The following is a 230,686-nucleotide window of genomic DNA, read 5'->3' as shown; positions in this document are numbered from 1 at the left end:
GCGGCGGCCGGCCTGGCACTGGACGCCTATGTCCACGCCCGGCTCGCCGGCCGCTACGACGGGGTCACGGCAACCATCAGCCAGGGTCTGCTCTTCCGTATCGAGGCCGCGCTGGCCGCGCTCGCCGCCGTGCTCGTGCTGGTCTGGCGCCGGCCGGCCGGCGACACCTTCGCCTGGCTCGTCGCGACCGGCGGACTCGCGCTGCTGCTCCTCTACACCTACGTGGACATCGGCGCGCCGGGACCGCTGCCTGACATGTACGAACCGGGCTGGAGCGCCGACAAGAAGCTGGCGGCCCTGGCCCAGGCCGTCGCCGTCCTGGCCACCGTCTTCCTGCTGCTCACCCGCCCCCGCGGCCTTGCCAGGCAGCGCAGATGACCGGCGGAACGCCGGGCGCCCGGGTCAGTGCTGCAGGGCGCTGCGCTGCTGCCACTGCGTCCAGCTCTCCTGCCAGACCTCCAGGCCGTTACCGACGTCGGTCTTGTTGGTGTTGCTGGTGCCCTTCACCTCGACGGTGGAGCCGATCGGCAGGAAGTCGTAGATCTTCTTGGCGTCCGAGGTGGTCATACCGAAGCAGCCGTGACTGTTGTTGACCGTGCCGATCGACTTGTTCCACGGGGCGGAGTGCAGGAAGGTCCCGGACGCGGTGAGGTGGGTGACCCACTTGGAGGGCAGCTTCCACTCGTCCCCGTGGCCGATGGTGGCGGAGTCCATCGTCTCGGCCGCGTTCTTGCTGCGTACGGTGTGCACACCGCCGCGGGTCGGGTCCTGCGGGGAGCCCGCGGAGCCGGTGATGGTGCCGACGCTCTTGCCGTTCTCGTACATGGTCAGCGTGTGCGAGGGCACATCGATGACGGCCTTGTGATCGGCGCCGATGCGGAAGCCGAAGTTGTAGTCACGGGCGAACCAGCCGCCGTCGTCACCGGAGTTGATCCCGGACAGTGCGCCCTTGACGGAGACCTTGGTGCCGGACGGCCAGTAGTCCTTGGGACGCCAGTCGATCCGGTCCTTGCCGGAGTAGTCCTTGACCCAGCCCCAGGCACCCTCGACCTTCGGCTGGGTGGTGACCTTCAGCGCCTTCTCGATCTCGGCGCGCCGGTCCTTCGCCACCGGGTGGTCGAAGAGGATCGATATCGGCATTCCGGTGCCCACGGTCTGCCCGCCGCCGGGGGTGTTGGTGAGCTTGTTGACCTTGCCGGCCTGCTCCGTGGTGAATTCCGAGGTGGCGGCGGATTCCTTGCCCTGCGCCGACTTCGTCCTCGTCCGCACGGTGTAGGTGGTCATCGGCTTGACCTTGCCGTCCGACTTCCATGACGTGCCATCACCGGCGATCTGCCCGGTGACCGTGCCGCCCTTGTCGTCCTTGACCTCGACCGAGACGAGCTTTCCGTCGTCGGCCCGCACGGATATCCCCGAGCCGAGCTTGACCGACTTGCTTCCGGCGGCCGGGGTGACGGTCACCTTCGCCGCAGGCTGGTCCGCCTTCGGCGCATCGGCACCCGGCCCGCACGCGGTCAACAGAGTCCCCGCCGCTATCAGGGCGGGTATCAACCGTACGGAGTGGCGGCGTGATCCGGCGTACACGGGGGTCCTTCCCAAGCAGAACAACTGACAGTGGCGGAGCGCGGCCCTGTACGGGGGTAACCGTCAGGGGCTGCCATGCCCCACCACACAGGCAGAGGGTCTGTGCGCTTCGGTGGTTGTCCGGTGCACCGGATCATTAGGACACAGTTCGATATCGGGCTCGCGGGCCTGCGGGAGAGCGGGGGAAGGGGGAAATCGGGAGAGCGGGGGAAGCGGCAGACCGGGAAGGCGGCCGGCGTCCTTCCGGCCGGCCGCCGCTTGGCGCCGTCCGCAAGCGGGGTGCCGCGCCGGTGCTTACGTTGGTGTGTGCATCCCGCGCGTGGCGTGCTTGGCGCGCATGCCGTGGACCGTGGTTTCCGGACGGATCGTTGGTACGCGGTCCCGTGACCGGCAGGAGAGAGCGTGAGCCAGATGCGAGGCCCCGCGCCGGCCGGTTCGCCGGGCCCGGTGCGCCGCCGCGGCGCACCGCCCGCGGTCCGGGCCTGGGCGGAGGCGCTCGGCACGGCCGTGGCGGGCGTCGTCACCATGATCGTGGTCGCCGCGCTCGGCCTGTGGGCGGCGGGCGCGGCGGACCTTCCCGGCGGGGCGTTCCCCTCCGTGGTCGCGGCCACGGTGCTGGTCGCGGCCGGCGGTTCGGTCGGTCTCTCCGGGGACGCCGGCGGCCTCGCGCAGGCCGATGCCGCCCTGGACGTCGTACCGCTGTCGGTCACGCTCGCCGGCGCGCTGGTGACCGCCGCCGTCTTCCTGCTGCCGCTGCGCCACCGAGCGGTGGCCGACACCGGGGAACTGCTCGCCCGGGTCGCCCGGACGGCGGTGTGCTGGCTGGTGCTTCTGCTGCTGCTCACGCTCGCCGCCCGGCACAGCTTCCGGATCACCGTGGGCAACGACCTGGCCGACCGGATCGGCGCCGAGCTGGGCGCCACTCCCACCGTCGGCTTCGGCGCCGATGTGCCCGCGACGCTCGGGGCCGGACTGCTGTGGATCCTGGCGGTGCTCGTGCTGACCTTCCTGGTCTCGCGCCGGGCCCCGCTCTCTCCCCGGCTGCTGCGCTTCCAGGACTCCGTACGGCCGCCCGCCTTCGCCATGCTGCTGACACTGCTCTGCTACGTCGTGATCGGGCTGGTCATCGGCATCGTCGAGCTCATCACCAAGGACCACCCGGCCGAGACCTTCGCCGCCATGTTCCTCGGCCTGCCGAACCTCGCCTGGATGGCGCTGGGCATCGGCACCGGCGGAGCCTGGGTGGGACATGTCGACAAGGCCATCGGACTGCCCCTGCCGCACGTCCTCGACCAGGTGCTCCGCGCCCACGGCAAGCGCACCCTCGACCTCGGCGCGCTGGCCGGGTACGACGGCCGGGCCTGGCTCCTGGTGGCAGTGGCGGCCGTGGTGCTGCTCCTTGCGGCCTTCACCGCCGCGGTCCGCTCCCCGGCCCGGCGGCCGGCCTGGCGGCACGCCGTCGAAATGGCCATGGCACTGGCGCTCACCCTCCTGGCCGTCGGCCTGCTCACCCGCATCTCCGCCCACTACGGGCTCTCCCTGATGGGCCTCGGTGACCTCGGCGGCGACCTGGGCGGCGAGGTCACCCTGGAGCCGCAACTCCGGCGGCTGGTGGGCGTCGGCCTCGCCTGGGGACTGGTCACCGGCTTCCTCGGTGCCTTGCCGGCGCGGCGCGTACGCCATCCGGGCGAGGTGGAGAAGCCGTAGCGGAAGGCGGCACCCCGGAAGGCGGCACCCGCCTCGGAAACCGACACCCCCGAAACCGACGCCCCGGAATCCGACGCCCCGGAAACCGGCACTCCGGAAACCGGCACTCCGGTGGGTCGCCTCCCACATCAGTCGAGGCACGCAAACCCCTCTCCCCAAAACGGGATTTCAGGCCACGATCCTGCTTTATCCGAGCGAATGCGACCGGCTACTCGCGAGAAACGGCGCAGGTCAACTAAGGTGAACGCTCCGATTAGTCCACTTGTAAATTCCATGGAAATGCCGGAATTTACTGCGCTGATCGAAGGAAGTCCTACCGAACCAGGACACACCGTGCAGTGCAGGGCTACGTGGTGTCGGCAACACCGCTCAACGTCGGCTTTGCAAGACCCAGCCGGCCCGTCCGTCCCCCGGAACGCGACGGCGCCGGTTCCTTCTTATTCACCTACCTCGCGAAGGCAAGGCAGAGATGGCACGAGTCTCCCGACAAAACCCCCAGCAGTTCTCCCGCCAGCAGGCCCACCCCGTCGACGAGGTACTTCCCGTCGCCAAGCTCACCCTCTACGGGTTTCAGCACGTCCTCGCTTTCTACGCGGGAGCGGTGATCGTCCCGATCATCCTCGGGAACGCCCTGGGCCTCTCCCATGAGGAGCTCGTCTATCTGATCAACGCGGACCTGCTGACCTGCGGTGTCGCCTCGATCATCCAGGCCCTCGGCATCTGGAAGATCGGCGCCAGGCTGCCGCTGGTCCAGGGCGTCACCTTCACCGCGGTCTCGCCGATGATCGCCATCGGGCTGGGTGCGGGCGGCGGGACCGCCGGGCTGCTCGTCGTCTACGGCGCGGTGATCACCGCGGGCATAGCGACCTTCCTGTTCGCGCCATTCTTCAGCAAGCTGGTGAAGTACTTCCCGCCGATAGTCATCGGCACCATCCTCACCATCATCGGCCTCACCCTCATCCCGCAGGGACTGCAGGACGCGGCCGGCGGTGCGCAGTTGATCGGTCACCCCGGATACGGCGATCCCAAGAACCTCGCCTATGCACTGGGCACCCTGCTCTTCGTCCTGCTCGTGGTCCGGCTCGGGAAGCCGTATCTGAGCAGCCTCGCCGTACTGCTCGGCCTGGTCGCCGGTACCGGGGTGGCCTGGCTCCTCGGCGATGCGGACTTCAGCGCGGTGGGCAGTGCCGACTGGTTCGGTGTCAGCACGCCCTTCCACTACGGCATGCCGAAGTTCGAGCTGTTCCCGATCATCGCCATGGTCGTGGTCATGCTGATCACCATGGTGGAGACCACCGGAGACGTCTACGCCATCGGGGAGATCACCCGTAAGAAGGTCGACAACGCCACCGTCGCCAACGCCCTGCGTGCCGACGGTGTCGCCACCGTTCTCGGCGGCGTGTTCAACTCCTTCCCCTACGTGGCGTTTGCCGAGAACATCGGCCTGGTGCGGATGTCGAAGGTCATGAGCCGGTTCGTGGTGGTCGCGGCCGGCGGTTTCATGATCATCCTGGGGCTGCTGCCGAAGGCGGGCAGCGTGGTGGCCGCGATTCCGCACCCCGTGCTCGGTGGCGCCGCGATCGCGATGTTCGGCATGGTCGCCGCGGTCGGCATCCAGATCCTGGGCAAGGTGGATCTGCGCGAGGAGCGCAACGCCCTGATCCTGGCGGTCAGCCTCGCCGCGGCGCTGCTGCCCAACGCCGTCGCGCCGTTCTTCGAGCGGATGCCGGAGGACGTCCGGGCCGTCCTCAACAGCGGTATCACGCTGGGCAGCCTGACCGCCGTCCTGCTGAACCTCTTCTTCAACGTCTTCACCCGCCGCAGCACGATGGAGATCGACTGGGACGAGATCGAGAACGACGAGCCGGAGGAGGCACACGGACCGCTGGGCGCGCACGAGCCGGTCGGTTCGCACGGGCCGGCGGCCCCGTTCCCCCCGCAGGGTCCTCACACCCCGCAGGGCCCGCACGCGCACCAGGGTCCGCACACCCCTCAGGGCCCGCCCACACAGCAGGGCCTCTACGACCCCCAGGGCCCGCACACCCCGCAGGGTCCCCACCCCCAGCAGGGCCCTCACACCCCGCAGGGCCCGCCCTGGGGTGCCCCCGGCAACTGACGTCAACGGCCGCGTCAACAGCCGTGCGACGGCCGCGGGCGGGGAGGAACGGCACCCCGGTTCCTCCCCGCCCGCTGGTGTCCGCTCCCTCGCCGCTCCTCGCCGCTCCCGTCAGTGGGTGGCCACGGAGTTGAACGGCGGCGCTTCGCCCGCCTCCCCGATCAGGTCCCAGAAGTGGTCGACCAGCCGGCGCAGATACGCCGAGCGCTCGGCCGCGACCTCCTTGAGCCGGGAGTCGTCGTTCCGCGCCACCACATGCCCCATATAGCGCTCGGAGAACTCCGCGAACTCCGCATGCATCGTGCGCAGGGCATCGCTCACCCGGGTCTTGTTCAGCGTGGTGATCTTCGCGATCGCCCCCACATGCCCCTTCCAGCGTCCGTCGATGGCCGACCGCAGATGCCCGGCCAGCTCGTCGTTGTGCCCCATCACCCCGATCAGCTTCCGCAGCGACAGCCCCAACGCCTCCACCAGCGCCTTGGTCTGCCGGTAGTCGCCGCTCCACTGCTGCGCCGACTCGGCCGCCCAGTACATGGCCGGATCCATCCCGATCAGCTGCGCCAGCCGCTCCACGCTCAACTGCCGGGCCATCCGGTGTTCGGCCAGGGTCCGGGGCTCGACGCCCATCAGCACGGTCGGCGGGCACCACAGGACATCGGCCAGGGCGAAGAGCTGTGCCTCGGAGGGCGCCTGGGTGCCGTACTCCCAGGCCTCGATCAGCTCGGGACGGACCGGGGCGCCGCACGCCGTCATGGCCTGGGCGACCTGAGCCGTACTCAGGCCCACCCGGGCCCGCGCGGATCTGGCCTCTGCGGGGGAAAAGGGAGTGCTGTACACCTACGGGACACCTCGCTGCACCCGGCGAACGGGGGGTGCTTGTGGGGAGAGGAGATGGAGGAACATCCAGGAGCGGGCAGATTAACAGATGGTCGATAGGTACGAATCTCCAGTTCCCCCTCGAAGCGAAGGCGGGTAAGGGCCGCGAGGATGGACGGGCAGGAGATGTGCACTATCTGTCCGATTTCGCGCATCAACCGTCTTACTGGGTATAGCTGATGCCTAGGTGCTTACTGGGCGGTAGCGGTTCTTGATGCCACACGGACGACGCGGCGTAATGAGAGCGTTACGTGGAAGAGGGTGTGGTGTCACAGTGAGCGTCAAGGCCGGCGATATCGGCCGCCTCCGCTTCACGAGGCCGGACCGCGAATGACTGTGATGCCTGCAGTGCCTGCAGTGCCTGTGATGCCTGAAGAGACTGTCACGTCTGAAGTGTCTGAGATCCCCCGAAGTACCTGAAACACCTGCAGCGCCTGAAACATCTAGACACCTAAACACCTGAAACGCCTGAAACGCCTGACATTCGGCCCTCCCCTCACAATCCGATCAGGATGGGACCCTTCATATGCGATCAGTGCTGGAACGCGCTTGTGCGTTCCGAGGCTTGGGGTCTGCCCCGGCAGTCGTGCGCCCGCGCGCCTTCGTCAGCTCCCGCACAGACAGGCCCGTGGAGTGGGCGCGGCAGTTTCGCATGTCATGTAAATGAGAATCACGCGGCCGACCGAAGATCCGGACCGCCCCAAGGCCTGCCCTCGGCCACCCCCTTCGCCGGAGATCAGCGCAGCGTGCGCCGGTCTCCGGCGAAGATCTTGTCGAGGTGGTAATCGAGCGTGCGGCGTACGTCCTCCAGCGTGCGGCGCCGGTGGAGCACGTCCTGGCCCAGCCCCACCGCACCGGACACCAGCAGATCCGCCTCGCGCCCCGGGTCGAGGCCGGCGGCCGTCCCCCCGTCGTGCTGCGCCGTGGCGATCAGCTCCGCCACCAGCCGCTCCAAGGGCTGGTCGGCGGGCAGAAAGACCTCGGCGAGCTCCGGGTCGGTCAGGCTGCGGGCGTAGTACGCGGCGAATACCCGCAGCGCGGTGGTGCGTTGGGCATCCACGGGCAGAAACTCGTCCAGCACCGCCCGCAGCAGGGCACGGGGATCGGTGGCGTCGAACCGGATGCGGGAGCGGGCGATGCGCTCGTTCTCCTCGTGCAGCAGATGCAGCGCGTCGACCAGCAGCCGGTGCTTGCTCGCGAAGTGGTACTGGACCGCGCGCAGCGACACCCCGGCCTCGGCCGCGACCTCCCGCAGGCTCGCCGCGTGCAGCCCCCGTTCGGCCGCGATCCGCCACAGCGCCTCGGCGATCTGCCGGCGTCGCCGCGAGGGGGCGCCGGGCGTCACGGTCCGTTCGGCCGCCGGGGCGGGCGGCTGCTTGCGCCGCCGGTACGCCTTCGCCTGGCAGCTCCGTGAGCAGTAGAGCGCCGGCCGGCCCCGTCCCGGAGCCGGGACAGCCGTGGAGCACATCCGGCACGCCCGCCCCCGGGCAGTCCTCATTTCGTCACGCTCATTTCTCATTCCAGAACCCTCAAATTGTGTGACGTAAATCGAATTCATCAGTAATCCAGCGGCAAATTTCCCTTTCTCAAATGATACGTTCGTAACGTTCCGAAGGGACGCAGAACGTTCTGGGCGAACGGTCTGAAAGAACTTTCCGAGGGGGCTTGGGGACCGATGAAGTACGACATCCTGCAGATCGTCGGCGCCGCCGTGATGATGGTCTTCACTCAGGGGGCGATCCGGCTGCTCGTCGACCACGACGACACCGGGTTCGTGGGCCTGCTGGGCGGCGGTTTCGCGCTCACGCTGGCCGTGCACGGGGTGCTGGTCGCCGTGGGCGTTCTGCTGACGGGCTGGTCCCACACCCGCGCGAAGGCGCTCGGTCGGCGGGGCTGACCCGTCCGGACTGAAGTGTCAACCATGGGTTGACAGGCTTTCGACTGTCAACCTAGGGTTGCCTCATGGTGGAACCGACTCAGATCAACCATTCCGTCCGCCTCGACGACCTCATCGAGGCGATCAAGAAGGTGCACGGCGACGCCCTCGAACAGCTTCAGAGCGCCGTCGTGGCCGCCGACCATCTCGGCGAAATCGCCGACCATCTCATCGGCCACTTCGTCGACCAGGCCCGCCGCTCCGGCGCCTCATGGACCGAGATCGGCAAGTCCATGGGCGTCACACGGCAGGCCGCCCAGAAGCGCTTCGTGACGAAGGACGAGCCGGCGTCCGACATGAGCCAGGACTTCGGCAGGTTCACCCCGCGGGCCAGGAGCGTCGTCGTCGCGTCCCAGACCAAGGCCCGCGAAGGGGGGTACTCGCAGATCGGCACGGGGCATCTCGTACTCGGTCTGCTCGACGTCCCGGAAGGGCTGGCCGCACGGGTGATCGTCGCCCAGGGCGTACAGCTGGAGACGGTCGGAGCGGCCGCGGCCGAGGCGCTGCCGGAGCCCTCCGGTGAGCCACTGCCCGCCCTCGTGCCCTTCGATGCCCACGCGAAGAAGGCGCTCGAACTCACCTTCCGCGAGGCGCTGCGACTGGGCCACAACTACGTCGGTACGGAGCACCTGTTGCTGGCGCTGCTGGAGGAGGAGAACGGCGAGGGCGCGCTCAGCGGGCTCGGCCTCGACAAGGCGACCACCGAGGAGCACGTGTCAGCCGCCCTGAGGGCGATCCGGGAGAAGCCGCAGGAGTAGTTGCCCGAGTAGCTACCGGAGCAGTTGCAGGAGTAGATCCAGGAGCAGATACACAGGAGAGCAGTGGTGCACGGGCCCCTCCCCCGGCTTCCCGGGAAGCCGGGGGAGGGGCCCGTGACGGGGAGGGCATCGTTCGCCCTGGCTTCAGCCGACGTGCACCCGCGGGCGCCGGGCCGGGTCGGGCTCGGTGCGGCGCAGGACCTCCCGGGTGACCGGGGCGACCTCGCCGTCGCCGAAGACCAGGAACCGCAGCAGATGGCTCAACGGATGACCCTCGGTCCAGTTGAAGTAGGCGTGCGGTACCTGGCCGGTGTGCTCGCGCAGGTGCATCAGCACGGCGGCGATGGTGTTCGCCACGCCGGCGCCCTCCACCCGCAGGATCTGCGCCCCGTACCGCTCCTCGCCCCGTACGCGCAGGTCCGTGGTGAAGTCCGAGGAGTCCCTGACGGTCACTTCCAGGAACAGCACCGGCCGTCCGTCCGGTATATGGGTCTCCTCGCGCTGGCTGTACTCCTTCTCCCGGTACTCCGCCGCGTCCCGCTCGTCGGGCTCGTTGGCGATGACCCGCAGCGGCCCGGCCGCCATCGCGGCGCCGATCAGCCGCTCGGCCGCCTCGTCGAAATCGACCTGCACGGCGCGCAGTTCGAAGGCCCGGTGAACCCGTGAGGCGAACGAGGTCAGCAGGATGCCCAGGATGAACAGCAGGGCGATCTTCAGGCCGTCCGGCCGCTCGATGACGTTGGTGACCAGGGTGTAGCCGAAGACGAGGGTGATGGCGCCGAAGCCGACGGTGGCCGCGCGCAGCCGCCGGTGGCGGGCGGCGACGGTGGAGGCGAAGGAAGCCGAGAGCATCAGCACCAGCACACCGGTCGCATACGCGCCGCTCTGCTCGTCGACGTCGGCGTTGAAGAAGAAGGTGATGCCGAAGGCGGTGGCCAGGAAGATCAGCACCAGCGGACGCACCGCACGGGCCCACTCCGGCGCCATGCCGTACCGGGGCAGATAGCGCGGTACGAGGTTGAGCAGCCCCGCCATCGCCGAGGCGCCGGCGAACCAGAGAATGGCGATGGTGGAGAGGTCGTAGACGGTGCCGAAGGCCTCGCCCAGGTACTGGTGCGCGAGGTAGGCCAGCGCACGCCCGTTGGCCGAACCGCCGGTCGCGAACTCCTTCTGCGGAATGAGCAGCGTGGTGGCCAGGCTCGACAGCAGCAGGAAACAGCTCATGACCAGGGCCGCCGTGGTCAGCAGCCGGCGGGTGCCCCGGACCCGGCCGGCCGGGTGCGCCGCGGTGTCGGTGGCGGCGCCCCGTACCTGCGGCATGACCGCCACGCCCGTCTCGAAGCCGGACATGCCCAGCGCCAGCTTGGGGAAGACCAGCAGCGCCACCCCGACGATCGCCACCGGCGAGGAGTGCTGGGCGGTCATCGCGTCCCACCAGTTGCCGACCACCACCGGGTGCGACACCACATGTCCGGCCGCGGTGGCCAGGACCACGATGTTCAGCGCCAGATAGGTCCCGACCAGGCCCACGGCGATGCCGATCGCCTCACGGAAGCCCTTGAGGAACACCGCGCCCAGGGCGGCCAGCAGCACCAGGGTGATCCACAGGTTCGCCCCGTGCAGCAGGGGAGGGGCGAAGGGGTTCTCCACGACATGCGCCGAGGCATCGGCGGCCGACAGCGTCATGGTGATGATGAAGTCCGTCGCGGCGAACCCCAGCAGCACCAGGACCAGCAGCTTCCCCGCCCACCACGGCAGCAGTCGCTCCAGCATGGCGATCGAACCCTCGCCGTTCGGGCTCTCCTTGGCGACCCTGCGGTACACGGGCAGCGCGCCGAGCAGGGTCAGCGCGATCAGTACGAGCGTGGCGAACGGCGAGAGCAGACCGGCCGCCAGCGCGGCGATGCCCGGCTGGTAGCCCAGCGTGGAGAAGTAGTCGACGCCCGTGAGGCACATGACGCGCCACCAGGTGTGGCCCTTGTGCTCGGCCGGCGGGGTGCCGTGCGGCCCGGGGTGGCGGGCGGCCTGGCTGCTGAGCCCGTCCAGGAGCCAGGCGCGCCACCGTCGGGAGGCGGGGGCGGGGGGCGTGGGATCCGCCTGGACAGTGGTCATGCGGGAAGGCCTGCCGATCCTCGGTCGTCGTTCGGGCAACGAGGAGCGAGTATGCATCACCACGTCAGCGGCGCCTCGTCCCACCCCGCGCCGGACGACACCGGCGGGGCGCCTCTGCCGTCAGGCGCGTGTTCACCCTGCCGTCAAGGTCGTGTCAGGAACCGCCCGCCGTCCGTACGCGGGGCGTTAAAGGACAGCGCGGCAGGGCTCCCGTACCTCCTCCCGTGCGCACTCTGGCGGCAAGGGGCCACCGCGGGTCCATGGATCGACCGGTCCGCCGCGGACCACAACAGGAGCGGACCACAGCAGGAGGTGTTCCCCGTGGCCACCCTTCACCGTCCGGCGACCGCCTACCGCCCGTACGTCCCTTACGCCCCCCACACCCCCCACACCCCCCACACCCCCCGCGCCCCGCGCCTGCCGCCGGTAACGCTGCCCCGTACCCGGCCGGCCCATCGGGCACCGCCCGGCCGCACCCTCGCCCGTGACCTCGCGCTGCCGCTCGGCGCCCTGGGAGCGGCGCTGCTGGTGACCGCCCTGATGCTGACCGGGGAGACCGCGCACGCCGCGGTCGCGCTCGCGGTCTTCGCCCTGCTGACGGTGGCCGGGTCCGCCTTCGCCCGGCCGGCCTTGGTGCCCGTCGTGGCCCTGGTGTCGTGGATGTTCTACGACGGCTTCGTGGTGAATCAGCGTTCCGACCTGGCCTTCCAGCCGCAGGACCGGACGGGTCTGCTGGTCCTCGTGCTCGCCGGTGTCATGGGCGCGGGCTGCGCCGCCGCCGTACGGGCCGTCCGGCGGCACTCGGCCGGCTGAGTGAGCCCTGCCGCTCACGGCCGGGTGACCGGGGCCTGCCCGCTCACCATCTGCTCGCTGAGGCCTGTCCGCTCACGACCCGCTGACCGGGGCCTGCCCGCTCACAGCCGGCACGCATCGGGCCCTCGTAACGCTCACCACCGACACCGGCCCCTCGCGGCACTCACCACCGACACCGGCCCCTCGCGGAACTCACCACCGGCAACGCCCCCGGTGGTGGCGCCGGCAGCACGCCGCGTGCCGGTGCCGGGCCGCCGCGGCCCGCCGCCGGCGGCCGGACGCGCCCAGGAACCCGAGCCCGATGCCCAGCATCCAGGTGTCCTTGGCCATCGGAATCCCGTCCTGGGTCGGCCGCAGACTTCCCTCCTGCCGCAACCCCGGGACGCGCAGATACAGACCGACCAGCCCACCGGAGAAACCGGTCAGCGCCAGTCCGGCCAGCCGGGTGGGTACGAACGGTGCCAGCAGCGCGCCACCGATCACGAGCTCCGACCATGACAGGAGCCGGGTGAACCGCTCGGCGGGAATCCTGTCCAGGAACGGGTACGCCACACAGGCCATGCCGTGCACGGCCTGTGCGGTGGCCTGGTCCGCCCGCAGCTTCGTCAGCCCGGAATTCAGGATGAACGCCCCGGTGGCCAGCCGGGGGGCCAGATCACGCGCTTCGGGCAGCTGCACCATGGGAGCCTCCAAGATCAGATCTTCGGCCCCTTCACCGAGCTTAGCCAGCGGGCAGGAGGGGTGCATCCGAGCTCTCCGACGTCACCGGGCAGGCGCGTCGTCCCACTGGTCGAGGATGTCGTCGGCCGACGGGCACGGCTTACGTTGACGCCCCGGTGCCGAGCTCAGGCCGGCTTGCGCCACACGGAGACGTGCTTCGCGGAGTCCTGGGTGAACGGCGTCCCGTCCCAGTCCGCGACGCGACGTTCCAGTTCGAGCCCGGCGATCCGCGCCATCAGGTCGAGCTCCGCCGGCCAGGCGTACCGGTGCCGGGAGCTTCCCCGGCGGTAGCGGCCGTCGCCGTCGCCGTCGCTTTCGCGGGTGAAGTGGTGCGAGACGAGAATCTGCTCGACCAGATCGAAGGTGTCGAAGCCGAGATGCCGCTCAGAGACGTCGAACGGCACCGCGACCTGGCCGGGCGGCAGGAACCTCAGCGGGGGCACGCCCAGCTCGATGACAAACCGGCCGCCGGGCTCCAGATGACGTGCGGCGTTGCGGAAGCACTGGACCTGCTCGTCCTGGGTGAGCAGGTTCGTGATGGTGTTGTAGACGAGATAGACCAGGGTGAACTCGCCGGGGACGGCGGTCGTGGCCATGTCCCCGATGGCTACCGGGAGCGTGTCCTCGTCGGACTTGCGCCGCAGGACCGCTGCCATGTGCTCGGACAATTCGATGCCCACTACCGGCACGCCGCGTTCCCGGAGCGGAACGCCCACTCGTCCGGTTCCGATGGCGAGCTCCAGCGCCCGGCCCTCTCCGGCCAGCTCGGCGAGGAAGGCGAGAGTCGGGCCGAGGACGGCGGCCGAGGACATCTCGGTCTCCTCGGCGTCGTAGCGGTCGGCGGTCGCACGGTTCCACAGCTCACTGCTCGTCACGGGCGGCCACTTTGCCGGATGCCGAGGGGCGCTGTCGACGCATTTGAGGACGGACCCCAGGGGGCTGCCGGCGCCGGGCGGCGGCAGCCCCTCCCCTCAGGTTTCAGCCCTCGCGGGGGTAGAAAGTGCCCACGGCGGAGCCGTCGGACGTGCAGTCCGTGTCGTGGTAGCGGTCGGCGAAGGTGCCGGTGAGGCCGGTGAACGCGTCGTACGCATGGTCCAGGGGCAGGTCTTTGCCCACCCTGAACCGCAGCTGCACGTGGACGGACTCGCGGGGCTTCAGCGTCTTCGGGCCGGGGACGGTGCCACGGGCGTTTCCATCGGCCTGGCGCAGCGTCTTCCAGGCGCGCTGCGAGGTGTCCCAGTACTGCAGATCGCCGTACGGGCTCAGGTCGCGCTCACCCTCGTTGTAGACATAACTGCCCAGCGCGGCGCTGAGGTCGAGCGACTTGAGCTCCTTTGCCGAGGTGTTGGTGAGCGTGGTGGTGTAGGTCGTCCACTGCGTGCCGAGAGTGATCGAATCGGGTACGCCGAACGAGCGGCCCACTAAGGCGTTGTTGTGGTACTGCCCGTTGCTGACGTCGGAGCACTTCGGGAGTTCCGCGGCAGGGGCCGCCTGGGAGGCGGGCGCGGCGGCCAGCGCCACGGGAAGCAGGGCGGCAGTCGCGGCCGAGACCGACAGGGCGCGGCGCAGTTTCGTGTTCATGATGATCTCTTTCCTGGTTCTTCGGACCCCTGGAGCCTTTGTTTCCGGTGTCTCTGAGTTCTCTGAGTTCTCTGGGTTCTCTGAGTGCACTGAGTTCTCTGGGGTCTCTGGGTTCTCAGGCCGTGGATCCTTGGGGTGTCAGGTTCTTGGAGGGATGGGAGGGGCTTACGCGGTGACGTCCGTGGCGCCCGGACCGGCCACGCCCTTCCGGCGCCGTACGCCGATGACCGCACCCGCGCCGACCACCATCGCGGCTCCGCCGGCGAGAGCGATCGCCGGAAGCGCGGACGAGGAGCCGGTCGCGGCGAGTTGGGAGCCGCCCTGCGGGCTGAGGCCACCGGTGGCATCGGAACCACCCGTACCGCCGGCGGACGCGGCGCTCTGGCCGGGCTCGGCCGTGCTACCCGGCTCACCCGGCTTGGCGGTCGGGGGCTGCGTCGGCTTCGTGCCCGCGCGGAGGATGGTGAAGTCGTACCAGGTTTCCTGGGCCGAACCACAGGAACCGTCGCGGTTGCGGTAGTCGCCGGCGGCGAGTGCGTACCCGGCGCCGGGCTTGGCGTCCTTGACCACGCGGGTGCGCAGTTGGAGCGTGACGGTGCTGCGCGGACCGACGGCAAAGAAGCCGAACAGGTCCTCGGGCTCCGCGTCGTGGAAGGTCTTCCACCGCCCCGTCTTGGCGTCGCGGTACTCGGTCTCCAGCTCCCAGTCCGGCCGGTCGACGTCCTCGGCGGAGGACACGCGCAGGAAGGGCTGGACCTCCTCCAGGGACTTGCCGGTGGTGTTGGTGAGCGTCATGGAGAAGGGGGTCCAGGCGCCGCCCGCGGTCAGCTGGCGCGGCAGCCCGTGGACGGCCGTGTGCAACTGGTCGGACTCGAACGCGCAGGGCTGGTCCGCACCATCGGAATCACCGGCGTCCTTGCCTCCGCCGGTGGCGTCACCCGCGCCGGTGGTCCTCTCAGTGGTCCCTTCGGCGGTCCCGGCGGCTTTCGGCGGCTTCCCCGGGCCGGGACGGGCGGCCCCGTCGCGGACCTGGGATGCCGCGCGGGCGGCGGCTTCGCCCGGGCGCCGCGGCTCGTCCGGATTACCCGTTCCGCCGCCGCTCTTCGCGGAACCCGCCGGCCGGTCCGCCGATGTCGCGGCACCGGGGGAGTCGGCAGAGGCGGGCGTGCGGGGGCCGGCCTCGGACACCGGCTCCGTTGCGAACGCGGCAGCAGGCGCGGCCAGTACGGCGGCAGGCGCTAACACGGCAGCCGCTGCGGCGGCTATCAGAGCTCTGCGAATCTTCATCCAGCAGACCTTTCGTATCCCAAGTGCCGCCTGGACGGCACAGGTTGACGTTCGTCATGTTCAGGCCGTGCATGACGCGTGGTGTGCGTGAGTGTGCGTGAATGTGCGTGCAAACGTGGGGACATGTGCACACCTGCGTGTCATGTAGGAGCACTCGCACGGCGAAAAGGTTCCACACCCAAGTCGCTGAAGTGACACATAAGGTGGGAGGTGTCCTGGAGTGTCCGCCAGGGGCCGTCAGTGTCCGCCAGGGTCCGCCAGGGTCCGCCAGGGTCCGTCAGGGTCCGTCAGGGTTCATCAGGTCCGTCTTCCAAGATCATCGAGGAGATATCGAGTGATGGGTCATGGCGGGGAGAGGCGCCGCCATGAACTCACCCTCCGTCGTACGGTCGTCGGACGTCCGCTGCCCGGTCGCCCCCCGGCGGTGTGTAAAGGTGTGACCCATGGGGACAACACCGGACGGGCGGCCGATGCCGCCCCTGCAGGCCGATGAACGTGCCACGCTGGAAGGGTGGTTGGACTTCCACCGCGCTACGCTCCCGCTGAAGTGCGAGGGGCTGGACGACCGCCAGATCCGCCTCGCCTCGGTGACTCCGTCGTCCATGACACTGCTGGGGCTGGTCCAGCACATGGCGGAGGTCGAACGCAACTGGTTCCAGCGGGTGCTCGCCGGCCAGGACGTGCCACCGGTCCACGGGGCGGGCAACGAAGACGGCTTCACGCCGGCCCCGGACCGCGGAATCGACGAGGCTCTGGCCCGCTGGCGCGAGGAAGTCGCACGGAGCCGCGAGCTGACCGCCGCCTCCTCGCTGGACGACACCGGCAGCCTCTCGGAACGGGAATCCGGTCTCGCCGGCGGCCAGGGCGTCTCGCTGCGCTGGATCCTGGTCCACATGATCGAGGAGTACGCCCGCCACAACGGCCATGCGGACCTGCTCAGGGAGAGCATCGACGGCGTCACGGGGGCCTGAGGGCCTGAGGGCCTGTGGGGCTGTGGGGCTGAGGCCCGGCGGGGGCCTCTTGTCTCAACGTCCCCATTGATCTGTCGGCGCTCCCGGAATGTGCCGCGCTGCACCCGGTAGCCCGTGCCGCGGTAAGGAAGCTGCCCCGCCGGCCAGGAATCCTGCCCGGCGGGGCTCACTTGTGGGCACCTGCCGGATCTTCGGAAACCGCCCCGCCGGGTCGTCGTCGTATCCCGGGTCCTCTCCGATCTGCTGAAACCTTTCTGCTGTCTTGTTGTCCAAGACGAACCACGGGTGCTTTTGCGCGGGAGATCTCGGCGGCTGCCGTACCTCTTTGGCGCCGGGTCCGGTAAGGCGCCTTTGTCGGCCACCGGGTTCCTGTTCTCCGGGTGGTGAGGTGCGGACCTTCATCTCCCGAGTCGGGCGGGCCCTCCGTGGAATTGCCGACTCCTCTTGATGTGTGCTGGATCGGCGGGCGGTCGTCGAAAACCCGAGTTTTCGCCAAGCCTTCGCGCCTCTGCCGTTTCGGGCAGCGATGTGTCCGAGGCGCCCGCGTGTGCGGCCTGACCTCTGCATCGTCGGTGGAGAAGGGGGCGGGGCAGGCGGGCCGCGGGGCCTCGTGCGCGGGTACGGGACGGGAATGAAGGGGGAGTGCGGGGGAAGCGCGGGCGATCTACCTGGCAGTTCGATGTCTACCTATCAGTACCGTCAACATGGCGCGATTACCTCCCCCCGGAGTGTCACTCTGCGACTATCAACGCCAGTGGAAATCAGGCCATCCGGAATTCCGTGGGGGGAGTGGCCATGGGGCTGCTCGGTGATGAGCTGGCGTTCGCGCGCGCTCTGACAGTCCAGGAAAACGAGAGCGTGATGGCCCTCGGAAATCGGAAGCATTTTGCGGCCGATGCTCATCTTCTGACCGAAGGCGACCGTTCAAGTCACGTAATGATCGTACTTGCGGGCTGGGTGACCGTTTCCGTGGTGACGGACCGCGGTGCCACCCGGTTGATACTCGGCCTGCGCGGGCCCGGCGAACTCCTCGGCGAGATGGCCGCGTTGGACAGCCACCCGCGCAGCGCCACCGTACGGGCCCTGGGACCGATAGAGGCCCAGGTCATATCCGGCGACGCGTTCCGTCGATTTCTCGCCCTGCACCCCCGTGTCAGCGGTTTGGTGATACGCCAGCTCACCTTCCGGCTCCGCAGTGCCGACCAGGAGCGGTCCGCACTCGCCTCGCTCACCGTGTTGCAGCGCTTGGCCGCCCGGCTCACCGAACTCTCACGGGCCGAACCTTCCGGCCCCTACGCGCCTTCCCTCTCGGGCTCTTCGCCCGCGGGCGCCGTCGTCCATCTGGCTCAGGACGAGCTCGCCGCCACCGTCGGAGCCACCCGCGAAGCGGTCGCCAAGGCCTTGCGGCTGCTGCGGAACCAGCAGGTCGTGCGGACGGGGAACCGGATGGTGGAGATTCTCGACCCCGCATTGCTCGCCCTCCTCGCGGGCGGCCATCAGGAGTGAAAGCCACGCCCGGCCGTGTGTAAACGGCTACAGACGGCCTTGGTCCCGGGCCCGAAGCTGAGGGGACAGCGAGCGACAGGACAGGGGGCACGGAGTGGACGACGACACGATGGATGTCGCCGAAGCGCGCTACGAGTTGGTGATCAGCGTCGACGCCCGGCGTTCCGGTGCGTACGACGACGTGGACAAGCCGCGGATGCGCGCCCGGATTTACCGGGTCCTGGAAGCGGCGTTCACCCATGCCAAGGTGGCGCGGGACGCCCTCCACATGGAGGACCGCGGCGACGGTGTGCTGCTGTCGGTGGCCGGCCGGATCGCCGTGACCCGGCTGCTCGGCCTGTGGACGGTCGAGGTGCACGAGAGCCTGCGGGACGAGAACCGCGCTCTGCGCGTGCCCCTGGGGCTTCGGGTGGGCATGCATGTCGGTCCGGTCCGGCACGACGGACGGGGCATCAGCGGGCGCGCGGTGGACCTCGCCTGCCGGCTGGCGGATTCTCCCGTCGCCAGGCAACTGCTGGACGCCGAACGAGCCGACCTCGTGCTGGTGGTCTCGGAGTCGCTGTACGAGGACGTGGTCAGCAGCGGGGGCAAGTTCATCGAGCCCGCGCGCTACTCCTCGGCCCGTCTGGAGCTCAAGGAGGGGGCGGTCACCGCCTGGTTCCATCTCCCGGGGCGGGCCGCTCCGGCGATACCGCTCGGTGATCCGCCGCCGGCCGGCACCCGGGCGCCCGGGAGGGGGGAGGCGGGGACCGGGGCCGCCGGCACGGACGTCCCTGAGGGCGGCGCGGACGACGGCGCGGACGACGGCGCGGACGATGACGACCGGACCGGTATCCCGGGTGCCCGCTACACCGTTCACGGCGACATGTCGCAGCACCGGGACAACGTGTACCAGCAGCCCGTGCACATCGGGCGGACCACCGGTGGCGCCGGGCCGCGGAAGGACTGAGTCACGTGGCCGAGGAACAACAGCACGCGGACGCATCCCCGGGGCCCGCACCCCGGAAGCCGGCCGGAGGTCCCGCTCCCGCGGCCGGCAACAACGCCAGGGCGGGGGACGGCGACGACCGGCCACGCGGGGAAGAGGGAGCGGCGGACGGCGGGGACCTCGCCGACGGCGAGGCGGCGGAGAAGGAGAAGGAACGGGAGAGCGCCGCAGGGCGGTTCAGGGAACACACCCGTGACCCGCTCGCCGAGGCGGAGGGCGAGGACGGCCCCACCGATCTCGCCGCCGCCTCGCGGGCCCGCCGCTCCACCCGGATGCTCTTCGACACCGGCCGGGACCTGAACAGCTTCGACCGTTCGTACATCCAGAGCGCCCATATCGGCGATATCCATCTGCGGATGGACGCCCGCCAGTCCAGCGCGGGGATGCGCAGCGGGCCGGTTCCCGATGAGGAGCTGCGCCGGCTCCGCCGGGTCCATGTGGAGCCGAAGGGGTACCTGCAGCTGCGCAACGCACTCCAGGCCCGTCGGCTGCTGGTGCTCGGTGCCGCGCCCGGTACCGGACGTACCAGCACCGCGCTCTCGCTCCTCGACGAGGTCACCCCTCGGGTGGGGAGCGACCAGGGCACGGAGACCGGGACGGGGTCCCGGGTGCGGCGGGTCGACCCGGACGTACGGGGGCTGGCCGGCTCGCTGGAGGAGCGGCATGGCACCGGGTACCTGCTGGAGCTCTCCCTCGCCGGTCCCGGTGCGCTGCCGCCGGACGAGATGGACCTGGACGGGCTGGCCGCCGCCCTGGACGAGCGCGCCTCGTTCGCGGTGATCGTCGTGACGGTCGGATCGGCGGCGAACCCGCTGCTGGCCGGGCGGTACGGGATGCGCTGCCCGCCCGTGCCCACGCGGGAACTGCTCACCACCCGGCTGCGGGAACGGCTGGAGGACCGCCTCGCCACGGCGCAGACCGGCACATCGGACGGCGGGCCCCAGGTGGCGGACCTGCTGAGCCGGGCGGAGGAGCTGGCGGGCGGGAAAGCGGTCAGGGACGCCGTCGGACTGAAGGAACTGCGGCCCGCCGAGGCCGAGTTGGTCGCGTCGCTGCTGGCCGGGCATCTGCTGGGTGACGTCTCGTACGAGGAACTGCTGTCCGGTTGCCGGAGCCTGGCTGCGGACCAGGCCCGGGAGTGGTTCGCCGGCGTGGACCGGGCCTTGGCCGCGCTCCCGTCCGCTACGGAGCCGAGCGCGGGGCGGCCGGGTACGGCGGCCCTCTTCCACCCGGTGGCGTTCCGCATCGCGCTCGCCGTACTGGGCGGGGCCTCGCGCAGCGTCGTGGCCACCGCCGCACATCTGCTGACCTGGGAACTGTCCGTACAGAGCGACCCGGACAACACACCCGCACGCCCGCTGTTCTGTGACGACCCGGACTCCGATCTGGCTCTCTCGCGTGCCGAACCCACCGACGGCACGGTCGAGGTGGCCGGCACCGAGGTGGGCGCCCAATTGCTCTGGTACCAGGGTTCCGCCCTGCCTGCCGCGGTGCTGACCGAGATCTGGGACCGCCACTTCCCCGCCAGGGCGCCGGTGGTCCGGTGGCTGCGGCTGCTGGCGGACGATCCCCGCCCCCAGGTGTGGATGCGCGCCGCGGTGGCCGCCGGGGAGCTGTGCGTACGGGACTTCGACCACGGTTACGCGGAGTTGATCCGGCCGCTCGCCGAGGCGTCCACGCCACGTCGGAGGATCTTTGCGGCCACCACGCTGGACCAGGCGGCCGGCCACGCCACGCACCGCAAGGCGGTGTGCAAGCTCGTCGACGACTGGAGCAGGTACGGGACGAAGCCGCTCCGTTGGACCGCGGCGATGGCGCTGGGCTACGGGAACGCCGCCGCCTCGATGGACGACACCCTGGACGCCCTGGCCCGGATCGGGGTACGCGACGACGGGGACCAGCTGGCGGCCGCCTCGTTCAACGTCGTACGGCTGCTGGCGCTCCCGGACGGTGCGCAGGTGCTGCGGCGGATGTCCGACTGGACCCACCACACCCGCGAGGCGTACCAGGACCTCGGTCTGGTGACCACCGTCCGGCTCGCGGTGACCCCTGTGGACGAGGTGCTGAACGACGAGCCGGGATCCCCGCTGGCGGACCGCGGGGACTGGCCGCTGCCGCTCGCCCTCGCCGCCACTCGTCCCGAACTCATCCGTCCCATGGCCGACTTGATGTGGACCGCGCTCAACACCCCGCGGTCGCAGGAGGTTGCGATGGACGCACTGGAGGGCTTGCTGCGATCCGCCGCGCGCAGGGGCGGAAGGCCGTGGACTCAGCCGGGCCTGGCGGCGCTGCTGCCCGCGCTGATGACGGAGGAGCACGACCGGCGGCGGCTGGACTGGCTGCTGCGCCGCATGATGAACGATCCGGAGAATCCGCTCCCCGACGCGCAGGCGCGCTCCTTGTGGTGGCTCGCCGTCCCGCCGCGGGACCGGACGGGTGAGGAGGAGAGGGATGGCTGAGCACGAGGGCTTGGCGCCGGACGGGGGCGCGGATCATGGCGCGGGGCCCGCGGGCCCGTTCCTGCGGGAGTACACGCCTGCGGGCCCGTTCCGGCAGACGAGTGCCCGGACGGCCTCGGTGCTGTTCTACCGGAACGGCGGCTACAGCGTGGCCACCGTCTCCGGTGTCCAGCACTACGACAAGCGGGCGCTGGCCCGGCCGCACACCATCTGCGAGATCGCGCTCGGCACCTTCGAGACGACGCTCCAGATGGAGCTGCCGGCCGCCGGCGGCACCACGTTCTTCAAGGCCGAGGTGGACATCCACTGGTCCGTGAACGATCCCCATCTGGTCGCGACCGAGGTCGTCACCGACGTCGCCAAACGGCTCACCGCCCCGACGCTGGAGCGGCTGCGCGAGGTCTCCTCGGAATTCCCGGTGGCCCAGGCCGAACAGGCCGACCGTGCCATCACCCGCAACTGTGCCAGCGGACGCTGGGACGACCTGGGTGCCGAACTCGGCCTGCGGGTGCGGCTGTACGTCCGTGTGCGGGTGGACGACCGGACCATCCACCACATGGACGGCATCCGGGACGCGCATGCCTCGGCCGAGTTGACCCGGGTACACCAGAACAAGTTCCGGGCGATGTTGCAGGGTGGCGAGCTGGACCAGCTCAGCTACATGCTGGCGGCCGAACCCGAGGCCGCCAAGGACTTCCTGGAGAAGATCCGCCAAGAGGGCAGGCAGGACGAGAAGGAACGCGTCGACCGGCTCTTCGCCATGGTCGACAGCGGTCAGATCCACTCCAGCGACGTGGAGTCGCAGGCGCTGGCGCTCCTCAACCGGGGCCGCCGGCACGTCCAGGGGCCTGTCGGCTCGCTGCCCGCCCACCGGGACACCCCGCAGTTGGAGGCGCCCGAGCCCTTCACTCCGGACTGGGTGGCGGACGAACCGGCCGCCCGGGCCGGGGGCCGGTCCCACCCGGGCAAGGACGAGGACGCCGAACCGGAGCCGCCCCGCCGCCGGAACCGCAGCCGGGACGACGGATGGTCCTGGGCGGAGGAGGACTGATGGCTGCCGACGGCGGCGCACACACCTCCCCCGACCCGGTCGTGCCGGTGCCGGACGGGGGTCTGCACGGGCACGACCGGACGGGGGAACGCCTCGCGGAACGACTGCTGATCACGGTCAGGGAGGACCTCGGCCGGGCCGATTCGAAGGCGGCTGTGCTGCTCTCCGGGGCGCTGGCACTGCCCGCGTTCCTGATCGGGCGGCACGGCACGCCGGACTGGCACGGGCCAGCGGACATCACGCTGGTCGTCGCGGGTCTGCTCTGGGCGGTCGCGGTGACCGCGTTGGTCCGGGTTCTCATGCCGCGTACCGGCACGATCCGCAGCCGGAGCGGGGTGACGTTCTTCGGCGACCTGCTGGCCCCCCACGACCTCGCGCGGCTGTCCGCCGAGCTCGCCGAGGCGGGGCGTGATCCGGCCGGGTGGCTGCTCGTCCAGGCCGTGGACGTCAGCTCGATCCTGTCCGCCAAATACCGGGCCATCCGCTGGGGAGTGGGCGCACTGGCCCCTTCGGCAGTACTGGCCCTGGCCTGGGGTCTGACCGCGCGCTGACCCGCGGCCGACCGCGCCGTCGACGGCGGCGCACCACTACGCACATGACGCAGAGACGAAATAAGGGGACGGCCGTGGGAGCAGTCAGGGGAGAACGGCAGAAAAGAAGGGGCTGGGTGCGCCGCCGTGCGGTCGTTGTGCTGGGCGGCGCCGCGGTGCTCATGTCCCTGCTGGCACCCGCCGGTCCCGATCCGGTGCCGGCGGCGGCGTCCAAGCCGGCTTTCGCTTCCGTCAACTACGCCGTCGCGGTGGACGAGTCCGCCAGCCTCGCGCCCGAGGACATGAAGGCGGAGAAGGCCGCCGCCGCCCGGATCGCGCTGGGCGATGTCTCCTCGTCCTCCCATGTCACGGTCTTCGGATTCGCCGCCGCGGAATCCGGTGACCAGCGCGCCGTGGACCCGGTGTGCCCGCGGACCACGCTGGACGCGGCCGGGCGTGAGTCGATCGGCGGATGCGTCGGCAAGCTGCGCAGCCGGAAGAAGAGCGAGGGCACCGGCACCGACTTCCCGAGTGCGATACGTCAGGGAGTGCACGAACTCAGCACCGGCACCGACCCGTCGGTGCCCAGGGTGCTGTTCCTCCTCACCGACGGGGAGATGGACGTCACCGGCAGCCCTCAGTACGGCGATGCCGCGCACCGCGAGGCCGAGGGCAGGCAGCAGCTGAACCGGGAACTCAAGAGCGCCGCCGCACAAGGGGTCCAGATCTGGCCGCTGGGCTTCGGGCCCGCTCCGGACAAGGCGCAGCTCGACCGGATGGCCGCGGGCGGATACCAGAAGGGCTGCGTCGAACTGCCCTCCGCCCGCCCGACGGCCGGCAAGGTCTCCGGGGCGAAGGACGTCGGCCCGATGCTGGAGAAGGTCTTCGCCGCCGCCCATTGCCTGCGCTACCAGCAGGGAACCAGCAAACGGCCCCCCGCCACCCTGGAGATCGGCATCTCGCCGCTGGCGACCGTGGGCAGCATCGTGGTCGACAAGAGCGACCCCGCGGTGACGGTCACCTACCTCGACCCCAGTGGCCACAAGGTCCCCACCTCGGGGACGTACCGGAAATCGCGCTTCGAGCTGGCGGGCGCCGGTGACACGGTCGAGGCGCTGAAGATCGTCGACCCGGTGCCCGGCGTCTGGAAGGTGAAGGCCGAAGCCCCCGAAGGACACCGCTCCCTTCCTGTCGGCGTCAGCGTGCTGTGGCAGGGCGAGCTGCGCGGCTCCCTCACCATGGACCCGCCCTCACCACAGGCCGGACAGCAGGCCACGGTGACCATGCGCCTGCAGACCCGCGAGGGCTACGAGATCAAGGACCCGCGTGACTACGCGGGGCTGCGGGTCCGCAGTGAGCTGACCGGGGACGGCTTCGCCCCGCAGACGCTGCGACTCGCCGACGACGGGAAGGGGCCCGACCCCAAGGGGAGCGATGGCTCCTTCACCGGTTCCGTGCAGATCCCGAAGAGCGCCGCCGGGGCACTGAAGGTGAGCGGCACGCTGACGGCCTCGGGGCTGAGCGCCGACACCCGCAGCGAGAGCGGCCAGATCGCGCCCGGGGCGCTGCCCGTCACCACGGCGCTCACCCTGCGCGCCGCGGACTCCGTCCACCCCGGCGGCGCGGTCACCGGGAACCTGGCCGTGCACAACACCAGCGGTACCCGGCACACCCTGCGGCTGTCCGTCGCCGACGTCCGACCCGGGCTGCTCTCGATCAGTCCGGCCGAGATCGAGGTGCAGCCCGGCGAGTCCGGGACCCGGAAGGTGACGGTCGAAGTAGCCCCCGAAGGCGTCTTCGGCGACCGCCTCGACGACGACGGTCTGCGGCTCGGCGGCACCGTCACGGCCGTCGACACCACGGACCACGACCGGACGCTGGTGCGGTCCCCGCTCTCCGTGCCGGTGACGCCGGAGCCCGGCATCTGGGAGAAGTACTGGTGGGCGTTCCTGTCCGCCGCCGCACTGGTCGCGCTGGCCGCCGTGGCGGCCCTCGCCTGGCTGCGGCAACGCCGCAGCCGCAGGGACCCGTTCGGCCTGGTGCTGCAACTGGTCTCCGAGGAGGGCGACATCGTCGCAGAACACCCGGCCGGACACGGGCACAAGCAGTGGTACGAATTCGCCGTCGTCGAGCCGCACCGCAGCCCGCGCATCGAACGGCGCAGCCACGGCCCCTACGCCGTCCAGCGCAGCCCCGAAGGCGGAGCGGTCCTGCGCAAGCGCGGCGGTGGGCGGACCCGGCTGCCTGCGCGGGGGCAGGTCCCGCTGACCGATGCGCTGAGCCTGTCCCTCGGTGAGGAGACCCGCAGCGCAAAGGTCCGGCGACCGCGGTCTGCCCGGCCACGGACCCCCACGGCCACCACCCCAGCGGCCACCGAGGGCGGGAGCGCGAGCACCTACGAGTCGTACCGGTGACGCGCGGAGCGGGCCGGTGCCTCACCGGCCCGCGGGCGCACACCGCGTCGCGGCCACCGTGCCGCGAGGAATCCACAGACGTATCGAGGACGAACCGGCCGCCGATACGGCCGCATGCGGGAGGGAACCCATGAAGATCTTCCAGCCGATGCTCTTCGTCGGCCTGGGCGGCACCGGTGGCCTGGTCGGTGCCGAACTGGAACGCAAGCTGCGCGCAGAGCTGTGCGGTCCGGACGGCGTCGCACTCAGCCACCTGAGCGGCCACGCCCCCTACCAGCTTCCCGACTGCCTGCAGTTCGTGTACGCGGACTACAGCGAGTCCGACCTGCAGCGTCTGCCCCAGTTCAATGTGGACCCGTCGCTGCGCGCCGCGTACGCCCGTACCTCCCGGGCCACCCACAACCTGCTGCCGAACTTCGACAGTTCACCGGAAGTGACCAAGATGCTCCGGGCGAGCCTGCGGGACGAGGTCTCCGGCTGGCTGCCGCCGCGCATCGACGAGCCGAAGGTCACCCCGCTCCACAACGGCGCGGGGCAACTGCCCACGGTCGGGCGCGCCGCCCTGTTCGCCACGCTCCGGCACAGCCTCGCGCCGGTTCTGGAACCCCTCCTCCAGGCGATCGACGCGATCGCCAAGTCGGCCGGGGAGCTGAGCGAGCTCGGTGGCGGCAAGGTCAACGGCTGCGATGTGTTCGTCGCCTTCTCGGTCGCGGGAGGCACCGGCGCCGGGATCTTCCTGGACTATCTGCACTTGATCAACCACGCCTTCCACCTGCGCCGCTTCGACGGGGTGAAGATCTACCCGCTGGTCGTGATGCCCTCCTCGTTCTCCTCCGCCGCCGGCGGCGGACGGGAGGCGGAGCTCAACTCGGCCCGTGCGCTGGTCGACCTGTTCCGGCTGGTGGACGGGCAGAACGCGCCGACGGAAGGGGCGGAGATCGGCGACCTGGACCATGACTCCGGTCTGGGTATCCGCTACCCGGGCACGACACCGATCCGGCTGCGGACCGGCATTCTGCCCACCGCATTCCTGTTCAGCCCGACCGCGGGTATCCGCCAGGACGACCTGCGCCGCTCCATCGTCTCCCTGGTGATGTCCCTGATCGGCACCGAGCTGGGCGACGGCCGCTCCCGGGGACGGACGACGGCGGCCGACGACGACTTCCAGACCTTCGCCGCGAGCTTCATCAACCGGGGGGTGCACCGCAGCGCCATGTCCCCGACCGGCATCGGCCGGCAGGGCGTGTCCACCAGCCTGGTGGCCTCCATGACCGCCCCGATGGACCAACTGGCCGACCTGGTGGCCGGCCGGCTGCTGCGGGAGGCCGTCACCGATCTGGTGGAGCGGCCGCGTACCGCGCTGCGGGAAACCGCGGTGCCGATGATCCGGCAGCTGTTCGCCGACTCCCATCTCGAAGAACTCTGGGAACGCCCGCAGTTGCCCGTACCGGAGCCCGACCCGCTGCCGCGCGGCAGCCGGGCCATCGAGCAGGCGCTCGGTGAACGCATCGCGGACATGCAGCGGCTGCTGTCCGACCTCCAGTCCCTCGCCGACCGGCAGACCGCCTCGATGGCCGACCGCTTCGCCCCGCGCCCCGCCATCGACAAGCTCCTGCAGACCGTGGACCCCTTCCTCGCCGAACGCGTCGTGCGGGGCGTTCCTGACAGCGATGAACCGATCGCCCGGGCCGGGTTCCTGGGCATGCTCAACAGCCGCTCCGTCGCCCCCCAGCGCCCGCCGGGGGTGACCGAGCAGCCGCCCAAGACCCCCCGGATCAAAGGCCGGATGGCCGGCATGTCACCGGCCCGCTGGGGCGACGACGACGTGCAGGCGGCCCTCCAGGAGCAGGACACCTGGTACCAGTGGCGCAGCCGGATCCTGTGGCACGAGGCATGGCGGGAGCAGCAGCAGCGCTGGCAGCCCCAGGCGGACGCGGCCGGAACCGACCTCGGGCGTCTGGTCAACGCCTTCCGCAAACACTCCGACCAGGAGCGCAAGGTATCCGCACAGAAGGGCCTTGAACTCTACGAGGACCGCACCGGGATCTCCTATCTGCTGCCACCGCAGCGCACCCTCAACCACTTCTACGAGGACCTGGTCACCCGGCTGATCCGCCGGGAGGGGCTGCGCGACCACGACGACGAGGCCACGCTCCTGCTCAAGATGATCGACGGGGACACCTGGCGCACGGTCCACTCGCTCAGCCGCCGCAGCCCCGACAGCGCGGTGGCGATGGTCAAGGCACAGCTGGAAGGCCGCATCACGCGACTGTTCGCCGAGGGCGGCGAACATCTGGAGGAGCGCCCGCTGCTGCCGTCCATGAGCACCCTGCTGGCCGCCGCCGCAGGCGACGCGGACGCCACCGACCACGTCAGCAAGGAAGCGCTCGACCTCTTCGGCCGCAAGCTGACCGGGCTGCTGCCGGTGGGCTTCACCCCGGAGGGCACCGGGCCGCTGCGGGTCCTGGTCACGCACCCGCGCGTGCAGGCCGTGGAGGAGGTGCAGGAGTACCTGGGCAAGGCCCTGCGGCTGCCCTCCGACGCCAAGAACTCCGTGGAGTACCGGGGAGTGGAGAGCGATTCGATCACCGTGGTCCTCTTCCGCAGCGAGATGAGCCTGACCCAGGTGCCCGAGGCCCGCAAGGTGCTGCGCCAGTGGGCCAGGGCGAAGGACTCCGAGCAGGCCCAGGACGTGCTGCGGTGGCGTCAGCGGCTCGGGTTCCGGGACAGCTGGATGGTCAGCAGCGAGGAGGACCGCCGCGCCATCCTGCACCGGCTCCTGTGCTGCATGTGGAACGGCCAGGTGGACGTGGTGGACGGCGACTCGGTGTCGCCGGACCGCGTGCGGCTGAGGCTGTTCCCCGAGACGGGCGACAACGTGCCCGGCGTCCGGCTGCGGCTCGGTGACTTCCCCGGTGGCGTGTCGAGCTGGGCGGAGCTGCTGCGCTCGTACGAACGCTGGACCGTCCTCGACGACGAACGGATCGTCGAGGACTACTGCCGCGAACTGATGGGGGCCCAGCCGCTGGGGCTGGGCAGGAGCGGCAGCGCACCGCATCCGCTCTTCGTCGAACTGGTCGAGAAGATCGCCCCGCGCCAGCTGGAACTGCTGGCGGACCGCCGGGAGCGCGGCGGCGAGCGGGTCGAGGGCTGGGTGCGGCCGCTGTGGGAGTTCTGGGCGGAGACGCTGCCGGCCGCTCTGGACACCGAGTTCGGGGACCAGCGTGCCGTCCAGCCGACCCTGCGCACGCTGCTGGAGCACGTGCGCGGCGGAACGCCGAAGCCGCGCGTCCGCAAGGAGCTTTCGGAACCCCGGCGTGCCGTGTCCGATGACGACGACTGGGGCACCGCACCGCGCGCCTCCGCCGACGCGTACCAGGACGGCCGCACCGCGGGTTCGCGGCGCGCGGCGGTGGACGACCATGACGGCGGGTACGGCGCCGAGCGGTACGGAGGCGACCGGCACGGCGACGAGCGGTACGACGCCGAGCGGTACGGAGGCGACCGGCACGGAGGCGACCGGCACGGCAACGGCCGCGGTGACGGTTTCGGCGAAGACGGCAGGCAGGCCCGGGGCGAGCGGTCCGGCACGGGCGGGAGGGGCGGCAGGGACGAGAGCAACGCCGCAGCCGGCTGGGGGGAACCGACGCCACCTGCCTCCGGCAGCTACGACCACGGAGACGGCGCGACGCACGACGACGGCACCCGGCGCTCCTTCGGTGACCGGGACCGGGGCCGGGACCGCGTCAACGGGCACTCCGGCAGCGCCGACCGGCCGTGGGCGCCCTGGGACGAACCCGGCGACTCCCGCCCGAACGGCGGCACCGACGACCGGGACACCGACGACCGGGGCAGCGCCGACCGCGGCAGTGACGACCGGAGCACCGACGACCGGAGCACCGACGACCGGAACAGTGACGACCGCGGCAGCGACCGCTCACGCCGCAACCCCTGGGACGGTGATGCGGAGTGATCACCCCCGAGGACACCGGTGCCGTCATCCACCTGGACCTGCGTACCGGGGCGGCGGACCTCGACACCGCCCCGGCCCTGCGGGCCACGGTCGCCCGGCAGTTGGGCCGGGCCGGGCTCCCGGAACCCGACCACCCGCTGTTCCTGGTGGTCGACACCCCGGCCGGACTCACCGACCACCAGCAGCAGTACGAACTGCTCACCGCCTACCGGGCCGTGGGCGAGGTCAGGATCCTGGTCCTTCTGGTGGGCAGTGCACCCGGTTCGTATGACGGTGAGGACGAAATCCTCCAGCCGGACCGCCGGCTGGTGCGGCCGGCGGTGCTGCGGGCTTCGGGCACCGCCCTGCTGTGGGCGGGCGATCTGCGCTCCGCCCGCACGGCGCTGGAACAGCCTGCGCCCGATGCTCCCGAGGCGCTGGCGGTCCTGGTGGACCTGCTGTCGGTACCGGACGTCTTCCTGAGGGTGCTCGACGACTTCGCATCGCTGCCCGACACCGTCGCCGCGCCCGGGGTGCGGCTGCTGGAGCAGGACCTGCCGCCGGAGGTGCGCGACCGGGCCTGGCGCGACGCGCTCGCCCGGTTCGCCGGCGAGGACACCGAACTCGCACCGGATCTGCCGGTGACCGCCTGGAGCGCAGCCGATCTGCCGGAGCCGCTGCGCGGGCTGGTGGCGGGCCGGATCGGCCGTGACCTGCGGCACCGCGAGGCGGGCGGAATGGCGGACGCCGCGTACCACGCATGCGCGACGGCCCTGGACGACGCCGAGGAGGCGCTGGCCGGGCTGCGTTCCGTCCCCGGACTGCTGAGGGCTGCCCGCAGGGAGGCGTTCGAGGCGGACCTCGACCAGGCGCGCCAGACACTCGGTGACTACCGGGACCTCGTCGGCACGGCTCTGCACAGCGGCGGCTCCGGCACGGTGCCGTCCGCCGCCGAATCGGCGGCGCGGCTCGCAGCCCTCGGCCTGCGGGTGCCCTCGGCCGAGGGTGTGGGCGAGCGGATCGGCGAGGGGCTGCGGGAGTTCGCCGGGAGGCTGTTGGGGCAGGGGCTCGCCCTGCGCGCGGTGGCCCAGCGCTTCACCGGACTGGCCGGCCGGGTGGAGCCGGTGCCGGGTTCGGCGCTGCTGCCGAAGCTCGCCGAGCACTCCGCCGAGGCGGTGGCCCGGCGGTCCGGGGCGGGGAGCGTCCCGGTGCCCGGGCCGGTGGCCGGGCCGTCGGCGGCGGCCGCGGCGGGGCTGCTCGGCGCGCTGTGGCAGGGGCCGTACGTGGCGCTGGCGATCGCTGTCCCGCTGGTGTTCCTCGGCCTCGCGGTGTTCGGCGCATCCCGGCTGCGGGGCACCGGGTACCCGAAACGCTGGGCCACGGGCCCCCGGGCCGCGGCGCTCGGCGGTGCCGTGGCCGGAGTGGCCGTGGCGTACGCGACCGAGCCTCCGCTCTGGCTGAGCGCCCCCGCTCTGGTGGTGGCTCTCGGCATCGCGGTGGAGACGGCGCGCCGGCTCTGGCGCGCGGCTGCCGACTGCTGGGCCACGGTCCACGGGACCACCGCGCTGCGCCAGGCCCTGGGCGGGCTCGACGCCCTGCTGGCCGAGGCGGTCCGTGAGCACTGGGCCGCAGACGAACGCCTGTACTGTGCCGACGCGGCCCGGTCCGTCGCCGGCATGCTGAGGGCGACGGCCGCCGCCGCGGACGCCGAGGCGGCGCCCGAGCCGGAGCGGTCCCCGGCCGCCGTCGCGTCCCACGCCACCGAGCCGCTGGACGCGGAGGACTGGCTGTCCAGCACCTCGGCCCTGGAGACGGACGCCTTCACCGCGTCCGGCGATGACGACAGCGACTGGGCGAGCGCGTACGCCTGGGAGGACGGGCCCGCCTGGGACGAGGCCTCCGCGGAGCGGAGTGCGGCGCGGCCCGCCGACCCGTGGGAGGACGGCACCGCCGGGGCTCCGCGCTGGCTGGACCGTGAGAGCGGCGAGGGCGGGCCGGAGCTGGTGGCCACGCTCGCCGGTGATCTGACGGACGCCGCCATGGTCGCGATGGCCCCCTACTGGGGGGCCGTCGAACGCGGCCAGGCCGGCGCCCTCGCCCTGCGGCGCACCGAGGACCGGGTCCGCGAGCTGCTGTCGACGGCCCGTCGGCACCTCCAGCGCAACGGGGTGTCGGCCCCGCCCCCGTTCGCCGCCGCACACCGGACCCGCGCCACCTCGGCGAACCTGCTGGGGACCGACCCGCAGCGGGTGGCCGAGCTGGTCGGCGCAGAGCCCGAACGGCAGGCCGTGGTGCAGCTGTCCTCGCCCGAACAGGGCGCGCTGCTCAGCCGCGACCCGGCGGCGGCGGTGTGGATCAGGTTCGCGCCGGAGGCCGTACGCAGCGAGGTCGAGAAGGCCTGGCGGACGAGCGGTGCGGCCTGGCCCCAGGGGACGCTGTGGACGTCGTCGGGACGGTACGCCGGCCTGATCCGGCTCACCCCGCTGCGGATGGGAGTGGTGGATACCGTCCGGCCCCGTGAGAGCCCCGCATCCGACCGCGCGAACGGGTACGAACGAAGGGACGGTGACCGCTGGTGACCAACAGCCCGCACTCCCACCTGGCAGAGCCGGACAGTTCGCAGCGGACCACACTTGCCTTCACCGCCCCCTCGGGGCGGCGCCGTATCGCCCCCGTCCGCTTCGGCCGCGAATCCCGCCGCGATCCGCTGCTGCCCCAGCGGATCCGCAACGGCCTGCTCGACGACGAGGGGCAGCAGTTCGTCCAGGTGCGCCTGACCGCCGCCGACGCGGCGAACCCGGCGGCTCGGGCGCTCCTGGACGCGGAGACGGGCACAGCCCTGCACCTGCACCGGGTGCTCGACGACACGGAGTACGCGACGCTCTTCCCGCGGATCGTCGGCTACGAACTGGACACCGCCGAGCCGTTCTTGCTCTACGCCGCACCACGCGGCACCGCCGCCGTGCGCACCCATGTGATGTCCGCGACCGATCAGCGGGTCCTCGCCCGCGACCTGATGCTGGGGCTGTGCCTGCTGGAGCGCCAGGGCCTGGTGTTACGTGGCATCTCGCCCGCCACCGTGCTCTGGGACGGCACCTCGCTCCAGCTCTGGGGGCTGGAAGGGGTGGCCCGCACCGGACGGCCGAGGACCCGGTGGGGCCGGGCGCCCTACTGCTCGCCCGAACAGCGCAGGGGCGAGGGCCTGGTCGACTCCCGGGACGCGGTGTGGAGCGTGGCCCAGGTGCTCTACCAGCTGGTGACCGGCCGGCCCGGCCCCACCGACCGGGCGCCCGCCGACCTCGGCGAGCACCGGGTGCTCGCGGAGACGCTGCGGGGCGCTTTCGCCCCGCTGGCAGCCGGCCGGCCGACGCCCGCCCGGCTGCTCGATCTCCTGGCCCCGGGGGCCGCCCGGCGCATCGCGCTCTCCGTGCCGGCCGACGAGACGCGCCCGCACCGGGAGGCGTTCGCGCAGGCGCTGCGTCTCAAGCGGCAGGCGCCCGCCGCCGCACCCCGCGACGGGGCCGGCGGGTCAGCCGGGAGAAGCAACGGTGAAGTGCTCTGCCCGTACTGCCTGGAGACCATCCAGCTCGACCTCACGTCGCTGTTCGTCACCGACAGCAAGATGCAGTACCAGGCCCTGGATCCCTCGGGCATCAGCAACCCCTTGCGGCGCCAGGACGTCATGCGCGGTGCCGTCCAGAAGTGCACGGCGGACCCGGACTTCCCCGAGCACTTCATCCCGGTGCCCTACCTCACCTACGGCCGCCCCCTGACCGTCGCGATGGTCGGCCAGTCCTCCACCGGCAAGAGCCACCTGCTGACCCAGATGATCGCGGAGATCACGGACGGCGGCCTGGAGCCGTTCGGCCTCAAGTGGCAGTCCGTCAACCCGGAGCAACACGCCCGGTTCGTACGGGAACGGGTGCAGCCGCTGCGCAACGGCAAGGTCCTCGACCACACCGGCGGCCTCGGCCTGGACGGCTTCGCCCGCTTCGTGGAATCCCTCCTGCTCACCGACGCGCGCGGGCAGGTACGTCCGGTCGCCTTCTTCGACCTCGGCGGCGAGGACCTGGTACGCACCGATGCTGCGCTGCGCTTCCTGCTGGGAGTCGACGCCATGGTCTTCGTCGTCGACCCGGCACTGGCTCTCCCGCTGCCGCATCTGGACCACGCCAGGGAACGCTGGGGTCTTGAGGTGAACCGGGACGGCGATCTCGCTTTCGGCACGGTCCTGGACCGACTGCCGAAGAACGGCCCGTATCTGGACGTGGCGGCCGCCATGGTGCTCGGCAAGGCCGACCTCCTGCGCTTCCAGCCACCTGTCGACCGCTGGCTGGGCGAGGCGCCGCCCACCTCGCTCGATCCCACCCTGATGCGCGAGGAAAGCCGGGACGTCTACGGGCTGCTGCGCCACCATGCCGGCCAGGCATGGCTGCGCCCGTTCGACACGATCCGCCGGTGCACCCTGCATGTCGCGTCGGCCACCGGCGGCCAGGAGGAACACGGCCGCTATCCGGCGGGAGCGGGGCCCCGGCGGGTGCTGGAGCCGCTGCTGTCCCTGCTGGCGATGCACGGTCTGATCGAAGTGACCGGCGGCGCCGAGGCGTTCGCCGTGGGGGCGGTTCCCGCGAGGGAAGCGGAACCGTCGTCGGAAGCCGGCAGAGCAGGGGGAGAGGAAGCGAAGTGAGCGACTTCCAGGAGCGGAGGCCACTGACCGGAACGGGCGGACCGGGCGGGCCGGGCGGTGGCGGAGCCGCGGGGCCGGTGCACCAGGTGATCTTCCGGTGGGACGGCAACCAGGGCCGCCAGGGCACCGGTATGAAGGCCGTCGCCCACTCCTGCTCCGCCGAGCGCGCCGAGGAACTGGGCAGAGAACTGGGACCGTTGCTGTGGGTGCCCGGTGCGGCGGCCCCGCGGCAGAGCGTCGTACGCACGCTGTCCCGCGACGGTGAGGTCATGCTCGTCCAGCGCCTGCCCACCACCGACCGTGGCGGACGGCCCAGCACGGTCAGCCATGTCCTGGTCGGCGACCCGCGGACGCTCAAGACCCGTCAGTGTCTCGGCCTCTCCCACGGCGGGTGGAGCAACCGGGAGTCCGCGGAGAGGGCTGCCGGGCGGCTGCGCGCAGTGGGGTGCGCGCAGCTCGACGAGCTGGCGCGCCGGCGACTGCCGGGAATGCAGGAGCTGTTGCCAACGGTCCAGCACGCGCTGATCCTGGTCACCGCGGAGTGGCTGCGCGATCCGGGCCAGCGGGTGTCGCTGCTCACGCCCGAGGAGAAGCTGCCCGGCTGGCCGGACCGGGACGCGGCGTCGCTGGTGTACCTGGGGCTGTTCATGCTGTTCGGTTCCTGGCTCGGCCAGGAGTGGACGTTCGCCACGTACGACACGGTCGATACCCATCAGCTGCGACTGATGTGCGTCCCGCGCTGGGAACCGGACGCGGGCGGGCCGGGACCGCTGGCCCGGATCACGGGGCATCCGCCGGCCGAGCCGCAGTTCGAGCACAGGGCGGCGGCCCGGCTCGTGGGCCACCTCCTGGCCCACCCCGCGGACGGCCCCGGAGTGCCGCAGCTGGTCGACTCGCTGAGGGACGGTGCGGCGCTGGGGTGGCCGCAGCGGCGCACCCTCCTGAAGGAGATCCTGGACGCCGGCCACCGGCCCGTCCCCCGCACCGCCGCGGCACCGCACCGCCTCCCGCCCCCGGACGACGCACCGGCCGGCGAACCGGACGACGCACCGGCCGGCGAACCGGCCCAGGCCCCGGTCGCCCGGCCCGCCGACCCGCAGCCGGAGCCCGCAGCCGTGCCTGCGCCATTTACGCCGACCCTCACCCCCGCCTCTCCTCCGCCGGCCCTCGCGCCCGAGCCCCCACCGGGGCCCGCCCCCACACCCGCCCCCACGCCCACACCCGTAACTCCGCTCCCCCTCCAGACGCCCGCCTCTCGGCCGGCGGCGCTCGGTGCCGGCCGGGCGGCAGCCCACGAAGTGCCCTCACTCCACGAGGACCTGCGTGCCCCTCAGCGCAGGAACGCCGTGCAGGGCGGTCTGCTGAGGGAGCGGCTGCGCACACAGCCCGACGGTCTGCTCCTGGACGAGCTGCGCTCCGCCGGGCTACCACCGGATTCCCTGGACCTGCTGCTGCACGAGCTGGGTGACGACCACCGCGTCCGGGTGCGGGAGACGGCGATGAGGCACGAACTGTGCGCCGAGGTGCTCCGCCACGGCCTGTACTTCGAGCCGAACGGGCAGGGCGCGGAGGCCATTTCGAGGACCGCCATGGCCAGGCGGGCGGCCGACCTCTTCACCTGGGTCGTCGCCCCCCTGGCCCGGGACGAACGCTATCGGCGTGACCTGCAGGAGCTCTTGCACCGTATGTGCCGGGACCGCCACCCCGCCGCGGGCAACTGGCTGTGGCAGAGCATCATCGCACCGGGGAACGGCCTGGCCCCTGACCTGCCTCCCGTCCTGTGGCAGCAGATCCTGCGCGATGTGATCGGCCAGAGCGCTGCTCCGCGTCCGGCTCCGCCCGCGTCCCACGCTGCTTCGCCCGCCACCCCGGTGTCCACCACGTCCCGCGAGCCCTCCGCCACCGTGCCGGAGCCACCCGCCTTCGGTGCCCGGCTCTCCGAGCTGGCGACCAACCCGGGCTGTGTGGTGGGAACCGGAGTCGGAGTGATCGCCGTCCTCCTCGCGATCCTGCTGATCTTTGCCTGATGAGCCGGCAGAAGACTTCGCCGAGGGGGATTTTCCGTATTCCCGGACGGGACCGTGCTGAAGAGCGCCGGCTAACGACCGTCCGCAGACGAGCAGACGGTCCGCAGGTGGTTGCGCACAGCGCGTTGATGGCCGGCTCGTCGGATACCGCAGAGACGTCGTTTCGATGAGTGCCGCGGGGAAAAGGGTTGGCGCAGCGTCCCCGCTGTCCCGTAGGTTCTGTGCCGCAAGCCGTTGAATGCGCGTGTGAAGCGCGTGCGCTTTCGCGAGAACAGGAGGTGAGGACCGTGATGACTGTCATTGCGCCGGGTGCTGCCCGGAACCGGAAGCTCATCCATCCCGCCCCTGTGGTCTCCGGCTGACTGACCTTTCCTTCTTCCCGCGCGTGGTGCGCGGAGCCGGGACCGCTCTTCCTGAAGGGTCATCCCGTTGTTCGACCTCGATTTTTCTGCTGCGCATCCGTTGACCGCCTATGGCTGGGACGACGGGTTCGCGGAGAGTTTCACCCCCTATGCCGGGCAGGGGTTCGTGCCCGGCCGTATCGTCCGCGTGGACCGCGGGCGGGTGGATGTCGTCGTGCCCGAGGCCCAGAGCGAGGCCGAGGGCGTCCGGACCGTGCTGGCGGATACCGCACTCGTGGCGACAAGTGATCCGATGCGGGTGCCGTGTACGGGTGACTGGGCCGTGATCGACCTGGAGAACGGGCTGACCGGTGACCACCTCGACGGTGTCGTCAGGGCGTTGCTGCCGCGGCGTACGGCGTTCTTGCGGTCTGCGTCGTCCAAGCGTTCCGAGGGACAGATCCTTGCCGCGAACGTCGATCATGCGGTGATCGCGGTGTCGCTCGCCGATGCGCTGGACCTCGGGCGTATCGAGCGGTTCGTCTCGCTGGCCTGGGAAGGCGGGGCGCAGCCACTGGTGGTGCTGACGAAGGCGGATCTGGCCGGAGGGCCGGACACGTCGGCGCATCTCGTCGCGGATGCGGAGTCCGCGGCTCCCGGGGTGCAGGTGCTGGCGGTCAGCTCGGCGACCGGTGAGGGGATCGATGTGCTCTCCGCCGTGCTCGCCGGGGACACGTCCGTACTGCTGGGGCAGTCCGGTGCGGGGAAGTCCACGCTGGCCAATGCCCTGCTCGGTGAGGAGGTGCAGCTGGTGCAGGCCATCCGCGACCGGGACGGCAAGGGGCGGCACACCACGACCACCCGGGATCTGCGGGTGCTGCCCAGCGGTGGCGTGCTGATCGATACGCCGGGGCTGCGCGGCGTCGGGATGTGGGATGCGGGGGCCGGGCTGGCCCGGACGTTCTCGGATGTCGAGTCGCTGGCCGAGGGATGCCGCTTCCACGACTGCGCGCATGAGGCGGAGCCCGGCTGCGCGGTGCAAGAGGCCGTCGAGAGCGGGGAGTTGCCCGTGCGGCGGCTGGAGAGCTACCGCAAGCTGCTGCGGGAGAACCAGCGCATCGTGGCGAAGACGGACGCCCGGCTGCGCGCCGAGATCCGCCGGGACTGGAAGCAGAAGCAGGCGCTGGGGCGGCACATGATGGAGCGGAAGCGGGGGCCGCAGAGGTGAGGCGACGTGCGGTGAGGTGAGGCGGGGGAGGCCTGGGGTCGGGGGCGGCCCGGGGCAGGGGGAGGGCATGGCGAGGGCGGGGTGGCGCCGGTCGTGGGCCGGCCCTCCCCCCCCCGTCAACGCCATGTCCGATTCCCGCCGGTCAGAGGGCCGGGCGCGGCACAGACTGAAGGGGTGAGGGACGACGAGGCGAGGTATGAAGCGGTGTCCAGCCGGGACGCGCGGTTCGACGGGGAATTCTTCTTCGCGGTGGCGACGACCGGTATCTACTGCCGGCCGAGCTGTCCCGCGGTCACTCCCAAGCGGGTGAATGTGCGGTTCTTCCCGTCGGCCGCCGCCGCGCAGGCGGCCGGGTTCCGGGCCTGCCGTCGGTGCCGGCCGGATGCCGTGCCGGGGTCGGCCGAGTGGAATGTGCGTGCCGATCTGGTGGGCCGGGCCATGCGGTTCATCGGGGACGGCGTGGTCGACCGCGAGGGCGTCGGTGGGCTGGCGCGGCGGCTGGGGTACAGCTCACGTCAGGTGCAGCGGCAGCTGACCGCGGAGCTCGGCGCGGGGCCGGTGGCGCTGGCGCGGGCCCGTCGCGCGCACACCGCCCGGGTCCTGTTGCAGAGCACGGAGCTGCCGGTCACCGAACTGGCGTTCGCGGCCGGGTTCGCCAGCATCCGGCAGTTCAACGACACCATGCGGGAGATCTATGCCGGCACGCCCAGCGAGCTGCGGGCGGCGGCCGGGCGTGGGGGCGCGGCCGGGCGCGGGAGCGGAACCGCACGTGGGGGCGGCGACAGCGTCGGTCGTGGGGGTGGCGTCGGCCGTGGCGGCAGCGTCGGTCGTGGGGGTGGCGCTCGCGGCTCCGTGCGAAGCGGGGGCGGAACCGGGCCGGGAGGAGCCGGCGGGCCGGAAGGAGCCGGCGTCCGGGGTGTTCCGGCGTCCGCCGGGCTTCCGCTGCGGCTGGCCTACCGGGGGCCGTATGCGGCGGCCGAGATCTTCGACTTTCTGCAGGTGCGGGCGGTGCCCGGCATCGAGGAGGTACGCGGGTCACGTGGCGGGCGTACCTACCGCCGTACGCTGCGCCTCACCCACGGCAGCGGGATCGCCGAGGTCGACGAGCCCATTGGGCCCGCCGGGCGGCGCCGGCCGCCGGCGGGCCTGGTGTGCCCGGCGGCGCGCGGGGCCGGCGGTGGCTGGCTTGAGTGCCGACTGCGGCTGGCCGATCTGCGCGATCTGCCGACGGCCGTGCAGCGGATCCGCCGGCTGTTCGACCTGGATGCCGATCCGTATGCGGTGGCCGAACGGCTCGGCACGGATCCGCTGCTCGGTCCGCTGGTGGCCGAGCGGCCCGGGCTGCGGTCACCGGGCGCGGCGGACGCCGCCGAACTCGCGGTACGGACCGTGCTCGGTGGCCCGCCGGAGCGGGCCGCCGCGCTGGTGCGGAGGTACGGCACCCCGCTGGATGCGGCGGACGGCGGGCTGACCCACCTCTTCCCCGAGCCCGGTGAGCTGACCGGCGGGGAGATCGCGGAGCCGGTCCGTACGCTGTGCACCGCACTCGCCGACGGCGCGGTGCTGCTGGACGTGGGCACGGACCGTGGCGCCGCCGAGCGAGCGCTCGCCACGCTGCCCGGGGTCGGCCCGCGGGCGGCCGCCTACATCAGGATGCGCGCGCTGGGCGACCCTGATGTGGGGGTGGCGTCGCAGGGGAGGGGCCAGGAGCAAAACGGGCACGGGCAGGGGCACGGTGATGGCGACGGGAACGGGGGTGGGGATGGGGATGGGGAAGGCGATGGTTACGGGACGGTGGACCCGGCCGCCGGGTGGCGGCCCTGGGGTGCGTACGCCCTGCACCATCTGTGGCACGCCGGACTGCTGCCGGCGGGGGAGATGCTGACGGCAGAGGCACCGGGAGCGGTGGCGGGAGCGGTGGCGGGAGCGGTGACGGGGCCCGGGCTGTCGGAGCCTTATCGAGCAGGGGAGGGGGCCAGGTCGGCGGCGCCTCATCCGGCGGCGGAGGTGCCGTCCCCGATGGCGGGCCTGCCTGCCTGCACCGTGGACGTCCGGACCGGATGAGACTGCGGCGCGCCGCACCTGCTGACGTCTCAGCCCGCCGCCACCGCGCCCGCCCAGGCGCCGACGACCAGCAGGCAGGCGAACAGCTCGATGAGCACGCTCAGGCCGATGGCGCGCATGGCCGTGCGGGTCGAGGCCCAGGCATCGCCATGGCTGCCGAGCCGGACCCGCTCCAGCAGGTAGAGGCCGCCGACGGCGCCCAGCGGGCCGCCGATGACCGGGATCACGAAGAACCCCACGATGCCGGCCACCCCGGCCAGGAACAGCGCCCGGTACGGCGCTCCCGCGGCCCGCAGATTCCGGACCGGGAGCAGCCACTTCAGCGTCTGGTTGAGGAGCAGCAGGGCGGTGGCGCCCATGAGCACCACCCAGGCGAGGGAAGACTTCTCGGACAGTGTCCACCACAGCACACCCGCCCAGACGATGAGCGGCCCGGGGATGCCGGGCACGAGCACCCCGAGCAGCCCCAGCAGCATCACCAGGCCGACCGCGACCAACTGCCACACACTCATGCGCCGGCCCCATATCGCCCGGCCGGCCCGCCTTGGCCGGGCAGGCCCCTTCTCCTGGCCCGCCGGCTGCTGTTCCCGGCCCGCCCGCTGCCCTCGCTCACGCGCCGGCCTCACTCCCGGCGGGCGCACGCCCCATGACGGCTCGTACGCTGCACACTCTCATGGGCCCAGCGTGCCGGACGCGACCCGGAAGCGCTTGCCGGCCGGCCGGACCGGGCGTACCCGGCGGGTGTTTCGCCGTCAGCCCCGCCCCTTCCGCGTCACCCGGCAAACAGACAACGCCGGAGGGCGAACCGGCCGACACCCATGGCCCTCCGGCCCGCCGGGCCTGAGTCCGCACCCGCCACCCGCGTCAGCCGCCGCATTCCGGCGGACCATCACCCGAAGGAGGCCGGCCGCCCGGTGGACGCTCTTTCGCGCCCTGGCTCGGTCGTGGCCGTCCGGGGACAATACGGCCCATGAATCAGCAGGGAGCCGCTCGGCGCCACGAGGACGACTGGTGGCGGCAGTTGTACGGCGACGGCGACGGCAGCGGTGGTGGCGACGGCGACGGCAGCGGTGGTGGCGGCGGTGACTGCGGCGCGGGCGGTGGCGCGGGCGCCTCGGGCCGCGGCGCGGTGTGCGATGCGGGCCCGTCCGATGCCGGCCTGTCCGGCGCCGGCCCGTCCGATGGAGGTCCGTCCGATGTGGGCCCGTCCGGAGCTCGGGACACCCTCGATGACCGGGTCGAGTCGGCGCTGCGGACACTGAGAGGGCCGGGGCGGGCTGATCCGGCACCGCAAGAGCCCCCGGATCGCGGTGCGGCCGACCCACCACCGTGGCGACCGCCGGGCCGGGCCGCCCCCTCCCCGCCCGAGCCGTGGCAACCGCCGGGCGGGCCCGCACCTTCCCCACCCGAGCCGTCGGCACCGATCCCGCCGCAGTCCACCGGGCCCGGGAGGCACGCGCCATCCGCCGATCGCCCGTCCCCCGGCCTCCCGCTCTCCGACCGCCCTCCTGTCGACGGCCCGCCCACCGACCGCGCGCCGACCGACCGCCCGCCGAACAACCGCCCGCCCACCGACGGGCGAGCCGCCCCATCACCCCGCACCCCGCGGGGCACCCCACCGCCCACCGACGGGCGAGCCGCCCCATCACCCCGCACCCCGCGGGGCACCCCACCGCCCACCGACGGGCGAGCCGCCCCACCGCCCCGCACACCCCGGGACACCGCCCCACCCCCCGCCACCGCCGGCCCCGCCGCTGACCGGCCGCCCTCGCCCGGGGCCGAACCGGGCGAACTGCCCGCCGCCGACCCGGCCACGCTCGACGACCTGGTGCCGGACACCACGCTGGACGGCGCCCGGTACGGCTCACTGACCCTGCGTGCCGCCTCACAGCGTGGTGACGCCGCCCGCCGCCGCGGCGACATACGCCGGGACGCGCTGCTCACCGCCCGCTTCGGAGCCGGCCGGCACGCCCTGATCCTGGTCGCCGTCGCCACGGGCCGGCTGTCCGCCGAGGGCGCCCACCGTGCCGCCCGGGACGCCTGTACCTGGATCGGCGGCGCGGTCGGCCGCAGTTACACCCGACTGGCGGAGGACATCAGGACGGACCGTCGCGGTGCCCTCAAATCCGGGCTGCAACGGCTCACCGACCGCAGCTACGGCAAACTCCGCGGCCGGACGGCGGAGCGGGGCGCCCCACCGGAGCGGCACCCGGCCGCGTTGCGCTGTCTGCTGCTGCCCGCCGACCCGGACTGCCGTACCCGGGTGTTCTTCGGTGTCGGCCCGGGCGGTCTCTTCCTGCTGCGCGACGGCGCCTGGCAGGACCTGGAGCCCGCCGGGACGGACCACCTCACGGGAAAGGCGGCGGGCACCGGCCAACTGCTCGGGCCCGCCCCGGCCCACGACCCGCACCCGAACGGCAGCCCGGCACGACCCGAGCCGTTCCTCTTCCGGACGGCCTTCGCCCGTCCGGGGGACACTCTCCTGCTGTGCACCGCGGGTCTCGCCGAACCGCTGCGGGAGGAGCCCGCCTTCGCCGCCCGGCTGGCCGACCGGTGGTCCGCCCACGGACCGCCGGGACTGGTGGACTTCCTCACCACCGCGCAACTGCCGGCCGAGGACCACCCGAAGGACCGTACGGCCGTGGGGGTGTGGGAGTCGTAGCGCGGTCGGCACAGGGATCCCGGCGCGGACCGGACGGCGAGGTGCGGCGGGGAGGCGAGCCGGGAGGTACAGCGGAGGCGCGCCGCTGCGCCCCATGGGTTCATGATGGAGCGGCACCCACCACGCCGGCGGGCAGCCGCCCACTCGTCGAAGGAGCGAGCACGACATGGCGAAGCAGACCGTGGCCGAGCAGTTCGTGGACATCCTCGTGCGAGCGGGCGTACAGCGGCTCTACGGTGTCGTCGGCGACAGCCTCAACCCGGTGGTGGACGCCATCCGGCGGAACTCCGCGATCGACTGGATCCAGGTCCGTCACGAAGAGGTCGCCGCCTTCGCCGCCGGGGCGGAAGCGCAGCTCACCGGCTCCCTCGCGGCCTGCGCCGGCTCCTGCGGCCCCGGCAACCTGCACCTGATCAACGGCCTGTACGACGCCCATCGCTCCATGGCCCCGGTCCTCGCGCTGGCCTCCCACATCCCCTCCAGCGAGATCGGTACCACCTACTTCCAGGAGACCCACCCCGACCGGCTGTTCGCCGAGTGCAGCCACTACAGCGAACTGATCTCCAGCACCCGGCAGATGCCGCGGGTGCTGCAGACCGCGATCCAGCACGCCATCGGGCGGAGCGGCGTCGCGGTCGTCTCCCTCCCCGGCGACATCGCCGCCGAGCAGGCCCCCGAGCGCACCATCGAACACGCCCTGGTCACCGCGCGCCCGTCGGTGCGCCCCGGGGACGCCGAGACCGACAAGCTGGCCCGGATGATCAACGAGGCCGGCAAGGTCACGCTGTTCTGCGGCAGCGGTACGGCGGGCGCGCACGCCGAGGTCATGGAATTCGCCGAGCGGGTGAAGGCCCCGGTGGGCCATGCGCTGCGCGGCAAGGAGTGGATCCAGTACGACAACCCCTTCGACGTCGGCATGAGCGGACTGCTCGGCTACGGCGCCGCCTACGAGGCCACCCACGAGTGCGACCTGCTGATCCTGCTCGGCACGGACTTCCCCTACGAGGCGTTCCTGCCCGATGACGTCACGATCGTGCAGGTCGATGTCCGCCCCGAACACCTGGGCCGCCGCTCCCCGCTCGACCTGGCCGTCTGGGGCGATGTGCGCGAGACGCTGCGCGGTGTGATGCCCAAGGTGCAGCCGAAGACGGACCGCCGGTTCCTGGACCGGATGCTCAAGAAACACGCCGAGGCTCTGGAGGGCGTGGTCAAGGCGTACACCCGCAAGGTCGAGAAGCACCTGCCGATCCACCCCGAGTACGTCGCCTCGGTCCTGGACGAAGAGGCCGCCGACGACGCGGTCTTCACCGTCGACACCGGTATGTGCAATGTCTGGGCGGCCCGTTACCTCACCCCCAACGGCCGCCGCCGGGTGATCGGTTCGTTCAGCCACGGCTCGATGGCCAATGCGCTGCCGCAGGCGATCGGCGCACAGTTCCTCGACCGCGGGCGCCAGGTCGTCTCGATGTCGGGCGACGGCGGGTTCTCCATGCTGATGGGCGACTTCCTCACCCTGGTCCAGTACGACCTGCCGGTGAAGGTGGTGCTGTTCAACAACTCCGCGCTGGGCATGGTGGAACTGGAGATGCTGGTCTCCGGGCTGCCGTCGTACGGCACGGGTTACCGCAACCCGGACTTCGCGGCCATCGCCCGAGCGGCGGGGGCCCACGGAATCCGGGTGGAGAAGCCCAAGCATCTGCGCAGCGCACTGCGCGAGGCCTTCAAGCACAAGGGACCGGCGCTGGTCGACATCGTCACGGACCCCAACGCCCTGTCCATCCCGCCGAAGATCAGCGCCGAGATGGTGTCCGGCTTCGCCCTGTCGGCCGGCAAGATGGTGCTGGACGGCGGCGTCGGCCGGATGCTGCAGATGGCCCGCTCCAACTTGCGGAACATTCCCAGGATTTAGCGCGGCGCGAGGGCACCTCAGCCGCCGGCGAGCCAGACCACCCCGGCGGTGAAGAGGGCGATCGCCACGGCAGGCGCCGCGTGGCGGAGGCGGCGGATGCCGTCGACACGGTGGAGTGCGAAGCCCACGACAACGGCGGTGAGAAGAACGGCGATGGTTCCGATCGTTCCCGGGAGGGCGCCATGGCTGTACCTGAAGTTGTCGGCGTGCCGTACCCATGCGAATAACCCGGAATACTTCATTCCCCGCCCCCTGGAGCCCTCACGAAAACGCACCGCTGACCGATCGACAATAGCGGCATCGCGACTGCGCCCGACTGCGCCCGACTGCGCCTGACTGCGCCCGGCTGCGCCCGCGGCCGGTTCAGGCACCGGGCGGGTGCTGCGGCCGGAGCCGGAGCGTCAGGATCTGGAACGGACGCAGCTCCACAGACACCTCCGAGGTCGGCCCTTGCTCCTCGTCGTGCACCGGCCGCTCCAACAGGTCGGTGACGGTGACCCGTTCGACGGGGAAGCCGGGGGAGAGGGTGCCGCCGGCGCGTCCGCCGCACGACTCGTACAGCCGCACCACCACATCGCCGCTGCGGTCCTCGGCGAGCTTGACCGACTCGACCGTGAGGGCCGGGTGGTCGACACGGATCAGCGGGGGGACGGGCGGCACGACGGCGGTCCGCAGCGGCAGGTTGAGCGCCAGCCCCTCGGCGACCGCGTCGCCGGTCCCGGCGCCCGGCAGCAACGCGTAGGTGAAGCGGTGGGTGCCCTGGTCGGTCCCGGGGTCGGGGCTGTGCGGCGCGCGCAGCAGGGTGAGCCGGACGGTCGTGCCCAGGCCCTCCGGGTGCGGGGTGCGGGTGACGTCGTGGCCGTACGTCGAGTCGTTGAGCAGTGCGATGCCGTAGCCCGGCTCGGCGACCCGCAGCCATCGGTGCGCACAGATCTCGAAGCGGGCCGCGTCCCAACTGGTGTTGGTGTGGGTGGGGCGGTGTACGTGACCGAACTGCACCTCGGAGGTGGACCGTTCGGCGTGCACATCCAGGGGGAAGGAGGCCTTGAGTACCTTCTCCGACTCGTGCCAGTCGATGTCGGTGCGGATGTCGAGGCGGCGTGAGCCCGCTCGCAGGGTCAGCTCCTGGGCGATCCGGGACGCGCCGAACGCCCTGGTCACCCGTACCGTCGCGGACAGCGGCCCGGCCGCGGTCAGCTCCACCGACTCGGCGTCGGTCAGATCGGTGTGCCGGTTGCGGTAGTGCCGGTCGAGGTCCCAGGCGTCGTACTTGTTGGGGTGGTCGGGGTGCAGTTGCAGCAGATTTCCGCGGGCGCCCGGCGCCAGCACCTCCCGCCCGGCGTGCAGATCCCGTACGGACGCCAGCAGACCGTCGGCGTCGATGACCACCCGCAGCAGCCCGTTGCCGAGTGTGACGGTGCCGCCGGCGTCGCCGTCCGCCTGTACGGGCGCGGGCGGCGGGGTGGCGGATGCCGGACCGGCCGGGCGGACGGCGGCCGAGCCGAGCGCGGGGACATGCACCGCAACCTCGGTGGTCCCGCCCGCCTCCGTGGCCGCCGGCAGCGCGACGACCTCGTCCCGGCCGTAGGGCGAGGCGTTGAACACCGTGGGCACCCCGGCCGCCGCCGTCTCCTCGCCCTCCAGCACCCCGGGTGCCCCGAGTGCCCCGAGCGCCCCGAGCGCCGTCTCGATGATTCCGGTCAGTTCGGCCGCCACCGCCGCATAGGTGTCACGGGCCTCGCGATGCACCCAGGCGATGGACGACCCCGGGAGGATGTCGTGGAACTGGTGCAGCAGCACGGTCTTCCAGAGGCGGTCGAGGGCGTCGTACGGATAGGCGTAGCCGCCGTCCCCCGCCCGCACCGCCGCCGTCGCCGCCCACAACTCCGCCTCGCGCAGGAGGTGTTCGCTGCGCCGGTTGCCCTGCTTGGTCTTCGCCTGCGAGGTGTAGGTGCCGCGGTGGAACTGGAGGTACAGCTCCCCCGACCAGACCGGTGCCGCCGGCCCGTACTCCGCGTGGGCGGACTCGAAGAACCGGGCCGGCGGCTCGATCCCGACACGCGGGGAGCCCTCCAGGGAGCGCAGCCTGCGGGCCCGCTCCAGCATCTCGCGGGTCGGTCCGCCACCGCCGTCACCCCAGCCGAAGGGCACCAGGGAGCGGGTGGCGCGGCCCTTGTCCGCGAAGTTGCGCTCCGCGTGGGCGAGTTCACCTGCCGCCAGCCGGGAATTGTAGGTGTCCACCGGCGGGAAGTGCGTGAAGACCCGGGTGCCGTCGATGCCCTCCCACCAGAAGGTGTGGTGCGGCATTTTGTCGCTCTGGTTCCACGACAGCTTCTGGGTCAGAAACCACTTCACCCCCGCCAGCCGCGCCAGCTGAGGGAACGCGGCGGTATAGCCGAAGGAGTCGGGCAGCCAGACCTCCTCGGTCTCCACCCCCAGCTCCTCCAGGAAGAAGCGCTTGCCGTGCACCAGCTGCCGGGCCAGCGCCTCACCGCCGGGCATATTGGCGTCGGACTCCACCCACATCGAGCCGACCGGCGCCCAATTCCCTCTGCCGACAGCCTCCTTGATGCGCGCCCAGATGTGCGGCTGGTGCTCCTTGACCCAGGCGTACTGCTGCGCCTGGGAGCAGGCGAACACCAACTCCGGGTACTCCTCGGCCAGCTGGGTGACATTGGCGAAGGTACGGGACGCCTTGCGGACCGTCTCGCGCAGCGGCCACAGCCAGGCGGAGTCGATATGCGCATGTCCGGCGGCCGAGACGCGATGGGCGCTCGCCGCGGCCGGGCGACCCAGGACGTCCGCCAGCGCGTCCCGCCCCGCGGCCGCGGTGGCACCGACGTCATGCAGGTCGAGGGCGTCGAGCATGTCCTCCAGCGCCCGCAGGATCTCGTGCCGGCGCGAACCGTCGGCGGGCAGCTCGTGCATCAGCTCCGACAGCACCTCGATATCCAGGATCAACTGCCAGACCGTCTCGTCGAGCACCGCGAGATCCGCCGCGGCGAAGCGGTACAGCGGACGCTCGGTCGCGGTGCGTACATCGCCGAGGCCGGTGGGGCGGAAATCCCGCAGCACCGCCGGATTCGCGGCCGCCTCCAGCAGCAGCCGCACCTCCTCCCCACCGCGGGCCGGCGCGGCGACGGGAACATGCCGGTTGCGCGGATGGATGCCCTTGATCGGCACGCCCTCGGCGTCGTGGACAAGACCCTCCGCCTGAAACCCGGGCCCGTCCCCGCTGAAGCCGGGGTCGATGACGGCCTCCACCCGTCGCCCGGCCCACTCCTGGGGCACCTCTCCCGCCAGCCGGAACCAGCTCGTGGACCACGGCGGCCCCCAGGGCTCGCCGACCGCGAAGGGTTCGTACGGGGCTTGCAGCGCGTCGCCCACCGGCACCGTTCCCCGAGCGCTCGCCGCCGCCGCCTCCTCCTCCGGGCCGTCGACGACGCTGCGCGGCACATGCCAGACGTCAAGCCGCAGTGGTACCCGCGCCGCGTACTGCGCGGGCCGGATGAACTGCCCCAGCGCCCTCTCCAGACGCCCCTCCACCAGCAGTCGGTCGTCGTGCACAGCGGCTCCTCACGCTCGTACTCCCCGACGCCGCCAGGGCGCGGGCGGGGGCCCGTCGGTTGCCGTTGCCGGGGGAGTGCTCCGGTCGTCCGGGTCCCGGCCGGGGTTCCACGGCAGGCACGAGTCAGGCATACCCACTGGGCGCCGCCCGGCCCACCCGGCGCGCGTGGCGCGCCCCGGCGGCCCGGCGGGCGGAAGCATGGCGGCAGATCCGATGGGCATGCTGACCGTGAGGCTGTTCGAGGCAGAGCGCCGAAGTTCGTTGGGGGCGGGGGAGAAAATGCGTCAGCCTGTGCGACGCGAAGAGCGGGACAGACAGCAGGAATCGGCTGAGGGGAGCCGGAACGGGGGAATCGCCGCACGAGCGCCGGGTGTACTGGAGCGGAAGGTGCGGCATGCGGATCTGAAGGCGGTCGGCGAGGTGCGCCGGGAGCTGCGCCAATTGCTCAGCCGCTGGTCGGCGCCGGGGGACGGCGAACTCACGGAGGTCGCGACACTGCTCACCAGTGAGCTGGTCACCAACGCCCTGGTACATGCGGAGGGCGGAGCCGTGGTCACGGCCAGGGTCAGCGACCGGCTGCGGGTGGAGGTGCGGGACTTTGTTCCCGGCCGTCCCGAGCCACGCGCCCCGACCACCGACGGCACCTCCGGGAGGGGCCTGATGCTGGTGCGCTCCTTAGCCGACGCCTGGGGAATACGTGCCGAAAGCCTCGGCAAGAGCGTGTGGTTCGAACTGCGCGGCGGACCGGCCTGACCCATGGGCGCGGGTGCCGATTGGCACGGTCCGCCGCCGGTCAGCCGAATTGCCGCTCGATCTCGGCCAACTTCTCCTCCAGGGAGTCCAGACGGGGAATGGTCTGGGTGTCGTCCTCGGCGGTGAGATCCACGGTCCGCCGGGGCCCGTCCGCGGTCGTGGCGCCCTCGGCCTCAGCGCCGGACACGGCCTTGAGGGCCGGACGGGCGTGCAGCGGCAGCTCCCCGGTGAGCGGCGGCTCGGCGTCGCCGGCTATGGCGGGGTCGGGGCCGGCCACCTCCGCGGAGGCCGTTGCCGCCTGCGTCACCGCCAGCTGCCGACCACCACCACGGCCCCAGCTGCGGTGCTGCCGGTTGATGGCCTTGATGCGCGCCCGGTCGAGCTTGCCCTGTTCGCGCCTGCGGAGACGGTGCTGCTCCTTCTCGCGCCGGTCCTCGCGGACCTCCTCGACCGCCTCGTCCAGCGTCCGTACGCCCTCCAACAGCATCAGCGACCAGGCCCCGAAGGTCTCACGGGGAGCGCGCAGCCAGCGGACGATCCGGATCTGCGGCAGCGGACGGGGCACCAGCCCCTGCTCGCGCAGCGCCGCCCGGCGGGTCTGCTTGAGCGCCCGGTCGAAGAGGACCGCCGCCGACAGCGACATCCCGGCGAAGAACTGCGGGGCGCCCGCGTGGTCCAGGCCGCGCGGCGCATGCACCCAGTTGAACCACGCCGCCGCGCCCGCGAACGTCCACACCAGCATGCGCGAACCGAGCGCCGCATCACCGTGACTGGCCTCCCGCACGGCGAGCACGGAACAGAACATCGCCGCGCCGTCGAGCCCGAACGGCACCAGGTACTCCCAGCCTCCGGAGAGGTTGAGGTTCTGCACGCCGAAGCCGACCAACCCATGGAAGGACAGTGCAGCCGCGACCGCCGCACAGCAGAACAGCAGCAGATAGGAGGCCGACGCGAAGACCGTCTCCTTGCGGCGCCGGCGCTCCTCGCTGCGTTCCCAGGAGTCCTCACCGACGGACCGGGCGGCCGCTCGCCTGCCCCGCACCACCAGCGCCGCGACCACCGGCACCCCGACGAGCAGCAAGACTCCGGGGACCAGCCAGTCCAGCGGTATGTCGGTCATTCTCATTCTGGGATCCCTTTGGCTCGAATACGCGATTTCCGCGACATCCTGGCGGAAACCACAGACGCAACCGAGCCATTCGGAACAAGAGGACGCCTAGGGGTATGAGGAAGCTATCCTGTTGTCGAACTGCCGTTCCTTGAAGGGTATTTGAGTTCGAGATGCCTCACCCCGGCGAGTGGTGGCGTCGGGGAATCAGGGAGTGACGCCGAGCGCGGATTCGCTTCTGCGTAATGCGCCATGCGCCGCGAGACAGCCGGGCCAGAACGGCCGTGCGTCCAGCGACTGGTCGTCTCCAGGCATCTCCGGAACCGATGCCACCGCACCCGCGCCCTCGCCCCCGGCTGATTTACGCACTCGGCCCCGTGGCTCACCCGCCCTTCATCAACCGCTCGCCTCAACGCATCACCCGGTCAAGAAACCTGGGACCGGGAAAGTCATCACCCTCAGGGGAGCGGGCGGGGCTCGTCAGTTCGATCGCGCCGGTGCATGCCACGCGGCCCGTCACCTTTGCGCACGCCACGGCCTGCCGCAGGTCCGAGGTGGCCAGCATGGGGCTGACGGCAAGGCCCTCACGGCCGTCGGTGTGGGAGGTGAGCCGTGCGTCACGGCCGACCCAGATCGACACCTTCTGCGCGCCGCCGGAGCGTGGCTGCACCTCCGACCAGACGGTTCCGCACGACGGGCTGAAGCGGAGGCGCACGGTGTACGTGGTGTCCACGATGGTGCTCTCCGCGCGTGCGTCGCGATTGCAGCCGGGCCGCCACGGATAGCGCCCCTGGCATCTGTGGCCGTGGCACGCGTGGGACGCGTGCCCGTCCGTCCGTGCGGCCCGTGCGGGAATCTCCACGATCGAGGCCGCCGCTCCCATGGTCGCGACCAGCGCCGTGAGCGCCACCAACGCCCCGGCGGTCCGCAGCACCCCGGCGCTGCGCAGGAACTTCCGGGCCCACCCGGTGGGTTCTGCCGTGAGACCGGTGCGTTCCGCCGGCGGGGGAGTCGTGGGCGCCACGGGCGGCGTGGCCACGGGTGCCGTCCGGGCCCGGTACGCGGCGTCGTACACGGCGAGCAGCTGTTCCTGATCCGCGCCCGCCACCTGGCCGATTGCCTCGACCGCACTGCGCGGCGGCAGCTTCTCGCCGTTGAGGTAGCGGTGCCAGGCGGACTTGCTGTACGGGGTTTTCCTGGCCAGCCCGTCCAGGCTCAGCCCGGTCCGTTCCTTGAGGGCGCGCAACTCTTTCGCCAAGCGTTGCGCGTCAGTATCGAGCGTGTCGGGCAGCGGCCGCCAGCGGGACACCTTGTGCGCCTCCCCTCACCACCTGCCTCCGGGCCGGGAGGGTCGCGTCAAGCGGTCCCGGCCGGGGATCCGGGGGTCTGTTTCCTCCCGGATGGCGGAATGTGTACCCACCCGTGGCGGCCGATGACACCCCGCGCGCACCGAACGGGATATGTCAGCTGAGCGCTTTGTCGTACAGACGGAAACCGCGGCCGCCCGCCGGGCCTTCGACGAACCCCAGGCACAGCCGCGGTGTGCCACCTTCCCGCAGCACGGCCAGGCCCTCCGGCTCGCGGGGCGACAGTCCCGGAGCCGTCCGCTCCCGCTGCTGCCACCTCACACGTCCGGACCGCAGGTCGATGCGGTACAGGCGGGTGTTGCCGCCGGCGGACGCCGGATTCCCCGTACCGTACGCACTGCCCAGGAGCTGGTAGGCGTAGTCGCCGTAGACGGCCATGCCCTGGAAGGGCAGTGCGAGGCCCGCGCCCGGCTGGGCGAAGTCGGCCAGCGGGAGGAACCAGCCGGCCCGGAACCGGTCCAGGTCGTACAGGGCGAACCTCGGTATGCCGTTCCTCTTGTACCGCAGCAGGAGTTGCCGGTGCGTCACATCGAGGGCGGGGGCATTGCTGGTGGAGCCGGTGACGGGGTGGTACGTGCCGAGGTCGCCGCTGTCCCGTTCCAGCACCCGCCCGTCCGTGAAACGGAAGCGGCACACCCCCCGCCCGTAGCCGGACGCCGGGTTGGCGTCCCACTCCGTCCACAGCGTGACGCCGTCCGCGGAGTCCTCCAGCCCCATCGAGCCTCCGTGCCCGAAGCCCTTCAGGTACATGTGTCCGGCCGCGGAGCCGTCAAGGGTGAGCCGGTTCAGGCACAGATCACCGTTCCTGACGCGTTCCGTGTGGGGAGGAGCCGTCTCCTCGCCCGCCAGCCGGACCCCGCCCGCCACCACCTGCAGGGCGTAGAGATGACCCTTCCGCTCGTCGACGGTGAAGGACTGCAGCACCGTGGCGTGTCGCAGCCGCCCGGCGAGGAACGGCCGGCCCGCCGCGGACAGGGCGGGCAGCTTCCGGCTCGGGGCCGACGCGGCCGGCGCCCACCGCGTCGGCGCCACGGCGGCGGCCGCCGCAGCCAGCCCGAGGCCGCACACGGCCCTGCGCCCCGGCCCCTGCATGTCTGTCTCTGTGACCATCACGCGCTCCAAGAACTCGGACCGGCTGCCCGCCCGCCCCCTCGAACGGGCGGGCAGCCGGCGATCATTGCGGTGCCACCGCGGACGGCGGCGTCAGCTGCTCAGTTGCCGAGCACGCGGCACCACGGGACGGTGCGGAAGGCGTGGACGTAATGGGCGGAGACAAAGCCCCGGTGGTGCGTCAGCCGGTACCAGCGGTGGTTGCCCTGCACCGAGCCGCCGTCGGTCTTGCACGCGAGGGCCCGCACCCGGCCGGCGCGTACGGTGCCGACCACGCGGTAGGCGGTGCCCGGACCCGAACGGACGTTCAGGCGGACGTCGTTCGGGGTCACCACGCGGCCGTACGTATGAGTGGTCCTCATCGTCGCCGTGTCCTGCTGCGCGGAGTGCCGGCCGGCGGCGGGGTGCGGACAGGAGTCGGCGAACGCGACCGCGGGGACCATGGCGAGGGCGGCAACCGCGGCGACCACACCGCTGCGCATCATGCGTCGAATCATCGGGTTCTCCTCGGGAGTTCCGCAGGTTCACCGGAGCGTGACCCTGCGTCGCTCAGCGTTTCCGACGAGCCGGCCGATGATGTGTCCCAGCCCGTCCCAGGGAGAAAGTGGAACGCGGCGGCCCGCCTCGCGCCCCTCGGAAGTGCGGCAGCGGTGGTGCTCCGGCCCGTCAGCCGGCCTCGGGAGGAGGCGGATGCTCCTCGCCGGCGGCGGCGTGAGCGCCGAGGCGGCGGGCCAGCGCCTGCACACGGGTGCGCAGTTCCGCGGGGTGTTCAATGACGAAAGGGCGGTCCAGAGCGGCCAGTACGGGGGGAATCCAGTCCAGTCGCTCGGCGCGGATCCGGACGCGGACCCACCCGGTGGGGCCGTCGGCCGGCGCCGGGTGGGCCGGACGTCCGGAGCGGGTCGTGACGGTGTCGACGGGTGCCGGGCCGGGGTCGTCGGCCACCGGGCCGGTGTCGACGGGTGCCGGGCCGGGGTCGTCGGCCACCGGGCCGGGGTCGTCGGCCACCGGGCCGGTGTCGTGGGGTGCCGCCGCCACCGGGATCGAGGACAGGGTGGCGATGTCGGCCGGGAGATGGCGGCGGAGGTGCTGGACGCTGTCGTGGACGCGCAGCGACACCTCGTGTCTCCAGGGGGTCCGCGCGAGGCTGTCCAGGACCGTGGTCACCGGGTCGAAGGCCGGGGGGATGACGAACGAGCCGGGCCGCACGGTGGCGCCGGTGATCCGGTCCAGCCGGAAGGTGCGCACCTCCCCCTCCCCGGCGGCCGGGTCCGCGCCGGTCAGGTACCAGCGTCCGGAATGCGCCACCAGGCCGTAGGGCAGGACGGTGCGGTCGCTGCCGCGGCCCTTCCGGTCGGTGTAGGTGATCGCCACCGGCCGCTGATGGAGTGCGGCCTCGGCAAGTCCCAGCAGCACGCCCGCTTCCGGTGCGGCGGCGGGGCGGGGCCGCGCGGTGAAATCGGCCGTCGCGGGCAGCGCCTCCAGGCGCCGCCCCAAGGCCTTGGGCAGTACGCGTCGCAGTTTGGCCGCGGCGCTCTCACTCGCCGCGGCGGACGTGGTGACCAGCCCGGCCCGCTGTGCGGCCAGGAGGCCGAGCAGCACGGCCAGGGCCTCGTCCTCGGTGAGCATCAGCGGGGGCATCCGGTAGCCCGGGGCGAGCCGGTAACCGCCGTAACGGCCACGCACCGAGTCGACGGGCACGCCGAGGTCCAGCAGGTGGCCGGCGTAGCGGCGGACGGTGCGTTCGTCGACGCCGAGGCAGGCGGCCAGGTCGGAAACGGTGCGGGTGCCGCCCCCTTGCAGGATCTCCAGCAGGGCGAGCACCCGAGTGGTCGATGTGGTCACTTCGGCAAGTCTGCTGTATATACCGGGCGGGTTCTGTCCGGTATGGGCCCTAGCGTTCGAGGCGTTCCTTCATCCCGCGTCACTTCTGACAGGAAGTCCCCTGATGAACTTGGTTTCGCTCCGTGTGATCACCCATGACGTCGCTCGCCTCGTCGCGTTCTACGAACAGGTCACCGGCGTTCCTGCGACATGGTCGACCCCCGAGTTCGCCGAACTCGTGACGGAGTCGGGCACGCTCGCGCTCGCAAGTGAGCGCACGGTGGCGCTGTTCGGCGCCGGCAGTGCCCGGCCGGCCGCCAACCGCACGGTGATCACCGAGTTCCGCGTCGCCGACGTGGACGCGGAGTACGAGCGTCTGACGTCCCTCTGCGACGAGTTCGTCCAGAAGCCGACGACGATGCCGTGGGGCAACCGCTCGCTCCTCTTCCGGGATCCCGACGGGAATCTGATCAATTTCTTCACGCCCGTCACCCCTGAGGCCGTGCAGCGGCAGGGGGGCTGAGACAAAGGCCGCCGAGGGGCGGCTCAGGGGAGTGATCGACCACGCGGCCGGGCGTGGATAGCGCGGCAAGGAGCGGGTACCGGGCAGATCGATGATGCCGGACAGGGCGAACCCTTGAGGAAGCGGAGGACTGGCGTGGCCGATGGCGTCGCCGAGCGGAAGGAGCCGGCCGGACACGGCCGCCTCTCCAGGATGGGGCAGTGGTGGCGACGGGCCCTGGGATCGGAGGGGTATGAGCGCCACACGGTGCTGCTCATCGGCAAGAGCACCTTGGCCGCCACCCTCGCCTGGGTCGTCTCCTTCTACCTCCTGAACGCACAGTCGCCGGCCTTCGCGCCGTTCTCGGCGGTGCTGATCATGCAGGTGACCGTTTACCAGTCGCTGCTGCAGTCCTCCCGCTATGTGGCTGCCGTGGCGGTGGGCGTCGCGGTGCAGGCGGCCCTGGGCTCTCTCGGCGGCCCCGAGCTGCTGACCTTTGCGCTGGTGGCGCTGGTGGCGCTCGCCATCGGCCGGTGGCCGGCGCTCGGTTCACAGGGCTCCCAGGTGGCCACCGCGGCGTTCTTCGCGTTCTCCACCTATATCTCCGCCACCTCGGACCTGGAGAAGGTCACCCAGCTCGGGCAGATCATCCTGCTGGTGCTCATCGGCTGCGGCATCGGCATCCTGGTCAACGTCGCCGTGGTGCCACCTCTGCGCTACCGCAGCGCCGAGCACGGTATCCACACCCTCGCCCATGCCCTGTGCGACCTGGTCGGCGATATGCACCCGGCGCTGCGCGCCCACGAGGTCGACAAGGAGCGCACCGGACAGTGGCGGGGCCGGGCCCAACGGACGGAAGGGCTGGTCACCCAGGCTAGGGCCGGCCTGCACACAGCGCAGGAGAGCCTGCACTACAACCCGCGCCGACTGCTTGGCCGCCACCGCAGGCACACCGGCTTCGAGGGCTACGACGCGGTTCTGGCGGCGTTGGAGCGCGTGCTGTACCAAATGGGCTCCCTGACACGGAGCCTGGACCAGTGGAGCGAGGACGAGAGCAGCCCTCGCTACCGGTCCTTCCTGGAGTACTACGCCGACTTCCTGGCGTCCGTGTCCGAGATCACCGAGGTCTTTTCCCGTCTCGACGAGGACAAGCTCAACGACCAGGCGCCGCAGCTGTGCCGGCTGGCGGACCGGGCCCAGCAATGCCGCCGCCGCGTGACCGAACAGGCCGAGCGCGACCGCCTGCCGCTTGCCGACCCGGCCCGCCCCTATGGCGTACTGGTCATCGAGGCCACCCGTCTCATGGAGGAGTTCCAGTACACCTGTGACGTGCTCCAGCACCACGTTGACCAGTGACGGCGGGGACACCGGGCTCCGGGGCTCCCATGATCTGACGAAGCCCGGTGGCGCCCCGTCTCCCCGTCTCCCGCCTCGCGTCTCCTGCCGTCCGCCGCGCGTCGCCTCGCGTCGCCCCGCCTCCCCTCGTCGTGTCTCCCGGCAGCGGAAGCCGGGGCGGCGTGAGGGCTACCCGGTTCTCCGGTCCGTTCGGGTGAGCGGAAGGCCCGCCAACGGGCAGCCGGGCGTTCTGAGGGGGAGTTTGGAGTCAGACAGCAACGAGCCGAAGCGGGCGGAGGTCGTATGAGTGTGCGCAGGCGGCTACGCGACTGGCCCGCGTACCGGCAGCTCACCGGTGGCGACCGGCTGGCCAGAGGCCATGCCGCGATGTCCGCGCCCACCGCGGAGCTGCGGCCGCGCACCGACACCGCGGACCGGGTGGTGCAGTCCGTCTGCCCCTACTGCGCCGTCGGCTGCGGCCAGCAGGTGTATGTCAAGGACGACCGGGTCGTGCAGATCGAGGGGGACCCGGATTCCCCCATCAGCCGGGGGCGGCTGTGCCCGAAAGGGTCCGCGACCCTGCAGCTGACCACCGGGACCGCCCGGCGCCACCAGGTGCTCCACCGGGCCCCGTATGCGACCGACTGGGAACCTCTCGACCTCGAGACGGCCATGGACATGATCGCGGACCGGGTCATCCAGGTCCGCCGGGACACCTGGCAGTGGGAACAGGACGGCCGACGGGTCGCCCGTACGCTCGGCATCGCCAGCCTCGGCGGTGCCACCCTCGACAACGAAGAGAATTACCTGATCAAGAAGCTGCTGACCGGTCTGGGCGTGGTCCAGATCGAAAATCAGGCGCGGGTCTGCCACAGCTCCACGGTTGCCGGTCTGGGCACCTCGTTCGGACGGGGCGGAGCCACCACGTTCATGCAGGATCTGCAGCACGCGGACTGCATCGTGATCGAGGGATCCAACTTCGCCGAGGCGCACCCCGTCGGCTTCCAGTGGGTCATGGAAGCCAAGGCCCGTGGTGCCCAGATCATCCACGTCGACCCCCGGTTCACCCGTACCAGCGCCCTGTGCGACCTGCATGTACCGATCCGGGCGGGCAGCGACATCGCCTTTCTCGGCGGGATCATCCATCACGTGCTCGCGGAGGAGAAGGATTTCCGGGAGTACGTGCTGGCCTACACGAACGCGGCCACCGTCGTCAGCGAGGACTTCCGCGACACCGAGGACCTCGACGGGCTCTTCTCCGGATTCGACGCGGAACAGCGGCGCTACGACCCGGAGAGCTGGCAGTACGAGGGGGCCGGTGTCCAGGCGCCGGCGGGCGATGTCGAGCAGGCGCACGAGCAGCGGCTGCGGGACGCCGAGGCCAAGCCCCACAAGGTCCCTGGCCATGCCGAGACACATGGATCAGGCGGTCCGCAGGCCGCGCCCCGGGCACCGCAGGACCCGACCCTGCGCCACCCCCGGTGCGTCTACCAGATCCTCAAGCGGCATTACGCCCGCTACACACCCGAGCTGGTCGAGAAGACCTGTGGCGTACCGCGCGAGACCTTCCTGCGGGTCTGCCGTGCGCTGACCGAGAACTCCGGTCGCGAGCGCACCAGCGCCTTCGTCTATGCGGTGGGATGGACCCAGCATTCGGTCGGCTCCCAGTACATCCGGGCGGCGAGCGTGCTGCAGCTGCTCCTGGGGAACATCGGCCGCCCGGGCGGTGGCATCCAGGCGCTGCGCGGGCACGCCTCCATCCAGGGCTCCAGCGACATCCCCACGCTCTTCAACCTCCTCCCCGGCTACCTGCCCATGCCCCATGCGCACACCCACGAGGACCTGGACACCTTTGTGGCCGCCAGCCGTACCGACAAGGGCTTCTGGGGCCATATGCGGGCGTACGTCGTCAGCCTGCTGAAGGCCTATTACGGTGATGCGGCCACCGCCGGCAACGACTTCTGCTTCGGTCATCTGCCGCGGCTCACCGGGTCCCACAGCACCTATGAGACGGTGCTCGCCCAGCTCGACGGCGTCTGCAAGGGCTATTTCCTGATGGGGGAGAACCCGGCCGTCGGCTCCGCCAATACCCGATTGCAACGGCTGGGCATGGCGCAGCTCGACTGGCTGGTGGTCCGCGACTTCTCCCTCATCGAGTCGGCGACCTGGTGGCAGGACGGGCCGGAGATCGAGACGGGCGAGCTGCGCACCGAGGACATCGGGACGGAGGTGTTCTTCCTGCCGGCGGCGGCCCACACGGAGAAGTCCGGCTCGTTCACGAACACCAACCGCTGGCTGCAGTGGCACCACGCCGCCGTGGAACCGCAGGGCGATGCCCGCAGCGATCTGTGGTTCATGTACCACCTGGGCCGGCGGATCAAGGAGAAGCTGGCGGCCTCCACCGATCCGATGGACGCGATGGTGCAGGACCTGACCTGGGACTACCCGGTGGACGGCCCGCTCCAGGAGCCGGTCGCCGCCGCGGTCCTGGCCGAGATCAACGGCCACGGCCCGGACGGCGCACCGCTCAGCGCGTACACCGAACTCCGGGACGACGGCTCCACCCGGTGCGGCTGCTGGATCTACTGCGGGGTGTATGCGGGAGGCGTCAACCAGGCTGCCCGCCGCACCCCGCACACCGCACAGGACTGGGTCGCGGCCGAATGGGCGTGGGCGTGGCCGGCGAACCGCCGGATTCTCTACAACCGTGCCGCGGCGGCGCCCGACGGATCCCCGTGGAGCGAGCGCAAGGCGTATGTGTGGTGGGACGGGAAGGCCGGACGGTGGACCGGCTACGACGTGCCGGACTTCGTTCCCGACCTGCCGCCGGACCATGTGCCGCCGCCCGGGGCGACGGGGCCGGAGGCGCTTCGCGGCGACGACCCGTTCATCATGCAGGCGGACGGCAAAGGCTGGCTCTATGCGCCCGCCGGACTGCTCGACGGACCGCTGCCCACCCACTACGAGCCCCAGGACTCCCCGTTCACCAACGCCCTCTACCCCGACTGGCCGCGCTCGCCCACCCGCCGGCTCTATCCGCGGGAGGGCAACCGTTATCACCCCAGCGGCGGCGAACCGGGCGCCGAGGTGTATCCGTACGTGCTGACCACGCACCGTCTCACCGAGCACTTCACCGCGGGCGGGATGAGCCGCTGGTCGCCCCACCTCGCCGAGCTGCAGCCCGAGCTGTTCTGTGAGGTGTCCCCGCAACTGGCCGCGGAGCGCGGGCTGGAGCACTCCGGATGGGCCACGATCATCACCGCCCGCAACGCCATCGAGGCGCGGGTGGCGGTCACCGACCGGATCAGGACACTGACCGTGCACGGCCGTACGGTGCATCAGATCGGGCTGCCGTTCCACTGGGGACCCAACGGAGTGGTCACCGGCGACGCGGCGAACGAGCTGGTGGCCATCGTCCTCGACCCGGACTCCCACATCCAGGAGGACAAGGCCCTCACCGCCGACATCCGCCCCGGCCGCCGGCCCCGCGGCCCGGACCTGCCCCGGCTGGTGGCCGAGTACCGGCAGCGCGCGGGCATCACCGAGCACACCGGAGAGGACCACCGGTCATGACGGACAGCCTGTTCAGCGGCCCGGAAGCCGACCCGGCGGGCGACGCCGGTCATGCCGACGCCCCGCCACGCGTGGGGTTCTTCACCGATACGTCCGTCTGTATCGGCTGCAAGGCGTGCGAGGTGGCGTGCAAGGAGTGGAATGCGCTCCCCGAGGACGGGCTGTCCCTCACCGGCATGTCGTACGACAACACCGGGGGACTGGGGGCCTCGACCTGGCGCCATGTGGCCTTCATCGAGCAGTCCGCACCTCCGTCCGAGTCCCTGGCCACGCCTCCGTCCGAGCCTTTGGCCACGCCCCCGGTGCCCGCCCCCGAGGGCCGTACGGAGCTCCCCCTCGCCACGGACTCCCCGCCGGCGGGCGGCGACTTCCGCTGGCTGATGTCCTCCGACGTCTGCAAGCACTGCACCCATGCCGCCTGCCTCGACGTCTGCCCGACGGGCTCGCTCTTCCGTACCGAGTTCGGGACCGTCGTGGTCCAGGAGGACATCTGCAACGGCTGCGGCTACTGCGTACCCGCTTGCCCCTACGGCGTCATCGAACAACGCCCGTCCGACGGCCGCGTCTTCAAATGCACCCTGTGCTACGACCGGCTGGGAGCGGGCCAGGAGCCTGCCTGCGCCAAGGCGTGTCCCACCGAATCCATCCAGTTCGGGCCCCTGGACGACCTGCGTGAGCGGGCGGCGCTGCGGGTGGACCAGCTGCACGCCGCGGGCGTGGACGGTGCGCGGCTCTACGGCCACGATCCCGAGGACGGAGTCGGCGGCGACGGCGCCTTCTTCCTGCTGCTGGACGACCCCGAGGTGTACGGGCTGCCGCCCGACCCCGTCGTCACCACCCGGGATCTGCCCGCGATGTGGAAGCACGCGGGTGCGGCGGCACTGACCTTGGCGGGCGGGTGGGTGCTGTCGTTCGTACTGCCCGCGATGGTGCGGAAGAGGAGACGGGCATGAGACGGCACGACACCGCAGCCGACGGGCCGGACGGCGGCCGCCCGGGGCGCGAGGCGACGCCCGCGGCGCTCCGGGGTGGCGGGGCCGGACGGCCGCGGCGCTCCGGGCGCTCACGCAAGGGCGAGGAACTGATGGTCCCGCAGGCCGAGTTCCGCTCCTACTACGGCCGTCCCATCATCAAGGCGCCGTCCTGGGCGGCGCGTGACATCGCCGGGTACCTCTTCCTCGGCGGCCTTGCGGGGGCCGGATCGGTCCTCGCGGCCGGCGCACACCTCACGGGCCGTCGGGCCACCGCCACCGCGATGAAGGTCTCGTCCCTGGCGGCGGTCTCCCTCTCCGCCGCGGCGCTGATCCATGACCTCGGCCGCCCCGGCCGGTTCGCCCACATGCTGCGGGTCATGAAGCCGACCTCGCCGATGAGCGTCGGTTCCTGGCTGCTCAGCGGCTACGGGCCGGCCGCCGGCGCGGCCGCGGTGTGCGCGGTCTCGGGGCGGCTGCCGCGGGCCGGCGCGGCCGCCACGGCTGCCGCCGCGGTGCTGGGCCCCGCCGTGGCCACATACACCGGTGTGCTCGCGGCGGACACCGCGGTGCCCGCCTGGCACGGCGCGTACCGCGAACTGCCCTACCTCTTCGCCGCCTCCGCGACGGCCGCGGCCTCCGGCATGGCACTGGTCCTCGCGCCGGCCCACGAGAACGCCCCCGCACGCTGCGCCGCCGCGCTGGCGGCCACCGCCGACACCGCGCTCACCAGGGCGGCCGAGCGGCGCCTTGGCATGGTCGCGGAGACCTACCGCACGGGACGGGCGGGGACGTTGCTGCGCTGCGCCGAAGCCCTCGTCACCGGCGGGGCGGCGGTGGCCGTGCTCGGCGGGCGGTTCCGCCCGGCGGCCGTGGCGGCCGGTGCCGCCTTGCTCGCCGGATCGGCCTGCACCCGCTTCGGCGTCTTCGCGGCGGGCATCGCCTCCGCCGAGGACCCCGCGTACACGGTCGTGCCACAACGGGCCGCGCTGCGCGGCCGAACCGAGCCGTAGGGCAGTAGAACCGAGCCGTAGGAGGGTCTTCCGTCTCCCCGTCTCCGGCCGCCGCGACCGGACACGGCGAGTCCGTTACCCGAAGGAGTCGGGGTCAGTTCAGCCCCTGGGTGTTCTGCCTGCCGGAACCGCCGTCCGGCCCCTCGTGACCGCCCCGTGCGGCCCGCTCTTCCAGAAAGCGTTCGCTCTCCCAGGTGAGGGCGTGTTCGATCTGGATGAAGTTCAGCCCCGTCACATCGGCGAGTTCTTCCTCGTCGAGGTCGGGCTGTGCGCGCAGAGCACGGTCGATCTTTCCCGCCCAGAGTTCTTCTTTGACGAACGGCCGCCGGCGGTAGCGCTGCCGGAGCTCGTCGAGGTGGCCGGGGCTGCAGGCTGCCAGGAGCCGTTCACCGTCCTGCTCCGAGTCGTAAGGGTGGATCCAGGAGGAGTCACGGACCCGGCCGGAGACCTGTGAGGCCCGGTGGATGGCCGTGCCGCACAGCTCGCACACCCTCGGATGCGGTGTGGCCGTCGCTTCGCCACTGTTGTCGTGCATTGCTGTCCCGGCCATTCTCTCTGTGAGGCTGTCAGGGCACTCGCTCACGGCGCCTCGGACGCCAGGCCCGGTCGGCCGGGCACCCTCTCCACTTCATGCCGAAACGGCCGCGCGCGCGACACGGGAGGGCCGACCAGGGCATGGTTGCCCGGTCGACGAAGATCGGAAATCGGTGGCGGGATTGGATGGGCTCCCCTCATTGGATAGGCTCCCCTCTCATGGCGATAGGTACCGAGCTGTGGTCCTTCACCCTCGTCGTGGGGCTGCTCACGCTCACCCCCGGCCTCGACACCGCGCTCATTCTCCGCACGGCAGGGCTCGGCCACCGGCGTCGCGCCTGGGGTGTGGTGCTGGGGATACAGACCGGGACCCTGCTCTGGGGAGCACTGACTTCCCTCGGCCTGACCGCACTGCTCACCGCTTCCCAGCTGGCGTACGAGACGCTGCGCTGGGCCGGCGCCGGCTATCTGTTGTGGCTGGGCGCGCGCATGGTGTGGAGCACGGTGCGCCGGACACGCGGTACGGCAGTGGAGGACGGTGTGTCCAGGGCAGCGACTGCCGACACCCTGGGCGGGGGATGGCGGCAGGGCGCCCTCACCAACCTGCTCAACCCGAAGATCGGTGTCTTCTACGTCGCCGTCCTTCCGCAGTTCATCCCGGCAGGGGCGCCGCACTTCACCACCGGCGTGCTGCTTGCCTGCGTCCACATCCTGTTGGGCGTCCTCTGGTCGACCGCTCTGATCTATTGTGCGCGGGCGCTGAGTGGGTGGCTCCGGCGGCCTGCCGCCCGACGCACTCTCGACCGCGTCACCGGCACGGTCATCGTGGGGTTCGGAATACGGCTGGCCGTGACCGACTAGGGAGTCGCTGCGTGGTCCAGGTGATCCACGTGGTGCGCGCGGTCACGGGACCGTCGGCGTTGTCGCGTGTGGTCGGCGCTGCCGAGCCGGATACCGCCCACGGTGAACGCGGTACGCGTGCGGACGGATAGCTGAGTGAAGAGAACACCCATGTCCTTCCCGAGCAGCGGATGGTCGTGGTCGTCAGCCCATCTCGAACCGGTCCGGGACGCTCCGCGACGGGGTGGTCATTGAGCGGTGAGGGCCGGTATCAGTCCCAGCCGACCAGGACCGTGCCCTTCGTCCGCCCAGGCCCCTCCCTGACACGCTCACGCTCCAGATGCTCTCCGGCTCTCTCAACAGGGCGTACAGCGGTCGGCCGCCGGGCCGCACCGGGCAGCAGCTGCAGGACGGCGGGGCCGAGGGATGCGCGGCCGGCGGCGCGGCAGGCCGCACTCGACGGTCAATGCCCACAGCAGCAGCAGCGCGGCGGCGATACCGAAGGGCGTCGTCGGCGCCGCCCCTGCCCAGGTGCCGGTGCTGCGCCGTACAACGGATCTGTCAGCCCTGGGCATTACCCGCAATACACCCGAACCAGGGTGAATGAAGCGGGCAGCATAAATCGGTTGGTTCACCGGGTGCACCTGGTCGACCGGGTTTGATGGTTACGACAACGATCCCTTAACGTCACCGGTTAGCCTCATTGATGAATCAGCTAAAGTCCTAATGCATGTTCGACCTGCAGAGACTTCGCGTATTGCGCGAACTGAAACATCGCGGCACACTCGCCGCTGTCGCCCGGGCCCTGTCGTACACGCCCTCGGCAATCTCGCAGCAACTCTCACTCCTGGAGGCAGAAGTGGGCGTGCCACTGCGGGAACAGGCGGGCCGGGGCGTACGGCTGACGGCGCAGGGCGAGATACTCGTCGCCCACACGGAGATCGTCCTGGAGCAGTTGGAGTGCGCCAAGGCCGAGCTGGCCGCTTCGATACAGGAGATCACCGGGACCGTGCGGCTGGCCTGCTTTCAGACCGCCGCGTTGGCAGTCGTTCCCGATGCCCTGGCACGGCTGCGGCGCAGCCATCCGCGACTGCGGGTGGAGACCGCCCAGATCGAGGCCGAGCATGCTCTTCCCCAGCTCATGTCCCACGACCTCGACCTCGTCATCGCAGAGGAGTACCCGCGGGGTAAGGGCGTCCGCCAGTCGGGACTGCAGAGCCGAGAGTTATGGGTCGACACCATGCGGCTGGCGCTGCCCCAGCCCTCCGGTGCGGTGAGTGACCGCGCCGCCATGAGGATGGCGGCCACCATGCCGTGGATCTTGGAGCCGGTGGGGACGGCGGCGCGAAAGTGGGCGATGGCGCTGTGCCGCGAAGCGGGATTCACACCCGATGTGCGTTTCGAGACCACTGACGTGACCGCCCATCTGCGTACTGTGCAGCAGGGGCACGCGGTGGCGCTGCTGCCGGATCTGCTGTGGCAGGGGAAGTCGCCGGCCATCAGTCTCTACGGGCTGCCTGCGGAGTGGGGGATCCGGCGCATCGTCACTGTCGTACGCAAGGGAGGCGATGGGCGGCCCGCGATCCAGCTCTGCCGCACGGCACTTGAGGCCGCTCTCCATCCGGCCCGGCGGCCCTGAACCCGGGCGCGAAGCGGCCGCAACCCGGACTGTTCCCCAGGGCCCCTGCCGGGTTCGGGGAAGCCGCGGATTCCGGTTGTGTGAGCCACGCATTCCCTGTCAGGTCCAGACCTTTTGTGGTTCCATCGCCGCGTTCCCTGCCGGCTGAACGACCTTGTTGCGGTAAGGAGAGCCCTGCTAGTTTCCCCTGCAGCGCCGCCCCGACATGTGAACTCGGAGAACGGTTGCCCCATTCCTGTTGGTTATTCAGCGGGATACGTCATACGGCGACATAGGTATTTCGGCTCTCCATCCTCAATTCTCCAAGGAGCGGACTCTTGCCCAAACCCGTCGTGGTGGTGAGCGATCAGCTCCTGGCGGAAACAACGTCCTGGCCACTTCTCCTTTAGGGGGCCGGACCGACAGCACTCAGTGGCGGGTGGGACTGGCCGCGGTGCGGAGCGTCCTCAAGATGCTGGAGCAGACCACTCCGCAGTCGCGAGGCTGACACCGTGACGTTGCCGGCCTGCAGGGCTCGCCGCATTCGTGCTGAATCGAATAAAAACAGGGGGAAAGAATGATAATCCAGCACGCCCATCAAGGTGTCACGGACGATGTATTCCTGAGACTCGACGGATTCCTGCCCGGCAGTGAAGTTTTCCTGAAACTCGAAGGGTTGAACCCGGCGGGCTCCATCAAGCTCAAGGCTGCGGTGGGCATGGTCGAGGACGCCGAGCGGGACGGCACGCTGGGCTCTACCCGCCGGCTCATCGAGTCCTCCTCGGGAAGCCTGGGGATCGCGCTGGCCATGGTCGCCGCGGGCAAGGGCTACTCCTTCACCTGCGTGACCGACCCGAATGTGTCCCCGCAGAGCCTCGCGACCATGAGGGCGCTGGGAGCCGAGGTCGTGCAGGTCGACGAACGGGACGCGAACGGCGGCTTTCTCGGTACCCGCATCGCGTACATCCACAAGCGCCTCGACGAGGACCCCGGGCTGGTCTGGCTGAACCAGTACGCGAACCCCGCGAATCCGGCTACCCACGCGCGGACAACGGCCGCCTCGATCCTGCGGAGCATCGGCCGCGTGGACCAGCTCTTCGTCGGCGCCGGCACCACAGGCACCCTCATGGGCTGTGTCAGCCACTTCCGTGCCCACTCGCCCCGGACCAAGATCGTCGCTGTGGATGCCGAGGGCTCCGTCACCTTCGGCGACCGGCCCCGGCCCCGGCACATCCCCGGGATCGGTACGAGCCGCCGGCCCGAGCTCTGCGTCCCCGAAGCGGTCGACGAGGTCATCCACGTCGCCGAGCCCGACGCGATCCGCATGTGCCGCAGGATCGCCAGGGAACGCGGGCTACTGACCGGTGGCTCGACCGGTTCGGTACTCGCCGCGCTGGATCGGGCCGGACCGTTCATACCGAGCGGATCGTGTGTCGTGGCGCTCTCGCCCGACATGGGAGAGCGCTACCTGCAGACCATCTACCACGACGAATGGGTCGACCGGACCTTCGGAGACCAGGTCCTGGAACGACGCGACGTCTCCTGTCTTCACTTATCCGTCTGAGCATTGGTGACCACAGTGTTTGACTTCCACGTAATCAGCGGCTCGACCGTTCGCTCGCTCCTGACGGAGTCCCGCCCGGAGATCGTCGAGACCGTCCGCGCCGCCTATCTCACCCACCACGACGGCGACTCCGTCAATCCCAACAGCTACTTCCTGCGGTTCCCCGAGAAGCCCGACTCCCGGATCATCGCCCTGCCCGCCTATCTGGGCGGCGAGTGCGGCACGGCCGGGATCAAGTGGATAGCCAGCTTCCCGGGCAACATCGAGCGCAATGTTCCGCGCGCATCGGCCGCACTGCTCCTCAACGACTACGCGACCGGTTACCCGTTCGCATGTCTGGAGGGCTCGCAGATCAGCGCGGCCCGTACCGCCGCCTCGGCCGTCGTGGGCGCCGAGCAACTCACGGGCGTTCGGTCCGCGCACCGCGTTGCGGTGATCGGCGCCGGCGTGATTGCCCGCAACATCGTCGAATTCTTCCACGCGCAAGAGTGGTCGGTGGACCAGTTCGTGGTCCACGACCGAAGCTCCGAGTATGCCGACCGGCTCGGTCAGCACATCGCCGGGCTGGGCTACCGCGCGGAACGCGAGGACTCGTTCGAACGGGCCGTCGACGGCGCGGATGTCATCGTCTTCGCCACCACCGCCGGGGAACCGTGGGTGACCGAGGCGGGAACCTTCACCGCCGAGCAGACGATCCTCAACATCTCGCTGCGTGACATCGGTCCGCGGATCATCGCCGAGGCCCAGAACATTCTCGACGACGTCGACCACTGCATGACGGCCAACACCTCTCCGCACCTGGCCGAGCAGGAGTTCGGGCACCGCGACTTCCTTCACGGCACGGTGGCCCAGGTGATGCGCGGCGAGGTCACAGTCGATCGCACCAAGCCCCGGATCTTTTCCCCCTTCGGGCTCGGAGTGCTCGATCTCGCCGTCGGACTGCAGGTCTACCGCACGGCCGTCGAACGCAACCTCGCCGTCAGCGTCCCGGGCTTCTTCGCCGAGACCGAGCGCTGGTCGTGAACCGAGACCTGCCGCGCTCGTCCCGACGCTTCCACTCCGTCCGCCACTTCCACCGTCCTGAGAGCACATCCTTTGCGTACTGAATCCACCGCCGCAGCCCCCATGCAGGGCAGCGCAGAGCCGTCCCGCATCGCCCGCCTGGCCGAGGAGCTCGCCCTCCGGTTCCCCTGGTACGGCGCACTCCTCGACGCCCGGGACCTCCGAGGCAGCGGCCGCCTGCACGACCTCCCCGTCATCGACCCGGACCTGCTGGCCCGGCACTACTACACCGCGGAGCACGGGGAACTCAGCGACGCCTCCGCCTATCTGACCTCCGGTACCAGCGGGGGGCTGCGCAAACGCATCCTCTACAGCCCGGCCGACGACGAGGCGTACGCCGCCCAGCGCAGGGCCCTCTTCGAGGAGTTCGCCAGTGAGCTGCCGGCGGGTTCGGTCGCCGTCGCGGACCTCGGAACCGGTCACGCCGCGGCCGCCGCCCGGCGCATCTTCAAGGACATGGGCTTCGTGGCTCACGACATCGAGTTCCAGCGGCCGCTGGCGGATCACGTGACGCTGCTCAACACCTGGCAGCCCGACATCCTCTTCACCATGCCGATGATCCTCGACCGGCTCATGCGGTCGCCGGACGAACTGCGCATCAGGCCCCGCAAGATCATGGTCGTCGGCGACCTCGCCCCGGCCAACTGGAGAAGGCTCGTAGCGGATCACTTCGGCATCGGGATCGCGGACGTACTCGACGTCTACGGCAGTATCGAGGTGGGCGCCATCGCGTATCTCTGCGCGGAAACCGGCCTCTACCACTTCCACGACCACATCCTGCCCGAGGTCGTGCCGCCTGACGAGTTGTACGCGGACGCCGGAAACGAGGAGATCCGGCGCGTGTCCTCGGCAGACTCGGGCAGCGGGGCGCTGCTGCTCACCTCCTTCACACGGTCCTACTTCCCGGTGCTGCGCTATGCGACGGGTGACCTGATCAGCGGCCTGCGCGTCATCGAGTACCGAGGCCGCCGCGTACACGCCTTCGAGCGCATCGAGGGGCGGCTGGGCGGTGACTTCAAGCACGGCGAGCGCATCAGCGCTCACGACATCTGCCAGGCCATGGCGGAGGTCTTCCCGGGCGCCGCCTTCGAGGCGGCCGACGACGACGGTTTGGTCATACGCGTCGCTGATGAGGTCGTGGAGGACCAGGAAGCCGCCGTACGCAAGCTGCTCATGGAGGCGGCACCGGACGTTGCCCAGATGATCTCCTCCGGCATGGTCGGCGAGATCGATGTGCGAGCCGTCGCCGCCGACGAGTTCACCTCCGGCCACGCCAAGCGCCGTTTCCACGCAAGGGCACGGTGAGCGGACGATGTGTGGCATCGCCGGTACGGCGACCTTCGGACTGACCCCGCCCCTGGAACGCTTTCCCGCTTCCGCCTGCGCCACCATGGCACACCGCGGCCCCGACGAGGCGGGCTTCCACCACGACGATCAGACGGCCCTGGGCATGTGCCGCCTGAGGGTGATCGGCCTCGACGACGGCTCCCAGCCGGTCTACACCGAGGACCGCGGTGTGGTCTGCGTGCTCAACGGTGAGATCTACAACCACCGGGAGCTGCGCAAGCTGCTCGCCGACCGTGGTAGGTACGTGCACGGCGGCAGCGACGCCCACGTACTCCCGCTGCTCTACGACGAGCTCGGCGAGGACTTCGTGAGCGAACTGCGCGGCATGTTCGCCATCGCTGTCTACGACACCCGCGCCCGCACGCTGCTGCTCGCCACCGACCGGGCCGGAAAGAAGCCCCTGTTCCACAGCCGCCTCCCGGACGGCACCGTGGTCTTCGCCTCCGAGCTGGCCGCCCTGATGCAGCATCCCGGCATTGCGCGAGACGTCGACCCGGAGGCGGTCGACCAGTACTTGAGCTACCGGGTCGTCCCCGCCCCGCACACCATCTACCAGCAGGTGCGCAGGGTCGAGCCGGGCACGGTGCTCACCTTCGGGGCCGGGCGACCGGAAAGGAGCCGGCGTTACTGGCAGTTCGACTTCGCCGCCGACCTGGTGGATGTCACCGGTGCCGAGGCCGTGGACCGCCTGGAGGAACTGCTCCAGGAGTCCGTGGCCGAGCGGTTGGAGTCCGAGGTCCCACTGGGCGCGATGCTCAGCGGAGGGCTCGATTCGAGTCTCGTTGTCGCCATGGCCTCGCGGCGGCTCGGCCGTCGTATGCACACCTTCTCGGTGGGCTTCGAGCACAGCGCTTTCGACGAGTCGGCGTACGCCCGCCAAGTCGCCGAATACTGTGGCACCGACCACCACACGTACCGCATCGGCGCAGGGGACGCCCGGCAGGCCGTCGACCTGATCCTGGCACACATGGGGGAGCCGTATGCCTTCCCCTCGGCCATCGCCGCCCACTGCATGTACCGCTTGGCGCGCGAACACGTCACCGTAGTACTGACCGGTGACGGCTCCGACGAGATCTTCTGCGGCTACAACCGCTACAAGGTCTTCCAGCAGCTGCCCGACATCGCCCCGGCGCACGCCGCAAGGGTGGACGCCGAGGCCCTCGCCGCGGGCGACGGCGGGATCGCCGACCGCTACCAGGCCGTGCTCGTGGACGGCGTACGAGGCGGTATCAAGGACCGTCTCTACAGCGGTGCCTTCACCGCCAAGCTCCCGCGGTATCCGTACAACCCGCTGCGCGACCGCTTCGCGCGCACCTGCGAGAGCACACCCGAGCTGAGCCGGGTCATGCAGGTGGACTGCGGATTCTGGCTCCCGGACGCCCAGTTGGTGAAGATCGACCGGATGGCGATGGCTCACTCCGTCGAGCCCCGCAGTCCGTTTCTCGATCACCGCGTCATCGAGTACGCGACTCGCCTTCCGGCTTCGGCGCACCTCGTCGACGGCAACGAGAAAGCCCTGCTCAAGCAGGTCGCCGCGCGCTGGCTGCCCCACTCGGTGCTCAACCGCCGCAAGCAGGAGCTGGCAGTCCCGCTGGAGGGCTGGCTCGGCAGGGAACTGCGAGAGACCATCCAGTCCGCGCTGTTGTCGGAGCCCTCTCTTGAACGGGGCTACTTCAGGCCCGACGCCCTGCGCGCCTTCGTCCGGGAATTCCGGCCGGAGCACAGCTACGCACTGTGGACGCTGTACATGCTGGAGCGCTGGCATCAGCTGTACACGGACGGCCGCAGTCCCGAAACGTCCTAGTCGAGGAACACGCACATGCTGAGGAAACCTCACGCTCCACTGCCGCCCGCGGTCATCGTCGTCACCGATCTCGTGGTGTTCTCCCGCCATCTCGACCTGATCGCGGAGATCGAGAACCGTGGTCTGCGTCCCCTGTTCGTCTTCGGGCCGGAGACCCCCGCCGATCGGCTCGCCCTGCACCGGGGCGACCCGCACCATCCCCTGTCGCGGGCATCAGAGGTGGTTCATGTCCCGGACTGCGAGCTGGACACCCTGCTCGCAGGCTTACGCACATACCTGATCGAGTATCAGATATGTGCGGTGCTCAACTGCGGCGAGGTCTTCGTCGAGCCCGCAGGCGCCCTGGCCGAGGCCCTCGGCCTGCCCGGTCCCGGCACGCACGCCGCGCGGGTGTGCCGCCACAAGGTGCTGCAGCGCCTGGCCGCCCCGGGCCTGGCGCCGCGCTGGACCATGCTGGGGCGGGCCGGGCAGGCGGCAGCCGTGGCGGCCTCGTGGCAGGAGTTCCCCGCGGTACTCAAGCCGGCCGGGCGGATGTCGAGTTCGGGAGTGCGCTCGGTGGACGACCCGGCCGAACTGCGCGACGAACTCGCCCACTATCCGCCGGACGAGATGCTGCTGTTGGAAGAGCGCGTCCACGGCCCGGAGTTCTCCGTGGAGACCCTGGTCCACGAAGGCGACATCCTCTGGTCGGGCGTCACGGGAAAGAACACCAACGAGAACGGCACCCGCTACTTCACGGAGACCGGTCACACCTCACCCGCGGCCGGCCTGACTCCCGCCGACGAAAGCCTCCTGCTGGAGGCGAACGCCGCGCTCCTGCAGGCCATTTCGTTCGGCACCGGCATCAGTCACGCGGAATTCCGGCTCGACGGCGGACGCGTGATCCTGATGGAGATCGCTGCCAGGCCGCCGGGCGACGCGATCACCAAACTGTGGCATCTGGCCACCGGGCAGCCCCTCGAACCTGCCCTCCTCGACCTGGCCCTCGGCCGGCGGACGTCCCTTCCCGCCCCACGGCGCCGGGCTCGTCAGGTCTACCTCGACCACCCCCGGGGAGTGCTGCGCGGCGTGGACTGCTGCGAGGGCGTACCGGTGTCATGGGTCACCACGGACGGCGCCTGGCCCCGCTTCGAGTCGGTGGCCGAGGACGACCCGGCATGCCTGTCGGCCGTGATCGTCACCCGCGAAATCGGGCAGGAACTCAACGAGTTGAGCGACTCGGGGGGACGGGCGGTCTCGGTCGTCGTCAACGGCCCCCTTGGTGAGGATCTGGATGCCGCCGCGCAGCGGCTCGTGAAGGCCGTACACATCCGTGCGGGCGACGGCGGAAGCGGCCCGAGAGCCACCGCCGACGACACGAGTGGTGCGTAGCCACCGATGCCTCGTGAATCCCCCCGCGGAGCGTCTTCCCGCTCGCGGCTGGGCCTGCCCGACCTCACCGGTACCGGCCGGTTCGTCGCGGCCAACGTCATCGACAGCCTGGCCGGCGGACTGGTCATCGGGTTCCTGGTCGTCTACTTCACCCGGACCACCTCGCTGTCGCTGGCGGAGGTGGGCGCCTGCCTCACGCTCGGGAACGCGCTCGCCCTGCCCGTGCCGGCCCTGGCCGGCCGGCTCCTGGACCGGATCGGTCCGCAGTCCGTGGTCGCCTCGGGCAACGTGGTGTCGGCGCTGGGTTTCGTGGGGCTGCTGTTCGCCCAGTCGGCCTGGCAGGTCGTCGCCACCCAGTTCCTGGTCCAGGTCGGTTCCTCGATGTACTGGACGTCGAGCAGCGCGCTGGTCGGCCTCGTCGCCCGAAGCGACGACCGCACACGTTGGTTCGGCTTCTTCCGTGCACTGCGCAACGTGGGGATCGGATTCGGCGGCGCCATCGCGTCCCTGGCCCTGGCGACGGCCAGTACGACGGGGCTGAGGACGATGGTGGCGGCCCAGGCGGCAAGCTATCTGGTGGCGGCATGGCTGCTGCTCGGCTGGCGTCCGGGCCGGACCGCGACCTGTGCGTACGACACGGAAGGCGCACCGGAGGATCTTCCGCCCCCACGCCGCGCCGACGCCCGGTACACGGCGGTTCTGCGCGACGGTGCCTACATGCGGCTGGTCGCCGCCAACCTTTCCTTCGTACTGGCCTCGATGGTCCTCAGCGTTCTCCTCGGCGTCTATGCCACAGAGGAACTGAAGGCGGGCGCATGGGCAGGCGGCGTTCTGATCACGCTCAACACCGCGCTGGTGGCGGCGGCACAGACCATCGCCACCCGCTGGATCGAGCGGCACCGGCCCACCCGGGTCATCGCCCTGGCGAGTCTCGTCAACGCGGCGGCATTCGGGGTGTTCGCCGTCCTGGGCCTGGTGCCCGGGTGGGCTGTCCCGGTCGGGCTGGTGGCCGCCGTCGTCGTGTACACCCTCGCAGAGGTGCTGGGCTCCCCGCCCATGGGAGAGCTCAGTGTGTACCTGGCCCCCGCCCACGTCCGCGGCCGCTACCTCGGCGTATACCAGCTCTCATGGTCGCTGGGTGCGACCGTCGCACCGGCCGTGCTGACCTCACTGCTGGCCCTGGGGCCGGCTGTGCCCTGGCTGTTCCTCGCCGCGTGCAGCCTGCTCGCCGTTCCCCTGGTCCTCGGCCTGGAGGGCCGGGGCAACACCGCCGAGCGCCCGGCGCGCCGGGGCGACCCCGTCACCACCTGAGCATCACCGAGGCGATCCCCCACTGGTCTCAGCGCCAGTGGCCTGTCCATCAACCGGCATGCGATGAACGAGGTTGACTGTGCAATTCGACGATTCCAGAGCCGTGTACTACCCGGTCTCCGACCTGCGGATAACCAGGGGAAGCGGCATCTATGTGACGGACTCCGACGGACGAGACTACATCGACTGCGCGTCGGCGACGTTCAACCTCAGCCTGGGATACGGGCACCCCGGGGTCCTCCGGGCCATCAGGGAGCAGTCCGAGAAGCTGATCCACGCGACGTCCAGCTTCCAGACGGATGTCATCAACAAGCTGTCCGCCCGTCTGGTCGAGCTCGCGCCGAAGCGGCTGACCAAGGCGCATTTAAAGGTCTCCGGCGGGTCCACCGCCAATGAAGGGGCCATCAAGATGGCCCAGCGGGCCACCGGCAACCGGGACGTCGTCACCCTCTTCCGCAGCCATGTGGGCCAGACCATGGCCATGGCCGGCCTGTCCGGGAACGCGTTCCGCAAGAAGTCCCTGCCCATCACGGCGGTTGGCGGGCTCCAGGTCCCGGACCCGTACTGCCTGCGGTGCTTCTACGGCCAGGAGCGCGACAGCTGCGGGCTGATGTGCGTGGACCGGATAGCCGACTTCCTCGAGTACGCGAGCAGCGGCAGCGTCGCCGCGGTGCTCGTCGAGCCGATCTCCGGGAACGGCGGGAACATCGTCCCGCCGGACGGGTACTTCACCAGGCTTCGTGAGCTGTGCGACACATACAACGTCAAACTCATCCTTGACGAGATCCAGACCGGGATCGGGCGGACCGGGCGGATGTTCGCGGCCGACCATTTCGGGGTGGAGCCGGACGCCATGACCGTCGGCAAGGGCCTTGGGGGCTCGGGTGCCCAGGTGGCCGCGATCCTGGCCAGCGACGAGCTGAGCGGTCTGCCGGCGAACGACCACTCGTTCACGTACGGCGCGAACCTGCTGTCCGCGGCCGCCGCGCTCGCCACTCTGGAGGTCATCGACGACCCCGCGTTCCTCGCCAACGTGCGGACGACGGGCGCGGTGATCATGGAACGGCTGTCGGGCATCCGGTCCTTGGTGCCCTGTGTGGCGGACGTGCGGGGAGTCGGGCTGATGATCGGCGTCGAGATCGTGAACAGTGAGGGCCGGCCCAGCGCCGAGCTCACCAACCACCTCGCCCAACGGGCGATGGATTTCGGCCTGGTACTCCGCACCTCCAGGTACGGGCACGGCAATGTGCTGAAGATCAGACCGCCGCTGATCCTCACGGTGGAAGAGGCCCATCTGATCTGCGACCGCTTCGAAGCGCTGCTGCGCGCCCACGGAGACTGAAAGGAACCCCTGATGCACAACCCTCTCGGATTTCGCGATTTCGGCGTCGACGTCCTCGTCAAGCTGGGCGGGAGCCTGCTGGCGGACTTCGACCGTGCCCGGCTGCTGGGCGAGACGCTGTCACGCGTGGCCCGCACCCAACGCGTGGTGGTCTTCCCCGGCGGTGGCCCCATCGACAACTACATCGAGGAGGTCGACCGCAAACTGAACTTCGCCCCGGACGTGCACCACCAGCTCTGTGCACGGGCCCAGGACCAGACCGGGCTCATGTTCTCGGCGCTGTGCCCGAACTCCCAGGTCTTCACACGACCGGTCGAACTGCCGCCGGTCCTGGCTGCGGGCCAGGTGGCCATCATGCTTCCCATGCACGAGATCATCGAACTGGACGTGTTCGAGAGATCCTGGGTCATTACGTCGGATTCGATGGCCGCGTGGTTCGCACGCTTCTTCGGTGCGCGCCGGTTCGCGATCCTTACCGACGTACCCGGCATCCGGCGCCCCGACGACCCCTCCGAGCGGTACCTGGAGCGGGTGTCCACGGCCGAAGCGGGGGCCATGGGACGCACGAGCATCGATGAGTGCCTTCCGCCCTTCCTGGAGGCCAATGCGATGTCGTGCACCGTACTGGACGGACGGGACCACCAGACCGTCGAGAAGTGGTTCGCCGGAGTGCCCGGAGAGCCCGGCCCGGGGACCACGGTGTACCCGGACCGCATGGGCGGACGAGGGGCACAGTGAACACAGCGGTGAACCCGGCAGCGAATACCGGCAATACAGGCAATACGGTCGGCCTCGCCACGGCCGGACCACAGGCCGCCGCCGGCCCTTTCGTCCCGCAGCAGAACGCCGGCTTCCTGCTGTTCTCTCCCGACGCGCTCTTCTCGGGCCGGTACGCGTACGCGCTGGACTATCTGGCCGGTCTCGGCATTCACGTCAAGGGCGTCTCGCGTCTGCACATGACGCCTGAACAAGTGGATGGCCTGTACGCCAAGAACCGCCGCGACCGATCGGACCGGCCCGAGGACCGTCTCGTGGACCGGCTCTTCGGCGCCGGACCGAGCCTTGCCTGCTGGCTGGTCTCCGGCAGTCTCCGGGGGCCCTCTCTGGTGGACACGCTGAGAGTGCTGAAGGGCCCCTCCGACCCGGCGGGCTGCCACCCGGGGCACCTCCGGCACGTCCTCGGTGCCGAGAACGGCCTCATGAACGGCGTCCACTCCAGCGACTCCCCGGAGGAGGCCGCTCAGGAGATCGGCACACTGGGAATCACGGAGTTCACGCAGCCCGAGCCCCGGCAGTTGCCACCGGAGCCAGGGGACTGTGCCAACGGGCAGAGTGCCGGGCGCCCGACCAGCGCCCTGGCGGTCGCCTGCCTGCTGCGCCGACGCGTCTTCGACGCAGCCCACCTGTCGGTGCCAAAGACGCGGGACATCCAGGCCGAGGCGGAAGCACTGGCCGGCCGGCACGTGAAGCCTTCGGGGGTTCTCGCCACGCTCGGTACGCTGTGGGACCGCCAGCACGGACTGATCAGGGCCGCAGCGCCGAAGGACGATGCGCTGATCGCCTGTCTGACCCGGGTGGCCGAGATCTGTTCGTCGTCCTTCGACGCGGACCGGCTCACCCGGGCAGTCGCTCCGTTCGGTGTGGTGCTGAGCGACTGGGAGGACCTGGTCCTGCGCTGTCAGGCGCACTTCGGGGCCCTGCCGGGCTGGCGGGACCTGGAGTAGGAGAGCGGGAGGACGGGCGGGCCCTTCTCAGAGCCCGAGTTGTTCCAGCAGAGCGCGACCGCCGTGATCGAGCTGGTAGAAGACCCGCCCGCCCACCCGCTGCTTCCACACGAGCCTGGTGTCCGCCAGCACGGCCAGATGCTGGGAGACGGTGCTCTTCGCCAGCCCCAGGGACTCGGCCACCGCGGTGGTCGTCTTCGGCAACTCCAGGGCGCGTACGATCTGCGCCCGCCCCTTGCCCAGCAGCAGCGCCAGCCGGTCCTCGGCCACCCGGTCACGCGCCCGTGCGGTCAGCACGTGGAAGTAACCGGTCGCCCGAGCCTGGTACGACATGGCCACCGTCCCCCGTTCCTCCAGGAACAGACGCAGACCGCCGGCGAACACCGTCGGCACGAGGAGCAGCTGCGACCGTGTGACGGTCACGCTCAGATCCCGGTGGTACGGCGCGGTCAGCCGGGGCCGCGACCACAGCACCCGGCCGCCCAGCTCACCCAGCATGGCCTCGGCCCCGTCGACCGCGAGGGTGCGGCCGCGGAAGAGGATCTCTTCCTCCAGCGAGGACCTGATCGAGGTCCAGTAGGGTTCGACGGCCCAAGTCCAGTACCGCTCCAGCAGCGTGACGAGACGGTCAGCCCGGGGGGTATCGGGGCTCATCCCGCGCAGCTGCCCCAGTTCCGCCGCGAACGCGTTCCGCGAGGGATCCGGGACCGGTACGAAGCCCGGGGGAAACACCGGCGGATCGGGCCGCCGCATCGCCTCCACGAGCTCCCGGTTGAGATCGTCGGGCATCCCGGCGCGCACCGCACGTGCCCAGCTCGTGTACGGAGAGGGCGCCTCACCCCGGTACCGGGCGAGGATGCCCAGGCTCCCGATCGTCTCCCACAGAGGACTGAACGTCAGGCGCACCGTGTTCAGGCTCTCGTCGTCGACCTGGAGCCGGATCACGAAGCCTGCACCGCATCACACGGATACCGAGGTCGCGCTACCACTCGATGATGCCCCTGTCCGTCAGGTCGTCGAGGAAGTCGCGTACATCGGCCAGCGCCTCCTGCTCGTCGATGCCGTACTCATCCGCTACCAGCCGCGCCACGTCGGCGACGCCGCGGCGGCCGTCGAGTGCGGCGTAGATGAGCCGGGCGGGGCCGGTGAGGTGCAGGGCCTCGTCCTCCACGCCGAGCATGAAGTCGCCCTTGACCAGACGGATGCGGATTCCGAGGGCTCGGCGGGGTACGTCCTCGGGGCTCCGCAGAGTGGTGTCGCTCATGAGGTCTCCACACGCATCGCGATGTCCTGGCAGATGGTGAGCACGTCCGTGATCCACGGCCGGGGGTCGGCCGGGTCGTAGCCGCGCATCGTTTCGAGTGCCCAGTAATCCTCGAACGACAGCGCCTCCGGGGCGGCTGCCTTGAACCGGTTGGGCCGCCACTTGGGCAGGTGACTGCCGAACTCGCCCGCGCCTTCGAGCAGGGCGTCGATCGCGTGCCCGAAAGCGATCCGGGCGGAGACGGTGGCGCTCTCCAGGTCACCGGACTCCAGCTGGCCCAAGGCGTCTTCGACGGCATCGTCCGCGTCTCCCAGGGAGCGGACGACCAGGAAGGAGCGGAATGCGGATGCCACCAGGCGCTTCCGGTTCCTGTCCACCCACTCCTCGCCGAACAGCGGCAGGCAGTTCCCCAGGCGGCCCAGCCAGAGCTCCTCACGGCGCGAGAGCACGTCCTCGGCGACGGTGCCTGCTTCGTACACCTCCCAGGAGACCTTGGCGAGCATCTGGTCGATCTGGCTGTCCAGCCAGTAGGTGACCTCCCACCGCTTGTCGTGTTCGTAGAAGGTCTCGCTCCGTACACGGGGCGGATCCAGCGGCACGGGCATGGAGTTACTCGTCTCCGAGTGCCGCTCCGCGGCGGTGACGACGTAGATGTCGAAGTCACTGCGCGCGTTGTGCCAGCCGCGGGCGGCGGAGCCGACGACGAACGCCGCCACGGCATCGTCAGGGACGAGGCCCCGCTCGCGGACCGGAGCCAGCCAGTCGGCCATGGCCATTTTCTGCATGTCGTGATCCATTCGTCAGAAGTTCCGCATAGTAGTGCGACGGTGCCGTCCATCCTCCTGGGGTCCGCTCAGGTCCCGGCGGCGGCCGACCGGACTCAGCAGCAGGATCAGCGGTGCGATGAGGGCGCCGGTGCACACGAGCCACAGGGCGGTGTGCAGGCCCACGAGCGAGGCGAGCAGACCGCTGAACGCGGCCCCCATGGGCAGCGCGCCCCACGAGACGAAGCGGACCGTTGCCATCACGCGCGACAGCAGTTTCGGAGGGGCCTCCGTTTGCCGGTGCGTCCGGGCCATGATGCTGCCGATCACCACGCCGAAGGCGAAGCCGACGTTGCCGAGCGCGTAGAAGTAGATGTTCCCGAGCTCGGTCGTCAGCGGGATCACCAGCGCAAGCAGTCCACCGGCGAGTCCTGCCACGATCATGGCGCGGGCCGTTCCGAACCGGGCCGCGAGCCGGGTAGCGGCGGCCGAGCCGATCAGCGCGCCGACCCCGTCCATGGCGATCACGATGCCGACCACGGTCGCCGATGCCCCGGCTTCCCGCACGAGGTACAGCGGGGTGAGCGCGACCAGCGCCGCGGACACGAAGTTCACCACGGTGGCCCACATCATGCAGGGCCGCATCACCGGATGCCGGATGACGAAGTTCCAGCCTTCCCGGATCAGTTGCCGGGCCTTGGTGTACGGCTGTGCCTCGGGACGGCGCTCGGGCAGCGTCCCCAAGGTCACGGCCGACACCAGGTAGCTGGCAGCGTCGATCGCCAGAACGCCGACGGGGCCCGTGAGGTGGACGAGCAGCCCGCTCACGGACGGGCCTCCGGTCTGGGTCACCGCCTCCGTGCCCGAGATCAGGCTGTTGCGGGTGCTCAGCTCCTGCTTGTCGACGACGGCCGGCAGGAAGGTCGAATTGCCGATGTCGAAGAGCACCGTCGCCGAGCCGGTGATCAGGGCCACCAGCAGCAGGTGCGGGTAGGTGAGCCGGTCCAGCCACCAGGCCACAGGTATGGAGGCCATGGCTGCCATCCGTACGAGGTCCAGCGTCACCTGCAGGGCGCGAAGCGGGTACTTCTGGACGACGACCCCGGCCGGCAGACCGAGGATCAGCCAGGCCACCTGGCCGGCCGCGGCGAGCAGAGTCACTTGAAGTGCCGTCGCGTCCAGCACGGTGAGGGCTACCAGAGGCAGCGCCACCGCGGTCATGGCCGAGCCGGCCTCGCTCACGGTCGTGGCCAGCCAGAACCGCCAGAACATGCTGGAGGCGGTGGTGTCCTTGGGGGCGACGGGTGCCTGTCCGGTCATGTCGCGAACTCCCTCGGTGGGGTGGGGACTTCGGTGAACCGGAGTGTCCCGGTGAGCATGCCTGCCTCTTCGAAGGACGCCCGGGTGCGGGCATCCTCGAGCGCGCCGGCCTCGGTGAAGTAACGCGTGAGCGGGGACGCCGCCCGGGCGATGGCGGACCGCATGGCACTCGGTGGCCATGACTCCGCGATGACCTGGTCGCTCTCGTCGGCCGTCAGGCCGACGCTCCTGAGGTGGCGAGCGGTCTGGAGGTAGTCCGGCTCCAGGAAGGCATGGATCGCAGCCGGAACGAGCGGCCCGGCTGCCCGTCGCTCGTACGGTGTCAGCGCCGGCCACAGGTGCCTGAGCACGGACCGGAAGTAGACGTGGTGACGCCCTTCGTCCTCGGCGTGGTCACGGACGACCGCGCGCACGGACCGGGGCAGTCTGCTGTCGCGTGGGATGTCCGCGAGGATGCCGGATATCAGGGTCTCGCTGACGATGGTGAAGAGAAGGGACTCCACACCTCTGACGTCGTGCGGGAGCTGCTCCCGCAGCGCGTCGAGCCGCGGCAGGAACGCCGGCGGCCCGGCCTCCTCGGGGCGCAGCCCCGGGCAGTTGGTCTCTGCCGCGATCTGGCGCGCGAAGTCGTGGGAGAGCTGGGCGTGCCACGCCTCATCGGTGACGATCTTGTAGGCGTCCGCCTTCATCCGCTCCGGCAGGATCAGCCCCGAGCGTCCACGGCTGATCTTCGTGGCGACAGGAATGACTGCCAGGCTCTCCAACTCGGTCGTGAAGTCCAGGTAGTCGTAGAGCCGCTGCAGGAGCAGACCCTTGACCACGGCCTCTCCCCTGGCAGCGACGATGGGGTGCAGCACCACGGGGTAGAGCTCGGGCGGAAAGTAGAGGTCCGGTCCGCCGGGCTCGAAGTCCCGCCGCGGGGTGCGGCGCACACTCGCGAGGTCGTCCCACCGTTCGAACCGGCTGCTGTACTCCACATCGTGGACTCTGGCCGCAGCGTCTCCTCGTATCAGCTGCTCCTGAAACGCCTGGAGGTACATGGCTGTCCCCGTCACCCGTCGAACGAGATCAGCTGCTGGGCACAGAGCGTGTCCAACTCGGCCCGGACGTCCTCCAGAGCGACGTCTGCCGCGCTCAGCACCGTTGCGAGATCGGACTCACCGTCCATGCGGCGCAGGACACGCAGGATGGGGGTGTCCTTTTCGAGCACGAACTCGATCTGCCCCTCGTGCGACAGGTACCCGTCGCCCTCGGCGTCCGTCAGAAGGAGTGCTCCCTTGGCCGGCACGGGAACGTGTCGGGCGTCGTAGCCGTGTGCCGGTGCGAAGAGGTTCTCGGTGTCTGCCACGGGGTGGCGTCCGGCCGCCAGGGCGGAGGGGACCGGACCCGCTGTCATCCCGTCGAGCCGCGGAGGTTGCGCCGCCATCTCGGCCAGCAGGCCCATGTTCACCACACGCATCAGGAGTTCCACCGAAGCGGAGTCCGTGTCACCGTCACCGAACCCGGCCAGCCGACGCCTGAGGGCGCTCGCGTCCAGATACGTGTCCGCTCCCGGGGCGGCGAGAGCGCGCTCGACCAGTTCCTGGTTGTTGCTCCGCATCAGCCGCACGAGCATCCGATAGGCGTGCCCGGTCCCGGAACCGTAGAAGAACGGAACCTTCGGCCGCTCGGCGATCCGACGGGGGAGCCGGGACGTCACCGCGTCGCGCAAGATCCGCTTGTCCCAGAGCAGCCGCGGACGCAGCCTGTCCGGAATGGTCGCGGTCAGTTCCACGAGCCGGTGGTCGAGGAACGGGACGCGCGCCTCGATGCCGCTGCCGGCCGCCGTGCGGTCCTCGTGCCACACGTTGTACTGCTGGACCTTCCGGTATTCGGACCGGACGTACGCACGGTAGACGTCCATGCCCTGACCGCCGCGCAGGGCATCCAGTGCGCGGTCGGAGAGGAAGGACTCCCCGCCGCCCCACCAGCGCCGGAGCCCGGGGTGCCCGTCCAGCAGCGTGGTGCGGTCCATCTCACCGAGCCCCGTGAGGAAGGACTCCCAGTCGTCGCCGAAGTCGTGTGAGTAACCGCCGTTGAACTCATCACTGGCGGCGCCGAGCAGCATGCCTCGCAGCTCCGGCCGCTCTTGGCGGGCGAACCGGTGGAGTTCGTGCTTGTAGTAGACCTCCGGGCCGGCCATGGGCGTCTCGGCCAGCCACAGGAGTCGTGCCCATTCCTCGGGCGTGGGTACGTTGTCGGGACCGAAGACGACCTGGTGGTTGTGGACGCCCAGGTCACGCGCGAGCCAGTCGGAGTGCTCGGCGTCGCCGTTGGCGCGCGTCCCTCCGCTGAGGGCGGTGAAGGTGTGGAGCTCGTCCACCCGGTCCCGCGCGAACGCGAGTACCGTCGCCGAGTCGATGCCGCCGGACAGGAAGAGGCCGAGCTCGGTGTCCGCGGTCGCGCACTCCCGGACGGACTCCTCCAGCAGGTCTCCGTAACGCTCGACGAAGGCTTCCGCGCCGGTCGACTCGTCCGCCTCAGAGGGCATTTCCCAGTAGCGGTGCCGGGTCGTGTGGCCGTCGCGCAGGTCCACGCGGAGGACGGTGGCCGCCGGGACGCTTTCCACGCCCTCGAACCATGTGCACATCTCCGGTGCGCCGAAGCGGGGCGCGGCCGCCAACGCGGGCACGGCGAGGGCCTGCTCCCAGGCGAACCGCCGGGGTGTCGCCGGGTCGGCGAAGAGGCCCTTGATCTCCGACGACAGGACGATGCGCTCGTGAGTGTGGTGGTAGTAGAGGGGCTTGATGCCGAAGCGGTCGCGGGCGAGGACCAGTTGGCCGCGAGCACGGTCCCAGAGAATGATCGCGAACATGCCGCGCACGTCGCGGAGGAAGTCCAGGCCGTGCTGACGGTAGAGATGGAGGAGTACCTCGCAGTCGGAACCCGTCCTGAGCCGCACGTCGGAGGGCAGGCCGGCAGCGAGTTCCTTGTGGTTGTACACCTCGCCGTTGGCGATCAGTACCAGATTGCCGTCGTCGCTGACGAGGGGCTGGCTTCCGTCCTCCGGATTCACCAGCGACAGTCTGGTGAAGGCCAGACCGACGGGTCCGTCACGGAGCAAGTCACGCTCGTCCGGCCCTCGGTGCTGCAGGATGTCGGCCAGTTCGTTGAGGAGGGCATCCGTCTCCGGACCGAGGTCTTGCCCGTCAAGTCGGGCGATGCCCGCGAGACCACACATGTGCATTCCTTCAGACGCGTGATGCCCGGCGTCTGAAGACCCCGGGCAGGACGTACGCACCCCCGTAAGGGGGCGCATACGTCCTGACGGAGATACACCTGAATCTGATCAGGCGTTGCTGCGCAGGACGGTGCCCTGCGAGACCGACTTGGTGGCCGGCGTCGTGTACTTACGCATATGAATCCCCTCCTTTTTGGTGAAGTACCGGTCTGCGAGGCCCTGTTCGGGGCCGTTGCGTTCCCGGCGAGAGGAGCAAAACACGGCCGTGAACGGCCTGCCCAGGCATTCGTTCCTGACCGAACACCTGCCGTTCGGCAAGGGCATCGAAGGGAGCCGCGGATCGCTATGTCGCCATGACGCCGCCCGACCCGGCAACTCGTCGTTCTCACCAGCTCCGCACGCCGGCCGCGCTCCCGCCTCGGTCACCTCCGGGCGCCTTCGGCGCGGCTCTACCATGGCGTGCGTGACAAGCGATCCGGACAGTGCGCAGCGACCATCGAGTGCGCGGGCGCACGGAGTGCAGTGGTGGGTGTCCGTCATTCGTCCCTTGCGGGGGGAGCTCCTGGATTTCTCCTCCCGTCCGCTGCCGACTCTCCACCGGGCGCGCAACCGGGTGCTCCGCCAGCTCCCGCTCGTCCTCGCGGGGCTGTTCACGCTCTATCTCGTCGTGCCGGGAGCGGACGTGGTCGCCGAGCGGCTGCAGATGTCCTGGCCCGTACCGGTGCTGCTCGCGTGTCTCCAGGCGGCGTCCGTGCCGCTGAGCCTGGCCCGGCCGGTGGCCGCCTGGTGGCTGTCGCTCGTGGCCATGGTGCCGTTTCCGCTGCTGCTGGTGGCGCTGGGTGTCCCGCCCGCCGGGGATACGCCCTGGCCGTGGACGGAGCCGGGGTTCCTGGCGCATCTGGTCGTGACGCTGGTCGTCGCCTGGCGGGTCAGTGCCCGGCTCTTCGTCACCCAGTGGCTGCTGACCCTGCTCGTCAGCGGCGTGCTCGCGGTGGTGCTGCGGCCTCAGGGAGCGGGGCAGGGGCTGTACGCGTTCGGGATTCTGTCCGGCGTCGGACTGCTGCTGCTGGCCGCCGTGCGCGGACGCAGGGAAGCACAACGGCAGCTGCGACGGCAGGAAAAGCTCACCGAGATCGAACGGTTCCGCCGGACGCTGCTGGAGGAACGGGCCCGCATCGCGCGGGAACTGCACGATGTCGTGGCGCACCACATGTCCGTCGTCGCCGTACAGGCGGAAGCCGCGCCGTATCTCGTCGCCGATCCTCCGGAGGCGATGCGCGAGAGCTTCGGCAGCATCCGGCACAATGCGCTGGCCGCCCTGACCGAACTCCGCCACATCCTGGGCATGATGCGGTCCGGCGACCCCGGTGCGCGCGGTGAGGACGGCAAATATGTGCCGCAGCCGACCCTGGACAATCTCGGTGAACTGGTCGGCAATGTCCGAGCGGCCGGACTGACCGTCGAGACGGACATAGCCGGCACCCCGCGGCCCCTGCCCCACCATGTCGAACTCTCGGCGTTCCGTATCACTCAGGAAGCGCTGAGCAATGTGCTGCGCCATGCCCCGGGCGCACAGGTCCGGGTCGAGCTGGCCTATGGGGAAGCCGAGCTCCGGGTGCAGGTGACCAACAGCCCGGTCACCGGCACCGCGCAGCGTCAGAGCGGCACCGGACACGGTGTTCTCGGTATGCGGGAGCGGGCCTCCATGCTCGGCGGCACCCTGCATGTGGGGCGTATGAGGGACGGATGGTTCGAGGTACGGGCCCTGCTGCCCACCGGCCGGAGTGAGGACTCATGACGATTCGCGTGCTGATCGCCGACGACCAGGCGATGATCCGGGGGAGCTTCGCGGTCCTGCTCAACGCGCAGCCTGACATCGAGGTCGTGGGGGAGGCGGACAACGGCGCGGAGGCCGTCCGTCAGGTGGCCGAACGCGCCCCGGACGTCGTGCTGATGGACATCCGGATGCCGGAGCTCGACGGCCTGGAAGCCACCCGCCGCATCACCGGGAGCGGCAGCCTCACCAAGATCCTCATGCTCACCACCTTCGATCTGGACGAGTATGTGTACGAGGCACTGCGCGCCGGGGCCAGCGGGTTCCTGCTCAAGGACTCCTCGGCCCACGAACTCGCCGCCGCCGTACGCACCATCGCCACCGGCGGCGCCCTGCTCGCCCCGACCGTCACCAAGCGCCTGATCGAGGAGTTCTCGAAGCGCGGCGCGCCCCGTGTGCCCCGCCGGGACCGGGTGGCGGATCTGACCGAGCGGGAGACAGAGGTGCTGTGCCTGATCGCCCAGGGACTGTCCAACGCCGAGCTCGCCGAGCAGCTGGTCATCGCCGAGCAGACCGTCAAGACCCATGTCGGACGCATCCTGGTCAAGCTGCAGCTGCGCGACCGTACGCAGGCGGCGGTATACGCGTACGAAGCGGGGCTGGTGGTCGCCGGGGAGTGACCGGCCCCGCCTCCGCGGCCCTGCGGCGCGACGCCTCCGGCGCCCCGCGAGGTCCCCGGGGGCGGTCGTCCGTCCCGTTCGCACCGCGCCGAGCGGGGCGATAACCCCGGGGTTCCGAAGCAATATCTCGCCAATAATGCGGCGTCCTAGCGTCGTTACCGGCCATTGCACAGATGCTGAAGAACGTCCGGCCGGACGTTCGCGATGGAAGGTAACGCGAGTGAAGGTTCGGCAGGACGGGCAGCACAGCCGGCCCGCACAGTGGCACACGACTGCCGACCCGGTGACGGACCGGGAATTCTGGCAGCGCGTGCTCGCCGAGGGCGGCTATACGCCCGTACCCCGGTGGTCCGGCGAGCACGCCGAACCGGGCGCCGTCGCCGAACACCGGACGGTCCTGCCGGCCGCGACGGCACGGGCGGTGCGCCGGCCGGCGGATGACCTCGCCACGGACCCCGGCACCGTGCTGCTGGCCGCCTGTGCACGGGTGCTGGCGGCACTGACCTCCGACTCCGCCGTCGTGGTCGGCTACCTGAGCGACGACGGCCCGGCGCCGCAGGCGCTGCCCTGCCCGGTAGCGGTGACCGACGGTCCCTGGCGGGCCCTGCTGCACACCGCCGCCCGCGCCGCCGCGGCGGTGACCGGCCGGCCGGCCGCGGCCCTTGCGGAACTGCGCGCCGAGACCGCCGGCCCCCAAGCCCTCTTCGACACGCTCGTGGTCGCGGGCCGGGCCCCGCGGGCGGACGACCTGGCTCCCGAGACCGTGCTCGCCGTGGGGCTGGACACCACCGGTCCGCAGCCGGAACTCGTCCTCGGCCACCGCCCCCGCGCGCTCGACGCCGACCAGGCCGGGCGGGTCTCCGGCTATCTGCTGGCCGCCCTGGACGCGCTGGCCTGCCGGCCCGAGGCCGACCACCACGATTGGAGCCCGGTCTCCGAGAAGGAGACCGCCCACCAGATCGACGGGCTGGCCGGCCCGCAGCGCGATCTGCCCGACCGCCGGGTCCACCAGCTCTTCGAGGAACAGGTCCGGCTGCGTCCGCAGGACATCGCCGCCGAGCAGGGCGAACGCTCCTGGACCTACCGCGAGCTCAACGCCCGCGCCAACCGCATCGCCCACGCCCTGCGTGCCCAGGGCCTGCGCGACGAGAACGCCGTCGCCGTGGTCAGCGAGCGCACCCTGGAATGGCTCGCGGCCGTGCTCGGCGTCCTGAAGGCGGGCGGTGTCTACCTCCCGGTGGAGCCGCACTTCCCCGCGGGCCGGATCGCCGGCATGCTCACGCGCAGCGAGTGCCGCCACGTACTGGCCGAGCGCGATGCCTGTGCCGGGCTGCCCGAGGCGTTGCGCGCCGCCCCCGGTGCCGTCGCCCACCACCTCGACGACGTGCTCGCCGCGGACCACCCCGACACCGACCCCCAGCTGCCCGTCGCCGCCTCGCAGGGCGCATACATCTACTTCACCTCCGGCTCCACCGGCAAGCCCAAGGGCGCCCTGTGCGAGCACGCCGGATTCCTCAACCACCTCCTCGCCAAGATCGAGGACTTCGGGGTCCGCGAGGGCGGGGTGGTGGCGCAGAGCGCTCCGCAGTGCTTCGACATCTCGCTGTGGCAGCTGGTCGCCGCCCTCGCCGTCGGCGGCCGCACCCGCATCATCGAGCAGGCCGCCGTCCTGGACGTGGCGCGCTTCGTCGAGACGCTGGAGCGCGCCCGCGTCGAGGTCGTCCAGGTCGTCCCCTCCTACCTGGAGGTGGTGCTGACCGAACTGGAGCGCCACCCCCGCGAACTGCCCCACCTGCGCTGTGTCTCGGCGACCGGCGAGGCCTTGAAGAAGGACCTGGTGGCACGCTGGTTCGCCGCCTTCCCCGACGTCGCGCTGGCCAACGCCTACGGCCTGACCGAGACCTCCGACGACACCAACCACGAAGTCATGCGCGGGGTGCCCGAGCAGGCGTCGGTGCCGCTGGGCCGTCCGATCGCCGGCGTGCGGATCTACGTCGTCGACGAACTGCTGCGTCCGGTGCCGCTCGGCTCGTCCGGCGAAATCGTCTTCTCCGGCGTCTGCGTGGGCCGCGGCTACGTCAACGACGAGGAGCGCACCCGCGCCGCGTTCGTCCCCGACCCGCACCACCCCGGCGCCCGGATGTACCGCTCCGGCGACTTCGGCCGCTGGCTGCCGGACGGACGGCTGGAGTTCCTGGGCCGCCGCGACGCCCAGGTGAAGATCAGCGGCTTCCGCATCGAGATCGGCGAGGTGGAGAACCAGCTGCTGCGGGTGTCCGGGGTGCGCGATTGCGCCGTCGTCATCACCGGCGAGGGCGAGCACAAGCAACTGGTGGCCTTCTACTCCGCCGCACAGGAGCTGCCTGCGCAGACCGTCGGCAAGGAGCTGGGCACCGCCCTGCCCGCGTACATGGTCCCCGGCCGTATCCACTACCTGCCCGCCCTGCCGCTCACCGCCAACGGCAAGATCGACCGCAAGGCACTGACCCGCACGGCGGACGAACTCGGGTCGGCCGAAGGGGAGTTCCAGCCACCCCGCACGGACCACGAGCGCAAGCTCGCCGCACTGTGGGCGGCCGCCCTCAAGCTCCCCGCCGGCGCCATCGGCCGGGACACCCACTTCTTCGAGGCCGGCGGCACATCGCTGGCCATGCTGCGCCTCGCGGTCGCCCTGGACCGCACGGTGACCCCCGCGGAGCTGATGAACCGGCCGGTGCTCGCCGACCTCGCGGCCCTGCTGGACGAGCGGGCCGCCGAGAACACCACCGTCGCCTGACGCCACCGGGCGCCCGCCCCTCCCGGTCCGGCCCCCGGCGGCCGGACCCTCCTCCTCCTGCGTACCGGCGGCCCGCCCCTGCCCGTACGCCGCCAGACCGCCCAGAAAGGCAACCCGATGACGGTCACGACCGACAGCACCACGACCGGCGCGGCACTTCCCGACGGCCGCGAGCCGACCCTCGACGCGGGGCGCACCCCCCTGCTGGAGGTCCCCGGCGCGGACTTCGAGACGCTGCCCGGCCAGGCGGTCAGGGAGCTGGTCGCCCGCCACGGTGCCCTGCTCGTGCGAGGCCTCGGCCTGAGCGCCCCCGCGGACCTGGCGCGGGCCGCGCGGTGGCTCGGTGCGACCCCGGTCGCCGAGCGCGAGGGCTTCACCAGCCGCACCGACCACGGCGACGGCGTCTACTCCGCCTCCCAGTGGCCGGCCGACGAACCGATGTGCATGCACCACGAGTTGAGCTACGCCGTCGAGGTGCCCTCCCTCGCCCTCTTCGGCTGCCTGACCGCGCCCGCCTCCGGCGGCGCCACCGCGGTCGCCGACGCCCGGACGCTGCTGCGCACCCTGCCCGCCGGCCTCGTCGAGCGCTTCGAACGCGAGGGCTGGCTGCTCGACCGCGACTACCGTGAGGTGGGCGTCAGCCGGCTCGAAGCCTTCGGCTCCGAGGACCGTGCAGAGGCGGCCGCGTACTGCGCCGGCCACGCCATCGAGCACGAGTGGCTGGCGGACGGCGCGCTGCGCACCCGCCAGCGGCGTGCCGCGGTGGTGGCCCACCCCGTCACCGGCGAGCGGCTGTGGTTCAACCAGATCGCCTTCCTCAACGAGCTGACCCTGGACCCGGCCGTCCGGGAGTACCTGACCTCCTTCTACGGTCCGGGCTCGCTGCCCTTCAACACCCGCTTCGGCAATGGCGACGCCATCACCGAGGACATCATCGAGACCATCAACGCCGCCTACACCGCGGCCACTTCGCGTGAACCCTGGCAGACCGGCGACCTTCTGGTCGTCGACAACCTTCGGATGGCGCACAGCCGCGAGGCGTACCAGGGCGACCGCGAGGTCGTGGCGCTCTTCGCCGACCCGGTGTGCCTCACCGGCCACGTACGCACCGACGTACCGGCCCGCCCCACGGCCGCCTGACCGTCCACCACACTTCTCCACGGAGCTCTTCATGTCCCAGCAACACCCGGCGCCCTCTTTCGCGGTGATCCCCGGAGCACAGGTCAGCCAGGTTCTCGACGGCCGCGGCCAGGAGGTGGTGGACCTGATCGAGGCCGCCTACCGCCTGCACGGTGAGGGCGACACCGTCAACCCGCCCTCGTACTTCCTGCGCTTCCCCGAGAAGCCCTCCTCGCGCATCATCGCGCTGCCTGCCTCCATCGGCGGTCAGGTCCGTACCGACGGACTGAAGTGGATCTCCAGCTTCCCGGAGAACGTGGCGGCCGGCATCCCCCGGGCCTCCGCCGTCCTCATCCTCAACGACCACGAGACCGGCTACCCGTTCGCCTGCCTGGAGAGCTCCATCATCAGCGCGGTGCGCACCGCTGCCTCCGCCGCGCTGGCCGCCGACCGGATCGCTGCCACCCGCACCCGCCCGGCCCGGATCGGCTTCTTCGGCGTCGGCCTCATCGCCCGCTTCATCCACCGCCTGCTGCACGACACCGGCTGGAGATTCGACGAGGTCGGCGTGCACGACCTGTCCGCCGAGCACGCGGCCGGTTTCACCGCGTACCTCGACCAGTCCGGCGAGACCGGCAGCATCACGGTCCACGACACCCCCGAGGACCTGATCCGCTCCTCGGACCTGGTCGTCTTCGCCACCATCGCCGGCACCCCGCACGTCACCGACCCGGGCCTGTTCGCCCACAACCCGCTGGTGCTGCACGTCTCGTTGCGTGACCTCGCGCCCGAGGTCGTGCTGACCGGCACCAACATCGTCGACGACGTCGAGCACTGCCTGAAGGCCAACACCTCCCTCCACCTGGCCGAACAGCAGCTGGGGCACCGCGACTTCGTCCACGGCACGCTCCACGACGTGCTGACCGGGAAGCTGAGCCCGGCCGCCGACCGCCCGGTGTTCTTCTCGCCCTTCGGTCTGGGCGTGCTCGATCTCGCACTCGGCAAGCACGTCTACGACGCCGTCCGCGCCCTGGGACAGCTGAACGTCGTCGACGACTTCTTCCATGAGATGCAGCGCTACGGCTGACGCAGTCCACCGCATCAACGCCCGGCCAGGCAGGGAGGTCTCGTGCCGATCATTTCGGCCCCCCACGAGTTCAACGAGGAAGACCTGTACGTCGACCTCGACGCGGTGCTCGGCATCCCGCTGCACCTGAAGTGCGAGGGGTTCAACTTCACCGGCTCCGTCAAGCAGAAGGCCGCCGTCGCCATGGTGGAGGCCGCGCAGGAGTCGGGAAAGCTCGCCCCCGGATCGATCCTGGTGGAGTCCTCCTCAGGGAATCTGGGCGTCGCCCTCAGCGTCATCGCGGCAAGCAAGGGCTACGGCTTCGTCTGCGTCACCGACGCGCGGTGCAACCTCGCCTCCAAGCGACTGATGGAGGCCCTTGGCGCCGTGGTGCACACCGTCACCGAACCGGCGCGCGAGGGCGGATTCCTGGCCGCGCGTATCGCACACGTCCAGGCACTGTGCGAGCAGGACGAGCGGTACGTCTGGCTCAACCAGTACACCAACCACGCCAACTGGCAGGCCCACCACCGCCACACCGCACCCGCCATCGCCCGCAGCCACCCCGGCCTCGACGTCCTGTTCGTCGGCGCGGGCACCACCGGAACGCTGATGGGCTGCGCCCGCTGGTTCAAGGAGCACCGCCCCGCCGTCCGCGTGGTGGCCGTGGACAGCGTCGGCTCGGTCACCTTCGGCCACCCGCCGGCCCCGCGCATGATCCCGGGCCTGGGCACCGGAGTGCGCCCGCCGCTGCTGGACGAGTCCTTCGTCGACGACGTGGTGATGGTGCCCGAACCCGACACCCTCCGCATGTGCCACCGGCTCGCCGCCCGCGGCTTCCTGCTCGGCGGCTCCACCGGAACGGTCGTCAGCGGCGCCGCCCGCTGGCTGGCCGAACACGCGGGCGGCAAGCGGCGCGAGGCCGTGGCGATCGCCCCCGACCTGGGGGAGCGCTACCTGGACACCGTCTACCTCACCAACTGGGTGCAGGGCGTCTACGGCCCCGGCGTGCTCGATGCCGGTGCCGGTGCCGGTGCCGACGTCGATACCGGTGCCGAAGCCGGTGCCGGAACCGGCCCCGCACCCCTCCCGTTGACCGCGCTGTCCTAGGGACTGCTTTCAGGCCCCGGCCGGCCGCCCGCCCCACGACAGCCAAGTACCACAAGAACCCGGAAAGAGGATCACGACAATGAGCACCAACCCGTTCGAGGACAACGACGCCCGCTACCTGGCCCTCATCAACGACGAGGGCCAGTACTCCCTGTGGCCCGTCTTCGCCGACGTGCCGGCCGGCTGGCGCCCCGCCCGTGAAGAGGGCAGCCGCGAGGAAATCCTCGCTTTCATCTCCGAGCAGTGGACCGACATGCGCCCGCTGAGCCTGGTCCGCGCCATGGAGAACGCCGGCTGACCGCGCGGCACCGCCGCCGGCTCGCGACGGCAGCCGTCAGGGCCCGTACACATACACGTTCCACCAGAAGGTGAAGCTCGATGACTGTGGTACTGGAGACCGGCGCTCAGGCGACGGTCGTGACGATAGTGGGCGATGACGCCACGCAGACCGATGTGGTCGCCCGACGGCTGCGCCGGGCCGCTGACGGCAAGGTCGACAGCCACGAGTGGGTCGCCGCCGCCCGCAGGGAGTGGAACGAGCTGCCCTCCGGGCTGCGCGCCCCACTGGGCGAGTTCCGCAGGGACTCCGGCCCCAGCGGTGTCCTGCTGGTCCGCGGCCTGCCCGTGGGCGGCGCGACGCTGCCCGCCACCCCGTCCGCCGCCCACTCGGTGCAGCAGGAGGCCAGCGTCTCCGCGGCGGTGCTGATGATGGTCGCCTGCGGCCTCGGCGACCCCGCCGCGTTCCGCCCGGAGAAGACCGGCGCGCTGGTCCAGGACGTGGTCCCGGTCCCCGGCAAGGAAGACTTCCAGGGCAACGCCGGCTCGGTCCTGCTGACCTTCCACACCGAGAACGCCTTCCACCCGCACCGGCCCGACTACGTCATGCTGCTGTGCCTGCGCGCCGACCACGAGAGGGTCGCCGGACTGCGCACCGCGGGCATCCGCGCGGCACTGCCGCTGCTGAGCGACCAGACCCAGGAGGTGCTGCGCAGCGCGGAGTTCCGTACCGCCCCGCCGCCGTCCTTCGGCGGTTCGGGCGGCGGGCCCACCGAGCCGCGGCCGGTCCTGAGCGGTGCGCCCGACGACCCCGACCTGTGCATCGACTTCGCCGCCACCGAGCCGCTCACCCCGCGCGCGGCTAATGCGATGGCCGAGCTCCAGGACGCGTTCGACCGGACCTCTCTGAGCACCGTGCTCGCCCCCGGCGACCTGGCGATCGTCGACAACCGCATCACCACACACGGCCGTTCGGCCTTCATCCCGCGCTACGACGGCAAGGACCGCTGGCTGCAGCGCACCTTCGTCCTCAACGACCTGCGCCGCTCCCGCGGCCTGCGGGTGCAGGACGGCTACGTCCTCGACTGAGCAGTCACCCGGCACCGCCCGCCGCCGCCTGCAGCGAGCGGCCGGGCGGCCGGCGCGAACCACTACGGAAAGAACCAGGACCTCATGACTCCTGCCATCCTGATCGAGGATCTGGCCAAGAGCTACGGCGGCAATCCGGTGGTCAGGGGGGTGAGCCTCGAGGTGCCCGCCGGCCACGTGCTCGGACTGCTCGGCCCCAACGGCGCGGGCAAGACCACCACGGTCAAAATGGTCTCCACCCTGATCAAGCCCGACAGCGGGCGGGCGCTGGTGTGCGGCTACGACGTGGTGCGCCAGGCCCGCGAGGTCCGCGCGCTGATCGGCCTCACCGGCCAGTACGCCTCGGTGGACGAGGACATCTCCGGCCGGGAGAACCTTTACGTCATCTCCCGGCTGTTCAACCTCCCCCGCCGCACCGCCAGGGCGCGGGCCGACGAGATGCTGGAGCGCTTCGGCCTCACCGAGGCCGGTGCGCGGCCGGTCGGCGGCTACTCCGGCGGAATGCGCCGCCGCCTCGACCTGGCCGCCAGCCTGGTGGGCGATCCCCGGGTGCTGTGCCTGGACGAGCCGACCACCGGACTCGACCCGCACAGCCGCAACGCCCTGTGGGCCGAGGTGCGCCGGCTGGCCGGCCAGGGCACCACCGTGCTGCTCACCACTCAGTACATGGAGGAGGCCGAAGCGCTGGCCGACTCGCTGGTCGTCATCGACCGTGGCCAGGTCATCGCCCGCGGCGGGACCGAGGAGCTGCGCTCGCGCCTGGGCGGCCAGGTGCTGTGCGTCCGGCCCGAACAGGTGAGGGACGCGGCCGCGCTGCGGCGGGCCCTGGAGATCCAGGGGTACCCCGCCGCCGCGCCCGACGAGGAGACCGGACAGATCCAGCTGCCCCTGTCCGGCGACGGTGCCCAGCTGAGTGAGGTCGTCCGGACGGTGGGGCAGACCGGCATCCCGCTCTCCGGGCTGACGGTGCACATGCCCAGCCTGGACGAGGTATTCCTGACGCTGACCGGGGCCGACCGGGCCCCGCAGGCGCAGGCCGGAGCACTGTCGGCGAGGAGCGCGGCATGAGTTCACCGACCATGGCGCCGGGCGCCGCGACACGGACCGCCCAGGGGCGGGGAGTGCGCCCCCTGGTGCGCCACTCGCTGGCGCTCAGCCGCCGCAATCTGCGCAAGGCGGTGGCCAGCCCGGGCCAGATCATCGACGCCACCCTGATGCCGGTGACGCTGTCGCTGGTCTTCATCTACGGCTTCGGCGGCGCGATCGCCGGGGACAGCGCGCAGTACCGGCAGTACCTGATGCCCGGCATCATGGCGCTGACCCTCACCACCACCTGCCGTACCTCGGGCATCGCCCTCAACATGGACTTCGCCAGCGGGGTGATGGACCGCTACCGCTCGATGCCGGTGGCCCGTTCGGCGGTGCTCATCGGCCGTATCCTCGCCGACGCGGTCCGCGTCCTGGCCGGTCTGCTGATGGTGCTGGCCTTCGGGTTCCTCATCGGCTTCCGCGTGCACACCTCCGTCGCCGCCACGGTCGCGGCGGTCGGCGTGCTGTTGCTGTACGGGGTCGCCCTGTGCCTGCTGCAGGCGTTCATCGGCCTGGCCGCACGGGGGATGGAGACCGTGCAGAGCGTGAGCACGCTGGCAATGGTGCCGCTGCAGTTCGGCAGCTCCATCTTCGTCGCCCCGGACACCATGCCGTCCTGGCTCCGGGTCTTCGTCGAGAACAACCCGATGACCATGGTCGTGGACGCCGCCCGCAATCTGATGGTCGGCGGCCCGGTCGCCCACTCGGCGCTGATGGCCGTGGCGTGGAGCGTCGGATTCATCGCGGTGTTCACACCGCTGTGCGTGGCGAAGTACCGTACGCGCGCCTGATAATGACGCTGCGACGCTGATGACCTCCTGGCAAGGGCCGGTGGGCGGGAGCCGGTATCCCTCCCGCCGGCCCTTGCCAGGTGCGGCTCAGACGGCCTGGACGCTGCGGATGTAGAAGAGCATGCCCCAGCTCTCGCTGGCCCGGTACGTCGCGCCCGGCTCGACCACGGCGTCCGCGTCGCCCCGGCAGTCGGTGCCGACGAAGACCTTGACCTTGCGGTCGGTCTTGTTGGTGACCAGGAGCCGGCCGTCGTTGTACCCGTTGGAGACGTTGTAGCACTTGCCGTTCTCGGGGTTGGAGACGTTGCGTTCGCCCTGGTACATGTGGACGTCTATGACGCCGGTCGCCGCCTGGGCGGGGCCGGCGCCGGCGAGCAAGGCGACCGCGGACAGGGCAGTGAGGACGGGAGCGCGGTAGGGGTTCTTGCGCATGCGGGTTTCCCTTCGGCTGATCGGTCTCGGCTGAGCGGTCTCGGCTGAGCGCTCGGGAATCCGAGCCGCTGGCCACCGTAGCCAGAGCCGTTATTCCCGCGTTATTTCGCGATTGCCGCCAAGTTGTCCGACTCTGAAGGCAGTTGGAGCGAGGGGAACCAGGGGGCGTCGTGGGCCGGGAGGCCCGTCCGGGGAAGAAGTCAGCCTGTAGGCGCGGTACCGGATCGCCGCCATCCGGACCACCCCTGGGCAGATCGGGGAACGTCAGCATCGAGGCAGGCACCGTACCTTCGGGTCCCTCGGCGCGCCTCCCCCGAAGTAGCCCATTCCGGCTCCCTCCTTCGGGGACTCCGAATTCCCCCGTAGCAGCGATGCGCAGGAGCTCCGTCGCCTGAGAACGTTCACAACAGAAAAGTGACCGATTCGGTGCCTGAAAGGCCATGATGAAAACGAGATCCGCATCGCACTCCGCATTTAGCACCTCCGTGACAACAAGGATCGGTGCGGCCGCATGGATTGTCGGTGTCGCGCAGTTCGTCGTCGTTCAGTTGGCCGTGGAGTCCGGCTGGCGCACTCCCTACAGCTGGGCGGCGAACAACATCAGCGATCTCGGCAATGTCAGCTGCCGGATTTGGGATGACTCCCGACCTCGGTATGTGTGCTCGCCACTGCACGACGCCATGAACGCCAGCTTCGCCGTCCACGGTGTGCTATTGCTCGCCGGCATGCTGCTGGCCGGAGCCTGCTGGGGTCGCGGTGGGATATCGGCAAGTTCCCGCATTCTGCTGGCCCTCGGTGCCGTGGGGTGGGTGCTGGTTGGCCTTGTTCCTGCAGACGTCGACGAGAATCTGCATGTGGTAGGCGGGCTCCTCGTCATGGCGCTGGGAAATCTCGGGCTCCTCCTCGCCGGATTTTCGTCCCGAGGTGCCCTCTTCGGCAGGCTGCGAAGCGTAACCCTCTCCATAGCTGTCGTCGCATTGCTCGCGGCATGGATGTTCTTCGGTCAGTACGACCCCGGAATCGGGCTGGGTGGCATGGAACGTTTCGCCGCCTGGGCGCTGGACGCGTGGAGCCTCGTCATGGCCCTCGCCATACTCCGTGCCCGCCGGCCGGACAATGCGGGCGAGGTGGCGAGTCTTCGAAACGATCACGCGCGGCGCGATGGATGACGACGTGTTGTTGGGGGCGTGCACCTAAGAGGCCATCTCGTGTGGCGGGGACAGTGGCTTGTCGGTCGTGGGGGGCATGGGGCAAGTTAGTGCCCGATGAGCTGTGGGGTTGCCGGCGGGGGCTTGGGAGGCCCTCTCTCACGTGGGAACCAAGGGGGCGGTTTACGGACTCTCACCCCTTGAGTCGCGCCTATGTTGGGAGACCGAGGAATGAGTCCACGTACGGGAAGCAGTCACTTACTGCGGCGCACGGTGGTTGCCGCGGTGGTGGCCGCGGGATGCGTGGTGGTATCGGCGTGCGGCACGGACGGCACACCGAACCCCGACGGCGCACGCGCATCAAGCCCGGCCGGAGAGCGCCCCACGGCCTTACCCGACTTCAGGAAGGCCTATGAGGCGGGGTACGCGGCCGGTGAAAAGCTCTATGACGCGGGCGGCAAAGGCGCCGCGGTGCGCGAGGTGGTGTGGGGCGGCTGTGCCCGTCGCGCCCTTGACGCGGGAGCCAAGGCAGACCAGGACCGCGGGGCCTGGGTGAAAGGCTGCCATGACGGGGTCGGCGACGCCCCGCGGCACCCCCCGCCCCACCCTCTGACCAAGCGGAAGTCGAACCCCCGGCTCCTCAGAGACTTCCGTGCGTGGGCACGGACCGAGGGTGGTACGGCGACCGCCCGTCATGCCGGCCGCGTCTTCACCGTCGAACTCACCGGCCAGGACTATGACGTGGAAGTGTCCACCGACTACAGCTCACCGGCCGAGGCCGAGGAGTTCGCCGCCGCCTTCGCACAGTGGTGGGACGCAGACGACGGGCCCGGGGTGGCCAGGAGCCTCGTCATTCTCGACGCCCGCGACCAGCGCATTGCCACCGGGCGGCTGTGAAGGCCAAGACCGGCAAACTACTGCCTCGGCCACATCCGATGTTCCCCAAGGATGGTCCCCGTCATACCTGAGAGCTACCCGTGCAGTGAGCTCTTGAGGGTGACGTGCGAGGAGGGCGCGAGAAATACCGTCTTTCCTGTCATTGAAGTGAGCAGGAAGGCGGGTCTCGTGCGAGCATCCGTGGTGCGCCGCGCGTTCGCGGTCTGCGTCGCCGCCGGTGCGATGGTCTTCTCCGTCGCCGCGGCCTCGGGTTCGGCGGCAGGCGTCATGCCCGCCCCACCGAGGCTGCCCGCCGTCCGGGCGGACACCCTGGCCGAGCGGTACGCGGCCAACCACGACTTCATCGAGCGGTCCGAGCGCGCCGCACGCAGGATGGGCGACACCTCCAGGGCGGGCCATCTGGCCGGACTCGCCGCGCACGGACGGACGTTCCTTTCCTTCGCCACCCGTGACGACGGCCTGGCCGTGGAGGTGCTGGGCGACCTGGCGCATGCCGACCGTGTGGTCGTGGTGGTGCCCGGTTCGGACACCACCATCGACACCTTCGACGAGCTGGGCACCCGCCAGGCCGCGTTGGCCGGCGGGGCCCGTGCGGTGCGGGCGGAGATGCGACGGCTCGCCCCGGACACCGATGTCGCGGTGGTGGCCTGGCTCGGCTACCACGCTCCGCGCACCCTCAGCCGGGACGTGGTCACCACCGCCCGCGCCCGGGCGGGCGGCAGGCAACTGCGCGCGTTCACAGCCGAGTTGAAGAGGATCAATCCGGCCGCGCCGGTCACCCTCATGTGCCACTCCTACGGCTCGGCGGTCTGCGGGAATGCCGTCGCGAGCCCGGCGAACGCGGCCGCCCCGATGGATAACCTCGCCGGGATCGCCGTCGTCGGCAGTCCCGGTATGGGCCTTCGGTCCGCCTCCGACCTCGCCGTGCGGGTGCCGGTGTGGGCGGGCCGGGGCGCGCACGACTGGATCGCCGGTGTGCCTCACACCAGCGTCAGCGTCCCCGGCGCGACCATCGGGTTCGGTACGGACCCGGTCAGCCGCACCTTCGGGGCCCGCGCATTCGACGCGGGCCGAGGCGGCCACAGCGACTACTTCAAGCCCGGCGGCCTCGCCGTGCGCAACCTCGCGATGATCGGCCTCGGCCGCGGTGCGGCGGTGTCCCGTGGCTGATCTTCAGACGCGCTCCGGAGTGAGGCCGGTCCGTCCGGTGCGGCCGGTCGCCGACACCAAGCCGGTCGCCGACGCCAAGCCAGTCGTCGCCCCCGCCTCCACCCCTACGGCCTCCACCCCTACGGCCTCCACCCCTACGACCCCCGCCCGTACGGCCCTCGACCGGCTGCACGCGGCGGTCCTGCGGATCGACGCGGCCACCCCGGACGGACGGGACCGGGCCCTCGACGTCCTGCGTGTCCTGGCCGTCACCGGTGTGGTGCTGGGGCACTGGCTGGTCAGCGCGGTGGTACTGCGCGCGGACGGCCATCTGCTGGGCGACAGCCCGCTGGCCCATGTGCCCGAACTGACCCCGCTGTCGTGGGTGCTCCAGCCGCTGGCGGTCTTCTTCCTCGTCGGCGGGCGGGTCGCGGCCCAGGGCTACGACTCCGCAAGGGCGCGCGGGGTCGGCTACGGTGCCTGGCTGCGGCAGCGGCTGCGCCGACTGGCCGGACCGGTGGGCGCCTTGCTGGGGATGTGGCTTCTGGTGCTGGCCGGCCTGGTCGGGGCCGATACCGCCCACGAGACGATCCACACGCTGCTCAACCTCGTGCTCTCCCCGCTGTGGTTCCTGCTGGTCTTCGCCCTGCTGACGGCCCTCACGCCGCTGGTGCGCCGGGCGGGCGTGATGGCGGCGGTCCTGGGGGGCGGCTATGTGGCGGCGACGGACGGCGCCCGAATGGTGTTCGGCGACGCCGGCTGGGTCGACGCGGCCCGCCAGGGCAACGTCCTCGCGGGCTGGTTGATCCCCTTCGCCCTGGGCGCGGCCTGGGCAGCGGGCGGGTTCGCCCGGCGACGGTACGCCGTCGTGCTGCTGGCCGCCGGCGCCGTGAGCACGGCAGGGCTGATCCTGTGGTGCGGCTACCCCGCGAGCATGGTCGGCGTGCCCGGCTCGCAGATCTCCAATCTCAACCCGGTCACCCTGGCCGCCGTCACCTTCGGTCTCGCCCAGTGCGGTGCCGCGATGCTGCTGTGCGGTCCGCTGCGGCGCCTGGTGGGCGGCCGGCCGCCGGCCGTGTCGTCACATGCTCTGTCAGGGAAGGAACTGAAGGCCCGGCCCGGGCAATTCGCCTGGGCAGGAGTGACCGTGATAAACCTTTCGGCGATCACGATCTTTCTCTGGCATCAGACGGCCATGCTCACGGTCACGGTGACCTCCCTCGGAACGGGGCGGCCGTTGTTCGGATTGCACACCAATCCCGATCACCCGCTGTGGGCGCTGGCCCGCATCGGCTGGGTACCGGTATTCGCGATCGTGCTCGTGGTGCTGTGCATCGCCTTCCGTGAGGCGGAGAACACGTCCCGGACCGGGCGCGGGCGTACCGCTCGCAAGCCGTCGGGCCGGCCCGTCTGAACGTCACGGAAGCGGCTGGAGCGGCCCTTCCGGTATTCCTTGGAGGAGCAATGGAAGCACTCTCTCTCGATTCGCTGCGCACTCTGTACACCAAGTACGAGGCCGACTTGAGGAAGGTCAAGGACGCCCAGCGCAGTCTCCTGAGGGAGCGCGGCAAGGCCATGAAGGCCCAGCTGGACGACGTGGAGGCGGAGATCACCTACATGCGGCTGCGGGAGCTGCGGCCCGCGAAGGTGGTGGAGATCGGCACCTTCTACGGCTGGTCCACCATCTGGCAGCTGAGCGCGCTGCGCGACAACGGCACCGGTCATCTGTACTCGTTCGACATCGTTGACCACGTGGTGCGCAACGTGCCGGGTGAGCTGACCGGCCAGTGGACCTTCACCAAGGGCGATGTCCGCGAGAACCTGGACAGCATTCCGCAGGATGTCGACTACCTCTTCATCGACGCCGACCACGGTGCGCGCTTTGCCCGTTGGTACATAGAGAACCTTTTCCCGGCCGTGCCCGGCGGCACGCCCACCAGCGTGCACGACGTGTACCACGGCCGTCGCCCCAAGCCCTTCAGCGAGGGCTCCGTCATCGTCAAGTGGCTGGCCGACAACAACGTGGAGTTCTTCACGCCGTCCCCGGCCAAGTCCCCGGCGGAGTACGCGGAGATAGCCGAGATCAAGAAGGGGCTCGGGCTGGACGAGCCGGTGCGCGACAGCCGCCACAACCCCATGATCTTCTTCGACCTGCCCAGCCTGTAACCCCCGGTCCACCTCCCTGCGGCGCCCATCCCCCGCGCCCCGCGCCGCCCGTGCGGCGCGGGGCGGGGCGCCGCGCTCTCATGAGGCGCAATGAGGGTTCACGCCACTACGGGCTCGCCGTGGGAGGAAGGTGTTAAGAAAGAGTCAACCTGCGGTCAGATCCAGCCAGATATGCCGCGCCACGCAACCATCCCATACCGCCGCACCCGGGCTGACCGGTGGCGATCCGCGCGGTGACGACCACTGCGTACCTAGCGGAATGCATGTTCCGTTTTGCCCGCCTAAAGGTGAGATCAGCGAAACATTTCAGCCAGTCCCGCGATCTTGGCGCAGATTCTGCTCTAGGGTGACTCGGTCGTACGTTCGGTGCGGCTGGAGGCATGGGGGTATGCCGTGGGGGAGCGGTCACACGCTGAGTGGGTTGCATTTACCTTGCTGGGGTCGCTGTCGGCGAGAGTCGGCGACGAGACCGTGGCCATCGGAGGGCCCCGGCAGCGGGTCATCGTTGCCGCACTGGCCCTGGCCTGGGGGCGAGTGGTCTCCGTCGACTCGCTGATCGACGCGGTCTGGGGCGATGAACCGCCGGCCTCGGCACGCACCCAAGTGGCCATCTGCGTGGGCGCCCTGCGCAAGGCTTTCAAGGCCGCCGGGCATCAGGACCCGGTGATCGTGACCGCCCACCCCGGATACCGGCTGAACACCGAGTGCAGCTCCCTCGACGTCCGCGAGTTCGAGAAGCTGGTGGCCGAAGGGGGTGACAGAGTCCGCAAAGGCTCCCTGGAGGACGCCAGCCGGCTCTACAAGCAGGCCCTGGATCTCTGGAGCGGCCGGCCGCTGATCGGTGTGGGCGGGCAGCTCGCCGAGGACGCGGAGACGCGCCTCGAGGCCAAGCGGCTGGCGGCGTACGAAGTGTGGACCGGCGTCGAACTCGAACTGGGCCGTCACCAAGAACTCATCCCGGTGCTGTCCGCCGTGGTGAACGACTATCCCCAGCACGAACAGTTCCGGCACAACCTGATGCTGGCCCAGTTCCGTTCCGGACGGCGGGTCGAGGCCGCCGAGGGCTTCCGCGCCTGGCGGAACGAACTCGTCGAGGAACTGGGCCTGGAGCCGAGCCTGTCGATCCAACAGCTGCACCACGCCATCCTCCGCGACGAGCCCGGACCGGACCGCCCCGAGGAGACCGAGCGCCCGGCGCCGGCACCGGCCGCCCGTGCCGTCCCTGCCGAACTCCCGCCTGACGTGCCCGCCTTCATCGGTCGGGAGGCGGAGCTGCGGCGGCTGGACGCCCTGCTGGCCGACGACGCCCTCGGGACGGTGCCGGCCACCTGCTTCGTCACCGGCATGGCCGGCGTCGGCAAGACCAGCCTCGTGGTGCACTGGGCGCACCGCGTCGCCGACCGCTTCCCCGACGGGCAGCTCCATGTGGACGTCTCCGAGCACGAGCGCGGGCAGGGCCCCGCCACGGCCCACGCCCTGCTCGGGCGCCTGCTGCGGGCCCTGGGCGTGCCCGGCGAGCAGATCCCCGAGGATCCCGGGGAGCGGATCTCGCTCCACCGCAGCATCCTCGCCGACCGCCGCGTCCTGGTGCTGCTGGACAACGTCCGCACCGTCGACCAGGTCCAGTCGCTGCTGCCCGGCAGCGGCCGCAGCTGTGTCGTGGTGACCAGCAGGGAGCAACAGGAGCACATGGCGGCGCTCCACGGCATGGTCCATATCGCCCTCGGCCTGATGCCCGCCAGGGAGGCGTCCGCACTGGTCCGCCGGATCGCGGGAGAGGGGCGCGGGGCCACCGACCTCGCGGCCGTGGACACCCTGTGCGCCCTGTGCGACGGACTGCCCCTGGCGCTGCGGATCGCCGCCACCCGGCTGGCGGCCAAGCCGCACTGGTCCGTCCGCCACCTGGTCGACCGCCTCGCCGAGGAGCCGCGGCGGCTGGACGAACTCTGCGCGGGCGGCCTGGAGATGTGCTCCGTCTTCGCCACCGCCTACCGTGCCCTGCCCGTGGACCTGGCCCGGATGTTCCGCAGGCTGTCCCTGCTGGATGTGCCGGACTTCGCCGCCTGGGTCGGCGGCGCCCTGCTCGACCTGCCCACCGCCGAGGCCGAGAAGCTCATCGAGCAGCTGGTCGATGTCAACCTGCTCACCGTCGTCGGTATCGACGAAGCCGGCGCCGTCCGCTACGGCTTCCACAGCCTGCTGAAGCTCTACGCGCGGGAGCGGGCGCGAGCGGAGGAGCCGGAGAGGGAGCGGCGGGCGGCCCGTGAGCGTGCCTGGCAGGGCTGGCTCACCCTCGCCGGCGAGGCGCACCGCCGGGAGTTCGGCGATGACTTCACCATGCTGCTCGGCACCACCCCGCGCCGCCCCCTCGAACCGGCCCTGGCCAGGGGGCTGCTGGAGTCCCCGCTCGCCTGGTTCGACGCCGAGCGGGCCTCGGTGGTCGCCGTGGTCCGGCAGCTCTCCCGGCTCGGCGTGGACGAACTCGCCTGGGAAATGGTGATGTCCACCGCGGCACTCTTCGAGGCCCGCAACGCCTGCGACGACTGGCGGGCGGTCACCGAGAGCGCGCTGGTGGCCGTGCGGCGGGCCGGGAACCGCCGCGGCGAGGCGGCCATGACCCTGGAGCTGGCCTCGGTGGAGATGCGCCGGCACCGCCATGACCGCGCCAAGGACCTGCTGCGGACCGCGTTCCGCCTCTTCACCGACCTTGGCGAGACCTATGGCCGGGCGCTGGCCCTGTGCGGGATGGCCGCCCTCGACCGGGTCGGGGACGAGCTGCTCCCCGCGGTGGGCCGCCCCGGGCACCCGCCTGCCGCGCTCGGCACGGGGGACGCACGCATGGCCGCCGGGCCCGGCGAGAATGCTTCCGTCCTGCTGCTGCAGTCCCTGGCGATCGCCTGATCCGCCTGACGGGCCCGCGCCGTCGCATCGTTCGCCTGAGGGGCGGCCCGTTCGCGAGGCCGCCCCCTTCAGCGCCTCTTCGGCATCAAGCGATTGCGGCCGTCGCCTCCGCTGCTTCTCCGCTGCGCGCGGCGGCCCCCGGCGCCCGTCCGATCCGCGGCGCGACGATCCGGGCGATCTGCTCGGCGGGACCCGGATCCATCATCTGGGAGTGCTCGCAGTCCACCTCGACGATCTCCATCCGGCCTGCCAGGAACTCCTCCCACGCCTCGGGCACCACGGCCTCCAGACGTTTGCGGGTGGCCAGCACCAGCAGCAGGTCCGCGCGCAGCACATCCGGCCGCCGCTGTGCCGCCAGGTAGGCGTTGTTGATGCTGACCTCCAGAGCGGCGGCGCGGTGCTCGCGGCCCAGGTAGCGCAGCTCGCTGCTGCCCTCCCCGTACCACTCGACGATCTGGGCGCGCATCCCGTCCGTGGTCGGCTCCTCGGGCGCACCCTCCGGAATGCCGTAGATCTTGCCGTAACCCTCGTACATCTGGGTGAGGATTTCCTCGCGCGTCCCGGTCCCCTTGCTACCGGGCTCGGGCGGCGAGGTGTCCAGCACCGCCAGCAGCCCGATCTGCTGTCCGTCCGCCTCCAGCGCGGTGGCCACGGCCTGCGCCATGATCCCTCCCAGTGACCAGCCCAGCAGGTGGTACGGGCCCTCGGGCTGTACCGCGCGGATCTGCCGGGCGTAGTCCGTGGCCAGCTCGTCCATGGAAGCGGGCAGCGGCTCCGTCCCGTCCAGACCCCTGGCCTGCACCGCGTACACCGGATGATCGGCGCTGAGCGCGCTCAGCAGCGTCGAGTAGCGCCAGCTGAGACCGGCGATGGGATGGATGCAGAACAGCGGGGCCGCGCTGCCGGAGGTGCGCAGCGGGAGGATCACGTCGAAGGCGCTGCCGCCGTCCCCGTCGAGCTGTTCGCACAGCCGGGCCGGGGTGGGCGCGGCGAAGATGTCCCGCAGCTCCAGCGGGCGGCCCAGGGCCTGCCCGATGCGGTGCGTCAGCCGGGTGGCGAGCAGGGAGTGCCCACCGAGCTCGAAGAAGCTGTCGTCCACGCCGACCCGCTCCACGCCGAGCACGTCGCCGAACAGCCGGCAGACCAGCTCCTCCTGGGGTGAGCGCGGCGGCCGGTACTCGCCTGCGGCGGGCTGCGCGGGCGCGGGCAGCGCCCGGTGGTCCAGCTTGGCGTTGGGGGTCAGCGGCCACTCGTCCACGACGACGAAGGCACCCGGCACCATATAGGCGGGCAGCCGCTCGGCGACCTCGGAGCGCAGGGCCCGCGCCGTCAACTCCCCGTATTCAGCGGCGGTTTCGACATAGGCCACCAGGCGCTGATCGCCGGGGCGGTCCTCGCGGACCATCACCACGGCCCGCTCGACCCCGGCGCAGCCCGCGACCACGGCCTCCACCTCGCCCAGCTCCACCCGGAATCCGCGCACCTTGACCTGGGTGTCGGCGCGGCCGCGGAACAGCAGCTGCCCGTCGGCGTTCCATGCCGCCAGGTCGCCGGTGCGGTACATCCGGGTGCCCGGCGCGCCGTACGGGTCGGCGACGAAGCGCTCCGCGGTCATGCCGGGACGGGCCAGGTAGCCGCGCGCCAGCCCGCCGCCGGAGAGGTACAACTCGCCCTCGACGCCCGGCGGCACCGGCCGCAGCGCCTGGTCCAGGACGTACATCCGGTTGCCGGCGATGGGCCGGCCGATGACCGACGCCGCGGCCGCGTCGGGGACCAGGCGCCGCGCGTAGCTCACCTCGCAGGTGCCCTCGGTGGGGCCGTACGCGTTGATCAGCAGCCGGCCGCGGCCCCAGAACCCGGCCAGCTCGGGGGAGAGCGGTTCCGCGCCGGTGATCAGCGTGCGCAGCTCGGGGAGCTCGGTCCGCGGTACCTGCGCCAGCGCCGAGGGGACGATGAGCAGGTGGGTGATGCTCCGCTCGGCGAGGAACGCGGCGAGCTGCGGCCCGGCCGGGGTGTCGGAGGGTATGACCAGGCACGCGCCGGACAGCAGGGCCAGGCAGAACTCCGCCACCGACACATCGAAGCTGGGCGAGGCGCACTGCAGCACCCGGCTCTCGGGACGGACGGCGTAGTGGGCCAGCTGATGGGCGGCCAGCGCACCGATCCCGGCATGGCCGACCACCACACCCTTGGGGCGGCCGGTGGAGCCCGAGGTGAAGATGACATAGGCGGGATGGGTGACCCGCAGCGGGGCCCGGCGGTCGGCGTCGTCCAGGTCCGCTCCCGGCAGCGCGGCCCGTTCGGCGGCGGTGGCCGCCTCGTCGACCAGCAGCACGTCGAGGTCGCCGGGCTGCGGCAGCCGGCCCGCCAGCTCCGTGGTGGTCAGCAGCAGCGCAGGTGCGCTGTCCGCCAGCATCGCCGCCAGCCGCTCGGCCGGGTAGTCCGGGTCCAGCGGCAGATACCCCGCCCCGGCCTTCATGACGGCGAGCATGCCCTCCAGCATCTGCGCCGAGCGGGGCAGCGCCACCGCGACATAGCTCTCGGGCCCTGCACCCCGGGCGACCAGCTGCCGGGCCAGGCGGTTGGCCCGCTCGTTGAGCTCGGCGTAGGTCACGGTGGCGGCCGTGGAGTCCACGGCGGACTCCACCGCGGGCCGTTGCGGGGTGCGGCGCACCTGTGCCTCGAACAGCTCGGGGAAGGTGCCCACCGGGGCCGGCCCGCCCGCGGCGGGCTCATCGCTCTGCAGCAGCGCCCGCCGCTCGTCGGCGGAGAGGATCTCCAGCGCGGAGACCGCCGTGCCGGGATCGGCGGTGGCGCTCTCCAGCAGCCTGCGCAGCCGGTCGGTCAGCCGCTGTACGGTGTCCGGTTCGAACAGCTCGGCGGCGTACTCCACGAGGCCGTCGATGCCGGCCGGCGCGCCGTTGCCGGTGTGGTTCTCGCCCATGTTGAAGGCGAGGTCCACACGGGCGTTGCCGGCCGCCTCGCCCTCGAAGGAGACCCGCACCCCGGGCAGGTCCAGCGAGCCGCGCTCGTTGTTCTGGAAGACCAGGGTGACCTGGGTGAGCGGAGCGTGCGAGAGGGAGCGCCCGGGGTTGACGGCCTCCACGATCCGCTCGAAGGGCAGGTCCTGGTGGGCGTAGGCGCCCAGGTCCGTCTCCCGCACCCGGGCGAGCAGTTCGCGGAAGGCCGGGTCGCCGGACACATCCGTACGCAGTACCAGGGTGTTGACGAAGAACCCGATGAGGTCGTCCAGCGCCTCGTCGGTACGCCCCGCCAGCACCGCCCCGATCGGGATGTCGCTGCCCGCGCCCAGCCGTGAGAGCAGCGCGGCCAGCGCGGCCTGGACGACCATGAACACGGTGACGTCCGACTGCCTGGCCAGCTCGGTGATCCGGGTGTGCAGGGCGGCGTCCAGAGAGAAGCGCACGGTGGCACCGCGCCGGCCGGCCACCGCCGGGCGCGGGTGGTCCAGGGGCAGCTGAAGAAGTTCCGGAACTCCGGCCAACTGCCGGGTCCAGTAGCCGAGTTGACGAGCGGCCACGCTGTCGGGGACCGACTCGGCGCCCAGCAGCTCCCGCTGCCACAGCGCGTAGTCGGCGTACTGCACCGGCAGCGGCTCCCACCGGGGGGTCCGGCCCGCTGTACGCGACCGGTAGGCGGCGGACAGGTCGCGGACCAGGGGGGCCAGCGACCAGCCGTCGCTGGCGATGTGGTGGGTGAGCAGATACAGCACGTGCTCATGTTCGGACACCCGGAAGAGCGTGGCCCGCAAAGGAGCCTCGGTGGCCAGGTCGAAGGCGTGGCCCGCCGCGCCGGCCAGCGCGTCCGGCAGGTCCCCTTCGCCCGCCAGCTCGACGCGCTCCAGCCGGATGTCCGCCTCTTGGGGACTCATGACGACCTGGCAGGGCCGGCCCGCGAACTCGGCGAAGCGGGTGCGCAGCACCTCGTGCCGCTCCACCAGGTCCGCGAGCGCGGCGGCCAGCGCGGTCCGGTCCAGGTCGCCGGAGAGCCGCAGCGGCAGCGGGTTGTTGTACGTCACGCCGGGCCCGTTGAGCCGGAAGGCGAACCACAGGCCGCGCTGGGCGTAGGACATCGGCACCAGCTCGCCACGCTCCACGGCCACCAGCGGCGGCCGGGCCGTACCCGCCTGCGCCAGCTGCGCGGCCAGCCCGGCCACCGTCGGTGCCTCGAAGACCGCACGCACCGACAGCTCCACCCCGAAGGCGGCCCGGACCTGGCTCAGCAGCCGGATCGCGGTGAGCGACTGGCCGCCCAGCTCGAAGAAGCTCTCGTCCACCGAGAGGCAGGGCCGCCCCAGCACCTTCTCGAACAGCCCGCAGAGGATTTCCTCCACCGGCGTCTGCGGGGCTCTGGGGCCCGGCCCGGCCGGGCCGTGGTCTCCGGTGTCCGCCCCGGTACCGTCCCCGGCGGGTGCGGTGGCACGACGGAACGACGACGGCAGGGTGAACTGCACGTCCCCGGCGCTGCCGTCCGGAGCGGCCACGACAGCCTTCAGCACGTCGGTGAGTGCGGTGAGCACCGCCTGCGCCTCGTCCTCGTCGATCAGGCCCGGCTGGTACTCCAGCTCGATCACCAGCCGCTGTCCGGCCAGCCCCGCGATGACCCGTAGCGGGTAGTGCGCGGCATCGTGGCCGCCGGCCACCTCGACCCCGACCCCCGCGTAGGACGGGCGGGCCGCGTCGTCGTCCGGGTAGTTCTCGAACACCATGAAGGTGTCGAAGAGGTCGCCGTGCCCGGCCATCCGCTGCAGGCGGCCCAGCCCCAGGTGGTGGTGCGGCAGCAGCGCCGCCTGCTCCCGGCGCAGCCGGTCGAGGTTCTTGAGCACCGACTCCGCCGGCTCCAGGCGCACCCGCACCGGAATGGTGTTGATGAACATCCCGATCATCGTCGCGATGCCGGGGATCTCCGGCGGGCGGCCGGAGACCAGCGTGCCGAACACCATGTCGTCCCGGCCGGTGAGCCGGCCCAGCACCATGGCCCAGGCACCCTGCACGAGATGATTGACGGTCAGCCCGCGGTCGCGTACCAGCGCGTCCAGGGCGGCGCCGAAACCGGCGGACAACGAGGTCGTCACCCGCGCGGGCATGCCGGGCACCCGCGACGGGTCGGCGGAGAACACCAGCGTCGGCCCCGCCAGCCCTTCCAGGGCATCACGCCAGGCCCGCTCCGACTCCGCGTCGTCCTTCTGCGCCAGCCAGCTGAAGTAGCTCCGGTGCGGTACGGGCCGGGGCAGCGCCGAGTCGTCACCCCCGCCCTCGTACAGCGTGAACAGCTCACGGATCAGCACAGGGGTGGACCAGCCGTCCAGCAGCATGTGATGGCTGGTCATCACCAGCCGGTGCCGCCCGGCGCCCAGCCGCACCAGGGTGAAGCGCATCAGCGGCGGCCGGTCGAGCGGGAAGCGGCGCATCCGGTCGGCGGCGAGCAGCTCCGTCAGGCGCGCCTCGGCCTGTGCGGCGTCAGCGGTCGAGAGGTCGGTCTCCTCCCACGACAGCGGCACCTCGCGGTGGATGACCTGCATCGCCTGCCCGTTCTGCCGCTGCCGGAAGCCGGCGCGGAGGTTGGGGTGGCGGCGGATCAGCGCCGCGGCGGCGGTCTTGAGGACTTCCGGCCGCAGCGGGCCGTCCAGATCGAGGACCATCTGGGTGTTGTAGAGGTCCACCGCGTCATCGTCGTAGAGGGAGTGGAAGAGCATTCCCTCCTGGAGCGGGGTCAGCGGCAGCACGTCTTCGAGCGCGGGCCGGTTCATCAGAGCATCCTCAGTTCTGCTTCGAGTTCGTCGATCTCAGCCTGGGAAAGACCGAGGGAGAGATCGGAAGGGCTGTGGCCGCCGGCACCGTCCCCCCGGGCGTGGGCGGTCAGGGCGTCCAGGGCGGAGAACCACAGCTCGGCCAGCTCCCGGACGTCCTCCTCCGGCAGGAGGTGGCCGGCCCAGGTCCAGGTGGCCCGCAGCCGCGGGCCGTCGGCCAGGTCTTGGGTGAGCGCGTTGAGTTCGACGGGATGCGCCAGCGGCATCCCGCCGTCCCACGGCGCCGGGGAGGGCAGTCCGCTGACCATCGTCCACGGCCGGTCCTCACCGGCCGCCACGTCCGTCGCCTCGAACCGCCCGAGGTAGTTGAACCCCAGCTGCGGAGCGGGGAGCGTGGAGAGTACGGGGCCCAGGCGCGGATTGAGGTAGCGCAGCATGCCGTGGCCCACGCCGTTGCCGGGCAGCGCCCGCAGCCGCTCCTTGACCAGCTTGAGGGATTCGCCGACCGCCGGGCCGCCCGCCTGCACCTCGGTCCAGTCGGCGGCGGCCAGGGGCAGCCGCACCGGGTAGAGACTGGTGAACCAGCCCACCGTGCCCGACAGGTCGGCACCCGGCACGATGTCCTCGCGGCCGTGCCCCTCCAGGTCCACCAGCACCTCGTCCGCCGCCTCGCCGCGGCGCCGCCGCCATTCGCGCACCGCCAGGGCGAACGCGCTCAGCAGCACATCGCCCACGTTCGCGTGGAACGCCGCAGGAACGTCCGTCAGCAGCGGCCTGGCGCGCTCGGGAGGCAGGCTCAGCTCCAGCATGCGTACCGTCTCGGCGGTGTCCCGCCGGGGGTCCAACTGCCGTGCGCCCAACGGCGCATCGACCGCCGTCGGGCCGTCCGCGCCACCGGTGGCGGCCCGTGTCCACACGTCGAGACCGGCCTCCCACGCAGGCTCCTGCGCGGCCTCGGCGAGCCGCCGCGCCCATGCCCGGAAGGAGGTGGCCACCGGCGCGAACTCCGGACCGCGCCCGGCGGCCGTCGCCTCCCAGGCCTCGCGCAGGTCCGGCACCAGGATGCGCCAGGACACCCCGTCGACGGCCAGGTGGTGCGCCACGATCTGCAGCAGTCCCGGCGCCTGGGGCCCGGCGTCGTACCAGACCAGCTGGACCACCGAACCGTCCTGTGGGGACAGCCGCAGCCGCGCCTTCTCGCCCTCCTCGGTCATGGCGGCGTCCCGCGCCCCCGGCGGCAGCCCGGCGACGTCCACCCGGCGCAGCACCGTGCCGGCGGCCACCGCTCCGCGCTCCGCCACGACCGGCTGCCAGGAACCGTCCTCGGCAGTCGTCATACGCAGCCGCAGGATGTCGTGATGGTCCAGCCAGCTCTGCACCGAGGTGGTCAGCCGCGCGAGGTCCACACCGGCCGGAACACGCACCGTGGCCGACTGGTTGAAGCCCGCCACCGGGCCGCCCAGCTCCCGCAGCCAGTGCATGATCGGAGTCATCGGGAAGGCGCCCGCGCCGTCGTCCGCCGTGGCCCACGATCCGGTGACCTCGGTGGCCACAGCGGCCAGCTCGGCGACCGTACGGTGCTGGAAGACCTGCTGCACCGTCAGCGTCAGCCCCTCCTCCCGGGCCTGGGACACCACCCGCATCGAGCTGATGCTGTCGCCGCCCAGCTCGAAGAAGTTGTCGTCGATGGTGACGGTGCCGAGACCGAGGACGCCGGCGTAGACACCGGTCAGGATCTCTTCGCGGGGGGTGCGGGGGGCGCGTCCGGTGGTGGCGGAGCCGGCGAAGGCGGGAGCGGGCAGGGCCTTGCGGTCGATCTTGCCGTTGGGGGTCAGGGGCCAGCGGCCGAGGACGACGATGGCGGCCGGGACCATGTAGCTGGGCAGGGTCGCGGCAAGGTGGGCGCGGAGGGCGGCGGGGTCGGGGGCCGGGGCGTCGGCGGTGACGTAACCGATCAGCCGCGGTCCGGCCGGGCCGTCCTGCCGCACCATCAGCAGAGCGTCGGTGACCCCGGTGGCCTGGGTGAGGGCGGTTTCGATTTCGCCGAGTTCGATGCGGAAGCCGCGGATTTTGATTTGGTTGTCGGTGCGGCCGAGGTATTCGAGGGTGTGGTGGGTGGTCCAGCGGGCGAGGTCGCCGGTGCGGTAGAGGCGGGTGCCGGGTGGGCCGTAGGGGTTGGCGATGAAGCGTTGGGCGGTGAGGTCGGGGCGGTTGTGGTAGCCGCGGGCGAGGGCGGGGCCGGTGGTGTAGAGCTCGCCGGGGACGCCGGGGGGTGTGGGGTGGAGTGTGGGGTCGAGGAGGTAGAGGTGGGTGTTGGTGATGGGGGTGCCCAGGGGTGGGGTGATGGTTCCGGTTAGGGGTGGGCTCATGGTGGTGCAGATGGTGGTTTCGGTGGGTCCGTAGGCGTTGATCATGTGTCGGCCGGTGGACCAGCGGCCGGTTTGTTCGGGTGGGCAGGCTTCGCCGGCGACGATGAGGGTCATGTCGGTGGGGAGGCTGTGGTCGGGGAGGGTGGTGAGGATGGCTGGGGGGAGGGTGGCGTGGGTGATGCGTTGTTGGTGGAGGAGGGTGGTGAGTTCGTCTCCGGTCAGGCGGGTGGGGGGTGCCATGACGAGGGTGGCGCCGTGGGTGAGGGCCATGATGATTTCCCAGGTGGCGGCGTCGAAGCTGAGGGAGGCGAATTGGAGGGTGCGGGAGGTGGGTGTGAGTGCGAGGTGTTGGGTTTGTGCGGTGGCGAGTGAGGCGATGCCGGTGTGGGTGACGAGGACGCCTTTGGGGCGGCCGGTGGAGCCGGAGGTGTAGATGAGGTAGGCGGGGTGGCGCAGGTCGAGGGGGGCGTGTCGTTCGGCGTCCGTCACCGTGGCGTCGGACAGCTCCGCCAGCCGGGCCGTGGTCCCGGCGTCGTCCAGTACCAGCTGCGGGCAGGACACCTCGGGCAGGTGGCCGGCCGTCGCGGACTCCGTCAGCACACAGGTCGGCGCGGCGTCGCCCAGCATGTAGGTGATGCGGTCGGTGGGGTAGTCGGGGTCGATGGGGAGGTAGGCTCCGCCGGCTTTGTGGATGGCGAGGGCGGCGGTGACCATGTCGGCGGAGCGGGGCATGGCCAGTGCCACGAGGCGTTCGGGTCCGACTCCGTGGGTGAGCAGGAGTCGGGCGAGTTGGTTGGCGCGGCGGTCGAGTTCGCCGTAGGTGAGGACGGTGTCCTCGTAGACCACGGCCTCGGCGTGCGGGGTGCGGGCGGCGTGCGCCTCGAACAGCTCCGGCATGGTCAGCGCGGGAACCGACCGCCCCGTGGCATTACGACCGTGAACCAACTCCTGGTACTCCGCCGCTGTCAGGATCTCGGCATCCCTCACGGCCTTGTCGGGCTCGGCCACGAGGGCCCGCAGGATGCGTACGAACCGTTGGGCGACGGCCTCGGCGCTCGCGGACTCGAAGAGGTCCGTGGCGTAGGTGAGCGTTCCGGTGAGGCCGGCCGGTGCACCGGCTGCCGTGTGCTGCTCGCTCAGGCCGAAGACCAGCTCGGACTTGGCGGCATCCAGGCCCACAGGGTGGGATTCCACCCGCAGCCCCGGCAGGGCCGGCGCGCCCGCTGCGCTCTCCTCAAGGTTGAGGGAGACCTGGAAGAACGGGGTGTGTGAGAGCGCACGGGCCACACCCGCCGCCTCGACGGCACGCTCGAACGGGGTGTCCTGGTGGGCGTAGGCGGCCAGGTCGGTTTCGCGGACCCGGGCCAGGAGCTGACGGAAGGTGGGGTCGCCGGAGACGTCGGTGCGCAGGACGAGGGTGTTGACGAAGAAGCCGACGAGGTCGTCCAGGGCTTCGTCGGTCCGGCCGGCCACGGCGGTGCCGATCGGGATGTCGGTGCCCGCGCCCAGGCGGGAGAGCAGGGCGGCGAGACCGGCCTGCAGCACCATGAACACCGTGACATCGCCTACGCGGGCCAACTCCACGAGCTGTGCGTGGAGCTCTGCGTCCAGCGTGAAGTGCTCCGTGGCGCCGCGGTGGCTCGCGACGGCGGGGCGGGGCCGGTCCAGCGGCAGTTCCAGCAGTTCCGGAGCGCCGCTGAGTTCCTTGCGCCAGAAGCCGAGCTGCTGGGACAGGATGCTGCCGGGGTCGTTCTCGTCGCCCAGCATGTCGCGTTGCCACAGGGCGTAGTCGGCGTACTGCACCGGCAGCGGTTCCCAGGCGGGGGCGCGGCCGTCGAGGCGGGCGGTGTAGGCGTCCGACAGGTCGCGGGAGAGCGGCCCCATGGACCAGCCGTCGCCGGCGATGTGGTGCAGCAGGATGAGCAGGACGTGCCGGTCCTCGGAGACCTTGAAGAGCGTGAGCTTGAGGGGGACTCCGGCGGTCAGGTCGAAGCCGTACGCGGCGGCCTCCGCCAGCGCCGTCTCCAGCAGAACCGGTGCGTCCAGCTCGGTGAACTCCACCACGGGCCGGTCCTGTTCACCGCTGAGCACCACCTGGCACGGCTCGCCGGCCTCCTCGCTGAAGCGGGTGCGCAGCGCCTCGTGCCGCTCCACCACGTCGGCCAGCGCCGCATCCAGCGCCGCACGGTCCAGAGCACCGGTCAGTTGCAGGGCGACCGGGATGTTGTAGGTCGGGCTGGGGCCCTCCACCTGGAAGGCGAACCACAGCCGCCGCTGCGCGAAGGACATCGGCAGCGCGTCGGGGCGTGCCATCGGCACCAGTGCCGCCCGCGTCGAACCCGCCTCGCCCAGCCGGGCGGCCAGTCTCGCGACGGTCGGTGCCTCGAACACCGCCCGGATCGACAGCTCCACGTCCAAAGCGGTGCGGATGCGGCTGATCAGCCGGGTGGCCAGCAGTGAATGCCCGCCCAGCTCGAAGAAGTTGTCATCGACGGTGACGGAGTCCAGGCCCAGGATCTCGGCGAAGACACCGGCCAGGATCTCCTCCCGGGGGGTGCGCGGAGCGCGTCCGGCGGCACCCGCGCCCGCGAAGCCGGGGGCGGGCAGCGCCGTGCGGTCGATCTTGCCGTTGGGGGTCATCGGCCAGCGGTCGAGGACGACGAACGCGGCCGGGATCATGTGGTCGGGCAGCGTGGCGGCCAGGTGGGCGCGCAGTGCGGCGGGCTCGGGGACCACGCCGTCAGCGGTGGTGACGTAGCCGGCCAACTGCTGTCCGGTCGGTCCGTCGTGACGTGACATCACCAGGGCGTCGGTGACGCCCGCCGCCTCGGCGAGCACCGCCTCGATCTCGCCGAGCTCGATACGGAAGCCGCGGATCTTGACCTGGTTGTCGGTGCGGCCCAGGTATTCCAGGGCGCCGCCGCTGGTCCGGCGCACAAGGTCGCCGGTGCGGTAGAGCCGGGAGCCGGGCGGGCCGAAGGGGTCGGCGACAAAGCGTTCGGCGGTGAGCGCCGGACGGCGCAGATAACCACGGGCCAGACCGGGGCCGGCGGTGTACAGCTCACCGGCCACGCCCGGCGGCACCGGGCGCAGCGCGCCGTCCAGGACATACACCCGTCCGTTGACCACCGGTCCGCCGATCGGCGGGATGCCCTCGCCGGCCAGCGGCTCGCTCATGGCGGCTACCACCGTGGCCTCGGTGGGGCCGTAAGAGTTGATCATTCGGTGCCGCTTGGACCAGCGGGCGGCCAGCTCGCTGCCGACCTTGTCGGCGCCGGTGGCCAGGGTCCGCAGGTGCGGCAGCTCGATCTCGGGAAGGGTGGCCAGCGCGGCGGGCAGCATCAGGGTGTGGCTGATCCGCTCGTCGGCCAGGACCCGGGCCAGCTCCTCGCCGGCCAGCTGCTTGCTGTCCGGTACCACCAGGGTGGCGCCGTTCGTCAGCGCCATGACGCTCTCCAGCACCGAGGCGTCGAAGCTGGGCGAGGCCAGCTGGAGCACCCGGCTGTCCCGGTCCAGCAGATAGCGCTCCGTCACGCTCACCGACAGATCGCCCAGGCCGCGGTGGGTGACCACGACGCCCTTGGGACGGCCGGTGGAGCCGGAGGTGTAGATGACATAGGCGGGGTGGTGGACAGCGAGCGGGGCGGTGCGCTCGGCGTCCGTCACCGTGGCGTCGGACAGCTCCGCCAGCCGGGCCGTGATCCCCGCGTCGTCCAGTACGACCAGCGGGCAGGACACTCCGGGCAGGTGGCCGGCCGTCGCCGACTCCGTCAGCACGCATGTCGGCGCGGCGTCCGCCAGCATGTAGGCGATCCGGTCCACCGGATAGGCGGGGTCGACCGGGAGATAGGCGCCGCCCGCCTTCTGTACCGCCAGCGCGGCCACGACCAGCTCGGCGGACTTCGGCAGGGCCAGCGCCACGATGTGCTCGGGGCCGACGCCGCCCGCGATCAGCATCCTGGCCAGCCGGTTGGCGCGCCCCTCAAGCTCCCGGTAGGTGAGCGTACGGCCCTGGTATGCCAGAGCCGGGGCATCCGGCGCGGCCTGTGCCTGTGCCTCGACGAGCTGGGGCATCGTACGGGCCGGACCGCTTTTGGCGGTGTCGTTCCAGCCGGTGAGCAGCAGCTCCCGCTCCCGTTCGGTGAGGATCTCCGCCCGGCTGACGGGGGAGTCCGCATCGGCGACGACGGCGTCCAGCAGTCGCACCAGCCGGCCGGTCAGCGCCTGCGCGGTCTCCGGCTCGAACAGGTCGGTCGCGTACTGCACTTCGCCGCCGATGCCCGCCGGGGTGCCCTGCGGCGTGTGCCGCTCGCGCAGCGTGAAGGTCAGATCGACCTTGGCCACCCCGGTGTCCAGGTCGCTGACGGAAACCTCCAGTCCCGGCATGGTGCATCCGCCCCCGTCGGCGCTCTGCAGCGACAGCAGCGTCTGGAAGAGGGGGGCGTGGGACAGTGACCGGGCCGGGTTGACCGCCTCGACGACTCGCTCGAACGGAATGTCCTGGTGGGCGTAGGCGGCCAGGTCGGTTTCGCGGACCCGGGCCAGGAGCTGGCGGAAGGTCGGGTCGCCGGAGACGTCGGTGCGCAGGACGAGGGTGTTGACGAAGAAGCCGACGAGGTCGTCCAGGGCTTCGTCGGTACGGCCGGCCACGGCGGTGCCGATCGGGATGTCGGTGCCCGCGCCCAGGCGGGAGAGCAGGGCGGCGAGACCGGCCTGCAGCACCATGAACACCGTGACATCGCACTCGCGCGCCAGCTCCACGGCGCGGGTGTGCAGCTCGGCGTCCAGGTCGAAGCGGGCGCTGCCGCCCCGGTGGCTTGCGACGGCCGGGCGGGGCCGGTCCAGCGGCAGTTCCACCAGCTCCGGCGAGCCGGCCAGCTCCTTCACCCAGAAGGACAGTTGCTCGGCGGCCAGGCTGCCGGGGTCGTTCTCGTCGCCCAGTACGTCGCGTTGCCACAGGGCGTAGTCGGCGTACTGCACCGGCAGCGGTTCCCAGGCCGGCGCCCGGCCGTTGACGCGGGCGGTGTAGGCGTCCGACAGGTCGCGGGAGAGCGGCCCCATGGACCAGCCGTCGCCGGCGATGTGGTGCAGCAGGATGAGCAGGACGTGCCGGTCTTCGGAGACCTTGAAGAGGGTGAGCTTGAGGGGTACTCCGGCGGTCAGGTCGAAGCCGTAGGAGGCGGCGTCGGCCAGTGCCGTGTCCAGTTCCCGGGGTCCGTCCAGCTGGGTGAACTCCATTACCGGCCGGGACCGTTCGCCGCTGAGGACCACCTGGCACAGCTCGCCCGAGCCCTCCTCGGCGAAGCGGGTGCGCAGTACCTCGTGCCGCTCCACCACGTCGGCCAGCGCCGCATCCAGCGCCGCACGGTCCAGATCGCCGGTCAGTTGCAGGGCGACCGGGATGTTGTAGGTCGGGCTGGGGCCCTCCACCTGGAAAGCGAACCACAACCGCCGCTGCGCGAACGACACCGGGAACATGGCGGAACTCCTCTTGGAACGGAATACGAGCGGTGCGGGAAGGAGAGGTCAGGAGCTGCGCATACGGCGGAGCGAGGGCCGGGCCCGGCGGGCCGTGCCGAGCTCGTCGGCCAGCCCGGCAACGGTCGGCTTCTCGAAGACCGTCCGGACCGGCAGTTCGGCACCCAGCGCCGTCCGCACCCGGCTGATCAGCCGGGTCACCAGCAGCGAGTGGCCGCCCAGCTGGAAGAAGCTGTCGTCGATGCTCACCGAGGCCACCCCCAGCAGCTCCCCGAAGATCCCGCACAGGGTCTCCTCCTGCGGAGTGCGCGGGGCCCGGCCGTCGGCAGACCCGGTCGGCTGCTCCGGGGCGGGCAGGGCCTTGCGGTCCACCTTTCCGTTCGGCGTCAGCGGCCACTCCTGAAGGACCACGACCGCCGACGGCACCATGTACGCGGGCAGTTTCCCGGCGCACCGCCCGAGCAGTTCCTCGACCAGCCGCGCCGCGGCGGACGCGTCGCCAGGACCTTCGACATAGGCCACGATCCGCGGCTCACCGGGACGGTCCGTACGCACCAGCGCCATCGCCCGGGCGACCTGCGGATGGTCCGCGAGCACGGTCTCGATTTCGCCGAGTTCGATGCGGAAGCCGCGGATTTTGATTTGGTTGTCGGTGCGGCCGAGGTATTCGAGGGTGTGGTGGGTGGTCCAGCGGGCGAGGTCGCCGGTGCGGTAGAGGCGGGTGCCGGGTGGGCCGTAGGGGTTGGCGATGAAGCGTTGGGCGGTGAGGTCGGGGCGGTTGTGGTAGCCGCGGGCGAGGGCGGGGCCGGTGGTGTAGAGCTCGCCGGGGACGCCGGGGGGCGTGGGGCGGAGTGTGGGGTCGAGGAGGTAGAGGTGGGTGTTGGTGATGGGGGTGCCCAGGGGTGGGGTGATGGTTCCGGTTAGGGGTGGGCTCATGGTGGTGCAGATGGTGGTTTCGGTGGGTCCGTAGGCGTTGATCATGCGTCGGCCGGTGGACCAGCGGCCGGTTTGTTCGGGTGGGCAGGCTTCGCCGGCGACGATGAGGGTCATGTCGGTGGGGAGGCTGTGGTCGGGGAGGGTGGTGAGGATGGCTGGGGGGAGGGTGGCGTGGGTGATGCGTTGTTGGTGGAGGAGGGTGGTGAGTTCGTCTCCGGTCAGGCGGGTGGGGGGTGCCATGACGAGGGTGGCGCCGTGGGTGAGGGCCATGATGATTTCCCAGGTGGCGGCGTCGAAGCTGAGGGAGGCGAATTGGAGGGTGCGGGAGGTGGGTGTGAGGGCGAGGTGTTGGGTTTGTGCGGTGGCGAGTGAGGCGATGCCGGTGTGGGTGACGAGGACGCCTTTGGGGCGGCCGGTGGAGCCGGAGGTGTAGATGAGGTAGGCGGGGTGGCGCAGGTCGAGGGGGGCGTGTCGTTCGTTGTTGCTGATCGGCCCGTCGGGCAGGTGCCGGCCGGCGGCGCTGAAGTCCCCGTTGCCCTCGCCGTTGCTCTCGCCCTCGCCGTTGCTCTCGTCGTTGGGGTGGTCGAGCAGGATGCGGGGGTGGCCGGTGTCGGGGAGGTTGACCGCGGCGGTGGTGAGGATGCAGACCGGGTTGGCGTCGGTGAGCATGTAGGTGATGCGGTCGGTGGGGTAGTCGGGGTCGATGGGGAGGTAGGCTCCGCCGGCTTTGTGGATGGCGAGGGCGGCGGTGACCATGTCGGCGGAGCGGGGCATGGCCAGTGCCACGAGGCGTTCGGGTCCGACTCCGTGGGTGAGCAGGAGTCGGGCGAGTTGGTTGGCGCGGCGGTCGAGTTCGCCGTAGGTGAGGACGGTGTCCTCGTAGACCACGGCCTCGGCGTGCGGGGTGCGGGCGGCGTGCGCCTCGAACAGCTCCGGCATCGTCAGCGCAGGAACCGACCGCCCCGTGGCATTACGTTCGACGAGCAGTTCCCGCCGCTCCTCCTCGGCAAGGATCTCGGCACTGCCCACCGTGCGGTCCGGATCGGCCACGATGGTCCGCAGCATCCGCATCAGTCGCCCGGCCAGGGCCTCGGCGCTGATGTGCTCGAAGAGGTCCGTGGCGTAGGTGAGTTCACCGGTGAGGCCGGCCGGCTCGCCGGCCGCCGTGTGCTGCTCGGTCAGGCCGAAGACCAGCTCGGACTTGGCGGCCGGGACGCCGACCGGCTCGGGCCGGACCTGGAGGCCAGGCAGGTCCGGAGTGATGGCGGTGCCGTCCTCCAGGTTCAACGAGACCTGGAAGAGCGGCGTGTGCGAGAGCACCCGGGTGACCTGTGCGGCTTCCACGGCACGCTCGAACGGGGTGTCCTGGTGGGCGTAGGCGGCCAGGTCGGTTTCGCGGACCCGGGCCAGGAGCTGGCGGAAGGTGGGGTCGCCGGAGACGTCGGTGCGCAGGACGAGGGTGTTGACGAAGAAGCCGACGAGGTCGTCCAGGGCTTCGTCGGTACGGCCGGCCACGGCGGTGCCGATGGGGATGTCGGTGCCCGCGCCCATACGGGACAGCAGGGCCGCCACCGCCGAGTGCAGCACCATGAACAGCGTGGCGCCCGAGCCCTGGGCGAAGGACAGCAATGAGCGGTGCAGCTCGGCGTCGATGTTCAGCTCCACCGTGGCGCCGCGGTGGCTCGCGACGGCGGGGCGGGGCCGGTCCAGTGGCAGTTCCAGCAGTTCCGGAGCGCCGCTGAGTTCCTTGCGCCAGAAGTCGAGCTGCTGGGACAGGATGCTGCCGGGGTCGTTCTCGTCGCCCAGCATGTCGCGTTGCCACAGGGCGTAGTCGGCGTACTGCACCGGCAGCGGTTCCCAGGCCGGCGCCCGGCCGTCGAGGCGGGCGGTGTAGGCGTCCGACAGGTCGCGGGAGAGCGGCCCCATGGACCAGCCGTCGCTGGCGATGTGGTGCAGCAGGATGAGCAGGACGTGCCGGTCTTCGGCGACCTTGAAGAGGGTGAGCTTGAGGGGTACTCCGGCGGTCAGGTCGAAGCCGTAGGAGGCGGCGTCGGCCAGTGCCGTGTCCAGTTGCCGGGGTCCGTCCAGCTCGGTGAACTCCATTACGGGGCGGGCCTGTTTACCGCTGAGGACCACCTGGCACGGCTCGCCGGCCTCCTCGGTGAAGCGGGTGCGCAGCGCCTCGTGCCGCTCCACCACGTCGGCCAGCGCCGCATCCAGCGCCGCACGGTCCAGAGCACCGGTCAGCCGTACCGCGACGGGCACGTTGTACGTCGGGCTGGGTCCCGCCAACTGGTGCAGGAACCACAGCCGTTGCTGTGCGGGGGACAGCGGCAGCCGCGCCGGACGCCCGCCCGCCACCAGCGGCGGACGGGCCGTGCCCGCGTCGGCCAGGTGCGCGGCGAGTTCGGCGACGGTCGGTGCCTCGAACACCGCCCGGATCGGCAGCTCCGCTCCCAGCGTCCGGCGCAGCCCGGCGATCAGCCGGGTCACCAGCAGCGAATGCCCGCCCAGCGCGAAGAAGTTGTCGTCCACGCCCACCCGTGGCAGGCCCAGTATCTCCGCGAACGCGCCGCACAGGATCTCCTCGTGCGCGGTGCGCGGCGCACGCCCCGAAACGCCCGCCGCGACGCCGTAGTCGGGCGTGGGCAGCGCCTTGCGGTCCAGTTTGCGGTTCACCGTGAGCGGGAGCTCTTCGAGCAGCACGAAGACCGCGGGCACCATGTAGTCGGGCAGTTGCCCGGCCGCGTAGCGGCGCAGCTCGGCGGAGTCCACGCTCTGCCCGGGAGCGGGGACGGCGTAGCCGACCAGGCGTTTGTCGCCGGGCTGGTCCTCGCGGACGATCACGGCCACCTGTGCCAGCTTCGGGTGCGCCCCGATGACACCCTCGATCTCGCCCAGCTCGATACGGAAGCCGCGCAGCTTGACCTGGTCGTCGACGCGCGCGACGAACTCCATCTGGCCGTCCGCCCGCCACCTGGCCAGGTCCCCCGAGCGGTACATCCGGCTGCCCGGCGGGCCGTAGGGGTTGGCGACGAAGCGGCCCGAGGTCAGGTCCGGGCGCCGGTGGTAGCCGCGCGTCACCAGGTCACCGGCGATGTACACCTCGCCGGTGCTGCCGGTGGGCACCGGCTGCAGCCGGGCGTCCAGCACGAACATCTGGGTGTTCCAGATCGGCCGGCCGATGGTGACCACGCCCGCCGGGACACTCTCGCCCGGCTCGATGCGGTACTCCGAGCAGCCGACGGTGGTCTCCGTCGGGCCGTACTCGTTGATGACGGTGGCACCGGGGTGCCGGCTCCGCCACTCGTCCAGGACCTCGCCCATCAGCGACTCGCCGCCGAGCACCAGTTGCTCCTTGGGCGAGTACTGCCCGGGCAGTTCGATGAGCAGCGGCAGATGGCTGGGGGTGGCCTTGACGAAGGCGGGCTGCGGCCGTCCGTCCGCCGCTTGGGTCCGGCCGTCCAGTTCGACCAGTTCGACGCAGCCGCCGGAGGTCAGGGGCGCGAACAGGCCGGTGGCGGTGAGGTCGAAGGCGACCGGTGAGTGCACCAGGGCCCGTCCGGCCACACCCGGGTACGCCGTGCGGGTCCAGCTCAGGTAGGCGTCCAGCGAGCGGTGCTGCACGGTGACGCCCTTGGGGCGGCCGGTCGACCCGGAGGTGAAGATGACGAAGGCCGCGTTGTCCGCCAGCAGCGGCGCGTTGCGGTCGGCGTCGGTGAGGTTCGTGGAGTCCTGCGCGGCCAGTTCCGCGGCGACCTCGGGGTCGTCCAGGCGCAACGACGGGCACGGCGCGGGGACGTGGTCGAGCACGCCCCGGGCCGTGACGGCCAGCACGGGCGCCACGTCCTCCAGCATGAAGCCGAGCCGGTCCGCGGGGTAGGACGGGTCCAGCGGCAGATAGGCGCCACCGGACTTGACGATGGCCAGAAGGGTCACCACCAGGTCCACCGAGCGGGGCAGCGCCACCGCGACATAGCGCTCCGGACCGACACCGCGCCGCACCAGGAGCCGGGCCTGGCGGTTGGCGCGCTCGTTGAGCTCTGCGTAGGTCAGGCCGGTGTTCTCGTGGACGACCGCGAGGGCGTCGGGCACCCGCCGTGCCTGCTCCTCGATGAGGACGGGCAGTGTCTTGCCCGAGACCTCGTGCGGAGGGCCCTGCCACTCCTCCAGCGCCTGCCGCCGCTCCCGCTCCGTCAGGATGTCCAACTGGACCACCGGTGCGTCCGGTCGGTCGGTGGACTCGCCCAGCAGCCGCACCAGACGGGCGGTCAGCGCCTCGACGGTGGCCCGGTCGAACAGGTCGGTGGAGTACTCCAGAGAGGCGTCGATGCCCGCGGGTGTGCCGTCCCGCGCCGTCTTCTCCTTGGTGTGGAAGGAGAGGTCGAACTGCGCGACCCCCTTTGCCACGTCCTGCGCCACCGCCTCAAGGCCGGGCAGCGCCATGCTCTCCTCAGGAGTGTTCTGCGAGGTCAGCATGGTCTGGAAGAGGGGGGCGTGGGACAGCGACCGGGCCGGGTTGACCGCCTCGACGACTCGCTCGAACGGAAGGTCCTGGTGGGCGTAGGCGGCCAGGTCGGTTTCGCGGACCCGGGCCAGGAGCTGGCGGAAGGTGGGGTCGCCGGAGACGTCGGTGCGCAGGACGAGGGTGTTGACGAAGAAGCCGACGAGGTCGTCCAGGGCTTCGTCGGTACGGCCGGCCACGGCGGTGCCGATCGGGATGTCGGTACCCGCGCCCAGACGGGAGAGCAGGGCCGCGAGACCGGCCTGCAGCACCATGAACACCGTGACATCGCACTCGCGCGCCAGCTCCGCCATACGGGAGTGAAGTGCGGCGTCGAAGGTGAAGTGGGTGAGGGCGCCGCGGTAGCCGGCGACGGACGGGCGAGGCCGGTCCAGCGGCAGTTCCAGCAGCTCCGGAGTGCCGCTCAATGCCTGCTCCCAGAAGGCCAGTTGCCTGGCCGCGGTGCTGTCCGGGTCGCTCTCGTCCCCCAGCATCTCGCGCTGCCACAGGGTGTAGTCCGCGTACTGCACCGGCAGCGGCTCCCAGGCAGGGGCGCGGTCGTCGGCGCGGGCGGTGTAGGCGGTGGACAGGTCGCGGGTGAGCGGGTCGCGGGACCAGCCGTCGGTGATGATGTGGTGCACCACCAGGAGCAGGACGTGCTCGCGCTCGCCGAGCCGGTAGAGGGCGGCCTTCAGCGGCACTCCCGCGGTGAGGTCGAAGCCGTGCCCGGCCTGCTCGGCCAGCGCCCGCTGAAGCTGTCCGGCTCCGTCCGGTTCGAAGAACTCGACGGCCGGGGCGGCCTGTTCGGCGTCCAGGATCACCTGGTGGGGTTCGCCGTCGTGCTCGGCGAAGCAGGTGCGCAGCGCCTCGTGCCGCGCCGTCACATCGCCCAGCGCCGCCTCCAGGGCGGTGCGGTCCAGCTCGCCGCTCAGCCGGACGGCGATCGGGATGTTGTAGGCCGGGCCGGGGCCCTCCAACTGGTGGAGGAACCACAGGCGCTGCTGGGCGGGGGAGAGCGGGATCCGGTCCGGGCGCCGGGCCGGCGCCAGGGCGGCGCGTGCCGCGTCGGCGCCGGCCAGCCGCTCCGCCAGCCCGGCGACCGTCGGTGCCTCGAACACCGCGCTCATCGGCAGCTCGGCGTCCATGGCCGCGCGGATCCGGCTGGTCAGCCGGTTGGCCAGCAGCGAGTGACCGCCCAGGTCAAAGAAGTTGTCCTCGACGCCGACCGAATCCAGGCCCAGCACCTCGGCGGCCAGCCGGCACAAAATCTCCTCCGTCGCGGTGCGCGGGGCGCTGCCGGCGCCGGTGCGGTACTCGGGGGCGGGCAGCGCCTTGCGGTCCACCTTCGCGTTCGGCGTCAGCGGCCACTCCTCGATGACGACGAAGGCCGACGGCACCATGTACCACGGCACGGTCTTCGCGGCATGGGCCCGCAGCGTCGCGGCGTCCGGCTCGGCGGTGCCCTCCGCGGTGCTCACATACGCCACGATCCGCTGGTCGCCGGGGCGGTCCTCACGGACCAGCACCACGGCGCGCGAGACCTGCGGGTGCTGCGTCAGTACGGCCTCGATCTCGCCCGGCTCGACGCGGAAACCGCGGACCTTGACCTGGTGGTCGGCGCGGCCGCGGAACACCAGCTGCCCGTCCTGAGACCACCGGGCCAGGTCACCGGAGCGGTACATCCGCTCGCCGGGCGCCCCGAACGGGTCGGCGACGAACCGCTCGCCGGACAGTGCGGGCTGCCTGAAGTAGCCGCGAGCCAGCCCGGGGCCCGCGATGTAGAGCTCGCCGGTGACGCCCGGCGCCACCGGGCGCAGCCGGTCGTCCAGGACGTAGCCGCGCATGTTGTCCATCAGACGGCCCAGCGGCAGCACCCCGTCCGGGGTCGGCCGGCCCGGCTCCAGCCGGAACTGCGCCATGTTGACGGTGATTTCGGACGGGCCGTACACGTTGATGACGGTGGCCCCGGGATGGCGGCGGCGCCACTCGTCCAGCGCGGCGCCCAGCAGCGCCTCACCGCCGAGCATCAGCTCACCGGTGGGCGAGTAGCCGTCCGGGAGGAGATTGAGCATCGGCAGATGGCTCGGGGTGGCCTTCATGAAGGTGCAGGAGACAGTGCCGGCGTGCGCGTCCTCCTCCAGCGCGGCGGCCAGCACCCGCCCGCCGGACACCAGCGGCCCCCACAACTCCGAGACGGTCATGTCGAAGGACACCGGTGAGTGCCACAGCGAGGTGCCGCCCGGCCGCATGCTCGGGTAGTCCTTGCGGGCCCAGGCCAGATAGTCGGCCAGCGCGCGGTGCTCGATCACCACGGCCTTGGGCGTCCCGGTGGAGCCGGAGGTGTACGTGACATACGCCGGGTTGGCCATGCGCAGCGGCCCGGTGCGCTCGGCGTCGGCCAGATCGGTTTCCGGCAGGCCGGGCAGTGCCTCGTCGACCGCCGGGTCGTCCAGCAGCACCAGCCGGTCGGTGAGCCCTTCCGCGGCGGGGGAGTCGGCGGTGGTGAGCAGGCAGACGGGGTCGGAGTGACCGAGCATGTAGGCGATGCGCTCGGCCGGGTAGTCCACGTCCACCGGCAGGTAGGCGGCACCGGTTTTGGTCACCGCCACCAGTGACACGATCTGCTGCAGCGAGCGCGGCATCAGCACGCCGACGACCTGCTCGGGACCGGCGCCGCGCGCTACCAGCAGCCGGGCCAGCCGGTTGGCGCGCTCGTTCAGCTCGCGGTAGCTGAGTGTCCGGCCGCTGAAGGCCGCGGCGGGGGCGTCGGGGGTGCGGCGCACCTGTGCTTCGAACAGCTCGGGCAGCGTCAGGTCGGGGACGGCGGACGGTTCGCCCTGCCACCGCGCCGGGACACCTGCGAACAGCTCCTCCCGGGCACCGGACTCCGCCGCACCCGCAGTCTTCGCACCGCTCATTTTCCGAAACTCCTCGTGGCCCGACGGCGGGCTTGTGCTCTCGACCTGGCGACGTGTCGGGGGCCGTGTGGCTTGGGCAGAACACGCATGACGTTCGTGCGCCGAGGCTATGCAGAGCTGATTTCGCCGCGTTATTGAAGCCATTTCGCGGGTGGGCGGTGGCCGGATATCGGCCAGGGGACCCCCTCCAGCCGGTGCCGGTGCCGGTGCCGGTGCCGGGCAGCGCCTGTACCGACTGACCCCCGCCGCCCCGCCGCCCCGCCGCCCCGCCGCCCGGACGGGAGGAGGCCCTGTCCGGCAGTGCCCCCGGCCCGCGCCGCGCCGTCGGCGTCGGGGTGTCGGCATCGGGGTGGCGCAGCGGTCAAGTGGCCGCCGTGAGGCGCCTGATGCGCTCCTCGTCCCCGGTGCGCGGGCAGGTGACGCAGGTGTCCTCGGGGCGCAGTGTGTAGAACATGCAGCAGCTGGCACGGTCCCGGGTCGCCAGCGACTCGCCGCGTGGCCCGGTCAGTTCGCGGAATCCCGCACCGCCCACGTACGGAGCGGTGGCGCCCGGCAGCAGCAACTCCAGCTCGGCCACCGCGCGCGGCTCCTCGCCCAGCAGATGCCCCAGGTACCACAGGCCCTCCGCGATCTCGTCGGACGCCATGCCCCACAGCGCCCGCGGCCCGCGCCGCATCCGGGTGCGGAAGCCCTCCAGTACGGGCCGCAGATGCTGGGCCACCGCCACCCGTACCTCCGCCCGCAGGGCCTCCTCGTCCGGTACGACCCGGGCGCCGGGCAGCGCCGCGGCGGGGTCGTCCGGGAGGCAGTTGAAGGTGCTGACCCGCACCGCCATCCTGCCCAGCTCGCGCTGGAAGGAGACGTCCTGCACGGGCAGCCGCGGAACCCGGCGGTGCAGGAACCAGGGGACGGTGATCAGCAGGCAGGCGGGCCAGGCGTAGCGGTGCAGGGCGAAGCTCGCGATGACGTCCGGCCGGGCGCGCCGTCCGTAATCCCGCATGATCTGCGCGTCGTCCCAGGCGAGGAAGGCGTCCAGGCTCTCGCCGCCGGCCGCGAGCCCGGCCGCGCACACCCAGCCGTCGCCGCTGGGCGGGGCCGCGTCCCACAGGGTCACCCGCAGGCCGGGGAAGACCGCGGAGAGCCGGGCGTAGGCCTCGGCGACGGGGTGGGCGGCAGACGGGGCGGCGGGGGCACGAGTCATGCGGGAGACCACCGAATCGCGATCGTCAACAGGTAAGGCTTACCTTACCTGAAGGCTTACCCGTGTCCGCTGAGCGCCAGTCCTGGCGGCCCGCACGGCTTCCCGGCGACTTCCGGACAGTTCCCCGGATTTGAACTGGGGCGCGCGCCGCCTATGGTGCTGGAAACGTCAGGAGGAACCGTCATGGAGCAGGGCACAGCGGAACAGGAGCCGTGCGCCGGGGCGTGGGTGCCCGCGCAGGCCGGCCCCGCCGTGCCCCGGCGGCACTCCGTCCGCGGCCAGGTGCTGGCCGCGCTGCGCCATGCGCTGGTCGGCGGGGAGCTGGCCCCGGGCGGGGTCTACTCCGCGCCCGCGCTCGCCGAGCGCTACGGCGTCTCCGCGACCCCGGTCCGGGAGGCCATGCAGCAGCTCGCGGGGGAAGGCGCCGTCGAGGTCGTGCCCAACCGCGGCTTCCGGGTCGCCGAGCGCAGCCCCCGTGACCTCGCCGAGCTGGCCGAGGTCCGGGCGATGCTGGAGGTGCCCGCGGTCGTCCGGCTGGCGCGGGCGCTGCCCCCCGAGCGCTGGGAGGAGCTGCGCCCGCTCGCCGATGCGGGCGTCGCGGCCGCCGCCCGCGGTGACCGGGTCGGCTACGCCGAGGCCGACCATGCCTTCCACGACGCCCTGATGTCGCTCACCGGCAACCGCAGGCTCGCCGAGGTCACCGGTGATCTGCTCCGCCGTGCCCAGTGGCCGCCGGCCGGCGGCCCCCGGAGACGTACGGCCGAGCTGCTGGCCGACGCCTCCGAGCACACGGCGCTGCTCGACGCCCTGGTCGCCCAGGAGTACGCGGTGGCCGAGCGGATCGCCCGCGAGCATGTGTCGGTGGCGCGCCACCCGCACTGAGCGAGTCCGTCGGCGGACCGGCCGGGCATCGCCCGCGCGGCTAGCCGGGCAGCAACTCCTCCAGTGGCAGCGCCGCGACGTCGGCGGCGGGCCGGGAGAGGTAGAGATCGGCGTGGTAGAAGCCGTCGGCTTCCTTGTTCGCGGTGGACAGGTCGCGGGCGGCCAGCGCCTCGAACGCCGCCTGCCGCTCGTTGCCGTCGGCGAAGCGCCGTTGACGGAACGTACGGGTGGTGAGCCTCTCCGTCACCAGGCCGGCCCGGGCCAGCAGGGCGGAGATCGGCCGGTAGGACACCTCACGCAGCACGAAGGCGGCCACCCAGGGCGGTGAGGACACGCAGTCGAAGAGGCGGGCGAAGGTACGGGCGGAGATATAGCCGACGCCGCCGGTGACGGTGATCAGGTCGGTGTCGGCCAGCACCTTCCGCAATTCCGGGCTCGGGTCCTCGACTTCCAGGTTCTCCGCGAAACCGTGGTCGAGCAGACCGACCGCCCGGGCGTAGCCGACCGCGCGGTCCGCCGCGTCGATGCCGGTCACCCGGAGGGGTTCGGTGCGCCGCCGGGTGGCGAAGAACGTGCGGTCCTCTTCCAGGAGTTGGGCGGTGGACGGCAGCGCCTTGCCGTTGACCGCGTAGCGGCCGTAGAGGTCGGCGAGGGAGAGCTGGTGGTTGAGCAGTGCGGCGTTGACCCCGTACGAGCAGCAGAGGTCGACGACGTTCAGCGGCGGGCGGTCGCTGCGGTGCCGCTGCAGGGTCTCGGCCACGGCACGGAACACCGCTTGGCCGTGGTGCGGAATCTGGTAGTCGAGGGGGTTGAGTGTGGTGAAGTACCGACGAGGATCCGGGCAGTTGTAGATCGCCTCGAAATCTGCCTTGCCCCAGTCGCTCGCAGCGGTCGTGTTGGTCACTCCTGCTGTCATGTGGCCTCCTGAAAGGCTGTGCCAGTGGGTGGGGCCGGCTGGTCCCGGACCAGCATCCATACCCCGCTGCCGCCTCACAGTGCGACTTGCGGCCATTCTCGGGGCCTGTGGGGCGTCGTGAGACATCCCTGCCCCGGGCCTTCGGCTCATAGTCCCACCTCAGGGTTCGCCCGTCGCGTTGACGACGGGCCGGTGCCGCAACCACCGCAGCCCGGCCGATCCACCATGGGGACCGCCTGGATCCGGCCAATCGTCGAAGGATCTGGCATGGCTGGTGTTGAGGGGTTGACGGCGACGGAACGAGTGCGGCACGGGCGGCGGATCGAGCAGGGAGGACGGCAGCGAACGACGGCGGCCGCCCCTCCACGGAGAGTGGAGGGCCGGCCGCCGTCCGTGAGCGCGGCGGACCTCCGCCGGGGCGATACGGCTAGGTCGCCGTGACGCCGGTGGACAGATGGTCGGCGAGCCACGTGGGAACGCCGCCCATCAGGCGGAAGAGCCGGGCCGCCTCGGCGCGCAGCCGGGCCGCGTCGGCGTCCGGGGCGGCATCGGCCAGCGCCACGAGGGCCGGCGCCGTGCCGACCAGAAAGCCCAGCTCCTCGCGGATCCGCAGCGACTCGGCGAAACCGTGCCGGGCCTCCGCCAACTCGCCGTCGCGCAGCGCGAGCCCGGCCAGGTGGCGCCAGGTGAAGGACAGCAGCAGGGTGTCGCCGTGCGCGGTGGCACCGGCGTGCGCACGGCGGTAGGCGGCCCGCGCCGCGTCCGGGCTGTCGGCGACGTGCTCGGCCATCAGCCCGCGGCGGAAGTCCAGCAGCGGCCGGCCGGCCGCGGTGGGCGCCAGCAGCGCGGCGGCCCGGCCGAGTGCCGAGCGGGCCTCGTCGGCGCGGTCGCGGACGCCCAGGACCGTGGCGGCGTACGCGAGATGGCCGCGTTCGCAGGCCGCGCCGCCCCGTTCGTCGTCGTCGCCCGCCAGCGCCTCGGCGGCGCGCAGCGCGTCCTCGGCCTCGGGCCAGCCGGCGGCCGTGAACATGCACCGTTCGACCAGCAGCGCGGCGCGGCGCAGCGCGGACGGCGCGTGCCGGACGGAGTGCACCTCCAGCAGGGCGGCCGCATCGTCCCAGCAGCCGCGGGAGCGCAGACGCCAAACGGCACGGTCCAGGGGGCTGTCCCCCACGACCGTGCCGAGTGATCCTGATTCCGGTGCGGATGCCGGTGCCGGTACCGCGAGGGGTACCACCACCGTGGAACCGACCGGATCCGCAGAACTGACCGGGTTCGCAGAACTGACCGGATCCGCAGGACCTTCCGGGTTCGCAGCACCGACCGGAACCGTGGAACCGACCGGGTCCGCAGAACTCACCGGGTCCGCGGAATCCGCGGATTCCGACATGGCGGTATCCGCCACATTGCCCTCCCCGAGCGCGCCATTGAGCTGGAAGTGAAGCAGTGGGCGAATCTCAGCACGGATTCCGCCGCCCGGCCAAGGGGGTGGGTGAATGAATTCACAATCCCCGGGCGGCCGGTCCGGACCGCGGGCGCGGCCCTGATCGGGCACATCGCCGCACCGTGCGGCGGGCCCGGGGCACCACGACGTGCCCCGCGATGACGCCCGATCGAGTTACCCCGAATGGCGTAATCGGGCCCCGCCGGCCGAACCGGCGGGGCCCGATCAGACCGGGGGCGCGGGCAGTCGCTCCGCGGCGCCGTGACGAGGGACGCCGTGACGCGAGCCGGCGCCGTGACGCGAGCCGGCGCCGTGACGCGAGCCGGCACCGTGACGCCGGACCGCGCCCTCAGCTCATCCGCAGCGCCAGGAAGAAGTCGAGCTTGTCCTCCAGGCGGGCCAGATCGCGGCCGGTCAGCTGCTCGATGCGGCCCACCCGGTAGCGGAGGGTGTTGACGTGCAGATGGAGGCGGCTGGCGCAGCGGGTCCAGGAGCCGTCGCAGTCCAAGAACGCCTCCAGGGTGGGGATCAGCTCGGCGCGGTGCTTGCGGTCGTAGTCGCGCAGCGGGTCCAGGAGGCGGGCGGTGAAGGCCCGCCGGACGTCGTCCGGCACGAAGGGCAGCAGCAGGACGTGCGAGGCCAGCTCCTCGTGCCCGGCGGCGCAGACCCGGCCCGGGCGGGCCGCGGCGACCCTGCGGGCGTGCCGGGCCTCCTCCAGGGCGCCGCGCAGCCCCTCCGCGGAGTGGACCGCGGCGCTCACCCCGACCGTCAGCCGCCCGTCGTCCGCCAGGCCGCGGCCGAGCGGCTGCCGGACGACGGACAGCAGCTCACCGGCGTGCAGACCGGCCGCCGAGGGGGCACCGGGCTCGTCCGGGACGGGCAGCGGCACCAGCGCCACCGCCTCGTCGCCGGTGTGTGCCACCGCGATGCGGTCGGAGGGCTCGGGGCCGAACGTGCCGGGATCGACCAGCATTTCCTCCAGCAAGCTCTGCGCCACCGGGCCGCCGGGGACATCGCCGTCCTCCCACTCGACCCTGGCCACCACGATCTGCCAGTGCGGTGCCGTGCCCAGCCCGGGCAGCAGCACCGGGGCCGCCACCCGCAGCCGGGCCGCGATCTCGGCGGGCGGTGCGCCCGTCTGGACGAGTTCCAGGACCTCCTGGGCGAGCCGGCGGCGCACCGTACGGGCGGCATCGCGCCGGTCGCGTTCCACGACGATCAGCTGGGTGACCCCGTGCAGCAGGTCAAGGCGCTCTTCGGACCAGTCTCCGGCGTCCGCCTCGACGGCCAGCAGCCAGTCGCTCAGCAGCGTCCGGCGCAGATCACGGCCCTCGTGGCGGATCGGGAAGAGGGAGAAGGTGGAGCTCGCCGGCCCGTCGCCAGGACGCCGGCCCTCACCGGGCTTCCCCTGGACCTCGTCCGCAGCGGCCCCCGTCGCGGCGCCCCCCTCGATCGTGACGCGGTGCGGGCCCCGGCGGCCCGAACGGGCCGCCGCCAGATGTTCGCCCGCGAGCCGGGCGGCCAGTTCGCCGGAGAGTTCGGGCCCGGAGTCCGCCAGCGTGGAGCCCGCGATCTGCCGGCCCGTGGGGGAGAGCACCCAGGCCCGCAGGTCCAGGTCGGAGCCGAGCAGGTCCAGGACCACCTCGGGACCGCCGCCCGTGGGGCCCGAGGTCATCAGCCGCCGGTGGCGGTCCACCACGGCTGCCAGATCGCCTGCCCGTTCGCTGGAGACCTGGCGGACCACATGCTCGGTGATGGAGGCGAACGAGACGTCCTCGACGACGGAGAACAGCGGCAGCCGGTGGCGGAGGCAGGCCTGGACGAGGTCGTCGGGGACCGAGCCCAGCTCCGCCTCGCCCGCCGCGAGCCCGGCGACCCCCGCGGTGGCCAGGATGCGCACGAACCGTTCGGAGTCCTCCGGTTCGCGGCGCCACGCCAGACCCGTCAGCACCAGTTCGCCACCGGAGAGGTAGCGGCTGGGGTCGCGCAGGTCGGTGGTCATCACGCCGCGTACCGTGCGGTCCAGCTCTTCCTCGCCCCCGAGCAGCCGAAGGCCAAGGGTGTGGGTGTCCAGGAGTGCGCGGAGCCGCATGACCTCGCCCGCCGTTCTTTGCTGTCTGGTGTTGCCGGTGGAATGCCGCGAGGTTTCCGAGCCTCGTCTTTCGTTCGAATCTACAAGACATGTGGTGTGGCCAGCCAACCGCTTCATGGTTTCGGTGACTGCACCGGGCGGGACCCGGGCGCGTTCACTGAACCCATCTTCATGAACAAGACATGAATGAACGACTCCGTGGCGATGCCGGCGCAGCGTCCTCACCATGAGTAGCGAACGACCCGATTTCGTAGAATTCGTAGAAGAGGCCAACGATGGACTTCCTTCGCCCCGCCAGCTGGGAGGAGGCGCTCGCCGCCAAGGCCGAGCACCCTACCGCTGTGCCCATCGCGGGCGGCACGGACGTGATGGTCGAGATCAACTTCGACCACCGCCGCCCCGAGTACCTGCTCGACCTGAACCGCATCGGTGACCTGAGCGAGTGGGAGGTCGGCGAGAAGACCGTACGCCTGGGTGCCTCCGTCCCGTACACGCAGATCATGGAGAACCTGCGGGCCGAACTCCCGGGCCTGGCCCTGGCCTCGCACACGGTGGCCTCCCCGCAGATCCGCAACCGCGGCGGCGTCGGCGGCAACCTCGGCACCGCCTCCCCGGCGGGCGACGCGCACCCCGCGCTGCTCGCGGCCGGCTGCGAGGTCGAGGTGGAATCCGTGCGCGGCCGCCGGATGATCCCGATCGACGACTTCTTCACCGGCGTGAAGCGCAACGCCATGGAGCCGGACGAGCTGATCCGTTCGGTGCATCTGCCCAAGGCGGACGGCCCGCAGCAGTTCTCCAAGGTCGGCACCCGCAACGCCATGGTGATCGCGGTCTGCGCCTTCGGTATCGCGCTGCACCCCGAGACCCGCACGGTGCGCACCGGCATCGGCTCCGCCGCACCCACCCCCGTACGGGCCCGTGAGGCCGAGGACTTCCTCGCCGCGGCGCTGGAGGAGGGTGGCTTCTGGGAGTCGGGCGGGCCCCTCCCGCCCTCCCTCGCCAAGCAGTTCGCCCAGCTCGCCTCCGGCGCCTGCAACCCGATCGACGATGTGCGCGGCAGCGCCAAGTACCGCAGACATGCGGTCGGCATCATGGCGCGCCGCACCCTCGGCTGGACCTGGGAGTCCTACCGGGGCAAGGAGAGGAGCGCACAGTGCGCGTGACATTCACCGTCAACGGCCGCCAGCAGGAGGCCGACGACGTCTGGGAAGGCGAGAGCCTGCTGTACGTCCTCCGTGAGCGGATGGGCCTGCCGGGCTCCAAGAACGCCTGTGAGCAGGGCGAATGCGGGTCCTGCACGGTCCGTCTGGACGGTGTGCCGGTGTGCTCCTGCCTGGTCGCCGCAGGCCAGGTCGAGGGCCGCGACGTGGTGACCGTCGAGGGCCTGGCGGACTTCGCCAGGCAGCGCGCCGAGAGCGGCGGCTGTGCTTCCGGCGCCTGCGGAACGAGCATCGACCAGGCCCAGCAGTGGCAGGCCCGTCCGGCGGATTCGCAGGCCGGCGAGGGAGCCGGACTCTCCCCGATCCAGCAGGCGTTCATCGACGCCGGCGCGGTCCAGTGCGGCTTTTGCACGCCGGGTCTGCTGGTCGCCGCCGATGAGCTGCTGGAGCGCCACGACTCCCCGTCGGACGCCGACATCCGTGAGGCGCTGTCGGGCAACCTGTGCCGCTGCACGGGCTACGAGAAGATCCTCGACGCGGTCCGGCTGGCGGCCGCCCGCGGCGAGCACCGGACCGCCGGACAGGGGGCCTGATCGCCATGGCAGGTAAGGAGACCCGCCTCGCTACGGCTCCGGGCCGTACGCCCACGAACCTCACCCAGGGCGGCCAGGCCAAGGCCGGCATCGGTGAGTCCACGCTGCGGCCCGACGGCACCCTCAAGGTGACCGGCGAGTTCGCCTACTCCTCGGACATGTGGCACGAGGACATGCTGTGGGGCTACACCCTGCGCTCCACCACCGCGCACGCCGAGATCAGGTCGATCGACACGTCCGAGGCGCTGGCGACCTCCGGTGTCTACGCCGTCCTGACCTACGACGACCTGCCCACCGACGTGAAGAACTACGGCCTGGAGATCCAGGACACGCCGGTTCTCGCGCACGGCAAGGTACGCCACCACGGGGAGCCGGTCGCGCTGGTCGCCGCCGACCATCCGGAGACCGCGCGCCGCGCCGCCGCCAAGATCAAGATCGACTACGCCGAGCTCCCGGTCGTCACCGACGAGGCCTCCGCCACCGCCGAGGGCGCCCCGCTGGTCCACGAGAACCGCGACGACCACCACGTGGGCCATGTCCCGCACCCGAACATCGTCCACCGCCAGCCGATCATCCGCGGCAACGCCGACGAGGCCGCCAAGAAGGCCGATGTCATCGTCTCCGGCGAGTACGTCTTCGGCATGCAGGACCAGGCGTTCCTCGGCCCGGAGTCCGGCCTCGCGGTGCCCGGCGAGGACGGCGGCGTCGATCTGTACGTCGCCACCCAGTGGCTGCACTCCGACCTGCGCCAGATCGCCCCCGTCCTCGGCCTGCCCCCGGAGAAGGTGCGGATGACGCTCTCCGGCGTCGGCGGCGCGTTCGGCGGTCGCGAGGACCTGTCGATGCAGATCCACGCCTGCCTCCTGGCGCTGCGCACCGGCAAGCCCGTCAAGATCGTCTACAACCGGTTCGAGTCCTTCTTCGGACACGTCCACCGGCACCCGGCGAAGCTCTGGTACGAACACGGCGCCACCAAGGACGGCAAGCTCACCCACCTCAAGTGCCGCATCGTGCTGGACGGCGGCGCCTATGCCTCCGCCTCCCCGGCCGTGGTCGGCAACGCCTCTTCGCTCGCCGTCGGCCCGTACGTGGTCGACGACGTCGACATCGAGGCCATCGCGCTGTACTCCAACAACCCGCCCTGCGGGGCGATGCGCGGCTTCGGCGCCGTCCAGGCCTGCTTCGCCTACGAGGCGCAGATGGACAAGGTCGCCAAGAAGCTGGGCATGGACCCGGTCGAGTTCCGTCAGCTCAACGCCATGGAACAGGGCACGATCATGCCCACGGGCCAGCCCGTCGACTCCCCGGCCCCGGTCGCCGAACTCCTGCGCCGCGTCAAGGCGATGCCGCTCCCACCGGAGCAGCAGTGGCTGACGGCCGGGGCGGGTGCCGATGTCCGTGCGCTGCCCGGCGGGCTGTCCAACACCACCCACGGCGAGGGTGTGGTCCGCGGTATCGGCTTTGCCGTCGGCATCAAGAACGTCGGCTTCTCCGAGGGCTTCGACGACTACTCCACCGCCCGGGTGCGGATGGAGGTCGTCGGCGGGGTGCCGGTCGCCACCGTCCACACCGCGATGGCGGAGGTCGGCCAGGGCGGTGTCACCGTCCATGCCCAGATCGCCCGTACGGAGCTGGGGGTCCAGCAGGTCACCATCCAGCCGGCCGACACCCGGGTCGGCTCGGCGGGATCGACGTCCGCCTCCCGCCAGACCTATGTCACCGGCGGCGCGGTCAAGAACACCTGTGAGCACGTCCGCGAGCAGGTCCTCGACATCGGCCGGCGCAAGTTCGGCACGTACCACCCGGCGTGGGCGACCGCCGAACTCCTGCTGGAGGGCGGCAAGGTCGTCACCGACGGCGGCGAGGTCCTCGCCAACCTGGCGGACGTCCTGGAGGACGAGGCGGTCGACCTGGAGCTGGAGTGGCGGCACCGCCCGACCGAGCCCTTCGACCTGCACACCGGCCAGGGCAACGGCCACGTCCAGTACTCCTTCGCGGCCCACCGCGCGGTCGTCGAGGTGGACACCGAACTCGGCCTGGTCAAGGTCATCGAGCTGGCCTGCGCCCAGGACGTCGGCAAGGCGCTCAACCCGCTGTCCGTGGTCGGCCAGATCCAGGGCGGGACGACCCAGGGGCTGGGCGTGGCGGTCATGGAGGAGATCATCGTCGACCCCAAGACCGCGAAGGTGCGCAACCCCTCCTTCACGGACTACCTCATCCCCACGATTCTCGACACCCCGACCATCCCGGTCGATGTGCTCGAACTCGCCGACGAGCACGCCCCGTACGGGCTGCGCGGCATCGGCGAGGCCCCCACCCTGTCGTCCACCCCGGCCGTCCTCGCGGCGATCCGGAACGCGACCGGGCTGGAGCTCAACAAGACGCCGGTGCGGCCCGAACACCTCACCGGCACATAGAGAGCCGTCCGGGGATGATCCCCCGGACACCGGTCTCCGGGCGGTGGGTGTCAGGGGGGTCCCTGTCCGTCCTCCGCCGCTCACCGCCCGGAGTCCTCCCCCCTCGCACCACGCAGTCGCTGCTCCGCTCCGGCGGAGCCAGTACCCCCCGTTCGTCTCGGGCCGTCCCCCGGGTCGTGCAGCCGGAATCCATCCCAAATCTCGCGCTTCGCTGCGAGTGCCCCTGTGAACCTTGGGAGTAAGGCACCATGACCCAGCAGTCCACCGAGCCGAGGACCACGGCGGAAGACGCGGGCGCCGGCTCGCGCCAGCCCGCCGGCCGGTCCTGGCTCGACCGGTACTTCCACATCTCCGACAGAGGATCGACGCTTGCGCAAGAGGTGCGCGGCGGCATCACCACCTTCATGGCGATGTGCTACATCCTCCTGCTCAACCCGCTGATCCTGTCGACCCCGGACGTGGAGAAGAACACCCTCGCGCATGCGGGCGTGGTCACCGCGACCGCGCTGGCCGCGGCCCTCTCCACGCTGCTGATGGGCTTCATCGGCAAGGTACCGCTGGCCCTGGCGGCCGGCCTGAACGTCTCCGCCGCACTGACCGCGCAGGTCGTCCCGCACATGACCTGGCCGCAGGCCATGGGCATGTGTGTGGTCTACGGCGTGGTGATCTGCCTCCTGGTGGTCACCGGCCTCCGCGAGATGATCATGAACGCCATCCCGCTGGCGCTCAAGCACGCCATCACCATGGGCATCGGTATGTTCGTCGCCCTGCTGGGGCTGGTGAAGGCCGGTTTCGTGGGCAAGGGCGAGGGCGGCCCCGTCACCCTCGGCCTGACCGGGCAGCTGTCCGGCTGGCCGGTGCTGTTCTTCTGCGTCACCCTGCTGCTGATCTTCATGCTGCAGGCCCGCAAGGTGTCCGGCGCGATCCTCATCGGCATCGTGGCCGGCAGTGTGCTGTCCATCGCCGTGACCAGGATCGGCGGCCTCACGGCCAAGGACTGGGGCGGTACGCCGCCGGAGCTGAGCGGCGGCGCGGTCGCGATGCCCGACTTCGGGCTCTTCGGCCATGTCGAATTCGGCGGCTGGGGCTCGATCGGCGCGCTCAGCGTCGGGATGATCGTCTTCACCCTGGTGCTGGCCGGCTTCTTCGACGCCATGGCCACCATCATCGGCGTCGGCACCGAGGCCGAGCTGGCCGATGACAAGGGCCGGATGCCGGGCCTGTCCAAGGCGCTGTTCGTGGACGGCGCGGGCGGGGCGATCGGCGGGGTGGCCGGAGCCTCCGGCCAGACGGTGTTCATCGAATCGGCGAGCGGTGTCGGCGAGGGAGCCCGCACCGGCCTGTCGTCCGTGGTCACCGGCCTGCTCTTCGCGGCCTGCCTGTTCTTCACCCCGGTCACCCAGCTCGTACCGGCCCAGGTCGCCTCGGCCGCCCTCGTCGTCATCGGCTCGATGATGATGAGCGCCGCCGGCCATGTGGACTGGCGCGACCGCTCGGTGTCCATCCCGGTCTTCCTGACCGTGGTCCTGATGCCGTTCACCTACAGCATCACCGCAGGTGTGGGCGCGGGCGTCATCGCCTACGTTGCCATTAAGGCGGCACAGGGCAAATGGCGCGAGGTCGGCGGCTTCATGTGGGTGCTGACCGCGATCTTCGTCCTCTACTTCTCGCTCCATCCGATCGAGCAGTGGCTGGGCGTCAAGTAACCGCCCGCCCTTTCCCCCCGTCCGTAAGGAGACCGACATGCTGGACATCGCCGAAGAGCTGCACCGGTGGGTCAAGCAGGGACGCGACTTCGCGGTGGCCACCGTGGTGGCCACGCACGGCAGCGCGCCCCGCCGGCCCGGAGCCGCCCTGGCCGTCGACAGTGACGGCACGGCGATCGGGTCGGTCTCCGGCGGATGCGTGGAGGGGGCGGTGTACGAACTGTGCCAGGAGGCGCTGCAGACCGGCGAGCCGGTCCTGGAGCGCTTCGGCTACAGCGACGAGGATGCCTTCGCCGTGGGTCTGACCTGCGGCGGAGTCATCGACATCCTCGTCCAGCCGGTACGGACGGGCGTCCGGCGCCCCGCGGGCGGCCACGCCGCTGGGGAGCCGGCCGGCGGCCATGCGCCGGGGGAGCCGGTGGACGGTCACGGTCACGCGCCGGGGGAGCCGGCGGACGGCACCGCCCACACGCTCGCCGCGGGGCTGGCCGCCGCCGCCACGGGGGAGGCGGCGGCCCTCGCCCGGATCATCGACGGCCCCGCCGAAATCCGGGGCCGTGCCCTGCTGGTCCGCCCCGACGGCAGCCACACCGGCACCCTCGGCGGCCACCCCGCCCTCGACCGCACCGCGCTCGCCCTCACCCGCGCCCTGCTGGACGCCGGGCGCACCACGACCATCGAGATCGGGGCGGGCCCGGCACCCGAGGACGGCGCCCGGGGCGAAGGCGCGGGGCAGCCGAGCGGGGAGCAGCGCGAAGGCGCGGGGCAGCCGAGCGGGGAGCAGTGCGGCCGACCCGTCCTCCTCCTCGTCGAATCCTCCGTCCCCGCGCCCCGCATGATCGTCTTCGGTGCCATCGACTTCGCCGCCGCACTGGTCAAGGTCGGCAAGTTCCTCAACTACCACGTCACGGTCTGCGACGCCCGCCCCGTCTTCGCCACCCGCACCCGCTTCCCGGACGCCGACGAGATCGTCGTCGACTGGCCGCACCGCTACCTGGACTCCCAGGACCTCGACCCCCGCACGGTGCTGTGCGTGCTGACCCACGACGCCAAGTTCGACGTACCGCTGCTGGAGCGGGCGCTCAAGCTCCCGGTCGCCTACGTCGGCGCGATGGGCTCCCGCCGCACCCACCTGGACCGCCTGCAGCGGCTGCGCGACACCGGCCTGACCGAACTCGAACTCAACCGGCTGCGCTCACCCATCGGCCTCGACCTCGGCGCCCGCACCCCCGAGGAGACCGCGCTGTCCATCGCCGCCGAGATCGTCGCCAACCGCCGCGGCGGCACCGGCGTACCGCTGACCGGCGCGCACACCCCCATCCACCACGACACGGCCCGTCCGGTGGGGCGGATCGGGTCGGTGGCCTGAGGGCGTGGGGCCCGGCGGCCTGCGGAGGGCGCCGCCGTGCGCGGCGCCCTCCGGTGGTGGGGTGGGGCCGTGAAGGGCCCGCTGTCTCCGCCGCGAGAGGTGAGGTGCCGCCGCCGCGGCACTTAACCGGATGACGGTCCTGGCGCAGCGCGTTAGCGTTCCCCCGGTGACCACTGACGCCGCCGCTCACGCCACCACGGACATCCGGGACCTCGCCGAAGCCGATCTCGACCCGGCCCTGGACCTGTGCTACTCCGTCTTCCACCTGAAGCCCGGTGACAGGACCCGGAACTTCCACCGGGATCTGCTGCGGGACGGCCTCCGGATCGGCGCGTACGACGGCGGACAACTGGCCGGAATGGCCGGGGCGCATCGCCGCACCCTCTCCGTTCCGGGCGGTCAACTCCCCTGCGCGGCAGTGGACTTCGTCACCGTGCTGCCCACGCACCGGCGCCGCGGCATCCTCACCTCGATGATGGACGCGCTCTGGCGCCGCTGCGCCGCCGACGGACGGCCGGTGGCCTGCCTGTGGCCGTCCGAGAGCGCCATCTACGGCCGCTACGGCTTCGGCGCCGCCACCGAGGTGTACGGCATCGAGATCGACGCCTCCCGCCCGCTGGCGCTGCGCCTCGCCCCGGACGGCCGCCCGCTGCGGCTGATCGACCCCGCCGAGGCGCCCGCGGTACTCGCCCCGCGCTACGACGCGACCCTGCCGCAGCGCGCCGGCCGCTTCACCCGCGACCGGAACTGGTGGCGCGCCGGGGCGCTGGACCTCAAGGGCGCCAGTAACAACGCCGGCCAGGAGGGGTTCGGAGCGGCGCGCGTCGTGGTGCTCGGCGCGCCCGGCGAGGAGCCCGGCGGCTATGCGGTCTACCGCACCCGCGGTGCGGGCAAGGGCCGCTCCGGCGCGGTCCGGGTCGGCGAGCTCGAAGCGGAATCCGGACCGGCCGCCGCCGCCCTGTGGTCCTACCTCGTCTCGATCGACCTCACCTCGACCGTGGAGGTCCAGGGGCGCCCCGCCGACGACCCGCTCCTGTACCTGGCCGCCGACCGCGACCAGGTCCGTGTCACCGGTCAGGAAAACAGCCTGTGGCTCCGGCTGGTGGACGTCCGCGCCGCGCTGACCGCCCGCTCCTGGGCGGCCCCCGTCGACCTCGTCGTCGACCTGCGTGACACCGCCCTGCCGGCCAACGCGGGCCGCTTCCGGCTGACCGCCGGGCCCGGCGGCGGCGCCACCTGGGAACCCACCGCAAAAGCGCCTGATATCGCGCTGGACGTACGGGAGCTGGGGTCCTGCTACCTCGGGTGCACCCCGCTGCGGCACTTCCTTCACGCCGGCCTGGCCACCGAGCACACCCCGGGCGCGGTCCGCCGCCTGGACGCCGCCCTGGAGACCGAGTGGCTGCCCTTCACCGGGGAGAACCACTGAGCGAAGGGCGCGCGGGCGGGCCGGCCCCGGGGCTGCCCGCGCTCGCGCCTCAGCTGGTGCCCCTCGGTGCGCGCCCTCAGTTCGTGCCCTCGGCCCGCCGCGTCCGCAGCGCGGCCATCACGAACACGTCGTGCCACGCGCCGTCCCAGAACAGCGCCTCCCGCATCCGGCCCTCCACCTCGAAGCCGCACTTCTCGTAGGTCCGCCGGGCGCGCGGGTTGTAGTCGTAGACCTCCAGCTGGACGCGGTGCAGGCCCACCCGGTCGAAGGCGTAGTCCAGCAGCAGCCGGATGGCCTCGCTGCCGATGCCGCGGCCGGTGGCGCCCGGGACCAGGGCGATCCGGAAGCTTCCCCGGGCGTTCGGTGCATCGATGTCGTTCAGCGCGAGTTCGCCCAGGAACGCGCCGGATTCCCGGTCCTCGACGGCGAGGTCCAGGCGGTCCGGACAGCCGGCCCGGCCTGCGCACCACGCCTGCAGCTCCGCCGGCGTGAAGTCATGGTGGGTGCCGGTCAGCCGACGGGTCTCGGGGTCGACGGCGGAGGCGTGGAAGGCGGCCGCATGCCGTATCGACAGCGGCGTGAGACGGATCCGGTCGCCCGTGAGCACCGGTTTCTCGGAGAGTGCGGTGGCGTCGATCATGGGGGGATGATGTCGGGGCCGAGGGCCGGACGGCAACGGAATTGACCGGCGACGGAATGGGCCGGCGAAGGAATGGGCCGGCGACGGCACCGATCCCCGGGGGAGTGCCGGAACGGGCGGACGCGGCCGGGCCCGCTCGGGGAGAGCCGGGCCGGAAAGGGGGAGACGTGGAGCTGCGGCAGGTGCGGTACTTCGTCACGGTCGCGCAGGAGCTGCATTTCGGGCGGGCCGCGGAGAAGCTGCACATCGTGCAGTCGGCGGTGAGCCAGCAGATCAGGAGGCTGGAGCGGGAGTTGCAGACCGAGCTGTTCGACCGGTCGGCGCGCCAGGTGCGGCTGACCGCCGTCGGCGAGCGGTTCCTTCCGGAGGCGCGGGCGCTGCTCGCCGCCGAGCAGCGCGCCCGTGCCGTCGTCGCCGAGCTGACCGCCGGTCGCGCCGCCACCCTGCGCGTGGGAACGAGTACCGGCCTGGGCGCCCATCTGGACCGCGTGCTGGAGACGCTGGCAGGGCTCGCCCCGGAGATCCGGGTGGAGCTGGTGGCCGTGCCGGCCAGGGAACGGCTCGGCGGGGTGGCCTCCGGCCAACTGGATGCCGCCTTCCTCCGCGGTGAGCCGCACGACGCGGAGCGGGACGGCCTGCGCTTCGTGCCGCTGTGGCAGGACCCGCTGGTGGCGGTCGTCCCGGCGCGCCACCCGCTGGCCGACTCACCGGGCACCGTCGCGCTCGCCGCACTCGCCCCCGTCCCGCTGGTGCTGACCGCGCGCCGCAACAACCGCGCCCTGGTCGATCTGGTTGTCGACGCCTGTCACGGCGCCGGCTTCACCCCCGTCCCGGGGCCGGCCTACGGCTCGCTGGACGACACCCTGACGGCGATCGGCGCCGCCGGTGCGAGCGACGGGCTGTGGACCGTCGTCTACGCCTCGCACGCCGCCCGGCTGAGCACCCCCAGGGTCGCCTTCCTGCCGTTCCGCACCCCGGGCATGGAGCTCACCACCTCGCTCGCGGTGCGCCGTACCGACCCGCCCGCCGGGCTGGCGCAGCTGCTGCGGGCCTGCGCGGTGACGGACGACGGCGCGGGATCCGATCGCGATCGGTGATCGCTGCGTGCGCGATCCGCTTCTTGGTCGCACGGCCCGTTGGCGATGGACTGAGGACACGCCGGTCAACCGCCGCGAACCCGCGGAGAACCCGGGAGCCCGGCCGCGGAACACGGGGGAGTCCCTGCGTTCCGGCCTCTCAACGACCGTATTCGACAAGGGAGTTACGGCATGCCGATCGTCACCGTCCAGCAGGGCCCGCGCAGCGTCGAGCTGAAGCGGGAGCTGGTCCGCCAGATCACCGACGCGTTCGTGGACGCGTACCGGATCCCCGCCGAGACCGTGCAGGTCTGGATCCAGGAAGTCCCCACCGACAGCTGGGGCGCGGCGGGGAAGCTGACCGCCGACAAGTAGCCGACGGGTACCCGACGCGCAGCGGGCCGGCCTTCACGGGGGAGGGCCGGCCCGCGCCCCGTACGGCCCCTAAGGGAGCGCCCCGGCCCGCCGCGCCGCGATCACCGCCTGCAGCCGGGTGTGCGCCCCCAACTTCCGCATACCGGACCGGAGATAACTCTTGACCGTCTCCGGGCGCAGCCCCAGCCGCTCCGCCACCACCACATTCGTCGCCCCCGACGCCACACAGGCCAGGACGTCCACCTCGCGCGGCGACAGCGCCGGTCCCGCACCGTCGTCCGCCTCGGGCCGCTTCGACGAGGCCTTCGCGAGCCGGCCGCACGCCGCCAGCATCTCCTGCCGCAGCAGCGGATCGGCGATGCGCTGCGCCAGCGCCCGCAGCTCGCCGTGCGCCTCCCGCACCTCCTCCGACATCGCCGGATCGGCGGCGGTCGGCTGCCGGGCCAGCGACAGCAGCCGCGCCGCCTCGTCCTGGAGCACCAGAGCCTGCTCCAGCTCCCGTGCCGCCTCCACGGCCGCCGACAGCGTCCGGTCGCCGAGCCGCACCGGCCGGCGCAGCGCCCCGTACAGCACCCCGCGCACCCGGCGCCGGACGATCACCGGCACCGCGAGCACCGACCGCAGCCCCTCCGCGGCCACCGCCGCGTCGTACTCATGGCTGATCACCGACGAGGCGCTGTAGTCGGTCACCGCGAGCGGCCGGCACAGCGCCGCGGCCTTCCCGCCCAGCCCGTTGCCCTGCAGGATGTCCAGGCCGTGCAGCACCGCGGTCTCGGTACCGGCCAGCTCATTGATGCGATAGCGCCCCGTACCGGTCAGCAGACCGCCGAACGCCACCGGCAGCCCGCTCGCCCGCCGTAGCCGCGACAGCGCCGCCCGTACGTCCACCGGATCGCCCGCCACCGACTCGCGCTGCACGCCGATACCTCCGCTTCCCCCCATTCGGGGGTGGTGAGACCTGCGCCACTGATTACACGATGGCAGGGAGTGGTGCGGCAATGAGAAGGCGTCCGAATCAGGAGGCATTACCTTTCCCTTGCAGCTGACTGTTTGGCCGTTGCCGCCGCGGCTGCTGCTTCACGTGCCGTTGCCGCGGCACAACGGCTGTCGCCGGGCGACTGCCGGCCCCGCTTCCGCTTCCAGGCGTGTTTGTACCGGATCCCTCCGAACACAGGAGAAAGCATGCGGACACCGATGACGATCGCGGATTTCCTTGACCGCGCCGACCTGGGCTTCGGCGCGAGCCCGGGCGTGGTCGACGAACCGCAGCAGCCCGCCCCGCCGGTACCCGTATCGACGTACGGGCGGTTCGCTGAACGGGTCCGTGCCTGGCAGGCGGGCCTGGACGCCCTCGGGGTCGGTGAGGGCGAGCGGGTGGCGGTGGTCAGCCACAACTCCACCCGCCTGCTGGAGCTGCTGTTCGCGGTGCCGATGAGCGGCCGCATCTGTGTCCCGGTGAACTTCCGCCTCACGCGCGAAGAGGTCGCATACGTCCTCCGGCAGAGCGGGGCCTCGGTCGTGCTCGTCGACCCGGAGCTGGACGAGGCACTGGCCGGCCTCGAGGTGCCGCACCGCTTCGTGCTGGGCGAGCGGACCGAGTCCGAGCTGATGCGGTTCGGCGTGGACCCGCGCCCGTGGTCGCAGCCGGACGAGGACGCCACCGCGACGATCAACTACACCTCGGGCACCACCGCCCGCCCCAAGGGCGTACAGCTCACCCACCGCAACATCTGGGTCAACGGCCTGACCTTCGCCCTGCACACCCGCGTGTGGGAGCGCGACGTCTACATGCACACCCTGCCGATGTTCCACTGCAACGGCTGGGGGATGCCGTATGTGATGGCCGGACTCGGCGTCAAACAAGTGGTGCTGCGCAAAGTCGACGGCACGGAGATCCTGCGGCGGGTCGAGGAGCACGGTGTCACCCTCATGTGCGGTGCGCCCGCTGTGTGGAATGCCGTCCTCAACGCCGCGGCAACCTGGCCCGGCGAGATCCCGGGGCGCGACCGCGTACGCGTGGTCTGCGCGGGGGCGCCGCCGCCGAGCGAGACGATCGCACGGGTGGGCGAGGAACTGGGCTGGGAGTTCACCCAGATCTACGGCCTCACCGAGACCTCGCCACTCCTGACGTTCAACCGGACCCGGCCCGGCGACGCGGACCTTCCCGCCGGGGAGCGGGCACGCAAGCTGTCCCGTGCGGGTCTGCCCGCGCTCGGGGTCAAGCTGAAGATCTCCGACTCCGGTGAGGTGCTGGCCCGCTCGAACACGGTGCTCGACGGGTACTGGGGCAAGCCGGAGGAGACGTCGGCGGCGCTGGAGGGCGACTGGTTCCGCACCGGCGACGGCGGCACCCTGGACCCCGCCGACGGCCACCTCACCATCTCCGACCGCAAGAAGGACGTCATCATCACCGGCGGCGAGAACGTGTCGTCGATCGAGGTGGAGGACACGATCTTCAGCCACCCGGCGGTCGCCGAGGTCGCCGTGATCGGTGTGCCGCACGAGAAGTGGGGCGAGACGATCAAGGCCCTGGTGGTCCTCGCCGAAGGGGCGACGGCCGAGGAGTCCGACATCATCGCCCACTGCAAGCGGCACTTGGCCGGCTACAAGGCTCCGACCTCCGTCGAATTCCGCGACGCGATCCCCCGCACGGCCACCGGCAAAATCCAGAAGTTCAAGCTCCGCCGGCCGTACTGGTCCGGGCTCGACCGGGGGGTCAACTGACGACCGGCCCCGGGTGCGAGGCCGGGTGGGAGTCCGGATGTGCGTCCGGATGTGCGGCCGGACGCGAGGCCGGATGCCGGACCGGAAGTGAGGCTTCCGCCCCTTGAGGCCGTGGGAAGGGTTGTTCCCCGGCTGATGGTTGGTGAAGATCCCAAGACCGTCTCCGGCGAGATCCCCCGTATCGAGCTGCGGGGGAGCGCACCGCGCAGGGCGACGGAAGTGCCGAGTACCGCGACGAGAACCACCGATGAGCCGGCCGCACAGTGCCGGGTACCGCGAGGAGAAGCACCACATGAGCGAGCCGCACCAGGAACTGTCGTACGCCTGCGGGGTCGCCGACCGGCCGCTGCTCGGGCACACCATCGGGACCGATCTGGCCCGCGCCATCGCCCGGTTCGGCGGCCGCGAGGCGCTGGTCGAGGTGGCGAGCGGCCGCCGCTGGACCTACAGCGAACTGGGCCACGCGGTCGACGAGGTGGCGCTCGGCCTGCTGGCCAAGGGCATCGGCAAGGGCGACCGGGTCGGCATCTGGGCTCCCAACTGCGCCGAATGGGTCCTCGTCCAGTACGCCACCGCGCGGATCGGCGCCATCCTCGTCAACGTCAACCCCGCTTACCGCGTCCACGAGTTGGCGTATGTGCTGCGCCAGGCCGGCATCTCGCTCCTGGTCTCCGCGATCCACCACAAGACCAGCGACTACCGCGGGATGGCCGAGGAGGTGCGTGCCGAGAGCCCGGCGCTGCGCGAAGTGGTCTACATCGGTGACCCCACCTGGGACGGGCTGCTCGCGGCAGGCGCCACCGTCGGGCACACCCGGCTCGCCGAGTATGAGAAGACCCTCTCCGCCGACGACCCGGTCAACATCCAGTACACCTCGGGCACCACCGGCTTCCCCAAGGGCGCCACCCTCTCCCACCACAACATCCTCAACAACGGCTACTGGGTCGGCGAGACCGTCGCCTACACCGAACAGGACCGGGTGTGTCTGCCGGTGCCCTTCTATCACTGTTTTGGCATGGTCATGGGCAACCTCGGCGCCACCTCCCACGGCGCCTGCATCGTCATCCCGGGCCCCGCCTTCGACGCCGCCACCACCCTCCAGGCCGTCCAGGACGAGCGCTGCACCTCCCTCTACGGCGTCCCCACCATGTTCATCGCCGAGCTCAACCACCCCGACTTCGCCGGCTACGACCTCACCTCCCTCCGAACGGGCATCATGGCGGGCTCGCCGTGCCCCGAGGAGGTGATGAAGCGGGTGGTCGCCGAGATGCACATGACCGAGGTCTCCATCTGCTACGGCATGACCGAGACCTCCCCGGTCTCCACCCAGACCCGCCGCGACGACGACCTCGCACACCGCACCGCGACCGTCGGCCGGGTGCTGCCGCACATCGAGGTGAAGGTCGTCGACCCGGCGAGCGGGGTGACCGTGCCCCGCGGCGCCCCTGGCGAGCTGTGCACCCGCGGCTACAGCGTGATGCTCGGCTACTGGGAGGACCCCGAGCGCACCGCCGAGGTCATCGACCCCGCCCGCTGGATGCACACCGGCGATCTCGCGGTGATGAACGACGACGGCTACGTCCGGATCGTCGGCCGCATCAAGGACATGATCATCAGAGGCGGCGAGAACGTCTACCCGCGCGAGATCGAGGAGTTCCTTTACTCCCACCCCAAGATCGCCGACGTCCAGGTCGTCGGTGTCCCCGACGCGAAGTACGGCGAGGAGATCGCCGCCTGCGTCATCCTCCGCGACCCCGAAGACCCCCTCACCCGCGACGAGTTGGCCCGCTACTGCCGCTCCCGCCTCGCCCACTACAAGGTGCCCCGCCACCTCCACATCCTCGACGCCTTCCCGATGACCGTCAGCGGCAAGGTCCGCAAGGTGGAGCTGCGCGAGCGGCTGGCGGAGGAGCTGGGGCGGATATCGCAGTGAGCCCGCGCCGGGTGACGAGGCCGGGGCGCCTATCGCGGTGAGCCCGCACCCGGTGATGAACCTCGGGCGTGCCCGGAGACGAATCGGCTCCTGGGCTGGTCGGCTGGGCAGACGGTGACGCGCGGCGGGAGCGGGACTGACGGGCTGAGGGGCTGAGGGGCTGAGGGGCTGAGGGGCTGAGGGGCTGAGCATCTGCGGGTGTCTTGCCCCCGGCTTGCTGTGAAGCCGGCCGGGGGGAGTTCCTTGCTGAGCCGGACCTGTACCCCGACGCCCGCCCTTCGCTGGCGGCGCTGCGGGCGGCCGGGATGCGCGTGGTGGTGGCCGGCAACCAGACAGCCAGGGCAGGTGAGTTGTTGCGCGCGCTCGAACTGCCGGTGGATGGCCTGGCCACGTCCGGTGAGTGGGGCGTGGCCAAGCCTGCGCCGGAGTTCTTCGCAGGCGTCGTCGAGCTGGCGGGCGTTCCGGCGGGTGAGGTGCTGTACGTCGGCGACCACCCGCAGAACGACGTCGGGCCGGCCCACGCCGCCGGCTTGCGGGCGGCCCACCTGCGCCGTGGGCCCCTCGGACACCTCTGGGCGGAGAGTGAGGCCGCACGGGCCGCGGACCATCGGTTGACGAGCCTGTTGGAGTTGGTGGATGACTCCAGTGGGCGTAGGCGGTCAGTGCGCACATGACTGGCCGGCCGCGCATGAAGCCGGCTCCACCCATCAGGCCCCCTTGGAATCGATCATCTAGGGAACCGGGAGGCGCGCTACCGGCGGACCGCCGAGATCAGTCCGCCGGGCCGCTCCTCGCGCCGCGGCGGGGTGCTGATCGGGCGGCCGTAGGCGGCAGCGCGCTCGCGCAGGGTGTGGCTGTCGGCCTCCCAGCCGTGCCCGGCCAGCCAGCCCACCGGGTCGTCGGGCATCTCCGAGACCCACATGGACGCCGCCGATCCCGGCGCGGCGTCCGCGCCGAAGCGCTCGATCACGCCGCGTGAGCCCAACGCCAGCCCCATCCGACTGCCCGCCGCCGACTGCGTGCTGATCCGGGCCAGCAGTAGTTCCACCGCGTCCTCGGGCAGATAGATCAGTAGTCCTTCGGCGATCCACGCGGTCGGCACGGCCGGGTCGTGCCCCGCGGCGGCCAGCGCGCCTGGCCAGTCCTCACGCAGATCCACCGCGACGGCGATCCGCTCGCAGCGCGCGACGGCCCGCTCCTGGCGCAGCACCGAATCCTTGAAGTCCAGTGGGGCGGCGGTGTCGACCTCGAACAGCCGGGTGCCCTCGGGCCAGTCCATCCGGAAGGCCCGGCTGTCCATGCCGGCGCCGAGCAGCACGACCTGCCGGACCCCGGACGCGGAGGCCTGCTGCAACAGGTCGTCGAGGAACTTCGTCCTGATGACGATGGAGAGCGACACGGCCAGCCGGCGGCGTCGCGCGGCCTCGTCATCGGGCCGCGGTGGCGAGGAGGGCCACAGGCCGCCGGCGGCGGCGAAGGCATGCGCCAGTGGGTCGCGGAACAGCGCGTTCTCCCGCTCGGTCTCCAGCGCCCGCACTCGGGCCACCCCCACCGACGTGGCCCACACTCCCGACGGCTGCACCCGCTCCCGCTCATCAGTCACCGCGTCAGCCTAGACGATCGATTCCAGTGGCACGTGATGAGTTGAGCCGGCCTCAGGCGCGGTCGGCCGGTGGTTCGTGACGGCAGTGATCATCTCGATCTTCGCCCTGACCCTGGGGGGCGCCCACCTCTGAAGCCAGGGCCGAGACGACTGGCACCCTTCCCGTCGCCCCTCAGGCGGCCGGCGGTCCCGCGTTGGCGGCCGGACAGCGCGTCATTTCTCTTCGACATGCGCGAGCCGGTTGGAAATGGCGTGGACCGGGCGCGAGGCGAGCGCCGGCACGGCACCCGCTCCGCTGACGCGCAGGTCATGCCTCGGTCGGCCGACGCCCCGTGGATGAATTTCCCTTGGGCACCTTTCCTTTGGGCGTCTTCCCTCCGGCCGGGGTCCCCTTGGTCGAGGCCCCTTTGGCCGGGGCCCCTTTGGCCGGGGCCCCTTTGGCCGGGGCCCCTTTGGCTGGGGTCTCTTGGGGTGGGTCCCCCTTGGGCGGGTTCCCCTCGGATGGTTCCGCTGGCGCGGAGTAGATCACCAGCGTCTGTTCCGGCTGTTCGGCCAGGTGGAAGGCGGTGTACGTGAAATCGACCGGCTCGCCTCCCGCGTGGCGTAGCCGTTTCCGCCCGCTGCGCCGGGCCTGCACGTCGTACGCCGGCCACCAGGCGGACACCTCTGGGCTGTTGTCCTTCAGCTCGTCGATCAGCCGGGTGTAACGGGCGTCGCCCGGGTGGCGTCCGGCCAGCGTCCGCAGCCGGGCGAGCAGGCCGCGCGCCTCGGGCTCCCAGTCGACCAGAACGTCCCGGGCCGCGGGTTCGAGGAATGTCCAGCGGGCGAAGTTCGCCGGCCGCTCCGCCGCCGTGAGACGCACGAACAGCTCGTCGGCCGCCCGGTTGTAGCTGAGCACGTCATAGGTGCCGTCGATGATGTACGCCGGGTTGGGCTGAAGCAGCAGCGGGACGGCCGCCACCTCGGCGGGGAGCGGTTCGGGCCCCGCGGCATCGGCGGTGGGCAGGTGACCGGCGAGCTGGAAGAGGTGACCCCGTTCGTGCCGGTCGAGCCGCAGCGCGGCGGCGAGGGCGTCCAGCACCTGGTCCGAGGCGCGGATGTCCCGGCCCTGCTCCAGGTACGTGTACCAGGTGGCGCTGATCCCGGCGAGCAGGGCGAGTTCTTCGCGGCGAAGTCCCGGCGTCCGGCGCCGGCCGGTCGAGGGTAGGCCGACCTGACCCGGGGTCAGCCGCTCCCTGCGGCTGCGCAGGAAGGCGCTCAGCTCACGGCGTTGATCCGCTTGTTTCGGCATGGTGATGGCATCCCTGGTTCCAGAATAAACCGGCTCTGGATACCAGGTTAAGCCCGCATCAGACTGATGCCCGAGTGGGGGATCCCTCACCGAGGGGAACGCGAGGGAAGAAGAGGGACGCGTCATGTCGGGAAGCGACAGCAAGGTCATAGCGGGGATCGGCGGGAAGGGCGGGTCGGGGATCGACGCCAAGGAACTGTCGGGAATTGACGGGAAGGTCGTGGCGATCACGGGGGCCGGCAGTGGCATCGGCGAGGCCACCGCTTTGCTGCTCGCCGAGCGAGGCGCGCGGGTCGTGCTGGGCGCGCGCCGGAGCGAGCGCCTGGCGGATCTGGTGGCGCGGATCGAAAAGGCCGGTGGTGCGGCGGCGCAGATCCGCACGGATGTGACCCGGCGCGACGACCTGCACGCTCTGGTCGCACTGGCCCGTGAACGATTCGGCCGGCTCGACGTGCTGGTCAGCAACGCCGGGGTCGGCCCGATCTCGCCGCTCGACGATCTGCGCGTCGAGGAATGGGACCGCATGGTCGACGTCAACATCAAAGGTGTGCTGCACGGAATCGGCGCCGCGCTGCCGGTCTTCCGGGCGCAGGGCGCCGGCCACTTCATCACCACGGCCTCCACGGCCGCCTTTCGCATCGTGCCGGACATGGCGGTCTACGCCGGTACGAAGTTCGCGGTCCGCGCGCTGTGCGAAGGCCTGCGCCAAGAAGCCGGCGACTCCCTCCGGGTGACCACCGTCTCACCCGGCGCGGTGGCCACCGACTTCGCCGAGGCATCAACGAACCCGGAGGTCAGAGCCCGGATCAAGGAGATCAGGGATCGGATCGCCCTCCCGCCCGAGGCGATTGCCCGGGCCATCGCCTTCGCGATCGAGCAGCCTGCCACCGTCGATGTGAACGAGATCGTCGTCCGGCCCACCGCCCAGAGCTGACGCCGCTGTTCGCAGGGGGCCGGGCGTGTGGTCAGACGAGGCGACGCACCCGGGTGGCCGTTTCAGGCCCGCCGCTCACCCGGCCAGTCGAGCAGCAGACGCTGAGCGCGGGGAAGCGAAGCGACCACGAGGTCATAGGAGTCCTCGATCATGTCGAGGACCAGCCGGTCGGGGAGGGCGCCGTCCAGGGAAACGGTGTTCCAGTGCCGCTTGTTGAGGTGATAGCCGGGCACCACCTCGGGATGCGCCGCGCGCAGTCGCTCCGCCAGCTCGGGCTCGCATTTGAGGCTCACGGCGAGCGGCGCATCCGTCAGCGTCGTCAGCGCGAAGATCTTTCCGCCGACCTTGAAGGTGGACACGTCCGGGTGCCGCGGAAAGGGGAACTCCTCGACCGCGCCATTGAAGTCCAGGCAGGCGGCCCGCAGGGCATTCGCGTCGATCATTCCGTCATTGTGCAGGCGGGCCGCGGCAAACCGGTTCACGTCCCGCTGTCCGCCCCGCCGGCCTGACGCCTCATGCACACCCGCGGCCAGCGGTCGAGTCCCAGCGTCGCCTCGTGGGCGCGGATCGCCCGCAGGCCCGGGGTGAGTTCGGCATCGGTGAGGGTCCGGAATCCGATACGGGCGTAGTACGGCGCGTTCCAGGGAACCTCGGCGAAGGTGGTCAGGGTGAGCGGGCGCGGGGCCGGGCCGCCCTCGCGTTCCGCCCGGTCGATCAGCGCCCGGCCGATGCGGCGGTGGGCGTGCTGCGGGTGGACCGATACCTGCTCGATGTGGGTGCAGCCGTCGACCGGTTCCCAGAGCAGAAAGCCGAGTGGCTGTCCGGCGCCGTCGGTGTCCGCCGCCCCGCCCGGTTCCTCGTACGCCGCCAGTGCCTGCCCCGCGCGCCGGAACGCCGTCAGCTGTGCGAGGGAGGGTGGTTCGGCGTCCGCGATCGCCGCCATACCGAGCCCGCGGAATGCCGTACCGGCCGCGAGCTCGATGCTGCGCAGGGTGGGCAGCTCGGCGAGGGAGGGGGCATGGATGAGCACGGTGTCAGTGTCGCCGGTCCGGGCGGGGGAGGCGAGCGGATTTCCGTGGACGGCTCGCCGCCCGACTGCCCGGCAGTCCGCCCGATTGGCCGGCAGTCCGGCCGCCTGCCCGCCTGGCCGGCCGTCCGACTGCCCGACTGCCCGACTGTCCGGCAGTCCGGCCGTCTGCCCGACCGCCCGACCGCCCGCTCAGCCGACGGCCCCCGGCCGCCCCGCGACGCCGCGCGCCCGCATCACCGCCCCGGCGCGCCGTACTTGATCAGTTCGTCGGCCGGGTCGTTGACCGGCTGCGGGGTGCCCGTGAGGTCCATGACGAACAGCGGGATGTGCAGGTCGTCGGCGCGGGAGCGGGCGTCGCGGGCGTAACCGGCGAGGGAGAAGAAGACCGCGATGGCCGAGGCGTTGAGGCCGTTGAGCCAGACGCACTCGATCTCGCGCAGTTGGGTGGCGCGGGTGGTCGGGTCGACCTGGGCGACCACACCCGTACCGCGGAGGTCCACACCGGAGGCGGTGCGCTCCTGGGTCCGGGCGACATCGGCGTAGCCCAGCCACTTCAGATACTGCTCGGCGGCGGTGACACAGTCGCGGGCCGTACGGATCGTGACCGGGCGGAACGCGGGACGCAGGGCGGGGCGCGGCGTCTCGGGAGCGGGGGCAGGTGTGCGCCGGGGGGCGGGCGGGCCGAACGACGGGAAATTCGGGGGTGGTTGGACCGGGGCGGGGGCGACCGGGAGCCGTACGACCGTGCCGCAGGCGCAGCCGGACTCCGGCGCCGGCCACTCGTCCTGCCGTCCGCAGACCTCGCAGCGCACCTCCACCCAGGAGGCCTGCCACGTGCGGTGCAGTATCTCGACGGGCACCCCGCCGCGCAGTACGGGCAGGGTCAGCGGGGCACCGCACGCGCACGGGAAGGTGGGCGGGGTGAAGGCGTTCTCGCGGCGGCACGTGGGGCACCGCACCGGCACGCTGTCGGCCATGGTCGGCTCCTGGCAGGTCGGACGGCAGACAGGTCGGATCTGCTGCTGCTCCCATGGTCTCTCCAAAACCGGGCGCAGGGGGGCGATTTGCGAGGAGAGCGCCGCAGGTGGAGGGGGGAACCGCGGGGAGCCACGGCGCACGGGGGAGCGCATCGCGGCGCGCAAGGGCCGTCCGTCAGGGCGGGCACCACGCGCACAGGCCCAGAATCCGTGACCGTACGGATTCCGGGCCTGTCGTGGTGCCCGTCCGGCGGCGCGAGCATCGGGCGCGACAGGACATCGCGCCGCCGGACGGAGTCTGTGGGGTGGCGGAGAGGGGAGGAGCGTGGCGGAGCAGGCGGGCTCCGCGGTGGGGGAGAGGCCCGCCCTTTGTGCCGGGTGGGCACGGCCACCGCACTGGTCCTCCCCGTGTACCGCGGAGCTCGCGCTGCCGTTCCGTACCGGCCGGCCACCCCTCGAACGGGCCGGCCGGTACGGATGCGCAAGGGAGCCGACCTCCCGTCAGTCCTCGCGCAGTTCACGGACCCTGGCCTCGACGCGCGCGCCGTAGTCCGGGTCGGCGGCGTGGAAGTGAGCGAGGTTCTTCTCGATCACGTCGTCGCGGCTGACCTGGGAGAGGCCACCGGCGATGTTGTTGACCAGACGGGTCTTCTCGTCCTGCGACATCAGGCGGTAGAGCTCACCGGCCTGGAAGAAGTCGTCGTCCTTGGTGTGCGCCGGGGCCTCGTGGGTGCCGGTGTGGCCGGAGACGGCGAGCGGGGCGGAGAGTGCCTGGTCCGTCTGGACCGGGCCGCCGTAGGAGTTCGGCTCGTAGTTCTTGGCGTGCCGGTCGTAGCGGTGGGTGGCCATCAGGCCGTCCCGGCCGTAGTTGTGGGCCTCGGTCGCCTTGGGGGCGTTCACCGGCAGCTGGGTGTGGTTGACGCCCAGACGGTAGCGGTGCGCGTCGGCGTAGGCGAAGAGCCGGCCCTGCAGCATCTTGTCCGGGGACGGGCCGATGCCGGGCACGAAGTTGTTCGGCGAGAAGGCCGACTGCTCGACCTCGGCGAAGACGTTGTCGGGGTTGCGGTCCAGGACCAGGCGGCCCACCCGCTGCAGCGGGTAGTCGCTGTGCGGCCACACCTTCGTCAGGTCGAAGGGGTTGAAGCGGTAGTTCGCCGCCTCGGCCGCCGGCATGATCTGCACGTACAGCGTCCAGGAGGGGTAGACGCCCCGCTCGATGGACTGCAGCAGATCGGTCTGGTGGCTGTTCGGGTCCTTGCCGGACAGCTCGGTGCCCTGCTCGGCGTCCAGGCAGCGGATGCCCTGGTTCGTCTTGAAGTGGTACTTGACGAAGAAGGCCTCGCCCTCGGCGTTCGTCCACTGGTAGGTGTGCGAGCCGTAGCCGTTCATATGGCGGTAGGAGGCCGGGATGCCGCGGTCGCCCATCAGCCAGGTGACCTGGTGGGTCGCCTCGGGGGAGTGCGCCCAGAAGTCCCAGACGTTGTCCGGCTCCTGCTTGCCCGTGAAGGGGTCGCGCTTCTGGGAGTGGATGAAGTCGGGGAACTTGATCGGGTCCTTGATGAAGAACACCGGGGTGTTGTTGCCGACGAGGTCGTAGTTGCCCTCTTCGGTATAGAACTTCAGGGCGAAGCCACGCGGGTCACGGGCCGCGTCCGGGCCGCCGAGGCTGTCGGCGACGGTCGAGAAGCGGATGAACGTCTCGGTGCGCTTGCCGACGGTGTCGAGGAAGTCGGCACGGGTGAAGCCCGTGACGTCGTCGGTCACCTCGAAGTAGCCGTACGCGCCGGAGCCACGGGCATGCACGACGCGCTCCGGGATGCGCTCGCGGTTGAAGCGGGCGAGCTTCTCCAGCAGGTGCTGGTCCTGGAGGACGATCGGGCCGCCGGCGCCTGCGGTGGCGGAGTTCTGGTTGTCGGCGACGGGGGCGCCAGCCTCCGTAGTGAGAAAGCGCGCCGTCAGCGTGGGCTTCGACATGGTGACCTTCCGTACGAGAGCGCGGAAGTTGGCTTCCGCGTGTCGGAGCGTAAGAAGCGCTACGACCAAACGTCAACAGTTTGTTGAAACAAAGCTGAGAGGTGTCCGGGGGTGTTCCGGGCGGCGGTCACACCTGGGCGCGACAGGACAAGTGTCGGCGCGGCCGCCGCCCGGAAGCCGGAGGGGACTTGCTGAAGGTCCCGTGGTGGGGGCCGGATCGAGGCCCCCTGGGCGCACTCGTGCACGGGCCGGCGTCCGTGCCGCCGCGGGCTCAGTGCGCGGTGGGGTGCCCGGAGAGGCGTTCGACGCCGCGGAGGAGGGCGGAGTGGTCGAGACCGCCGTCGCCCTGGGCGCGCAGCGAGGCGACGAGGGAGGCGACGAGGGTGCCGACGGGCAGCGCGGCGCCGACGGTGCGGGCGGCGTCGGTGACGATGCCCATGTCCTTGTGGTGGAGGTCGATGCGGAAGCCGGGGGGAAAGTCGCGGTTCTTGAAGTTGTCCTTCTTGCGGGCCAGGACGGTGGAGCCGGCCAGGCCGCCGCCCAGGACGTCGAGGGCCGCGGTGAGGTCGACGCCGGACTTCTCGAGGAAGACGACGGCTTCGGCGCAGGCCTGGATGTTGATGGCGACGATCAGCTGGTTGGCCGCCTTGACGGTCTGGCCGGCGCCGTGGGGGCCGCAGTGGACGATGGTCTTGCCGAGGGCTTCGAGCAGGGGGCGGGCGGCGTCGAAGTCGGCCCGGTCGCCGCCGGCCATGATGGACAGGACGGCTTCGACGGCGCCCGCTTCGCCGCCCGAGACGGGGGCGTCCAGTACGCGGATGCCCTTGTCGGCGGCGGCGTGGGCCAGGTCGACGGAGGTCTGCGGGGTGATCGAGGACATGTCGATCAGCAGGGCGCCGCGCCGGGCGTTTTCCAGGATGCCGTCGGGGCCGTAGGCGATGGCTTCGACCTGGGGGGAGGCCGGGACCATGGTGATGATGACGTCGGCGTCGGTGACGGCTTCGGCCAGGGAGGCGGCGGCGGTGCCGCCGGCCGCCGCGAGGCGCTGGAGCTTGTCGGCTTCGAGGGTGTAGCCGGTGACCTGGTAGCCGGCCTTGATCAGGTTTTCGGCCATGGGGGAGCCCATGATGCCGAGACCGATCCACGCGATCTTGGGCAGGTTGCTCATCGGGATGCCTCTTTCACGGTATTCACGGTGCTAAGTCGTCAGGAGCGGGCCGCGCGCAGCGGGGCGGGGAGCCATGCGAAGGCGCCTGCGCTGGGTCCGTCGCCGGGCTTGTACTCCAGGCCGGTCCAACCCTGGTAACCGGCCTTCTCGAGGCGGCCGAGCAGGTCGGTGAAGTCGAGGTCGCCGGTGCCGGGGGCGCCGCGGCCGGGGTTGTCGGCGATCTGCACGTGGGCGGTCCTGCCGGTGTAGCGGTCGATGACCTCGTGCAGGTCCTCGCCGTTCATCGACAGGTGGTAGAGATCCATCAGGAAGCGGGTGTTGTCCAGCCCGGTGGCCGCGTTCACCGCGTCCACCACCTCGATGGCCTTCGGTGCGCTGACGATCGGGCAGTTCGGCGACTCCGGCGCGTTCAGGGCCTCGATCAGCACCGTCCCGCCCACCTCCGCGACCGCCCGCGCGGCGAATGCCAGGTTCTCCAGCGCCAGCGCGTCCTGCTCCGCCGCGGAAGCCCCCGGGACCCGGTTGCCGTAGAGAGCGTTGAAGGACGTGCAGCCCAGCGAGCGGCCGAACTCCACCGCCACCGGCACGTTCGCCCGGAACTTCTCCGACTCCTCGCCCGGGACCGACAGGGCTCCGCGGTCCGGGCCCGGCAGCTGCCCGGCGTAGAAGTTCAGCCCCACCAGCCGCGTCCCCGCATCCGTCAGCGCGGTGCGCAGTGCATCCAGCTCCGCCTGCTCGGGCACCGGGGCGTCCACCCACGGCCACCACAGCTCCACCGCCGTGAAGCCCGCCGCCCGCGCGGCCGCCGGCCGCTCCGGCAACGGAAGCTCGGTGAACAGGATCGACAGATTGACGTTGAAGCGCGTGTCCGTGAAACCCATCAGGCCCGGCACTCCCTTCCGGATAGTGGAACTATTTTTCTGCTTATTGGAAGACTGCCTGGCGGGCTCGAAGGCTGTCAAGGGGGCTCCGGGGCAATTTCTGGTGGCCGGGCCCTCCCGCGCGTAGGTTGAGCGGCGTGCGATTGAGAGTGGAGTTCACGACGGAACCGTTCGACCTGGACGAGGCGCCGGCGCATGCGGTGGTGGCGCGGGACGTCGTCACGGGTGCCGAGCTGGACGCCGTCGACGTCGGCCCCTTCGGCAATACGGCGGAGGGCGACGCCGAGCAGGTGCTCGGCGCCGTGGCCGCCCTGCTGCGGGAATCGCTGCAGGCGGGCGCCACCCGGGTCTCCCTGCAGGTCAACGTGATCCGGGATGCCGGGCAGGGCGAAGGGGAGGCGACGTGATGGAGCCCGCCGACCACCCGTTCGTCCAGGCGGTCAAGCCGCTGGTCGACGCGATGGGCGGACAGATGATCGCGCCGGACCAGGCGCAGGGCGACGATGTCGTGCTGACCTGGGCGGGGCAGGACCGGGTGGCCGTACGGCTCCCGCATCTGTCGGACTCGCTCGACCACATCCTCGCCGAGCTCCAGCGCCGGCACGGCATGCCGCTCGCGGAGCTGGATCGTAAGACCAAGCAGTCGGTGGTGCGGATACTCGAGTCCCGCGGGGCCTTCTCGGTCCGGCACGGGGTGGAGACCGTCGCCAGTGCCCTCGGCGTCAGCCGCTTCACCGTCTACAACTATCTGAACAGGGACAATGCCACGAAGGGTGCCGACTGAGGGCGAAGTGGCCCAGGGTCTGCCCCGGCCGCCGGAGCCGTCGTCCGGAATTGCCGGACAGCGGCATTTGCGCCACCGAGTTTTCAACAAAGTGTTGACGTGTTGTTGCCGGGGGTCTTAGCTGTTTCCAGCCAAGCAGAGCTGTCCAGCACCAGGCCACGGAGGCTTCCCGTGTCTTCGAGTTCACCACGCTCGACGGGGGACACCCCCGAGCCCACGCCGGGGCTCACCCGGTTCAACACCGCCGACGACGGTACGGCCCTGGCCGCACTGCACGAGGTGTGTGCCAGCCGGGCATGGGGGAGCAAGGTCCTTGCGCAGCGTCCGTACGCCACCGCCGGTGCCCTGTTCGCCGCGAGCGACGCCGCCATGGCCGAGCTGAGCGCACAGGACCTGGCCGAGGCGATGGCCGGGCACCCGCCGATCGGCCGGCCGAAGCCGGGTGACCCCACCTCGCGCCGCGAGCAGAGCGGGATGGCCGGCGCCTCCGACGCGCTCAAGGCCGACCTGCTCGAACTCAACCTGGCCTACCAGGAGAAGTTCGGGCACGTCTTCTTGATCTGCGCCTCCGGACGGACCGGGGAGCAGATGCGGGACGCCGTTCGTCACCGGATCGACAACACGCCGGAACAGGAACGCGAGATCGTTCGTGCGGAACTCCGCAAGATCAACCGCATCCGCCTGACCCGAATGGCCGAGCACGCAGAAGGAGACGCAGCATGAGCAGCGAGACGGCTGCCCGCACGTCGGTGTCCACGCACATCCTGGACACCAGCGTGGGCCGCCCCGCGGAGGGCGTCGCCCTCACGCTCGCGGTGCGCTCCGGCCGCGACGGCGCCTGGACCGCCCACGGCGCGTCCACGACCGATGCGGACGGACGCTGCAAGGACCTGCCGGCCCTGCCGGAAGGCACCACCCATGTGCGCCTCGACTTCGCCGTCGAGGAGTACTTCGTTTCTCCCCAGCACCGCGCACACGACAAGGCAACCCAGCAAGCCGAGGAACAGCAGGACGCCCCCCGCGTAAGGGACAGCGGAGCTTTCTTCCCGGAGGTGGCGATCACCTTTGCCGTCACGCCGGGCGAGCACTATCACGTACCGCTGCTGCTCAACCCGTTCGGCTACTCCGTATACCGAGGGAGCTAGCACCGACATGACTGCCCAATCCCGCCCGGCCCGCCCGGTGATTCTCGGCCAGAACCAGTACGGCAAAGCGGAGAACCGCGTCGTCAAGATCACCCGCGACGGCGACACGCACCACATCAAGGACCTGAACGTCTCGGTCTCGCTCTCCGGCGATCTGGAAGAGGTCCACCTCTCCGGCTCCAACGCCCACTGCCTGCCCACCGACACGACCAAGAACACCGTGTACGCCTTCGCCAAGGAGCACGGGATCGAGTCGGCCGAGCAGTTCGGCATCCACCTGGCCCGGCACTTCGTCACCAGCCAGGAGCCGATCCACCGGGCCCGCATCCGGATCGAGGAGTACGCCTGGGAGCGGATCGCCCCCTCCGACGCCAACTCCCGCTTCATCGGCGCCGACGAGGTCCAGCACTCCTTCGTCCGCAAGGGCCAGGAGACCCGCCTGACCGAGATCACCTACGACGGTGAGCGGTGGCAGGTCATCTCCGGTCTCAAGGACCTGGTCGTGATGAACTCCACCAACTCGGAGTTCTGGGGCTACATCAAGGACAAGTACACGACCCTGAAGGAGGCCTACGACCGCATCCTGGCCACCGAGGTGTCCGGCCGCTGGCGGTTCAACTGGACCGACGACGAGCAGCGGATGCCGAACTGGGAGCGTTCGTACGAGCAGGTCAAGAAGCACATGCTGCAGGCGTTCGCGGAGACCTACAGCCTCTCGCTCCAGCAGACCCTGTACCAAATGGGCGCGCGCGTGATCAACAACCGCTCGGAGGTCGACGAGATCCGCTTCTCGCTCCCGAACAAGCACCACTTCCTGGTGGATCTCGAGCCGTTCGGGCTCAAGAACGACAATGAGGTCTACTACGCGGCCGACCGCCCGTACGGCCTGATCGAAGCCACTGTTCTGCGCGACGGTGTCGAGCCCGAGATCCCGGTGGATCTGACGAACCTCTGAGCGGCCTTGACGCAACGCCGTGCCCGCGCGTGCCTCTCCCCACCCCGCAGCGGGGAGGGGCCCGCGGAACCCGAGGGGAACGACCCATGGCACAGAAACACGTTCGGCGGCTTCCCGACAAGCGCCTTCGCCCAGAACGTCGGCGCGGTCTCGCTGACCCGGGTGCGCAGCCGGTACGTCGTCGCGCTGGCCGGCGCCACCCTGCTGGTCCTCGGCGCCTTCCCCGTCCTCGGCGCGGTGGTCTCCCCGGTGCCGATGCCGGTCTCGGCGGCGCGGGGATCGTGCTGTTCGGATCGATCGCGGTCAGCGGCATCCGTACGCTCGCCGAGGCCGGTCCCGACGAGAGCTCGCACATCGTCCTGGTGGCCGTCTCGCTCGGCGCCGGCCTCGTCCCGCTCGCCGCACCGGCTTTCTACGACGACTTCCCGCCTGGGCGCAGACCGTGCTCGGCTCGGGGATCAGCGCCGGGGCCCTGGTCGCCGCGCTGCTCAACCTGTTCTTCCATCACCTCGGCACCCGGAGCACCCCACGGGCAGCGGCGCTGTCAGCCGCCTCGCCCGGCTCCGGCACTCAAATCCCGTAGGGCCATGCCGTGCCCACCGCCGGAATCGAAAGTAGGAGCACCATGGCTGCCTCGGCATCCCCGGACGGCGCGATCGAGCGCCTCGTCATCGAGAACTGCGCCATCGCGACGGTCGACGCCCACGACACCGAGTACGCCACCGGCCATGTCGTCGTCGCCGGGAGCACCATCGAGTCGGTCGGCGCGGGCAACGCCCCCGAGGACCTGGCGCACGTCGTCCGCCGGATCGACGGCACCGGGCACCTGGTCACCCCCGGCCTGATCAACACCCACCACCACTTCTACCAGTGGCTCACCCGGGGCCTGGCCACCGACCACAACCTGTTCAACTGGCTGGTCGCGCTCTACCCGACCTGGGCCCGGATCGACGCCCCCATGCTCGCCGCGGCCACCCAGGGCTCGCTGGGCATGATGGTCAAGGGCGGCGTCACCACCGCCGCCGACCACCACTACGTCTTCCCGCGGGGCGCCGGCGACCTGGTCGGCGCCGAGCTGGCCGCCGCCGCCGAGATCGGTGCCCGCATCACCCTGGCCCGCGGCTCCATGGACCGCAGCGAGAAGGACGGCGGGCTGCCCCCGGACTTCGCCGTCGAGACCACCGAGGGCGCCCTGCTGGCGACCGAGGAGGCCATCGACACCCACCACGACTCCTCCTTCGGCTCGATGGTGCAGATCGCCGCCGCGCCCTGCTCGCCGTTCTCCGTCTCCACCGAACTCATGCGGCAGGGCGCCGAGTTGGCCCGCCGCAAGGGCGTGAGGATGCACACCCACGGCTCGGAGACCGTGGAGGAGGAGAAGTTCTGCCACGAGCTGTTCGGCATGGGCCCGACCGACTACTTCGAGTCCACCGGCTGGCTCGGCGACGACGTGTGGATGGCGCACTGCGTCCACATGAACGACTCCGACATCGCCGCCTTCGCCCGCACCGGCACCGGCGTCGCGCACTGCCCCTCCTCCAACGCCCGTCTCGCGGCCGGGATCGCCCGCGTCCCCGACATGCTCGCGGCCGGCGTCCCGGTCGGTCTCGGCGTCGACGGCACCGCCTCCAACGAGTCCGGCGAACTCCACACCGAGCTGCGCAACGCCCTGCTGATCAACCGCCTCGGCGCCCACCGGGAGGCCGCACTGAACGCCCGCAAGGCGCTGCGGCTGGGCACCTACGGCGGCGCGCAGGTCCTCGGCCGGGGCGCCGAGATCGGTTCGCTGGAGGCCGGAAAGCTCGCCGACCTGGTGCTGTGGAAGCTGGACGGCCTCGGCCACTCCTCCATCGCCGACCCGGTCACCGCCCTGGTCTTCGGTCCGGCCGCCCCGGTCACCCTCTCCCTCGTGGGCGGCCGGCCGGTCGTCGAGGACAACCACCTCAGCAACGTCGACGAGGACGCCGTCGCCCGCACCGCGCGGGCCGAGGCGCAGCGTCTGGCCCGGATCGCCGCCGAGGGCTGACCCCTCGGCGCGGCCGCGGCCGACGCCCCCTCAACTCGGCCGGGAGGGACGGCTCCCGGCCGGGCTTGTGGATCCGAGCGGGGTCCACGAGCGCCGGACCCGGGGGTGCGGGAACTTCTCGTACCCCTGGGCCGGTCGGCTCCCACCCCCGGGCCGGCCGGCCCCACCGCCGTCCGTGCGCGCCACGAGCGCGGAGTCGCGCAGCATCGCTCACCAGGCGACTTCTTGCATCACGCACCACATGGCAAGCCCTCCGTGACAGCCTCGCCTCGCCGGGTCCCGGCGACGCAGAAATCGAAGGAGGCCCGCAGTGGCCGCAATGACCGGGCAGCAGTCGGAGGGGGACCGGAAGCATCCGGTCGACCGGACCCTCCCGCCCTTCAAGATGTTCACCAGCGGTCTCCAGCACGTGGCCGCGATGTACGCGGGAGTGGTGGCCCCACCGATGATCGTGGGCCCGGCCTGCGGGCTGAGCGCCACCGAGACCGCGTTCCTGATGGGCGCCAGCCTCTTCACCGCGGGCATCGCGACGCTGCTGCAGACGCTGGGCTTCTGGAAGGTCGGCGCCAAGCTGCCCTTCGTCAACGGCGTCTCGTTCGCCGGCGTCACACCGATGGTCGCCACCGGCAAGGCGCACAGCCCCGCCGACGCACTGCCGGTCATCTTCGGCGCGGTGATCGTCGCCGGTGTGCTGGGATTCCTCCTCGCCCCCTACTTCTCCAAGCTCGTACGGTTCTTCCCGCCGGTGGTCACCGGCACCGTCATCACCCTGATCGGCGTCTCGCTGCTGCCGGTGGCCTTCAACTGGTCCCAGGGCGGCAACGACCGGGCCCCGGACTACGGTTCGCTGACGAACATCGGTATGGCCGCGCTGACCTTCCTGATCGTGCTGGTGCTGCGCCGGGTGCTGCGCGGCTTCCTCCAGCAGATCGCGATCCTGCTCGGCCTGATCGCCGGCACCCTGATCGCGATACCCGTCGGCATCACCCACTTCTCCGCGCTCTCCCAGGCATCCCTGATCGGCTTCCCGACGCCGTTCCACTTCGGCGCCCCGCAGTTCGACCTCGCCGCGATCGTCTCCATGTGCATCGTGATGCTGGTCTGTATGACCGAGTCGACGGCCGACATGCTCGCCCTCGGCAGGATCGTCGGCCGCCCGGCGGACGAGCGCACCATCGAGGGCGGACTGCGCGCCGACACCCTCGGCACGGCCCTCAGCCCGCTGTTCAACGGCTTCGCCAACAGCGCCTTCGCCCAGAACATCGGCCTGGTCGCGATGACCAGGGTGCGCAGCCGCTTCGTCGTGGCCACCAGCGGGCTGATCCTGCTCGTGCTGGGCCTGTGCCCGGTGGCCGCCTCGGTCATCTCGCTGGTCCCGCTGCCGGTCCTCGGCGGCGCCGGCATCGTGCTCTTCGGCTCGGTGGCCGCCAGCGGTATCCAGACGCTGGCGTCGGCCGCGATGGAGAAGGGGGACAACGCCCTGATCGTCGCGGCCGCCGTCGGCATCGGCCTGATCCCGATCGCCGCGCCGGACTTCTACCACAGCCTCCCCAAGGACCTGCTGGTCATCCTGGACTCCGGCATCAGCACCGGCTGTCTGGTCGCCATCGTCCTCAACCTCGCCTTCAACCACTTCGGCAGGAAGACGGCCGACGGGGACGCCGAGGGGGAGGCTCCGGGGGACACCGAGGCGGCTGCGGTGGCCGCCGGCCCGGCCGGTCCGGGGATCGCGCAGCGGCCCGCCCCCGCCGCGGCGGATGACACCGGAGAGCCCGCGGCGGCGACCGCCCACTGACGCCGGGGCGGCGCAACGGCCCGCAGGGAGCGGTAACGCCGGCTCTCCTGGGGGCCGCTGGGCGTTCCGGGGGGCGGCGGCCGGACCGGCGACCGCGGTGGCCGTCCCAGCGGCGAGCGGGGCGCAGCACCGCGGGGTGACACGGACGGCCGGCCCCTGCCCTGCCCCCGGGCCCCTGACCCCGGGGGCAGGGGCCCGGGTCCCTGCTCCCTCTGGCTCCTCAGACTCCTCTGGCTCCTCAGACTCCTCTGGCTCCTCAGTCCAGCAGTCCGCCCAGCAGCTCGCGGACGCCCGGCCCCGGGTCGAAGTCCTGCTCGGGGAAGGAGAGTTGGCGGAAGGCGACGCCGTCCATGTAGTCGCAGAGGATCGCGCAGTGCCGCCGTGGCGCCGGCGAGCCGATGCGCCGCAGCCACTCCGCTCCCCAGCCGACGACGGTCTCGCGGCTGCGGGTGAGCGCCGGGCGGATCTCGGGGCGGGCCCAGGATTCCAGGTAGAGCGCGAAGCGGGCGGCGGTCCTGGCCCGCTCGGGGCCGGTCGCGTACCGCAGGAACCGGGTGACGGCATCGGCGAGTTCACCGGCGTCGGCCGGGTCGGCCGCGGTGGCGAAGGCCTCCCAGTCGCGGTGCTCCAGGGCCTGGACGTGGTCGACGATGCCGTCGATCAGGGCCGTCCGGTTGCGGAAGCAGTTGGAGGTGGTGCCCGACGGGACCCCTGCCGCGGCATCCACGGCCTGGTAGGTCAGCCCCCGCGCTCCCGCGCTGCCCAGGACCTGGATACCCGCGTCCAGCACCTGATCCCGCCGTCGTGTCACCTGAGCGCCCTTCGTGCCGGATTGCTTCCTACTACGTTTGTAGTGCCGATCCACTATAAGCGGAGCCGCATCGGCCCTGGCGCACCCGCCGTGCCCCTCTTCGTACGGTTATGACCTATCTGCCGCATTGGTCCTGAAGGTAAGTCAGCCGAGTGAGTCGCTGTGCGCGCCACCGACGGCGCCACCGAGAGGGGTTCCGCGGTGAATCAGGAAGCCAACGGCCCGCACGTCCACCGCACCGGCACGGCTCCGGATGCCCTGGAGGCCACCGTCAACGCGTTGATGGACGGTGTGTGCGCCGACCTCAAGCGGCTCGCGGCCATCCCCTCGATCGCTTTCCCCGGCTTCTCGCCCGAACCGGTCCTCCAGGCCCGCGATCTGCTCGTCGCCCTGCTCAGGGACGCCGGTGTCGCCGATATCGGCGAGCTCAACCTCCCCGGCACCGCCCCCGTCATCACCGGCAGCCTCCCGCCGCCCACCCCCGAGGCCCCCACCGTCCTCCTCTACGGCCACTACGACGTCCAGCCGCCCGGCGACGAACGGCTCTGGGACTCCCCGCCCTTCGAGCCCACCGGCATCGAGGGCGGAATCCGCGCCCGCGGCATCGCCGACGACAAGGCCAACCTCATGGTCCACATCGGCGCACTGCGGGCCTACGGAGGCCGCCCGCCGGTCGGCATCAAGATCGTTTTCGAGGGCCAGGAGGAGTACGGCAGCGCTTTCGACGACTACCCGCCCACCGACCCCGACCTGTTCGCCTGCGACGCGATGATCATCGCCGACACCGGAAACATCCGCCCCGGCACTCCCACCCTCACCACCGCCCTGCGCGGCGCCGCCGAGGTCTTCGTCGAGGTGCGCACCCTCCGTACCGCCGTGCACAGCGGGGAGTACGGCGGCGCCGCCCCGGACGCACTGCTCGTCCTCGTCAAGGCCCTGGCGACCCTGCACGACCTGCACGGTGATGTCGCCGTGGAGGGCCTGCGCCGCGAACCCTGGCACGGCACCGCCCTCACCGACGACGAGTTCCGCGAGCTGGCCGGCGTCCCCCAGGGCACCCCGCTGATCGGCTCCGGCGGCCTCGGCGAACGACTGTGGAGCGGCCCCGCGGTCACCGTCGTCGGCCTGGACGCACCGCCCGTCGACCGCGCCGCCACCGACGGACCCGCCTACCGTGCCGCCCGTACCGCACTGCGCCGTGCCTGGGGGACCGATCCCGTGCACTGTCCGAACTCCGCGGCGCGCTGATCGCCGAGGCGGCCTTCCTGGCCGAGTACGCGGCGACCTGCCGGGCCGGGAGTGCCCCGTGACGGCGCGGGGCCGGGGAACCCCCTGCGGCGAAGGCCTCAGCCCAGCAGCTCGTACGCGGGCAGCGTCAGGAACTCCGTGTAGTTCTCGTCCAGGGCGACCCGGAGCAGGAGGTCGTGGGCCTGCTGCCACCTGCCGGAGGTGAAGGCGTCCTCACCGACCTCGGCGCGGATGGCGGCCAGTTGCTCCGCGGCGACCGTGCGCACCAGCTCCGCGGTGGCCTTCTCGCCGTTCTCGAAGACGACCCCCGCGTCGACCCACTGCCAGATCTGGGAGCGGGAGATCTCGGCGGTCGCGGCGTCCTCCATGAGGCCGAAGATGGCGACGGCGCCCAGACCGCGCAGCCAGGCCTCGATGTAGCGGGTGCCGACCTGGACCGCGTCGATCAGGCCCTGGTAGGTGGGCTTGGCTTCCAGGGAGTCGATCGCGATCAGATCCGCGGCCTTGACGTCGACGTCCTCGCGCAGGCGGTCCTTCTGGTGCGGCTTGTCGCCGAGGACCGCGTCGAAGGAGGCGCGGGCGACCGGGACCAGGTCGGGGTGGGCGACCCAGGAGCCGTCGAAGCCGTCGCCGGCCTCCCGGTCCTTGTCACTCTTGACCTTGGCGAGGGCCTTCTCGTTGGCCTCGGGGTCGCGGCGGTTGGGGATGAAGGCCGCCATACCGCCGATCGCGTGTGCCCCGCGCTTGTGGCAGGTGCGGACGAGGAGTTCGGTGTAGGCCCGCATGAAGGGGGCCGTCATCGTGACCGCGTTGCGGTCCGGGAGGACGAACTTGGCACCGCCGTCACGGAAGTTCTTGACGATGGAGAAGAGGTAGTCCCAGCGGCCGGCGTTCAGCCCCGAGGCGTGGTCGCGCAGCTCGTAGAGGATCTCCTCCATCTCGTACGCGGCCGTGATGGTCTCGATCAGGACGGTGGCGCGCACGGTGCCCTGGGGGATGCCGGCATAGTCCTGCGCGAAGACGAAGATCTCGTTCCAGAGGCGGGCCTCCAGGTGCGACTCGGTCTTCGGCAGGTAGAAGTACGGGCCCTTGCCCAGGTCCAGCAGGCGCTGGGCGTTGTGGAAGAAGTAGAGGCCGAAGTCGACCAGTGCACCGGGGACCGGCCGGCCCTCGAACTGCAGGTGGCGCTCGTCCAGGTGCCAGCCGCGCGGGCGCATCACGACGGTGGCCAGCTCCTCGGCGGGCCCCAGGGCGTACGACTTGCCGGAGGCGGCGTCGGTGAAGTCGATCCGGCGCTCGTAGGCGTCGATCAGGTTGAGCTGTCCGGAGACGACGTTCTCCCAGGTCGGCGCGGAGGCGTCCTCGAAGTCGGCGAGCCAGACCCTGGCACCCGAGTTGAGCGCGTTGATCGTCATCTTGCGGTCGGTGGGGCCGGTGATCTCCACCCGGCGGTCATTGAGCGCGGCGGGCGCCTCGGCCACCTTCCAGCTGTTGTCCGCGCGGATCTCCGCGGTCTGGGGGAGGAAGTCCAGCGTGCTGGTCCGGGCGATCTCCGCACGGCGCTCGGCGCGGCGGGCGAGCAGTTCGTCGCGGCGCGGGGTGAACCGCCGGTGCAGCTCGGCGACGAAGGTGAGCGCGGCGTCGGTAAGGACCTCGCCCTGCCGTTCGGGGGCGTGGGCGGGGTCGACGTCGACGATGGCCAGCGGGGACGGCGCTGGTGCGGACATGAGTGTCACTCCATTCAGCGGCGGTGCCTGGCGGCCTCCCCGAACACCGGGCGGCACGGGGTGCCGCGGGCTCCGGGATACGGTCGCGGGCGCCGTCAGGGTTCAGGGCGCTTCTGACCAGTGGAGACTAGTTTCCTTATCGCGGAACTTCAATGGTTTGTTGATGTCGAGATTCTCCGAGTCGACACAACCGGCGATCGAATGGCTCCCGGTGCCACGTCGGTCACTCTCCATTACTGCCGCCCTTGCGCCTGCTCCCTTGCGCCGCACGGGAGTTGCCGAGGAGCGTGCGCGTCCGCCGCGGGCCGGTCACCGCAGGCGGTGGAGGTCCTCCGGCGTGTCGATGTCGTACGGCTCGGCGATGTCGGAGCACTCGACGAGGGTGAGCGCGTCCGCATGCTCCTGGAGGTAGGCGCGCGCACCGCGGTCGCCCGTCGCGGTGGCGGCGATGTCCGGCCAGCGGTCGGCGCCGAAGAGGACCGGATGGCCCCGGCGGCCGTCGTACGCCGCGGAGGCGAGCGAGGTGCCTCCGTCGTACGCCGCCACCACCCGCGCCACCGCGGCGGCGCCGATGCCCGGCTGGTCCACCAGCGACACCACCACCGCATCCGCCCCCGAACCGGTCAGCGCGGCGAGGCCCACCCGGAGCGAGGAGCCCATACCCTGGGCCCAGTCCGGGTTCTCCGAGATGCCGTACGCCGAGAGATCGGCCCGTTCGCGCACGGAACCGGCGGCCGCCCCCAGCACGATGTGCACGGGGTCGCAGCCGCCGTTCCGCAGTGCCCGTGCGGCGTGCTCGACCAGTGGCCGTCCCCGGTGGTCGAGCAGTGCCTTGGGCCGTCCCCCCAGGCGTCGCCCGCCACCCGCGGCGAGCAGCAGGCCGGCCACCCTTCCCTCGGGCCGCCCGGCGTTCCGCGGCCGTTCCTCGGTGCCGGGCCGGGCGTGCGGCGACTGTCCTTGCGGTTCTCCCGGCTGTCCGGGCGTCCTCGGCGTCATGGGGACTGCTTACCTCATGGCGTCCGCTCTCCCGGCCCGGTGGGGCGGTCCGGCGGATCAGGCCGCGTCGCCGGAGGCTCGCGGACGGGGGATGCCAGGATGCAACCGGTCGCGCAGGTGGGGCATGCGTTCCTCCGCGCGCCGGCGCTCGGCGACATAACGGTGTATGTGCTCCAGCGTGATCTCCGATGCATCGGAGAGACCGTACGCACGGCAGATGAGTTGCACGACGCTGACGTCGCGGTGGTGGTTCGAGCCGGTGTCGGGGCCGGAGTTGGACTCCATGGCGTTCTCCGATCCAGTGATATGCCGGATATTTCCTTGAAAGGGAGAATGCTCCATCTCGCTGCGGCATACGCTTCGGACCGTGCGCACCCACACCAAAGGGTGGCAAGGTGAACAAATATGCTGACGCATCATCAGGTCGGTCCGGGGTAGGGCATGGCGCGGCCGTGCCGGACCATCTCCGGTCGTACCGGGCGCTTCCCGGCCGTTCCTGGCCGCCGCCGCCCGGTGATCCGGGTTTTTCGCTCTCCGTGTGGCGCGATCAGCGCAGAGTGGCGTTAACTGTCCGGCATGGCGGAACGGGCAACGGCCTTGGAGGGCGCCGTCGTTGTGGAGCAGCTGCAGAGGGACGGACGGATGGCCGGGGTCGAGGGCGACCCGCGGATCTTGGAACTACGCGGGGCGGTGGCCCGGCTGCGTCGGCAACTGGCAGTACTTCCGGGCGAGTTGCCGGATCGGGTGGCAGCCGATGACGAGCTGGCCGCGCTGGACGCAATGGTGAGCCACGGGCTGCCGGAGGTGCCCCGGCTGCGTCGTTCGCTCCTGCTGATCGCCGGGGCGGTCGGCTCGGTGAGTGCGCTGTCGCCCGCGCTCACCGAGGTGCGTGCGGGCATCGACCGCTTCGGCGAGCTGCCGCGCGCCCGGTGACCGCGCGCGACCTCTTCGGCGAACTGCCGGGCACCCGGGGACCCGTGTACCCCGTGACCGCGAGCGCGGAGCCGGGGACGGGCCACGGTGCGCCGGCGCCGCGCCCGGAACGGGGCGCCGTACGCCGTACATCGTCGCCTGGCCCGTGAGGGGCGCCCTGTGAGAGTTCGCCCTGCGAGGTTCCGCCCTGCGTGGTTCCGCCGCGTCTACGCCGGCGTCTGATTCGCCAGCGCCACCGACAGTTGCGCCGCGACCTCCTGCAGCACCGGGACGATCTTGTCGGTCGAGGCCTCGGTCACCCGTCCGGTCGGGCCGGAGATGGAGATCGCCGCCGAGGTGGGGGAGTCGGGTACCGGTACCGCGAGGCAGCGGACGCCGATCTCCTGCTCGTTGTCGTCGACCGCATAGCCCAGGCGGCGGACATCGGCGAGTGCTTCCAGGAAGCGGTCCGGGTCGGTGATGGTCTTCTCGGTCGCGGCGGGCATGCCCGTACGGCCGAGCAGGGCGCGGACCTCCTCCGGGGAGTGATGGGCCAGCAGGGCCTTGCCGACGCCGGTGGAGTGCGGCAGCACCCGCCGGCCGACCTCGGTGAACATCCGTACCGCGTGCCGCGAGGGCACCTGGGCGACATAGACGATCTCGTCACCGTCGAGCAGTGCCATGTTGGCGGTCTCGCCGGTCTCCTCGACCAGGCGGGCCAGGAACGGGCGGGCCCAGGTGCCCAGCAGCCGCGAGGAGCTCTCGCCGAGCCGGATCAGGCGCGGGCCGAGTGCGTAGCGGCGGTTGGGCTGCTGCCGGACGTAGCCGCAGGAGACGAGCGTGCGCATCAGGCGGTGGATGGTGGGCAGCGGCAGCCCGCTGCTGCTGGAGAGTTCGCTCAGGCCCACCTCGCCGCCGGCGTCGGCCATCCGCTCCAGCAGGTCGAAGGCGCGCTCAAGGGACTGGACGCCGCCGCTGGCGCCTGCGGGCTTGGCTTCGGCGGCGGAGGTGCTGGCGCTGGACGACGGCACGTCGCGTTCCTTTCGGGGCGGGTCGGATCGGTCTCGGCCGGTGCCGGCGGGCGCCGGGCCCGACCGGAGAAGCCTACCGGTCCCGTTACGCGCGCACACGGTCTCTCGCACACTCGTTCCCGCCGGTCAGGCCCTCTTTGTCTCACGGTGCGAGCCGACCGGCAAGCTCCTGGCCGCGAACCCTTGACGGTGCCAGAGGCCGTAGCTACGTTCTGCTGCGCGAAATCTACTGTCCATTCTGTGGAATCCTCCAAATCGTTGGAGAGTTATGCGCCTTCTCGTCATGAACCCGAACACCACGGCTTCCATGACCGCCGCCATCCGCGTCACCGCCACCGCTGCCGCCGCCCCGGGCACCGAGATCATCGCGACCCAGCCCCTGTGGGGACCGGAGTCGATCGAGGGTCACTTCGAGGGATATCTGAGCGCCGCGGCCGTACTGGACCGGCTCGCCACCTTCGATACGCCCTTCGACGCGCTGGTCATGGCCGGATTCGGCGAGCCGGGCCGGGAGGGTGCCCAGGAGCTGCTGGACGTCCCCGTCCTGGACATCACCGAGAGCGCCGCCCAGCTGGCGATGATGCTCGGCCACGCCTACGGCATCGTCACCACCCTCGACCGTGCCGTACCGCAGATCCGGGACCGGCTGCTGACCGCCGGGCTGCTGCAGCGCTGCGCCGCGGTGCGCGGCACCGGACTCGGCGTCCTGGAGCTGGAGGAGGATCCGGAGCGGACCGTCGAAGTGATCATCGAGACCGCCCGCGAGGTGGTACGGGCCGGCGCCGAGGTGATCTGCCTGGGCTGCGGGGGAATGGCCGGGCTCCAGGAGAGGGTCGCGGCGGCGCTCGGCATTCCCGTGGTCGACGGGGTTGCCGCCGCGGTGAAGTTCGCGGAGGCTGTCGTCGGTCTCGGGCTGACCACCAGTGCGGGACGCAGCTTCGCGCCGCCCCGCCCCAAGGCCATCGGCTCCTGGCCGCTGAGCGCACATCTGCGCCCGTCCCCGGGGTGCGTCCAGGACTCACCACGGCACACCGCATATTCGGTACAGACATCAGGCATCTGACAACTGACAACTGACAACTGACAACTGCCCACCAACCCCCTAAGCTCCATCCCACCCGCCCGGGAGGACACGTGACCACACCCCCGAAGCCCCCGCAGCCGGATCCACGCCTCTACAACGGGGACCTCGCGCCGGCCCCCGAGCGCACCTGGGGCACGTACAGCATCTTCGCGCTGTGGATGTCCGACACCCACGCGATCAGCAACTACGCCTTCGCCTCCAGCCTGTTCGTGCTGGGCCTGCCCGCGTGGGAGGTATTCGTGGCGCTGCTGGCCGGCATCACGATCGTCTACTGGCTGATGAACCGGATGGGGCACGCCGGGCACCGGACCGGCGTCCCCTACCCGGTGCTCGCCCGCGCCAGCTGGGGGGTCTACGGCGCCAACATCCCCGCCCTGCTGCGTGCGGTCATGGCCGTGGCCTGGTACGGCATCCAGACCTGGCTGGCGTCCACCGCCGTGGTCCTGCTGACGCTGCAGCTCGCACCGGGCCTGGAGGCCTACCACCACAACTCGGTGCTGGGGCTGTCCACGCTGGGCTGGATCGCGTTCCTGGTGATGTGGGGACTGCAGGCCGTCCTGCTGACCCGGGGGATGGAGTTCATCCGCAAGGTCCAGGACTTCGCGACCGGGCCGGTGGTCTGGCTGGTCGTTCTCGCGCTCGCGGTGTATCTGGTCGTCAAGGCCGGCGGTGACATCTCGCTGACCCGCAGCCTCACCGGCCTCAGCGGCTCCGCCCAGGCCGAGCAGAGCCTGATCGCGGTCAGCCTGACCGTCGCCACCTTCCTGACGCTGGTCCTCAACTACGCCGACTTCGCCCGCTTCACCCCCGACCACCGCTCCTACCGGCGCGGCAATCTGATCGGGCTGCCGGTGAACTTCACCGCCTTCGCCGTGGTCGCCGTCCTCGTCACCGCGGGCACGATCTCGGTCTTCGGCGAGGCGGTCTACGACCCGGTCAAGGTGATCCAGAAGATCGACAATCCGGTGGTCACGGTCATCGGCGCGCTGGCCTTCATCGTCGCCACCATCGGCATCAATGTCGTCGCCAATTTCGTCTCGCCCGCCTACGACTTCGCCAACCTCGCGCCGAAGTACCTGAACTTCAAGCGCGGCGGCATGATCACCGCGGTGCTGGCGATCGTCGTCATGCCCTGGAAGCTGTACTCGTCCGCGCTGGTGATCCAGTACTTCCTGGGGGCGCTCGGCGCCTTCCTCGGCCCCCTGGTGGCGATCCTGCTCGTCGACTACCACCTGGTGCGCCGCGGCCGGATCGACGTCGATGCGCTGTTCTCGGCCGACGCCCGGGGCGCGTACTTCTACCGCAGGGGCTACAACCCGAAGGCGGTGGCCGCCTTTCTGCCGGCCGCCGCGGTCTGTGCCGCGCTCGCCCTGGTCCCGGCCTTCGCCGTGGTCGCGCCGTTCTCCTGGATCTTCGGGATGGGGCTCGCCGGGGCGTGCTACGCCCTGCTCTCCCGCCGTGAGCGCGCCGCGGCCGGCGCGGGCCCGGTCCCGGAGGAGATCGTCCCGTCGCAGGTCGGGGCGGTTGCGACGGACGAACCCGCGGCACCGGAGGGGGCCGGGCCGCTCGCTCCGCCGGTGCCGGTCAAGGGGTCTTGACGGGCCGCGGTCCGGAGTGAAGACTCATTCAACAGATTGTTGAATTTGTTGTCTTCCCGCATGTCGTTCCTGCGTGGCCGCGTGCCCCGGACGCCACGGCCCCTTCGCGGCGGCCGTGCGCCCCGCACGCCCGCACGCAACGATGAAGTCAGAAACGAGGAGGGGACCGGGTGTCCGAAACAGAGCTGGTGCTGCGCTCCGCACGCGTCGTCACCCCGCAGGGGACGCGCGCCGCGTCCGTCACCGTCGCGGGCGGCACGATCACCGCGGTGCTGCCGCGCGACGCCGAGGCTCCGGCCGGGGCGCGGGTCCGGGACTTCGGTGACGACGTCCTGCTGCCCGGCCTCGTCGACACCCACGTCCACGTCAACGACCCCGGCCGCACCGAATGGGAGGGCTTTTGGACCGCCACCCGCGCGGCCGCGGCCGGCGGTATCACCACCCTCCTGGACATGCCGCTCAACAGCCTCCCGCCCACCACCACCGCCGCTCACCTCGACACCAAGCGCGCGGTCGCCCGCAGCAAGGCCCATGTCGACGTCGGCTTCTGGGGCGGTGCCATCCCCGGCAACGTCAAGGATCTGCGTCCGCTGCACGACGCCGGAGTCTTCGGCTTCAAATGCTTTCTCTCCCCCTCCGGCGTGGACGAGTTCCCCGAGCTCGACCAAGGCCAACTGGCCGCCGCCCTCGGCGAGATCGCGGGATTCGGCGGCCTGCTGATCGTGCACGCCGAGGACCCCGGCCATCTGGGCGCCGCCCCCCAGCCGCACGGCCCGAAGTACGCCGACTTCCTGGCCTCCCGCCCCCGCGCCTGCGAGAACGACGCCATCGCCGGACTGATCGCGCTCGCCCACCGGCTCGACGCGCGGGTACACGTCCTGCACCTGTCCTCCAGCGACGCGCTGCCGCTGATCGCCGCCGCCAAGCGCGAGGGCGTCCAGATCACCGTCGAGTCCTGCCCGCACTTCCTCACCCTGACCGCCGAGGAGATCCCGGACGGCGCAACGGAGTTCAAGTGCTGCCCGCCGATCCGCGAGGCCGCCAACCGGGATGCCCTGTGGGAGGGGCTGGCCGACGGCACCCTCGACTGCATCGTCTCCGACCACTCGCCCTCCACCGCCGACCTCAAGACCGCCGACTTCGGCGCGGCCTGGGGCGGCATCTCCTCCCTCCAGCTCGGCCTGCCCGCCATCTGGACCGAGGCCCGCGAGCGCGGTCACACCCTCGATGACGTCGTGCGCTGGATGGCCGCCGCTCCCGCGGCGCTGGCCGGCCTCGGCCACAAGGGCGCCATCGAGCCCGGCCGGGACGCGGACTTCGCGGTCCTCGCCCCCGAGGAGACCTTCACCGTCGACCCGCAGGCCCTCCAGCACCGCAACAAGATCACCGCATACGCCGGAAAGACCCTGCACGGTGTCGTACGGTCCACCTGGCTGCGCGGCCAAGAGATCCACGACGGCGCCACCCTCGCCGCACCCACCGGCCGGCTGCTCGAACGGCCGCACCGCACATGACCGCCGCCGGCCCGCCCCGCTACACCGGCGACGCACGCCCGTACGCAGGCGGCGATCCCTATGCCGACTACCGCACCCCCGGCCCCGCCGGCTTCCCCTTCACCCACCTCCCCGACCTCGCCGACCGGCGGCTGGGTGCCGGAGTGCTCGCCGCCAACGACGAGTTCTTCGCCGAACGGGAGAATCTGCTGCGGCCCGAGCCCGCCCGCTTCGACCCCGGGGCCTTCGGGCACAAGGGCAAGATCATGGACGGCTGGGAGACCCGCAGGCGCCGCGGCACCGACGCCGCGCACCCGTTCCCGGCGGACGAGGACCACGACTGGGCGCTGATCCGGCTCGGCGCGCCCGGCGTGATCCACGGCATCGTCGTCGACACCGCCCATTTCCGCGGCAACTCCCCGACGGCCATCAGCATCGAGGGGACCCGCGCCGAGGGCTCCCCGTCGCCGGCCGAACTCCTCGCCGCCGACACCGCCTGGACGACGCTCGTCCCGCGTACCGTCATCGGCGGCCACGCCGCCAACGGCTTCGCCGCCGACACCGGCCGCCGCTTCACCCATCTGCGCCTCAACCAGTACCCCGACGGCGGGGTCGCCCGCCTCCGCGTCCACGGCGAGGTCGTCCCCGCGCCCGGCCGGCTGGCCGCGCTGGGCACCTTCGACGTCGTCGCGCTGGAGAACGGCGGCCGGGTCGAGGACGCCTCGGACCGCTTCTACTCCTCGCCCCTCCACACCATCCTGCCGGGCCGCCCCCGCAGGATGGACGACGGCTGGGAGACCCGGCGCCGCCGCGGCACCGGCAACGACTGGGTCCGCTACCGCCTCACCGAACAGTCCGTGATCCGCGCGGTGGAGATCGACACCGGCTGCCTCAAGGGCAACTCCGCAGGCTGGGCAGCGCTGTCCGTACGCAACGGCGAGCGCGGCGACTGGACCGAACTGCTGCCGCGCACCCGCCTGCAGCCCGACACCGTCCACCACTTCCTGCCGGCCGGCGCACCGCCCGCCACCCATGTCCGCCTCGACGTCTTTCCGGACGGCGGCATCGCCCGGCTGCGTCTGCACGGCTCACTCACCGAGGAGGGCGCGCGCCGGCTCGGCGCCCGGCACGACGCACTGAACGGCTGACCGCGGCACGGCCGCCAGGGCCCCTGCCTGCGCAGGAGCGCCGCCGAGGCCCAGCGCCTGCCGCGCGGGAGGGACGGGCGGGGCGGGCCCGCACACCGGCCGATACCGGGGCCCGCAGACCAGGTCACTCGGCTCACTCGGCGACGCAGTTCCAGAACATGAGTTCATACGCCTGGAGGAGGCGGCCGTAGCGGTGCGCCGTGGCCGGGCGCGCCTGGCCGGTGTCGAGGCCGTGCTGCACCGCCTCGCGGGCCTTCTCCTCGACGGCCGGTGCCGGCCCGGCGAAGAAGCCGAAGAATTGACAAGCCTCCTCGGGGAAGGCGTAGTGGTCCCGCATCGCGGCCTCGACGATCGCGCAATAACCGCCCCACGCAGCGAAGTTGGCGGTCAGTGCGATCGCCACATCGGCCGGCTCACCGCCGAGGGCGAGCCGCGCCGCATAGGAGGGGTAGGCCTGGCAGCCGGGGCGCGGCTGGTACTCCGCGATCTGCCGCTCGCTCAGCTCACAGGCGTCCGCCAGCCCGGCCAGCTGCTTCATGGCCAGCGCCTCGCCCTGGGCGAGCAGGTCGAAGAAGTCGGCCACGGGCGGATCGCCGTCCGCCCGCCGCGCCAGATGCTGGAAGCTGAGCCGGTCGGCGCTGATCACATGATGCTGTTCGAGGGCGAAGGTGGCGAACACGGAGCGTGGCGCCGCCCCCGCCTCGATCCGCGAGACCAGCCGGTTGGCATCGGTGTCCGGGGCGAGGGAACGGACCGCGTCATCGAGCACGGCGGCCGCGGTCGGACGAGGGGCATCGGGCGCGGGTCGGGCCATGGGTCGGTCTCCTCCGGGGCGAGGGCGGCGGCCAGAGCCTCAGAGTAGGGCGCACGGCGCGCACTGACGGCCCGATGACGCGGCCCGTCAGGAAAAGGTGGTTCCCGTCAGCCCCTCGGTTCCCCTCAGCGCAGTATCACCTCATTGACCTCGGGCGCCGCCGCCCCGGCCCGCCAGGCCAGGCGGACGCCGCCGATCGCGCCGTCGCCGGCCGGCAGCCGCGTGTAGGCCCCGGACAGCGTGCCGAGTGCGCGCCAGGCACCGCCCGTACGGACCTCGACCTCCGCCGCCCCGGCGGGTGCGCCCTGCGGCCGGAGGACGGTGACGGACCGTGCCGTGCGGGGTGCGCCGGAGGTGAACTCCAGGGCCTCACCTCGCCGCGCCGCCCGCGCCGCGTGGTAGGCGGTCGCCGGGTCACCGTCCCCCGCCGACCGCAGCGCGCTGCCCGCCGCCGCGGGCGGGCCACCGGCCACCGTCGCCGCATCCGCCCCGGCCACCGCGAACTCCCGCACCACCAGCCAGTTGTCCTGCGCCGCAGTGGCCCGTGCGCGGACGTACCGGGCCTTGGTCCCGGCCGGCGGTTCGGCGCCGACCTCGGCCTTCCCGTCGAACGAGGCCAGCGGGTGCCAGTTCTTGTGGTCCGACGAGTACTCCAGGACGCCGTGCCGCAGGTAGTCGTCCGGACTGCCGCTCTTGCCCATCGCCAGCCGCACGGTGCCCAGCGGACGCTCCGCATGCAGATCCAGCTCCACGAAGGAGCCGGTCCCGGGCGCCGCGCCGCTCCAGAAATAGGTGGCGTCATCACCATCGGTCATCCGGGAAACCGCATGGTCCTGGTAGACGTCCAGATCCGTCGCCCCCTTCGGACGGCCGACGGTGCCCAGCGCCGCGTCGTGCGCGGCCACCGCCTCCTCGACGAAGGTGTCCAGCACCCCGTCCGCCACGAGCACCGGAACCCTCTTACCCGACATGTCCACATACACGAACGAGGTGGCGGTCTTCACCAACGCCGGGATGCGCTGCCGCAGTTGCCAGGCCTTGGCGCCGTCCCCCGCCCTGGTGGCCTCGATCAGCTGAAGGGCACTGCGCGCCGCGACGCCCCAGGCCCGGGTGGCATCCAGCCAGGGCCCGCTGTCCTTGACGAACCCCCGGTCGGCGAGCCGGTCCCGCAGCACCCCCGGTGCGTCCCGCAGGTTCCGCAGCACCCCGTCCAGCCGTCGCGCATCGCCGTCCTTGCCGAACTTCTCGATGGCGGCGGACAGTTCGGGTGCCTGCCGCGGATTGAGCGACGAGGCGTAGTGGGCGTCGGCGAAGGCGCGCAGCGCCCGTGCCGTACGGGCGTCGCCGCCGGCCAGCTCCGCGATCGCCGCACCCCAGGAGGCACGGGCGTCATACGCCGTGTCGTTCCACGCGTAGTCGGCCACCGTGTACAGTGCGAGCTTGGACGCGGCAGGCTGGATCATCGGGTTCGCGGTGATCCCCGCCAGCTGCTCCGGCAGCCCCTTCTCCCGGCCGTTGAACGGCCCGAGCAGCAGCCGGTTGGTCACATAGTCATTGACCGGGTAGTTGTCCCACGTCAGGATCCGGTGCCCGAACACCTCCCGGGCCTGCCGCGCCTGGCCGACGGTCATCGTCGGCGCAATCACCCCCACGCCCGTCCACTCGACCAGCACGTCCTTGTCCAGCCGGGCGGCCAGCGCCTTCTTGTACGGCGACGGCTTCACGTCGTAGTACTCGGTCGGCACCATCTGCAGCGGCTCGGCACCCGGATGCCCGGCGATGAACTCCCGCTGGACGCGATTGAGCAGATGGGCCTGCGCCGCCCCCGCCGCCCCGCCACCGGTCCCGAACGCGTCCTTGTCCGCGGCGCAGTTCCAGTCCGTGTAGCTGATGTCGTCCAGCGGCACCGCGAAGGTCCGTACGCCGATGTCCCACAGGGTCTGGAACTTGGCGGTCAGCGCCCGGAGATCGGCGTCGGAGCTGTAGCAGACGGACAGCCCCGGGGAGAGCGCATAGGTGAACTCCACATGCCGCCGGTGCGCCCGCTCGACCAGCTCCTTGAGCTGCGCGAGCTGCCCTGCGGGATACGGGTCACGCCACTTCCCCCGCAGATAGGGGTCGTCCTTGGGCGAGTACACATAGATGTTCATCTTGTGCTCGCCGTAGAAGTCGAGCTGGTCGAGCCGGGCCTCGTGCGACCAGGGGGTTCCGTAGAAGCCCTCGATGACACCGCGCAGCGGGGTGGCCGGCCAGTCCCGTACGGCGGTGCCCCGCACCCGCGCGCCCGGCCGCTCCCGGTGGGGCAGCAGCTGCCGCAGCGACTGCGCGGCGTAGTACGTACCGGCGGCGTCCTTGCCGGACAACGCGATCCGGCCCCCGCCGACGGCCAGCGCATAGCCCTCGGCGGGCAGTCCGTCCGGACCGCGGGCCCCCAGCGCCCGCAACGCGCGCGAGGCGCCCGCCCCGTCCACATACACCGCCAACTGCCCGTCACCCGGGTCGCTTTCGGCCCGTACGACCCGGTCGGCGCCGGCGTCCTTGAGCGATTTCTCGACGACGGCCAGTGCCGGGGCATCGGTGCCCGGCCCGGCGACGACGGTCACGGAGCGGGTGATGGTGACCTGGTCGGACCGGCTCCGGACGGACCGGGGCGTGGGGGAGAGGGCACGGGAACCGGCAACTCCGGGACTGTCCCGGGGTCCGTCCCGCCCCGCTTTCCCGCCGTCACCCGGCGCCCCGGCCATGCCTGTCAGAGGGATCACGGCCAGGGCCACGGCCAACGCGGTGGCCGCCGCGGTGCGCGTACGGTGCATCCTTCGGTCCTCCTCGGTGCGGCGAGGTGCAGGGACGAGTCGTGCGAGCCTTCGCGCCAGCAGGCTTCACCTGCCCACCGCACCGGGGCAATGGACTTTCGGACCGAAGAGATGGACGTTGCCGTTTCCGAGCGCGCCATTTCCGGTGTATCGCACCAATGGGGCTTTGCGTATTGCTCTTTGGCAGTTGAGCGGTGCACACAGGAGACAGACGGGGCCCGGTGGCAGGCCCTTGCGGCGGGCAGCGGGCGCTACCGTCGACCTTCTTCCTCCTTCGTCGCACGCTCCTTTGCCCCAAGGAGCCGCAGTGCCGTGTCGTCCTTGCTGCCGGGCCACCGCGACCGCGGACGTGACCGATGCCGATGCGCCGGCCGCCGCGCTCGGCATCAGTGCCGCGCCTACCTGTTCGCCGGTGCTTGTGCCCACCTCGATGCCGAGGCCTTCCACGCCGCCTGTCCGGGTCGGCTCAAAGCCAGGGGTGGCGTCAGCGCGACCTGGCGACGATCACCAGGAAGCTCATGAACGCCAACAGCACATGCGTCGCCACGACGTAGAGGAACACCCGCACGTACACCCCGCGCGGTGGTTTGCCTTCCTTGTACGGGCGGGCGCCGGGCGGCGGCTCCGATGGCGGCGGCACGGAGACGGCAGAAGCGGTCTGATCGGGCACGACGTATGGTCCTTCCTTCAAGAACGGCGCCCGGGCTCACAGCCCGCGGCGCCTCGCGTCGTCGCCGAGGCACCGCTCGGCGGCCCCGCTCTGCAACAGCGTGTGGACGAACAACAGCTCGGTACCGCCCCGGGAGGCGGCGGAAATACGGTGGGGCGTGAGCGAGTCGAAGTGCGCGGAGTCCCCCGGGTCCAGCACATGCACCGCTGCGCCGAGCGTCAGCCGCAGCCGCCCCTCCAGGACGTACAGCCACTCCTCGCCCGGATGTACCCGCACCAGATCGCCCTGCGAATGCTGCGGCACACGGACCCGCAGCGCCTGCATCGCCCGCCCGGCTCCGCCCACGGTCCAATACGTCCAGCCGCCGACCTCCGACGGCTCCGTGCGGTCCGCGCGCAGGACCGGGTCCCGTTCCGGCGCGGTCTCGCCGAGCAGGTCGGATACCGTGGTGCCGTAGGTACGGGCCAGTGCCAGCAGCACCGGCAGCGACGGCTGACGCTGACGCGTCTCCAGCCGCGACAGATGCGCGGGCGAGAGTCCCACCAGCCGGGCCGCGGTCTCCAGCGTGAGGCCACTGCGTCTGCGCAGGTCACGGAGGCGCGGCGCGACGGTGGACAAGTCCCCCGGCGGAGCGCCGGCGGGCTCGTCGGGAAGCTCGGTCATACCTCCTGGTATAGCGATCCTTCGCCTGCTGGGCAAAAGATTTGCCTGACAGGCAAGAGCGCCGGCCTGCCTCCGGCCCGCTTGCGGCCTCCAGGCCGCCACCCGTCCCCAACTCCCGGTCCCCCCTGAGGCCATGGGCCGACGCCTGCGTCCCCAGGCCGGAATCACGGCCACCGGACAGCTGTCATTGCGTGATGACGCCTTCACCACAGGTGAAGGAACGGTCCGAATAGCGGGCGTTCACCTCATACGTGCACGCGCGTCTTCACACTCGTCTGGCTCACCGCACGTCTCAACCAATGAACAGGCACGACCATGAGCCGGACCATCACCCCGTCGCCCCAGGGCTCCCCGCAGGCTGTGCAGAACGGCGAAGCCGTACTGTCGCACGGCCTCAAGCAGCGCCATCTCTCGATGATCGCGCTCGGCGGGGTTATCGGCGCGGGGCTCTTCGTCGGCTCCGGGGTCGGCATCGCCGCGGCCGGGCCGGCCATCGTCCTCCTCTTCGCGGGGACCGGCGCGCTGGTCATGCTGATCATGCGGATGCTCGGCGAGATGTCCGCGGCCCGGCCCTCCACCGGCTCGTTCTCGGTGCATGCCGAGGAGGAACTCGGCTCCTGGGCCGGGGCCACCTCGGGCTGGATGTACTGGCTGATGCTCTGTGCCGGCGTGGCCGCCGAGGCCACCGCGGCGGGCACGATCATGCACACCTGGGTGTCGTTCCTCCCCGCCTACGGCTGGGTGGCGATCTTCATGGTGTTCTTCTGCGCCAGTAACCTCACCGCGGTCAAGAACTTCGGCGAGTTCGAGTTCTGGTTCTCCGCGGTCAAGGTCGCCGCGATCGTCGCCTTCCTGGTCCTGGGCGTGCTCGGCATTCTCGGGGTGTTCGGCAGCGCGCCCGGCACCAGCCATCTCACCGGCCACGGCGGCTTCTTCCCGACCGGCGCGGCCGGGCTCGCCGCCGGGCTGCTGACCACCATCTCCGGATTCGCCGGTCTGGAGACCGTCACCATCGCGGCGGCGGAGTCCGACGACCCGAGCCGGAACGTGGCCCGTGCCGTCCGCACCGCCGTCTGGCGTATCGCCGTGTTCTACATCGGCTCGATGGCCGTGGTGGTCACCCTGGTGCCGTGGAACAACCCGAAGGTCGCCACCGACGGCCCGTACGTCACCGTGCTCGACCGGCTCGGCATCCCGGCAGCCGGCACGATCATGCAGATCGTGGTGCTGGTGGCGCTGCTCTCCGCGATGAACGCCAACATCTACGGCTCGTCGCGCATGGCGTACTCCCTCGTCCACCGGGGCCAGGGGCCGCGCTTCCTGGCCAAGGTCACCAGGGGTGTGCCGGCCGCGGCGGTGCTGGCGTCCTGTGTGTTCGGCTTCGTGGCCGTGATCGCCGGGATCGTCTGGCCGACCACGGTGTTCGCCTGGCTGCTGAATATCGCCGGCTGCTCGGTGCTGGTCGTCTGGTCCATCGTCGGTCTCACCCAGCTGAAGATGCGCCGCCGCCTGGAGCTTGAGGCGCCCGAACTGCTCTCGGTGCGGATGTGGGCCTTCCCCTACCTGACCTGGCTGGCGTTGGCCGCCATCCTGGGTGTCTTCGCCGTCATGGCCGCCAGTGCGGACGGCCGGCAGCAGCTCGCCGGCACGGCCGTCGTGGCCGCCGCGCTGGCAGGTGCGGGCCACCTCAAGCAGCGCCGCGACGACCGGCAGGCCGCCCTCGGCGCCTGAAGTCTGGCGGAGCCGGCCGGGGGTGGAGGGCCCCCGATGGGGCACCTTGGGTCCCGATGGGGCACTTTGGGGCCCCGATGGGGCACCTCGGGGTCCTGATAGAGCACCTCGGGGGCTCTTGGGCGGGGCGCTTCGCGAGCCCCGTGGGGCGCTTCGCGAGTCCAGGGTGGGGCGCCTCGGGGTGGTCCCGGATGACGTGTCGTCGAGTCCACCGCACGGCGAAGGTGCCCTCATGCCAGAGGTGGGACGGGGGCACAGTATGGGGAGAATTGGGGCAGTTGGTGGGCGTGATGTTGTGAACTCCCGGAAAGCTTCCGCCCGTTGGGATTGACAGGATCATGTCTACGCGCGTCATTCTGGATGGCATGAGAATCCCCCCACGGATCACCAAGTTCGGCGCCGCCGGCGCCCTCGCTTCGGCCCTTCTCATCGGCGGGACCGCGGTCGCCGCCACACCTGCCGTCGCCACGACCCACCCGGCCACCTCGTACGCCGCCCCGGCGCATGTCACGTCCGTGCACGTCAAGGACGTCGGCAAGACCTGCTACTCGAAGCTGCCCTCGCAGGCCCACGACACCCTCGATCTGATCGCCAAGGGTGGGCCCTACCCGTATCCCAAGGACGGGACGGTCTTCGACAACCGGGAGGGCATCCTGCCGTCCCAGAGCTCGGACTACTACCACGAGTTCACCGTCGTCACTCCCGGCTCGCCCGACCGCGGTGCGCGACGCATCGTGACCGGCGAGAAGAAGAACGAGGACTACTACACCGCCGACCACTACAAGACGTTCGACCTCGTCGATCGCGGCTGCTGACGGCCTGGAGAGCGAACAGCGGGGCGGCGGGCCCGGTCAGGGGCCGCCGCCTCCGACACGACGGCGGCCGGGGTGTGTATGCACCCCGGCCGCCGTCGTGCTGTCCGCCGGTGCCGCGCGTCCATTCCGTGCGCCCCACGCCCTGCGCCCACGTCGTGCGCCCCCTCCTACCTCCCTCTTCTTCCCATTCTTGGCAGAAGGGGCGCACGGGGCGCACCCCCGAGGGAGGATTGTCAGTGGTTCCCGGTAGCGTTTCGGCAGAAACGAGGAGCGGGCGGGCATCAGCGGAAAAAGACCATGTGGGGTCGGCTGCTGGGGCGCGCCCCGGAAAGTGCCGTATCCACCGTGGGGCACGGTGAACCGGTACAAGGCGTTGGAGACAAGGAAGGACGGCGAACTGCCGTGTATCGCTGGGAGATCACCCGGGCCGCGCTGGCGCAGCGGGTTTTCGCCATCGTCCGGAGCAGAACGTACGACGAGGCGAGCGCCACGGCCGACACCCTGCTGTCGGCGGGCATCACCAGCCTGGAGATATCCCTCACCACCCCCTTCGCCCTGGAGGCGGTCACGACGCTCACCCGCGAGCTGGGCGACGACGCCATCATCGGCGCGGGCACGGTCCTTGACGCGGTATCGGCCCGGATGGCGGTCGACGCGGGCGCCCGCTATCTCGTCTCGCCGAGCCTCGACGCCGAGGTCATCCGTACCGGCCACCGCTACGGCATCCCGGTCTTCCCCGGAGTCTCGACGCCGACCGAGATGGTCCGCGCGCTCGAACTCGGCGCGGACGCCCTCAAGCTGTTCCCCGCCTCGGGGCACGACCCGGCCTGGCTGGCGGAGGTCCGCGCCTCACTGCCGCAGGCGCCGCTGCTGCCGACGGGCGGGGTGACGGTCGAGAGCGCGCCGGAGTGGATCGCGGCGGGCGCGGTCGCCGTCGGCATGGGAACGGCGCTCTCCGAGGGCGACCGTGAGACCGTCGCCAAGCGCGCCGCCGACCTCCTCAACCGCCTGGACGAAGCCGCCCCCGACCGCCCGACGGCCAGGGGCGCGGCCCACCTCTACGAGGACTGACGGGCCTTCGGCTCGCCGGCGCACCGGCCTCTCCGGTCACCGCACCGGCCCGTCCGGTCACCTCACCGGCCGCCCGGCCATCCCACCGGCCGGTCAAGGGGTTCACCTGCACCACGGGCTCTGCCACCCTGAGCGCTTCGATCACGCGATCACGCCGCCGCGTCCAGGAGTCACAGGAGCCCTTATGAAGCGCGCCGCCACCCTCTCCGCCCTGGCTTGTCTGCTCGCCGTCACCGCCGCCGCGCCGGCGGTCCCGGACGCCCCGGCCGGAGGAGGGGGTGCCCCACCCGCCTCCGGCGCGAAGGCCTCGGTCCTCGACGCCGTCCCCCGCCGCGGTGTGCTGCGGGTCTGCACCACCGGCGACTACCGCCCCTTCAGCTACCGCGACCCCAAGACCGGCAGCTACGGCGGCGTGGACATCACAATGGCCGGGGACCTCGCCAAGAGCCTTGACGCGAAACCTCGTTACGTGGCCACGACCTGGGCCAAGCTCGTCGGCGACCTGTCGGCCGGCCGCTGTGACATCGTCATGGGGGGCGTCTCGGTCACCCTCCCGCGCGCTCGCTCCGTCTACTTCAGCGAGCCCACCCGCACCGACGGCAAGACGCCCCTCGTGCGCTGTGCGGACAAGGACAAGTACCAGACCCTGCAACAGATCGACCGGCCCGGAACCAAAGTCATCGTCAACCCCGGTGGCACCAACGAGGAATTCGCGCGCGCCCATCTCCGGCGGGCCACCCTCACGGTCCACCCGGACAACACCACGATCTTCGACGAGATCATCGCGGGGCGCGCGGACGTGATGATGACCGACGCGAGTGAGACCCGCTACCAAGCCAAGATCCACCCCGAACTCTGCTCGCTCCACCCGGACAAGCCCTTTTCCTTCTCCGAAAAGGCCTACGCCCTGCCCCGCGGCGACAACGAGTTCAAGGCGTACGTGGACCAGTGGGTACACCTGGCCACCCATGACGGGACCTACCGCAAGTACGAGGATGCCTGGATGAAGTGAGGGAGTGATGAACAGCTTGCGGGCGGGGGCTTCCACTTCGGGCAGCGCTCCTGGGTAGGCCCCTGCCCGCACCTGGCCTGCGGCAGCTTTGGCCTCCGTCAGGCCAAGGCCGAGTTCAGCGCGCAGCACCCTCATGACGGTGACGCGCTCTCCGACGGATTCGGCGGGTGCAACGTGGCCGGGCCCGTTGTCGGCGAGTAGCCGGTCCCGCAGCCGGGCGGGGAGGTCCTGGCCGCATTCGGCCGTTATCTGCCCGCAGGCCGAACACACGGACTCAACGTCCCACGCAGCGAGCCTGGCGGTGGGGCCGAGGACGGCGTAGCCGGGAGCCTCGGCGCTGGAGAACACTCACCGTGCTGGCTTGGAGCGGGCGGGCGGCTTGCCCTTCAGACGGTGTCATCGGGTCTGAGAATCAGGTCGAGGAGTCCGGGAAAGCGGGCGTCAAACTCGGCGCGGCGCAGTCGGTTGAGCCGCTTCGGGCCCTGGTCACGTTGTTCAACAAGGCCGGCCTCGCGCAGGACGGAGAAGTGGTGGCTCTTGGCGGCCCTGCCGACCGGCACGTCGAAGTTGCTGCAGCTGAGCGTCCAGTCACGGTGGTTTGCCAGGTCACGGATCAACTGAATGCGCACAGGGTCCGCGAGCGCGGACAGTGCAGTCAAAAGGGGGACGTCATCCGGATGTGTGTGCACAGGTGCCGGACGGTAGCTTCTGCCTCCAGCCCGGTCTGACATCCCGTTCCTCCTCCGGAGCAGACACACTCACTTGCTGAGTGTTCGATGCCCACCTTACAGTGCTAGTGTTCGCTTTCCATTGAACACTCATGGAGGGGTAGGTTGCGTATGCGGGCGATCGAGTTACCGGGGCACGACCTCGAGGTACTGAAGTCTGCAGGCGCATACGCACGGTCGGGGAAGGCGTCGAGGGGCTGCGGGTGGGTCAGACGGTAGCCGCTCTCGTCGGCAGTGGCGGATACGCCGAGGTGGTGCTCACCGATGCCGCGGCCGCTTCTCCTCTGTCCGACAAGCTGGACCTACGGACCGCTGCGACGCTGCCGGCAGTGCACGCCCAGATCCACGAGGTGGGGCGCCTGCGCGTCGGCGAATGACCACTGCCGATCACGCACGACGGGTCGACAGCACGGCCCATGCCGCCGGTCGCCCCGTATGCACCATCCGGCCCGGGTCACCTCCGCGTGCCTGGGACCAGAACCACGGAGAGTGGAATGCAGCAGAGCAGCACGGCCCAAGGCCTCTCCGCCCTCGCGGGCAACGTGCCCGCACCATGCCTTGTACTGGCCGGCGTGTGCGGAATCCAATTCGGTGCAGCGCTCGCCCCCAGCGCATATCCCCAGGCAGGCGCCGCCGGTGTGGTGTTTCTGAGGCTGCTGATCGCCGGCGTGGTCCTATGCCTGTTATGGCGCCCGCGGCGCCAAACCCTCAGCGAGGTGAAAGGGGCCTGGGGGACAGTCCTCGCCGCCGGGACCCTGCTCGCAGGGCACCACATCACGTTCTTTGAAGCCGTCAACCACGTCCCTCTCGGGATCGTCGCCACCATCGAGTTCCTCGGCCCGTTCACTATCGCCCTGGCCGGCTCCCGCCGCGCGATCGACCTGCTCCCTGCTTGTCTGGCGGCAGGCGGCGTGCTCCTGCTGAGCGACGGAGGCGGCGTATCCCTCTCCCCAGCCGGCCTCGTCCTAGCCGCCGCAGCAGCCAGCTGCTGGGCCGGATACATCCTCGTTTCCGCCCGCATGGCCACTCGCCTCAGCGGCGGCCAGGGACTGGCCCTGGCCATCACCTGGGCGGCGCTGCTCAGTGCCCCCTATGGGATCGCACATGCCGGAAGCGCCCTGCTAGATGCACACGTCCTCTGCGTGGCGGCAATCGTGGCGATTGCCTCCAGCGTGCTGCCGTACTCGCTCAACCTCGAAGCGCTACGCCGGATTCCGCCCCGCGTCTTTGGCGTACTGACGAGCCTGGAACCGGCCGCGGGCGCCGTGTTCGGCCTGGCCATCCTCGGCCAGCACCTCAACTGGCCTCAATGGCTCGGCATCACCGCAGTCGCCTGCGCCTCGATCGCCGCAACATATCTGGGCTCCAGAAGGCGTAGGGCCTCACGCACCCGTGCAACGAACGACGCTGCCCCCGAGGAGAGCGCCGATCGGAATACGCAGATTCCGCAGGCCACTCAGTAATCTTCGGCCTGTCCAGGCCATCACTGCACGGAGCTAGACATCCGGACCGGGGATGATCGCAGTATCAGCCTCCTCCTGAGGTACCTTGCCGTGGCCACGAGGTAAGGCAATGTGACGGCCCGCCAGAGGTGACCGTCCTGGCAGCGGCCATCAGCGAGTTTCACGTCGTGGTGTGCGATGTGGGCGGCACCGCTTCGACGCGCCCGGCGGCGTGACCACTGAGTATCCAGGCCTGCACGACGCCGTTGGTGAGTGTGGGGCCGGGCTGTTGGCTTGATCGGGGTCCGCGAGCCTTGATCGCTATCGAGCCTGCTGATTAGTTGGTCGGCATGACTGAACTCGGCCCCGTCGCCTGGCCGCCTGCCCCGATCAAGACCGAGCGGCTCGTACTCCGAGCGCCCGAGGCCCGGGACCGTGCGGCGTTCATCGAACTGCTGACGTCGCCAGAGGTGCACACCTACCTTGGTGGCCCCCGGTCGCGTGGCGAGCTTGAGCGCGAGATTCCCGGGGTCCCCGAGCGGTGGCCGGGGAGTTTCGTCGTTGATCTCGACGGGGCGATGATCGGCCAGATCCTGCTCAGGAGGGCAACGGAGCATCGTCGGCCGGTTGCTGCGGGGAAGGTCGATCTCGGCTACCTGTTCCTGTCGAGGGCGTGGGGATTCGGGTATGCCACCGAGGCGTGCGCGGCGGCACTCGACTGGTTCGACGGCGTCCTTCCCGGCGAGCCGGTCGTGCTCGCCACCCAGACCGCCAACGTTGGCTCGATGCGCCTCGCGGCAAAGCTGGGGTTCACCGAGGTGGAGCGGTTCCAGGCCTGGGACGCCGAGCAGTGGCTCGGCTTGCGGTCCGCGATCACGCCGTCCGCTTGAGTTCGTGCTCGATGGCGCGGAGACAACGCGACAAGCACTGCTAGGACGGAGCCCAGCGCGGTCGTACTCGTGGACGAAGCCGCGTTGTGGGCCCGCCGACCGTCAGGTCGGCGGGCCGGGTGATCGGCGATGTTCAGCCGAAGCTCACTGGAGGCGGCTGAGCGGGGCGATGTCGGTGACGCGGTTGGCGATGGTGGGCGGGCGGCTTCCTCTGCTGGACTTGAGATACCTCGCCTTGATCACCTGCAACAGGGCTGAGGCACCGTCCTCGGGCAGCGGAAGATGGCCGAGCTCATCGATGATCAAATGCTTCGGGCCCGCGAAGCAGCGCTTGCCGGTCTTCCAGCGCCTTCGAGCGCGGCCTTGTGGCACATGGCTGCGAGTTCGGCGGCGGTGGCGAAGTAGACGCGATGGCCGGCGTCGACGGCCGCTCGTCCAAGGACGACCGACAGCATGGTCTTGCCCCGTATCCCCGGCAAGCGAGCTTGATTGCAGACATGCACACCGGCCTGCCGCCCACTACTCCACCGGCCCCCCCGCGACGACGGTCCGCCCCTCTTACGGAGGGACGGACCGTTTGAAGTACCTGGATCAGCGGAGCAGCAGGTACAGATGGAACCTGCGGGTCGAGGTCCAGTCGCAGCGCCACCGAATGACGTTGGTGTGGTTGTCCTTCCACCACTGACCGCGCTGGTGGCACGCGTCCTTCTTGTTGAAGTCCTCGTGGGTGTCGTACCAGGACGAAGAGATCGCTGACGGGGCAGCAGTCGCCGTCGCCGGCACGGCGACAGCGGCGGTAGCGCCCAGAACAGCCGCCGCGACGGCTAAACGCATCCTCATAGGTGAACTCCACTTGGATTGAGGGATGTTGACGGATACCTGTGTTCGGGTTTCCCGTCGGGTCGGATGTTCCAAGCTTGTTCCTGGGATCTCGGGATGTCAGCACGCAACCTGTCCGGGACATGTCCGGGACGGTCCGGCACATGTCCGGCCTGGTCAGCCGGGCGGGCCCGGGCTGGTCAGGACGTTGTCCGGATCGCGTCCCGGACAGTGAGGCATGGCGGATTCCACCGTTGCCCCTATGACATGACCACACAGCAGCATGACGATCATGGGGAACCTGGGGTGAGGTGTCGCCGCACGCAGCCCAAGACGCTGCCGACCTTGTCGGGTCGACGCAGCAGTTCAAAGCGTTCGGGACTGACGTACCGCGAATTGGACGAGTGGGCTACCCGCAACGGTGACGTACTGGCGCGCAGCACACTGGCCGACGTCCTGTGATTGGACCGGATCGGTCGACGTCCTGTGCCGCGGACCGGATCGGCCGGCATCGCCGGTCGATCCGGTCCCACATGGCATCGCTGATCACTAATCGGACGGATACATCCGATCAACTGACCAGCCCATCAAAGAGCGCGGCCTAGGCAGTTTCGTTTGGATCGGGATTTCGTCGAGGCACGTAAACTCGTGGTGTGGCATTCATGAGCACCCCGCACTGCTGCTTCCTGTGATCGGAAGGCGTTGAGGGCGATGTCGGACGGCATCGCCCTCCTTGGTGTGCCTGCTGTGCGAACCACCTTCCTGGCACTGCCCGTTGCTTCCTGAGGCAGTGACCTTCCGTGTGCGCGTGCAGGCACGGTCTCTTCCCTTCGGTCTTGCCAGGAGTGCCTCGTGCCCGTGTTGCTTCCCCCTGCCCTCGAACTGTCCCTCGACGTGTTGCGCTGCCCGACGTGCCGCACGCGCGACCTGCACCCCGACCGCGGCTCACTGCGCTGTCCGGCGGGCCATACCTTCGACATCGCCCGCCATGGCTACGCCGGCCTCCTGACGGGCACCCGGGCCACCAGCGGCGACGATGCGGCCATGGTCCAGGCTCGGGACCGCTTCCTGGCCACCGGCAGGTACGCCCCCATCCGACAGGCCGCGGCCCACCTGGCGGCCGACTCAGCCCCTGAGCGGGGCACGGTCGTGGACGTCGGATGCGGCACGGGCTACTACCTGGCCGGCGTCCTCGACCAGCTGCCCGGCTCCCGAGGGGTCGGCCTGGATACGTCGGTGCGCGCGCTGCGCGTCGCAGCCCGATCCCATGAACGCGCCGCCGCGGCGACCTGGGATGTCTTCCGCCCCTTCCCGATGGCTGACGGGGTGGCTGACGTGGTGTTGGACGTGTTCGCGCCGCGCAACCCAGCCGAGTTCTGCCGAGTACTCCGCCCGGCCGGCCGGCTGATCGTGATCCGTCCGACTGGGCGGCACCTGGCTGAACTGCGCGGCCGGGTGCCTGCGATGGTCACCATCGACCCCACCAAGGAACAACGCCTGCACCGGGCACTGGACCCCCACTTCGAGGCCGTCGTTACCGAACGCGTGGAGTACTCGATAGCCCTGGTCGGGCCGGAGGCCCTGGACTTGGTCAGGATGACGCCGAGCGCACGTCACTTGAGCCGTACCGAGTTGCACGATGACGGCCTCCTCCCCGACCGGGTCACGGTCTCCGTACTGGCCACCGCCTACAAACCTCGGTGACCACGAGCGGCGCCTGCGCCTGCTGACCGACGAGCAGTGGGCACGCCTGGCGCCCTGTCTTCCTCGCAACGCCGGGAAGACAGGGCGCCCGTTTGCCGACCACCGTCGCATCATCGACGGGATCATCTACCGGTACCGCACCGGGATCCCGTGGAGAGAACTGCCCCGCGAGGCGTTCGGCCCCTGGCAGACGGTGTGGAAACGCCATCGCAGGTGGGCGGCCGACGGCACCCGGGACACGATTCTGGCGCGGCTGACGGCTCAGGCGGACTCGATCGGCGGGATCGACTGGACGGTCTCGGTCGACTCGACGATCAACCGGGCTCACCAGCGCACGCCGCGAACACGACTCGGCCGGACAAGGCCGGTCGGCGCTCCCACCTGCCGCAACGGGAGCGAACGTCGTGGAACGCTCCTTCAACCTGCTCAAGCAGTGGCGGGGCCTGGCAACCCGTTACGGCAAACTCGCGATCGTCTACCGCTCTGCAGCCGTGTTGGCAGCGGTAATCACCTGGTTACGAAGTGGAGGGACACAACCTAGGGCGCGCCGTCCTCGTTCTTGGCCTCGCGAGGCGACGCCTGGTGTGAAAGGACATTGACGACCCGGCCGTTCGGATCCTTGACGAAGAACCGGCGGACGCCCCACTCCTCGTCCCGGAGCGGCCGGACGATGTCGGCGCCCGCGGTCAGCAGGGCGGCGTGGACCGCATCCACGTCATCGACCTCGACGCTCATGTCGGGGGTGACCGGGGCGGTCTTGTCCTGGGTCATGAAGGTGAGCTGGGCGGTGGGGTTGGCGGGGGACGCCAGGGTCATGACCCAGCCCAGGTTCATGACCTCCTCGAACCCCAGCAGGCCGTAGAACGTGCGGCTCTCCTCCAGGGCGTCGGACTGGATGTCGGGGACGACGCGACGTACGGACATGGCCGGCGGACTCCTCGGGGAGGGGGCGGGCATCCAGTCTGCCCGGGCCGGCCCCCTCCCAAGCCTGCCCCGGCCCGTCCCGTCCCTCCCCCGGAAGGCAAGCCCTCCCCCCTTGTCCGGACAATGTGACCTCCGGACTTCCCGTCATCTGTCCGGACGGATACGCTCGCCAGCGTGGGGAAACGCGAAACAGAAGCCCAGGGCGCCGAGAGCCCCCTCCAGTTCAGCGTGGACCGGAGCAGCCCGGTCCCGTTGTATTTCCAGCTGTCCCAGCAGCTGGAGGCCGCGATCGAGCACGGCAAGCTGGCTCCCGGCAGCCTGCTCGGCAATGAGATCGAGCTGGCCGGCCGGCTCGGCCTGTCCCGGCCGACGGTGCGGCAGGCGATCCAGTCACTGGTCGACAAGGGGCTCCTGGTGCGCCGCAGGGGGATCGGCACCCAGGTCGTCCACAGCCAGGTCAAGCGCCCGCTGGAGCTGAGCAGCCTCTACGACGACCTGGAGGCCGCCGGACAGAAGCCCGCCACCCGGGTGCTGCTCAACACCACCACCGAGGCCGACGCCGAGGTCGCCGCCGCGCTGGGGATCGCAGAGGGGGCCGAGGTCGCGCTGGTCGAGCGGCTGCGGCTGACACACGGCGAGCCCGTCGCGCATCTGCGCAATCACCTTCCCGCGGGGCTGCTCAGGCTGGAGACGGCCGAGCTGGAGGAGACCGGTCTGTACCGCCTGATGCGGTCGGCCGGCATCACCCTGCACAGCGCCCGTCAGGCCGTGGGCGCGCGCGCCGCGACCGTCGAGGAGGGGGAACGGCTCGACGAACCCGAAGGCGCCCCGCTGCTCACGATGCAGCGCACCACGTTCGACGACACCGGGCGCGCGGTCGAATTCGGCTCGCATGTCTACCGAGCCTCCCGGTACGCCTTCGAGTTCCAGTTGCTCGTGCGGCCCTGAGGGCAGCCCTGGGAGCGCCCTGAGCGCGCCCCCTGAGAGCGGCGCCGACCGCCCCTGGGGGCGGCGGCCGAGCGCGCCCCTGAGCGGCTCCGCCCCTGAGTGGTCCTGAGCGACCCGGAGCCGGCCCGGCAGGGCCGGCCGAGAGGGCCGGTCTGCCGGCTCCGCCCCCCGAGATCAATCCGGCGGGCGAGGCGGTTTCGGTGGAAATGCCCCCTCTGGGATACCTCTGGGGAGCCTCTTCGTCAGAATGTTCTGACAAACCATTGACGTGGCTCTACGCGCGCCGTTACAAACTCCTCCAGCCGCAGTCCGGCGGCCGGGAGAAAAGGCGGTCCCACGATGATGGGCGTGCGTACGGCTGGTCCCCTCACTGTCCGCGGCGTCGCGGTGCGCAGCGCCGCCTTACTGACGACCCTCGCGCTGGCCACCGGGTGCAGCGCCTCCGGCGGGCAGGGCGCCGAGGGGGCGGCGTCCGGGTCCGGCAAGGGCGCCGCCACCCCGCGCATGACGATCGGGATGGTCAGCCACTCCGGCGACGGTGACACCTTCTGGGACATCGTGCAGAACGGTGCCGAGCAGGCCGCCGCCAAGGACAACGTGAAGTTCCTGTATGCCCATGACAAGGAGGGCGCCCAGCAGGCCGCGCTGATCCAGTCGTACATCGATCAGAAGGTCGACGGGCTGATCGTCACCCTCGCCAAGCCGCAGGCCGTCAAGGCGGCCGTCCGCAAGGCCGAGGCGCAGGGCATACCCGTCATCACCATCAACTCCGGCGGCGAGCTCTCCCGGGCGTACGGGGCGCTGACGCACATCGGGCAGGACGAGTCGGTGGCGGGGCGCGCGGTCGGCGAGGAGCTGAACCGCCGGCACCGGAGGAAGGCCCTCTGCGTCGTCCACGAGCAGGGCAACGTGTCGCTGGAGGACCGCTGTGCCGGGGTCCGCAAGGCCTTCCGAGGGACGGTCGAGAACCTGGATGTCGACGGCACCAACGCGCCCGCTTCACAGTCCTCCGTCGAGGCCAAGCTCCAGTCGGACAAGGACATCGACGCGATCGTCACGCTCGGTGCGCCGATGGCGGCGATCTCCGTCAAGGCCAAGGAGGAGGCGGGCAGCTCCGCGCAGCTGGCGACCTTCGACCTGAACTCCGCCGTCGTCAAGCTGCTCAAGGCCAAGGACGTCACCTTCGCCGTCGACCAGCAGCCCTACCTCCAGGGTTACGAGGCGGTGGATCTGCTCTGGCTCCACAAGGCCAATGCCGATGTGCTCGGCGGCGGCAGGCCGGTGCTCACCGGGCCGGCCCTGGTCACCGAGAAGGACGTACCGAAGCTGACCGCATACACCGGGCGAGGCACCCGGTGAAGCCCCAGGGAAGACGGGACCCGATGAACCGGGACAGATCACCGGTAACGGATACTTGGCCGGCCGGTCCCGGCCGACCGGTGCCGGGCGGGGCGGTGCGCGACACCGCACACGCCCCCACCGGCCGGTCCGGGCAGCGCAGTCAACCAACGCAGTCGAGCAGTCAACCAACGCAGCCGATACGGCAGCATCAGCGGGAAGGGCGAGTCCTCGTGGCACGGGTTCGAAGAAGGGGACGCATCGTCGGCGCCGTGCTGGCGGCGGTGCTCGGCGTGGCTCTGGCGGGGTGCAGCAGCACCGGAGGCCTGCGCGCCGAACAGGAACGCGCCGCCAAGTCCGCGGGCGGCAAGGCCGCGGTGAACACCCCCAGGTGGACGTTCGCGATGGTCACCCACTCGGGAGACGGCGACACCTTCTGGGACATCGTCCAGAACGGCGCCCAGCAGGCCGCCGTCAAGGACAACATCAAGTTCGTCTACGGGCACGACAAGGAGGCCCAGCGGCAGAGCCAGCTGGTGCAGTCCTACATCGACCAGAAGGTCGACGGGCTGATCGTCTCGCTCGCCAAGCCCAACGCCATGAAGGACGTGATCGCCAAGGCCGAGAAGGCCGGCATCCCGGTGATCACGGTGAACTCCGGCGCCGAGGCGTCGAAGGCCTTCGGTGCGCTCAGTCACATCGGGCAGGACGAGACGGTGGCCGGTGAGGCGGTCGGCGAGGAGCTGAACAAGCGCGGCCGGAAGAAGGCCCTGTGCGTCCTGCACGAACAGGGCAACGTCGGCCACGAGCAGCGCTGCGACGGCGCCGAGAAGACCTTCAAGGGCGATCTGCAGAAGCTGTACGTCGAGGGCACCAACATGCCCGATGTGCAGTCCTCCATCGAGTCCAAGCTCCAGGCGGACAGCTCCATCGACGCCGTCGTCACACTCGGCGCCCCGTTCGCCCCCACCGCCGTCAAGGCCAAGGAGCAGGCAGGCAGCAAGGCCGAGATCGACACCTTCGACCTCAACGCCCAGGTCGCGACCGGCCTCAAGGACGGCTCCCTCGGCTTCGCCGTCGACCAGCAGCCCTACCTCCAGGGCTACGAGGCCGTCGACCTGCTGTGGCTCTACAAGTACAACTCCGACGTCCTCGGCGGCGGCAAGCCGGTGCTCACCGGACCTCAGGTGATCACCAAGAAGGACGCCGCCGCGCTGCAGGACTACACGAAGCGGGGGACGCGATGAGCCACACCGACGCACCGCCGCTGCAGCCCGCGGGGCCGCCCGCCAAGAGCGGTGGCGACGAACGGCTGCTGCACCGCTCCCTGGCACGCCGGCTGATGGGCCGCCCCGAACTGGGCTCGGTCGTCGGCGCCGCCGCGGTCTTCGTGTTCTTCTCGATCGTCGCCGAACCGTTCCTGCGGGCCTCCAGCCTCTCCACGGTGCTCTATGCGTCCTCGACGATCGGCATCATGGCCGTGCCGGTGGCGCTGCTGATGATCGGCGGGGAATTCGATCTCTCGGCCGGCGTCATGGTCGTCAGCTCGGCACTGATCTCCTCGATGTTCAGCTACCAGATGACGGCCGACACGTGGGTGGGCGTCGGGGTATCGCTGCTGGTCACCCTGGCCATCGGGGCCTTCAACGGCCTGCTGCTGACCCGCACGAAACTGCCCAGCTTCATCATCACGCTGGGCACCTTCTTCATGCTGACCGGCCTCAACCTCGGCTTCACCAAGCTGATCGACGGCACGGTCTCGACGAAGTCCATCGCCGACATGGAGGGCTTCGAGTCGGCCCGCAAGGTCTTCGCCTCGCATCTGTCCCTCGGCGATGTCGACATCCAGATCACCATCCTGTGGTGGATCGTGCTGGTCGCCCTCGCCACCTGGATCCTGCTGCGCACCCGCGTCGGCAACTGGATCTTCGCGGTCGGCGGCAACGCCGACGCCGCACGGGCGGTGGGTGTCCCGGTCACCAAGACCAAGATCGGCCTTTACATGGGCGTCGCGTTCGCCGCCTGGGTCTCCGGCCAGCACCTGCTGTTCTCGTACGACGCCATCCAGTCCGGTGACGGGGTGGGCAATGAATTCCTCTACATCATCGCCGCGGCGGTCGGCGGCTGTCTGATGACCGGCGGCTTCGGCTCGGCGATCGGCGCGGCCGTCGGCGCCTTCATCTTCGGCATGGCCAGCAAGGGCATCGTCTACGCGCAGTGGAATCCGGACTGGTACAAGTTCTTCCTCGGCGCGATGCTGCTGCTCGCCACACTCCTGAACGCATGGGTCCGCAAGCGGGCGGAGGAAAAGGCATGACCGCGCTGGTCGAGCTGAGTGACGTCAGCAAGTTCTACGGCAATGTCCGGGCGCTGGAAGGCGTGTCCCTGGAGGTCCACGCGGGCGAGATCTCCTGTGTGCTCGGGGACAACGGCGCCGGCAAATCCACCCTCATCAAGATCATCGCGGGGCTGCACCGGCACGACGCAGGATCCTTCACCATCGACGGCGAGGAGACCGGCCTCTCCTCCCCGCGCGAGGCCCTGGACCGCGGGATCGCCACCGTCTACCAGGATCTGGCCGTCGTTCCCCTCATGCCGGTGTGGCGGAATTTCTTCCTCGGCTCCGAGCCCACCACCGGCGTGGGCCCCTTCAAGCGGCTCGACGTCAAGACGATGCGCAAGACCACCCGCAGCGAGCTGCTGCGGATGGGCATCGACCTGCGCGATGTCGACCAGCCCATCGGCACCCTCTCGGGCGGCGAACGCCAGTGCGTGGCCATCGCCCGCGCCGTCTACTTCGGCGCCAAGGTCCTGGTCCTGGACGAGCCGACGGCGGCCCTCGGCGTCAAGCAGTCCGGCGTCGTCCTCAAGTACGTCGCGGCCGCGCGGGACGCCGGGCTCGGCGTGGTGTTGATCACCCACAATCCGCACCATGCGTATCTCGTCGGTGACCGCTTCGTCCTGCTCAAACGCGGCGCCATGGCCGGCAGCCACGCCAAATCGGAGATCACCCTGGAAGAGCTGACCCGCCAAATGGCGGGCGGCAGCGAACTGGAACAGCTCAGTCATGAGCTGGCCCGGACCGCGACCCCGGAATTCCCCGGCGGCCATCGCCCCGAGTGATCACCACCACGCCCCGCACGGCCGCAGAGCTGTGCGGGGCGCGTTACTCCCCGTCGCGGTGCGCCGGACGCCGCCGGTGATGCACAATCGCACCGAACCCGCACATCGAGGCCCCGGCCTCCCGACACCCGCAGGGACGAGACGACTCTTGCGTGCACACAGCCGCCGCATGGGGGTACCACCCACGCCCATGAGGCAGTGGGGGAGATACGGCGAAGAGGTGGGTCGATGAGCATGTACCGGGACCGGGTGCACCGAGGATCGGCCAGTGCCACCGTGCTGCGCACGGTCGGTGCCCGCGAGCGACGCTCGCATCTGACCGCCCCCCGGGTGCCCACCGTCGGCATCGACATCGGCGGCACCAAGGTCATGGCGGGCGTCGTCGACGCCGACGGCACCATCCTGGAGAAGGTCCGCACCGAGACGCCGGACAAGTCCAAGAGCCCCCGGGTCGTCGAGGACACCATCACCGAGCTGGTGCTCGACCTCTCCGACCGCCACGACGTCCACGCGGTCGGCATCGGCGCGGCCGGCTGGGTCGACGCGGACCGCAGCAAGGTGCTGTTCGCGCCCCATCTGAACTGGCGGAACGAACCGCTGCGTGACCGCCTCGCCGGCCGCCTCGCGGTCCCCGTCATGGTCGACAACGACGCCAACACCGCCGCCTGGGCGGAGTGGCGCTTCGGCGCCGGCCGCGGCGAGGACCACCTCGTCATGATCACGCTCGGTACCGGCATCGGCGGCGCGATCCTGGAGGACGGCGCCGTCAAGCGCGGCAAGTACGGCGTGGCCGGCGAATTCGGCCATATGCAGGTCGTCCCGGGCGGCCACCGCTGCCCGTGCGGCAACCGCGGCTGCTGGGAGCAGTACAGCTCCGGCAACGCCCTGGTGCGCGAGGCCCGGGAGCTGGCCGCCGCCGACTCCCCGGTGGCGTACAACATCATCGAGCGGGTCGGCGGCCGCATCGGCGACATCACCGGACCGCTGATCACCGAGCTGGCCAGGGAGGGCGACGCGATGTGCGTCGAACTCCTCCAGGAGATCGGCCAGTGGCTGGGCGTCGGCATCGCCAACCTCGCCGCCGCCCTCGACCCGTCGTGCTTCGTCATCGGCGGCGGCGTCAGCGCCGCCGACGACCTGCTGATCGGCCCGGCCAGGGAGGCCTTCCGGCGGCATCTCACCGGGCGTGGCTACCGTCCCGAAGCCACCCTCGCCAAGGCCCAGTTGGGTCCCGAGGCCGGTATGGTCGGCGCCGCCGACCTGGCCCGCCTGGTGGCCCGCCGCTTCCGGCGCGCCAACCGGCGCCGCGTCGAGCGCTACGAACGATACGAACGGGCGGGCCGCCGATGACCGACACCGACCTGCACACCGTGCACGACGAACCGCACCCCGCACCGCCGCCCCGCGTCAAGCGCCGGCGCCCGGTGCTGATGGCGCTGATCGTCTTCCTGCTGATCGCCATCCCGGCCGGCTATATCGTCATCTCCGCCGAGCAGAGCCGGGACAGCGGCGAGGGCAAGGAGGCCGAGGCCGCCGCCACCGGCCTGACCAACGCCTTCCCCTCCAAGGTCCAGCAGCGGATCTACAACGTCCCGGTGCCGATCGGCTCCACCCCGGTCTACTACTACGAGACCAACTCCTGGCAGACCAGTTCGCTGTTCGTGCAGTTCAGAACCAACAAATGGGGACTTGAGCACTACCTCAACGCCGTCGGCACCAGCACCGCCGCCCTGAAGAAGGACCACCGGACCATCCCGCCCGAGCAGGCATCGAAGGTCGGCTGGGACTTCAGCATCGACGTGCCCTGGGCCGGTACCAGCACCACGGGCCGGTCACCGCACCCGTACCAGCGGATCATGGTCAACTACGACGAGCCGGGCCACCCGGTCGTCCACACGGTCTCGACGGTGAGGTTCTGACGGCGAGGCCGGGACGGTGAAGCCGCGGCGCTGAGGTCCTGAGGGTGAAGGTCTGGCTGTGAAGTAGTGGCCGTGAGGACCTGGCCGTGACGTTCGTTGCCGGCGGGCAGCCGTGGGGCTGTGAGCCCCCCGAATAATCGGTGTGTACGGCGGCGTCGGCCCCGGTAGCGTCGCCGCCGTGACTCCAGAAGATCTTGCGGTCGTCATCTCCGACGGCGTACACACGGCCATCCGGTCCGGACGCATCTCAGCAGAGGTGCCCAAGGAGATCCGTGTGGAGCGCCCCCGGCACCGCAGCCATGGCGACTACTCGACCAACGTCGCCCTGCAGCTCGCCAAGTCCGCCGGGCTGCCTGCCCGCACCGTCGCCGAGGTGTTGGCGCCGCTGGTGGGCGCGGCCGCCGCCGTCGCGAAGGCCGAGGTGGCGGGCCCCGGTTTCCTGAACATCACCCTGGAGAGCGCGGCGATCGGTGCCTTGGCGCGGGACATCGTCCTGGCCGGTGACGCCTATGGCCGTTCGGACCGGCTCGGCGGCCTTCGGCTCAATCTGGAGTTCGTCTCCGCGAACCCCACCGGACCGGTGCACATCGGCGGGGCCCGGTGGGCGGTCGTGGGTGATGTGCTCGCCCGGCTGCTCGAGGCAGCGGGCGCAGACGTGTCGCGGGAGTACTACTTCAACGACGCCGGCGGCCAGATCGACCGCTTCGCCCGCTCCCTGCTCGCCGCGGCGCAGGGCTCACCGGTACCCGAAGACGGCTACAGCGGCGCGTACATCGAGGACATCGCCGCCACGGTGCTGCGCCGGCGGCCCGGGGCCCTGGAACTGGCGCAGACCGAGGCCGTCGCCGCCTTCCGGACGGAGGGGACGGCGCTGATGTTCGACGAGATCAAGACGTCGCTCGCCGGGTTCGGTACCCGCTTCGACGTCTACTTCAACGAGAAGGACCTGCACGACAGGGGCGACCTGGACGTCGCCGTCACGCGCCTGCGGGAGGGCGGTCACGTCTTCGAGGAAGAGGGCGCGGTCTGGCTGCGCACCACGGACTTCGGTGACGACAAGGACCGGGTCCTGGTGAAGAGCGACGGTTCCTGGACGTACTTCACCGCGGATTGCGCGTACTACCTCAACAAGCGGTCCCGGGGATTCGAGCGGGTCGTCATCATGCTCGGCGCCGACCATGCGGGCTATGTGGGCCGGATGCGGGCCATGGCGGCCTGCTTCGGTGACGACCCGGACACGCATCTGGAGATCCTGATCGGTCAACTGGTCAACCTGGTCAAGGACGGTGTGCCGGTCCGGATGAGCAAGCGGGCGGGCACGGTCGTCACCCTGGACGATCTCGTCGAGGCGGTGGGCGTGGACGCCGCGCGGTACGCGCTGGCGCGGGTCGGCGTGGACACGATGATCGATCTCGACATCGACCTGCTCACCCGGCAGTCGAACGACAACCCCGTCTACTACGTCCAGTACGCGCACACCCGGCCGTGCGCCGTACAGCGCAGGGCGGAGGAAGCCGTGATCGGGAAGGGCACGCCGGAGGACTTCGACCCCTCTTTGCTCACCCACGAGCGGGAGGCCGACCTGCTGGGCATGCTGGCCGAGTTCCCGCAGGTCGTGGCGACCGCCGCCACGCTGCGCGAGCCACACCGGGTCGCGCACTACCTGGAGCAGCTGGCCGGCACGTACCACCGCTTCTACGACGCGTGCCGGGTCCTGCCGCGGGCCGGCGAGGACCCGGACGACCGCACCCGGGCCAGGTTGTGGCTCACGGAGGCCGCCAGGCTGGTGCTGCGCAACGGGCTGCAGCTGCTCGGGGTCTCGGCACCGGAACGGATGTGAGCGTGACCGTCGAACTCCACAATCGCCGTCCGGCATCGGGGTGATCGGCACCGTCGCCGCAAGGAGTGGGCGGCGCTCGCCCGCGTGGTCCGACTGCTGCCCGCACAGCCTCAACCGCCCGGTCCTCACGTGCGGTCGAACGGTTGTGAGGTGGATGCTGGTTGGTCTCAGTGCTGGATCAGGCCACCCACCGGGACGGGATCGACATGGCCTGTCGCCGGAACGGTCTGGGGCAACGGTCTGGGGCAGGGGGCCTGTCCCGAACCTCCAGCCGGGCCCTGTCCCGAACCCGAACGCGGCGCTCTGTCTTCCGGCGTCATCACCGGTCAACACACTTCCCCTGCCGGGAAAAAGGCGGGCCGGGCGCACCGAGCCGCGGACCGGTCGGGCAGCAGGCGTCAGACCGTCACCGTCACCATGGCACGACTCCGGTCAGACGAAGTCGATGCGCTCCTCGCTGACCGGATATCCCGCCGTCGCGAAGTGTGCGGCCATCGGGAAGTTCCCCTGGTCGGTCGCGGCCACGATGCGCGTCGCGCCTCGCGCCACCAGGTCTTGGGTGCACTCGACCAGCAGGTCGTAGGCGTAGCCGTGCCCGCGCTGCTCGGGGAGGACGCCGATGAAGCCGATGCAGGAGCCTGCTGCGTTGCGGGCGGGGACGTGGAAGCCTGCCACCTCGCCGGCGGGGTTGCAGGCCACCCGCCACCAGTCCCGTGGGGAAGTCGTACAGGTGAGGAGGCCGAGGAGCTCTTCGACGGCGCCGTCCCTGCCGTACTGCGCGATGTCGTGCAGGTCATGGGCGTCCAGGGAGCCTTCCTGGATACGCCGCACCACGTCCCGGATGACGCTGTCGTCCGGCTCCGGCCGGTACTCCAGGCGCCCGGTGCGGGCCGGAAGCGGGCAGTCGGAGGTCCAGGTGTAGCGGTAGCGTTCGACCAGCTTCCGGAGGCCGGCCGCCTCGGCTGCGGCCATCCGGGCGTCGGCTGCGGCCCGCACGTCCGGCTCGTCGCGCCAACCGGGTGGCAGCAGCAGGCTGTACTCGGCGTGGAAGGGGGCGGCGCGCAGCAGTTGGACAGCGGCCTCGCCGTCGGTGAAGTCGAACCAGTCGAGGGCGGCGGGCTGGTCGTCCCCGGGCCTGGCCCACCAGGCCGCGCGGGCGACGATGATTCCCTCGCGCAGGGCGACCCAGGTCCAGTCGGGCCGGTACCGGCCGCCGTCGGCAATCATGCCGTAGGCATCGCCGAGCACGGCGCGGCCGACGACGCCCGGGTCGGGCAGGGAGGCGAAGAGGGGGGTCTCGCCCGCGGTGAGCGGACGGATGACCAGTTCAGTCATGGGAAGCGATCCTTCGGGAGAGTGACGCGCTCCCGGATCAGACCTGAGACGCCCGGTGGACAGGGCGGGAGCGCAAAGCTGTCGTGGTGGGCATCGCTCTCGCCTCCTTATCTGTGATCACGGGCGTGCGCTTACGCTAGCGCGGTCGCCCGCAGAGGTCCAGGCATTATCCGCATCCCCGTAGGACTCTCGGAGCCGGGCGAAGGCCGGCCCGCCGGAATGGACGCGGACCGGCAGCGAACCAGGTACCCAGGGGAGACGGCCGGTCGAACGGGCGCTGCACGCGAGCGGCCCACCCACGGGAACCGCCAGTCACCCGCGCAACACACCAAGAGGTGAAGCCCGTTCCATGGCTATGACATAGCCGACTTGAGCCACTGTCACCACACAAGTAGGTTCACTGTGAATCGAGTTCGACTACATACCGGCGTCCCTTCGCCGGAAGGATGGACGCCCCATGGGTTCCCATGCCCGCCCCAATCGCATACACCGCACCGGAGTCCGGATCGCGATGGTCGCACTTGTCGGTGCCGCCCTGCCGATCACCGCCGGCGGCCTCGCCCAGGCGGCCACCCCGGGCGCCGCGCACTCCGCAGACGAGAACGACCAGGACGCCCCCCGGATCAGCGCCGACCACGCCTTCCTGCTGGACGCTCGCGACGGCAGCCAGGAGCGGGAGCTGTGGGGCGGGGCCAAGGCCGACGAGAGCGTGTCGATGGCCAGCACCACCAAGATCATGACTGCTCTCGTGGTGCTCAAGCACCCGGAGTGGCTGAACCGGCAGATCACGGTGAAGCAGGAGTACCGGGACTACGTCCAGAAGGTCGGCGGCAGCACCGCCGACCTCCAGACCGGCGACACGCTGACCGTCGAGCAACTGCTGCACGCCATGCTGATCCCGTCCGGCGACGACGCCGCGATGGCCCTGGCCGACAACTTCGGCTTCGGGGCCACCCAGGACGCGCGGACCGCAGACTTCGTGAACCAGATGAACGCCGAGGCGCAGCAACTGGGCCTGACCGGAACGCACTTCGACAGCTTCGACGGCATCTCGCACGGCAACAACCACAGCACCGCCCGCGACCTGGCCAAGCTCGGCCAGCGCGCCATGCTGCAGCCGGTGTTCGCCGACATCGTGAAGATCAAGCAGTTCAAGGCCGAGGCCCCGGCCGCCAACGGCCACACCCGGTACTACACCTGGGACAACACCAACAAGCTGCTGAGCAGCTACGACGGTGTCCTGGGCATCAAGACGGGCAGCGGCCCGGAGGCCGGCTACGCCCTCGTCTTCGCCGCCGAGCGGGACAACCGCACCCTGGTCGGTGCGATCCTCAAGGACGGCAACGACAAGAGCCGCTTCGACGACGCCACCAAGATGCTCGACTGGGGCTTCGCCCACTGATCAACTCACATCTCCCACGGCACCGGTAACCGCGCAGGTCCCGCTGCCGGGGGGAGTGGGGCGTCATAGGGGCGACCGTGAGGAAGCGAACCCCCGCCGGCTTGTTCCGGCGGGGGTTTGTGTATCGCGCGTCATGACGGCGTGCGGCGTCCGGCGTGGGCGCCGCTGCACTCCGGCCGGCCGGGGACTTTGCCCGGACCGAGCGGTACGGCGGCGAATCGAAGCGGAGGGGGAGGCACCCGCGCCACGCCCGCGGGCCGACTCCCCGGCCACCCGACCGCCGGGCCTCCCGGCCACCCGACCGCCCGACCGCGGATCCACGGGACACTCATTCGGTTGAATGCAAATGAATTTTCATCTAGCCTGACGAGTGCAGGAGTCATTGCTTGGCTCTGCTGCTACGCGTGAGGAGTGTGGGCGACGTGACGATGCATTCGGCGACCTTGGCCATCAACGAGACCCTGGAGGCCCGTCGGGCCGCAGGTCAGAAGGTGCTGCATCTGGGGTTCGGCGAGGCGGGTCTGCCGGTGCCGGATTCGGTGGCCGCGGTGCTGGCCGGGGCGGCCGGACGCAACAGTTACGGCCCGGTGGTGGGATCGCCGGCGGCGCGGGAGGCCGCGGCCGGCTGGTTCTCCCGCCGCGGGGCGAAGACCGGGCCGGAGCAGGTGCTGTTCGCCCCCGGAAGCAAGCCGCTGCTGTTCGCGCTCCTGCTGGCGCTGCCCGGGGACGTCGTCCTGCCCTGTCCGTCCTGGGTGAGCTACGCGGCCCAGGCGTCGCTGGCGGCGAAGCGGACCATCGACGTCCCCATACCGGCCGAGTCCGGCGGTGTACCCGACCCGCGGTTGCTCGAACAGGCCCTGGGTGACGCACAGGCCACCGGCGCCCGCCCGGGGATCCTCGTGCTGACCGTGCCGGACAACCCGACCGGCACGGTGGCCCGGGTGGAGCACGTACGGGAGGTCTGCGCGATCGCCGAGAAGTGGGGGCTGGTGGTGATCGCCGACGAGATCTACGCCGATCTCGTCCATGACGGGCGGGCGCCCCGCGCCACGGACTTCCTGCCGGAGCGCACGGTGGTGACCACCGGTCTGAGCAAGTCGATGGCCCTGGGCGGCTGGCGGATCGGGATGGCCCGGGTACCGCACGGCGCCTGGGGTCGGAGCCTGCTGAACGACCTGGTCGGGGTGGCCAGTGAGATCTGGTCGAGCCTGGCCGCGCCCATGCAGGCGGTGGCCTGCCATGTGCTGCAGGACCCGCCGGAGCTGATGCGCCATGTGGACCGGTCGCGGCGGCTGCACGCCGCGGTGGCGCAGGCGGCGCACGCCGAGTTCGTCGCCGCCGGCGCCGTGTGCCGCCGGCCGGAGGCGGGCTTCTACCTGTACCCGGACTTCGCACCACTGCGGCCCGTCCTCGCCGGTCAGGGCATCGACGGCGGGGCGGCACTGGCCGAGGCGCTGTTGGAGCGCCATGGCGTGGGCGTGCTGGCCGGGGAGGCGTTCGGCGACGCGGAGGACGGACTGCGCATGCGGGTGGCGACCAGCCTGCTGTACGGCGAGACCGCCGCCGAGCGCCGGCAGGCGCTGGAGTGCGACGATCCGGTGTCGCTGCCGTGGGTGGCGTCGTCGCTGGAGCGTCTGCGCGGTGCGCTGCACGGTCTGGCCAGGCAGGGCTGAACACCGGCACCGCGGGCGGCGGAAGGGGGGCGGCATGCTGTCCCCCTTCCGCCTTGTCATTGCTCGCGCGCCTCGTAGACGGAGAACGTCTCCAGCAGTTCCTCTTCCCGCAGCAGGGTGGAGCGGGCTTCGTGGCCGCGGGCCTGGGCCACTCCGGTGGCCAGCGCCTGGACGAGGGAGGTGAAGGCCGTCAGGGACCGCAGCACGGACGGACCGGCGGCGTCGACGTAGAACGCCTGGTCGGCGGTGGTGGCCAGCGGGGACGACGGGTTGTCGGTCAGCGCCAGGCAAAAGGCGCCGCGAGAGCGGGCCCACGCCGCTGCCTTGACCGTCTCGGCGCTGTAGCGGTGGATGGAGACCGCCACGAAGCAGTCGCCGTCCTGGACGCCGCGGAGCTCGTCGGTGAGGCTGCCGGCGGCGCCCGTGACGGTGTACACCTCCTCGCGGAGCATCCGCAGCAAGTAGCTCAGCAGGTAGGCAGGAGCATGGCACTTGCGCAGCCCCATCACATGGACGCGGGGGCCGTCGGCGATGGCCTTGACGGCCACCTGCCACAGCTCGGGGTTGATACGCGCGAAGGTGCGGGCGATGTTGGCCTGGTCGAGGGCCACGGCCCGCTCCAGGGGGTCGCCGCCCTCGGCGGTGAGCTGCTGCAACTGGTTGTAGCGGCGCAGGAGCTGGGCCTGCTCGCGCAGCCGCTCCCGGCACAGCCGGGTCAGGCCGGGGTAGCCTTCCAGGCCCAGGCTGGTGGCGAACCGGACGACGGTGGCCTCGTTCACCCCGACCGCGGACGCCAGCTCCGAGACCGTCATGAAGGCCACGCCCTCGGGGTCGGCCATCACCCGGTCGGCCAGCAGGCGCTGGGAACGGGTCAGCGTGGTGGTGCGCGCGTGCAGGACGGCGATGAGTTCGTCATAGGTCTGCGGCGGGGACTGCGGTTGCGATGCCATATCAGGATTGTCCCCCGGTGTGGGACGGGCCAGGAGTCACGGTGCGCCGGTCTCGCCCCGCACGTACGCGGCGAGCGGCACGGTGGCGTCGGAGCGGCCCGGGACCCGCAGGGTGACGCTGCCCGCGGTGAGGTCGGCGACAGTCGTGCACAGGGTCATCAGCGGGTCCGAACCGGCCGCCGTGCGATGGACGCCCTCGGGTAGCGGAGCGGAGGTGAGGGTGTCCAGGAACCAGTCGGCGGAGGGCTCCGCTTCGGGCACTTCCAGGGCGGCCAGGACCTTGCCGCGGGCCCGGCTCTCCTCGTAGCCGCCCAGGGCGGCGGACGCCCGGCGGCCGAGGCCGCCCGACGGCTGCGCGTCCGGCACGTCCAGCGGGAGCGGATGGTGGCGCAGATGGTTGGTGTGCCACTGGAGCGGACGCGCGGGCTGCGCCTCGACCGTCGTGGCCCGCCCGGCGACGGCCTCGACCACGGCGACCCGCCCCGTATCGAGCTCCCCGAGGGTGTAGGTGAAGCCGCCGGCGGAGGGGAGGGTGCGCAGGAGCTGCGCGGCGGCCTCCAGATCGGGCGACTGCTGCAGCGCCCGGGCGACGAAGTGGCGGCCCGGGGCGAGCGCCGGACGGGTGGCCTGGATGTGGTTGATGCCCCACACCAGTCCGTGGCCCGTGGCGACAAAGGTGTTGGCGGGGAGAAAGCCCGGGTACCACTGGACGGTCACGGGGGCGTCGCCGTCGATGCGCAGCGTCAGCAGCATCAGCCGGCCGTCCAGCACCGGGGCACCGTCCTCGTTGTGCGCCACGTACGAGCGCGCGCGGCGCCACCCCAGATCGGTGCAGCCCGTGCCGTCACCGGCGCCGAGATCGCCGCGCAGGTTGGCCGGCATCAACGAGGGCAGACCCGCTCCCCGTGCCAGCGCCGTCAGCTCCCGCACCTGGGTGGGGCAGCCGCGCCGGGTCGCGTTCACCAGGCGCCTCAGGTGTGCGGCGCCCGCTTCGGTCCGGGACCACTTGTGCAGCGCCTCCGCTTCGGGGAGCTCCTGGTGGACCGTGCGGATCTCGGCCCTGGCCGCCTCGCCGAGCATCCGGAAGACGTCCTCCCGCTCGCCGTCGGCCACCAGCCACCGCAGTCCCGCGAACTCCTGCTCGCGCACCTGAGCACCCATGCTGCACCTTTCGCCGGGTGTGCGGGCCTGGACGGACGCGCACACCCCAGTGAATGAAATTCGAATTGCAAGCACATCATGCAGTGCAGTCCAATTTGCATGCAAGGTTGCGCGGGGCCCCGGGTCCTCGCGTCGACCCGACCCCGACCTCGACCCTGTCGCCGTCGCTGACGCCGACGCCGAGTGGGCGGAGCGGGGCGGCCAGGCGGCGGCGCACGCCGCGCAGCACCGGCGGCCGGCGCGGAGGCTGCGCGCGGATCCAGAGTGTCACGGTGCGCGAGCCGCCCCCCGCGGTGGGCGGTGTGCGTCCCGTGGGCGGTGCACGTCGCGTCGCGCACATCAGGGGAATTAATGCAATCTGGTTTGCAGACTTCTCGTCTTCGCAGGTCACGCGGGACACGAGGGCACGCCCACGCGCCACCGAAGGCGGGCGGGGTCGGGTATCCGCATCACTTCCCGACCCTTGACGTACATACAATTTGCATGCGTACTGGTTCGTGCAAGTTTCATTGCGCAGCTCGTTGCTCGGCGCGCACCCCCTCGTCCCCATCCGGCCCTGGAGGCCCCCATGAGCGCTCCCCCTGGTGGCGGCGGCTCCGTGCATCTGCGCGGCGCCCTCGCCAACCGGCAGCTGACGATGATCGCCATCGGTGGTGTCATCGGTGCCGGCCTCTTCGTCGGCAGCGGCAAGGCGATCCATCTGGCCGGGCCCGCGGTACTGATCGCCTACGCGGCCATCGGTGCCCTGGTCGTCCTGGTGATGCGAATGCTCGCCGAGATGTCGGTGGCCCAGCCGGAGACCGGCTCGTTCTCCAGCTACGCGGGCCGTGAACTCGGCCGCTGGGCCGGACTGTCGGTGGGCTGGCTCTACGCCTACCACTGGTGCGTGGTCATCGGTTTCGAGGCCATCGCCGGGGCGGCCATCGCCCACCAGCTGCTCCCCGCGGTGCCGACCTGGCTCGCCGCGCTCGTCATCATGGCGTCCCTGATGGCCGTCAACTTCTCCCGCGTGGAGTCCTTCGGGCGCTTCGAGTTCTGGTTCGCCATGATCAAGGTCGCGGCCATCGTGGTCTTCCTGCTCATCGGGCTCGCCGCGATCCTCGGCGCGGTGCCGTCGAGCCACGCGCCGGGCCTGAGCAACCTGACCGGGCACGGCGGATTCGCCCCCAACGGCTGGCTGCCGGCGCTCCAGGCCTCGCTGGTGGTGTTCTTCTCCTACTTCGGCACCGAGGCCATCACCATCGCCGCCGGTGAGGCCAAGCACCCCGCCGAGGCGGTCCGCGCCGGTATGCGCAGCGTCGTGTGGCGCATCCTGCTCTTCTACGTCGGCGCCATCGCCGTCGTGATCACCCTGCTGCCCTGGAACTCAACGGCCGTTACCCAGAGCCCTTTTGTGGCCGTGCTGGAACACCTGGGGATTCCCTACGCCGCCCCCGTCATGAACGTCATCGTGCTGACCGCCGTGCTGTCCTGTCTCAACTCCGGTCTGTACTCCTCCTCGCGCATGGTCTACAGCCTGGCCCGGCGCGGCGAAGCGCCGAAGGCGCTGGGCCGCACGGCCGCCAACGGATGCCCCGTCACCGCCGTCCTGCTGGCCTCCAGCGTCGGACTGGCCACCGTGGTCGCCAACTACTTCCTGCCGACCACCACCGTCTTCGAATTCCTTCTGGAATCGTCCGGCTCCATCGCGGTCGTCATCTACGTGTCCATCACCGTGACCCACCTGCGCGCCCGTTCCCGCCTGGAGCGCGAGTCCCCGCAGCTGCTGACCCTGCGCATGTGGTGCTTTCCCTCTCTGAACCTGCTGGTACTGGCGGTGCTGCTGGCAATCGTCGGCGGTATGGCCATGACCCCTTCGACCAGCCGGTCGCTGTTCCTCACTCTCATGGTCACGGCCCTCGCGGTCGTCGCGGGCCTCGTGCACCAGCGCCGCCACGCCCTGGGCGGCCGGTCCTCCGACACGGAACGCTGCACCACCCCCGCGAGCTGAAACCACCCGCGCACAGCGGCCTTCGCCCCTGCCGCGGCCGGGGCGAAGGCACCTCACGAAAGGAGCACGACGGACGTGGACAAGGTGATCGAGACCGCCGGGGCGGCGGTCACCGGCATCCCCGACGGAGCCTCACTCGCCGTCGGCGGGTTCGGGCTCTGCGGTATCTCCGAAACCCTCATCAACGCCCTGCACACGCAGGGCGCCGGCGCACTGCACGTGGTCTCCAACAACTGCGGTGTCGACGACGCGGGCCTGGGCGTACTGCTCGGCGCCGGGCGCATCGCCCGGGTCACCCGCTCCTACGTCGGTGAGAGCAAGGAGTTCGCCCGCCAGTACCTGGCCGGAGAGATCGAGGTCGAACTCATCCCCCAGGGCACCCTCGCCGAGAAGCTGCGCGCCGGCGGTTGCGGCATCCCCGCCTTCTACACCCCCGCGGGCATCGGCACCGACATCGCCGACGGCGGGCTGCCCTGGCGCTACGACAGCGCGGGGGCATCGCCACCGCCTCACCGCGCAAGGAGACCCGCTCCTTCCACGGCACGTCGTACGTCCTGGAGGAGGCCATCCGCTGCGACTACGCCCTGGTGCGCGCCGCCCGCGGCGACCGCCACGGCAATCTGGTCTTCCGGCGGACGGCAGGCAACGGCCCACCGTCCGCGGTCCATGATGCGTTTGTGGTGGCGCGGATCGGCGTCAAACCGGGTTGCGGTGGAGGTCACCGACGGTCTCGAAGAGGAAGCGGAGGTTGGCGTCACACAGCGAGGGCTGTACCCATGGGAACTTGTACAGCCCTCCCCGTGTGCGCGGACGTGTCAGCCGGGGCCGTTCGACCTCAGCGGTCGCTGCAGGCAACTGTCAGGCACAGCATCAGCGCCTCGTAGGGGGTGCTGTCGCTCTGCGCGGTGGGCGTCTCCTCGGAGTCCGCGACGAACCGCCACTGCGATGGGTGGGCGTGCTTGGTCTCTCCCTTCTTCTCCACCTCGACGTGGAGTGTGCGGGCCTGCGGGTCGTTCGTCTCGACGAGCACTTCGTCGCTGCCGACCGAGAAGTGGTCGTGTAACAGGACCAGACCGAACCGGTCCAGGTTGCCGTGCTTCTCCAGCACGGCCTTGATGTCCCTGGCGAAGTCCGCGTCCCGGGGGCCGAGCGGTTCTGCGTCTTCGAAGCGAGGAAGGCTGTGCGGTGCGAGGCTGGTCTGCATAGGCATGAGGGGCATGAAGATCTCCCTTCGACCGCGCTCTGCGGTCTCAAGACACCTTAATCAGATGGTGAGTTGTGACAGAAGGCCCTTGGGCGGCAAAGATCAGCGCGAGCCGGACGGCCTGCTGGGGACAGCGGACTTATGCGAAGCCGGGGGATGGCGGTACCACCGCGCTCGGCGACATGCGCAGGGCGAGCAAGACGGACAGCCATCTGAAGCCTCTGGGAATCCCCGTGCCCCAGGTTTTCGCGGTACGCCACTACGACGAGCATCGCCGAGAGCATCGCCGAACGTGTGGTACGCCGTTGGTCCGTACTGCGGCACTCCGACCCAAAACTGCCGGCAGGCCCCGCAACGACCCGGCCGCCGGCCTGCCTGAAGAGCTGAGGCTCGTCATACCGGAGGAGACATCGGCAGCTTCCTGCACCTCGATGTCCGGGCCGCCGACACCCTCGTCCGCGACGGCCGCGTGCGCACGCCGGTCGACTGGTCGCATTCCATGGCCGGGGAGCCGGCATGGGAACTGGCGCTGTGGTGAAGCGGAGCAGGAGCTTGGAAGAGACACGCGCAGGTCATCGTTCGCACCCCTCTGACCTGGCTGTTTCTGCCGGTGGATGATCCACGTCGGAGCAACTTCGGCACGTATCCGACAGACGGCGTCCAATCCCGGTGGGAACTGCAGAAGCAACCTGGCGCGTCTTCTGCCCCTCTCCCCAGGCAACCCGTGCACCTGAAGGTCGCAACCGCCCGGTGACGGTGCCCGAGCAGGCACGTATCCGGACGTCGCAAGAACGGAGTGGCCATGGCAGATTCCCCGAACCCGCAGGCGGGACGCTCCTGCGGAGACATCTCACCGCCGTCTCACACCGGGGCCGGCTTTCCCGGTGGCCCGGCCGAGACGGACGCCCCCGGACCGCCTGCTCCCCATCCCATCCGTCCCAGGCCGCCCCGCAACGGTCTTGGCATTGCCGCCCTCACCCTCGCGGTCCTGGGCCTCCTCATCCTCGCGACCCTCGGCGTCGTCGGCTCGACCGGCCCTGCCCGGGTCTTCTTCTGGGTGGCGGGGTTCTTGACCACCCTGTCTCTGGCCCTGGGGATTCTCGGGGCCCGGCGGGCGAAGCAGGGTTACGCCGGCAACCGGGGCAGGTGCTTGACCGGCGCAGTCCTTGGGGGGCTGGCCACCGTGTGGTGCATCAATGGCGCGGTGGCCGCCACCGACCCTTTCCACCAGGTCTCATGCCAGGCCGGACAGCAGCAAACAACGGCCTCATCGGGGGCCAAGGCCGGCGCTTCACCCTCCCCGAAACCGAAGGCCGCTGGGGCACCTGGCAGCGGCCCGGTGAGTTTCGATACCACCTGGTGCTTCAAGAATGGGGTGCAGGTGACGGTCTCGGCACCCAAGCCGTACACCCCCCGCACGATGCGACACGACTGGCAGCGCGGATATACACCGGGCAACCGGACACGGGCGGTGGAGGTCACGATCCGCAACGGCTCGACCAACATGGTGGATCTTGAAGAGCTCATCAGCATCGGGGCCACGGACGCCAACGGGCGAGGGGCCCAGGCCGTCTTCGAAGGCGAAGACCCTTCCCGCGGGCTGGGCAAAACGCTCCTGTTGCCCGGAATGAAGAAGGTGATGACGCAGGGGTTCGCCCTGCCCCCGAGCGCAGCGAAAAGGATGGGGGTGGAGGTGAGCCTGAACGTGGCCGCGGACCGAAGGGCGTTGTGGAGCGGACCTGACGAAAGCGCCCGGTGGAGCGGGCGCATGGGCTGACCAGCAGGCACGGAGCACGATCCCGACCTCGGCCCGGCCAGTGAACTTGAATGCGCGATGCCGGCCCGGTCGTGGGCGGTCGTCCACGGCCGGGCCTGAGGGCCTGCGCGCCCCGGCACCTCGCGCGACGACGACGGCACCGGAGAGGTGGGCAGCCTCGTGCGAGTGCAGTCGCACAAGGCTGCCCGGGCCGGGCACTTCAGTTGAGTTGTGCCTCAGCGGAAAGCGGCGATGTGGCGGGCGACCCAGCCGTTGAAGGGGCGCGGGGCACGGCCGAGGACTCGTTCCACGTCCGGGCTGATCCGCAGTTCGGCCGGGTTCGGGGCGGAGATGATGTCCAGGGTGTCGTCGGCGAGCTCCGCCGGCACGAACTGGGTCATCGCGGCCTTGGCCTCGTCGCGGGTGAGTTCGTGGAACCGCACCGGCGAGCCGAGCGCGGCGGCGATGGCCTCTGCCTGCTGACGCGGCGTGATCACCTCCGGCCCGGTCAGCTCGTACACCCCGCCGGTGTGCCGGGCGTCCAGCAGGCAGGCCGCCGCGACCTCGGCGATGTCCGCCGGGTCGACGACCGGCACCCCGACGTCGCCGAAGGGTGCGGCGACCTCCCCTTGCGTGCGGACGGACTCCGCCCAGGCCAAGGCGTTGGAGGCGAAGCCGCCCGGCCGCAGGACGGCCCAGTCCAGGCCGGACACCCGCAACGCGTCCTCCAGCGCGCGCATCGCGACCCGCGACGGGCCGACCGGCCTGGTCGCCACGCCCTGCGAAGACAGCAGGACGATCCGGCGGACCCCACTGTCCTTGGCCAGGCCGATGATGTCGGCCGGCCTGGCTCCGGGGGCGTGCAGGTCTCCGGACAGCAGGAGAAACAGCGCCTTCGCCCCGTCCAATGCGGGCGTGAGGCCTGCCGGCTCGGCCAAGTCGGCCATCACGTGCCGGACGCCGTCCGGCAGCGCCGCCGCGTGCCGCGACACCGCTGTCACCTGCTCGCCCGCCGCGGTCAGGGCCTGCGTCAAAGGCCGGCCCACGTTTCCGGTAGCCCCGGTCACCACGATCATTTGCAGCTCCTAGTCCGTTGTGCACTACGGCAGTTGACGCTAGAAGCAGGACTTACTTTTCGTAAGAACATACCCAGAGGTAAGCTCCGGACATGAAGGAAGGCGCGCAGCTTACGCAGGCCGGGGCGGGCCATCGGTATGAGGTGTTTCACACCGACTGCCCCGCGCGGGACGTGGTCGACCACGTGACCAGCAGGTGGGGCATCTGGGTGCTGATCTCCTTGCGGAGCAACGACCTTCGGTTCTTCGAGCTGCGCGACAGCATCCAGGGCGTCAGCGAGAAGATGCTCGCTCAGACCCTGCGCGCGCTGGTCAAGGACGGCCTGGTCTGGCGGGAGGTCGAGCCGACGACGCCGCCCCAAGTCACCTACGGGCTGACTGAGTTCGGTCGGGAGATCGGCGAGCCGCTGACGGACTTGTTCAACCGGATCACACAGCGGCTACCGCCGCGCAGCGCGGGATGGTGCGGTAGTAGCCGGGAGACGACCTCTTAACCCCGGGCCTCCATCGGGGTTGCGCCGTACCTGTCGTGGTAGTTCCACCAAAGATACGGCGGCGTCTGCGGGTAGCCCTGCGGTGAGTCCTCCCATTCCTCGTGAGCGTCGGGCGGCATGGGTGGATCGCGACAACTCAAGGTTGGATTGCGTGTGCGGGACCTGGGCGCGCCCTGCACGTTGTACCTGGGACTGGGCTTCAAACAGATTCCGTACACTACATATCCGGGAATTCGCTACCTGGCCTTCGGGCACACTTGGTTGATCCTGTCCGACCTGCTCAACCACGGGTACCACAACGCTGATCGCGAGCGAACGGTCAGAACAGGGCCGCTCGGCAGCGGGTTCGTTCTGACTGTGCCTACCAGGGACCTCCAAGCCGTGCACGCCCTATGGCGAGACGAAGGGCTCCCAGTGACTTGGAACCCGAAGACGCCCCCGTGGAGCCGCATCTTCATGGGGCTGGACCTCGACGGCTACGAGTTGCTGTTCGATCAGTTTCCGGACAGCTGATGGCCATGGTTGAGCGCAGCGGCGTCCCACATCATTGATCACGACTCGATACGCGCCTAGTTCGCTCCGTGGCCATAGAAATCGCCGGTGTCGAACATCGTGACACCCGAGTCGAGCGCCGCCAGCACAGTTGCCGCGGCCTCGTGCAGGTCGGCGGTGCCGTAACTGCCGGTCATGCTCATGCGGCCGAGGCCGAGGCCGAGGCCGAGCCCGAGACGGCACACCTCTGGGCCATCGGGTCCGATAGTGGTGGAGCGCATCATTCCCCCCTCACTGCGCGAAGACCGGAGCGCCGGCCGCCGCGCCCGCTCGTTTCTCGTTCGGGTTCGCCAAGCCGGCCGGCCCGTCCAGGTCCACGGTCACCTGACCGTCGGCGTCCTGCGCTGCGTTCCCGGCCAACCTCCAGACGCGTTGGCGTACTTCGGCCCGGGCGGTGCTGATACGACGCGCTTGCGGCCGGCGGCGAGTGCGCCGATGAGCCGAACACGGCCGGCTCGGCCCAGCACGCCGACGTCGACCAGGTAGTCCCCGCCCAAAGCGACGGCGAGCGCGACATCCAGCAGGATCTAGCCCGAACCGTGCACAGCACGCGGCTTGCGCCACGGGGCGAGGGCGGGGCCATCGCAGCCAGGACAATGCGGGTCAGCGTAGGAACCCTTCGTAATTGCGCTGCTGGAGCTGACTCTCGATCTGCTTCACGGTCTCCAAACCGACGCTCACGATGATGAGGATGCTGGTGCCGCCGAACGGGAAATTGCTGCCGTTGAACAGCACCAGTGCCGCTGTGGGCACAAGGGCGATCAGCCCCAGGTAGAGCGCTCCCGGCCAGGTGATCCGGTTGAGCACGTAGCCCAGGTAGTCAGCCGTGGGTCGGCCGGCCCGGATGCCGGGGATGAACCCGCCATGCTTCTTCATGTTGTCGGCAATATCTTTGGGGGTGAAGGAGATGGAGACGTAGAAGAAAGTGAAGAAAACGATCAGCAGGAAGTAAAGTGTCAGATAGATCGGTTGGTCACCACTGGCGAGGTTGGTGGCGATCCACCGGGCCCATCCTGACGCCGAGTTGCCGCCGAGATCGATCAAACTGGGTATGGAGAGCAGTGATGAGGCGAAGATGACGGGAGTTACACCCGCCTGGTTCACCTTCAGCGGGATGTAGGTCGAAGTGCCGCCGTATGAACGGCGGCCGATCATTCGTTTTGCGTACTGGACCGGGATCCGACGCTGCGCCTGCTCGACGAAGACCACGAGGCAAACCATGCAGAGGCCGACCACGATCACGATGGCGAACTCGCCCCAGCCGCTAAGGATTTTACCCGACTTCTTGATCCCCCACAGATTTGCCGGGAGGCTGGCGGAGAGGGAGGTGAACATCAGGATTGACATGCCGTTGCCGATGCCGCGGTCGGTGATGAGTTCTCCGAGCCACATCACTACGGCGGTGCCGGCGGTCATGACGATGACCATGACGGAGGTCCGGAGGATCGAAGTGTCCGGGACGATCTGGGTGCGGACCTGGCAGGTGGGGAAGAGTCCACCGCTTTGGGCTTTGGCCACCAAGGCGGCACCCTGGAGCACCGCCAGGCCCAGCGTCAGGTACCGGGTGTACTGGGTGATCTTCGCAGTGCCCGCCTGACCCTCCTTCTTCAGCGCCTCCAGGCGCGGAATGACCACCGTCAGCAGTTGAAGGATGATGCTCGCCGTGATGTACGGCGTGATCCCCAGGGCGAAGATGGTGAGTTGCAGTAGCGCACCGCCGCTGAACGTGTTGATCAGGCCGAAGAAGCCGCCGTCACCGACACCCTCCTTGATGCACTGCGTAACGTACCGGTAATCCACCCCGGGGACCGGGATGTTCTGCCCCAACCGATAGAGAAGCAAGAGTCCCAGCGTGAAGAGTATCTTTTTGCGAAGACCGGGCGTTTTGAAAACCCTGACAAATACGGTAGACACTTTTCAAATTGTCCTTACGCTCGCAAGCTGATAGAGCATTTGCTGCTGATTCCCGACTGTCCTTGCCCGAAGAGTTGCTTCCCTCTCGGTGGTCGGAGCGTCCATTAATGGCAGCTCGCTGGGGTACGGGCATTCGGTTCCTGAAGTGATCTGTCCCATAAGGCGCACGGGTAAGAATTGAGTCGAGCACGGTTGTCTTCGCGGACTGATCGCCAATGGCTTCCGCTAATCTGGATGCGCCTCGATATTCCTGTTGCAGGCAGCTGTCGTCGCTGGCCGAGAGTAGGTTTCTGAGTGCAGTCAAGGCTGACGCCAAGTCATGGAACTCGTGGCGCCGGGCACGTCTTTGACAGCGGCACCGCATGGCGATCTCTTGGTTGGTGCCTTCGCCGGCGGGACCATCTCAGTGGCTGGTTGCCTGTGAATCAAACGACTGCGGGGTTGCGGTGGGCCCACAGGCACCGTGGCAGCGTCGTTGTTGCTGATGCGGAGATTCTGGTGATCGTGTTCGTTCGGTAGTTGCCGCCGTAGGTGTCAGCATGCGGATGTCGACGGGAAGTTGGTTCGGGTAGCGGCTTGAACCGCTGCGGCCCGGCGGCCTGGTCGCGGCGCGGGCAGCTGACGCGGCGGGAACGCGGATATCACCGGTGGCTCGCGGATCTGCGGGCCGGCGGGCGGTCGGTGGTGGTCGACTCGAAGCTCCAGCAGCAGTGCAGTGTGGCGCAGCGTTCGCATGGGGGCGAGGTGCTCCTCGCCCCGGGGCCACTGCCGCTGCCGAACGGAGTCGCGCAGGTAAGCGGCGAGTTTCGAAGCGTACTTACCGAACTCCCGCTCCCTCTCCTTCATCCCGGGCGCGCGCTGTCAGTTTGACGTCAGGCCGCTCCGCCGGCGGGTCGATGCCACTCCAAGATCCCCGCTCCTTGGCCTCGGTATTCCTGCCATTACCGTCCGCTCCTGCGCCGTAGCTCGAACCTTGGCCGGCGCTACTTGGCCATTGAGGTGTGGGTCGGGAGCGGGGCCGGCACGGTCGCGCAGGTGCGGGTGGGGATCGGGACCGCCACGGTCGTTGGGGTGTGGGTGGGAAAGGGGACCGGCACGGTCGTGCAGGTGCGGGTCGGGATGGGGACCGGCGCGGTCGTGGAGGTGGGTTGATGATGAGGAACCGTGGGCCCGCCTTGAGCGAAGGCGCTGGGCAGGACTTCCAGCCCGACGCCGAGCCCGGCGATCGTCAGCGCCGAGCCGGTGGCCATCCAGACCGTGCGAGCACGCCGACGGGCACGGACCCCAGCATGCAGCCGCTGCCGGTGCTGGTCCTCAAAGGGGGTGTTTGCCTGGGTATCGCGCATCATCCGCGCGAGTTCGTGTTCGAAGTCTTCCATGATGTCTCCTTTCACTTCACCGGCTCGATGGCGTCACCCAGGAGCTGCCGCAACCGCGTCACGCCCCGTGACGTATGGGACCGGGCGGTGCCCACCGGACACCCCAGCGCCTCGGCAACCTGCACCTCGGACAGGTCCTGGTAATAGCGCAGCACCACCGCGGCGCGCTGCCGCACCGGCAGCAATGCCAGCGCGGCCTCCAACCGGGTTCGTTCCTCCACGGCAGCGGCCACATCGCCGGCCTCGGGAAACTCCGGCAACCGTTCCACCGGACGCTCGCCCCACCAGCGACGTCGCGCCGAGCGAGCCGCCGCACGTGCCAGCACCCGGCGCACATACGCCTCCGGCGCCTGCTCGGCCACCCTCGGCCACGCGAACCACAGCTTGACCAGCGCCTCCTGCAGCAGATCCTCGGCCCGATGCCGGTCTCCACCGGTGAGCAGATGCGCCAGGTGAAGCAGTGCCGACCAACGAGCCGCGACGAACCGGTCGAACGCATCGGCCCGCAACTGCCCCATCAACGCCATCCCTCGCCTCGATCACTTGCCTACACCCCTACAAAGGCGTTGACCCGCGTCCCGCTATGCAGTTCCCGAGCGTGAGCTGCCTCACATGCCCATCTCAGCCCCGTGCAGTCAGCGATGACGCCGGTGAGTCACGTGGCAATGAGCCGGAGAAGGCAGCGTCGTTGCTGGGCCGCTACAGCTTCACCCGGGTGGGACCATCCCGTTTCCCCGCGCCGCGCTCACGGCGCCGCCCTGACCCACCCTGTTCTGGGTTGGCTCACTGAGGCCGAGGCCGAGGGCGTGGCCGACTGGCGCCCGGAGTGCAGCCCTTGGGAATGTCAGACGGCTCTGGTGACTGGGCGGCGTCCGCGTCGTTCCGTCCTTCATGGGACGGGGTGATCCATCCAACGCAGAGCGGGCCCGGCCGTAGCCGCACCCTGCCGCGGAACACCGGGCGGGGCGGGCGGTGGAGGAACCACCGAAGGGTGATGAACGGCATTCTCTTCCGCCGGCGGGCCGGTATCCCATGGCGGGATCTGCCGTCCCGGTTCGGGAGCTGGAAAGCGGTCTACGACCGGCATCGACGCTGGTCAGCGGACGGCACCTGGGAAAGACTCCCGCGGGCCAGCCAGGCCGATGCCGGTGCGGAGGACCGGATCGACCGGACCATGGTCGGTGTTGACTCGACATCCTGCCGGGCTCACCAGCACGCCGCCGGTGCCCGCCATCGCCCACCGCTTCCGGCGCGGGATGAGCCGTCTGGCGGGAGCCGTGCTGGTCGCCTTTGGGGTGCGAACAGCAACGGCAAGCTGAGCCAGCACGTCCTGCCCATTCCACAGCTGCGGGCCCCGGTGAAATGATCTTGCCGTGACAGGTGTGATCACGGCGTCGCAGCCATCCTGGATAGTGCAGTTCGCCCGGCTGAGCCCACGGCACTTCCGCATGGGGATCTCCAGGAAGGGATGGTGCCGCCCGCTCTGCTCGGCGCGGGCCGGGTAGCGGTGGATCAGGTCCTGCGGCACCGTGCGGTGCGTTGCAGGATGGCGAACACCGAGACGGGGATGGCTTGCGGACCGTCCACGCCGTGCCTCAGCTGGGCAGGGTCGGAAGCGCGAACCGCAGGTTGGTCAATTCCTCTGACAGCTCCCAGAGTCGGCGGCCGGTACCGGCGTCGGCCGCCGCCGGAGACAGCTGTACCTGCTTCGGCGCGCCACGGAGCTCGGCCATGCCGCCCGGTCCGATGAACTGTCCGCTCTTCACGTCCGAGGCGGTCGCTGCGTACAGCTGAGGCAACGCGCCCTGGTCCGGGGACTGGGCGAGCGGCGTGAGGAGGCGACCGAACAGCAGCTTCACGATGCCGTACGGCGCGCTCGTCTGCAGGTTGGTGGCGGTGTAGCCGGGGTGGGCGAGCACACTGCTCACGGGGCTGTCGACCGCTGTCAGTCGCCGGTGGAGTTCCCGCCCGAAGACGGCGTTGGCGAACTTTGACTGGTTGTAGAACCTCATGGGCGAGTACTTGCGCTCGCCGGAGAGGTCGTCGAGGAAGAGCCGCCCCTGCCGGTGATTGGTCGAACTCACCGTGACCACCCGGGGGTCACTGCCGTCGGCCAGCAGGTCGAGCAGCAGACCGGTGAGCGCGAAGTGGCCAAGGTGGTTGGCGGCGAACTGCAGCTCGTGGCCCTGCGCACTGAGCGTCCGGGGCGGCGCCATCACGCCGGCGTTGTTGACCAGTACGTCCAGCCGCGCATGGTCGGAGCGCAGCCGGTCGGCAAAGGCGCGGACCGAGTCGAGATCGGCCAGGTCGAGGCGGCGTACCTCGAGACGGGCTCCCGGTAGCCCGGCGGTGATCTGCGCGGACGCCCGGCGGCCCTTGGCTTCGTCGCGGACGGCGAGGATCACGTGCCCGCCCTTGCGGGCGAGTGCCCGGGTGGTCGCCAGGCCGAGGCCACCGTTGGCCCCGGTGACCACGAACACCCGCTCGGTCTGGTCAGGAATCTGCCCGGCGGTCCAGGGCTGATGCTTCATCATGCGACACATGCTGTCGTTGATGGCACCAAGTGTCAACGTGCTACTGAGTGTCATGCAAGGCATGGCGTTACCATGGCCCGGTGAGTTCCCGCCCTGAAATCTCCATGGCCCAGCGCAAACGTCAGCTCGTCTCGAATGAGCTGACCGAAGCGGCACTGCAGTTGCTGGCGCGGAAGGGGTTCGACGCCGTCACCGTCGACGAGATCGTGGCAGCCGCCGGCGTATCCAAGCGGACGTTCTTCCGGTACTTCGCGTCCAAGGAGGATGTGGTCGTCCAGTTCCTGGCCGACATGGGCACCGGCATGCGCGCGGAGTTGGCGGCCCGCTCCCTCGAGGAACGACCGTCCGTCGCGCTGTCACACACCGTCTCTGTCCCCATCGCTGCCTGCGGCGACCACTCCGACAGGGCATTGCCGGTGGTTCAGCTGATTTTGCGTACCCCCGCTCTGCGCGCTCGCTTCCTGGAGCGCCAAGCGCAGTGGCGCGACGACCTGAGCGCGGAGTTGGCGCGCCGTCTGGAGCTCGACCCCGGCACCGACCTGTACCCGCAACTGGCCGCCGGGATGGCGCTGACCGCCTTCGACGCAGTGCTGCAGCGGTGGAGCGACAGCGACGGCGCCGAGGACCCCACCGAACTGACCGGCCGCGCCTTCGCCGTCATCGCCCCGAGCTTGGACTCCGTCGAACAACGGGCCACTCGTGCACGTGCTTCGCAATAGATCAGCCACCCTCGCCCGCGGCCGGCCGGCAGGAGACCTCAATCGCGTTCGTGACCTGATGCTGCCGTGTCACGCGCCGAGTGTGTACCAGCAGATGTACATCGCCACCCACTCCTTCGTGCTTCCCGCATTGTCGACGTCGGCGATCCATACGGAGACGTTGGAGCCTTTCGCCAGCGGGACCGACGTGTTTCCTCAGATTCCCTGAGAATGCTGCTGGGTCTTCTTTCCCTGTGCGACGAGGTCGAAGTAGTACGTGATCCCCGGAGTGCTGACAAAGATCCGGTGCTTGCGCCCGTGCATCTCGTCGTCAGTGAACCACTGGTGACTCGCGGCCTCGACCACTAGGAAGCCATCCTTGGCGGCGGTCATGGTCCACTTGCTGCCTTCGCTGGGCTTGGTTGTTCCCCTCGGGTAGTTCTTCCTCGTGGGCTGCGCGCTGAACAGGGCGGTCGCGAACTGCACAGCTCCTGCGGCGACCAGAGTGCCAATGACTGTCGCGCTGCCGCCGATGCTGACGTTGTTGCCGGTCGGGACGGTGACGTGACTGTTGATCTTGAGGGGTGTGCCGGCGGGGCCACGGAGGTCGGCGACTCGGACGGTCTTGTCGACCACGGCGGCGTTGACGTCGCCGTTGGCGGTGAGCGTGCCGTTGGCGGTGAGTGCGCCTTCGACGGTCATGCCGCCGGTGACCGTCACGGCGGACATTGCGCGGACAGTGTTGTTGAAGAGGGTTTCACCATGGACGGTGAGGTTGCCGACGTCGAGGTCCGGTTTGCGGACGGTGACCTGGGTGGTGAGGATGCGGGTGACGGGGTTGGTGGGGTCGCTGCTGGTGGTGCCGCGCAGGTAGAAGGTGGTGTCGGATTTGACGTTGGTGATTGTGCGGCTGGTTTCGTTGGTGACGTTGAGGCTGGTGTCCCCGTAGAGCAGTTCGTATGTGGCGTTGGTGGAGCGTTTCCAGGTCAGGGTGACCTCGCCGCCGTTATCGATGACGAGTGCCCCGGCGATGAAGTCGTGCATGGAGAAGTCGGCCGGGAATTTGCCGACGTCGAATGTGGTGGAGCGGTCCGGGAAAGCGCTCCCGCTGGTGCGGGAGTATTCGGTTACGGTGATCGGTGCGGTGCCGACCTTGCGGCTGATCGGGATCCGGGACAGCTGGATGGTGAATCCGGTGTCGGGCCCGATCGTTTCGTAGCTTCCTGCCGGCGTGAAGACGAACTCGTCCGATGACTCGTTCAGTGTGCCGGTCCAGCCGTCGAGGCTGATCCGCGCGGTGACGCTGGAAAGGTTTGTGGCCAGGTCCGGTGAGAACGTCCCGGCCGGCACTTTCACCTTGATCCGTTCCACATCGGCCGGGTCGCGGTGGCGCCGTGAGCCGACGATGATCAGCTCGCCCCTCTCCTCCGGCGTCGAGGGGTTTTCCTCGGACGCCTTGAGCGGGGCATAGGCAGTGCCGCTGATTTTGATTGTGTTGCCAATCCCCCAATCCAGACCGGCGGGTTCCGACTTCGGGTAATGGCCGGGCAGTTCGCGGCCCCGCGGGAGGGCTCCGAGGATCAGAGCGAAGTCCCCCGCCCGGGGGTGCTTGCCGAACCAGAACTTCATCCCGACGCCGCCGCGCAGTTTGCATTTCTCGTCGATGAGGAAGGTCTTCTCGGTGAAGCCGGCGCTGATGCTCAGTTCCCCGGCAACGGGCTTGACCGTCACCTCGAAGCCGATCTCCAGCCGGGCGATCTTCTTCTCACTCTGCGTCGGCAGCTGTGCGCCGCCGGCCCCGAGCAGGCTGATCGTCAGTTCCGATCCCGTCTGCACCAGGAGCATCGCGCGCCCGCGCAATGTCTTGAAGCAGTCAAAGGCCACACCGGCGGCGAACCACAAGTCGCCCTCCTGCGGAATCACCCACGGTCTGGGCGGGCCGATCAGACTGGTCAGCACCTTCAGGGGATCGACCGAGGGGCCGTCCGCTCCGATCGCACCTGGGTTGTCCAGGGCCATGAGGAACGGGAATGCGCCCAGCTCGTCCGCCCTCGGCACCCGCACCCGGCTGTTCCAGCCGCCGCCCGCGGCGACGCCCCGCACGGCAAAGGGGGGCGGAGTGACACCCACCTCGCTGCCCAGCGAACCGTAGGCGAACAATGACGGCCGAACGCTGCTGGTGCGGGGCTCGAGGTACGCGCCCATCAAAGACCCGTTGAATTTCCCGGTGTCAAGGAGCAGCGCCCCGCCGAACGCCGCCTCGTAATCCTTGAAAGGCCCGTCCTCCGCCAGGATCGGCATCGCAGTAAACGCCCCCGCGACCCGCACCGGCGACTTCTCGTACTCCACGCTGATGCCGCCGCCGCCAATGGGGGTTTCGACCGGCTGCCAACCACGCACCATCGGCGACTGGTCGTCGCGGCCTGCCCGGTGATCCGCAACTCCGTCAGATCACATACCGCGCCCTCGATTCGCAGGCGGCCGCCACGGAAAACCAGGCCCACATCGGGCGCCTGGCCATCCAGTACGGATACGGGGATCTCGACCGCTCCCCCCGGTGCCGCCTGCTCAAGGATTTCCCGGATGTCACCCACACGTACTGACACAGAGCCCCAGCCTCCGAACCGCAGCAGAAGGAAGAACAGACCAGCTACTCGCCTCACTTGAAGCAACCATCCACACCCAGCACAGGCCCGTGACAGAACGCACCTGATCAGTTACGGACCGTACAGCAATGCCTGGTCGGGACGGCGGGCGAGCAGGCGATTTCCGCCAACGGGCTCGCGGTCAACACCCCCCACTTCCACCGCAGCAGGAGGCGGATGTCCGGGGCGCATACGCCCGTCGCGGACGCCGCGCACACCGGTCGCGACGGCCGATGGCGCGTCGGCCGCCGACTCCGAGAAGACATCGACGGCCGCCGGCCGGCGCCGGATACACGAACAGCTGGTGTCGCTATCACCGTCCGCACCGGTCCGGAGTGCGCCGAGGGACGGCGCACGGTGTTCACCAGCGTTCTGCAGGCCGAGCACCGCTGTCCGCGGCAGACGTCGAGGTCGTCACCACCCTCCACGACGACCACAGCTCCCTCGTTGTCCTGATGTAGCCGTACGGCGCAGGGGACCGGCCGGCCTTGAGAGCGAGGCGCATGTCAGTCAGCGGGAGGGCGTGTGCGGGAATGCGTCGGCACGGAGGGGCAAGGCGGGGGAGTGCCGTACCGCTTGGGTGGCGGGGCGATGGCCAGGACTCGCCACAACTGCCGACACCGAATCGGTTCATTCGCGGCTGACATGGAATGCCCGTGCACGGTCATGCAGGCGTGGGCGCCGGCCATGTGGGACGTGCACTTTCGCCGCTGCCGGGAAGAGTCGTCGTACCGGCTTCGGTGTTGATGAGGCTGAGAGAGCCGAAGTGGATGATCCGGTAGGGGAACACGCCGTGGGGCTTGCGGGGACCGGCACCGGCATCGGAGCAGCAGACCAGCCGTGCTCCTTCGCGGTGCAGCCCTGCGAATTCGCACTGCGCTGCTTCACACGGTTCGGCCATGTGCGGTGCGACCATCGAGCCTGTCGCTAGCCATGCTCCGGTGGCGCCGATGAAGATGCCTGCCTCCGCCACGGGGCGACCTTGACGCCGACTTCGAACTGGTCACGCTGGGGCCCGTCGAGCGGGACCTGGCCGCTCTCGGGCCCAGACACGAATCCGCCTACCACCGCGGCGCGCGGCGCAACGGCACGAGGCCGCTCAACGAGGAGGTCATGGGCTTCGTCAACGCCCTGCGCGGCGCCGAGCAGCGGCGCCGATCTCCACCCGCGCCACCAAGCTTCAGCGGAACGAACGTCGTGTGGCAGCCCCCGACGGTTGTGCGGTGGTGGGTTCGCAAGAGCTGGTGTGGCACGGCAAGGGCCGTGCCACACCAGTGTCCACTCGGAACATGCGGTGACGCGTAGCGGACTTCGCCTCAGATGAGCTCACCCGTGGTCTTCGCTGGGGGCGAGTCCGCGATCCGAGCGTTCCGTCGGCCGTAGCTGACGTACACGGCCAGACCGACGACCAGCCAGACAACGAAGCGCAGCCAGGTCATGACGCTGAGGTTCAGCATCAGGTAAAGGCATCCCACCGCGGTGAGGATGGGCAACCACGGCGACAGCGGCACCCGGAACGGTCGGGGGAGCTGCGGTTGGCGGTGCCGTAGCACCGGTACGGCAAGCGCGACGATGACGAATCCGGACAGTGCTCCGACGCTGACCATGTCGGCGAGTTCGGACAGGGGCACGAACCCGGCGAACAGCATGATGATCCCAGCGCCCGCGATCGTCATGCGGTGTGGGGTACCCCACCGAGGATGTACTTTCGACAAAGATGTCGGCAGCAACCCATCGCGGCTCATGGCGAAGCCGATGCGGCCGATGGTGACCAACTCGACCATCATCACCGACGTGAGCCCCGTGACCGCACCCAGCGAGATGAGCGCTGCGATCCAGGGCGCTCCCACCGACTGGAAGGCGGCGGCCAGCGGGGCTCCCTCGTCGATGTGCCGGTAGTCGGCCATCCCGCTCAAGACCAAGGCGACGGCTATGTAGAGCACCGTGCAGACGGCGAGGCTGCCGAGCAGGCCGACCGGTAGGTCGCGCCTGGGCCGTTTGGTCTCCTCGCCGAGATTGGCCAGGGCCTCGAACCCGGTGTAGGCGAAGAACACGACCGCCGCAGCAGTGAGTATCCCGCCGACGCCGTAGACCGACTGCCCCATTCCCAGCAGGGCCTGCACCAGGGGCTGCTCTGTGACGCTCGCACTGGCCTCGGAGGGCTGCGCGGGCGGTACGAACGGCTGGAGGTTGGCTGCCTTGAAGTAGTACAGACCAGCCACGATGACCAGCACGCACACCGCGACCTTCACCACGACCAAGGCATTGGTCACACGGGACGATCCGCGGATTCCGGCCACGGCGACGACGGTGAGTACCGCGATGATGAGGATGGCACCGATGTTGATGGTGGAGGTCTCACCGAACCACTCGCCAGGAAGTCCCAGCAGATTCGCGACGTAACCCGACCAGCCGCGCGCGACCACGGCGGCGCCGAGCACGAACTCCAACAGCAGATCCCAGCCGATCACCCAGGCGAAGACTTCGCCGAGGGTGGCGTACGCGTAGGTGTAGGCGCTGCCCGCCGTGGGCACTGCCGAGGCCAGCTCGGCGTAGCACATCGCGGCCAGGGCCGCGACGATGCCGCCGATGGCGAAAGAGATGACGACGGCCGGCCCGGCGTGATTCTTGGTCTCGATACCGGTCAGCGTGAAGACGCCGGTGCCGATGATGATGCCGATGCCGAATCCGATCAGGTCCACACCCGACAGCCGCCGGTTGAGCCCACTACGCGTGCCGCGGGCGAGCACCTCCTCCACCGGCATCTTTCGGAACAGGCTCTTCATTGATACTCCTCTGGCACAGGCCCGGAGGGAGCGGGCCGTAGGCGGGGAAATGACGCGATGGCCGGCCTTGATGATGCGTGTGCTGGTGACGTGCGGCCGCGCCGTGCGGATCGGAATCGAGACCGTCGAAGCGACTGCGACTCAGAGGGGCCGGGACCCGACCGGACGTCCTGACGTCGTGGCGAGGGGTTCTCGGACCAGCCGTCGATCAGTCCGGCCGACAGGGCCGCGCGGCGGGACATCGCGGCGATCACGACGCACTCTCCCTCGGCATGTGCGAGCGCGACCACCGTACCCAGCCCGTCGAGGGTCGGCACGCCGATGCTCGCGGTGAAGGTGCCGTCCGACCCGCCGCCGACGGACACCCCGCACAGCTCACCGAGTCCGAAATCGGCAGCGACGTCCCGGGCCACCGCGAGTACCGGCTGTGCCTGGGCCGCCTCCACAGCCAGCACCTCCGGGATCGGGGCAATGCCGATCCCGGGCCCGGTGGGCACCGAGATCAGCCCGTCCACGACCGTGAACGGCTCGGTGAGATCCTGCTGGTAGTACCGGTCGGAGCCGGAGATGTCCGAGGGCAGGGTGAAGTTGGGCAACCCGGCCAGGGCCAGGTTCGCCGCCCGGCCGAAGTTGTGCATCCAGTACAGCGGTCTCCACCGCCGCCTTCGCCATCCGGTGGCCCTGCACCCCGGACAGCGCCGGCATCACCGACGCGGCGGTGACGTCGCCGCCGAGAAGCGGGGGCAGCAGTTCGTCCGCGACGACCCGGTGCGCGCACTCGGTGTACTCGCTGGAGTACACCGGGTGTTTGCCCGGCACGCACTCCGCCCAGCCCTCCGCCTCAGGGGTCAGCACCCGGATCAGCAGCACGTCCCGCCGGGTCTGGGTGCCGAAAGAGGTGCGGAACGGTGTCACCAGCGGCAGTTCCACCCGTACCAGTTCGGCGGACTCGATCTTCATCGGCTCTCCTTCATGGGATGTTCCGGCTCCTACGGCTGACCTTGCGGGGTTCGTTGTGTCGTCCGCGTCAACGGCAGCGCGCCGCAACGCGGCCAGCCGCAGCTGAAGGTGAGCGAGGAGCATGGCATCGGCGTTGGCGAAGTCCAACCCGGAGATATCCTTGATTCCGCCAAGCGGTAGCACATGGTGTTCACGTGGATCTGCAGTTTCGCCGCTGCGGCGCTCCGGACGGACCGCGGCGGCGAACCACCGGGCGTGATCCCCGCCGGGGACCGGATCCTTGTGATGCTCTGTCCGCTACCGCTGCATGCACTTGTGAGCTGTGGGCCGCGATATGCCCCTTCAGCCGGTTCACCCCGCTGAAGGGGGCTCGTTGTCCGGGCGGCGACGACGGCTGCAATCGCACCGTGGGCCTCTCGACAGCATCGGTATCGGCCGGCCTTGCCGCGAATCACATGCCATGAGCAGGGAAACGCTGCCGCATGCATCCCCATGGGCCGGCTCGGACGCATGGCCGGATACGTCCTACGTGGCAGATTGGCCGATTCTCAGACCGCGACGTTGCGGGGGAGTTGGCGCGAGGACATGATCACTGTCCGTATCAAGCTGATCACTCATCCAGGAGCCGATACGTGATATGCCCCATCGCTTTCCGCGCTCTCCCCGCCGTCGACGTCGCCGTGACCGCGGCCCCCGCCCTGTCCCTCGCCCAGGGGGCCCAGGCGGCCGCCCCGACCCCCGTCGCCCCGGGCCGGACCCGCGTCTCGGTGGCGACGCTGATGTAGCGAGGCACCGGTGCCGCCCGGCCCGGGCGGCACGCCGACCATGAGGTCATGGCCGGCGACGACTGCACCGCCACCGCCACCGCCACCGCCGTCTCCCGCCTTTGCCGCATCTCCTTCCGCCTCGTGGCGGCGTTCCTTCCTGTCGCCGGCGCGGCGACCCCGGGGCGCGCGGCTGAGGTCCGAAGCGGCTGCTTACCGCAAACCCCTCAGTGCGTCGTTCGCTCGCATGCCCCGTTTCATGAGAATCCACAACAAAGGAGTTACTGATTTCCATGTACAAACGTCGGAGTTTACTCGCCTTCGCCACTGTGGGTGCGGTGATATGCACGGCCGGAGTCATGCCGTCGGTCAGTCATGCCGCCGGCGGCGGCGACGGGGAATGGGAGGGGTCCTACGCCGAAACGCACGGCCTGACGGTGGAGGACGTCAAGAACATCAACGCACTGAACCAAAGAGCCCTGACTGCGGGTCAACCTGGCAATTCTCTGGCGGAATTACCGCCGAGCGCCAGTGCGCTCTTCCGGGCCCCCGACGCTGCCGACGACCGGGTGACCCCTCCCGCCGAGCCGCTCAACCGGATGCCAGACGCGTACCGGGCCTACGGAGGAAGGGCCACTACGGTCGTCAACAACTACATACGCAAGTGGCAGCAGACCTACAGTCGCCGTGACGGCAACCAACAGCAAATGACCGAAGAGCAGCGAGAGAAGCTGTCCTACGGCTGCGTCGGCGTCACCTGGGTCAACTCGGGCCCCTACCCGACGAACAAGCTGGCGTTCGCGTTCTTCGACGAGAGCAAGTACAAGAACGACCTGGAAAACAGCAGGCCACGCCCCAATGAGACGCAAGCGGAGTTTGAGGGGCGGATCGCCAAGGACAGTTTCGACGAGGGGAAGGGTTTCCAGCGGGCGCGTGAGGTGGCGTCCGTCATGAACAAGGCCCTGGATAGCGCGCACGACGAGGGGACTTACACCGACCACCTCAAGACAGAGCTCGTGAACAGAAATGACGCTCTGCTCCACGAGGACAGCCGCTCGAACTTCTACTCGGCGCTGAGGAATACGCCGTCCTTCAGGGAAAGGGACGGAGGCAACTACGACCCGTCCAAGATGAAGGCGGTGGTCTACTCGAAGCACTTCTGGAGCGGGCAGGACCAGCGGGGCTCCTCTGACAAGAGGAAGTACGGTGACCCGGAGGCCTTCCGCCCCGACCAGGGCACAGGCCTGGTCGACATGTCGAGGGACAGGAATATTCCGCGCAGTCCCGCGCAGCCTGGCGAAAGCTGGGTCAATTTCGACTACGGCTGGTTCGGGGCTCAGGCGGAAGCGGACGCCGACAAAACCATATGGACCCACGCCAACCACTATCACGCGCCCAATGGCGGCATGGGCCCCATGAACGTATACGAAAGCAAGTTCCCGAACTGGTCTGCCGGATACGCGGACTTCGACCGCGCAACCTACGTCATCACGTTCATACCCAAGAGCTGGAACACCGCCCCCGCAGAGGTGAAGCAGGGCTGGCCGTAACAGAGCCGGGCCTCCCCGCAGGCGAGCTACATCACGGCCGAGATCGTCAACGCCACCGGAGGAACGCCGCTGCCGTAAGCGCTGCTCTTCTGCCTGCGGCGCGGCCGCGCGCCCTCTTGAGGGGACCGGAGCCGCAGTGGACAGCATGCCGGGCGCGGCGGCCGGCGCATCGGCGTCGGTCACATCCGCGGTCGCGGTGGCCGGGCGCGTCTCGCCGAAACCGGCCTCTCGCTCGACACGACAGCTCAACGGAAAGTCCGGTGGGACCTCTTGGACGCCGTTTCTGATGGTGTGATCGTTCGTTGAGCCGTGCATGACGGATCTGGTGGAGCGGTTGGTGCCGGACGAGTTGTGGGTGCTGTTCCGGCGGGTGGTTCCGCCGACGGAGGTCATACGCCCGCAAGGCGGCGGCCGCCGACGGGCCGGTGACCGCGCCTGTCTGGCAGCGGTCATCTTCGTGGCCACCTCGGGCTGCACGTGGCGGCAACTGCCGCCGGTGTTCGGGCCGGCCTGGCCCACCGTCTACCGGCGCTTCGCCCAGTGGAGCCGGGACCGGGTGTGGGCCAGGCTGCACCGCGTCATCCTCGACGAGCTCGGCGCCCGCGCAGCGTTGGACTGGTCGCGGTGTGCGATTGACTCCGTCAGCGTCAGGGCGGCAGAAGGGTGCCACTGACCGGACCGAATCCGACCGATCGAGGCAAGAGCGGTTCGAAGATCCACCTGATCACGGACCGCAACGGGCTGCCCCTGTCCCTGGGCATCTCCGGGGCGCGGCATGCCTCGACATTGCGGCTTCCAAGGTGGCGGTGAGCCCTATCGGCTGACCCTGAGACGCTATCCGCGTACCGAACGTGATCCTTCGATTCGGCTTGGGCGGGCATGAACTCCGGCTGGCGGCGGGGGAGACAGGGCGGTTCGTCCCGACCGGGTTCCGTCCCAGTGTCCCGTCGTACCCGCACATCGCACACGCGAAGGCATAGGCGCGCAGTACTTCTTCGGCGAATCCTGACCTAGATGAATGAGTCCGATGTTCTCAGTGGTCGAAGGCGATCAGGGATCGTTTGATCTTGGCGCCGGTGGTCCAGTTGTGCCAGATGCCGGCGGC

Annotated in this window: 171 protein-coding genes and 10 pseudogenes (1 of these 181 cut by a window edge); 109 read left to right on the top strand and 72 right to left on the bottom strand. The window is 70.8% G+C overall.

The window, feature by feature from the left end; all coding sequences use genetic code 11:
- Positions 1 to 378, top strand: the 3' portion of a protein-coding gene (locus ACGFR7_RS24220) for a hypothetical protein (protein ID WP_393322870.1). 90 nt of this gene lie to the left of the window's left edge; only the last 378 of its 468 coding nucleotides appear in the window; its start codon lies beyond the left edge, outside the window; it ends in the stop codon at positions 376 to 378.
- A gap of 24 nt (positions 379 to 402) precedes the next feature.
- Here ACGFR7_RS24220 and ACGFR7_RS24215 read toward each other — a convergent pair whose 3' ends face one another.
- Positions 403 to 1,584, bottom strand: a complete 1,182-nt coding sequence (locus tag ACGFR7_RS24215) for an Ig-like domain-containing protein (protein WP_393322867.1) — start codon at positions 1,582 to 1,584, stop codon at positions 403 to 405.
- A 402-nt stretch (positions 1,585 to 1,986) separates the two neighbouring features.
- Between ACGFR7_RS24215 and ACGFR7_RS24210 the strand changes: the two genes are divergently transcribed.
- The gene (locus ACGFR7_RS24210) at positions 1,987 to 3,291 is read left to right on the top strand and encodes a streptophobe family protein (RefSeq protein ID WP_393322864.1); all 1,305 of its coding nucleotides are present in this window, start codon (positions 1,987 to 1,989) and stop codon (positions 3,289 to 3,291) included.
- A gap of 469 nt (positions 3,292 to 3,760) precedes the next feature.
- Positions 3,761 to 5,407: a solute carrier family 23 protein gene (locus ACGFR7_RS24205; protein ID WP_393322861.1), complete on the top strand. Its 1,647-nt coding sequence runs from the start codon at positions 3,761 to 3,763 to the stop codon at positions 5,405 to 5,407.
- A gap of 111 nt (positions 5,408 to 5,518) precedes the next feature.
- Here the strand turns inward: ACGFR7_RS24205 and ACGFR7_RS24200 are convergent, their stop codons facing one another.
- Positions 5,519 to 6,244, bottom strand: coding sequence for a transcriptional regulator (locus ACGFR7_RS24200; RefSeq protein WP_393322858.1), 726 nt, complete (start codon positions 6,242 to 6,244; stop codon positions 5,519 to 5,521).
- A gap of 775 nt (positions 6,245 to 7,019) precedes the next feature.
- Positions 7,020 to 7,781 (bottom strand): TetR/AcrR family transcriptional regulator, encoded by a 762-nt coding sequence (locus ACGFR7_RS24195; protein WP_393322855.1) that lies wholly within the window; start codon positions 7,779 to 7,781, stop codon positions 7,020 to 7,022.
- A gap of 177 nt (positions 7,782 to 7,958) precedes the next feature.
- Between ACGFR7_RS24195 and ACGFR7_RS24190 the strand changes: the two genes are divergently transcribed.
- Both ACGFR7_RS24190 and ACGFR7_RS24185 read left to right on the top strand, forming a co-directional pair.
- Positions 7,959 to 8,180, top strand: a complete 222-nt coding sequence (locus ACGFR7_RS24190) for a hypothetical protein (RefSeq protein ID WP_393322852.1) — start codon at positions 7,959 to 7,961, stop codon at positions 8,178 to 8,180.
- A 65-nt stretch (positions 8,181 to 8,245) separates the two neighbouring features.
- Positions 8,246 to 8,977 carry a Clp protease N-terminal domain-containing protein gene (locus ACGFR7_RS24185; RefSeq protein WP_393322849.1) on the top strand — a complete coding sequence of 244 codons (732 nt, stop codon included), beginning with the start codon at positions 8,246 to 8,248 and terminating at the stop codon, positions 8,975 to 8,977.
- Between the two features lie 144 nt (positions 8,978 to 9,121).
- Here the strand turns inward: ACGFR7_RS24185 and ACGFR7_RS24180 are convergent, their stop codons facing one another.
- The gene (locus ACGFR7_RS24180; protein WP_393322846.1) at positions 9,122 to 11,089 is read right to left on the bottom strand and encodes an amino acid transporter; all 1,968 of its coding nucleotides are present in this window, start codon (positions 11,087 to 11,089) and stop codon (positions 9,122 to 9,124) included.
- Positions 11,090 to 11,410: 321 nt separating this feature from the next.
- Here ACGFR7_RS24180 and ACGFR7_RS24175 point away from each other — a divergent pair, with 321 nt between their 5' ends.
- Positions 11,411 to 11,902: a DUF4118 domain-containing protein gene (locus ACGFR7_RS24175; RefSeq protein WP_393322844.1), complete on the top strand. Its 492-nt coding sequence runs from the start codon at positions 11,411 to 11,413 to the stop codon at positions 11,900 to 11,902.
- A gap of 192 nt (positions 11,903 to 12,094) precedes the next feature.
- Here the strand turns inward: ACGFR7_RS24175 and ACGFR7_RS24170 are convergent, their stop codons facing one another.
- The 4 genes from ACGFR7_RS24170 to ACGFR7_RS24155 all read right to left on the bottom strand — a co-directional run bounded on the left by ACGFR7_RS24170 (position 12,095) and on the right by ACGFR7_RS24155 (position 15,490).
- Positions 12,095 to 12,583, bottom strand: a complete 489-nt coding sequence (locus tag ACGFR7_RS24170) for a hypothetical protein (protein WP_393322841.1) — start codon at positions 12,581 to 12,583, stop codon at positions 12,095 to 12,097.
- A gap of 164 nt (positions 12,584 to 12,747) precedes the next feature.
- Positions 12,748 to 13,497, bottom strand: a complete 750-nt coding sequence (locus ACGFR7_RS24165; protein ID WP_393322838.1) for a class I SAM-dependent DNA methyltransferase — start codon at positions 13,495 to 13,497, stop codon at positions 12,748 to 12,750.
- A 103-nt stretch (positions 13,498 to 13,600) separates the two neighbouring features.
- A complete protein-coding gene (locus tag ACGFR7_RS24160; RefSeq protein WP_393322835.1) occupies positions 13,601 to 14,203 on the bottom strand; it encodes a hypothetical protein in 603 nt (200 codons plus the stop codon).
- A gap of 165 nt (positions 14,204 to 14,368) precedes the next feature.
- Positions 14,369 to 15,490, bottom strand: a complete 1,122-nt coding sequence (locus tag ACGFR7_RS24155; RefSeq protein WP_393322832.1) for an LPXTG cell wall anchor domain-containing protein — start codon at positions 15,488 to 15,490, stop codon at positions 14,369 to 14,371.
- A gap of 443 nt (positions 15,491 to 15,933) precedes the next feature.
- Between ACGFR7_RS24155 and ACGFR7_RS24150 the strand changes: the two genes are divergently transcribed.
- The 13 genes from ACGFR7_RS24150 to ACGFR7_RS24090 all read left to right on the top strand — a co-directional run bounded on the left by ACGFR7_RS24150 (position 15,934) and on the right by ACGFR7_RS24090 (position 39,708).
- A complete protein-coding gene (locus tag ACGFR7_RS24150; protein ID WP_393322829.1) occupies positions 15,934 to 16,461 on the top strand; it encodes a DinB family protein in 528 nt (175 codons plus the stop codon).
- Between the two features lie 795 nt (positions 16,462 to 17,256).
- Positions 17,257 to 17,967: a Crp/Fnr family transcriptional regulator gene (locus ACGFR7_RS24145; protein WP_393322826.1), complete on the top strand. Its 711-nt coding sequence runs from the start codon at positions 17,257 to 17,259 to the stop codon at positions 17,965 to 17,967.
- Positions 17,968 to 18,061: 94 nt separating this feature from the next.
- Positions 18,062 to 18,916 carry a hypothetical protein gene (locus ACGFR7_RS24140; protein WP_393322823.1) on the top strand — a complete coding sequence of 285 codons (855 nt, stop codon included), beginning with the start codon at positions 18,062 to 18,064 and terminating at the stop codon, positions 18,914 to 18,916.
- Positions 18,917 to 18,921: 5 nt separating this feature from the next.
- Positions 18,922 to 21,414, top strand: coding sequence for a hypothetical protein (locus ACGFR7_RS24135; protein WP_393322820.1), 2,493 nt, complete (start codon positions 18,922 to 18,924; stop codon positions 21,412 to 21,414).
- Positions 21,407 to 22,465 (top strand): hypothetical protein, encoded by a 1,059-nt coding sequence (locus tag ACGFR7_RS24130; protein WP_393322817.1) that lies wholly within the window; start codon positions 21,407 to 21,409, stop codon positions 22,463 to 22,465. The genes ACGFR7_RS24135 and ACGFR7_RS24130 overlap by 8 nt, the downstream gene beginning before the upstream one ends.
- Complete coding sequence (locus ACGFR7_RS24125; RefSeq protein ID WP_393322814.1) at positions 22,465 to 23,016, top strand: Pycsar system effector family protein; 552 nt, start codon at positions 22,465 to 22,467, stop codon at positions 23,014 to 23,016. The genes ACGFR7_RS24130 and ACGFR7_RS24125 overlap by 1 nt, the downstream gene beginning before the upstream one ends.
- Before the next feature lie 161 nt (positions 23,017 to 23,177).
- Positions 23,178 to 25,409, top strand: a complete 2,232-nt coding sequence (locus tag ACGFR7_RS24120; RefSeq protein WP_393323016.1) for a VWA domain-containing protein — start codon at positions 23,178 to 23,180, stop codon at positions 25,407 to 25,409.
- A 130-nt stretch (positions 25,410 to 25,539) separates the two neighbouring features.
- Positions 25,540 to 29,382, top strand: coding sequence for a tubulin-like doman-containing protein (locus ACGFR7_RS24115; protein ID WP_393322811.1), 3,843 nt, complete (start codon positions 25,540 to 25,542; stop codon positions 29,380 to 29,382).
- Entirely contained in the window at positions 29,379 to 31,940 is a 2,562-nt protein-coding gene (locus ACGFR7_RS24110) for a hypothetical protein (protein ID WP_393322808.1), read from the top strand. The genes ACGFR7_RS24115 and ACGFR7_RS24110 overlap by 4 nt, the downstream gene beginning before the upstream one ends.
- A complete protein-coding gene (locus tag ACGFR7_RS24105) occupies positions 31,937 to 34,048 on the top strand; it encodes a hypothetical protein (protein ID WP_393322805.1) in 2,112 nt (703 codons plus the stop codon). The genes ACGFR7_RS24110 and ACGFR7_RS24105 overlap by 4 nt, the downstream gene beginning before the upstream one ends.
- The gene (locus ACGFR7_RS24100) at positions 34,045 to 36,075 is read left to right on the top strand and encodes a hypothetical protein (protein WP_393322802.1); all 2,031 of its coding nucleotides are present in this window, start codon (positions 34,045 to 34,047) and stop codon (positions 36,073 to 36,075) included. Before ACGFR7_RS24105 ends, ACGFR7_RS24100 begins: the two co-directional genes overlap by 4 nt.
- Before the next feature lie 429 nt (positions 36,076 to 36,504).
- Entirely contained in the window at positions 36,505 to 37,644 is a 1,140-nt protein-coding gene (rsgA, locus tag ACGFR7_RS24095) for a ribosome small subunit-dependent GTPase A (RefSeq protein WP_393322800.1), read from the top strand.
- A 174-nt stretch (positions 37,645 to 37,818) separates the two neighbouring features.
- Positions 37,819 to 39,708, top strand: a complete 1,890-nt coding sequence (locus ACGFR7_RS24090) for an AlkA N-terminal domain-containing protein (RefSeq protein ID WP_393322797.1) — start codon at positions 37,819 to 37,821, stop codon at positions 39,706 to 39,708.
- A gap of 29 nt (positions 39,709 to 39,737) precedes the next feature.
- On the opposite strand, the gene ACGFR7_RS24085 is transcribed toward ACGFR7_RS24090, so the two are convergent.
- Entirely contained in the window at positions 39,738 to 40,220 is a 483-nt protein-coding gene (locus ACGFR7_RS24085) for a DUF456 domain-containing protein (RefSeq protein WP_393322794.1), read from the bottom strand.
- 458 nt (positions 40,221 to 40,678) lie between these two features.
- Between ACGFR7_RS24085 and ACGFR7_RS24080 the strand changes: the two genes are divergently transcribed.
- On the top strand, positions 40,679 to 42,370 hold the full coding sequence (locus ACGFR7_RS24080) for a protein phosphatase 2C domain-containing protein (RefSeq protein ID WP_393322791.1): 1,692 nt from the start codon (positions 40,679 to 40,681) through the stop codon (positions 42,368 to 42,370).
- A gap of 166 nt (positions 42,371 to 42,536) precedes the next feature.
- Positions 42,537 to 44,279 (top strand): pyruvate dehydrogenase, encoded by a 1,743-nt coding sequence (locus ACGFR7_RS24075; protein ID WP_393322789.1) that lies wholly within the window; start codon positions 42,537 to 42,539, stop codon positions 44,277 to 44,279.
- 17 nt (positions 44,280 to 44,296) lie between these two features.
- Here ACGFR7_RS24075 and ACGFR7_RS24070 read toward each other — a convergent pair whose 3' ends face one another.
- Positions 44,297 to 44,521, bottom strand: a complete 225-nt coding sequence (locus ACGFR7_RS24070; RefSeq protein ID WP_393322786.1) for a hypothetical protein — start codon at positions 44,519 to 44,521, stop codon at positions 44,297 to 44,299.
- A gap of 121 nt (positions 44,522 to 44,642) precedes the next feature.
- A complete protein-coding gene (locus ACGFR7_RS24065) occupies positions 44,643 to 47,846 on the bottom strand; it encodes an alpha-mannosidase (protein ID WP_393322783.1) in 3,204 nt (1,067 codons plus the stop codon).
- Positions 47,847 to 48,222: 376 nt separating this feature from the next.
- Between ACGFR7_RS24065 and ACGFR7_RS24060 the strand changes: the two genes are divergently transcribed.
- On the top strand, positions 48,223 to 48,600 hold the full coding sequence (locus tag ACGFR7_RS24060) for an ATP-binding protein (RefSeq protein WP_393323013.1): 378 nt from the start codon (positions 48,223 to 48,225) through the stop codon (positions 48,598 to 48,600).
- A 40-nt stretch (positions 48,601 to 48,640) separates the two neighbouring features.
- On the opposite strand, the gene ACGFR7_RS24055 is transcribed toward ACGFR7_RS24060, so the two are convergent.
- From ACGFR7_RS24055 to ACGFR7_RS24035, 5 genes are all read right to left on the bottom strand, one after another.
- The gene (locus ACGFR7_RS24055; RefSeq protein WP_393322780.1) at positions 48,641 to 49,726 is read right to left on the bottom strand and encodes a DUF2637 domain-containing protein; all 1,086 of its coding nucleotides are present in this window, start codon (positions 49,724 to 49,726) and stop codon (positions 48,641 to 48,643) included.
- A 391-nt stretch (positions 49,727 to 50,117) separates the two neighbouring features.
- Complete coding sequence (locus ACGFR7_RS24050) at positions 50,118 to 50,966, bottom strand: helix-turn-helix domain-containing protein (protein WP_393322777.1); 849 nt, start codon at positions 50,964 to 50,966, stop codon at positions 50,118 to 50,120.
- A 205-nt stretch (positions 50,967 to 51,171) separates the two neighbouring features.
- Positions 51,172 to 52,185 (bottom strand): teichoic acid biosynthesis protein C, encoded by a 1,014-nt coding sequence (locus ACGFR7_RS24045; RefSeq protein ID WP_393322774.1) that lies wholly within the window; start codon positions 52,183 to 52,185, stop codon positions 51,172 to 51,174.
- A 101-nt stretch (positions 52,186 to 52,286) separates the two neighbouring features.
- A complete protein-coding gene (locus ACGFR7_RS24040; protein WP_393322771.1) occupies positions 52,287 to 52,682 on the bottom strand; it encodes an SH3 domain-containing protein in 396 nt (131 codons plus the stop codon).
- A gap of 169 nt (positions 52,683 to 52,851) precedes the next feature.
- On the bottom strand, positions 52,852 to 54,030 hold the full coding sequence (locus ACGFR7_RS24035) for a helix-turn-helix transcriptional regulator (protein WP_393322768.1): 1,179 nt from the start codon (positions 54,028 to 54,030) through the stop codon (positions 52,852 to 52,854).
- A 103-nt stretch (positions 54,031 to 54,133) separates the two neighbouring features.
- Here ACGFR7_RS24035 and ACGFR7_RS24030 point away from each other — a divergent pair, with 103 nt between their 5' ends.
- The 5 genes from ACGFR7_RS24030 (at position 54,134) to nrfD (ending at position 61,403) form a co-directional block, all read left to right on the top strand.
- On the top strand, positions 54,134 to 54,532 hold the full coding sequence (locus ACGFR7_RS24030; RefSeq protein ID WP_393322765.1) for a VOC family protein: 399 nt from the start codon (positions 54,134 to 54,136) through the stop codon (positions 54,530 to 54,532).
- Positions 54,533 to 54,724: 192 nt separating this feature from the next.
- Positions 54,725 to 55,867, top strand: coding sequence for an aromatic acid exporter family protein (locus ACGFR7_RS24025; RefSeq protein ID WP_393323011.1), 1,143 nt, complete (start codon positions 54,725 to 54,727; stop codon positions 55,865 to 55,867).
- Positions 55,868 to 56,149: 282 nt separating this feature from the next.
- The gene (fdh, locus tag ACGFR7_RS24020) at positions 56,150 to 59,419 is read left to right on the top strand and encodes a formate dehydrogenase (protein WP_393322762.1); all 3,270 of its coding nucleotides are present in this window, start codon (positions 56,150 to 56,152) and stop codon (positions 59,417 to 59,419) included.
- Positions 59,416 to 60,372 carry a 4Fe-4S dicluster domain-containing protein gene (locus tag ACGFR7_RS24015; protein WP_393322759.1) on the top strand — a complete coding sequence of 319 codons (957 nt, stop codon included), beginning with the start codon at positions 59,416 to 59,418 and terminating at the stop codon, positions 60,370 to 60,372. The genes fdh and ACGFR7_RS24015 overlap by 4 nt, the downstream gene beginning before the upstream one ends.
- Positions 60,369 to 61,403, top strand: coding sequence for an NrfD/PsrC family molybdoenzyme membrane anchor subunit (gene nrfD / locus ACGFR7_RS24010; protein WP_393322756.1), 1,035 nt, complete (start codon positions 60,369 to 60,371; stop codon positions 61,401 to 61,403). The genes ACGFR7_RS24015 and nrfD overlap by 4 nt, the downstream gene beginning before the upstream one ends.
- A 94-nt stretch (positions 61,404 to 61,497) precedes the next feature.
- Here the strand turns inward: nrfD and ACGFR7_RS24005 are convergent, their stop codons facing one another.
- Entirely contained in the window at positions 61,498 to 61,938 is a 441-nt protein-coding gene (locus ACGFR7_RS24005) for a hypothetical protein (protein ID WP_393322753.1), read from the bottom strand.
- A gap of 218 nt (positions 61,939 to 62,156) precedes the next feature.
- On the opposite strand from ACGFR7_RS24005, the gene ACGFR7_RS24000 reads away from it, so the two are divergent.
- From ACGFR7_RS24000 to ACGFR7_RS23950, 11 genes are all read left to right on the top strand, one after another.
- Positions 62,157 to 62,798, top strand: a complete 642-nt coding sequence (locus ACGFR7_RS24000; RefSeq protein WP_393322750.1) for a LysE family translocator — start codon at positions 62,157 to 62,159, stop codon at positions 62,796 to 62,798.
- 709 nt (positions 62,799 to 63,507) lie between these two features.
- The gene (locus ACGFR7_RS23995) at positions 63,508 to 64,416 is read left to right on the top strand and encodes a LysR family transcriptional regulator (RefSeq protein WP_393322747.1); all 909 of its coding nucleotides are present in this window, start codon (positions 63,508 to 63,510) and stop codon (positions 64,414 to 64,416) included.
- A 556-nt stretch (positions 64,417 to 64,972) separates the two neighbouring features.
- Positions 64,973 to 65,959, top strand: a complete 987-nt coding sequence (gene sbnA / locus ACGFR7_RS23990; protein WP_393322744.1) for a 2,3-diaminopropionate biosynthesis protein SbnA — start codon at positions 64,973 to 64,975, stop codon at positions 65,957 to 65,959.
- A 15-nt stretch (positions 65,960 to 65,974) separates the two neighbouring features.
- Positions 65,975 to 66,982, top strand: a complete 1,008-nt coding sequence (sbnB, locus tag ACGFR7_RS23985) for a 2,3-diaminopropionate biosynthesis protein SbnB (RefSeq protein WP_393323009.1) — start codon at positions 65,975 to 65,977, stop codon at positions 66,980 to 66,982.
- Positions 66,983 to 67,084: 102 nt separating this feature from the next.
- Positions 67,085 to 68,326 carry a hypothetical protein gene (locus tag ACGFR7_RS23980; protein WP_393322741.1) on the top strand — a complete coding sequence of 414 codons (1,242 nt, stop codon included), beginning with the start codon at positions 67,085 to 67,087 and terminating at the stop codon, positions 68,324 to 68,326.
- Between the two features lie 7 nt (positions 68,327 to 68,333).
- Positions 68,334 to 70,172 (top strand): asparagine synthase (glutamine-hydrolyzing), encoded by a 1,839-nt coding sequence (gene asnB, locus ACGFR7_RS23975; protein ID WP_393322739.1) that lies wholly within the window; start codon positions 68,334 to 68,336, stop codon positions 70,170 to 70,172.
- A 15-nt stretch (positions 70,173 to 70,187) separates the two neighbouring features.
- Entirely contained in the window at positions 70,188 to 71,543 is a 1,356-nt protein-coding gene (locus ACGFR7_RS23970) for an ATP-grasp domain-containing protein (RefSeq protein WP_393322736.1), read from the top strand.
- Between the two features lie 6 nt (positions 71,544 to 71,549).
- The gene (locus ACGFR7_RS23965; RefSeq protein ID WP_393322733.1) at positions 71,550 to 72,854 is read left to right on the top strand and encodes an MFS transporter; all 1,305 of its coding nucleotides are present in this window, start codon (positions 71,550 to 71,552) and stop codon (positions 72,852 to 72,854) included.
- Between the two features lie 79 nt (positions 72,855 to 72,933).
- Positions 72,934 to 74,196 (top strand): aspartate aminotransferase family protein, encoded by a 1,263-nt coding sequence (locus ACGFR7_RS23960; protein ID WP_393322730.1) that lies wholly within the window; start codon positions 72,934 to 72,936, stop codon positions 74,194 to 74,196.
- A 12-nt stretch (positions 74,197 to 74,208) separates the two neighbouring features.
- Positions 74,209 to 74,934: a hypothetical protein gene (locus ACGFR7_RS23955; protein ID WP_393322727.1), complete on the top strand. Its 726-nt coding sequence runs from the start codon at positions 74,209 to 74,211 to the stop codon at positions 74,932 to 74,934.
- Positions 74,931 to 75,920: a nucleoside-diphosphate kinase gene (locus ACGFR7_RS23950; RefSeq protein WP_393322724.1), complete on the top strand. Its 990-nt coding sequence runs from the start codon at positions 74,931 to 74,933 to the stop codon at positions 75,918 to 75,920. The genes ACGFR7_RS23955 and ACGFR7_RS23950 overlap by 4 nt, the downstream gene beginning before the upstream one ends.
- A gap of 27 nt (positions 75,921 to 75,947) precedes the next feature.
- Here ACGFR7_RS23950 and ACGFR7_RS23945 read toward each other — a convergent pair whose 3' ends face one another.
- The 7 genes from ACGFR7_RS23945 to ACGFR7_RS23915 all read right to left on the bottom strand — a co-directional run bounded on the left by ACGFR7_RS23945 (position 75,948) and on the right by ACGFR7_RS23915 (position 82,749).
- The gene (locus tag ACGFR7_RS23945) at positions 75,948 to 76,865 is read right to left on the bottom strand and encodes an ArsR/SmtB family transcription factor (RefSeq protein WP_393322721.1); all 918 of its coding nucleotides are present in this window, start codon (positions 76,863 to 76,865) and stop codon (positions 75,948 to 75,950) included.
- Positions 76,866 to 76,902: 37 nt separating this feature from the next.
- Positions 76,903 to 77,184, bottom strand: coding sequence for a PqqD family protein (locus tag ACGFR7_RS23940; RefSeq protein ID WP_393322718.1), 282 nt, complete (start codon positions 77,182 to 77,184; stop codon positions 76,903 to 76,905).
- Positions 77,181 to 77,981, bottom strand: a complete 801-nt coding sequence (locus tag ACGFR7_RS23935) for a hypothetical protein (RefSeq protein ID WP_393322715.1) — start codon at positions 77,979 to 77,981, stop codon at positions 77,181 to 77,183. The genes ACGFR7_RS23940 and ACGFR7_RS23935 overlap by 4 nt, the downstream gene beginning before the upstream one ends.
- 3 nt (positions 77,982 to 77,984) lie before the next feature.
- Entirely contained in the window at positions 77,985 to 79,268 is a 1,284-nt protein-coding gene (locus tag ACGFR7_RS23930) for an MFS transporter (protein ID WP_393322712.1), read from the bottom strand.
- Positions 79,265 to 80,245 (bottom strand): diiron oxygenase, encoded by a 981-nt coding sequence (locus ACGFR7_RS23925; protein WP_393322709.1) that lies wholly within the window; start codon positions 80,243 to 80,245, stop codon positions 79,265 to 79,267. The genes ACGFR7_RS23930 and ACGFR7_RS23925 overlap by 4 nt, the downstream gene beginning before the upstream one ends.
- A 74-nt stretch (positions 80,246 to 80,319) precedes the next feature.
- Positions 80,320 to 82,488, bottom strand: a complete 2,169-nt coding sequence (gene asnB, locus ACGFR7_RS23920) for an asparagine synthase (glutamine-hydrolyzing) (protein ID WP_393322706.1) — start codon at positions 82,486 to 82,488, stop codon at positions 80,320 to 80,322.
- Positions 82,489 to 82,596: 108 nt separating this feature from the next.
- Positions 82,597 to 82,749 carry a hypothetical protein gene (locus tag ACGFR7_RS23915; protein WP_393322703.1) on the bottom strand — a complete coding sequence of 51 codons (153 nt, stop codon included), beginning with the start codon at positions 82,747 to 82,749 and terminating at the stop codon, positions 82,597 to 82,599.
- A 202-nt stretch (positions 82,750 to 82,951) separates the two neighbouring features.
- Between ACGFR7_RS23915 and ACGFR7_RS23910 the strand changes: the two genes are divergently transcribed.
- The 10 genes from ACGFR7_RS23910 (at position 82,952) to ACGFR7_RS23865 (ending at position 94,258) form a co-directional block, all read left to right on the top strand.
- Positions 82,952 to 84,286, top strand: coding sequence for a sensor histidine kinase (locus tag ACGFR7_RS23910; RefSeq protein ID WP_393322700.1), 1,335 nt, complete (start codon positions 82,952 to 82,954; stop codon positions 84,284 to 84,286).
- Positions 84,283 to 84,942: a response regulator gene (locus tag ACGFR7_RS23905; protein ID WP_393322697.1), complete on the top strand. Its 660-nt coding sequence runs from the start codon at positions 84,283 to 84,285 to the stop codon at positions 84,940 to 84,942. Before ACGFR7_RS23910 ends, ACGFR7_RS23905 begins: the two co-directional genes overlap by 4 nt.
- Before the next feature lie 220 nt (positions 84,943 to 85,162).
- On the top strand, positions 85,163 to 87,718 hold the full coding sequence (locus ACGFR7_RS23900; protein ID WP_393322694.1) for an amino acid adenylation domain-containing protein: 2,556 nt from the start codon (positions 85,163 to 85,165) through the stop codon (positions 87,716 to 87,718).
- 117 nt (positions 87,719 to 87,835) lie between these two features.
- Positions 87,836 to 88,858, top strand: coding sequence for a TauD/TfdA family dioxygenase (locus tag ACGFR7_RS23895; RefSeq protein WP_393322691.1), 1,023 nt, complete (start codon positions 87,836 to 87,838; stop codon positions 88,856 to 88,858).
- 31 nt (positions 88,859 to 88,889) lie between these two features.
- Positions 88,890 to 89,924, top strand: coding sequence for a 2,3-diaminopropionate biosynthesis protein SbnB (gene sbnB, locus ACGFR7_RS23890; protein WP_393322688.1), 1,035 nt, complete (start codon positions 88,890 to 88,892; stop codon positions 89,922 to 89,924).
- Positions 89,925 to 89,966: 42 nt separating this feature from the next.
- Positions 89,967 to 91,013 carry a 2,3-diaminopropionate biosynthesis protein SbnA gene (gene sbnA / locus ACGFR7_RS23885; protein ID WP_393322685.1) on the top strand — a complete coding sequence of 349 codons (1,047 nt, stop codon included), beginning with the start codon at positions 89,967 to 89,969 and terminating at the stop codon, positions 91,011 to 91,013.
- Positions 91,014 to 91,092: 79 nt separating this feature from the next.
- Complete coding sequence (locus ACGFR7_RS23880) at positions 91,093 to 91,311, top strand: MbtH family protein (protein WP_393322682.1); 219 nt, start codon at positions 91,093 to 91,095, stop codon at positions 91,309 to 91,311.
- A gap of 80 nt (positions 91,312 to 91,391) precedes the next feature.
- A complete protein-coding gene (locus ACGFR7_RS23875) occupies positions 91,392 to 92,378 on the top strand; it encodes a TauD/TfdA family dioxygenase (protein ID WP_393322679.1) in 987 nt (328 codons plus the stop codon).
- A gap of 84 nt (positions 92,379 to 92,462) precedes the next feature.
- Positions 92,463 to 93,446: an ATP-binding cassette domain-containing protein gene (locus ACGFR7_RS23870; protein WP_393322676.1), complete on the top strand. Its 984-nt coding sequence runs from the start codon at positions 92,463 to 92,465 to the stop codon at positions 93,444 to 93,446.
- Positions 93,443 to 94,258, top strand: coding sequence for an ABC transporter permease (locus ACGFR7_RS23865; RefSeq protein ID WP_393322673.1), 816 nt, complete (start codon positions 93,443 to 93,445; stop codon positions 94,256 to 94,258). Before ACGFR7_RS23870 ends, ACGFR7_RS23865 begins: the two co-directional genes overlap by 4 nt.
- Before the next feature lie 87 nt (positions 94,259 to 94,345).
- On the opposite strand, the gene ACGFR7_RS23860 is transcribed toward ACGFR7_RS23865, so the two are convergent.
- On the bottom strand, positions 94,346 to 94,690 hold the full coding sequence (locus ACGFR7_RS23860; protein ID WP_393322670.1) for a hypothetical protein: 345 nt from the start codon (positions 94,688 to 94,690) through the stop codon (positions 94,346 to 94,348).
- A gap of 485 nt (positions 94,691 to 95,175) precedes the next feature.
- On the opposite strand from ACGFR7_RS23860, the gene ACGFR7_RS23855 reads away from it, so the two are divergent.
- From ACGFR7_RS23855 to ACGFR7_RS23830, 6 genes are all read left to right on the top strand, one after another.
- Complete coding sequence (locus ACGFR7_RS23855; RefSeq protein ID WP_393322667.1) at positions 95,176 to 95,859, top strand: DUF998 domain-containing protein; 684 nt, start codon at positions 95,176 to 95,178, stop codon at positions 95,857 to 95,859.
- 210 nt (positions 95,860 to 96,069) lie between these two features.
- Positions 96,070 to 96,735 (top strand): hypothetical protein, encoded by a 666-nt coding sequence (locus tag ACGFR7_RS23850; RefSeq protein ID WP_393322664.1) that lies wholly within the window; start codon positions 96,070 to 96,072, stop codon positions 96,733 to 96,735.
- Between the two features lie 168 nt (positions 96,736 to 96,903).
- Positions 96,904 to 97,905, top strand: coding sequence for an alpha/beta hydrolase (locus ACGFR7_RS23845; RefSeq protein ID WP_393322661.1), 1,002 nt, complete (start codon positions 96,904 to 96,906; stop codon positions 97,903 to 97,905).
- 166 nt (positions 97,906 to 98,071) lie between these two features.
- Entirely contained in the window at positions 98,072 to 99,298 is a 1,227-nt protein-coding gene (locus ACGFR7_RS23840; protein ID WP_393323006.1) for an acyltransferase family protein, read from the top strand.
- A gap of 50 nt (positions 99,299 to 99,348) precedes the next feature.
- Complete coding sequence (locus tag ACGFR7_RS23835) at positions 99,349 to 100,050, top strand: class I SAM-dependent methyltransferase (RefSeq protein ID WP_393322658.1); 702 nt, start codon at positions 99,349 to 99,351, stop codon at positions 100,048 to 100,050.
- A 471-nt stretch (positions 100,051 to 100,521) separates the two neighbouring features.
- Positions 100,522 to 102,951, top strand: a complete 2,430-nt coding sequence (locus ACGFR7_RS23830; protein WP_393322655.1) for a BTAD domain-containing putative transcriptional regulator — start codon at positions 100,522 to 100,524, stop codon at positions 102,949 to 102,951.
- 85 nt (positions 102,952 to 103,036) lie between these two features.
- Here the strand turns inward: ACGFR7_RS23830 and ACGFR7_RS23825 are convergent, their stop codons facing one another.
- The 4 genes from ACGFR7_RS23825 to ACGFR7_RS23810 all read right to left on the bottom strand — a co-directional run bounded on the left by ACGFR7_RS23825 (position 103,037) and on the right by ACGFR7_RS23810 (position 126,127).
- Complete coding sequence (locus tag ACGFR7_RS23825; RefSeq protein WP_393322652.1) at positions 103,037 to 108,721, bottom strand: amino acid adenylation domain-containing protein; 5,685 nt, start codon at positions 108,719 to 108,721, stop codon at positions 103,037 to 103,039.
- Positions 108,721 to 116,568, bottom strand: coding sequence for an amino acid adenylation domain-containing protein (locus ACGFR7_RS23820; RefSeq protein ID WP_393322649.1), 7,848 nt, complete (start codon positions 116,566 to 116,568; stop codon positions 108,721 to 108,723). The genes ACGFR7_RS23825 and ACGFR7_RS23820 overlap by 1 nt, the downstream gene beginning before the upstream one ends.
- Positions 116,569 to 116,616: 48 nt before the next feature.
- Entirely contained in the window at positions 116,617 to 124,926 is an 8,310-nt protein-coding gene (locus ACGFR7_RS23815) for an amino acid adenylation domain-containing protein (protein ID WP_393322646.1), read from the bottom strand.
- Between the two features lie 361 nt (positions 124,927 to 125,287).
- Positions 125,288 to 126,127 (bottom strand): (2Fe-2S)-binding protein, encoded by an 840-nt coding sequence (locus ACGFR7_RS23810; protein ID WP_393322643.1) that lies wholly within the window; start codon positions 126,125 to 126,127, stop codon positions 125,288 to 125,290.
- Between the two features lie 183 nt (positions 126,128 to 126,310).
- Between ACGFR7_RS23810 and ACGFR7_RS23805 the strand changes: the two genes are divergently transcribed.
- Entirely contained in the window at positions 126,311 to 127,009 is a 699-nt protein-coding gene (locus ACGFR7_RS23805; protein WP_393322640.1) for a GntR family transcriptional regulator, read from the top strand.
- A gap of 40 nt (positions 127,010 to 127,049) precedes the next feature.
- Here ACGFR7_RS23805 and ACGFR7_RS23800 read toward each other — a convergent pair whose 3' ends face one another.
- The 3 genes from ACGFR7_RS23800 to ACGFR7_RS23790 form a co-directional block, all read right to left on the bottom strand.
- On the bottom strand, positions 127,050 to 127,925 hold the full coding sequence (locus ACGFR7_RS23800; protein WP_393322637.1) for a hypothetical protein: 876 nt from the start codon (positions 127,923 to 127,925) through the stop codon (positions 127,050 to 127,052).
- Positions 127,926 to 128,352: 427 nt separating this feature from the next.
- Positions 128,353 to 129,099, bottom strand: a complete 747-nt coding sequence (locus ACGFR7_RS23795) for a hypothetical protein (protein WP_393322634.1) — start codon at positions 129,097 to 129,099, stop codon at positions 128,353 to 128,355.
- A 619-nt stretch (positions 129,100 to 129,718) separates the two neighbouring features.
- Positions 129,719 to 131,461 carry a PucR family transcriptional regulator gene (locus tag ACGFR7_RS23790; RefSeq protein ID WP_393322631.1) on the bottom strand — a complete coding sequence of 581 codons (1,743 nt, stop codon included), beginning with the start codon at positions 131,459 to 131,461 and terminating at the stop codon, positions 129,719 to 129,721.
- Positions 131,462 to 131,736: 275 nt separating this feature from the next.
- On the opposite strand from ACGFR7_RS23790, the gene ACGFR7_RS23785 reads away from it, so the two are divergent.
- From ACGFR7_RS23785 to ACGFR7_RS23760, 6 genes are all read left to right on the top strand, one after another.
- Positions 131,737 to 132,624, top strand: a complete 888-nt coding sequence (locus ACGFR7_RS23785) for an FAD binding domain-containing protein (RefSeq protein ID WP_393322628.1) — start codon at positions 131,737 to 131,739, stop codon at positions 132,622 to 132,624.
- On the top strand, positions 132,615 to 133,214 hold the full coding sequence (locus ACGFR7_RS23780; protein WP_393322625.1) for a (2Fe-2S)-binding protein: 600 nt from the start codon (positions 132,615 to 132,617) through the stop codon (positions 133,212 to 133,214). The genes ACGFR7_RS23785 and ACGFR7_RS23780 overlap by 10 nt, the downstream gene beginning before the upstream one ends.
- Positions 133,215 to 133,219: 5 nt before the next feature.
- Complete coding sequence (locus tag ACGFR7_RS23775; protein WP_393322622.1) at positions 133,220 to 135,631, top strand: xanthine dehydrogenase family protein molybdopterin-binding subunit; 2,412 nt, start codon at positions 133,220 to 133,222, stop codon at positions 135,629 to 135,631.
- 248 nt (positions 135,632 to 135,879) lie between these two features.
- Positions 135,880 to 137,337 (top strand): NCS2 family permease, encoded by a 1,458-nt coding sequence (locus tag ACGFR7_RS23770; RefSeq protein ID WP_393322619.1) that lies wholly within the window; start codon positions 135,880 to 135,882, stop codon positions 137,335 to 137,337.
- A 37-nt stretch (positions 137,338 to 137,374) separates the two neighbouring features.
- Positions 137,375 to 138,706, top strand: coding sequence for an XdhC family protein (locus ACGFR7_RS23765; protein ID WP_393322616.1), 1,332 nt, complete (start codon positions 137,375 to 137,377; stop codon positions 138,704 to 138,706).
- 166 nt (positions 138,707 to 138,872) lie between these two features.
- Complete coding sequence (locus tag ACGFR7_RS23760; RefSeq protein WP_393322613.1) at positions 138,873 to 140,135, top strand: GNAT family N-acetyltransferase; 1,263 nt, start codon at positions 138,873 to 138,875, stop codon at positions 140,133 to 140,135.
- A 76-nt stretch (positions 140,136 to 140,211) separates the two neighbouring features.
- On the opposite strand, the gene ACGFR7_RS23755 is transcribed toward ACGFR7_RS23760, so the two are convergent.
- Positions 140,212 to 140,775, bottom strand: a complete 564-nt coding sequence (locus ACGFR7_RS23755; protein WP_393322610.1) for a GNAT family N-acetyltransferase — start codon at positions 140,773 to 140,775, stop codon at positions 140,212 to 140,214.
- A gap of 167 nt (positions 140,776 to 140,942) precedes the next feature.
- On the opposite strand from ACGFR7_RS23755, the gene ACGFR7_RS23750 reads away from it, so the two are divergent.
- Together ACGFR7_RS23750 and dmpI are read left to right on the top strand one after the other, a co-directional pair.
- Positions 140,943 to 141,872: a LysR substrate-binding domain-containing protein gene (locus tag ACGFR7_RS23750; protein ID WP_393322607.1), complete on the top strand. Its 930-nt coding sequence runs from the start codon at positions 140,943 to 140,945 to the stop codon at positions 141,870 to 141,872.
- Positions 141,873 to 142,043: 171 nt separating this feature from the next.
- Complete coding sequence (gene dmpI, locus ACGFR7_RS23745; protein ID WP_393322604.1) at positions 142,044 to 142,226, top strand: 4-oxalocrotonate tautomerase DmpI; 183 nt, start codon at positions 142,044 to 142,046, stop codon at positions 142,224 to 142,226.
- A gap of 69 nt (positions 142,227 to 142,295) precedes the next feature.
- Here the strand turns inward: dmpI and ACGFR7_RS23740 are convergent, their stop codons facing one another.
- Positions 142,296 to 143,168, bottom strand: coding sequence for a response regulator transcription factor (locus tag ACGFR7_RS23740; RefSeq protein WP_393322601.1), 873 nt, complete (start codon positions 143,166 to 143,168; stop codon positions 142,296 to 142,298).
- A 240-nt stretch (positions 143,169 to 143,408) separates the two neighbouring features.
- On the opposite strand from ACGFR7_RS23740, the gene ACGFR7_RS23735 reads away from it, so the two are divergent.
- The 3 genes and pseudogenes from ACGFR7_RS23735 to ACGFR7_RS23725 all read left to right on the top strand — a co-directional run.
- On the top strand, positions 143,409 to 144,950 hold the full coding sequence (locus tag ACGFR7_RS23735) for an AMP-binding protein (protein ID WP_393322598.1): 1,542 nt from the start codon (positions 143,409 to 143,411) through the stop codon (positions 144,948 to 144,950).
- 292 nt (positions 144,951 to 145,242) lie between these two features.
- Entirely contained in the window at positions 145,243 to 146,883 is a 1,641-nt protein-coding gene (locus ACGFR7_RS23730) for an AMP-binding protein (protein WP_393322595.1), read from the top strand.
- 224 nt (positions 146,884 to 147,107) lie between these two features.
- Positions 147,108 to 147,557 (top strand): annotated as a pseudogene (locus tag ACGFR7_RS23725) (HAD family hydrolase); the annotation flags it as partial.
- A gap of 77 nt (positions 147,558 to 147,634) precedes the next feature.
- Here the strand turns inward: ACGFR7_RS23725 and ACGFR7_RS23720 are convergent.
- The gene (locus ACGFR7_RS23720) at positions 147,635 to 148,450 is read right to left on the bottom strand and encodes a class I SAM-dependent methyltransferase (protein WP_393323003.1); all 816 of its coding nucleotides are present in this window, start codon (positions 148,448 to 148,450) and stop codon (positions 147,635 to 147,637) included.
- A 535-nt stretch (positions 148,451 to 148,985) separates the two neighbouring features.
- Positions 148,986 to 149,777, bottom strand: a pseudogene (locus ACGFR7_RS23715) (helix-turn-helix transcriptional regulator); the annotation flags it as partial.
- A 196-nt stretch (positions 149,778 to 149,973) separates the two neighbouring features.
- Between ACGFR7_RS23715 and ACGFR7_RS23710 the strand changes: the two are divergent.
- Positions 149,974 to 150,711: an SDR family oxidoreductase gene (locus ACGFR7_RS23710; RefSeq protein WP_393323000.1), complete on the top strand. Its 738-nt coding sequence runs from the start codon at positions 149,974 to 149,976 to the stop codon at positions 150,709 to 150,711.
- A 62-nt stretch (positions 150,712 to 150,773) separates the two neighbouring features.
- Here ACGFR7_RS23710 and ACGFR7_RS23705 read toward each other — a convergent pair whose 3' ends face one another.
- From ACGFR7_RS23705 to ACGFR7_RS23680, 6 genes are all read right to left on the bottom strand, one after another.
- Positions 150,774 to 151,154 (bottom strand): MmcQ/YjbR family DNA-binding protein, encoded by a 381-nt coding sequence (locus ACGFR7_RS23705; RefSeq protein WP_393322592.1) that lies wholly within the window; start codon positions 151,152 to 151,154, stop codon positions 150,774 to 150,776.
- A gap of 35 nt (positions 151,155 to 151,189) precedes the next feature.
- Complete coding sequence (locus ACGFR7_RS23700) at positions 151,190 to 151,741, bottom strand: GNAT family N-acetyltransferase (protein ID WP_393322589.1); 552 nt, start codon at positions 151,739 to 151,741, stop codon at positions 151,190 to 151,192.
- A gap of 233 nt (positions 151,742 to 151,974) precedes the next feature.
- Positions 151,975 to 152,718 carry a hypothetical protein gene (locus tag ACGFR7_RS23695; RefSeq protein ID WP_393322586.1) on the bottom strand — a complete coding sequence of 248 codons (744 nt, stop codon included), beginning with the start codon at positions 152,716 to 152,718 and terminating at the stop codon, positions 151,975 to 151,977.
- Between the two features lie 501 nt (positions 152,719 to 153,219).
- Positions 153,220 to 154,677, bottom strand: a complete 1,458-nt coding sequence (locus ACGFR7_RS23690) for a catalase (RefSeq protein WP_393322997.1) — start codon at positions 154,675 to 154,677, stop codon at positions 153,220 to 153,222.
- Between the two features lie 286 nt (positions 154,678 to 154,963).
- On the bottom strand, positions 154,964 to 155,860 hold the full coding sequence (locus ACGFR7_RS23685) for a 2-hydroxy-3-oxopropionate reductase (protein WP_393322583.1): 897 nt from the start codon (positions 155,858 to 155,860) through the stop codon (positions 154,964 to 154,966).
- Positions 155,861 to 155,898: 38 nt separating this feature from the next.
- The gene (locus ACGFR7_RS23680; protein ID WP_393322580.1) at positions 155,899 to 156,741 is read right to left on the bottom strand and encodes a TIM barrel protein; all 843 of its coding nucleotides are present in this window, start codon (positions 156,739 to 156,741) and stop codon (positions 155,899 to 155,901) included.
- Between the two features lie 137 nt (positions 156,742 to 156,878).
- Between ACGFR7_RS23680 and ACGFR7_RS23675 the strand changes: the two genes are divergently transcribed.
- The 8 genes and pseudogenes from ACGFR7_RS23675 (at position 156,879) to ACGFR7_RS23640 (ending at position 163,446) form a co-directional block, all read left to right on the top strand.
- Entirely contained in the window at positions 156,879 to 157,148 is a 270-nt protein-coding gene (locus ACGFR7_RS23675) for a hypothetical protein (RefSeq protein ID WP_393322577.1), read from the top strand.
- Positions 157,145 to 157,525, top strand: a complete 381-nt coding sequence (locus ACGFR7_RS23670; protein WP_393322574.1) for a helix-turn-helix domain-containing protein — start codon at positions 157,145 to 157,147, stop codon at positions 157,523 to 157,525. The genes ACGFR7_RS23675 and ACGFR7_RS23670 overlap by 4 nt, the downstream gene beginning before the upstream one ends.
- A gap of 171 nt (positions 157,526 to 157,696) precedes the next feature.
- Complete coding sequence (uraD, locus tag ACGFR7_RS23665; RefSeq protein ID WP_393322571.1) at positions 157,697 to 158,248, top strand: 2-oxo-4-hydroxy-4-carboxy-5-ureidoimidazoline decarboxylase; 552 nt, start codon at positions 157,697 to 157,699, stop codon at positions 158,246 to 158,248.
- Positions 158,245 to 158,670 (top strand): hydroxyisourate hydrolase, encoded by a 426-nt coding sequence (gene uraH / locus ACGFR7_RS23660; protein ID WP_393322568.1) that lies wholly within the window; start codon positions 158,245 to 158,247, stop codon positions 158,668 to 158,670. The genes uraD and uraH overlap by 4 nt, the downstream gene beginning before the upstream one ends.
- Positions 158,671 to 158,677: 7 nt before the next feature.
- Positions 158,678 to 159,625 (top strand): factor-independent urate hydroxylase, encoded by a 948-nt coding sequence (gene pucL, locus ACGFR7_RS23655; RefSeq protein WP_393322565.1) that lies wholly within the window; start codon positions 158,678 to 158,680, stop codon positions 159,623 to 159,625.
- Positions 159,626 to 159,727: 102 nt separating this feature from the next.
- Positions 159,728 to 160,208: pseudogene (locus ACGFR7_RS23650) on the top strand (solute carrier family 23 protein); the annotation flags it as partial.
- Between the two features lie 42 nt (positions 160,209 to 160,250).
- Positions 160,251 to 161,651: an 8-oxoguanine deaminase gene (locus tag ACGFR7_RS23645; protein WP_393322562.1), complete on the top strand. Its 1,401-nt coding sequence runs from the start codon at positions 160,251 to 160,253 to the stop codon at positions 161,649 to 161,651.
- 319 nt (positions 161,652 to 161,970) lie between these two features.
- A complete protein-coding gene (locus ACGFR7_RS23640) occupies positions 161,971 to 163,446 on the top strand; it encodes a nucleobase:cation symporter-2 family protein (protein WP_393322994.1) in 1,476 nt (491 codons plus the stop codon).
- A 256-nt stretch (positions 163,447 to 163,702) separates the two neighbouring features.
- Here the strand turns inward: ACGFR7_RS23640 and ACGFR7_RS23635 are convergent, their stop codons facing one another.
- Positions 163,703 to 164,257 (bottom strand): TetR/AcrR family transcriptional regulator, encoded by a 555-nt coding sequence (locus ACGFR7_RS23635; protein WP_393322559.1) that lies wholly within the window; start codon positions 164,255 to 164,257, stop codon positions 163,703 to 163,705.
- Between the two features lie 201 nt (positions 164,258 to 164,458).
- Between ACGFR7_RS23635 and ACGFR7_RS23630 the strand changes: the two genes are divergently transcribed.
- Positions 164,459 to 165,505 (top strand): M20/M25/M40 family metallo-hydrolase, encoded by a 1,047-nt coding sequence (locus tag ACGFR7_RS23630; protein WP_393322556.1) that lies wholly within the window; start codon positions 164,459 to 164,461, stop codon positions 165,503 to 165,505.
- 98 nt (positions 165,506 to 165,603) lie between these two features.
- Here the strand turns inward: ACGFR7_RS23630 and aceB are convergent, their stop codons facing one another.
- The 3 genes from aceB to ACGFR7_RS23615 form a co-directional block, all read right to left on the bottom strand.
- Positions 165,604 to 167,232, bottom strand: coding sequence for a malate synthase A (aceB, locus tag ACGFR7_RS23625; protein WP_393322553.1), 1,629 nt, complete (start codon positions 167,230 to 167,232; stop codon positions 165,604 to 165,606).
- Between the two features lie 309 nt (positions 167,233 to 167,541).
- The gene (locus ACGFR7_RS23620) at positions 167,542 to 168,120 is read right to left on the bottom strand and encodes an NTP transferase domain-containing protein (protein ID WP_393322991.1); all 579 of its coding nucleotides are present in this window, start codon (positions 168,118 to 168,120) and stop codon (positions 167,542 to 167,544) included.
- A gap of 165 nt (positions 168,121 to 168,285) precedes the next feature.
- Positions 168,286 to 168,513 (bottom strand): hypothetical protein, encoded by a 228-nt coding sequence (locus tag ACGFR7_RS23615; protein ID WP_393322550.1) that lies wholly within the window; start codon positions 168,511 to 168,513, stop codon positions 168,286 to 168,288.
- Positions 168,514 to 168,870: 357 nt separating this feature from the next.
- On the opposite strand from ACGFR7_RS23615, the gene ACGFR7_RS23610 reads away from it, so the two are divergent.
- The gene (locus tag ACGFR7_RS23610; protein WP_393322988.1) at positions 168,871 to 169,161 is read left to right on the top strand and encodes a DUF5955 family protein; all 291 of its coding nucleotides are present in this window, start codon (positions 168,871 to 168,873) and stop codon (positions 169,159 to 169,161) included.
- 206 nt (positions 169,162 to 169,367) lie between these two features.
- Here the strand turns inward: ACGFR7_RS23610 and ACGFR7_RS23605 are convergent, their stop codons facing one another.
- Entirely contained in the window at positions 169,368 to 170,171 is an 804-nt protein-coding gene (locus ACGFR7_RS23605; RefSeq protein WP_393322547.1) for an IclR family transcriptional regulator, read from the bottom strand.
- Between the two features lie 268 nt (positions 170,172 to 170,439).
- Between ACGFR7_RS23605 and ACGFR7_RS23600 the strand changes: the two genes are divergently transcribed.
- From ACGFR7_RS23600 to alc, 4 genes are all read left to right on the top strand, one after another.
- Complete coding sequence (locus ACGFR7_RS23600; protein WP_393322544.1) at positions 170,440 to 171,234, top strand: aspartate/glutamate racemase family protein; 795 nt, start codon at positions 170,440 to 170,442, stop codon at positions 171,232 to 171,234.
- A 71-nt stretch (positions 171,235 to 171,305) separates the two neighbouring features.
- Positions 171,306 to 172,853 carry an NCS1 family nucleobase:cation symporter-1 gene (locus tag ACGFR7_RS23595; RefSeq protein WP_393322541.1) on the top strand — a complete coding sequence of 516 codons (1,548 nt, stop codon included), beginning with the start codon at positions 171,306 to 171,308 and terminating at the stop codon, positions 172,851 to 172,853.
- A 170-nt stretch (positions 172,854 to 173,023) separates the two neighbouring features.
- The gene (gene allB / locus ACGFR7_RS23590; RefSeq protein ID WP_393322538.1) at positions 173,024 to 174,367 is read left to right on the top strand and encodes an allantoinase AllB; all 1,344 of its coding nucleotides are present in this window, start codon (positions 173,024 to 173,026) and stop codon (positions 174,365 to 174,367) included.
- Positions 174,364 to 175,494, top strand: a complete 1,131-nt coding sequence (gene alc, locus ACGFR7_RS23585; protein ID WP_393322535.1) for an allantoicase — start codon at positions 174,364 to 174,366, stop codon at positions 175,492 to 175,494. The genes allB and alc overlap by 4 nt, the downstream gene beginning before the upstream one ends.
- A 133-nt stretch (positions 175,495 to 175,627) precedes the next feature.
- Here alc and ACGFR7_RS23580 read toward each other — a convergent pair whose 3' ends face one another.
- From ACGFR7_RS23580 to ACGFR7_RS23565, 4 genes are all read right to left on the bottom strand, one after another.
- The gene (locus ACGFR7_RS23580) at positions 175,628 to 176,308 is read right to left on the bottom strand and encodes a transcriptional regulator (RefSeq protein WP_393322532.1); all 681 of its coding nucleotides are present in this window, start codon (positions 176,306 to 176,308) and stop codon (positions 175,628 to 175,630) included.
- A gap of 125 nt (positions 176,309 to 176,433) precedes the next feature.
- Positions 176,434 to 179,121 carry a beta-N-acetylglucosaminidase domain-containing protein gene (locus ACGFR7_RS23575; protein WP_393322529.1) on the bottom strand — a complete coding sequence of 896 codons (2,688 nt, stop codon included), beginning with the start codon at positions 179,119 to 179,121 and terminating at the stop codon, positions 176,434 to 176,436.
- 484 nt (positions 179,122 to 179,605) lie between these two features.
- On the bottom strand, positions 179,606 to 179,791 hold the full coding sequence (locus ACGFR7_RS23570) for a DUF6126 family protein (protein WP_393322526.1): 186 nt from the start codon (positions 179,789 to 179,791) through the stop codon (positions 179,606 to 179,608).
- Between the two features lie 36 nt (positions 179,792 to 179,827).
- Positions 179,828 to 180,454, bottom strand: a complete 627-nt coding sequence (locus ACGFR7_RS23565; RefSeq protein ID WP_393322523.1) for a helix-turn-helix domain-containing protein — start codon at positions 180,452 to 180,454, stop codon at positions 179,828 to 179,830.
- 315 nt (positions 180,455 to 180,769) lie between these two features.
- On the opposite strand from ACGFR7_RS23565, the gene ACGFR7_RS23560 reads away from it, so the two are divergent.
- From ACGFR7_RS23560 to ACGFR7_RS23545, 4 genes are all read left to right on the top strand, one after another.
- Positions 180,770 to 182,185: an amino acid permease gene (locus ACGFR7_RS23560; protein WP_393322520.1), complete on the top strand. Its 1,416-nt coding sequence runs from the start codon at positions 180,770 to 180,772 to the stop codon at positions 182,183 to 182,185.
- A 365-nt stretch (positions 182,186 to 182,550) separates the two neighbouring features.
- Positions 182,551 to 183,000: a ribonuclease domain-containing protein gene (locus ACGFR7_RS23555; protein WP_393322517.1), complete on the top strand. Its 450-nt coding sequence runs from the start codon at positions 182,551 to 182,553 to the stop codon at positions 182,998 to 183,000.
- A 402-nt stretch (positions 183,001 to 183,402) separates the two neighbouring features.
- Complete coding sequence (locus ACGFR7_RS23550) at positions 183,403 to 184,071, top strand: bifunctional 4-hydroxy-2-oxoglutarate aldolase/2-dehydro-3-deoxy-phosphogluconate aldolase (protein ID WP_393322514.1); 669 nt, start codon at positions 183,403 to 183,405, stop codon at positions 184,069 to 184,071.
- 184 nt (positions 184,072 to 184,255) lie between these two features.
- Entirely contained in the window at positions 184,256 to 185,083 is an 828-nt protein-coding gene (locus ACGFR7_RS23545; protein WP_393322511.1) for a transporter substrate-binding domain-containing protein, read from the top strand.
- 386 nt (positions 185,084 to 185,469) lie between these two features.
- On the opposite strand, the gene ACGFR7_RS23540 is transcribed toward ACGFR7_RS23545, so the two are convergent.
- The gene (locus ACGFR7_RS23540) at positions 185,470 to 185,814 is read right to left on the bottom strand and encodes an ArsR/SmtB family transcription factor (RefSeq protein ID WP_393322508.1); all 345 of its coding nucleotides are present in this window, start codon (positions 185,812 to 185,814) and stop codon (positions 185,470 to 185,472) included.
- Positions 185,815 to 186,014: 200 nt separating this feature from the next.
- Between ACGFR7_RS23540 and ACGFR7_RS23535 the strand changes: the two genes are divergently transcribed.
- The 3 genes from ACGFR7_RS23535 (at position 186,015) to ACGFR7_RS23525 (ending at position 188,143) form a co-directional block, all read left to right on the top strand.
- Positions 186,015 to 186,188 carry a hypothetical protein gene (locus tag ACGFR7_RS23535; RefSeq protein ID WP_393322505.1) on the top strand — a complete coding sequence of 58 codons (174 nt, stop codon included), beginning with the start codon at positions 186,015 to 186,017 and terminating at the stop codon, positions 186,186 to 186,188.
- A 117-nt stretch (positions 186,189 to 186,305) separates the two neighbouring features.
- Positions 186,306 to 187,274: a DMT family transporter gene (locus ACGFR7_RS23530; RefSeq protein ID WP_393322503.1), complete on the top strand. Its 969-nt coding sequence runs from the start codon at positions 186,306 to 186,308 to the stop codon at positions 187,272 to 187,274.
- Positions 187,275 to 187,603: 329 nt separating this feature from the next.
- Positions 187,604 to 188,143 carry a GNAT family N-acetyltransferase gene (locus ACGFR7_RS23525; RefSeq protein ID WP_393322500.1) on the top strand — a complete coding sequence of 180 codons (540 nt, stop codon included), beginning with the start codon at positions 187,604 to 187,606 and terminating at the stop codon, positions 188,141 to 188,143.
- Positions 188,144 to 188,287: 144 nt separating this feature from the next.
- Here the strand turns inward: ACGFR7_RS23525 and ACGFR7_RS23520 are convergent, their stop codons facing one another.
- A complete protein-coding gene (locus ACGFR7_RS23520; protein ID WP_393322497.1) occupies positions 188,288 to 188,515 on the bottom strand; it encodes an ATP-binding protein in 228 nt (75 codons plus the stop codon).
- Positions 188,516 to 188,734: 219 nt separating this feature from the next.
- On the bottom strand, positions 188,735 to 188,983 hold the full coding sequence (locus tag ACGFR7_RS23515; RefSeq protein ID WP_393322494.1) for a hypothetical protein: 249 nt from the start codon (positions 188,981 to 188,983) through the stop codon (positions 188,735 to 188,737).
- An 831-nt stretch (positions 188,984 to 189,814) separates the two neighbouring features.
- On the opposite strand from ACGFR7_RS23515, the gene ACGFR7_RS23510 reads away from it, so the two are divergent.
- Positions 189,815 to 190,666, top strand: a complete 852-nt coding sequence (locus tag ACGFR7_RS23510; protein WP_393322492.1) for a putative RNA methyltransferase — start codon at positions 189,815 to 189,817, stop codon at positions 190,664 to 190,666.
- 13 nt (positions 190,667 to 190,679) lie between these two features.
- A pseudogene (locus ACGFR7_RS23505) lies at positions 190,680 to 191,190 on the top strand (IS5 family transposase); the annotation flags it as partial.
- Between the two features lie 13 nt (positions 191,191 to 191,203).
- On the opposite strand, the gene ACGFR7_RS23500 reads toward ACGFR7_RS23505, so the two are convergent.
- Complete coding sequence (locus ACGFR7_RS23500) at positions 191,204 to 191,590, bottom strand: VOC family protein (RefSeq protein ID WP_393322489.1); 387 nt, start codon at positions 191,588 to 191,590, stop codon at positions 191,204 to 191,206.
- A gap of 174 nt (positions 191,591 to 191,764) precedes the next feature.
- Here ACGFR7_RS23500 and ACGFR7_RS23495 point away from each other — a divergent pair, with 174 nt between their 5' ends.
- The 8 genes from ACGFR7_RS23495 to argS all read left to right on the top strand — a co-directional run bounded on the left by ACGFR7_RS23495 (position 191,765) and on the right by argS (position 200,758).
- Complete coding sequence (locus ACGFR7_RS23495; RefSeq protein ID WP_393322488.1) at positions 191,765 to 192,538, top strand: GntR family transcriptional regulator; 774 nt, start codon at positions 191,765 to 191,767, stop codon at positions 192,536 to 192,538.
- 339 nt (positions 192,539 to 192,877) lie between these two features.
- Positions 192,878 to 193,897 carry a sugar ABC transporter substrate-binding protein gene (locus ACGFR7_RS23490; RefSeq protein WP_393322485.1) on the top strand — a complete coding sequence of 340 codons (1,020 nt, stop codon included), beginning with the start codon at positions 192,878 to 192,880 and terminating at the stop codon, positions 193,895 to 193,897.
- 251 nt (positions 193,898 to 194,148) lie between these two features.
- Positions 194,149 to 195,123: a sugar ABC transporter substrate-binding protein gene (locus tag ACGFR7_RS23485; protein WP_393322985.1), complete on the top strand. Its 975-nt coding sequence runs from the start codon at positions 194,149 to 194,151 to the stop codon at positions 195,121 to 195,123.
- Positions 195,120 to 196,193: an ABC transporter permease gene (locus tag ACGFR7_RS23480; RefSeq protein ID WP_393322483.1), complete on the top strand. Its 1,074-nt coding sequence runs from the start codon at positions 195,120 to 195,122 to the stop codon at positions 196,191 to 196,193. The genes ACGFR7_RS23485 and ACGFR7_RS23480 overlap by 4 nt, the downstream gene beginning before the upstream one ends.
- Positions 196,190 to 196,999: an ATP-binding cassette domain-containing protein gene (locus tag ACGFR7_RS23475; RefSeq protein WP_393322480.1), complete on the top strand. Its 810-nt coding sequence runs from the start codon at positions 196,190 to 196,192 to the stop codon at positions 196,997 to 196,999. The genes ACGFR7_RS23480 and ACGFR7_RS23475 overlap by 4 nt, the downstream gene beginning before the upstream one ends.
- A gap of 228 nt (positions 197,000 to 197,227) precedes the next feature.
- On the top strand, positions 197,228 to 198,349 hold the full coding sequence (locus ACGFR7_RS23470; protein ID WP_393322477.1) for an ROK family glucokinase: 1,122 nt from the start codon (positions 197,228 to 197,230) through the stop codon (positions 198,347 to 198,349).
- Positions 198,346 to 198,918 carry a hypothetical protein gene (locus ACGFR7_RS23465; RefSeq protein ID WP_393322474.1) on the top strand — a complete coding sequence of 191 codons (573 nt, stop codon included), beginning with the start codon at positions 198,346 to 198,348 and terminating at the stop codon, positions 198,916 to 198,918. Before ACGFR7_RS23470 ends, ACGFR7_RS23465 begins: the two co-directional genes overlap by 4 nt.
- 178 nt (positions 198,919 to 199,096) lie before the next feature.
- Positions 199,097 to 200,758 (top strand): arginine--tRNA ligase, encoded by a 1,662-nt coding sequence (gene argS, locus ACGFR7_RS23460; protein WP_393322471.1) that lies wholly within the window; start codon positions 199,097 to 199,099, stop codon positions 200,756 to 200,758.
- 432 nt (positions 200,759 to 201,190) lie between these two features.
- Here the strand turns inward: argS and ACGFR7_RS23455 are convergent, their stop codons facing one another.
- On the bottom strand, positions 201,191 to 202,093 hold the full coding sequence (locus ACGFR7_RS23455; RefSeq protein WP_393322468.1) for a GNAT family N-acetyltransferase: 903 nt from the start codon (positions 202,091 to 202,093) through the stop codon (positions 201,191 to 201,193).
- Positions 202,094 to 202,550: 457 nt separating this feature from the next.
- Here ACGFR7_RS23455 and ACGFR7_RS23450 point away from each other — a divergent pair, with 457 nt between their 5' ends.
- Positions 202,551 to 203,495: a D-alanyl-D-alanine carboxypeptidase family protein gene (locus ACGFR7_RS23450; protein ID WP_393322465.1), complete on the top strand. Its 945-nt coding sequence runs from the start codon at positions 202,551 to 202,553 to the stop codon at positions 203,493 to 203,495.
- A gap of 428 nt (positions 203,496 to 203,923) precedes the next feature.
- Complete coding sequence (locus ACGFR7_RS23445; RefSeq protein ID WP_393322983.1) at positions 203,924 to 205,168, top strand: pyridoxal phosphate-dependent aminotransferase; 1,245 nt, start codon at positions 203,924 to 203,926, stop codon at positions 205,166 to 205,168.
- A 56-nt stretch (positions 205,169 to 205,224) separates the two neighbouring features.
- On the opposite strand, the gene ACGFR7_RS23440 is transcribed toward ACGFR7_RS23445, so the two are convergent.
- Positions 205,225 to 206,118, bottom strand: coding sequence for a MurR/RpiR family transcriptional regulator (locus ACGFR7_RS23440; RefSeq protein ID WP_393322463.1), 894 nt, complete (start codon positions 206,116 to 206,118; stop codon positions 205,225 to 205,227).
- Between the two features lie 36 nt (positions 206,119 to 206,154).
- Positions 206,155 to 207,279 (bottom strand): C45 family autoproteolytic acyltransferase/hydolase, encoded by a 1,125-nt coding sequence (locus ACGFR7_RS23435; RefSeq protein ID WP_393322460.1) that lies wholly within the window; start codon positions 207,277 to 207,279, stop codon positions 206,155 to 206,157.
- 568 nt (positions 207,280 to 207,847) lie between these two features.
- Between ACGFR7_RS23435 and ACGFR7_RS23430 the strand changes: the two genes are divergently transcribed.
- Both ACGFR7_RS23430 and ACGFR7_RS23425 read left to right on the top strand, forming a co-directional pair.
- Positions 207,848 to 209,269, top strand: coding sequence for an amino acid permease (locus ACGFR7_RS23430; RefSeq protein WP_393322458.1), 1,422 nt, complete (start codon positions 207,848 to 207,850; stop codon positions 209,267 to 209,269).
- Between the two features lie 75 nt (positions 209,270 to 209,344).
- Positions 209,345 to 209,976: pseudogene (locus ACGFR7_RS23425) on the top strand (CoA transferase subunit A); the annotation flags it as partial.
- 128 nt (positions 209,977 to 210,104) lie between these two features.
- On the opposite strand, the gene ACGFR7_RS23420 reads toward ACGFR7_RS23425, so the two are convergent.
- Positions 210,105 to 210,488: a hypothetical protein gene (locus ACGFR7_RS23420; protein WP_393322455.1), complete on the bottom strand. Its 384-nt coding sequence runs from the start codon at positions 210,486 to 210,488 to the stop codon at positions 210,105 to 210,107.
- Positions 210,489 to 211,275: 787 nt separating this feature from the next.
- Here ACGFR7_RS23420 and ACGFR7_RS23415 point away from each other — a divergent pair.
- A complete protein-coding gene (locus tag ACGFR7_RS23415; RefSeq protein ID WP_393322452.1) occupies positions 211,276 to 212,250 on the top strand; it encodes a hypothetical protein in 975 nt (324 codons plus the stop codon).
- Between the two features lie 215 nt (positions 212,251 to 212,465).
- Here ACGFR7_RS23415 and ACGFR7_RS23410 read toward each other — a convergent pair whose 3' ends face one another.
- Positions 212,466 to 213,305 (bottom strand): SDR family oxidoreductase, encoded by an 840-nt coding sequence (locus tag ACGFR7_RS23410; RefSeq protein WP_393322449.1) that lies wholly within the window; start codon positions 213,303 to 213,305, stop codon positions 212,466 to 212,468.
- Between the two features lie 92 nt (positions 213,306 to 213,397).
- Here ACGFR7_RS23410 and ACGFR7_RS23405 point away from each other — a divergent pair, with 92 nt between their 5' ends.
- Positions 213,398 to 213,799, top strand: coding sequence for a winged helix-turn-helix transcriptional regulator (locus ACGFR7_RS23405; protein WP_393322446.1), 402 nt, complete (start codon positions 213,398 to 213,400; stop codon positions 213,797 to 213,799).
- Between the two features lie 569 nt (positions 213,800 to 214,368).
- Here ACGFR7_RS23405 and ACGFR7_RS23400 read toward each other — a convergent pair.
- The 5 genes and pseudogenes from ACGFR7_RS23400 to ACGFR7_RS23380 form a co-directional block, all read right to left on the bottom strand.
- Positions 214,369 to 214,572 (bottom strand): aldo/keto reductase, encoded by a 204-nt coding sequence (locus tag ACGFR7_RS23400; protein WP_393322443.1) that lies wholly within the window; start codon positions 214,570 to 214,572, stop codon positions 214,369 to 214,371.
- Positions 214,573 to 214,612: 40 nt separating this feature from the next.
- Positions 214,613 to 214,926 (bottom strand): annotated as a pseudogene (locus tag ACGFR7_RS23395) (IS1380 family transposase); the annotation flags it as partial.
- 28 nt (positions 214,927 to 214,954) lie between these two features.
- Positions 214,955 to 216,265, bottom strand: a complete 1,311-nt coding sequence (secY, locus tag ACGFR7_RS23390; RefSeq protein WP_393322441.1) for a preprotein translocase subunit SecY — start codon at positions 216,263 to 216,265, stop codon at positions 214,955 to 214,957.
- Between the two features lie 983 nt (positions 216,266 to 217,248).
- On the bottom strand, positions 217,249 to 217,644 hold the full coding sequence (locus ACGFR7_RS23385; protein WP_393322438.1) for a cellulase: 396 nt from the start codon (positions 217,642 to 217,644) through the stop codon (positions 217,249 to 217,251).
- Positions 217,645 to 217,655: 11 nt separating this feature from the next.
- Positions 217,656 to 218,162, bottom strand: coding sequence for a SigE family RNA polymerase sigma factor (locus ACGFR7_RS23380; protein ID WP_393322437.1), 507 nt, complete (start codon positions 218,160 to 218,162; stop codon positions 217,656 to 217,658).
- A gap of 373 nt (positions 218,163 to 218,535) precedes the next feature.
- On the opposite strand from ACGFR7_RS23380, the pseudogene ACGFR7_RS23375 reads away from it, so the two are divergent.
- Positions 218,536 to 218,929, top strand: a pseudogene (locus ACGFR7_RS23375) (transposase); the annotation flags it as partial.
- Between the two features lie 310 nt (positions 218,930 to 219,239).
- On the opposite strand, the gene ACGFR7_RS23370 reads toward ACGFR7_RS23375, so the two are convergent.
- Positions 219,240 to 220,178, bottom strand: a complete 939-nt coding sequence (locus ACGFR7_RS23370) for an oxidoreductase (RefSeq protein ID WP_393322435.1) — start codon at positions 220,176 to 220,178, stop codon at positions 219,240 to 219,242.
- 80 nt (positions 220,179 to 220,258) lie between these two features.
- Here ACGFR7_RS23370 and ACGFR7_RS23365 point away from each other — a divergent pair, with 80 nt between their 5' ends.
- Positions 220,259 to 220,897 (top strand): TetR family transcriptional regulator, encoded by a 639-nt coding sequence (locus ACGFR7_RS23365; protein WP_393322433.1) that lies wholly within the window; start codon positions 220,259 to 220,261, stop codon positions 220,895 to 220,897.
- Positions 220,898 to 221,092: 195 nt separating this feature from the next.
- Here the strand turns inward: ACGFR7_RS23365 and ACGFR7_RS23360 are convergent, their stop codons facing one another.
- From ACGFR7_RS23360 to ACGFR7_RS23340, 5 genes and pseudogenes are all read right to left on the bottom strand, one after another.
- On the bottom strand, positions 221,093 to 223,279 hold the full coding sequence (locus ACGFR7_RS23360) for a DUF6603 domain-containing protein (RefSeq protein WP_393322430.1): 2,187 nt from the start codon (positions 223,277 to 223,279) through the stop codon (positions 221,093 to 221,095).
- Between the two features lie 906 nt (positions 223,280 to 224,185).
- The gene (locus tag ACGFR7_RS23355; protein WP_393322427.1) at positions 224,186 to 224,494 is read right to left on the bottom strand and encodes a hypothetical protein; all 309 of its coding nucleotides are present in this window, start codon (positions 224,492 to 224,494) and stop codon (positions 224,186 to 224,188) included.
- Positions 224,495 to 224,837: 343 nt separating this feature from the next.
- On the bottom strand, positions 224,838 to 226,307 hold the full coding sequence (locus ACGFR7_RS23350; protein WP_393322424.1) for an APC family permease: 1,470 nt from the start codon (positions 226,305 to 226,307) through the stop codon (positions 224,838 to 224,840).
- The gene (locus tag ACGFR7_RS23345; protein ID WP_393322421.1) at positions 226,304 to 226,945 is read right to left on the bottom strand and encodes a hypothetical protein; all 642 of its coding nucleotides are present in this window, start codon (positions 226,943 to 226,945) and stop codon (positions 226,304 to 226,306) included. The genes ACGFR7_RS23350 and ACGFR7_RS23345 overlap by 4 nt, the downstream gene beginning before the upstream one ends.
- A gap of 46 nt (positions 226,946 to 226,991) precedes the next feature.
- Positions 226,992 to 227,267, bottom strand: a pseudogene (locus ACGFR7_RS23340) (o-succinylbenzoate synthase); the annotation flags it as partial.
- A 632-nt stretch (positions 227,268 to 227,899) separates the two neighbouring features.
- Here ACGFR7_RS23340 and ACGFR7_RS23335 point away from each other — a divergent pair.
- From ACGFR7_RS23335 to ACGFR7_RS23325, 3 genes and pseudogenes are all read left to right on the top strand, one after another.
- A complete protein-coding gene (locus ACGFR7_RS23335) occupies positions 227,900 to 228,052 on the top strand; it encodes a hypothetical protein (protein WP_393322419.1) in 153 nt (50 codons plus the stop codon).
- 272 nt (positions 228,053 to 228,324) lie between these two features.
- Positions 228,325 to 229,581, top strand: coding sequence for a protein-glutamine gamma-glutamyltransferase (locus ACGFR7_RS23330; protein WP_393322416.1), 1,257 nt, complete (start codon positions 228,325 to 228,327; stop codon positions 229,579 to 229,581).
- Between the two features lie 313 nt (positions 229,582 to 229,894).
- A pseudogene (locus tag ACGFR7_RS23325) lies at positions 229,895 to 230,379 on the top strand (IS5 family transposase); the annotation flags it as partial.
- A gap of 121 nt (positions 230,380 to 230,500) precedes the next feature.
- Here the strand turns inward: ACGFR7_RS23325 and ACGFR7_RS23320 are convergent.
- Positions 230,501 to 230,593 (bottom strand): annotated as a pseudogene (locus ACGFR7_RS23320) (restriction endonuclease); the annotation flags it as partial.
- Between the last annotated feature and the right edge of the window lie 93 nt (positions 230,594 to 230,686).

The organism is Streptomyces sp. NPDC048516 (genome assembly GCF_043199875.1).
Lineage (GTDB): Bacteria > Actinomycetota > Actinomycetes > Streptomycetales > Streptomycetaceae > Streptomyces.
The sequence above is the reverse complement of the archived record's forward strand: the minus strand, read 5'-3'. Positions and strand labels throughout refer to the sequence as shown.

Coding starts and splice junctions, on each gene's coding strand:
- ACGFR7_RS24205 (WP_393322861.1), top strand. CDS start 3,761: ATGGCACGAGTCTCCCGACAAAACCCCCAGCAGTTCTCCCGCCAGCAG.
- ACGFR7_RS24195 (WP_393322855.1), bottom strand. CDS start 7,781: ATGAGGACTGCCCGGGGGCGGGCGTGCCGGATGTGCTCCACGGCTGTC.
- ACGFR7_RS24190 (WP_393322852.1), top strand. CDS start 7,959: ATGAAGTACGACATCCTGCAGATCGTCGGCGCCGCCGTGATGATGGTC.
- ACGFR7_RS24185 (WP_393322849.1), top strand. CDS start 8,246: ATGGTGGAACCGACTCAGATCAACCATTCCGTCCGCCTCGACGACCTC.
- ACGFR7_RS24180 (WP_393322846.1), bottom strand. CDS start 11,089: ATGACCACTGTCCAGGCGGATCCCACGCCCCCCGCCCCCGCCTCCCGA.
- ACGFR7_RS24170 (WP_393322841.1), bottom strand. CDS start 12,583: ATGGTGCAGCTGCCCGAAGCGCGTGATCTGGCCCCCCGGCTGGCCACC.
- ACGFR7_RS24160 (WP_393322835.1), bottom strand. CDS start 14,203: ATGAACACGAAACTGCGCCGCGCCCTGTCGGTCTCGGCCGCGACTGCC.
- ACGFR7_RS24155 (WP_393322832.1), bottom strand. CDS start 15,490: ATGAAGATTCGCAGAGCTCTGATAGCCGCCGCAGCGGCTGCCGTGTTA.
- ACGFR7_RS24150 (WP_393322829.1), top strand. CDS start 15,934: ATGGGGACAACACCGGACGGGCGGCCGATGCCGCCCCTGCAGGCCGAT.
- ACGFR7_RS24145 (WP_393322826.1), top strand. CDS start 17,257: ATGGGGCTGCTCGGTGATGAGCTGGCGTTCGCGCGCGCTCTGACAGTC.
- ACGFR7_RS24130 (WP_393322817.1), top strand. CDS start 21,407: ATGGCTGAGCACGAGGGCTTGGCGCCGGACGGGGGCGCGGATCATGGC.
- ACGFR7_RS24125 (WP_393322814.1), top strand. CDS start 22,465: ATGGCTGCCGACGGCGGCGCACACACCTCCCCCGACCCGGTCGTGCCG.
- ACGFR7_RS24120 (WP_393323016.1), top strand. CDS start 23,178: ATGTCCCTGCTGGCACCCGCCGGTCCCGATCCGGTGCCGGCGGCGGCG.
- ACGFR7_RS24115 (WP_393322811.1), top strand. CDS start 25,540: ATGAAGATCTTCCAGCCGATGCTCTTCGTCGGCCTGGGCGGCACCGGT.
- ACGFR7_RS24085 (WP_393322794.1), bottom strand. CDS start 40,220: ATGAGTGTGTGGCAGTTGGTCGCGGTCGGCCTGGTGATGCTGCTGGGG.
- ACGFR7_RS24080 (WP_393322791.1), top strand. CDS start 40,679: ATGAATCAGCAGGGAGCCGCTCGGCGCCACGAGGACGACTGGTGGCGG.
- ACGFR7_RS24075 (WP_393322789.1), top strand. CDS start 42,537: ATGGCGAAGCAGACCGTGGCCGAGCAGTTCGTGGACATCCTCGTGCGA.
- ACGFR7_RS24070 (WP_393322786.1), bottom strand. CDS start 44,521: ATGAAGTATTCCGGGTTATTCGCATGGGTACGGCACGCCGACAACTTC.
- ACGFR7_RS24055 (WP_393322780.1), bottom strand. CDS start 49,726: ATGAGAATGACCGACATACCGCTGGACTGGCTGGTCCCCGGAGTCTTG.
- ACGFR7_RS24045 (WP_393322774.1), bottom strand. CDS start 52,185: ATGGTCACAGAGACAGACATGCAGGGGCCGGGGCGCAGGGCCGTGTGC.
- ACGFR7_RS24040 (WP_393322771.1), bottom strand. CDS start 52,682: ATGATTCGACGCATGATGCGCAGCGGTGTGGTCGCCGCGGTTGCCGCC.
- ACGFR7_RS24030 (WP_393322765.1), top strand. CDS start 54,134: ATGAACTTGGTTTCGCTCCGTGTGATCACCCATGACGTCGCTCGCCTC.
- ACGFR7_RS24025 (WP_393323011.1), top strand. CDS start 54,725: ATGGGGCAGTGGTGGCGACGGGCCCTGGGATCGGAGGGGTATGAGCGC.
- fdh (WP_393322762.1), top strand. CDS start 56,150: ATGAGTGTGCGCAGGCGGCTACGCGACTGGCCCGCGTACCGGCAGCTC.
- ACGFR7_RS24015 (WP_393322759.1), top strand. CDS start 59,416: ATGACGGACAGCCTGTTCAGCGGCCCGGAAGCCGACCCGGCGGGCGAC.
- nrfD (WP_393322756.1), top strand. CDS start 60,369: ATGAGACGGCACGACACCGCAGCCGACGGGCCGGACGGCGGCCGCCCG.
- ACGFR7_RS24005 (WP_393322753.1), bottom strand. CDS start 61,938: ATGCACGACAACAGTGGCGAAGCGACGGCCACACCGCATCCGAGGGTG.
- ACGFR7_RS24000 (WP_393322750.1), top strand. CDS start 62,157: ATGGCGATAGGTACCGAGCTGTGGTCCTTCACCCTCGTCGTGGGGCTG.
- ACGFR7_RS23995 (WP_393322747.1), top strand. CDS start 63,508: ATGTTCGACCTGCAGAGACTTCGCGTATTGCGCGAACTGAAACATCGC.
- sbnA (WP_393322744.1), top strand. CDS start 64,973: ATGATAATCCAGCACGCCCATCAAGGTGTCACGGACGATGTATTCCTG.
- ACGFR7_RS23980 (WP_393322741.1), top strand. CDS start 67,085: ATGCAGGGCAGCGCAGAGCCGTCCCGCATCGCCCGCCTGGCCGAGGAG.
- asnB (WP_393322739.1), top strand. CDS start 68,334: ATGTGTGGCATCGCCGGTACGGCGACCTTCGGACTGACCCCGCCCCTG.
- ACGFR7_RS23970 (WP_393322736.1), top strand. CDS start 70,188: ATGCTGAGGAAACCTCACGCTCCACTGCCGCCCGCGGTCATCGTCGTC.
- ACGFR7_RS23965 (WP_393322733.1), top strand. CDS start 71,550: ATGCCTCGTGAATCCCCCCGCGGAGCGTCTTCCCGCTCGCGGCTGGGC.
- ACGFR7_RS23955 (WP_393322727.1), top strand. CDS start 74,209: ATGCACAACCCTCTCGGATTTCGCGATTTCGGCGTCGACGTCCTCGTC.
- ACGFR7_RS23940 (WP_393322718.1), bottom strand. CDS start 77,184: ATGAGCGACACCACTCTGCGGAGCCCCGAGGACGTACCCCGCCGAGCC.
- ACGFR7_RS23935 (WP_393322715.1), bottom strand. CDS start 77,981: ATGGATCACGACATGCAGAAAATGGCCATGGCCGACTGGCTGGCTCCG.
- ACGFR7_RS23930 (WP_393322712.1), bottom strand. CDS start 79,268: ATGACCGGACAGGCACCCGTCGCCCCCAAGGACACCACCGCCTCCAGC.
- asnB (WP_393322706.1), bottom strand. CDS start 82,488: ATGTGTGGTCTCGCGGGCATCGCCCGACTTGACGGGCAAGACCTCGGT.
- ACGFR7_RS23905 (WP_393322697.1), top strand. CDS start 84,283: ATGACGATTCGCGTGCTGATCGCCGACGACCAGGCGATGATCCGGGGG.
- ACGFR7_RS23895 (WP_393322691.1), top strand. CDS start 87,836: ATGACGGTCACGACCGACAGCACCACGACCGGCGCGGCACTTCCCGAC.
- sbnB (WP_393322688.1), top strand. CDS start 88,890: ATGTCCCAGCAACACCCGGCGCCCTCTTTCGCGGTGATCCCCGGAGCA.
- ACGFR7_RS23880 (WP_393322682.1), top strand. CDS start 91,093: ATGAGCACCAACCCGTTCGAGGACAACGACGCCCGCTACCTGGCCCTC.
- ACGFR7_RS23875 (WP_393322679.1), top strand. CDS start 91,392: ATGACTGTGGTACTGGAGACCGGCGCTCAGGCGACGGTCGTGACGATA.
- ACGFR7_RS23870 (WP_393322676.1), top strand. CDS start 92,463: ATGACTCCTGCCATCCTGATCGAGGATCTGGCCAAGAGCTACGGCGGC.
- ACGFR7_RS23865 (WP_393322673.1), top strand. CDS start 93,443: ATGAGTTCACCGACCATGGCGCCGGGCGCCGCGACACGGACCGCCCAG.
- ACGFR7_RS23860 (WP_393322670.1), bottom strand. CDS start 94,690: ATGCGCAAGAACCCCTACCGCGCTCCCGTCCTCACTGCCCTGTCCGCG.
- ACGFR7_RS23850 (WP_393322664.1), top strand. CDS start 96,070: ATGAGTCCACGTACGGGAAGCAGTCACTTACTGCGGCGCACGGTGGTT.
- ACGFR7_RS23835 (WP_393322658.1), top strand. CDS start 99,349: ATGGAAGCACTCTCTCTCGATTCGCTGCGCACTCTGTACACCAAGTAC.
- ACGFR7_RS23825 (WP_393322652.1), bottom strand. CDS start 108,721: ATGAACCGGCCCGCGCTCGAAGACGTGCTGCCGCTGACCCCGCTCCAG.
- ACGFR7_RS23820 (WP_393322649.1), bottom strand. CDS start 116,568: ATGTTCCCGGTGTCGTTCGCGCAGCGGCGGTTGTGGTTCGCTTTCCAG.
- ACGFR7_RS23815 (WP_393322646.1), bottom strand. CDS start 124,926: ATGAGCGGTGCGAAGACTGCGGGTGCGGCGGAGTCCGGTGCCCGGGAG.
- ACGFR7_RS23810 (WP_393322643.1), bottom strand. CDS start 126,127: ATGACTCGTGCCCCCGCCGCCCCGTCTGCCGCCCACCCCGTCGCCGAG.
- ACGFR7_RS23805 (WP_393322640.1), top strand. CDS start 126,311: ATGGAGCAGGGCACAGCGGAACAGGAGCCGTGCGCCGGGGCGTGGGTG.
- ACGFR7_RS23800 (WP_393322637.1), bottom strand. CDS start 127,925: ATGACAGCAGGAGTGACCAACACGACCGCTGCGAGCGACTGGGGCAAG.
- ACGFR7_RS23790 (WP_393322631.1), bottom strand. CDS start 131,461: ATGCGGCTCCGCGCACTCCTGGACACCCACACCCTTGGCCTTCGGCTG.
- ACGFR7_RS23785 (WP_393322628.1), top strand. CDS start 131,737: ATGGACTTCCTTCGCCCCGCCAGCTGGGAGGAGGCGCTCGCCGCCAAG.
- ACGFR7_RS23775 (WP_393322622.1), top strand. CDS start 133,220: ATGGCAGGTAAGGAGACCCGCCTCGCTACGGCTCCGGGCCGTACGCCC.
- ACGFR7_RS23770 (WP_393322619.1), top strand. CDS start 135,880: ATGACCCAGCAGTCCACCGAGCCGAGGACCACGGCGGAAGACGCGGGC.
- ACGFR7_RS23765 (WP_393322616.1), top strand. CDS start 137,375: ATGCTGGACATCGCCGAAGAGCTGCACCGGTGGGTCAAGCAGGGACGC.
- ACGFR7_RS23755 (WP_393322610.1), bottom strand. CDS start 140,775: ATGATCGACGCCACCGCACTCTCCGAGAAACCGGTGCTCACGGGCGAC.
- dmpI (WP_393322604.1), top strand. CDS start 142,044: ATGCCGATCGTCACCGTCCAGCAGGGCCCGCGCAGCGTCGAGCTGAAG.
- ACGFR7_RS23740 (WP_393322601.1), bottom strand. CDS start 143,168: ATGGGGGGAAGCGGAGGTATCGGCGTGCAGCGCGAGTCGGTGGCGGGC.
- ACGFR7_RS23735 (WP_393322598.1), top strand. CDS start 143,409: ATGCGGACACCGATGACGATCGCGGATTTCCTTGACCGCGCCGACCTG.
- ACGFR7_RS23730 (WP_393322595.1), top strand. CDS start 145,243: ATGAGCGAGCCGCACCAGGAACTGTCGTACGCCTGCGGGGTCGCCGAC.
- ACGFR7_RS23705 (WP_393322592.1), bottom strand. CDS start 151,154: ATGATCGACGCGAATGCCCTGCGGGCCGCCTGCCTGGACTTCAATGGC.
- ACGFR7_RS23695 (WP_393322586.1), bottom strand. CDS start 152,718: ATGGCCGACAGCGTGCCGGTGCGGTGCCCCACGTGCCGCCGCGAGAAC.
- ACGFR7_RS23685 (WP_393322583.1), bottom strand. CDS start 155,860: ATGAGCAACCTGCCCAAGATCGCGTGGATCGGTCTCGGCATCATGGGC.
- ACGFR7_RS23680 (WP_393322580.1), bottom strand. CDS start 156,741: ATGGGTTTCACGGACACGCGCTTCAACGTCAATCTGTCGATCCTGTTC.
- uraH (WP_393322568.1), top strand. CDS start 158,245: ATGAGCAGCGAGACGGCTGCCCGCACGTCGGTGTCCACGCACATCCTG.
- pucL (WP_393322565.1), top strand. CDS start 158,678: ATGACTGCCCAATCCCGCCCGGCCCGCCCGGTGATTCTCGGCCAGAAC.
- ACGFR7_RS23645 (WP_393322562.1), top strand. CDS start 160,251: ATGGCTGCCTCGGCATCCCCGGACGGCGCGATCGAGCGCCTCGTCATC.
- ACGFR7_RS23640 (WP_393322994.1), top strand. CDS start 161,971: ATGACCGGGCAGCAGTCGGAGGGGGACCGGAAGCATCCGGTCGACCGG.
- aceB (WP_393322553.1), bottom strand. CDS start 167,232: ATGTCCGCACCAGCGCCGTCCCCGCTGGCCATCGTCGACGTCGACCCC.
- ACGFR7_RS23615 (WP_393322550.1), bottom strand. CDS start 168,513: ATGGAGTCCAACTCCGGCCCCGACACCGGCTCGAACCACCACCGCGAC.
- ACGFR7_RS23610 (WP_393322988.1), top strand. CDS start 168,871: ATGGCCGGGGTCGAGGGCGACCCGCGGATCTTGGAACTACGCGGGGCG.
- ACGFR7_RS23600 (WP_393322544.1), top strand. CDS start 170,440: ATGCGCCTTCTCGTCATGAACCCGAACACCACGGCTTCCATGACCGCC.
- alc (WP_393322535.1), top strand. CDS start 174,364: ATGACCGCCGCCGGCCCGCCCCGCTACACCGGCGACGCACGCCCGTAC.
- ACGFR7_RS23580 (WP_393322532.1), bottom strand. CDS start 176,308: ATGGCCCGACCCGCGCCCGATGCCCCTCGTCCGACCGCGGCCGCCGTG.
- ACGFR7_RS23575 (WP_393322529.1), bottom strand. CDS start 179,121: ATGCACCGTACGCGCACCGCGGCGGCCACCGCGTTGGCCGTGGCCCTG.
- ACGFR7_RS23565 (WP_393322523.1), bottom strand. CDS start 180,454: ATGACCGAGCTTCCCGACGAGCCCGCCGGCGCTCCGCCGGGGGACTTG.
- ACGFR7_RS23560 (WP_393322520.1), top strand. CDS start 180,770: ATGAGCCGGACCATCACCCCGTCGCCCCAGGGCTCCCCGCAGGCTGTG.
- ACGFR7_RS23555 (WP_393322517.1), top strand. CDS start 182,551: ATGAGAATCCCCCCACGGATCACCAAGTTCGGCGCCGCCGGCGCCCTC.
- ACGFR7_RS23545 (WP_393322511.1), top strand. CDS start 184,256: ATGAAGCGCGCCGCCACCCTCTCCGCCCTGGCTTGTCTGCTCGCCGTC.
- ACGFR7_RS23540 (WP_393322508.1), bottom strand. CDS start 185,814: ATGTCAGACCGGGCTGGAGGCAGAAGCTACCGTCCGGCACCTGTGCAC.
- ACGFR7_RS23530 (WP_393322503.1), top strand. CDS start 186,306: ATGCAGCAGAGCAGCACGGCCCAAGGCCTCTCCGCCCTCGCGGGCAAC.
- ACGFR7_RS23525 (WP_393322500.1), top strand. CDS start 187,604: ATGACTGAACTCGGCCCCGTCGCCTGGCCGCCTGCCCCGATCAAGACC.
- ACGFR7_RS23515 (WP_393322494.1), bottom strand. CDS start 188,983: ATGAGGATGCGTTTAGCCGTCGCGGCGGCTGTTCTGGGCGCTACCGCC.
- ACGFR7_RS23500 (WP_393322489.1), bottom strand. CDS start 191,590: ATGTCCGTACGTCGCGTCGTCCCCGACATCCAGTCCGACGCCCTGGAG.
- ACGFR7_RS23490 (WP_393322485.1), top strand. CDS start 192,878: ATGATGGGCGTGCGTACGGCTGGTCCCCTCACTGTCCGCGGCGTCGCG.
- ACGFR7_RS23480 (WP_393322483.1), top strand. CDS start 195,120: ATGAGCCACACCGACGCACCGCCGCTGCAGCCCGCGGGGCCGCCCGCC.
- ACGFR7_RS23475 (WP_393322480.1), top strand. CDS start 196,190: ATGACCGCGCTGGTCGAGCTGAGTGACGTCAGCAAGTTCTACGGCAAT.
- ACGFR7_RS23470 (WP_393322477.1), top strand. CDS start 197,228: ATGAGCATGTACCGGGACCGGGTGCACCGAGGATCGGCCAGTGCCACC.
- ACGFR7_RS23465 (WP_393322474.1), top strand. CDS start 198,346: ATGACCGACACCGACCTGCACACCGTGCACGACGAACCGCACCCCGCA.
- ACGFR7_RS23455 (WP_393322468.1), bottom strand. CDS start 202,093: ATGACTGAACTGGTCATCCGTCCGCTCACCGCGGGCGAGACCCCCCTC.
- ACGFR7_RS23450 (WP_393322465.1), top strand. CDS start 202,551: ATGGGTTCCCATGCCCGCCCCAATCGCATACACCGCACCGGAGTCCGG.
- ACGFR7_RS23445 (WP_393322983.1), top strand. CDS start 203,924: ATGCATTCGGCGACCTTGGCCATCAACGAGACCCTGGAGGCCCGTCGG.
- ACGFR7_RS23440 (WP_393322463.1), bottom strand. CDS start 206,118: ATGGCATCGCAACCGCAGTCCCCGCCGCAGACCTATGACGAACTCATC.
- ACGFR7_RS23435 (WP_393322460.1), bottom strand. CDS start 207,279: ATGGGTGCTCAGGTGCGCGAGCAGGAGTTCGCGGGACTGCGGTGGCTG.
- ACGFR7_RS23430 (WP_393322458.1), top strand. CDS start 207,848: ATGAGCGCTCCCCCTGGTGGCGGCGGCTCCGTGCATCTGCGCGGCGCC.
- ACGFR7_RS23420 (WP_393322455.1), bottom strand. CDS start 210,488: ATGCCCCTCATGCCTATGCAGACCAGCCTCGCACCGCACAGCCTTCCT.
- ACGFR7_RS23415 (WP_393322452.1), top strand. CDS start 211,276: ATGGCAGATTCCCCGAACCCGCAGGCGGGACGCTCCTGCGGAGACATC.
- ACGFR7_RS23410 (WP_393322449.1), bottom strand. CDS start 213,305: ATGATCGTGGTGACCGGGGCTACCGGAAACGTGGGCCGGCCTTTGACG.
- ACGFR7_RS23405 (WP_393322446.1), top strand. CDS start 213,398: ATGAAGGAAGGCGCGCAGCTTACGCAGGCCGGGGCGGGCCATCGGTAT.
- ACGFR7_RS23400 (WP_393322443.1), bottom strand. CDS start 214,572: ATGCGCTCCACCACTATCGGACCCGATGGCCCAGAGGTGTGCCGTCTC.
- ACGFR7_RS23385 (WP_393322438.1), bottom strand. CDS start 217,644: ATGGAAGACTTCGAACACGAACTCGCGCGGATGATGCGCGATACCCAG.
- ACGFR7_RS23380 (WP_393322437.1), bottom strand. CDS start 218,162: ATGGGGCAGTTGCGGGCCGATGCGTTCGACCGGTTCGTCGCGGCTCGT.
- ACGFR7_RS23370 (WP_393322435.1), bottom strand. CDS start 220,178: ATGATGAAGCATCAGCCCTGGACCGCCGGGCAGATTCCTGACCAGACC.
- ACGFR7_RS23360 (WP_393322430.1), bottom strand. CDS start 223,279: ATGGTGCGTGGTTGGCAGCCGGTCGAAACCCCCATTGGCGGCGGCGGC.
- ACGFR7_RS23350 (WP_393322424.1), bottom strand. CDS start 226,307: ATGAAGAGCCTGTTCCGAAAGATGCCGGTGGAGGAGGTGCTCGCCCGC.
- ACGFR7_RS23345 (WP_393322421.1), bottom strand. CDS start 226,945: ATGCACAACTTCGGCCGGGCGGCGAACCTGGCCCTGGCCGGGTTGCCC.
- ACGFR7_RS23330 (WP_393322416.1), top strand. CDS start 228,325: ATGTACAAACGTCGGAGTTTACTCGCCTTCGCCACTGTGGGTGCGGTG.